Source organism: Micrococcus sp. iso_26, assembly GCF_056172975.1.
In genome coordinates, this window is sequence record NZ_CM149652.1 from 1305684 (window position 1) to 1531280 (window position 225597).

206 protein-coding genes, 9 pseudogenes and 1 other annotated feature (2 of these 216 running past the window's edge) are annotated in these 225597 nt (G+C 72.0%); of the genes and pseudogenes, 103 read left to right on the forward strand and 112 right to left on the reverse strand.

Annotation, left to right across the window (positions count from 1 at the left end; genetic code table 11):
* The 6 genes from ruvX to AC0VX0_RS06050 all read right to left on the reverse strand — a co-directional run.
* On the reverse strand, positions 1–459 hold the 5' portion of the coding sequence (gene ruvX / locus AC0VX0_RS06025; protein ID WP_051995205.1) for a Holliday junction resolvase RuvX. The gene continues 63 nt to the left of window position 1, outside the view; the window shows 459 of its 522 coding nt (coding positions 1–459); it begins with the start codon at positions 457–459; its stop codon lies off the left edge, out of view.
* 7 nt (positions 460–466) lie between these two features.
* A complete protein-coding gene (gene alaS / locus AC0VX0_RS06030) occupies positions 467–3178 on the reverse strand; it encodes an alanine--tRNA ligase (RefSeq protein ID WP_377635854.1) in 2712 nt (903 codons plus the stop codon).
* Positions 3175–3564, reverse strand: coding sequence for a hypothetical protein (locus AC0VX0_RS06035; protein WP_020621562.1), 390 nt, complete (start codon positions 3562–3564; stop codon positions 3175–3177). The genes alaS and AC0VX0_RS06035 overlap by 4 nt, the downstream gene beginning before the upstream one ends.
* A gap of 171 nt (positions 3565–3735) precedes the next feature.
* Positions 3736–4362, reverse strand: a complete 627-nt coding sequence (gene rpsD, locus AC0VX0_RS06040; protein ID WP_020621561.1) for a 30S ribosomal protein S4 — start codon at positions 4360–4362, stop codon at positions 3736–3738.
* Positions 4363–4644: 282 nt separating this feature from the next.
* Complete coding sequence (locus AC0VX0_RS06045) at positions 4645–5208, reverse strand: general stress protein (protein WP_020621560.1); 564 nt, start codon at positions 5206–5208, stop codon at positions 4645–4647.
* A 171-nt stretch (positions 5209–5379) separates the two neighbouring features.
* Complete coding sequence (locus AC0VX0_RS06050; RefSeq protein WP_044659815.1) at positions 5380–6777, reverse strand: replication-associated recombination protein A; 1398 nt, start codon at positions 6775–6777, stop codon at positions 5380–5382.
* 52 nt (positions 6778–6829) lie between these two features.
* Here AC0VX0_RS06050 and AC0VX0_RS06055 point away from each other — a divergent pair, with 52 nt between their 5' ends.
* The 3 genes from AC0VX0_RS06055 to dtd all read left to right on the forward strand — a co-directional run bounded on the left by AC0VX0_RS06055 (position 6830) and on the right by dtd (position 9796).
* Positions 6830–7420 (forward strand): DUF1697 domain-containing protein, encoded by a 591-nt coding sequence (locus AC0VX0_RS06055; RefSeq protein ID WP_044659816.1) that lies wholly within the window; start codon positions 6830–6832, stop codon positions 7418–7420.
* Between the two features lie 139 nt (positions 7421–7559).
* Positions 7560–9299 carry a choice-of-anchor I family protein gene (locus AC0VX0_RS06060; protein WP_044659817.1) on the forward strand — a complete coding sequence of 580 codons (1740 nt, stop codon included), beginning with the start codon at positions 7560–7562 and terminating at the stop codon, positions 9297–9299.
* 44 nt (positions 9300–9343) lie between these two features.
* The gene (gene dtd, locus AC0VX0_RS06065) at positions 9344–9796 is read left to right on the forward strand and encodes a D-aminoacyl-tRNA deacylase (RefSeq protein ID WP_044659818.1); all 453 of its coding nucleotides are present in this window, start codon (positions 9344–9346) and stop codon (positions 9794–9796) included.
* A gap of 23 nt (positions 9797–9819) precedes the next feature.
* Here dtd and aspS read toward each other — a convergent pair whose 3' ends face one another.
* On the reverse strand, positions 9820–11634 hold the full coding sequence (gene aspS, locus AC0VX0_RS06070; protein ID WP_377635851.1) for an aspartate--tRNA ligase: 1815 nt from the start codon (positions 11632–11634) through the stop codon (positions 9820–9822).
* A gap of 145 nt (positions 11635–11779) precedes the next feature.
* On the opposite strand from aspS, the gene AC0VX0_RS06075 reads away from it, so the two are divergent.
* Complete coding sequence (locus AC0VX0_RS06075; protein WP_044659820.1) at positions 11780–13072, forward strand: APC family permease; 1293 nt, start codon at positions 11780–11782, stop codon at positions 13070–13072.
* Between the two features lie 60 nt (positions 13073–13132).
* Here AC0VX0_RS06075 and hisS read toward each other — a convergent pair whose 3' ends face one another.
* Positions 13133–14509 carry a histidine--tRNA ligase gene (gene hisS, locus AC0VX0_RS06080; protein WP_036313678.1) on the reverse strand — a complete coding sequence of 459 codons (1377 nt, stop codon included), beginning with the start codon at positions 14507–14509 and terminating at the stop codon, positions 13133–13135.
* Between the two features lie 174 nt (positions 14510–14683).
* On the opposite strand from hisS, the gene AC0VX0_RS06085 reads away from it, so the two are divergent.
* Both AC0VX0_RS06085 and AC0VX0_RS06090 read left to right on the forward strand, forming a co-directional pair.
* A complete protein-coding gene (locus tag AC0VX0_RS06085) occupies positions 14684–16222 on the forward strand; it encodes a DUF349 domain-containing protein (RefSeq protein ID WP_044659821.1) in 1539 nt (512 codons plus the stop codon).
* 85 nt (positions 16223–16307) lie between these two features.
* The gene (locus tag AC0VX0_RS06090; protein ID WP_036380977.1) at positions 16308–16925 is read left to right on the forward strand and encodes a hypothetical protein; all 618 of its coding nucleotides are present in this window, start codon (positions 16308–16310) and stop codon (positions 16923–16925) included.
* Positions 16926–16936: 11 nt separating this feature from the next.
* Here the strand turns inward: AC0VX0_RS06090 and AC0VX0_RS06095 are convergent, their stop codons facing one another.
* The 8 genes from AC0VX0_RS06095 to AC0VX0_RS06130 form a co-directional block, all read right to left on the reverse strand.
* A complete protein-coding gene (locus AC0VX0_RS06095) occupies positions 16937–19246 on the reverse strand; it encodes a RelA/SpoT family protein (RefSeq protein WP_069941678.1) in 2310 nt (769 codons plus the stop codon).
* A 115-nt stretch (positions 19247–19361) separates the two neighbouring features.
* Entirely contained in the window at positions 19362–20402 is a 1041-nt protein-coding gene (gene secF / locus AC0VX0_RS06100; RefSeq protein WP_036317952.1) for a protein translocase subunit SecF, read from the reverse strand.
* The gene (gene secD / locus AC0VX0_RS06105) at positions 20399–22219 is read right to left on the reverse strand and encodes a protein translocase subunit SecD (RefSeq protein ID WP_036317949.1); all 1821 of its coding nucleotides are present in this window, start codon (positions 22217–22219) and stop codon (positions 20399–20401) included. Before secD ends, secF begins: the two co-directional genes overlap by 4 nt.
* Before the next feature lie 70 nt (positions 22220–22289).
* The gene (locus tag AC0VX0_RS06110; RefSeq protein ID WP_036317946.1) at positions 22290–22721 is read right to left on the reverse strand and encodes a preprotein translocase subunit YajC; all 432 of its coding nucleotides are present in this window, start codon (positions 22719–22721) and stop codon (positions 22290–22292) included.
* A 60-nt stretch (positions 22722–22781) separates the two neighbouring features.
* Positions 22782–23804 (reverse strand): Holliday junction branch migration DNA helicase RuvB, encoded by a 1023-nt coding sequence (gene ruvB / locus AC0VX0_RS06115; RefSeq protein ID WP_036317944.1) that lies wholly within the window; start codon positions 23802–23804, stop codon positions 22782–22784.
* A complete protein-coding gene (ruvA, locus tag AC0VX0_RS06120) occupies positions 23801–24445 on the reverse strand; it encodes a Holliday junction branch migration protein RuvA (protein WP_036317942.1) in 645 nt (214 codons plus the stop codon). The genes ruvB and ruvA overlap by 4 nt, the downstream gene beginning before the upstream one ends.
* 80 nt (positions 24446–24525) lie before the next feature.
* Positions 24526–25161, reverse strand: coding sequence for a crossover junction endodeoxyribonuclease RuvC (gene ruvC / locus AC0VX0_RS06125; RefSeq protein ID WP_036317938.1), 636 nt, complete (start codon positions 25159–25161; stop codon positions 24526–24528).
* Between the two features lie 47 nt (positions 25162–25208).
* Positions 25209–25970, reverse strand: coding sequence for a YebC/PmpR family DNA-binding transcriptional regulator (locus AC0VX0_RS06130; RefSeq protein ID WP_036317934.1), 762 nt, complete (start codon positions 25968–25970; stop codon positions 25209–25211).
* A 99-nt stretch (positions 25971–26069) separates the two neighbouring features.
* On the opposite strand from AC0VX0_RS06130, the gene AC0VX0_RS06135 reads away from it, so the two are divergent.
* The gene (locus tag AC0VX0_RS06135) at positions 26070–28163 is read left to right on the forward strand and encodes a M3 family metallopeptidase (protein WP_136939970.1); all 2094 of its coding nucleotides are present in this window, start codon (positions 26070–26072) and stop codon (positions 28161–28163) included.
* A gap of 6 nt (positions 28164–28169) precedes the next feature.
* On the opposite strand, the gene AC0VX0_RS06140 is transcribed toward AC0VX0_RS06135, so the two are convergent.
* Entirely contained in the window at positions 28170–29570 is a 1401-nt protein-coding gene (locus AC0VX0_RS06140) for an alpha/beta hydrolase family protein (protein WP_020627847.1), read from the reverse strand.
* 87 nt (positions 29571–29657) lie between these two features.
* Between AC0VX0_RS06140 and msrB (AC0VX0_RS06145) the strand changes: the two genes are divergently transcribed.
* The 4 genes from msrB (AC0VX0_RS06145) (at position 29658) to AC0VX0_RS06160 (ending at position 34433) form a co-directional block, all read left to right on the forward strand.
* Positions 29658–30173, forward strand: coding sequence for a peptide-methionine (R)-S-oxide reductase MsrB (msrB, locus tag AC0VX0_RS06145; protein ID WP_020627848.1), 516 nt, complete (start codon positions 29658–29660; stop codon positions 30171–30173).
* Positions 30174–30248: 75 nt separating this feature from the next.
* Positions 30249–30863: a DUF3000 domain-containing protein gene (locus AC0VX0_RS06150; RefSeq protein WP_020627849.1), complete on the forward strand. Its 615-nt coding sequence runs from the start codon at positions 30249–30251 to the stop codon at positions 30861–30863.
* 71 nt (positions 30864–30934) lie between these two features.
* Complete coding sequence (locus AC0VX0_RS06155; protein ID WP_102708637.1) at positions 30935–32185, forward strand: ribonuclease D; 1251 nt, start codon at positions 30935–30937, stop codon at positions 32183–32185.
* A gap of 76 nt (positions 32186–32261) precedes the next feature.
* Complete coding sequence (locus AC0VX0_RS06160) at positions 32262–34433, forward strand: 3-hydroxyacyl-CoA dehydrogenase NAD-binding domain-containing protein (RefSeq protein ID WP_061873140.1); 2172 nt, start codon at positions 32262–32264, stop codon at positions 34431–34433.
* A gap of 41 nt (positions 34434–34474) precedes the next feature.
* Here AC0VX0_RS06160 and AC0VX0_RS06165 read toward each other — a convergent pair whose 3' ends face one another.
* Positions 34475–35131, reverse strand: a complete 657-nt coding sequence (locus AC0VX0_RS06165) for a hypothetical protein (RefSeq protein ID WP_036382836.1) — start codon at positions 35129–35131, stop codon at positions 34475–34477.
* A 94-nt stretch (positions 35132–35225) separates the two neighbouring features.
* Here AC0VX0_RS06165 and AC0VX0_RS06170 point away from each other — a divergent pair, with 94 nt between their 5' ends.
* Positions 35226–35738 carry a Rieske (2Fe-2S) protein gene (locus AC0VX0_RS06170; protein WP_020627853.1) on the forward strand — a complete coding sequence of 171 codons (513 nt, stop codon included), beginning with the start codon at positions 35226–35228 and terminating at the stop codon, positions 35736–35738.
* 7 nt (positions 35739–35745) lie between these two features.
* On the opposite strand, the gene AC0VX0_RS06175 is transcribed toward AC0VX0_RS06170, so the two are convergent.
* The 4 genes from AC0VX0_RS06175 to dxs are packed head-to-tail and all read right to left on the reverse strand — an operon-like array spanning position 35746 to position 39583.
* Positions 35746–36075: a PLD nuclease N-terminal domain-containing protein gene (locus AC0VX0_RS06175; RefSeq protein ID WP_020627854.1), complete on the reverse strand. Its 330-nt coding sequence runs from the start codon at positions 36073–36075 to the stop codon at positions 35746–35748.
* The gene (locus AC0VX0_RS06180) at positions 36075–37049 is read right to left on the reverse strand and encodes an aldo/keto reductase (RefSeq protein WP_036317666.1); all 975 of its coding nucleotides are present in this window, start codon (positions 37047–37049) and stop codon (positions 36075–36077) included. The genes AC0VX0_RS06175 and AC0VX0_RS06180 overlap by 1 nt, the downstream gene beginning before the upstream one ends.
* Positions 37050–37052: 3 nt before the next feature.
* Entirely contained in the window at positions 37053–37571 is a 519-nt protein-coding gene (locus tag AC0VX0_RS06185; protein WP_044659996.1) for a hypothetical protein, read from the reverse strand.
* On the reverse strand, positions 37568–39583 hold the full coding sequence (gene dxs, locus AC0VX0_RS06190; protein WP_020627857.1) for a 1-deoxy-D-xylulose-5-phosphate synthase: 2016 nt from the start codon (positions 39581–39583) through the stop codon (positions 37568–37570). The genes AC0VX0_RS06185 and dxs overlap by 4 nt, the downstream gene beginning before the upstream one ends.
* 501 nt (positions 39584–40084) lie before the next feature.
* On the opposite strand from dxs, the gene AC0VX0_RS06195 reads away from it, so the two are divergent.
* The 4 genes from AC0VX0_RS06195 (at position 40085) to AC0VX0_RS06210 (ending at position 44050) form a co-directional block, all read left to right on the forward strand.
* On the forward strand, positions 40085–40672 hold the full coding sequence (locus tag AC0VX0_RS06195) for a YdhK family protein (protein WP_020627858.1): 588 nt from the start codon (positions 40085–40087) through the stop codon (positions 40670–40672).
* A gap of 89 nt (positions 40673–40761) precedes the next feature.
* Positions 40762–42897, forward strand: coding sequence for a heavy metal translocating P-type ATPase (locus AC0VX0_RS06200; RefSeq protein WP_070708609.1), 2136 nt, complete (start codon positions 40762–40764; stop codon positions 42895–42897).
* An 11-nt stretch (positions 42898–42908) separates the two neighbouring features.
* A complete protein-coding gene (locus tag AC0VX0_RS06205) occupies positions 42909–43244 on the forward strand; it encodes a metal-sensitive transcriptional regulator (RefSeq protein WP_305791313.1) in 336 nt (111 codons plus the stop codon).
* Positions 43245–43426: 182 nt separating this feature from the next.
* Positions 43427–44050 (forward strand): CueP family metal-binding protein, encoded by a 624-nt coding sequence (locus tag AC0VX0_RS06210; protein WP_083325263.1) that lies wholly within the window; start codon positions 43427–43429, stop codon positions 44048–44050.
* A gap of 336 nt (positions 44051–44386) precedes the next feature.
* On the opposite strand, the pseudogene AC0VX0_RS06215 reads toward AC0VX0_RS06210, so the two are convergent.
* Positions 44387–44691, reverse strand: a pseudogene (locus AC0VX0_RS06215) (IS5/IS1182 family transposase); the annotation flags it as partial.
* 214 nt (positions 44692–44905) lie between these two features.
* Here AC0VX0_RS06215 and AC0VX0_RS06220 point away from each other — a divergent pair.
* The 4 genes and pseudogenes from AC0VX0_RS06220 to istB (AC0VX0_RS06235) all read left to right on the forward strand — a co-directional run.
* Positions 44906–45352: pseudogene (locus AC0VX0_RS06220) on the forward strand (IS21 family transposase); the annotation flags it as partial.
* Positions 45353–45472: 120 nt separating this feature from the next.
* Entirely contained in the window at positions 45473–46720 is a 1248-nt protein-coding gene (locus tag AC0VX0_RS06225) for an IS256 family transposase (RefSeq protein WP_020397262.1), read from the forward strand.
* A 59-nt stretch (positions 46721–46779) separates the two neighbouring features.
* Positions 46780–47865: pseudogene (locus tag AC0VX0_RS06230) on the forward strand (IS21-like element ISMlu14 family transposase); the annotation flags it as partial.
* On the forward strand, positions 47862–48647 hold the full coding sequence (gene istB / locus AC0VX0_RS06235) for an IS21-like element helper ATPase IstB (RefSeq protein ID WP_010078636.1): 786 nt from the start codon (positions 47862–47864) through the stop codon (positions 48645–48647). The pseudogene AC0VX0_RS06230 and the gene istB (AC0VX0_RS06235), both read left to right, overlap by 4 nt.
* 70 nt (positions 48648–48717) lie before the next feature.
* On the opposite strand, the pseudogene AC0VX0_RS06240 reads toward istB (AC0VX0_RS06235), so the two are convergent.
* The 4 genes and pseudogenes from AC0VX0_RS06240 to AC0VX0_RS06255 form a co-directional block, all read right to left on the reverse strand.
* A pseudogene (locus AC0VX0_RS06240) lies at positions 48718–49189 on the reverse strand (transposase); the annotation flags it as partial.
* Positions 49190–49419: 230 nt separating this feature from the next.
* Positions 49420–52239, reverse strand: coding sequence for an aconitate hydratase (locus AC0VX0_RS06245; protein WP_070708606.1), 2820 nt, complete (start codon positions 52237–52239; stop codon positions 49420–49422).
* Between the two features lie 201 nt (positions 52240–52440).
* Positions 52441–53913 carry a class I SAM-dependent RNA methyltransferase gene (locus AC0VX0_RS06250; protein WP_070709838.1) on the reverse strand — a complete coding sequence of 491 codons (1473 nt, stop codon included), beginning with the start codon at positions 53911–53913 and terminating at the stop codon, positions 52441–52443.
* 158 nt (positions 53914–54071) lie between these two features.
* Positions 54072–56024, reverse strand: a complete 1953-nt coding sequence (locus AC0VX0_RS06255) for an APC family permease (RefSeq protein WP_070709840.1) — start codon at positions 56022–56024, stop codon at positions 54072–54074.
* 134 nt (positions 56025–56158) lie between these two features.
* On the opposite strand from AC0VX0_RS06255, the gene AC0VX0_RS06260 reads away from it, so the two are divergent.
* Together AC0VX0_RS06260 and AC0VX0_RS06265 are read left to right on the forward strand one after the other, a co-directional pair.
* Positions 56159–56860 carry a potassium channel family protein gene (locus AC0VX0_RS06260; RefSeq protein WP_070709841.1) on the forward strand — a complete coding sequence of 234 codons (702 nt, stop codon included), beginning with the start codon at positions 56159–56161 and terminating at the stop codon, positions 56858–56860.
* Positions 56857–57570 carry a potassium channel family protein gene (locus AC0VX0_RS06265; protein WP_129866806.1) on the forward strand — a complete coding sequence of 238 codons (714 nt, stop codon included), beginning with the start codon at positions 56857–56859 and terminating at the stop codon, positions 57568–57570. The genes AC0VX0_RS06260 and AC0VX0_RS06265 overlap by 4 nt, the downstream gene beginning before the upstream one ends.
* On the opposite strand, the gene AC0VX0_RS06270 is transcribed toward AC0VX0_RS06265, so the two are convergent.
* The 4 genes from AC0VX0_RS06270 to dut are packed head-to-tail and all read right to left on the reverse strand — an operon-like array spanning position 57522 to position 59819.
* Complete coding sequence (locus AC0VX0_RS06270) at positions 57522–58226, reverse strand: DUF3159 domain-containing protein (protein WP_020625079.1); 705 nt, start codon at positions 58224–58226, stop codon at positions 57522–57524. The two genes, AC0VX0_RS06265 and AC0VX0_RS06270, sit on opposite strands and share 49 nt — an antisense overlap.
* A gap of 23 nt (positions 58227–58249) precedes the next feature.
* Positions 58250–58567, reverse strand: a complete 318-nt coding sequence (locus tag AC0VX0_RS06275; protein ID WP_020625078.1) for a single stranded DNA-binding domain-containing protein — start codon at positions 58565–58567, stop codon at positions 58250–58252.
* Positions 58564–59340: a DUF3710 domain-containing protein gene (locus tag AC0VX0_RS06280; RefSeq protein ID WP_020625077.1), complete on the reverse strand. Its 777-nt coding sequence runs from the start codon at positions 59338–59340 to the stop codon at positions 58564–58566. Before AC0VX0_RS06280 ends, AC0VX0_RS06275 begins: the two co-directional genes overlap by 4 nt.
* Positions 59337–59819, reverse strand: a complete 483-nt coding sequence (dut, locus tag AC0VX0_RS06285) for a dUTP diphosphatase (RefSeq protein ID WP_020625076.1) — start codon at positions 59817–59819, stop codon at positions 59337–59339. Before dut ends, AC0VX0_RS06280 begins: the two co-directional genes overlap by 4 nt.
* A gap of 117 nt (positions 59820–59936) precedes the next feature.
* On the opposite strand from dut, the gene AC0VX0_RS06290 reads away from it, so the two are divergent.
* On the forward strand, positions 59937–60479 hold the full coding sequence (locus AC0VX0_RS06290) for a DUF3093 domain-containing protein (RefSeq protein ID WP_020625075.1): 543 nt from the start codon (positions 59937–59939) through the stop codon (positions 60477–60479).
* A 19-nt stretch (positions 60480–60498) separates the two neighbouring features.
* Here AC0VX0_RS06290 and AC0VX0_RS06295 read toward each other — a convergent pair whose 3' ends face one another.
* Positions 60499–60798 carry a DUF4193 domain-containing protein gene (locus AC0VX0_RS06295; protein WP_002858157.1) on the reverse strand — a complete coding sequence of 100 codons (300 nt, stop codon included), beginning with the start codon at positions 60796–60798 and terminating at the stop codon, positions 60499–60501.
* 291 nt (positions 60799–61089) lie between these two features.
* Between AC0VX0_RS06295 and sepH the strand changes: the two genes are divergently transcribed.
* A complete protein-coding gene (gene sepH, locus AC0VX0_RS06300) occupies positions 61090–62514 on the forward strand; it encodes a septation protein SepH (RefSeq protein WP_020625074.1) in 1425 nt (474 codons plus the stop codon).
* Positions 62515–62544: 30 nt separating this feature from the next.
* On the opposite strand, the gene AC0VX0_RS06305 is transcribed toward sepH, so the two are convergent.
* Genes AC0VX0_RS06305 through AC0VX0_RS06315 form a run of 3 tightly spaced genes read right to left on the reverse strand, consistent with a single transcriptional unit; the run spans position 62545 to position 67178 of the window.
* A complete protein-coding gene (locus tag AC0VX0_RS06305; RefSeq protein WP_043279609.1) occupies positions 62545–63726 on the reverse strand; it encodes an alkaline phosphatase family protein in 1182 nt (393 codons plus the stop codon).
* Positions 63723–64391, reverse strand: a complete 669-nt coding sequence (locus AC0VX0_RS06310) for a DUF5998 family protein (RefSeq protein ID WP_036382843.1) — start codon at positions 64389–64391, stop codon at positions 63723–63725. Before AC0VX0_RS06310 ends, AC0VX0_RS06305 begins: the two co-directional genes overlap by 4 nt.
* Before the next feature lie 57 nt (positions 64392–64448).
* Positions 64449–67178 (reverse strand): bifunctional acetate--CoA ligase family protein/GNAT family N-acetyltransferase, encoded by a 2730-nt coding sequence (locus AC0VX0_RS06315; protein WP_036382814.1) that lies wholly within the window; start codon positions 67176–67178, stop codon positions 64449–64451.
* A 48-nt stretch (positions 67179–67226) separates the two neighbouring features.
* Here AC0VX0_RS06315 and AC0VX0_RS06320 point away from each other — a divergent pair, with 48 nt between their 5' ends.
* On the forward strand, positions 67227–69833 hold the full coding sequence (locus tag AC0VX0_RS06320) for a DNA gyrase/topoisomerase IV subunit A (RefSeq protein WP_355505097.1): 2607 nt from the start codon (positions 67227–67229) through the stop codon (positions 69831–69833).
* Between the two features lie 9 nt (positions 69834–69842).
* Here AC0VX0_RS06320 and cydC read toward each other — a convergent pair whose 3' ends face one another.
* The 3 genes from cydC to AC0VX0_RS06335 are packed head-to-tail and all read right to left on the reverse strand — an operon-like array spanning position 69843 to position 75979.
* Positions 69843–73358: a thiol reductant ABC exporter subunit CydC gene (gene cydC / locus AC0VX0_RS06325; RefSeq protein ID WP_377635806.1), complete on the reverse strand. Its 3516-nt coding sequence runs from the start codon at positions 73356–73358 to the stop codon at positions 69843–69845.
* The gene (gene cydB / locus AC0VX0_RS06330) at positions 73355–74377 is read right to left on the reverse strand and encodes a cytochrome d ubiquinol oxidase subunit II (protein WP_036314110.1); all 1023 of its coding nucleotides are present in this window, start codon (positions 74375–74377) and stop codon (positions 73355–73357) included. The genes cydC and cydB overlap by 4 nt, the downstream gene beginning before the upstream one ends.
* A gap of 27 nt (positions 74378–74404) precedes the next feature.
* Positions 74405–75979, reverse strand: a complete 1575-nt coding sequence (locus AC0VX0_RS06335) for a cytochrome ubiquinol oxidase subunit I (protein WP_036314107.1) — start codon at positions 75977–75979, stop codon at positions 74405–74407.
* Between the two features lie 285 nt (positions 75980–76264).
* Here AC0VX0_RS06335 and AC0VX0_RS06340 point away from each other — a divergent pair, with 285 nt between their 5' ends.
* Genes AC0VX0_RS06340 through AC0VX0_RS06350 form a run of 3 tightly spaced genes read left to right on the forward strand, consistent with a single transcriptional unit; the run spans position 76265 to position 81321 of the window.
* Entirely contained in the window at positions 76265–77296 is a 1032-nt protein-coding gene (locus tag AC0VX0_RS06340; RefSeq protein ID WP_002858168.1) for a 3-oxoacyl-ACP synthase III, read from the forward strand.
* An 18-nt stretch (positions 77297–77314) separates the two neighbouring features.
* Positions 77315–80251: an alpha/beta fold hydrolase gene (locus AC0VX0_RS06345; protein ID WP_073116525.1), complete on the forward strand. Its 2937-nt coding sequence runs from the start codon at positions 77315–77317 to the stop codon at positions 80249–80251.
* On the forward strand, positions 80248–81321 hold the full coding sequence (locus AC0VX0_RS06350) for an NAD-dependent epimerase/dehydratase family protein (protein WP_073116527.1): 1074 nt from the start codon (positions 80248–80250) through the stop codon (positions 81319–81321). The genes AC0VX0_RS06345 and AC0VX0_RS06350 overlap by 4 nt, the downstream gene beginning before the upstream one ends.
* 227 nt (positions 81322–81548) lie before the next feature.
* Here the strand turns inward: AC0VX0_RS06350 and AC0VX0_RS06355 are convergent, their stop codons facing one another.
* Positions 81549–83654 (reverse strand): DNA gyrase/topoisomerase IV subunit B, encoded by a 2106-nt coding sequence (locus AC0VX0_RS06355; protein WP_073116530.1) that lies wholly within the window; start codon positions 83652–83654, stop codon positions 81549–81551.
* A 252-nt stretch (positions 83655–83906) separates the two neighbouring features.
* Between AC0VX0_RS06355 and AC0VX0_RS06360 the strand changes: the two genes are divergently transcribed.
* Complete coding sequence (locus AC0VX0_RS06360; RefSeq protein ID WP_002858172.1) at positions 83907–84116, forward strand: DUF7455 domain-containing protein; 210 nt, start codon at positions 83907–83909, stop codon at positions 84114–84116.
* Between the two features lie 65 nt (positions 84117–84181).
* Here the strand turns inward: AC0VX0_RS06360 and AC0VX0_RS06365 are convergent, their stop codons facing one another.
* The 3 genes from AC0VX0_RS06365 to AC0VX0_RS06375 form a co-directional block, all read right to left on the reverse strand.
* A complete protein-coding gene (locus tag AC0VX0_RS06365; RefSeq protein ID WP_251393409.1) occupies positions 84182–85714 on the reverse strand; it encodes an RNA polymerase sigma factor in 1533 nt (510 codons plus the stop codon).
* A 160-nt stretch (positions 85715–85874) separates the two neighbouring features.
* The gene (locus tag AC0VX0_RS06370; RefSeq protein WP_144818934.1) at positions 85875–86933 is read right to left on the reverse strand and encodes a DUF4192 family protein; all 1059 of its coding nucleotides are present in this window, start codon (positions 86931–86933) and stop codon (positions 85875–85877) included.
* 36 nt (positions 86934–86969) lie between these two features.
* Positions 86970–87926, reverse strand: a complete 957-nt coding sequence (locus AC0VX0_RS06375; protein ID WP_044659523.1) for a PAC2 family protein — start codon at positions 87924–87926, stop codon at positions 86970–86972.
* A 233-nt stretch (positions 87927–88159) separates the two neighbouring features.
* On the opposite strand from AC0VX0_RS06375, the gene AC0VX0_RS06380 reads away from it, so the two are divergent.
* The 4 genes from AC0VX0_RS06380 (at position 88160) to AC0VX0_RS06395 (ending at position 93514) form a co-directional block, all read left to right on the forward strand.
* Positions 88160–89692, forward strand: coding sequence for a leucyl aminopeptidase (locus tag AC0VX0_RS06380; protein WP_044659535.1), 1533 nt, complete (start codon positions 88160–88162; stop codon positions 89690–89692).
* Positions 89693–89807: 115 nt separating this feature from the next.
* Positions 89808–91187 (forward strand): dihydrolipoyl dehydrogenase, encoded by a 1380-nt coding sequence (gene lpdA, locus AC0VX0_RS06385; protein WP_036383063.1) that lies wholly within the window; start codon positions 89808–89810, stop codon positions 91185–91187.
* Positions 91188–91285: 98 nt separating this feature from the next.
* On the forward strand, positions 91286–93151 hold the full coding sequence (gene sucB, locus AC0VX0_RS06390; RefSeq protein ID WP_044659522.1) for a 2-oxoglutarate dehydrogenase, E2 component, dihydrolipoamide succinyltransferase: 1866 nt from the start codon (positions 91286–91288) through the stop codon (positions 93149–93151).
* A gap of 18 nt (positions 93152–93169) precedes the next feature.
* Positions 93170–93514, forward strand: a complete 345-nt coding sequence (locus tag AC0VX0_RS06395) for a hypothetical protein (RefSeq protein ID WP_010078527.1) — start codon at positions 93170–93172, stop codon at positions 93512–93514.
* A gap of 116 nt (positions 93515–93630) precedes the next feature.
* On the opposite strand, the gene AC0VX0_RS06400 is transcribed toward AC0VX0_RS06395, so the two are convergent.
* Entirely contained in the window at positions 93631–95304 is a 1674-nt protein-coding gene (locus AC0VX0_RS06400; RefSeq protein ID WP_136939965.1) for a serine/threonine-protein kinase, read from the reverse strand.
* 108 nt (positions 95305–95412) lie between these two features.
* Between AC0VX0_RS06400 and lipB the strand changes: the two genes are divergently transcribed.
* The 3 genes from lipB to AC0VX0_RS06415 are packed head-to-tail and all read left to right on the forward strand — an operon-like array spanning position 95413 to position 97957.
* Positions 95413–96114 (forward strand): lipoyl(octanoyl) transferase LipB, encoded by a 702-nt coding sequence (lipB, locus tag AC0VX0_RS06405; protein ID WP_377635811.1) that lies wholly within the window; start codon positions 95413–95415, stop codon positions 96112–96114.
* On the forward strand, positions 96111–97118 hold the full coding sequence (gene lipA, locus AC0VX0_RS06410) for a lipoyl synthase (RefSeq protein ID WP_036383060.1): 1008 nt from the start codon (positions 96111–96113) through the stop codon (positions 97116–97118). The genes lipB and lipA overlap by 4 nt, the downstream gene beginning before the upstream one ends.
* A 26-nt stretch (positions 97119–97144) precedes the next feature.
* A complete protein-coding gene (locus tag AC0VX0_RS06415) occupies positions 97145–97957 on the forward strand; it encodes a DUF4191 domain-containing protein (RefSeq protein ID WP_036314203.1) in 813 nt (270 codons plus the stop codon).
* Between the two features lie 122 nt (positions 97958–98079).
* On the opposite strand, the gene AC0VX0_RS06420 is transcribed toward AC0VX0_RS06415, so the two are convergent.
* A complete protein-coding gene (locus tag AC0VX0_RS06420; protein ID WP_049146950.1) occupies positions 98080–98580 on the reverse strand; it encodes an RDD family protein in 501 nt (166 codons plus the stop codon).
* A gap of 151 nt (positions 98581–98731) precedes the next feature.
* Between AC0VX0_RS06420 and glnA (AC0VX0_RS06425) the strand changes: the two genes are divergently transcribed.
* Positions 98732–100156: a type I glutamate--ammonia ligase gene (glnA, locus tag AC0VX0_RS06425; protein WP_036314201.1), complete on the forward strand. Its 1425-nt coding sequence runs from the start codon at positions 98732–98734 to the stop codon at positions 100154–100156.
* A gap of 153 nt (positions 100157–100309) precedes the next feature.
* On the forward strand, positions 100310–101314 hold the full coding sequence (locus AC0VX0_RS06430; protein ID WP_036314199.1) for an LLM class flavin-dependent oxidoreductase: 1005 nt from the start codon (positions 100310–100312) through the stop codon (positions 101312–101314).
* Between the two features lie 66 nt (positions 101315–101380).
* Here the strand turns inward: AC0VX0_RS06430 and AC0VX0_RS06435 are convergent, their stop codons facing one another.
* Both AC0VX0_RS06435 and glnA (AC0VX0_RS06440) read right to left on the reverse strand, forming a co-directional pair.
* Entirely contained in the window at positions 101381–104503 is a 3123-nt protein-coding gene (locus AC0VX0_RS06435) for a bifunctional [glutamine synthetase] adenylyltransferase/[glutamine synthetase]-adenylyl-L-tyrosine phosphorylase (protein ID WP_101966002.1), read from the reverse strand.
* A 10-nt stretch (positions 104504–104513) separates the two neighbouring features.
* Positions 104514–105854: a type I glutamate--ammonia ligase gene (glnA, locus tag AC0VX0_RS06440; RefSeq protein WP_070708816.1), complete on the reverse strand. Its 1341-nt coding sequence runs from the start codon at positions 105852–105854 to the stop codon at positions 104514–104516.
* A gap of 36 nt (positions 105855–105890) precedes the next feature.
* Between glnA (AC0VX0_RS06440) and panB the strand changes: the two genes are divergently transcribed.
* Positions 105891–106754, forward strand: coding sequence for a 3-methyl-2-oxobutanoate hydroxymethyltransferase (panB, locus tag AC0VX0_RS06445; RefSeq protein WP_070708815.1), 864 nt, complete (start codon positions 105891–105893; stop codon positions 106752–106754).
* A gap of 68 nt (positions 106755–106822) precedes the next feature.
* Here panB and AC0VX0_RS06450 read toward each other — a convergent pair whose 3' ends face one another.
* Positions 106823–107035, reverse strand: coding sequence for an SPOR domain-containing protein (locus AC0VX0_RS06450; RefSeq protein ID WP_036340724.1), 213 nt, complete (start codon positions 107033–107035; stop codon positions 106823–106825).
* Positions 107036–107071: 36 nt separating this feature from the next.
* Between AC0VX0_RS06450 and map the strand changes: the two genes are divergently transcribed.
* Together map and ppgK are read left to right on the forward strand one after the other, a co-directional pair.
* The gene (gene map / locus AC0VX0_RS06455; RefSeq protein ID WP_082836650.1) at positions 107072–108016 is read left to right on the forward strand and encodes a type I methionyl aminopeptidase; all 945 of its coding nucleotides are present in this window, start codon (positions 107072–107074) and stop codon (positions 108014–108016) included.
* Between the two features lie 21 nt (positions 108017–108037).
* Complete coding sequence (gene ppgK / locus AC0VX0_RS06460) at positions 108038–108862, forward strand: polyphosphate--glucose phosphotransferase (protein WP_049146942.1); 825 nt, start codon at positions 108038–108040, stop codon at positions 108860–108862.
* A gap of 158 nt (positions 108863–109020) precedes the next feature.
* On the opposite strand, the gene nrdR is transcribed toward ppgK, so the two are convergent.
* From nrdR to dinB, 24 genes are all read right to left on the reverse strand, one after another.
* Entirely contained in the window at positions 109021–109515 is a 495-nt protein-coding gene (gene nrdR / locus AC0VX0_RS06465) for a transcriptional regulator NrdR (RefSeq protein ID WP_002855838.1), read from the reverse strand.
* A gap of 43 nt (positions 109516–109558) precedes the next feature.
* Positions 109559–113155, reverse strand: coding sequence for a DNA polymerase III subunit alpha (dnaE, locus tag AC0VX0_RS06470; RefSeq protein ID WP_049146940.1), 3597 nt, complete (start codon positions 113153–113155; stop codon positions 109559–109561).
* A 107-nt stretch (positions 113156–113262) separates the two neighbouring features.
* On the reverse strand, positions 113263–114225 hold the full coding sequence (locus AC0VX0_RS06475; RefSeq protein WP_078025836.1) for an RluA family pseudouridine synthase: 963 nt from the start codon (positions 114223–114225) through the stop codon (positions 113263–113265).
* 4 nt (positions 114226–114229) lie between these two features.
* Positions 114230–114700 (reverse strand): signal peptidase II, encoded by a 471-nt coding sequence (gene lspA, locus AC0VX0_RS06480; RefSeq protein WP_036314214.1) that lies wholly within the window; start codon positions 114698–114700, stop codon positions 114230–114232.
* Positions 114701–114756: 56 nt separating this feature from the next.
* Positions 114757–115356 (reverse strand): DivIVA domain-containing protein, encoded by a 600-nt coding sequence (locus tag AC0VX0_RS06485; RefSeq protein ID WP_036314182.1) that lies wholly within the window; start codon positions 115354–115356, stop codon positions 114757–114759.
* A gap of 139 nt (positions 115357–115495) precedes the next feature.
* The gene (locus AC0VX0_RS06490) at positions 115496–115792 is read right to left on the reverse strand and encodes a YggT family protein (protein WP_100059287.1); all 297 of its coding nucleotides are present in this window, start codon (positions 115790–115792) and stop codon (positions 115496–115498) included.
* A 7-nt stretch (positions 115793–115799) separates the two neighbouring features.
* Positions 115800–116432, reverse strand: coding sequence for a cell division protein SepF (locus AC0VX0_RS06495; RefSeq protein WP_101966003.1), 633 nt, complete (start codon positions 116430–116432; stop codon positions 115800–115802).
* Between the two features lie 110 nt (positions 116433–116542).
* Entirely contained in the window at positions 116543–117331 is a 789-nt protein-coding gene (locus AC0VX0_RS06500; protein WP_101966004.1) for a YggS family pyridoxal phosphate-dependent enzyme, read from the reverse strand.
* Positions 117328–118149 carry a purine nucleoside phosphorylase YfiH/LACC1 family protein gene (locus tag AC0VX0_RS06505; RefSeq protein ID WP_102708623.1) on the reverse strand — a complete coding sequence of 274 codons (822 nt, stop codon included), beginning with the start codon at positions 118147–118149 and terminating at the stop codon, positions 117328–117330. Before AC0VX0_RS06505 ends, AC0VX0_RS06500 begins: the two co-directional genes overlap by 4 nt.
* Positions 118146–119366 (reverse strand): cell division protein FtsZ, encoded by a 1221-nt coding sequence (gene ftsZ / locus AC0VX0_RS06510; protein WP_169577780.1) that lies wholly within the window; start codon positions 119364–119366, stop codon positions 118146–118148. Before ftsZ ends, AC0VX0_RS06505 begins: the two co-directional genes overlap by 4 nt.
* A gap of 317 nt (positions 119367–119683) precedes the next feature.
* The gene (locus tag AC0VX0_RS06515; RefSeq protein ID WP_240756374.1) at positions 119684–120463 is read right to left on the reverse strand and encodes a cell division protein FtsQ/DivIB; all 780 of its coding nucleotides are present in this window, start codon (positions 120461–120463) and stop codon (positions 119684–119686) included.
* Positions 120460–121947 carry a UDP-N-acetylmuramate--L-alanine ligase gene (gene murC / locus AC0VX0_RS06520; RefSeq protein WP_060974016.1) on the reverse strand — a complete coding sequence of 496 codons (1488 nt, stop codon included), beginning with the start codon at positions 121945–121947 and terminating at the stop codon, positions 120460–120462. The genes AC0VX0_RS06515 and murC overlap by 4 nt, the downstream gene beginning before the upstream one ends.
* Positions 121944–123074: an undecaprenyldiphospho-muramoylpentapeptide beta-N-acetylglucosaminyltransferase gene (gene murG, locus AC0VX0_RS06525; RefSeq protein ID WP_144819694.1), complete on the reverse strand. Its 1131-nt coding sequence runs from the start codon at positions 123072–123074 to the stop codon at positions 121944–121946. The genes murC and murG overlap by 4 nt, the downstream gene beginning before the upstream one ends.
* Positions 123071–124363 (reverse strand): putative lipid II flippase FtsW, encoded by a 1293-nt coding sequence (gene ftsW, locus AC0VX0_RS06530; protein WP_102708626.1) that lies wholly within the window; start codon positions 124361–124363, stop codon positions 123071–123073. The genes murG and ftsW overlap by 4 nt, the downstream gene beginning before the upstream one ends.
* A 44-nt stretch (positions 124364–124407) precedes the next feature.
* On the reverse strand, positions 124408–126003 hold the full coding sequence (murD, locus tag AC0VX0_RS06535) for a UDP-N-acetylmuramoyl-L-alanine--D-glutamate ligase (RefSeq protein WP_169577779.1): 1596 nt from the start codon (positions 126001–126003) through the stop codon (positions 124408–124410).
* Positions 126000–127127 carry a phospho-N-acetylmuramoyl-pentapeptide-transferase gene (gene mraY / locus AC0VX0_RS06540; protein WP_207476586.1) on the reverse strand — a complete coding sequence of 376 codons (1128 nt, stop codon included), beginning with the start codon at positions 127125–127127 and terminating at the stop codon, positions 126000–126002. Before mraY ends, murD begins: the two co-directional genes overlap by 4 nt.
* Positions 127124–128638, reverse strand: coding sequence for a UDP-N-acetylmuramoyl-tripeptide--D-alanyl-D-alanine ligase (locus AC0VX0_RS06545; RefSeq protein ID WP_207476588.1), 1515 nt, complete (start codon positions 128636–128638; stop codon positions 127124–127126). The genes mraY and AC0VX0_RS06545 overlap by 4 nt, the downstream gene beginning before the upstream one ends.
* Positions 128635–130392 (reverse strand): Mur ligase family protein, encoded by a 1758-nt coding sequence (locus AC0VX0_RS06550; protein WP_101966016.1) that lies wholly within the window; start codon positions 130390–130392, stop codon positions 128635–128637. Before AC0VX0_RS06550 ends, AC0VX0_RS06545 begins: the two co-directional genes overlap by 4 nt.
* Positions 130393–130430: 38 nt before the next feature.
* The gene (locus tag AC0VX0_RS06555; RefSeq protein ID WP_312026028.1) at positions 130431–132185 is read right to left on the reverse strand and encodes a peptidoglycan D,D-transpeptidase FtsI family protein; all 1755 of its coding nucleotides are present in this window, start codon (positions 132183–132185) and stop codon (positions 130431–130433) included.
* A gap of 68 nt (positions 132186–132253) precedes the next feature.
* Positions 132254–132823 (reverse strand): cell division protein FtsL, encoded by a 570-nt coding sequence (ftsL, locus tag AC0VX0_RS06560; RefSeq protein WP_235186537.1) that lies wholly within the window; start codon positions 132821–132823, stop codon positions 132254–132256.
* Positions 132824–132843: 20 nt separating this feature from the next.
* Positions 132844–133839 carry a 16S rRNA (cytosine(1402)-N(4))-methyltransferase RsmH gene (gene rsmH / locus AC0VX0_RS06565; RefSeq protein ID WP_207476443.1) on the reverse strand — a complete coding sequence of 332 codons (996 nt, stop codon included), beginning with the start codon at positions 133837–133839 and terminating at the stop codon, positions 132844–132846.
* A gap of 142 nt (positions 133840–133981) precedes the next feature.
* Positions 133982–134413 (reverse strand): division/cell wall cluster transcriptional repressor MraZ, encoded by a 432-nt coding sequence (mraZ, locus tag AC0VX0_RS06570; protein WP_002854575.1) that lies wholly within the window; start codon positions 134411–134413, stop codon positions 133982–133984.
* A 322-nt stretch (positions 134414–134735) separates the two neighbouring features.
* On the reverse strand, positions 134736–135122 hold the full coding sequence (locus AC0VX0_RS06575) for a DUF3040 domain-containing protein (RefSeq protein ID WP_012750919.1): 387 nt from the start codon (positions 135120–135122) through the stop codon (positions 134736–134738).
* A 133-nt stretch (positions 135123–135255) separates the two neighbouring features.
* A complete protein-coding gene (gene dinB / locus AC0VX0_RS06580) occupies positions 135256–136551 on the reverse strand; it encodes a DNA polymerase IV (protein ID WP_207476451.1) in 1296 nt (431 codons plus the stop codon).
* 56 nt (positions 136552–136607) lie between these two features.
* On the opposite strand from dinB, the gene AC0VX0_RS06585 reads away from it, so the two are divergent.
* Positions 136608–137723 carry a polyprenyl synthetase family protein gene (locus AC0VX0_RS06585; protein ID WP_475451432.1) on the forward strand — a complete coding sequence of 372 codons (1116 nt, stop codon included), beginning with the start codon at positions 136608–136610 and terminating at the stop codon, positions 137721–137723.
* A gap of 44 nt (positions 137724–137767) precedes the next feature.
* On the opposite strand, the gene AC0VX0_RS06590 is transcribed toward AC0VX0_RS06585, so the two are convergent.
* A complete protein-coding gene (locus AC0VX0_RS06590) occupies positions 137768–138166 on the reverse strand; it encodes an Rv2175c family DNA-binding protein (RefSeq protein ID WP_044659490.1) in 399 nt (132 codons plus the stop codon).
* Positions 138167–138433: 267 nt separating this feature from the next.
* Here AC0VX0_RS06590 and AC0VX0_RS06595 point away from each other — a divergent pair, with 267 nt between their 5' ends.
* Together AC0VX0_RS06595 and pknB are read left to right on the forward strand one after the other, a co-directional pair.
* Entirely contained in the window at positions 138434–139531 is a 1098-nt protein-coding gene (locus tag AC0VX0_RS06595) for a LysM peptidoglycan-binding domain-containing protein (RefSeq protein WP_230297513.1), read from the forward strand.
* Positions 139532–139586: 55 nt separating this feature from the next.
* Entirely contained in the window at positions 139587–141524 is a 1938-nt protein-coding gene (gene pknB, locus AC0VX0_RS06600) for a Stk1 family PASTA domain-containing Ser/Thr kinase (protein WP_230297514.1), read from the forward strand.
* Positions 141525–141548: 24 nt separating this feature from the next.
* Here the strand turns inward: pknB and AC0VX0_RS06605 are convergent, their stop codons facing one another.
* Complete coding sequence (locus tag AC0VX0_RS06605) at positions 141549–142961, reverse strand: class II 3-deoxy-7-phosphoheptulonate synthase (RefSeq protein WP_036316682.1); 1413 nt, start codon at positions 142959–142961, stop codon at positions 141549–141551.
* A gap of 71 nt (positions 142962–143032) precedes the next feature.
* On the reverse strand, positions 143033–143740 hold the full coding sequence (locus AC0VX0_RS06610; RefSeq protein ID WP_098092486.1) for a lysophospholipid acyltransferase family protein: 708 nt from the start codon (positions 143738–143740) through the stop codon (positions 143033–143035).
* A 68-nt stretch (positions 143741–143808) separates the two neighbouring features.
* Between AC0VX0_RS06610 and AC0VX0_RS06615 the strand changes: the two genes are divergently transcribed.
* Complete coding sequence (locus AC0VX0_RS06615) at positions 143809–144579, forward strand: alpha/beta hydrolase (RefSeq protein WP_060974301.1); 771 nt, start codon at positions 143809–143811, stop codon at positions 144577–144579.
* A gap of 114 nt (positions 144580–144693) precedes the next feature.
* Complete coding sequence (locus AC0VX0_RS06620) at positions 144694–146529, forward strand: AMP-dependent synthetase/ligase (protein WP_129866927.1); 1836 nt, start codon at positions 144694–144696, stop codon at positions 146527–146529.
* Positions 146530–146592: 63 nt separating this feature from the next.
* Here AC0VX0_RS06620 and AC0VX0_RS06625 read toward each other — a convergent pair whose 3' ends face one another.
* The 8 genes from AC0VX0_RS06625 to AC0VX0_RS06660 all read right to left on the reverse strand — a co-directional run bounded on the left by AC0VX0_RS06625 (position 146593) and on the right by AC0VX0_RS06660 (position 156342).
* A complete protein-coding gene (locus AC0VX0_RS06625) occupies positions 146593–148056 on the reverse strand; it encodes a mycothione reductase (RefSeq protein ID WP_101966009.1) in 1464 nt (487 codons plus the stop codon).
* Between the two features lie 82 nt (positions 148057–148138).
* Positions 148139–151657: a pyruvate carboxylase gene (locus tag AC0VX0_RS06630; RefSeq protein WP_101966010.1), complete on the reverse strand. Its 3519-nt coding sequence runs from the start codon at positions 151655–151657 to the stop codon at positions 148139–148141.
* 111 nt (positions 151658–151768) lie between these two features.
* The gene (locus AC0VX0_RS06635; protein WP_101966011.1) at positions 151769–152332 is read right to left on the reverse strand and encodes a MerR family transcriptional regulator; all 564 of its coding nucleotides are present in this window, start codon (positions 152330–152332) and stop codon (positions 151769–151771) included.
* 211 nt (positions 152333–152543) lie between these two features.
* Positions 152544–153059: a bifunctional nuclease family protein gene (locus AC0VX0_RS06640; RefSeq protein WP_221845011.1), complete on the reverse strand. Its 516-nt coding sequence runs from the start codon at positions 153057–153059 to the stop codon at positions 152544–152546.
* Positions 153052–153795, reverse strand: a complete 744-nt coding sequence (ftsR, locus tag AC0VX0_RS06645; RefSeq protein WP_101966013.1) for a transcriptional regulator FtsR — start codon at positions 153793–153795, stop codon at positions 153052–153054. The genes AC0VX0_RS06640 and ftsR overlap by 8 nt, the downstream gene beginning before the upstream one ends.
* Positions 153796–153807: 12 nt before the next feature.
* The gene (locus AC0VX0_RS06650) at positions 153808–154233 is read right to left on the reverse strand and encodes an FHA domain-containing protein (RefSeq protein ID WP_002854606.1); all 426 of its coding nucleotides are present in this window, start codon (positions 154231–154233) and stop codon (positions 153808–153810) included.
* A 101-nt stretch (positions 154234–154334) separates the two neighbouring features.
* Positions 154335–154721, reverse strand: coding sequence for a glycine cleavage system protein GcvH (gene gcvH, locus AC0VX0_RS06655; protein ID WP_070708890.1), 387 nt, complete (start codon positions 154719–154721; stop codon positions 154335–154337).
* An 85-nt stretch (positions 154722–154806) separates the two neighbouring features.
* Complete coding sequence (locus AC0VX0_RS06660) at positions 154807–156342, reverse strand: peptide MFS transporter (RefSeq protein WP_083325300.1); 1536 nt, start codon at positions 156340–156342, stop codon at positions 154807–154809.
* A 100-nt stretch (positions 156343–156442) separates the two neighbouring features.
* Here AC0VX0_RS06660 and AC0VX0_RS06665 point away from each other — a divergent pair, with 100 nt between their 5' ends.
* Both AC0VX0_RS06665 and AC0VX0_RS06670 read left to right on the forward strand, forming a co-directional pair.
* Positions 156443–156964 carry an adenine phosphoribosyltransferase gene (locus AC0VX0_RS06665; RefSeq protein ID WP_043278777.1) on the forward strand — a complete coding sequence of 174 codons (522 nt, stop codon included), beginning with the start codon at positions 156443–156445 and terminating at the stop codon, positions 156962–156964.
* Positions 156965–157251: 287 nt separating this feature from the next.
* Positions 157252–158402 (forward strand): IS3 family transposase gene (locus AC0VX0_RS06670; protein WP_206400145.1). Its coding sequence is split into 2 segments (ribosomal slippage): positions 157252–157522 and positions 157522–158402, totalling 1152 coding nucleotides; the frame shifts between segments, so codons are not numbered across the junction.
* 12 nt (positions 158403–158414) lie between these two features.
* Here the strand turns inward: AC0VX0_RS06670 and AC0VX0_RS06675 are convergent.
* Positions 158415–158777: pseudogene (locus AC0VX0_RS06675) on the reverse strand (transposase); the annotation flags it as partial.
* A 141-nt stretch (positions 158778–158918) separates the two neighbouring features.
* Positions 158919–160061 carry a calcium/sodium antiporter gene (locus tag AC0VX0_RS06680; protein ID WP_043282823.1) on the reverse strand — a complete coding sequence of 381 codons (1143 nt, stop codon included), beginning with the start codon at positions 160059–160061 and terminating at the stop codon, positions 158919–158921.
* Positions 160062–160233: 172 nt separating this feature from the next.
* Here AC0VX0_RS06680 and AC0VX0_RS06685 point away from each other — a divergent pair.
* Positions 160234–160431: pseudogene (locus AC0VX0_RS06685) on the forward strand (IS1380 family transposase); the annotation flags it as partial.
* Here AC0VX0_RS06685 and AC0VX0_RS06690 read toward each other — a convergent pair.
* Positions 160429–161323, reverse strand: a protein-coding gene (locus AC0VX0_RS06690; RefSeq protein WP_136940265.1) for an IS5 family transposase whose coding sequence is annotated in 2 segments (ribosomal slippage) — positions 160429–160965 and positions 160967–161323 — 894 coding nt in all. Because the reading frame shifts where the segments join, the coding sequence is not laid out codon by codon here. The pseudogene AC0VX0_RS06685 and the gene AC0VX0_RS06690 sit on opposite strands and share 3 nt — an antisense overlap.
* A 46-nt stretch (positions 161324–161369) precedes the next feature.
* Here AC0VX0_RS06690 and AC0VX0_RS06695 point away from each other — a divergent pair.
* Positions 161370–162508: pseudogene (locus AC0VX0_RS06695) on the forward strand (IS1380 family transposase); the annotation flags it as partial.
* Positions 162509–162515: 7 nt separating this feature from the next.
* Here the strand turns inward: AC0VX0_RS06695 and AC0VX0_RS06700 are convergent.
* Positions 162516–162956 (reverse strand): annotated as a pseudogene (locus tag AC0VX0_RS06700) (ISL3 family transposase); the annotation flags it as partial.
* Positions 162957–163093: 137 nt separating this feature from the next.
* Between AC0VX0_RS06700 and AC0VX0_RS06705 the strand changes: the two are divergent.
* The 4 genes and pseudogenes from AC0VX0_RS06705 to AC0VX0_RS06720 form a co-directional block, all read left to right on the forward strand.
* Positions 163094–164377 (forward strand): IS256 family transposase, encoded by a 1284-nt coding sequence (locus tag AC0VX0_RS06705; RefSeq protein WP_100057176.1) that lies wholly within the window; start codon positions 163094–163096, stop codon positions 164375–164377.
* A gap of 62 nt (positions 164378–164439) precedes the next feature.
* Complete coding sequence (locus AC0VX0_RS06710; protein WP_036315702.1) at positions 164440–164772, forward strand: DUF3024 domain-containing protein; 333 nt, start codon at positions 164440–164442, stop codon at positions 164770–164772.
* Between the two features lie 44 nt (positions 164773–164816).
* The gene (locus AC0VX0_RS06715; protein WP_010078466.1) at positions 164817–165014 is read left to right on the forward strand and encodes a hypothetical protein; all 198 of its coding nucleotides are present in this window, start codon (positions 164817–164819) and stop codon (positions 165012–165014) included.
* A 59-nt stretch (positions 165015–165073) separates the two neighbouring features.
* A pseudogene (locus AC0VX0_RS06720) lies at positions 165074–166017 on the forward strand (IS3 family transposase); the annotation flags it as partial.
* Positions 165373–165507: a sequence feature (AL1L pseudoknot), on the forward strand. It overlaps the preceding pseudogene by 135 nt.
* Positions 166018–166135: 118 nt before the next feature.
* On the opposite strand, the gene istB (AC0VX0_RS06725) reads toward AC0VX0_RS06720, so the two are convergent.
* Together istB (AC0VX0_RS06725) and AC0VX0_RS06730 are read right to left on the reverse strand one after the other, a co-directional pair.
* Entirely contained in the window at positions 166136–166921 is a 786-nt protein-coding gene (gene istB / locus AC0VX0_RS06725; protein WP_010078636.1) for an IS21-like element helper ATPase IstB, read from the reverse strand.
* A complete protein-coding gene (locus AC0VX0_RS06730) occupies positions 166918–168441 on the reverse strand; it encodes an IS21-like element ISMlu14 family transposase (RefSeq protein WP_031943827.1) in 1524 nt (507 codons plus the stop codon). Before AC0VX0_RS06730 ends, istB (AC0VX0_RS06725) begins: the two co-directional genes overlap by 4 nt.
* Positions 168442–168549: 108 nt before the next feature.
* Between AC0VX0_RS06730 and AC0VX0_RS06735 the strand changes: the two genes are divergently transcribed.
* Together AC0VX0_RS06735 and AC0VX0_RS06740 are read left to right on the forward strand one after the other, a co-directional pair.
* Entirely contained in the window at positions 168550–169104 is a 555-nt protein-coding gene (locus tag AC0VX0_RS06735) for a TetR family transcriptional regulator C-terminal domain-containing protein (protein ID WP_475451437.1), read from the forward strand.
* Positions 169101–169463, forward strand: coding sequence for an alcohol dehydrogenase catalytic domain-containing protein (locus AC0VX0_RS06740; protein WP_336638822.1), 363 nt, complete (start codon positions 169101–169103; stop codon positions 169461–169463). Before AC0VX0_RS06735 ends, AC0VX0_RS06740 begins: the two co-directional genes overlap by 4 nt.
* Before the next feature lie 32 nt (positions 169464–169495).
* Here the strand turns inward: AC0VX0_RS06740 and AC0VX0_RS06745 are convergent, their stop codons facing one another.
* Complete coding sequence (locus tag AC0VX0_RS06745; protein WP_020397262.1) at positions 169496–170743, reverse strand: IS256 family transposase; 1248 nt, start codon at positions 170741–170743, stop codon at positions 169496–169498.
* A gap of 54 nt (positions 170744–170797) precedes the next feature.
* Here AC0VX0_RS06745 and AC0VX0_RS06750 point away from each other — a divergent pair, with 54 nt between their 5' ends.
* The 4 genes from AC0VX0_RS06750 to AC0VX0_RS06765 are packed head-to-tail and all read left to right on the forward strand — an operon-like array spanning position 170798 to position 173701.
* A complete protein-coding gene (locus tag AC0VX0_RS06750) occupies positions 170798–171523 on the forward strand; it encodes a zinc-binding dehydrogenase (RefSeq protein WP_475451439.1) in 726 nt (241 codons plus the stop codon).
* A gap of 37 nt (positions 171524–171560) precedes the next feature.
* A complete protein-coding gene (locus tag AC0VX0_RS06755; RefSeq protein ID WP_020622159.1) occupies positions 171561–172202 on the forward strand; it encodes an SDR family oxidoreductase in 642 nt (213 codons plus the stop codon).
* A 12-nt stretch (positions 172203–172214) separates the two neighbouring features.
* Positions 172215–173168, forward strand: coding sequence for a TIGR03571 family LLM class oxidoreductase (locus AC0VX0_RS06760; RefSeq protein WP_020622158.1), 954 nt, complete (start codon positions 172215–172217; stop codon positions 173166–173168).
* Between the two features lie 47 nt (positions 173169–173215).
* Positions 173216–173701, forward strand: a complete 486-nt coding sequence (locus AC0VX0_RS06765) for a Dps family protein (RefSeq protein ID WP_020622157.1) — start codon at positions 173216–173218, stop codon at positions 173699–173701.
* An 80-nt stretch (positions 173702–173781) separates the two neighbouring features.
* Here AC0VX0_RS06765 and AC0VX0_RS06770 read toward each other — a convergent pair whose 3' ends face one another.
* Positions 173782–174192, reverse strand: a complete 411-nt coding sequence (locus AC0VX0_RS06770) for a RidA family protein (RefSeq protein WP_043276424.1) — start codon at positions 174190–174192, stop codon at positions 173782–173784.
* A 73-nt stretch (positions 174193–174265) separates the two neighbouring features.
* Here AC0VX0_RS06770 and AC0VX0_RS06775 point away from each other — a divergent pair, with 73 nt between their 5' ends.
* A complete protein-coding gene (locus AC0VX0_RS06775) occupies positions 174266–174643 on the forward strand; it encodes a winged helix-turn-helix transcriptional regulator (protein WP_020622155.1) in 378 nt (125 codons plus the stop codon).
* 43 nt (positions 174644–174686) lie between these two features.
* Here AC0VX0_RS06775 and AC0VX0_RS06780 read toward each other — a convergent pair whose 3' ends face one another.
* The 4 genes from AC0VX0_RS06780 to modA are packed head-to-tail and all read right to left on the reverse strand — an operon-like array spanning position 174687 to position 177552.
* Complete coding sequence (locus AC0VX0_RS06780; RefSeq protein ID WP_020622154.1) at positions 174687–175208, reverse strand: hypothetical protein; 522 nt, start codon at positions 175206–175208, stop codon at positions 174687–174689.
* 37 nt (positions 175209–175245) lie between these two features.
* The gene (locus AC0VX0_RS06785; RefSeq protein ID WP_020622153.1) at positions 175246–175983 is read right to left on the reverse strand and encodes an ABC transporter ATP-binding protein; all 738 of its coding nucleotides are present in this window, start codon (positions 175981–175983) and stop codon (positions 175246–175248) included.
* On the reverse strand, positions 175980–176786 hold the full coding sequence (locus tag AC0VX0_RS06790) for an ABC transporter permease (protein ID WP_020622152.1): 807 nt from the start codon (positions 176784–176786) through the stop codon (positions 175980–175982). The genes AC0VX0_RS06785 and AC0VX0_RS06790 overlap by 4 nt, the downstream gene beginning before the upstream one ends.
* Positions 176764–177552 (reverse strand): molybdate ABC transporter substrate-binding protein, encoded by a 789-nt coding sequence (modA, locus tag AC0VX0_RS06795; RefSeq protein ID WP_024357651.1) that lies wholly within the window; start codon positions 177550–177552, stop codon positions 176764–176766. The genes AC0VX0_RS06790 and modA overlap by 23 nt, the downstream gene beginning before the upstream one ends.
* Positions 177553–177725: 173 nt before the next feature.
* Between modA and AC0VX0_RS06800 the strand changes: the two genes are divergently transcribed.
* The 6 genes from AC0VX0_RS06800 (at position 177726) to AC0VX0_RS06825 (ending at position 182693) form a co-directional block, all read left to right on the forward strand.
* A complete protein-coding gene (locus AC0VX0_RS06800) occupies positions 177726–178817 on the forward strand; it encodes a ThiF family adenylyltransferase (RefSeq protein WP_070709080.1) in 1092 nt (363 codons plus the stop codon).
* A gap of 1 nt (position 178818) precedes the next feature.
* A complete protein-coding gene (locus AC0VX0_RS06805; RefSeq protein ID WP_043282517.1) occupies positions 178819–180009 on the forward strand; it encodes a molybdopterin molybdotransferase MoeA in 1191 nt (396 codons plus the stop codon).
* The gene (gene moaCB / locus AC0VX0_RS06810; RefSeq protein WP_043282516.1) at positions 180006–180962 is read left to right on the forward strand and encodes a bifunctional molybdenum cofactor biosynthesis protein MoaC/MoaB; all 957 of its coding nucleotides are present in this window, start codon (positions 180006–180008) and stop codon (positions 180960–180962) included. Before AC0VX0_RS06805 ends, moaCB begins: the two co-directional genes overlap by 4 nt.
* The gene (locus AC0VX0_RS06815; RefSeq protein WP_020628091.1) at positions 180955–181368 is read left to right on the forward strand and encodes a molybdenum cofactor biosynthesis protein MoaE; all 414 of its coding nucleotides are present in this window, start codon (positions 180955–180957) and stop codon (positions 181366–181368) included. The genes moaCB and AC0VX0_RS06815 overlap by 8 nt, the downstream gene beginning before the upstream one ends.
* 184 nt (positions 181369–181552) lie before the next feature.
* Entirely contained in the window at positions 181553–182056 is a 504-nt protein-coding gene (locus AC0VX0_RS06820; protein ID WP_020624684.1) for a redoxin domain-containing protein, read from the forward strand.
* 367 nt (positions 182057–182423) lie between these two features.
* Positions 182424–182693 (forward strand): nucleoside/nucleotide kinase family protein, encoded by a 270-nt coding sequence (locus tag AC0VX0_RS06825; RefSeq protein WP_136940210.1) that lies wholly within the window; start codon positions 182424–182426, stop codon positions 182691–182693.
* Between the two features lie 122 nt (positions 182694–182815).
* Here the strand turns inward: AC0VX0_RS06825 and AC0VX0_RS06830 are convergent, their stop codons facing one another.
* Both AC0VX0_RS06830 and moaA read right to left on the reverse strand, forming a co-directional pair.
* Positions 182816–183052 carry a MoaD/ThiS family protein gene (locus tag AC0VX0_RS06830; RefSeq protein WP_020625377.1) on the reverse strand — a complete coding sequence of 79 codons (237 nt, stop codon included), beginning with the start codon at positions 183050–183052 and terminating at the stop codon, positions 182816–182818.
* A gap of 2 nt (positions 183053–183054) precedes the next feature.
* The gene (gene moaA / locus AC0VX0_RS06835; RefSeq protein ID WP_043279905.1) at positions 183055–184113 is read right to left on the reverse strand and encodes a GTP 3',8-cyclase MoaA; all 1059 of its coding nucleotides are present in this window, start codon (positions 184111–184113) and stop codon (positions 183055–183057) included.
* A gap of 221 nt (positions 184114–184334) precedes the next feature.
* Between moaA and AC0VX0_RS06840 the strand changes: the two genes are divergently transcribed.
* The 3 genes from AC0VX0_RS06840 to AC0VX0_RS06850 are packed head-to-tail and all read left to right on the forward strand — an operon-like array spanning position 184335 to position 185973.
* Positions 184335–184928, forward strand: a complete 594-nt coding sequence (locus tag AC0VX0_RS06840; protein WP_067115756.1) for a molybdopterin-dependent oxidoreductase — start codon at positions 184335–184337, stop codon at positions 184926–184928.
* Positions 184928–185686 (forward strand): ferredoxin reductase, encoded by a 759-nt coding sequence (locus AC0VX0_RS06845; RefSeq protein ID WP_043279907.1) that lies wholly within the window; start codon positions 184928–184930, stop codon positions 185684–185686. Before AC0VX0_RS06840 ends, AC0VX0_RS06845 begins: the two co-directional genes overlap by 1 nt.
* Positions 185683–185973, forward strand: a complete 291-nt coding sequence (locus AC0VX0_RS06850; RefSeq protein ID WP_020625381.1) for a DUF6510 family protein — start codon at positions 185683–185685, stop codon at positions 185971–185973. Before AC0VX0_RS06845 ends, AC0VX0_RS06850 begins: the two co-directional genes overlap by 4 nt.
* Here the strand turns inward: AC0VX0_RS06850 and AC0VX0_RS06855 are convergent.
* Positions 185943–186581 (reverse strand): TetR/AcrR family transcriptional regulator, encoded by a 639-nt coding sequence (locus AC0VX0_RS06855; protein WP_043279902.1) that lies wholly within the window; start codon positions 186579–186581, stop codon positions 185943–185945. The two genes, AC0VX0_RS06850 and AC0VX0_RS06855, sit on opposite strands and share 31 nt — an antisense overlap.
* 400 nt (positions 186582–186981) lie before the next feature.
* On the opposite strand from AC0VX0_RS06855, the gene AC0VX0_RS06860 reads away from it, so the two are divergent.
* Together AC0VX0_RS06860 and AC0VX0_RS06865 are read left to right on the forward strand one after the other, a co-directional pair.
* Positions 186982–187473, forward strand: coding sequence for a hypothetical protein (locus AC0VX0_RS06860; RefSeq protein WP_020625383.1), 492 nt, complete (start codon positions 186982–186984; stop codon positions 187471–187473).
* Entirely contained in the window at positions 187470–188225 is a 756-nt protein-coding gene (locus tag AC0VX0_RS06865; RefSeq protein ID WP_101966172.1) for a helix-turn-helix domain-containing protein, read from the forward strand. The genes AC0VX0_RS06860 and AC0VX0_RS06865 overlap by 4 nt, the downstream gene beginning before the upstream one ends.
* A gap of 2 nt (positions 188226–188227) precedes the next feature.
* On the opposite strand, the gene AC0VX0_RS06870 is transcribed toward AC0VX0_RS06865, so the two are convergent.
* The 6 genes from AC0VX0_RS06870 to AC0VX0_RS06895 form a co-directional block, all read right to left on the reverse strand.
* Positions 188228–188914, reverse strand: coding sequence for an RraA family protein (locus AC0VX0_RS06870; RefSeq protein ID WP_240739669.1), 687 nt, complete (start codon positions 188912–188914; stop codon positions 188228–188230).
* Positions 188915–188926: 12 nt separating this feature from the next.
* The gene (gene msrA / locus AC0VX0_RS06875) at positions 188927–189562 is read right to left on the reverse strand and encodes a peptide-methionine (S)-S-oxide reductase MsrA (RefSeq protein WP_475432457.1); all 636 of its coding nucleotides are present in this window, start codon (positions 189560–189562) and stop codon (positions 188927–188929) included.
* Positions 189559–190035 (reverse strand): peptide-methionine (R)-S-oxide reductase MsrB, encoded by a 477-nt coding sequence (gene msrB / locus AC0VX0_RS06880; RefSeq protein WP_020625393.1) that lies wholly within the window; start codon positions 190033–190035, stop codon positions 189559–189561. The genes msrA (AC0VX0_RS06875) and msrB (AC0VX0_RS06880) overlap by 4 nt, the downstream gene beginning before the upstream one ends.
* A gap of 126 nt (positions 190036–190161) precedes the next feature.
* Complete coding sequence (gene cysS / locus AC0VX0_RS06885; protein WP_070708717.1) at positions 190162–191610, reverse strand: cysteine--tRNA ligase; 1449 nt, start codon at positions 191608–191610, stop codon at positions 190162–190164.
* A gap of 3 nt (positions 191611–191613) precedes the next feature.
* On the reverse strand, positions 191614–192477 hold the full coding sequence (locus AC0VX0_RS06890; RefSeq protein ID WP_070708718.1) for a DNA-3-methyladenine glycosylase family protein: 864 nt from the start codon (positions 192475–192477) through the stop codon (positions 191614–191616).
* A gap of 7 nt (positions 192478–192484) precedes the next feature.
* A complete protein-coding gene (locus AC0VX0_RS06895; protein WP_020621642.1) occupies positions 192485–192859 on the reverse strand; it encodes a VOC family protein in 375 nt (124 codons plus the stop codon).
* Between the two features lie 77 nt (positions 192860–192936).
* On the opposite strand from AC0VX0_RS06895, the gene AC0VX0_RS06900 reads away from it, so the two are divergent.
* Complete coding sequence (locus tag AC0VX0_RS06900) at positions 192937–193374, forward strand: MarR family winged helix-turn-helix transcriptional regulator (protein WP_020621643.1); 438 nt, start codon at positions 192937–192939, stop codon at positions 193372–193374.
* On the opposite strand, the gene AC0VX0_RS06905 is transcribed toward AC0VX0_RS06900, so the two are convergent.
* Genes AC0VX0_RS06905 through AC0VX0_RS06920 form a run of 4 tightly spaced genes read right to left on the reverse strand, consistent with a single transcriptional unit; the run spans position 193364 to position 195776 of the window.
* Complete coding sequence (locus AC0VX0_RS06905) at positions 193364–193717, reverse strand: hypothetical protein (RefSeq protein WP_070708719.1); 354 nt, start codon at positions 193715–193717, stop codon at positions 193364–193366. The genes AC0VX0_RS06900 and AC0VX0_RS06905 overlap by 11 nt on opposite strands.
* Positions 193714–194739 carry a helix-turn-helix domain-containing protein gene (locus tag AC0VX0_RS06910; RefSeq protein WP_101966225.1) on the reverse strand — a complete coding sequence of 342 codons (1026 nt, stop codon included), beginning with the start codon at positions 194737–194739 and terminating at the stop codon, positions 193714–193716. Before AC0VX0_RS06910 ends, AC0VX0_RS06905 begins: the two co-directional genes overlap by 4 nt.
* Positions 194740–194784: 45 nt before the next feature.
* Positions 194785–195243, reverse strand: coding sequence for a DUF5709 domain-containing protein (locus AC0VX0_RS06915; protein ID WP_020627589.1), 459 nt, complete (start codon positions 195241–195243; stop codon positions 194785–194787).
* Positions 195240–195776 (reverse strand): carboxymuconolactone decarboxylase family protein, encoded by a 537-nt coding sequence (locus AC0VX0_RS06920; RefSeq protein WP_355505350.1) that lies wholly within the window; start codon positions 195774–195776, stop codon positions 195240–195242. The genes AC0VX0_RS06915 and AC0VX0_RS06920 overlap by 4 nt, the downstream gene beginning before the upstream one ends.
* 253 nt (positions 195777–196029) lie before the next feature.
* Here AC0VX0_RS06920 and msrA (AC0VX0_RS06925) point away from each other — a divergent pair, with 253 nt between their 5' ends.
* From msrA (AC0VX0_RS06925) to AC0VX0_RS06945, 5 genes are all read left to right on the forward strand, one after another.
* Positions 196030–196530, forward strand: a complete 501-nt coding sequence (gene msrA / locus AC0VX0_RS06925) for a peptide-methionine (S)-S-oxide reductase MsrA (RefSeq protein ID WP_043281847.1) — start codon at positions 196030–196032, stop codon at positions 196528–196530.
* 24 nt (positions 196531–196554) lie between these two features.
* Positions 196555–196950, forward strand: coding sequence for a GNAT family N-acetyltransferase (locus tag AC0VX0_RS06930; protein WP_083325287.1), 396 nt, complete (start codon positions 196555–196557; stop codon positions 196948–196950).
* 28 nt (positions 196951–196978) lie between these two features.
* Positions 196979–197359 (forward strand): thioredoxin, encoded by a 381-nt coding sequence (gene trxA, locus AC0VX0_RS06935; RefSeq protein WP_020627593.1) that lies wholly within the window; start codon positions 196979–196981, stop codon positions 197357–197359.
* Positions 197359–197847 (forward strand): carboxymuconolactone decarboxylase family protein, encoded by a 489-nt coding sequence (locus AC0VX0_RS06940; RefSeq protein ID WP_020627594.1) that lies wholly within the window; start codon positions 197359–197361, stop codon positions 197845–197847. The genes trxA and AC0VX0_RS06940 overlap by 1 nt, the downstream gene beginning before the upstream one ends.
* A 234-nt stretch (positions 197848–198081) precedes the next feature.
* On the forward strand, positions 198082–198876 hold the full coding sequence (locus AC0VX0_RS06945) for an AraC family transcriptional regulator (protein WP_100058189.1): 795 nt from the start codon (positions 198082–198084) through the stop codon (positions 198874–198876).
* Between the two features lie 432 nt (positions 198877–199308).
* Here the strand turns inward: AC0VX0_RS06945 and istB (AC0VX0_RS06950) are convergent, their stop codons facing one another.
* From istB (AC0VX0_RS06950) to AC0VX0_RS06960, 3 genes are all read right to left on the reverse strand, one after another.
* The gene (istB, locus tag AC0VX0_RS06950) at positions 199309–200094 is read right to left on the reverse strand and encodes an IS21-like element helper ATPase IstB (RefSeq protein WP_010078636.1); all 786 of its coding nucleotides are present in this window, start codon (positions 200092–200094) and stop codon (positions 199309–199311) included.
* A complete protein-coding gene (locus AC0VX0_RS06955) occupies positions 200091–201614 on the reverse strand; it encodes an IS21-like element ISMlu14 family transposase (protein WP_031943827.1) in 1524 nt (507 codons plus the stop codon). Before AC0VX0_RS06955 ends, istB (AC0VX0_RS06950) begins: the two co-directional genes overlap by 4 nt.
* A gap of 198 nt (positions 201615–201812) precedes the next feature.
* A complete protein-coding gene (locus AC0VX0_RS06960) occupies positions 201813–202187 on the reverse strand; it encodes a hypothetical protein (RefSeq protein WP_475451445.1) in 375 nt (124 codons plus the stop codon).
* A 154-nt stretch (positions 202188–202341) separates the two neighbouring features.
* Between AC0VX0_RS06960 and AC0VX0_RS06965 the strand changes: the two genes are divergently transcribed.
* The 8 genes from AC0VX0_RS06965 to AC0VX0_RS07000 all read left to right on the forward strand — a co-directional run bounded on the left by AC0VX0_RS06965 (position 202342) and on the right by AC0VX0_RS07000 (position 209515).
* On the forward strand, positions 202342–203865 hold the full coding sequence (locus AC0VX0_RS06965; protein ID WP_031943827.1) for an IS21-like element ISMlu14 family transposase: 1524 nt from the start codon (positions 202342–202344) through the stop codon (positions 203863–203865).
* On the forward strand, positions 203862–204647 hold the full coding sequence (istB, locus tag AC0VX0_RS06970; RefSeq protein WP_010078636.1) for an IS21-like element helper ATPase IstB: 786 nt from the start codon (positions 203862–203864) through the stop codon (positions 204645–204647). The genes AC0VX0_RS06965 and istB (AC0VX0_RS06970) overlap by 4 nt, the downstream gene beginning before the upstream one ends.
* Before the next feature lie 121 nt (positions 204648–204768).
* On the forward strand, positions 204769–205509 hold the full coding sequence (locus AC0VX0_RS06975; RefSeq protein ID WP_475451447.1) for an ImmA/IrrE family metallo-endopeptidase: 741 nt from the start codon (positions 204769–204771) through the stop codon (positions 205507–205509).
* The gene (locus AC0VX0_RS06980; RefSeq protein WP_020627596.1) at positions 205509–206423 is read left to right on the forward strand and encodes a bifunctional DNA primase/polymerase; all 915 of its coding nucleotides are present in this window, start codon (positions 205509–205511) and stop codon (positions 206421–206423) included. Before AC0VX0_RS06975 ends, AC0VX0_RS06980 begins: the two co-directional genes overlap by 1 nt.
* Positions 206420–207076: a DUF2637 domain-containing protein gene (locus AC0VX0_RS06985; RefSeq protein WP_020627597.1), complete on the forward strand. Its 657-nt coding sequence runs from the start codon at positions 206420–206422 to the stop codon at positions 207074–207076. Before AC0VX0_RS06980 ends, AC0VX0_RS06985 begins: the two co-directional genes overlap by 4 nt.
* Complete coding sequence (locus AC0VX0_RS06990; protein WP_475432467.1) at positions 207073–207504, forward strand: hypothetical protein; 432 nt, start codon at positions 207073–207075, stop codon at positions 207502–207504. Before AC0VX0_RS06985 ends, AC0VX0_RS06990 begins: the two co-directional genes overlap by 4 nt.
* Positions 207505–207584: 80 nt before the next feature.
* On the forward strand, positions 207585–208445 hold the full coding sequence (locus AC0VX0_RS06995) for a serine/threonine-protein kinase (RefSeq protein ID WP_043281843.1): 861 nt from the start codon (positions 207585–207587) through the stop codon (positions 208443–208445).
* Positions 208442–209515: a ParB N-terminal domain-containing protein gene (locus tag AC0VX0_RS07000; protein ID WP_020627600.1), complete on the forward strand. Its 1074-nt coding sequence runs from the start codon at positions 208442–208444 to the stop codon at positions 209513–209515. The genes AC0VX0_RS06995 and AC0VX0_RS07000 overlap by 4 nt, the downstream gene beginning before the upstream one ends.
* Positions 209516–209542: 27 nt before the next feature.
* Here AC0VX0_RS07000 and AC0VX0_RS07005 read toward each other — a convergent pair whose 3' ends face one another.
* Positions 209543–210769 (reverse strand): IS110 family RNA-guided transposase, encoded by a 1227-nt coding sequence (locus tag AC0VX0_RS07005; protein WP_010078639.1) that lies wholly within the window; start codon positions 210767–210769, stop codon positions 209543–209545.
* A 314-nt stretch (positions 210770–211083) separates the two neighbouring features.
* On the opposite strand from AC0VX0_RS07005, the gene AC0VX0_RS07010 reads away from it, so the two are divergent.
* From AC0VX0_RS07010 to AC0VX0_RS07045, 8 genes are all read left to right on the forward strand, one after another.
* Positions 211084–211782: a hypothetical protein gene (locus AC0VX0_RS07010; RefSeq protein ID WP_020627601.1), complete on the forward strand. Its 699-nt coding sequence runs from the start codon at positions 211084–211086 to the stop codon at positions 211780–211782.
* A gap of 14 nt (positions 211783–211796) precedes the next feature.
* Complete coding sequence (locus tag AC0VX0_RS07015; RefSeq protein WP_020627602.1) at positions 211797–212972, forward strand: M23 family metallopeptidase; 1176 nt, start codon at positions 211797–211799, stop codon at positions 212970–212972.
* Positions 212972–213238 carry a DUF6112 family protein gene (locus tag AC0VX0_RS07020; RefSeq protein ID WP_043281856.1) on the forward strand — a complete coding sequence of 89 codons (267 nt, stop codon included), beginning with the start codon at positions 212972–212974 and terminating at the stop codon, positions 213236–213238. Before AC0VX0_RS07015 ends, AC0VX0_RS07020 begins: the two co-directional genes overlap by 1 nt.
* An 81-nt stretch (positions 213239–213319) precedes the next feature.
* Positions 213320–213589 (forward strand): DUF6112 family protein, encoded by a 270-nt coding sequence (locus AC0VX0_RS07025; RefSeq protein ID WP_020627604.1) that lies wholly within the window; start codon positions 213320–213322, stop codon positions 213587–213589.
* Positions 213590–213629: 40 nt separating this feature from the next.
* Positions 213630–215123 carry a TrbL/VirB6 family protein gene (locus AC0VX0_RS07030; RefSeq protein WP_043281858.1) on the forward strand — a complete coding sequence of 498 codons (1494 nt, stop codon included), beginning with the start codon at positions 213630–213632 and terminating at the stop codon, positions 215121–215123.
* Between the two features lie 3 nt (positions 215124–215126).
* Entirely contained in the window at positions 215127–216587 is a 1461-nt protein-coding gene (locus tag AC0VX0_RS07035; RefSeq protein WP_020627606.1) for an SCO6880 family protein, read from the forward strand.
* A 52-nt stretch (positions 216588–216639) separates the two neighbouring features.
* Entirely contained in the window at positions 216640–217476 is an 837-nt protein-coding gene (locus AC0VX0_RS07040) for a hypothetical protein (RefSeq protein ID WP_070708980.1), read from the forward strand.
* On the forward strand, positions 217473–218966 hold the full coding sequence (locus AC0VX0_RS07045; RefSeq protein ID WP_070708981.1) for an ATP-binding protein: 1494 nt from the start codon (positions 217473–217475) through the stop codon (positions 218964–218966). Before AC0VX0_RS07040 ends, AC0VX0_RS07045 begins: the two co-directional genes overlap by 4 nt.
* Before the next feature lie 54 nt (positions 218967–219020).
* On the opposite strand, the gene AC0VX0_RS07050 is transcribed toward AC0VX0_RS07045, so the two are convergent.
* Positions 219021–220016: an arsenic resistance protein gene (locus AC0VX0_RS07050; protein WP_101966154.1), complete on the reverse strand. Its 996-nt coding sequence runs from the start codon at positions 220014–220016 to the stop codon at positions 219021–219023.
* A 54-nt stretch (positions 220017–220070) separates the two neighbouring features.
* On the opposite strand from AC0VX0_RS07050, the gene cmtR reads away from it, so the two are divergent.
* The 9 genes from cmtR to AC0VX0_RS07095 all read left to right on the forward strand — a co-directional run.
* Positions 220071–220430: a Cd(II)/Pb(II)-sensing metalloregulatory transcriptional regulator CmtR gene (cmtR, locus tag AC0VX0_RS07055; RefSeq protein ID WP_043278786.1), complete on the forward strand. Its 360-nt coding sequence runs from the start codon at positions 220071–220073 to the stop codon at positions 220428–220430.
* Positions 220427–221098, forward strand: coding sequence for a cation diffusion facilitator family transporter (locus AC0VX0_RS07060; RefSeq protein ID WP_371204940.1), 672 nt, complete (start codon positions 220427–220429; stop codon positions 221096–221098). The genes cmtR and AC0VX0_RS07060 overlap by 4 nt, the downstream gene beginning before the upstream one ends.
* Positions 221095–221403 carry a hypothetical protein gene (locus AC0VX0_RS07065; protein ID WP_020624338.1) on the forward strand — a complete coding sequence of 103 codons (309 nt, stop codon included), beginning with the start codon at positions 221095–221097 and terminating at the stop codon, positions 221401–221403. Before AC0VX0_RS07060 ends, AC0VX0_RS07065 begins: the two co-directional genes overlap by 4 nt.
* Positions 221404–221760: 357 nt before the next feature.
* The gene (locus tag AC0VX0_RS07070) at positions 221761–222201 is read left to right on the forward strand and encodes a hypothetical protein (RefSeq protein ID WP_240739668.1); all 441 of its coding nucleotides are present in this window, start codon (positions 221761–221763) and stop codon (positions 222199–222201) included.
* Positions 222198–223994: a type IV secretory system conjugative DNA transfer family protein gene (locus tag AC0VX0_RS07075; RefSeq protein ID WP_020624340.1), complete on the forward strand. Its 1797-nt coding sequence runs from the start codon at positions 222198–222200 to the stop codon at positions 223992–223994. Before AC0VX0_RS07070 ends, AC0VX0_RS07075 begins: the two co-directional genes overlap by 4 nt.
* A gap of 53 nt (positions 223995–224047) precedes the next feature.
* Positions 224048–224503, forward strand: coding sequence for a single-stranded DNA-binding protein (locus AC0VX0_RS07080; RefSeq protein WP_020624341.1), 456 nt, complete (start codon positions 224048–224050; stop codon positions 224501–224503).
* Positions 224504–224518: 15 nt separating this feature from the next.
* A complete protein-coding gene (locus AC0VX0_RS07085; RefSeq protein WP_070708793.1) occupies positions 224519–225091 on the forward strand; it encodes a hypothetical protein in 573 nt (190 codons plus the stop codon).
* Positions 225088–225303, forward strand: a complete 216-nt coding sequence (locus tag AC0VX0_RS07090) for a helix-turn-helix transcriptional regulator (RefSeq protein ID WP_020628096.1) — start codon at positions 225088–225090, stop codon at positions 225301–225303. Before AC0VX0_RS07085 ends, AC0VX0_RS07090 begins: the two co-directional genes overlap by 4 nt.
* Before the next feature lie 43 nt (positions 225304–225346).
* A protein-coding gene (locus tag AC0VX0_RS07095) for a tyrosine-type recombinase/integrase (RefSeq protein WP_308302086.1) crosses the window boundary here: on the forward strand, positions 225347–225597 show its beginning. Its footprint extends 916 nt past the window's final position; only the first 251 of its 1167 coding nucleotides appear in the window; its start codon is at positions 225347–225349; the stop codon falls past the right edge of the window.

The window sequence follows — 225597 nt, forward strand, 5'->3', positions numbered from 1 at the left end:
GGCCTGCAGGATCGCGACGGCGGCCGCCTGGTCGATCACGCCGCGGCTGTCCTTGACGGACCGGCCCGCGGCCCGCAGTCCGGCCTGCGCGGAGACCGTGCTGAGCCGCTCGTCGACGAGCCGGACCGGCACAGGCTGGCCCGCCTCGACCAGGGCGGCGGCGACGGCGTCCGCGTAGTCGAGGGCGTCCTGCGTGGACGGCGTGTGCTCGCCCCGCAGATTCACCGGCAGACCGACGTACACGGCGACGACGTCGAGCTCGCGTGCGTGGGCGACGAGCTCGTCCACGTCACGACGTCGACGCGCATCCCGCCGCAGGGTGGCCACGGGGGTGGCGATCAGGCCGTCGGGGTCGGCCGACGCGACGCCCACGCGGGCACGGCCGACGTCGACGCCGAGGGTGCGCCCCCGGCGCACGGCGTCGCTCGCCACGGCGGCCCCGTCCTGACCTGCGCTCACGTCCGCCTCAGGCCGCGCGCACCGCGGCGACGACGGCCTCGAGCGCGTCCTCGACGCGCGTGACGTCCTGGCCGCCGCCCTGGGCGACGTCGTCCTTGCCTCCGCCCCCGCCGCCGAGCACGCCGGTGGCGGTCTTGACCATGGCGCCCGCCTTGAGGCCGGCCGCGCGGGCGGCCTCGTTGGTCGCCACGACCACGAGGGGCCGGCCCTTGGCCTCGGCCGTGAGGGCCACGAGCACAGGCGTGCCCGCCGCGTTGCCGCCGGCCGACTCGATCCGGGCGCGCAGGTCCAGCACGAGGGAACGCAGCTGGTCCCCGGCCACGTCGCCGACGTGGTGCGCCAGCACCCGCACCGACGTCCCGGCGGACGTCGTGACGTCCTGGGCCTGCCCGGCGAGCTGGCCGGCCTGGGCCTGCAGCGCCTGGGCCCGCAGCTCCGCGACCTGCTTCTCGGCCGCCTTGAGCCGGTCCAGGGTGGCGCCGATGCGGTCCTTGAGCTCCTCGGCCGGGGCCTTGAACATCTCCGAGAGCTCGGAGACGAGGGTGCGCTCCGCGGCGAGGTGGCGGAACGAGTCCAGGCCGACGAGCGCCTCGACGCGGCGGTTGCCCGAGCCCACGGACTGCTCGCCGAGCAGGGTCAGCGAGCCGATCTGCGCGGTGCGGCCCACGTGGGTGCCGCCGCACAGCTCGCGGGACCAGGCACCGTCGATCTCCACGACGCGCACCCGGTCGCCGTACTTCTCGCCGAACAGGCTCATCGCACCAAGTGCGCGCGCCTCCTCGAGGCTCATCTCCTGGGTGAGCACGGCGTGGTCGTCGCGGATGGCGATGTTCACCACGTCCTCGACCTCGGAGCGGGCCCCGGCCGAGAGCGCCTCGGCCCAGCGGAAGTCGAAGCGCAGGTAGCCCTCCTTGTTGAAGGAGCCGGACTGCGTGGCCTCGGGGCCGAGGACCTGGTGCAGCGCGGCGTGCACCAGGTGGGTGCCGGAGTGGGCCTTCTCGCCGTCGAGGCGGCGCTGCAGGTCGATCGCGCCGAGGGCCTGCGCGCCGGCGGCGACCTCCCCGTCGAGGACCTTGACCCTGTGCACGGACAGCCCCTTCACGGGGGCCTGCACGTCGAGCACCTCGAGGCGGAAGCCGTCGCCGGTGATCAGGCCGGTGTCCGCGGCCTGGCCGCCGGACTCCGCGTAGAACGGCGTGGCGTCCAGGACGAGCTCGAGCTCCGTGCCGGCGCCGGCGGACGCGACCTCCTCGCCGTTCTGCAGCAGGCCGCGCACCACGGACTCGGTGGTGTGCTCGGTGTAGCCGGTGAAGTGGGTCTGGCCCTCGGCGCGCAGGCGCTGGTACACGGCGGTGTCCGTGTGGCCGGCCTTCTTGGCCTTGGCGTCCGCGCGGGCGCGGTCGCGCTGCTCGGCCATGAGGGCGCGGAACCCGGCCTCGTCCACGGCGACGCCGGCCTCCTCCGCGATCTCCAGCGTCAGCTCGATCGGGAAGCCGTAGGTGTCGTGCAGCTCGAACGCGTCCGGGCCCGCGATGCCGCCGCCCGCCGAGCGGGCCTGGCCCACCGCGGCGTCGAGGCGGGCCGTGCCCGCGGCGATGGTCCGCAGGAACGCCTTCTCCTCGGCGTAGGCGATCCGGGAGATGCGCTCGAACTCGTCCGCGACCACCGGGTAGGTGCCCTTCATCGCGTCCCGGGAGACCGGCAGCAGCTCAGGGAAAACGGGCTCGGTGACGCCCATCAGGCGCAGGGCGCGGACGACGCGGCGGATGAGGCGGCGCAGCACGTAGCCGCGGCCCTCGTTGCCGGGGCGCACGCCGTCGCTGATCAGCATCAGGGCCGAGCGCACGTGGTCGGCCACCATGCGCAGGCGGACGTCGTCGTCGTAGTGCGGGTCGGCCGGGTCCTCGGTGGAGGTGTAGGAGCGGCCGGCCAGCTGCGCGGCGCGGTCGAGCACGGGGCGGACCTGGTCCGTCTCGTACATGTTCTCCACACCCTGGAGGATCATGGCGAGCCGCTCGAGGCCGAGACCGGTGTCGATGTTCTTGTGCTCGAGCTCGCCGGCGATGTCGAAGTCGTCCTTCGAGCGCACCGCGGAGAGGCGGTACTGCATGAACACGAGGTTCCAGATCTCGATGTAGCGGGTGTCGTCCGCGGCCGGGCCGCCGTCGACGCCGTACGCGGGGCCGCGGTCGTAGAAGATCTCCGAGCAGGGGCCGCCCGGGCCGGGCTGGCCGGTGTTCCAGTAGTTGTCGTCCTTGCCCATGCGCTGGATGCGCTCGGGACGGACGCCCACGTCCTCGCGCCAGATGCGCTCGGCCTCGTCGTCCTCGCGGTACACGGTGACCCAGAGGCGCTCGGGGTCCAGGCCGAAGCCGCCGTCCTCGACCGAGGACGTCAGCAGCTCCCAGGCCATCGGGATGGCCGTCTCCTTGAAGTAGTCGCCGAAGGAGAAGTTGCCGCACATCTGGAAGAAGGTGCCGTGGCGGACGGTCTTGCCGACCTCCTCGATGTCCGCGGTGCGGATGCACTTCTGCACCGAGACGACGCGCGGGCTCGGCGGGGTCTGCTCCCCCAGGAAGTACGGGATGAACGGGACCATGCCGGCCACCGTGAACAGCAGCGACGGATCCGGCGAGACGAGCGACGCCGACGGCACCACGCGGTGCCCCCTGGACTCAAAGAAGGCGGTCCAGCGGCGGGCGATCTCCTGGGACTTCATGCGGGGGTGTCCTTCTGCGTGGTGGTGGTCTGGGGGCGGGCGGCGCCGTGCGACGGCGGCTCCACGGTCTCCCCGGAGATGATCGGCCCCGTGTGGGGCAGGTAGGGCGCGGCCCAGGGGGCCTCGGCGCGGACGCGCTCGGCCAGGCGCCGGGCACCGTCCTGCAGGGCGGCCGCCGCGGCGTCGGCGGCGGCCTCACCGGCCTGGCGGGCCAGACGCTCCGGGTCCAGGCGGGCGGAGAACCCCGCGCGCCCCCCCGCGGAGCCAGGGTCAGACGTCGGCGCGTCGGTCGCGTCGGTGGCCGGGTGGGCACGGTCGCCGAGGGCGCGGTGTGCGAACCAGCCGGATGCGGCGCCGGCGCCGACGAGCAGCAGCGAGCGGAGCATGGCGGGGGCCTCCTTCGGACGGCAGGGATTCCGGCCCCACCTTACCGGGCGCGGCGCCGATCCCCGGCGGCGGGCCCGGGGGACGCCGCAGGCCCGGTCACCTCCGAGAGGTGACCGGGCCTGCGGGACGCGCGGGGCGCCGTCGTCCGGGACGGACCCGGCCGCGGCGGATCAGCGCGCGTAGTACTCGACCACGAGCTGCTCCTCGCAGGTCACGGGGACCTCGGAGCGCTTCGGGCGACGGGTGAGGGTGGCGCGCAGCTTGTCGATCTCCACGGTCAGGTAGCCCGGGGTGGCGGGCAGGACCTGCTGGTGGGCGCCGGCGGCGGCCAGCTGGAAGGGGACCATCTTCTCCGAGCGCTCGTGCACGTGGATCATCTGGCCCTCCTTCACGCGGAACGAGGGGACGTCCACGCGCTTGCCGTCCACCAGGATGTGGCGGTGCACGACGAGCTGACGGGCCTGCTGGATGGTGCGGGCGAAGCCGGCACGCAGCACGAGGGCGTCGAGGCGCTGCTCGAGGAGCTCGACCAGGTTCTCACCGGTCAGGCCGGCGGTGCGCTTGGCCTCCTCGAAGTAGCGGCGCATCTGGGCCTCGCGGATGTTGTACTGGGCGCGCAGACGCTGCTTCTCCTTGAGGCGCACCGCGTAGTCCGAGTCCTGCTTGCGGCGGGCACGGCCGTGCTGGCCGGGGCCGTACGGACGACGCTCCATGTACTTCTCGGCCTTGGGGGTCAGCGCGATGCCCAGGGCGCGGGAGTGCCGCACGGTGCGGCGGGTGCGAAGGTTGCCACTCATGGTGGACCTGCCTTTCCTTGACGTGCGGCACGGTTCGGGTTTGTCTCGAGGTCTCGTCCGCGCGCCGGGGCACACGGGTCAAGGGGACTCGAACCTGGCCTCCCCGCGATCCTGAGGAGAGCTGAGGGGCGTGCCGCCGCCCGTCATCCACTGATGCGCTGCGCGTCCCTCGACCGGGCACGCGGGTGTCCCGTGGACCGTTCGAGGGGGATGCGTCCGGGGCGCAGCGCCTGCCAGACCGGTCCACCTTACCAGAGCGACGACGACGGGGCGGGCCGGGGCTCAGGCGCGCGGCGTGGCCGCGGTGCCGGGGTCCGCGCCGAGGAGCTGACCGGCCTGGTCCAGGTGGGAGGCCTCGACCAGCACGTCGTACGACTCGGCCTCCATGGTCTGCAGGGACGTGAAGTCGCGCCTGCCGCCGGTGGCCGCGTGGCCGATCGCCCCGAAGACGGCCCCCCACAGGGCGCCCAGGCCCAGGGAGATCAGCAGGATCCAGAGGAACCCGAAGCCGGGGGCGAAGATCGAGAAGAGCAGGCCGAGCAGGAGGCCGAACCACAGGCCCTGCAGCCCGCCGCGGACGGCGGCCTTGCCGGTGGTCATCCGGCCCAGGACCTGCTCCACGGAGCGCAGCCCGGTGCCCACGATGCGCACGCGCTCCACGGGGAACCCGGCGTCGGAGAGCTGGTCCACGAGGGCCTGGGCCTCGGCGTAGGCCGGGACGGAGCGCAGGATGCGGTAGTCGGCCTGCGGGAGGGCGGGGCCGCCGGCGCCGGGGCGGCCGTACGGGGCCGGCTGCTGCGCGGCGGTGTGCTGGGGGGTGGACTGCTGCGGAGTGGACTGGGTCATGGGGGCGGCTCCTTCTGTTCCTTCTGTGCGTCGGTGGTGCATGGGGGCGCGAGCGGGCGAGGAGTCGGCGGGCCGACGTCGACCGCCCCGCTCATCCCTGGACAACCGGTGATCCGGGGTCTTTATTCCGCGCGGCCGCCCGAGGCGTCCGCCCTCGGGCCCGGCGCGCGCTCAGTCGCCGCGGATGATCCGGCGCAGCGCGGCCACCTGCTCGGTGAGCCGCTTCTCGTGTCCGATGGGCTTGGGCCGGTAATAGTCCCTCCCGACCAGGGGGTCCGGCGCGTACTGCTGACGGGCGACGGCGTGCGGCTCGTCGTGGCTGTAGACGTAGCCCTGGCCGTGGCCGAGGGCCGCCGCGCCGGGGTAGTGCGCGTCCCGCAGGTGCGCCGGCACCGCGCCCGTGTGGCCGGCCCGCACGTCCGCGATCGCCTCGTTCACGGCGGTGTAGCTCGCGTTGGACTTCGGCGCGGTGGCCAGATGCGTCACGGCCTGCGCCAGGATGATGCGTCCCTCCGGCATGCCGATCAGCTGCACGGCCTGGGCGGCGGCCACGGCGGTCTGCAGCGCGGTCGGGTCGGCCATGCCCACGTCCTCGGACGCGGAGATGATCAGCCGCCGGGCGATGAACCGGGGGTCCTCCCCCGCCTCCAGCATCCGGGCGAGGTAGTGCATCGACGCGTCCACGTCCGAGCCGCGGATGGACTTGATGAAGGCACTGATCACGTCGTAGTGCTGGTCGCCGTCCTTGTCGTAGCGCTGGACGTGGTGGTCCATCGCCTGCGCGGCGTCCTCGTCCGTGACCGCGACGGCGCCCTCCCCCGCCCGGCCGGCCTCGCGCGCCTTGTCCAGGGCGACGCCGGCCGCGGCCTCCAGCACCGTGAGCGCCCGCCTCGCGTCGCCGCCGGCCATCCGCACCAGGTAGTCCCGCGCGTCGTCCTGGAGCACCACGGCGCCGTTGAGCCCGCGCTCCTGGGTCACGGCACGGTCCAGCAGCCCGACGATGTCGTCGTCCGTGAGGGGACGCAGCGTGAGCAGCAGCGACCGGGAGAGCAGGGGTGCGATCACGGAGAAGGACGGGTTCTCCGTGGTCGCGGCCACCAGCACGACCCAGCGGTTCTCGACGCCCGGCAGCAGCGCGTCCTGCTGCGCCTTGGAGAAGCGGTGGATCTCATCGAGGAACAGGACGGTGGTGCGCCCGTAGAGGTCCCGTTCGCGCTGGGCCTGCTCCATCACCTGCCGCACGTCCTTCACACCGGCCGTGATCGCGGACAGCTCCGTGAACGTGCGCCCGGGGGCGCGGGCGATCACGTGGGCCAGCGTCGTCTTGCCGATGCCCGGAGGCCCGTAGAGGATGACCGAGCTCGGTCCCGCGGCGGAGTCCGGATCGGGCTCGGCGAGCTTGCGCAGCGGGGAGCCCGGCCGCATGAGGTGCCGCTGGCCCAGCACGTCATCCAGCGTGCGCGGGCGCATGCGCACGGCCAGCGGTGCGCCGGGGTGCGGGGCGGCCACGGTGCCGGCCGGGCCGTCGTCGTCGGCCCCGTTGTGGGCGGCGCTGAAGAGGTCGTCCATCGGGTCCAGGGTAGTCCTCGGCCCGCGGGGGCGTGGGTGGCATCATGGCCGCATGAGCCCCGCCGCCCCGCGCACCGACCACACCCACGTCCTGCTGCTGCGCGGGATCAACGTGGGGCGGAGCAACCGTGTCGGCAAGGACACGCTGATCCGCTGGGCCCAGGCCGCCGGCGGGGAGGCGGTCACCACCCACCTGGCCAGCGGCAACGTCCTGTTCCGGGCGTCCTCCGACGCAGCCGCGGAGGGCGTGCGGCAGGGGTTCGCGCGACGGGCGCGTGAGGAGGGCGGCCTCGACGTCCCCGTGGTCCTCGTGGACGTGGGCACGCTCCGGCGCGCCCTGGAGCTGCACGACGCGCTCCCCTGGGCCGGCGGCGAGCCGAAACGCACGCAGCTCACCGTGCTCGAGGACGACCCCGCACCCGAGGCGGCCGCCGCCCTGGCCGCGCTCGACCACGGGGACGACCGACCCGCGGGGCCGGATCGCACGGCCCTGGAGGGACGGCTGCTGTGGATGCGCTGCGCCGCGGGGGTCGCCGACTCCCCGCTCACTCCGGCCCGCCTCGACCGGGCGCTCGGGGTGCGCGGCACGGCCCGGAACCTCACGACGGTGCGGGTGCTCGCGGGGCTGCCGAGCGAGGACTGACCTCGGCGGACGGCACGCGGGGCGTCCGGGGCGTCGACACCCGCGGGACACCGCGCGCTGGCCGGGACGTCACGGACCGTTCACATCCGTGCGATGGGGTGACCCCGTCCTCCGCCTCCCTGCCCTGACTGGAGCATCCATGCCTCGCCTCGCACGCCTCGCCACGGCCGTCACCGCCGCGACCCTGTCCACGGCCTTCCTCGCCCCGGCCTCCCTCAGCGCGCCCGCCCCGCACTCGGCCACGGCCCAGCGCGCCGCCATCGCCGCCAACCCGTCCGGCAAGAGCATCGAGCTCACCCGCGCCGGCACCCACGAGACCGGCGTGTTCGGCGAGTCCGCCGCCGAGATCCCGGCCTTCGACGCGGTCTCCGGCCGCCTGTTCGTGGTGAATGCGCAGCGCGGCGCCGTCGACGTCATGCGCCTGGGCGCCGACGCCGCCCCCGTGGCCGAGCGGACCCTCTCCGCCGAGGGCCTGCGCACCGCGGACGGCTCCGTCACGGACAAGGGCGCCACGGTGAACTCCGTCGCTGTCTCCGGCGGTGTGATGGCCGTCGCCGTCGAGGCCGCCGAGAAGACCGACCACGGCTGGGTCGTGTTCTTCGACACCACCACCCTGCGCTACCTCGGCGGCGTGCGGGTGGGTGCCCTGCCGGACTCGCTGGCCTTCTCCCCGAACGGGGCGTACGTGGTGGTCGCCAACGAGGGCGAACCGGCCGACGACTTCTCCGTCGACCCGGAGGGCACGATCTCCGTGGTCTCCGTACCGAAGAACGCCCGGCAGTTCTCCCGCCTGACCCAGGACGCGGTGCGCACCGTGGACTTCCGTGCCTACGACGCCGGCACCGCCCTGCCCGCCGGCGTGCGCGTCTCCGGCCCCGATATGGCGGTGCCCGCCGGTCACGAGCCCGCCGGTCGGGTGGCTCGCAACCTCGAGCCGGAGTACGTCACCGTCGACCCGACCGGACGCACCGCCTACGTGTCCGTGCAGGAGGCCAACGCCGTCGCCGTCGTGGACCTGAAGTCCGCCACGCTGGAGGACCTCTGGGCGCTGACGCCCACCGATTGGTCCACCGAGGGCGTGCTGGACGCCTCGGACAAGGACGGCGGCATCGAGCTGGGCCACTGGCCGGTCGACGGCCTGCCCATGCCCGACGGCATCGACACGTACCGCTGGCGCGGTCAGAACCTGGTCGTCACCGCCAACGAGGGTGACGGGCGGGAGTGGGGCGACTTCAACGACTCCGAGCGCGTCAGCGACCTGGACCTGTGCGCCGCCGAGTTCCCGGGGGCCAAGGCCCTGCAGAAGAAGGATGCCCTGGGCCGCCTGAAGGTGCTCACCGACCTCGGCTACGACTCTGAGCGCGAGTGCCACTCCTCCCTGACCACACTGGGCGGCCGGTCCTTCTCCATCTACACCGCGGACGGCACCCGCCTGTTCGACTCCGCCGGCATGATCGAGGAGCAGATCGCCCGGCTCGTGGCCGCCGGCGAGCTGCCGGAGCACGCGTTCAACGCGAACAACGACGAGACCCCGTCCGGGGACTCCCGTTCGGATGACAAGGGCCCCGAGCCCGAGTCCGTAGTGGTGGGCACGATCCAGGGCCGCACCTACGCGTTCGTGGGCCTCGAGCGCATCGGCGGCGTGGTGGTCTTCGACATCACCGACCCGCGGAACGCCACCTACGTGGACTACGTCAACGACCGTGACTGGGATGCCGCGGGCGACGACGCCACGGCCGGCCTGGGTGACATGGGCGCCGAGGGCCTGACCTTCGTGCCGGCCGACGAGTCCCCCTCCGGCACCGCCCTGCTGATCGTCGCCAACGAGGTCTCCGGCTCGACCACCGTGTACGAGGTGAATCCGACCCGTCGTCAGTGATCCGCTGACGCGGACCGGTTCCGGGCGCGTTGCAGAATGGCTGCATGAGAGCCGTTCTGCAACGCGCCCGTTCCGCGTCCGTGACCGTCGACGGCAAAGTCGTCGGCTCCTTCGAGGGCGAGGGGCTGGTGATCCTGCTCGGCGTGACCGTCGACGACACCGAGGCCGAGGCCGTCCAGGTGGCCCGCAAGGTGGCCGGGCTCCGCATGCTCGACGGCGAGCGGTCCCTCACCGACGCCGGTGCCCCGGCGCTCGTCGTCAGCCAGTTCACGCTGTACGGCGACGTGCGGAAGGGCCGGCGGCCGTCCTGGACGCGCGCGGCGAAGGGCAACCAGGCCGAGCCGCTCTACGAGCGGTTCACGGCCGAGCTCGAGGCCGCCGGCGTGCGCGTGGAGCGCGGGGTGTTCGGCGCGAAGATGGACGTCTCCCTCACCAACTCCGGGCCGTTCACGCTGATCGTGGACTCGGACGAGCTGGCCGGTCCGCGGCGCGGCTGAGGCGGGCCCGCCGCGGGCCCGGATCAGGCTCCCGGCTCGGCCTCGGCCTGCTTCGGCTCCGGCTGCGCGTCGACGCCGGCCTCCTTGCGCTGCTGGGCGGTGATGGGCGCCGGTGCGGCCGTCAGCGGGTCGAAGCCGCCGCCGGTCTTCGGGAACGCGATGACCTCGCGGATCGAGTCGGTGCCGGCCAGCAGGGCGACCACGCGGTCCCAGCCGAACGCGATGCCGCCGTGCGGCGGGGCGCCGTACTTGAAGCCCTCGAGCAGGAAGCCGAACTTCTCGTTCGCCTCCTCCGGGGACAGGCCCATGACCTCGAACACGCGCTCCTGCACGTCCTGACGGTGGATGCGGATGGAACCGCCGCCGATCTCGTTGCCGTTGCACACGATGTCGTAGGCGTAGGCCAGGGCCGAGCCCGGGTCGGTGTCGAAGGTGTCCGCGAACTCCGGCTTGGGCGAGGTGAACGCGTGGTGCACGGCGGTCCAGGCGCCCGCGCCCACGGCGACGTCGCCCGAGGCCACGGCGTCGGCCGCCGGCTCGAACATCGGCGCGTCCACGACCCACACGAACGCCCAGTCGGCGTCCTTCGCGGCCACGCCGTCACCGGCGTCGGTGAACAGCCCGCAGCGACGGCCGATCTCCACGCGGGCCGCACCCAGCAGCGCGCGGGACTCCTTCGGCTTGCCGGCGGCGAAGAACACGCAGTCGCCCGGGTTCGCGCCCACGGCGGCGGCCAGCCCGGCCTTCTCCTCCTCGGAGATGTTCTTGGACACCGGACCGGTCAGCTCGCCGTCCTCCTGTATGAGCACGTAGGCCAGGCCCTTGGCGCCGCGCTGCTTGGCCCACTCCTGCCACGCGTCGAGGGTGCGGCGGGCCTGGGAGGCGCCGCCCGGCATCACGACGGCGCCCACGTACTCGTTCTGGAACACGCGGAACGGGGTGTCCTTGAAGTACTCGGTCAGGTCCGTCAGCTCGAGGCCGAAGCGCAGGTCCGGCTTGTCCGAGCCGTACTTCTCCATCGCCTCGGCGTAGGTCATCCGGCGGATCGGCGTCGGCACGTCCACCCCGACGAGGGCCCACAGGGCCTTGACGATCTTCTCGCCGAGGGCGATCACGTCGTCCTGCTCCACGAAGGAGGCCTCGATGTCCAGCTGGGTGAACTCGGGCTGTCGGTCCGCGCGGAAGTCCTCGTCCCGGTAGCAGCGGGCGATCTGGTAGTACTTCTCGATCCCGCCCACCTGCAGCAGCTGCTTGAACAGCTGCGGCGACTGCGGCAGGGCGTACCAGGAGCCGGGAGCCAGGCGGGCCGGGACGAGGAAGTCGCGGGCGCCCTCCGGCGTCGAGCGCGTGAGGGTCGGGGTCTCGACCTCCACGAAGCCCTCGCCGTGCAGGAGCTCGCGCGCCGTCCGGTTGACCTCGGAGCGCAGGCGCATGATGCGCGAGGGCTGCGGGCGGCGCAGGTCCAGGTAGCGGTGGCGCAGCCGGGCCTCCTCGCCGACCTCCACGTGCTCGTCCACCTGGAACGGCAGCGCGGCGGCGGTGTTGAGCACCGTCACGGTCTCCGCGATCAGCTCGATCTCGCCGGAGGGCAGGTTCGGGTTCTCGTTGCCCTCGGGGCGGCGCTCGACCGTGCCGGTGACCTGCAGGACCCACTCGTTGCGCAGCGGGTCGAAGTCCGCCTCCTCCCGCACCACGACCTGGGCGAAGCCCGAGGCGTCGCGCAGGTCCACGAAGGCCACGCCGCCGTGGTCGCGCCGCCGCGCCACCCAGCCGGTGACGGTGACGGTCTGGCCGATGAGCGAGGCGTTGAGCTCGCCGAGGGAGTGGGTGCGCAGCACGAGGATCCTCTCCGTCCGGTCGCCGGACGATGTGCGGGGTTCATGTGATGGTCGACGCCGTGTGATACGCCTGCGGGGCGGGCGCGCGCCGTTCCCGTCAGTCTAGTGCCCCGTCCACACTGCCCCAGCCCAGGAGGACCCCGTCATGACCGCCGCCCTGCAGCGCCGCCTGACCCTGCTCCACGCCGTCGCGATCGGCCTCGGCTCGATGATCGGCGCGGGCGTGTTCACCGCGATCGGCCTGGCGGCCGCGCTCACCGGCGGCCACCCCGGCCTGCTGTACGGGGCCCTGGCGGTCGCGGCCGTCGCGGCCCTGTGCAACGCCCTGTCCACGGCGCAGCTGGCCACCGTCCACCCCGAGTCCGGCGGCGCCTACGTCTACGGCCGGCGGCAGCTGCACCCGTGGGCCGGCTTCGTCGCCGGCTGGGGCTTCGTCACGGGCAAGACCGCGTCGGTGGCCGCGATGGCGGCCACCCTCGGCCTGTACCTCTTCCCCGACGACGCCGCCGCGGCCCGGTGGACGGGCGTGGCCGCCGTCGTCGTGCTCACCGGGGTGGCGATGGCGGGCGTGACGCGGACCGCGCAGGCGACGTTGGCGATCCTCGTGCCCGTGCTCGCCGTGCTCGTGTTGGCCATCGGCGCAGGCCTGGCGCGCGAGGCCCCCGGGGGCTCGGCCGCGGCGCTCGGCGTCGACTCCCCCGTGCAGGGCGTGCTCATGGGCGCGGGCGTCCTGTTCTTCGCGTTCGCCGGCTACGCGCGCGTGGCCACCATGGGTGAGGAGGTCATCGACCCCGCACGCACGATCCCGCGCGCCATCCTGATCGCCCTCGCCGTGACCGTGGCGTTGTACCTGCTGCTCGCCACGGCGCTGATCTCGGGCCTCGGGACCTCCGGGCTGGCCCGGTCCCCGGCGCCCGTGCGCGACCTGCTCGAGACCGCCCTGGGCTCCGGCTGGGGCTGGGTGGCGGTGGCCGGCGCCGCCCTCGCCGCGGCCGGGGCCATGCTCAACCTGCTGACGGGCATCTCCCGCACCGCCCTGGCCATGGCCCGCGAGTCCGACCTGCCCCGCCCCCTGGCACGGGTCCATGCGGGGACCGGCACGCCGTGGACGGCTCAGCTGACGGTGGCCGCGGCCGTGATCCTGCTCCTGCTCACCACGGACATCCTCACCGTGGTGGGCTTCAGCTCGTTCGGCGTGCTCGTCTACTACGCGGTGGCGAACCTGTCCGCCCTGACCCTGCGCGGGGACGACGACGGCCGCCGCCCGGCCCGGCCGCGCCCGCTGCGCGTGCCCCGCGCCGTCAACGTCCTCGGCCTGGCCCTGTGCCTGCTGCTCGCCCTCAGCCTGCCGCCGATGTCCGTGGCCGCGATGGCGGGCGTGTTCCTGATCGGGGTGGGCGGGCGCGCGTTCGTGCGGGCCGGGCGCCGGGGCCGGTGACCCGACGCGCAGACACCCACCGCCGCCGCACACCGGGGCCGGCATAGCGGCCGCGTCCGCTCAGTCCTGCGCGCGGGCGACCTGCGGCAGCAGGTCCTCGGCCGGCGGGGTCCAGTCGGCCGGGTCCGCGGCGTGCTGCTCGCCGGAGCGGATGTCCTTCACCTCGTGGACCCGCGCGCCGGCGTCGTCCCGACCCATGAACCAGACGAACGGGATGCCGCGGCGGTCCGCATACTTGATCTGCTTGCCGAACTTCTCCGCGGACACCGCGACCTCCGCGGGGATGCCGCGCTCCCGCAGCAGGGCCGCGACGTCCTGGGCCTCGGACCAGTCCTCGTCCGCCGTCAGCGCCACGTACACCGCGGTCGGCACGGAGCGGGAGGCCACGGCCATCTGCTGGGACAGCATGCGCATCACCAGCCGCGTCACGCCGATGGACAGTCCGACACCGGGGAACACGCGGTTCCCCTTGGACGCGAGCGCGTCGTAGCGGCCGCCCGAGCAGATCGAGCCGAGCTGCTCGTGGCCCACCAGGACGGTCTCGTAGACGGTGCCCGTGTAGTAGTCCAGGCCGCGCGCGATGGACAGGTCCGCCACGGCGCGCCCGGGGGCGCGGCGGTGCAGGGTGGCGACGACGTCGGCCAGCTCGGTCAGCCCCTCCTCGAGCAGCTCGTGGGTCACCCCCAGGGCGCGGACCCGCTCGACGAACGAGGTGTCCGACGTGCGGATGTCCGCCAGGGCCAGCGCCTGCGCAGCCTGCTCGGGGCTCGCGCCGACCTCCTCCTGGAGCAGCCGCGCGACCTCCTCCGGGCCGACCTTCTCCAGCTTGTCGATGCTGCGCAGCACGCCGGCGGTGTCCTCCAGGCCGATGCCCCGGTAGAAGCCCTCGGCGAGCTTGCGGTTGTTCACGCGGATGAGGAAGTCGCCGATCGGCAGGGCGCCGAGCGCCTCGGCCATCACCAGTGCGACGTCGGCGTCGTACCGGGGCGAGAGGGCGCCGTCGCCGACGACGTCGATGTCCGCCTGGGTGAACTCGCGGGCGCGGCCCTCCTGAGGGCGCTCCCCGCGCCAGACCTTCTGCATCTGGTAGCGACGGAAGGGGAAGGCGAGGTGGCCGGCGTTCTCCACGACGTAGCGGGCGAACGGCACGGTGAGGTCGAAGTGCAGGGCCAGGCGCTTGGGGTCGGCCGGGTCCTTGGGATCGCGCAGGCCCGCGGCGACCTCCTCGTCCTCGGCCAGGCGCGAGACCGCGTAGACCTCCTTGTCCACCTCGCCCTTGCGCAGCAGCTGGCCCAGGGTCTCCACGGCACGGGTCTCGATGCCGGCGAACCCGTGCAGCTCGAAGGTCCGCCGCAGCGTGTCGAGCACGTGCTGCTCCACGAGCCGCTCGGCGGGCAGCCACTCGTGGAAACCGGACAGGGAGGCCTTGCGGGACATGGCGATCCTTCGAGACGACGACGGCGGGGACGCGCGACGGTCCCCCGCCGGCGCACCGGCCCATTCTAGGCGCGGGCGCTGTCCGGCCCGGTACGCTGGCCCTGTTCGTGTCCATCCCGACCGGCCGCATCCCTCGACGACTGCGTGCCGGCGCAGTCAGGGAGAGTTCCAGCGGTGACCAATCACATGCAGCCCGACGACCAGCAGTCCCCCGCCACCGAGTCCACCCCCGCGTCGGCCGAGGCCGCCGATACGACCGTGCCCGCCGAGGCCCGGCCCGTCCCCGAGATCGTCCCCGACGCCCCGGCGCACGGTGATTCCTCCCAGCCCGCCGAGACGCCCGCCGTGCCCTCCCCGGCCGCGATGAAGAAGGCCAGCCCGGCCGCCGTGCGCCCCGCGACGCCCGCCGCCGCGTCCGTCGCCCCGGCCCCCGTCGTGGCCCCGACCGTGCCGCCCACCCCGGTGGAGGAGGCCGCCAGGTTCGCCCGGGTGAGCGAGGACGGCCACGTCACGCTGCTGGACGGGCAGGAGGAGCACGCGGTCGGCCAGGTGCCGGACGCGAGCACCGAGGACGCGCTGGCGTACTTCGTGCGCAAGTACGACGACGTGCGCGCCCAGATGGCCCTGTTCGAGCAGCGCATCGCCGCCGGCGCCCCCTCGGGTGAGCTGGGCCGGGCGCTGGGTCAGATGACGACCGCGGTGAACGAGCGCCACATGGTCGGCGACATGGACGCCCTCCGCACCCGCCTGGCGGCCCTGGAGACCCTCCTGGGCGACTACCGCGCCGCGGAACAGGAGGCCCGGCAGGCCGCCCAGGCCGAGCAGCTGGCCACCCGCGAGGCCATCGTCGCCGAGGCCGAGACCTTCGCCCAGACCCCGGCCGAGCGGATGCCCTGGAAGACCGCGTCCAAGCGCATGACGGAGCTGTTCGAGGAGTGGAAGGCCGCCCAGAAGGCCGGTCCGCGTCTGGCCAAGTCGGTCGAGGACGACCTGTGGAAGCGCTTCCGCGGCGCCCGCACCGCGTTCGACAAGACCCGCCGCGCCCACTTCTCCCGGCTGGACGCCGCCTCGGCCGAGGCCAAGCAGGTCAAGGAGCGTCTCATCGCCCGTGCCGAGGAGCTGTCCACCTCCACCGACTGGGGCGTGACCGCCGGCAAGTACCGCGACCTGATGGACGAGTGGAAGCGCGCCCCCCGGGCCTCCCGCAAGGAGGACGACGCCCTCTGGGCCCGCTTCCGCGCCGCCCAGGACGTCTTCTTCGCCGCCCGCAAGGCCGCGAACCAGGAGATCGACCGCGAGTACGGGGCCAACCTGAAGGTGAAGGAGCAGATCCTCGCCGACGGCCAGAAGCTGCTCCCGTTCACGGACGTCAAGGCCGGACGGCGCGCGCTCAACGAGCTGCGCGGGCGGTGGGAGGATGCCGGCCGCGTGCCCCGCGGGGACGTCCGCCGGATGGAGGAGGGCTTCCGCAAGCTCGAGGACGCCCTCAAGCAGGCGGAGAACGAGCACTGGCGCCGCACCGACCCGGAGACCAAGGCCCGCACGAACTCCGCCCTCACGCAGCTCGAGGAGACCATCGCGGGGCTCGAGGCGGATCTCGCCCGGGCCCAGGCCCGGGGCGACCAGCGCGCCGTCAAGAAGGCCCAGGAGGCGCTCGACGCGCGCCTGCAGTGGAAGCAGGCCCTCGAGGCCTCGGCCTCCGAGCTCCGCTGAGCCCCACCCGTCTCGAGCACGCCCCCGCGGCCCGCCTGTCCACAGGCGGCCGCGGGGGCGTCCCCGTCTCTGGCAGGATCCGGGCATGACGACCGTGACGATCGAGGAGACCGCCCCGACCGGGGCACTCGTGCTGGCGGGCGACCCCTTCACGGAGCCGGAGCTGCAGGCGCTCGGCGCGCGGGGCGCCGTGCGGCCGCTGCTGCCCGGGGTGTGGGCGCGGCCGGACGCCGCGGACGATCCCGCGGTCCGGGCCGCTGCCCTGTGGACCCTCGGCGGCCCGCTCCTGGCCGCCGGCTGGACCGCGATCGGCCCGTCGGCGGCCTGGATCCTGGCCGGCGGCGCGGCGCCCGGGCGGCTGCACGCGGCCGTGCCGCACTTCCACCGGCGCCCCGCCGGCGGGGGCCTGCTGCCCTGGACGCTCACGCAGTCGGACGTCGCGGCCGATGCCACGGGCGTCGCCCCCGCCGAGCACGACGTGCTCCGCTTCGGCCCCGTGCGGGTCACGACGCCCGCCCGGACAGTCGAAGACCTGCTGCTCAGCGCCGACCCGGATGCGGCGCGGCGCGCGGCCGCCGTGATCGGCGCCCACGGCGCCGCCGGGCTGCGGGAGCGGCTGGCCCGCCGGACCCGCCGTGCCGGCGTCGTGGCGGCCCGGCGCCGGCTGGGCGCGCTGCTGGCGGCGCTGGACGTCCCCGACTGAGGCCGGGAGGCTCAGGTGCGGTGCACGTCGAAGACGCCGTCGATGCGGCGCACCGCGTCGATCACGTGGCCGAGGAACCGGGGGTCGCCCATCTCGAAGACGAACCGGCTCATCGCCACGCGGTCGCGGGTGGTGTTCACGGAGGCCGAGAGGATGTTCACGTGGTTCTCGGAGAGGACCCGGGTGACGTCGGAGAGCAGCGACTTGCGGTCCAGCGCCTCGATCTGGATCTCCACCAGGTAGACGGTGTCCCGCGACGGCGCCCAGCTGACCGGGGTGCGGCGCTCCGGCTCCTGCGCGAGCAGGGTCGCCAGGTTGGGACAGTCGACCCGGTGCACGGAGACCCCGGAGCCGCGGGTGACGAACCCGTCGATGGCGTCCGGCGGCACCGGGTTGCAGCACCGTGCCAGCTTGGCCATGACGCCGCCGTCGCCGTCCACGAGCACGCCGGCGTCGTTGGTGGCCCGCGCGGGGGCGCGCCGCGACTGGGCCGGGACCAGCTCCTGCAGGTCCACCTCGCCGACGGTCAGCTCGCCCTCCGGCTCGGCCTGCGTCGACGTCGGCGGAGCGAGGCGCTCCGCGACGCGTTCCTGCACGGACTGGGCGGACACGTGGCCGTCGCCGAGGGCCACGAACAGCCCGTCGAGGTCCGCGTAGCCGAGATCCGTGGCCACCTGCACCAGCTCCTCGCCGCCGAGCACCTGCTGCACGGCCATGCCGGCCTTGCGCAGCTGACGGGTCAGCGACTCGCGTCCCCGGTCGGCCTGCTCGTCGCGGCGCTGCGTGGCGAAGTGGTGACGGATCTTGGACCGGGCCCGCGGCGAGACCACGAAGCCCAGCCAATCCCGGCTCGGCCCCGCGTCCTCGGCGCGCGAGGTGAAGACCTCCACGGTGTCGCCGTGGCTGAGCGGCGTGGACAGCGGGACGAGCTTGTCGTTGACCCGGGCGCCGATGGTGCGGTGGCCGACGTCGGTGTGGATGGCGTAGGCGAAGTCCACGGGCGTGGAGCCGGCCGGCAGGGTGCGGATCTCCCCCTTCGGCGTGAAGACGTACACCTCGTCCGCCCCGATCTGGGTGCGCAGCGAGGCGAGGAACTCGTCCGGGTCCCGGGTGTCCGCCTGCCAGTCCATCACCGAGCGCAGCCAGGCCGGCGTGGCCTGCACCGGCGCCTGGCCGGCGACCTGGGCCTTGTACCGCCAGTGCGCGGCGACGCCGTACTCGGCCTGGCGGTGCATCTCCTGCGTGCGGATCTGGATCTCCACCGGCTTGCCGCCCGGCACCATCACCGTGGTGTGCAGGGAGCGGTACATGTTGAGCTTCGGGACCGCGATGTAGTCCTTGAACCGGCCCGGGACCGGGTTCCAGCGCGCGTGGATGACGCCGAGCACGGCGTAGCAGTCACGCACGGAGTCCACGAGCACCCGGATGCCCGTGAGGTCGTGGATGTCGTCGAAGTCCTTCCCGCGCGTCACCATCTTCTGGTAGATCGAGTAGTAGTGCTTCGGCCGTCCGGTGACGGTCGCCCGGATCCGGTGCTCGCGCAGGTGCTCCTCGATCACGGTGCGCAGCGCCGCGATGTGCTTCTCCCGCTCCGGGTTGCGCTCCCCCACGAGGCGCACGATCTCCGCGTACATCTTGGGCTTGAGGGCGGCGAAGGAGAGGTCCTCGAGCTCCCACTTGACGGTGTTCATGCCGAGCCGGTGGGCCAGCGGGGCGTAGATGTCCAAGGTCTCCTGGGCCTTGCGGGCGCTGGACTCCGGGGAGACGTACCGCCACGTCCGCGCGTTGTGCAGCCGGTCGGCGAGCTTGATGAGCAGGACGTTCACGTCCTGGGCCATCGCGATGACCATCTTGCGCACGGTCTCGGCCTGCGCCGCGGCGCCGTAGGTCACCTTGTCCAGCTTGGTCACGCCGTCCACGAGGAGGGCGACCTCGGAGCCGAAGTCGGCGCGGAGGCGCTCCAGGGAGTAGTCCGTGTCCTCGACGGTGTCGTGCAGCAGGGCCGCCAGGAGCGTCGGGCCCGTCACGCCGATCTCGGCGAGGATCGTGGCGACCGCGACGGGGTGGGTGATGTACGGGTCCCCGGAGCGCCGCATCTGCCCCTCGTGTGCCGCGCGGGCGACCTCGAAGGCGCGGACGATCTCGGCCAGCTCGGTCTTGGTGGCTCGCTGCCGCACGGTGCGCATCAGCGGCTCGAGCAGGGGCGAGTACTCGGTGGCGTGCCGGCCGGTCAGGCGTGCGATCCGGCTGCGGGGCCGGACCGGGGCGGGACGGGCCGGGGCGGGACGGGCCGGGGCGGGAGTGGGGTCCTGCTCGCTCATGGGCCACGCCTCCTGACTCGTGCGGCCCCGACCGCTCCGGCCGGGATGATCGGCGAGTCTACCCGCGCCCGTCCCACCCCGCCCCAGGAAGACCACCGGGGCCGCAGCGGCTCCGTCAGAGTCGCGCGCCGTCGTCCCAGGGGGCGACGTCGGGATCGGTGACCGCCTCTGAGGCACGCTCCCGGGCGGCGCGGGCCGCGGCCCGGGCGTCGTGGTCGCGCACGTCCGGGTCGTTGCGGCGCAGCAGGGCGTACAGCGGCGCCTGGAGGAACAGGGTGGACAGGGTGCCCACGATGATGCCCACGAACAGCGCGAGCGCGATGTCCCGCAGCGTGCCGGCACCGAGCAGCCCCGCGCCGATGAACAGGATCGAGCCGACCGGCAGGATGCCGACGACGGAGGTCGTGATGGACCGGACGAGCGTCTGGTTCACCGCGAGGTTCACGTTCTCGACGAAGGAGCGCTCCGGGTCCTCCTCGGCCCCGATCGTGTTCTCGCGGATCTTGTCGAAGACCACCACGGTGTCGTAGAGCGCGTACGACAGGATCGTGAGGAAGCCGATGATGGCCGACGGCGTGATCTCGAAGCCGGTGGCGCCGTAGATGCCGGCGGTCAGCGCGACCACGTAGAGCATGCCGAGCACGGCGGCCAGGGACATCTTCCAGGTGCGGAAGTACACGGCCATGAACAGGGTCACGAGCACCACGAAGATCACCAGGCCGATCAGGGCCTGCTGCGACACCGCGGCGCCCCAGGTCGGCCCCACGAAGGTCGAGGTCACCTGGTCCTGGCCGACGCCGTAGGCCTCCTGCAGGTTCGCGGCCACGGCTCGGGTCTGGGCGTCGTCGAGCTGCTCGGTCTGGACGCGCACGGTGCCCGGGGCGACGTTCGTGACGGTGGCGTGGCCGTCGGCCAGCACGTCGGTCACGGCGCGCTCGCCCGCGGCCACGTCGGTGGAGGCCGTCTGCGAGACGGTGAACTCGGAGCCGCCCCGGAACTCGATGCCGAGGTTGAAGCCACCGCGGAGGGCGGTCAGGCCGCCGGCGAGGACGAGCAGCAGGGCGGCGAGGGCGAACCACCGCCGCCAGCGCTGGATGAACGGGTAGGAGATGCGGCCCGAGTAGAGGGCGTTGCCCCAGTCGGCGAAGCGGTTCACTGGTCCTCCTCCTGGCGGCGTCGCTCGGCGCGGCGTCGCTCGGCGATCGTCATGGGCGGCGCGGTGCGCGAGCGGCGGCCGCCCCCCCGGGCGGACGAGCCCGCGCGGGGGGCGCCCGTCGCGACGAGCGGGCGCGGGGCGTCGGCGGCCGCCGCGTCAGCCGGCTCGTCGGAGTCCTCCGCCGGGAGCCCGGTGCGGGGGGCGTGGGCGGGCTCGCGGAAGCGGCCGGCGCCCTGATACAGGGACGGCCCGCCCAGCAGCGACGGGTCCAGTCCGGACATCGGGTGTCCCTCGCCCACGAAGCGGGTCTGGGCCAACAGCACCATGAGCGGGTGGGTGAACATGAACACCACGATCAGGTCGGCGATCGCGGTGAGGCCGAGGGTGAACGCGAAGCCGCGCACGTTGCCGACGGCCACGAAGTACAGCACGACGGCGGCCAGCAGGTTCACGGCCTTGGACGCGGTGATCGTCCGCCGGGCGCGCTTCCAGCCCTCGTGCACGGCGACGGGCACGGTGTGGCCCGCGCGCAGCTCGTCCTTGATGCGTTCGAAGTAGACGATGAACGAGTCCGCCGTCAGACCGATCGCCACGATGAGCCCGGCGATGCCCGCGAGGGACAGGCGGTAGTTGTCCGTCCAGCCCAGGATCGCGATGGTCAGCCACGTCAGCACGCCCGCCACGATGATCGAGGCGAAGGTCAGCAGGCCCAGGGCCCGATACTGGAAGAACTGGTACACGGCCACGAGGCCGAGGCCGATCAGGCCGGCGATCAGGCCCCAGAAGAGCTGGTCCCGGCCGAGCGTGGCGGAGATCTGCTGCTCGGACTCGATCGAGAAGGAGATCGGCAGGGAGCCGTAGTTGAGCTGCTCGGCCAACTGCGCCGTCGTCTGCTCGTTCAGGGTGGGGCCGCTGATCTGCGCGCTGCCGTTGGTGATGACCACGTTGGACTGCGGCGCGGAGATCACGTCCCCGTCCAGCAGGATCGCGAACTGCTTGCGCGGGTCGCCCTCGGGGTACGGGGTGAGCTTCTGGGTGACCTCCGTGAAGGCCTTGGTGCCCTCCTCGTCGAACTCGATGTTGACGACCCACTGGTTGGTGGAGACGCCGCCCTGGGCCTGGGCCATGCCGTTGGACGCGCCCTTGATCTGGGTGCCCGGGATGACCACGGGGCCCAGGATGTACTTCTGGGCCGGCGTGACGGCGCCGTCGGCGAGCTCCTCGGAGGGCTGGCAGGCGACGATCGCCCGGTCGGACGGCGGCGGGGGCGCGGCCGGGTCCCGCGGGGCGGTGCAGTCCGTGGCCTGGAACTCGGCCAGCAGGGCCGGGGTGACCCAGTTCGGGTCGTAGGCGTCCGCCGGCTCCCCGTCGGGCTTCGGCAGCTGGTCTTCTGGCAGGCGCTGGTCCTCGGGGGTGGCCTCCCCCGGGCCGGACTGCAGCACGGGGCGGAACTGCATGTCCGCGGACGCCTGGATCAGGCGGCGGGTCTCCTCGTCCGGGACCCCGGGCAGGGAGACGACCACGTTCTGGGAGCCCTGCGTGGCGACCTCCGCCTCGGCCACGCCGGAGCCGTCCACACGCTGGCGGATGATCTCCACGGCCTGGTCCAGCTGCTCGGGGGTGACGGACTCGCCCGTCGAGGTCTGGGGGGCCAGCACCATCTGCGTGCCGCCCTCGAGGTCGAGGGCGAGCTTGGGAGCCCAGGAGGCCGCGCCGGAGGCCACGCCCCCGCCGAGGATCGCGGCCAGGACCACGAGGAGGGCGGCCAGCCAGGCCAGGGTGCGCCCGGCGGAGCCGGTGGGTGTTCTCTTCGCCATTGCTCAGGTGCTTCCGTCACATTCGAGCGGCCCCGCCAGGCGGGGCCGCGTGTGCAGGGGTGGGTGGGCCTCAGGCCAGGTCGTCGCGGCGCGGACGCGGGTCGTCGGCGTCGTCGGCGCGGTACTCGGTGCCGGGGGCGTCATCCAGACGCGACGGGTCCGTGGTGGGCGCGGCGGCCGTCTCCGGCTCCACGACGGTGGTGACGCCCTGCAGGTGCACGTCCATGCGGGTGCCCGGGGCGGTCTCCAGCGTCACCCGCTGGCCCTCGGTGTCCACGGCCACGACGGTGCCGAAGATGCCGGCGCCCGTCATGACCTCGACGCCTGGGGCGAGGGTGCTGCGCATCTGCGCCTGCTGCTGCTGCATCTTCTTGCCCTTGCGGAAGGAGAGGAAGAGCATCACCGCGAGCAGGGCGAAGGCGATGAGCATGAGCAGGCTGCCGCCACCCCCCTGGGCCTGCTGGGCGATCACGGGCAGGGTCGCGGCGGTGGCGACGGGCATGGGGGACTCCTGATGCTCGGGGTGGGCGGGCCTGTCCAGTGTAGGGGCCCGCCCTGGGCGTCACGGCCCCGGCGTGGCCTCCGGAGCGGCGAGGCCCAGGTGCTCCCAGGCCCCCGGCAGCGCGACGCGGCCACGGGGGGTCCGCGCCACCATGCCCTCGCGGATGAGGAAGGGCTCGGCCACGGTCTCCACGGTCTCGGCCTCCTCCCCCACGGCGGTGGCCAGCGTGCTGAGCCCCACGGGCCCGCCGCCGAACGTGGTGCACAGGGCCGTGAGCACGGACCGGTCGAGCCGGTCCAGGCCGCGCCCGTCGACCTCGTACATGTCCAGGGCGGCGGCGGCGTCGTGCGCGCCGACCTCGGCCAGCCCCTTCACGAGCGCCCAGTCCCGCACGCGGCGCAGCAAGCGGTTGGCGATGCGCGGGGTGCCGCGCGAGCGCCGGGCGATCTGCCGGTACCCCTCCGTGGCCAGCCGCATGTCCAGCAGCAGGGCGGAGCGGCGCAGGACGCGCTCGAGCTCCACCTCGGTGTAGAAGTCCAGATGGCCCGTGAAGCCGAAGCGGTCGCGCAGCGGCCCCGGCAGGAGGCCGGCCCGCGTGGTGGCGCCGACGAGCGTGAAGGGCGGCAGCTCGAGCGGGATCGAGGTGGCGCCGGCGCCCTTGCCCACCACGATGTCCACCCGGAAGTCCTCCATGGCCATGTAGAGCATCTCCTCGGCCGGGCGGGACATCCGGTGGATCTCGTCGAGGAAGAGCACCTCGCCCTCGGTGAGCGAGGACAGGATGGCCGCGAGGTCGCCCGCATGCTGGATCGCGGGGCCGGAGGACAGCCGCAGGGGGGCGTTCATCTCCGCGGCCACGATCATCGCCAGCGTGGTCTTGCCGAGCCCGGGCGGACCGGAGAGCAGGACGTGGTCCGCGGCGCGGTCGCGCAGCCGGGCGGAGGCGAGCATGAGGTCCAGCTGCTCGCGCACGCGCATCTGGCCCACGAACTCGTCCAGGTGCTTGGGGCGCAGCGCGGCCTCGAGCCGACGCTCCTCCGGGTCGACGGCCGCCGCGGACAGCGGCGAGGACTCCGCGCTCATCGCCCGCCTCGCACAGAGCCGGCCATGCCGACGTCGCGCAGGGTGGCACGCAGCAGCGCGGCGACGTCGCGGCCCTCGTCCAGCTCCGGGCGGGCCGCCACGGTGGCCTCGACGGCCTTGAGCGCCTCCTTCTCGGACCAGCCCAGGCCGGCCATCGCCTGCACGACGTCGGCGTGCCAGAGCGCCTCGACGGTCGGCTCGGCGCTCGCCTCGGCCTCCGCCTCGGGCACCGGCTCCCCGGTGGGCGCGAGGCGGCCGGAGAGCTCGACGATGATCTTGCGCGCCATCTTCGGCCCGATGCCGGGCACGCGGGTGAGGGTCTTCTCGTCCTCCTCGGTGACCGCCCGGCGCACGGTCTCGGGGTGGTGGACGGAGAGGATCGCCAGGGCGAGGCGGGGACCCACGCCGTTGGCCGTGATGAGCACCTCGAACACCTCGCGCTCGTCGCGGTCCGCGAAGCCGTAGAGGGTCAGGGCGTCCTCCTTGACCACGAGGTGGGTCTGCACCGCCCCCGGCCGGCCCTCGTGCAGGGTGGCCAGCGTCTGCGGGGTGGCGGAGAACTGCACACCCAGGCCGCCGACGGCGATGACCGCCCGGTCGAGGGCCACGTGCTCGACGGTGCCGCTGAGCGAGGCGATCATGAGGGGCCCTCCTGTCGGGACGGACGGACGCCGGTCGGCGCGGATTCGAACATATCATCGAACGCCGGCCCGGCAGCGGCCTACCGGCGTCGCCCGCCGCCCGCCGAGCGCTCGGCGTCGAGCCAGGCCCGCTGCGCGGCGGTGAGCTGGCCCCGCGGGCGGGCGCGCGCGGGCGCCTTGGCGGCGAACTGCGAGCGCCCCGCCCGGGAGGCGAGGTCCGCGGTGTCGAGGCCGGTCTGGCCGGCGGCCGCGCCGAGGGCGGTGCCGCGCCAGCCGTGGGCGATGGCCAAGGCGAGGGCGTCGGCCGCGTCGGCCGGGCGCGGCGGGGCGTCGAGGCGGAGGATCCGGGTGACCATCGTGGTGACCTGCTCCTTGCCCGCATCGCCGTGTCCGGTGACGGCGGCCTTGACCTCGGAGGGGGTGTGCAGGCCCACGGGGACGCCGGCGCGCGCGGCCGCGGCGATCGCCACGCCCGCGGCCTGGGCCGTGCCCAGCACGGTCGGCGTGTTCGTGTTCGCGAACATGCGCTCGACGGCGGCGCGATCGGGCCGGTGCGCGGCGAGGACCGCGGAGACGGCCTCGTCGATGCGCAGGAGGCGCTGGTCCAGGGGGGCGGTGGGCGGGGTGCCCGTGACCTCGACGTGGACGAGCGCGGCCCGCCGTCGCGCGTCCACGTCCACCACGGCGATCCCGCAGCGGGTGAGCCCCGGGTCCACCCCGAGGATCCGGACGACGTCGGCGGGCCGGCGCGCGCTCAGCGCGATCAGTCCTCGTCGAGCTCGGCGAGGACCTCGGGGGCGATGTCCACGTTCGAGAAGACGTTCTGGACGTCGTCGAGGTCCTCGAGGGCATCGGCCAGCTTGAGGAAGGTGCGGGCGCCCGACGCGTCCAGGTCCACCTTCATGGTGGGGACGAACTCGAGCTCGTCGGACTCGTACTCCACGCCCGCCTCGTCGAGGGCCTTGGCCACGGACTGCAGGTCGGAGGGGTCCGAGAGGATCTCGAAGGAGTCGCCGGAGACGACGACCTCCTCGGCGTCGGCGCCGCCCTCGAGCACGGCCTCGAGCAGGCCGTCCTCGGTGTTGCCCTCGGCGGGCAGGCGCACGAGGCCCTTGCGCTCGAAGAGGAAGGAGACGGAGCCGGAGTCGGCCATGGTGCCGCCGTTGCGGGTGACGGCCGCGCGCACGTCCGCGGCGGCGCGGTTCTTGTTGTCGGTCAGGCACTCGACCAGCAGCGCCGAGCCCTGGGGGCCGCGGACCTCGTACATGATCTCGGCGTAGTCGATGACCTCGCCGGTGAGGCCGGCGCCGCGCTTGACGGCGCGGTCGATGTTGTCGTTGGGCACCGAGGCCTTCTTGGCCTTGGACACGGCCAGGTCGAGGGCGGGGTTGCCGGCGACGTCGGGTCCGCCGGCACGTGCCGCGACCTCGATGTTCTTGATGTACTTCGCGAACGCCTTGGCGCGCCGCGCGTCGATGACGGCCTTCTTGTGCTTGGTGGTCGCCCACTTGGAATGTCCTGCCATCACGCCTCCTCAGGTCTGGATCTCGTCTGCTGGCTCGACCGCCCAGTCTAGCGACGCCCGGTGGGGTGGCGCGGATCACGGCTGACTACACTCGCGCCCATGACCCACACCTCCGCGCCCTCCGTCCTGCCCGCCGACCACCCGCTGGCGACCCCCTCCGACCTGCCCTACGGGCTGCCCGACTTCTCCGCCGTCTCCGACGCGCAGCTGGCCGAGGCCGTGCGCGCGGGGATGGCGGCCCAGCGCGCCGAGGTCGACCAGATCCTCGGGGCGGCCACGGCGCCGACCTTCGAGAACACCGTCCGTGCGCTCGAGCTGTCCGGCCAGCTGCTGCGCCGCTCCGCCGCGATGTTCTTCACGCTCGTCGGCTCGGACGGCACGGATGCGCGGCAGGCCCTGGCCGAGGAGCTCTCCCCCGAGCTCGCGGCCCACGAGGACGCGATCCTGCTGGACCCGCGGCTGGCGGCGCGCGCCGCTTCGATCGACGACGGCGGCCTCACGGGCGAGGACGCCCGCCTGCTGGAGACGCTGCGCCTGCGCCTCTCCCTGGCGGGGGCGGACCTGGACGAGGCCGCGCGCGAGGAGCTGCGCGGGATCAACACGGAGCTGGCGTCCCTCTCGGCCGCCTACACGCGCCGCCTCGTCGCGGACACCGCCGCCCGCGCCGTGCTCGTCACGGACCGCGAGCGCCTGGCCGGTCTGAGCGAGGACGACCTGGCCGCGGCGGCGGGGGCGGCCGCCGAGGCGGGGCACGGGGACGGGGACGCGGCGGCGGGCCCGTGGCTGCTGACGCTGTCCCTGTTCACGTCGCAGCCGTGGCTGGCGTCCCTGCAGGACGAGGGGATGCGGCGCGAGGTGTTCGAGGCGTCGACGGGCCGGGGCGGGTCCGGGGAGCACGAGACGCTGACGACGGCGATGGCGATGGTGCGGCTGCGGCTGCGCAAGGCGCGGCTGCTGGGGGCGCAGAGCTGGGCCGAGCAGGCGCTGAAGGACCGGGCGGCGCCGTCGACGGCGGCCGTGGAGGAGCTGCTGGCCGCGATGGCGCCGCGGGCGATGGCCAACGCGCGGGCGGACGCGGCGACGGCGGCGGCGCACGCGGGCCGGACGGACGCCGAGGTGGCCCCATGGGACTGGCCGGCGCTGTCCGCGGCGTACGCGCGGGAGGAGTTCGCGGTGGACGCGGACGCCCTGCGCCCGTACTTCGAGCTGGACCGGGTGCTGACCGAGGGCGTGTTCGCGGCGGCGACGGCGCTGTACGGGCTCACGTTCGCCGAGCGCCCGGAGCTGGCGCGGCACCTGTACCGCCCCGGGATCCGGGTGTTCGAGGTGACGGGTGAGGACGGTGCCGGGGTGGGTCTGTTCGTCGCGGACCTGTTCGCGCGGCCGACCAAGTCGGGCGGTGCCTGGATGCACACGGTGCGGGACATGGCGGACGCCCTGGGCGAGCGCCCGGTGGTGTTCACCACGATGAATGTGCCGGCCCCGACGGCGGGGCGTCCGGCCCTGCTGACGCTGGATGAGGCCACGACGCTGTTCCACGAGTTCGGCCACGCCCTGCACGGGCTGCTGGCCCGGGGCGAGTACGCCTCGCTCACCGGGACGAACGTGCCGCGCGACGTCGTCGAGTTCCCGTCGCAGGTCAACGAGGTGTGGCTGCGCGAGCCGTCCCTGCTGGCCGCGTACGCGCGGCACGTGGAGTCGGGCGAGCCGCTGCCGGCGGGGACGCTGGAGCGGCTCGAGGCGGCGGACCTGTGGGGCGAGGGGCACCGCACGGTCGAGTATTTGGGCGCGGCGCTCGTGGACTGGGCCTGGCACTCGCTGACGGAGGAGACGGTGGACGCCGCCACGGCCGACCCGGCCGCGTTCGAGCGCCGGGTGCTGACCGAGGCGGGCATCGACCCGGACCTGGTGCCTCCGCGCTACGGCACCGGCTACTTCAAGCACATCTTCGGCGGCGGCTACGCGGCCGGGTACTACTCCTACGTGTGGGCCGAGGTGCTGGACGCGGACGCCGTGGAGTGGTTCCGCGAGCACGGCGGGATGACGCGGGAGAACGGCCGCCGGTTCGCGGACGAGCTGCTCTCGCGGGGCGATACGCGTGACCTGCTGGAGTCCTACCGCGCGTTCCGTGGCCGGGACGCCGAGCTCGAGCCGCTGCTGCGCCGTCGGGGGCTGGCGGACGCCGCGGCCTGAGCGCGGTCAGCGCCCCCGGCCGCCGGGGCGGGGGGCGCTGAGCACGGCGCGCAGCCAGCCGCGCACGGTGGTGTCCCACTTGCGCGGGTCCACGTTCTGCTCGCGGGTGTGGCGGGCCTGGTGGAAGCGGACGAACCGCACGAGGTCCGGGTTGCGCTCGGCCAGGTCCTGCGAGGGGCCGACGGGCACGTACTCGTCGTCCTCGGAGTGCAGGATCAGCGTGGGCACACGCACGTGGTCGGCGCGGGTCACCCAGTCCAGGGCCTTGAGGTCCACGGGGGCGGCCAGGCCCGTGATGAACCGGCCGGCCCGGTTGGCCAGCAGCCACTGGCCGAGCAGGCCCACGGCTTCGGGGATCCGGTTGAGCCGGGCCTGGTGGCGCAGCACGTCCACCCAGTCGATGACGGGGCCCGTCAGGACCACGCCGCGCACGTGCGGGGCCAGCGGGGAGCGGTCCACGGTCTGCAGCACCACGGCCCCGCCCATGGACCAGCCGAAGAGGACGACGTCCCGGGCGCCGTGGTCGAGGGCGTAGCGGATGGCCGCCTCGACGTCCTCCCATTCGGTGGTGCCGAGCCCGTAGCGGGCGTCGGCGGCGTCCGGGGCGTCGCCGTCGTTGCGGTAGGAGATCAGCAGCGACGTCATGCCCAGGCGGCGGGCGGTCGGCACGGCGCGGATGCCCTCGTTGCGGCGCGCACCGCGGCCGTGGACCATCACCGCCCACAGCCCCTCCGCGGGACGGGGTTCGCCGTCCTCGCTGGGGTCCGGCTCGATGCGCCATGCGCGGGCGTGGCCGCCGGGCACCGGCACCTGCACGTCCTCGGCGTCGAGCCCGGCGTCGGCGGGGGTCGGGTAGACGAAGCCGGTGAACCGGCCCCGGGTCGCCGTCGTCAGATCGCCGGAGAAGACCTCCTCGACCGCGCGCTGCACCGTGCCGTCCCGGGGGTCGAAGGAGGTGATCTCCCCGATGCGGGCGCATCCGGCGCCGTCGTCGAACGTGAGGGAGTACTGGCCGGGCACGGTGGTGTACTCGTCGGCCTGCAGGATCACGTCCTGCCCGGCGGGCGTGTCGACGACGGCGAGGATCGGCGTGGACTCGGCGTGGCGGCGCACGGGGGTCACCACGGTGCGGGCGAACACGCCTGCGAGCGCCGAGCTCGCCCCGGCCAGCACGAAGGCGGAGGCCGCGGCGACGCTGAGCACGGGCGGGGCCCAGCGGGCCACCGGGGAGGCCACGGCCACGCCGCCGCGCACCGATCCGGTGACTCCGCGGCGGACCAGGCGGCCCGCTCGGCGGACGCGGGAGTCGCGACCCCCGGCCCGCCGGGCTGCCACGGTGACGGCGGCGGCCAGGGCGGGCGGCAGGTCGGCGGGGTGGGGACGGGGACGGCGGGGTCGTGCGGCCATGCGCGCCATTGTCCTCCACGGGCGGGCGCGCCCGCCAATGCGACGCCGGTCGGGAACACGACGGCGCTCCGGACCGTTGCACCGGGCATGACCGAGACTCCCCACACCCCCCATGACGGCCCCACCCCCGACCCCGCGCGGGACGTCCCCGCTCCCGAGCAGACCCTGGCCGCCCCGGGCGGCGCCCGCCTGACGGACGAGGAGTGGGCCCGACGGCTCACGCCCGAGGAGTTCCAGGTGCTGCGCCGGGCCGGCACGGAACGGCCCTTCACGGGCGAGTACTGGGACTCGCACGTGAAGGGCGTGTACGCGTGCCGGGCGTGCGGATCCGAGCTGTTCCGCTCGGACGAGAAGTTCGACGCGCACTGCGGCTGGCCCTCGTTCTTCGCACCGCTCGCGGAGGACCGGGTGGAGTACCTGAAGGACACCACCCTGGGCATGGAGCGGATCGAGGTGCGGTGCGCGGCGTGCGGCTCCCACATGGGTCACGTCTTCGCGGGCGAGGGCTATGACACCCCCACGGACCTGCGCTACTGCATCAACTCGATCTCGCTGCGCCTGGCCCCCGCCGACGACGCGGCGGCCCCGGACGGGGCGCGCTGATCCGGTGCGGGAGCGCCGTGGCGTCCACGGCGCGCCCCCGCGGCCCGCTGGGCCCCGCAGCCTAGGCTGACGGGCATGAGCGTGATCGGGCCCCGTCGCCTCTCCGCCGCCCCCGGGGCGGTCGAGGCGCCCGTGCCGCCGGGGGTGTTCCGGCGTGCCCTGGCGGACCTGCGCGATGCGCGGCCACGGACCGAGGTGCGGCTGCGGGAGATCCCGGCACCCGAGGGGCAGGCGCCCTTCGCCGTCGCCCTCGCCGCCGACGTGTGCGACGGGCCGGGCGCGACCGGCGGCGTGCTGGCCACGGGGCGGTTCGTCCTCCTGCACGACCCGGCCCCGGACGCCCGGTGGCCGGGAGGCTTCCGGGCGGTGACATGGATCCGTGCGAGCCTGGAACCGGACGTCGCACTGGACCAGCTGGCCGGCGCCGTCGCGTGGACGTGGCTCGTGGAGGCGCTCGAGCGCCGCCACGCCGAGCACTCCCACGCCGGCGGCACCGCGACGCGCAGCATCGCGGAGGGCTTCGGGACGCTCAGTGCGGCCCCGGACACCACCGACATCGAGCTGCGCGCCTCGTGGACCCCGGCCCCGCGGGACCTCGGCTCGCATCTCGAGGCGTGGTCGGACATGATCTGCGCGTTCGCCGGTCTGCCGCCCGAGCACGCCGCGGACGTCCACACGGCCGGCCCCTGACCGCGCGCCCGCGCCTCCGACACACCGGGCCCCGGCCCGTCCCCGCCCCGACCTCCCCGAACAGGAGCAGCATGACCGACGCCCCCGAGACGGCCGCCCCGGACGCGCCCCCGCGGCTGATCGCCACACCGGCCGGTGGAGTCCCCCGGCTCACCGACACCCGCGCGGGCCTGGAGGCCTGCGCCGCGGCGCTCGCCGCGGGGACCGGGCCCGTCGCCATCGACGCGGAGCGCGCCTCCGGGATCCGGTACGGCCAGCGGGCTATGCTCGTCCAGCTCAAGCGCGAGGGCGCCGGCATCTGGCTCGTCGATCCCGAAGCCCTCGACGGGCTGGCCCCGCTGCAGGAGGCCCTCGCGGGCGTCGAGTGGATCCTGCACGCGGCCAGCCAGGACCTGCCCTGCCTGGCCGAGCAGGGGCTGCGCCCCGATCGGCTGTTCGACACCGAGCTCGCGGCCCGGGTGTCCGGCCTGCCGCACGTCGGCCTGGCCGCGGTCCTGGAGGAGCTGCTGGGGGTCACCCTCGCCAAGGAGCATTCGGCCGCCGACTGGTCGGTGCGTCCGCTGCCCGAGGCGATGCTCACCTACGCGGCGCTCGACGTCGAGCTGCTCGTCCCGCTGCGCGAGGCCCTGATCGCGCGCCTCGAGGCCGACGGCAAGCTCGCGTGGGCCGAGCAGGAGTTCGAGCACGTGCGCACGGCCCCGCCGCCCACGCCGAAGAAGGACCCCTGGCGCGGCACCTCGGGCTCCCAGACGCTGCGCCGCCCCGTGCAGCGCGCGGTCCTCAAGCGCCTGTGGGAGGCCCGCGAGGACCTCGCCCGCCACCGCGACGTCGCCCCCGGCCGGCTCATCCCGGACCGGTCGATCGTCGCCGCCGCGGCCGCCCAGCCGCGCACCGTCCCCGCCCTGCGCCAGACCTCCGGCTTCCACGGCCGCGCCGCGAGCCGCGAGGCCCCGCGCTGGATCGCCGCGATCCGGGCCGGCGTCGAGGACGCCGAGCGGGGCGACGCCCCCGCGGCGCAGATCCGCACCGGGGACGGCCCGCCCCCACCCCGGGCCTGGAAGGACCGGGACCCGGTGGCGGACCGCCGCCTGCGCACGGCCAAGGCCCGCGTCGCCCGACGGGCCGAGCAGCTGGGGATGCCCACCGAGAACCTCCTCACCCCGGACACCCTTCGGCGGATCTGCTGGACCCCGCCCGCCCCGATCACCCCCGAGACCGTCGACGCGTTCCTGACGGAGCGGGGCGCGCGCCCGTGGCAGGTGGAGAACGTCGGCGCGATCGTCACGGTCGCGCTCCTCGACCCCGATCCCGCCGGCGCCTGAGCCCCCGACGCGGCCGGCCGGATCGGTCCGTCGCGTCGCGTCGACGCGGAGGCTACTCGCCGGTAGTGTGACCCGCATGACATCCGTTTCTCTTGCTTCCTTCGACCACCTGCCCGCCCTGGCCCCGGATGAGGTCGTCACCACCGTCACCGTGACCGACCACGCCCTGCCCGAGGGTGCGGGCACGCTCGCGCTGCTCACGCTGGACAACGGGCAGGGACCCCGCCGGCCCGCGACCCTGGGCCCGGCCACGCTCCTCGGCCTCGGCCGGGTGCTCGACGAGCAGGCCGCCCGGGCCGCCGCGGGCGAGATCCAGGCCCTGGCCGTGACCGGTGTGGAGGGGACCTTCGCGGCCGGGGCGGACCTGTCCCTGATCGCGGGCCTCACCGACGACGTCGGCCGCGACCTGGCCCTGCTCGGCCACGCCGTCTACGACCGGCTCGCGGCCCTCGAGATCCCCACGGTCGCGCTCGTGAACGGCCTCGCCCTCGGCGGCGGCCTCGAGCTGGCCCTGGCCGCCGGACACCGCGTGGTGGCCGCCGATGCGAAGGGCTTCGGCCTGCCCGAGGTCCGGCTCGGCCTGATCCCCGGCTGGTCCGGCGTGTGGCGCGTGCCCCATCTGATCGGCCCGGAGGCCGCCGTCGACGTCGTGCTGAAGAACCCCCTCGACGACAACCGCATGCTCGACGCCCGCGCGGCGCACGGGCTCGGCCTGATGGACCGGATCGTGGAGGGGGACCTCCTCGACGCGGGCCTCGAGCTCGCCGCCGCCCTGGTCGCCGGGGACGAGTCCGTGGCGGCCGAACTGGCCGCCCACCGCGACCGCGACGTGTCCGACGCCGCCTGGGACCGCGCCCTGGCGGCGCTGGAGCGGCTGCAGGCCGCTCGCCCCGGACGCCACCTGCCGGCGCGCCGTCACCTGGAGGACCTGTTCACCGGCGCCCGCACGCGCACCCGCGCCGAGTCCGCCCAGGCCGAGGCGGACGCCCTCGGGACGCTGCTGCACTCCCCCGAGTTCCGGCGCACCGTGTACGCGTTCCTCGGCCTCGTCCAGGGCCGCGCCAAGCGCCCCGCCGGCGACCCGGGCCGCGAGCTCGCCCGCGAGGTCCGCAAGGTCGGCATCGTCGGTGCGGGCCTGATGGCCGGCCAGCTCGCCCTCGTCTTCGCCCGGCACCTGCGGGTGCCCGTCGTGATGACGGACATCGACGCCGAGCGTGTCGAGCGCGGCCTGGCGGGCGTGCGCGCGCAGGTCGAGAAGATGGTCTCCCGTGGACGGCTCTCCGCCGAGGACGGCGAGGCCCTGGCCGGGTTGATCACCGCGGACACGGACAAGGCGGTGTACGCGGACGCCGACATCGTCATCGAGGCCGTCTTCGAGGAGCTCGAGGTCAAGCGCACCGTCTTCCGCGAGCTCGAGGGCATCGTGCGTGAGGACGCCATCCTGATGACCAACACCTCGAGCCTGTCCGTGGCCGCCATGGCCGAGGTCCTCGAGCATCCCGAGCGCCTCGTGGGCTTCCACTTCTTCAACCCGGTGGCGGTCATGCCGCTCGTGGAGATCGTGCGGACCGAGGCGACGACGGACGAGGTCGTGGCCACCGCGTTCGAACTGACCCGCCGGCTCCGCAAGACCGGCGTGCTCGTCCACGACGCCACCGCGTTCGTGGTCAACCGCGTCCTGCTGCGCATGATGGGCGAGGTGCAGAACTCCTTCGACGAGGGCACCGACGCGCACGAGGCCGACCACGCGCTGGACCCGCTGGCCCTGCCGATGACGCCGTTCACCCTCCTGGCCATGGTCGGCATCCCCGTGGCCCAGCACGTGTCCGAGTCCCTCTCCGCGTCCTTCGGCGCGGAGCGCTTCCCGGTCTCGGCGAACCTGCAGCGCCTGATCGACGCCGGCAAGACCGCGATCTGGGCCAAGGACGTCCGCCCCGACCGGCGCGACGAGGAGGCCGCCGGCGCGACCGGCGAGCAGATCCCGGAGGCGACCGCGGCCCTGCTGGAGCAGGGCTCGACCCCGCAGACCTCCGAGGAGCTGCTGCGCCGGGTCGAGGACGCGCTGGCCGAGGAGATCGGCCTGCTCCTGGACGAGCACGTCGTCGCGGCCCCCGAGGACGTGGACCTGTGCATGATCCTCGGCGCCAACTGGCCCCTGCACCTGGGCGGCATCACGCCGTACCTGGACGACTGCGGGGCCGCCGAGCGGGTGAACGGGCGGCGCTTCCACCCGGCCGCGCAGGCCTGACCGGCCCCGGCCGGGCCGTCCGCGACGGCCCGGCCCACGGCTCAGGCGATCGGCAGCCCGGCGAACGTCACCACGTGCGCGTCGAGCCCGGCGGTCGCCGCGGCCTGGTCGGCCACGGGGGTCGAGGCGGTGCCCCCGCCCCAGTCGGAGGCGACCACGGCGCCCTCGCGCACGAGGTGCGCCCCCAGCTCCACGCCGTCCGCGACGACGGCCACCCGCACGTCCGACCCGCCCGCGTCCGCCGGGCGCAGCTCGGCGCGGGGCACGCGCAGCCCGCCCTGCAGGGGCGAGGCCTCCTCGAGCCGGTCCACGGCGAGCGGGCCCTCGGCGGCCACCCGCGCGAGGAGGAGGTACTCCGCGTACGAGGGCAGCACCGCGGCGTCGATGCCGGCCCGCTCACGGTCGATGCGCACCCGCTGGGCTCCGGCGGAGTCCTCGTGGGTCGTCCATGCCCAGCCGTCCCCGTCGGGCGTGAAGCCGACCTGCGTCTGGGCGAGGTAGCGCTCGGGCAGTCCACCGCGGGCGGCGCGCTGGGCGGGCGTGGGGGCGAAGCCCATGCGGGTGGTCAGCACGCCGTCCTCCAGCACCCGGTGCAGGAAGCCGACGTGCACGTCGTCGAGGGTCACGGCCTCCCACCGCTCGAAGGGAGTGAGGTCGAAACGGGCGGCGCCGGTGGGGCGCGGGGCGGGGTGGGTCACGGCGGTGCTCCTGGGGCTCGGGGGTCCGTCCCCCCGATCCTCGCACCCGTCGGGCCCGGTCGCATCCGCCCTCGCCACGGGCGATAATGGGTCGATGACCACGCAGGACTCCCCCCTCACCCCGAACTCCTCCCGGTCCGGCTGCTGCGACGACCACGCCCGCCCGGACACCTCCCGCCGCACCGTCCTGGGCCGCGGCGCCGCCGTCGCCGCCGCGGGTGCCGGCACACTCGCGCTGGCCGGCTGCACGGACCGGCTGCGTGAGAAGGACACCGCGCAGGACCACTACACCGGCTCCGACGCCGTCGACGCGCTGCCCGCCGCCGAGCTGCCCGTGGGCGCCTCCCGGGAGGTGCAGGTGCAGGGTCGGACGCTGATGATGCATCGCGTGGACGAGACCACGGTGACCGCCTTCACCAACGTGTGCACGCATCAGGGCTGCCTGCTCCAGGTCGTGGACCGGCAGGAGGGCCCGGCCTACGCCTGCCCCTGCCACGGCTCGCACTTCGACGTCACCTCGGGGAAGCCGTTCGGCGGCCCGGCCCGCAAGGCCCTCATGGACTACGACGCGGCCGTCGTCGACGACCGCATCGTCGTCAAGCTCTGAGCCCGGCTCATTCCTCCGGCGCGCCGTAGCGCCGGCGCGGGGGCACCACGACGGCGGAGCGGTCGTTGGGGTCCCACGCCGGCTGCTCGCGCCGCCGCGCCGGGTAGTAGCGGTGCCGCCACCAGAACCAGATGAGCGCCCCCAGCACCGGCAGCAGCAGCATGAGGCCGACCCACGGCAGGCGCGCCCGGGCGTCCAGGGGGCTGCGGCCCAGCGAGACGAAGCCGGCCACCCACAGCGCACCGGCCACGACGGACACGGTCCAGCCCAGGGCGGCCTCCCCCGGCGTCGGCACGAGCGGGGTCGCGGCGGCCGCGCCGGTCAGCGCGCCGGCCATCAGAAGAGCGCGACCTTCTCCGGGCCCGGGAACAGGGCGTCCAGCTCGGCCAGGTCCTCCGCGGTGGCGAGCCAGTCGGCCGCCGCCGCGTTCTCCACGACCTGCGCGGCACGGGTGGCGCCGGCGATCACGGAGGACACCGGCCCCTGCGCCGCCAGCCACCCGATCGCGGCCTGGACCTCGGTGATCCCCCGCTCCCGGGCGAACCGGCCGAACGCGGCCAGCTGCTCCAGGTCGGCGTCGGCCACCATGTGCTGGCGCACGTGGGACAGGCGCGAGCCCTCGGGGGCGTCGCCCTGCGAGTACTTGCCCGTGAGCAGCCCGTTGGCCAGCGGGAAGTACGGCAGGACGCCGAGCCCGAACTCGGCCGCCGCCGGGACCACCTCGAGCTCGGCCCGGCGGTCCAGCAGGTTGTAGTGGTTCTGCGCGGACACGAAGCGCTCCACGCCCAGCTCGCGGGCCACGTACTCGGCCTGGGCGATCTGCCACCCGGCCCGGTTCGAGTGGCCCACGTAGCGGACCTTGCCGGCGCGCACGAGGTCGTCGAGCGCGCGGAGGGTCTCCTCGATGGGCGTGGCCGGGTCCGGGGTGTGGAACTGGTAGAGGTCGATCCAGTCGGTGCCGAGGCGGCGCAGGGAGTCCTCGACGGCGCGCACGATGTACCGGCGGGAGCCCCGCGCGCCGCCGTCGTCGCCGGCGACACCGCCCATGTCCATGCCGAACTTGGTGCCGATCACCACCTCGTCGCGGCGGGCGCCCAGGGCGCGGCCGAGCCGCTCCTCGGACAGGCCGGGCTCGGCGCCGTAGACGTCGGCGACGTCGAAGAAGGTGATGCCGGCGTCGAGCGCGGCGTGGACGACGGCGTCGGTGCCGGCCTGCTCCAGCGTGGCGGTGCCGGGGCGGCCGAGGTTGTTGCAGCCCAGGCCGACGACGGAGACGGTCAGCCCGGAGCGGCCGAGACGGGTGTGGCGCACGGGTCAGCCCTCCTGCTCTGCGGTGCGGACGTCCACCTTGTTCGGCTGCACGCCGTCGGCGCGCTTGGCGGCCGCCGGGATCTCGGCGGCGGCCTTGCGGGCGTGGGGGGTCCGGACGCGCAGCACGAGGGCACCGGCCTCCTCGACGACGTCCTCGACCTCGCCAAGACCGCGCCAGGCCAGCTGGTGGGTCACCTCGACGCGCAGCCGTTCCACGGTGCGCCGCTCGATCACCGTGGCCTCCCGGCCGCGGAGCCGGTAGGCCACCGGCAGCACGGCGAAGGTCGCGGGGTCCGCCTCGGCGAAGCCCTCCTCCGCGCCCTGCGCCACGAACGCGGCCAGCAGCTGATCACCCTCGGCCTGGTCGGCCAGGGGCTGCTCCCCGACGGTGCCGGGCTGGCCGACCCGGCCGTGGTGGACCACGAACTCCCCGGCCTCCGCGTCGGCCCATGCCTCGCGGTACTCGAAGAGCCGGGCGCCGTCGTCGCCGACGCGATCACGGTACAGCCGGACGATGCTCATGCCTGCTCCTGGTGGTGGGGGGCGGCCGCGTCCTCGGGGACGGGCCGGGCGTACGGGACCTTGGCGCCGAGGACCTGGGCGACGGTGTCCTGGGTGATGCGCTGCGCGGTGAGGCCCACGCGGGCCAGCACCTGCTCGCGGCTGCCGTGGGCGAGGAACTCGACCGGCAGGCCGACCTCGTTCAGGGCGGTGTCCACGCCGGCCGCGCGCATCTCCTGCCGGATCCGCGAGCCGACGCCGCCGGCCCGCACCCCGTCCTCGAGGCACACGACGATCCGGTGGCGGGCGGCCGTGTCGATCACGGACCGGGCCACGGGCAGGACCCACCGCGGGTCGATCACCGTGGCGCTGATGCCGTGCCGCTCGAGCCGTTCGGCGACGTCGAGGCCGAGCTCGGCCATCGCGCCCACCGCCACGATCAGCACGTCCCGCTCGGCGCCGTCGCGTCCGCCGGCCTCGCCGCGCCGGGCGAGCACGTCCGTGCCGTCCGACAGCCGCTCCAGGGCGCGCACCGGCTCGCCGACCGAGCCCTTCGCGAACCGCACCACGGTGGGCGCGTCCTCGACGGCGACGGCCTCGCGCAGCTCCTCCCGGAGCGTGTCCGCGTCGCGGGGCGCGGAGATCCGCAGCCCCGGGACCGACTGCAGCAGGGCCAGGTCCCACATGCCGTGGTGGCTCGGGCCGTCCGGCCCGGTGACGCCCGCGCGGTCCAGCACGAACGTCACGCCCGCACGGTGCAGGCCCACGTCCATGAGCACCTGGTCGTAGGCGCGGTTGAGGAAGGTCGCGTAGACGGCCACCACGGGGTGCAGGCCGCCGAAGGCCATGCCGGCGGCCGACGTGACCGCGTGCTGCTCGGCGATGCCGACGTCGAACACCCGGTCCGGGTGGGCCAGCGCCATCGGGGCCAGGCCCACGGGGTTCTGCATGGCGGCGGTGATGGCCACGACGTCCGGCCGCTCGTCCGCGATCGCGACCATCTCCTCGCCGAACACGGAGGTCCAGGACTGGGCCGTCGACGAGGTGATGGGCTCGCCCGTGGAGGGGTCGATCACGCCGATCGCGTGGAACTGGTCCGCCTCGTGCGCGACCGCCGGCGCGTAGCCGTGCCCCTTCTCGGTCATCGCGTGGACGATCACGGGCCCGCCGTACGCCCGCGCGTCCTCGAGGGCCTCCTCCATGGCGGTGAGGTCGTGACCGTCCACCGGACCGATGTACTTCATGCCCAGGTCCTCGAACAGGCCCTGCGGCGCCCAGAGGTCCTTGAGGCCCTTCTTCGCCGCGTGCAGCGGCCGGTACACCAGCTCACCCGCGAGGCCGGCCTCCTGGAGGCGGCGCTTGAGGTAGTCGAGGGTCTGCTCGTAGCGGTGGTGGGTGCGCACCTTGTCCAGCACCCCGCGGCGCAGTCCGCCCAGGTGCTCGGCGACGCCGCCCACCGTGGGCGCGTACGAGCGGCCGTTGTCGTTGACCACGATCACCACGCGCCGATCCCGGCCGGCGGCGATGTTGTTGACCGCCTCCCAGGCCATGCCCCCCGTGAGCGCGCCGTCGCCGATCACGGCCACCACGGTGCGGTCCCCCTGCCCGGTCTGCGCCCAGGCCCGCGCGATGCCGTCCGCCCAGGAGAGCGAGCTGGAGGCATGCGAGGACTCCACCACGTCGTGCTCGGACTCGGTGCGGTCGCCGTAGCCGGACAGGCCCCCCTCCTGGCGGAGCGTCGTGAAGTCCTGGCGCCCCGTGAGCAGCTTGTGCACGTACGACTGGTGGCCCGTGTCGAAGATGACCGCATCCTTCGGCGACTCGAACACGCGGTGCACGGCCAGCGTCAGCTCGACGACGCCCAGGTTCGGTCCGAGATGGCCACCCGTCTTGGAGACGTGGGCGATCAGGTAGGCGCGGATCTCCGCCGCCAGCGCGGTCAACTGGTCCTCCGTGAGGGCCGACAGGTCCGCCGGGCGGGCGATCTGCGGCAGCAGCGGGGCGCCGGGGCTCGTGGGGGGCAGATGTTCCATGGTGCGACCAGCCTACTCCGCGGGTCCGCGCCCGGGCGGGACGCGGGCGGCGGCCCGCGCGGGCGGGCCCCGTGGATCAGGCCTTCGCGGCGATCTGACGGAGCACGTACTGAGACATGCTTCGCTCTGCCTGGCGATAGTTGCACAGCTTCCGTCGGCTCTCAGGATCCCTGTCTCGATGGGACGCCCGACGATGCAACCGTACAAGACCAATTTCTCTTGGGTGATCGGCGGTACTGGGATCGTCTTCTCACCACGGTGATGTTCACGAGACGACGCAGCCGATCCCGTCACGACGGCGAGCGAGGTGAGCCCGTCCGTTCGGGCCTCGATTCCATCTGCGACCAGGGCCGCCGAGCCGATGTTCTCCATCGCAGCCTCAGCGCTGCCACCCCGGGTCGACTGGATCTTGGCCGGGCGATTCCACGCCCGCCGATCGACATCGACTTGATACCCGGGAGGGGTATAGCGTTGACTGGACCAGAACGAACAGGAGACTTCATGCGCAAGCACCTCAAGACCACCGTCGCCGCAGGAGTGCTCGGAGGAGCGCTCGTGTTCACCGGCTGCAGCACCGGCGGCGACCAGGACCAAGGGACCCCCTCGACGACCAGCCAGCACGAGGGCCACGGCAGCAGCTCTGACAGCGGCGGGATGGAGCATCCGATGGACGGCGGCCCCGCCCCCGAGGGCATCGAGACGGCTGCGTCGCCCACATACCCGGTCGGCACCGAGGTCACGCTCACCGCCGACCACATGGAGGGCATGGACGGTGCGAACGCGATGATCGCCGGCGCGTACGACACGTACACCTATGCGGTGGACTTCACGCCGTCCGCAGGCGGGGAGCCGGTCAAGGATCACAAGTGGGTCGTCCAGCAGGAGATCAAGGACGCCGGAGATGAACGTCTGGCCGACGGCACCGAGGTCACTCTCGAGGCCGAACACATGGAAGGCATGAAGGGCGCGAAGGCGACCATCGCCTCCTCCACCGAGGAGACCGTCTACATGGTCGATTACGAGTCCGACGGCATGACGATGACCAACCACAAGTGGGTCGTCGAGAGCGAGCTCAAGCCGGCCTCCTGAGCCGATCGCCGCGGGCGCGCTGAAGGTCCGCGGCGAAATACGACCCGATCGAAGGAAAGATCGGGGAATGACGAGGGGAAGCGAAGAGCATGACGGACCCGACCACGCATCACCATGACCACGCCGGCGTCGCGACCACCGAGTCCGGCCACCGTGACGACTCGCGCGCCGAGAACGAAGACCACACCATGGAACACGGTGACCACGCCGGGCACGGTCATCACGGCGGTGGTCACGCGGGCCACGGCGACCACGTCGGCCAGTTCCGGCGGCTGTTCTGGATCAATCTGATCATCGCCATCCCGGTGGTCGCGTTCTCCCCCATGTTCGCCATGCTCCTGGGCTACTCGGTCCCCAGCTGGGCGGGCTGGGTCGCCGCAGTCCTCGGCTCCGTCATGTACGCCTGGGGCGGCACCCCGTTCCTCACCGGTGCTGTCAGCGAGCTGAAAAGCCGCCAGCCGGGGATGATGCTGCTCATCGCGCTCGGCATCACCGTAGCGTTCCTCGCCTCCTGGGCCGCCACTGTCGGTCTCGTCCACCCCGAGCTCGAGTTCTGGTGGGAGTTGGCGCTGCTGATCGTCATCATGCTGCTGGGCCATTGGATCGAGATGCGCTCACTGGCCCAGACCACCTCGGCGTTGGACTCCCTCGCCGCGCTGCTCCCTGACGAGGCTGAGCGTATAGAGGGAGACGACGTCGTCAAGGTCGACCCGGCAGAGCTGCGCGTCGGCGACGTCGTCATCGTCCGGCCTGGCGGCAGCGTCCCCGCCGACGGCACCATCGTCGACGGCCGCGCCGACATGGACGAGTCCATGATCACCGGCGAATCACACCCCGTCGCCCGCGGCGAGGGCGAGAACGTCACCGCCGGCACCGTGGCCACCGACTCCGGCCTGCGCGTAGAGATCACCGCCACCGGCGACGACACGGCTCTGGCGGGCATCAACAGGCTCGTCGCCGAGGCGCAGGGCTCATCTTCCCGTGCCCAGCGCATCGCCGACCGGGCTGCGGCCCTGCTGTTCTGGTTCGCCCTCGGAGCTGCGCTGATCACCGCCGTCGTCTGGACGCTCTTCGGGCTCCCCGACGACGCGGTCGTTCGCACCATCACTGTCCTCGTCATCGCCTGCCCCCATGCGCTGGGTCTGGCGATCCCTCTGGTCGTGTCCATCGCCACCGAGCGCGCCGCCCGCGGCGGCGTCCTGATCAAGGACCGCCTCGCCCTGGAGTCCATGCGCCAGGTCGACGCGGTGCTCTTCGACAAGACCGGCACCCTGACCAAGGGCGAGCCCACCGTCACCGGCGTGGAGCCGACCGGCGGCCTGAATGCCGAACAGCTTCTCGCCCTGGCCGCCTCCGCCGAGGCCGACAGTGAGCACCCCCTCGCCCGGTCCATCGTCACCGCCGCCAAGGAGAAGGGCCTCGCCGTCGAACCGGCCAGCGGGTTCACCTCCTCCCCGGCGGTCGGCGTCACCGCGACGGTGGCCGACCATGAGATCCGCGTCGGCGGACCCCGTCTGCTCGAGGAGACCGGCCAGGACGAGATCGGTGTCGCCGACGAATGGCGGGCAGAGGGTGCGATCATCCTGCACGTCCTCCGCGACGGCAAGGTCATCGGCGGTCTCAAGCTCGCCGACGAGGTTCGCCCAGAGTCCCGCGACGCCGTCGATGCGCTCCATCAGCTCGGCGTCGAGGTCGTCATGATCACCGGCGACGCGGAAGCCGTGGCGAACGAGGTGGGAAGAGAGCTCGGCATCGACCGGGTCTTCGCCGGCGTCCGCCCCGAGGACAAATCCGCCAAGGTCGACCAGCTGCAGAAGGAGGGCAAGAAGGTCGCCATGGTCGGCGACGGCGTCAACGACGCCCCTGCCCTGGCCCAGGCCGACGTCGGCATCGCCATCGGGGCCGGCACCGACGTCGCCATCGCCTCTGCAGGTGTCATCCTCGCCAGCTCCGACCCGCGTAGCGTGCTCTCGGTGATCCAGCTCTCCCGTGCCGCCTACCGTAAAATGAAGCAAAACCTGTGGTGGGCTGCAGGGTACAACTTGCTCTCTGTGCCGCTCGCGGCTGGCGTGCTCGCACCCGTCGGCTTCGTCATGCCGATGTCAGTAGGTGCGATCCTGATGTCGATCTCCACCGTCATCGTCGCGCTCAACGCCCAGCTGCTGCGTCGCATCGACCTCGCCCCAGCTGCCAGCACCCGCTCCGTCCTGGAGCACCAGAAGTGAAGGACACACCCGTGACCACTGAAACTGCAGCCGATGAGACCGGTACCGACACCGGAGCCCATCGGCACGGCTACATCAGTGACAAGGACCGTTACCGCAACCGCATGAAGCGCATCGAAGGCCAAGCCCGCGGCATCACGAAGATGATCGACGACGAAAAGTACTGCATCGACATCCTCACCCAGGTCTCGGCCCTCACCCGCGCCCTGCAGGGAGTGGCGACCGGTCTGCTCGATGACCACCTCAAGCACTGCGTGCTCGACGCCGCCAAGAAAGGCGATGAAGACGCGGCCATCGCCAAGATCCAGGAGGCCACCGACGCCACCAATCGCCTCGTGCGCTCCTGACACCATCCGATTTCGTCAACACAGGGTGCCTCGGACCGGTGGGCCCCAGATCAGGACAAGGCTCTTGATGTCTCCGGGCAGGCGTGCTTTGCACGTCGTCGCGCCCTTGGCACCGGCGAACTCGGGATGCCTTCTGTCTAACCTGACGACATGAACACGTTCACCTGAGAAAAGAGTTGGGCATGCCACTTGCCATTGTTGCTCCGATCCAGTCCTCCAGGAGCCGCCTGAGGATCTGCGCGGCCTTGACCGGTCTGGCGACCAGCGCCGTCCTCCTGCTCAGCGGCTGTGCTGATGCGGGACCGTCCGCTGATGCAGGATCCGATCACTCACTGGTGGTCGAGCACGATCTAGACGGATTGGATGCTCGCGAGATCATCACGCGCCTCGACTCAATGAAGGTGACAGATCGCTCGTCTGAATTCATCGCTTCGATTGAACCGGACCAGCTAGTACTGACCGACGATCAGAACAATCAGACCACCCTGCCGATGCCAGAAGACGAGTTCTACGTCTCTATCGCCCCGTATCGCAGCCAGACGCACGAATGCTACTTCCACAGCCTCACTACGTGCAGCGGCGAACTCGCCAATACTGACGTCCACGTCACCGTGGTCGAGGCGACGTCCGGGGAGACCCTCCTCGATGAAACGCTGACGACGTACGACAACGGATTCGTCGGGGTCTGGCTGCCGCGTGGAATTGACGCTACTCTCACTGTCTCAGCTGAAGGCCGCACCGCGAAAAAGGTCATCTCGACCCGCCCCGACGACCCCACCTGCTTGACCGGTCTTCAGCTGGTTTGAGGCCCAGGCCTCATGCTCCTCTGCAGCGCCGACAGATCAGGCGTCGAGACGTCCCATCCTTGGACTCCCACAGGGTCTCGGCGTCCCGATGTGAGGATTCGCCCGAGAGCCGGCTTCAGAGTCATCGCAGGGCATCACCACACCGGGCTGAAGCCTCGTCGACCCATATCAACCAGTGCCAACTGAAGAGCACTACATCGCTCACGCCGCTTCACGACGTGCATTTCGGGGGATCCTCTCTGTCCAGGTCCTCACGCTCATACCTGCCGGTGCTGAGCCTCGCCGAGCTTCTCGAGCACTTGACCTGGATCGTCGATCCGTTCGAACACGCCACTCGGGCGTGTCCGACAATGCCGTTGACCACGCGAGCACAGCATTCAGGACCACGGCAGCCCGGTCCACGATCGCGTACTTGTCGTACGTGCTCGCCAGGCCCGGCCATTGCTGCAGGTGCGCGTCCTGGCGCTCGATCACGTTCCGGCCCGTGTAAGCGTCCAAGTCCAGGCCCGCGGTTCGGCCGCCGGCCGAGCCGCGGCGTCTGCGGTGGCCCTGCTGGTCAGCCGGTTGGGGAGGACGGCCTTGATGCCACCGGCGCGCAGATGGGTGCCGATCGCCTGCGATGAGTACGCCCTCTCGCCCAGCTGTAAGCGGCCATGAAAAGCTGCCCATAGGTGGCCAGGGAATGACCCGCTGACGGCCATGAGGACTGCCCAGTGATGGCCACGGGAACTGCCCGGTGCTGGCCATCTGGTTTGCCCGCGTTGCTCGTTGCCCGCCGCGTCGTGAGCCGGCGGGGGCCTCCTCCCCGGGTTGGATATCGGTGTCGAATCGAATCCAGCGAGGAAGAGGCCCTGAATGAAGGATGCCGCAGAAACCATGAAAATACTCAGTGCCTATGACCTGACCAAGTCATTGCGGGGCGCCGCCGAGCTGGCCGGTTGCTCCCATCACACCGTGGCCCGGCTGGTGCGGGCCCGCGACGCCGGCCAGACCCCTGGATCCGGAGCCAGCCGCCCGAAGGTCACCGATGTCTGGCTGCCCAAGATCGAGGAATGGGTCGAGGCCTCCACGGGCAGGATCCGCGCCGATGTCGTGCACGCCAAGCTCACCGCAATGGGCTACACCGGCTCTGAGCGCTCCACCCGGCGGGCGGTGGCCGAGGTGAAGGCCGCCTGGCGGGCCGGGAAGCGCCGGGTGCACCGGCCCTGGATCACCGAGCCGGGCGCATGGCTGCAGTACGACTTCGGCGATGGGCCGGCGATCGACGGGGCCAAGACGGTGCTGTTCGTGGCCTGGCTGAGTTGAGTCCCTGATAGTGGTGTAACCCTCCCCGGTCGCCAACACCGTCCCCTTCACGGACGCGGTCACCGTGGGAGCCTTCGAGCGAACCTTCCACAGCACTCTCGAAAGGACATCACCACGATGACCGCTCCACACATTGTCGACCCTGAACGCCTGCTGCGCGAAGCTCTCGGGGAGGCCTCCCCAGACCTGTTGCGCCACCTGCTGCAGACCGTGATCAACGCACTGCTCTCCGCCGACGCGGACGCGGTCTGCGGCGCCGAGTACGGCCAGGCCTCCCAGAGCCGTACCGCACAGCGCAACGGCTACCGGCACCGACCCCTGGACACCCGCGCCGGCACGATCGATGTGGCCATCCCCAAACTCCGGGCCGGCACGTACTTCCCCGAATGGCTCCTCGAGCGCCGCAAACGGGCCGAGTCCGCACTGATCACCGTGGTCGCGGACTGCTACCTGGCCGGGGTCTCGACCCGGCGCATGGACAAGCTCGTACGTCAGCTCGGCATCGACTCGCTCTCGAAGTCCCAGGTCAGCCGGATGGCACAGGAGTTGGACGAGCACATCGAGGCTTTCCGTCACCGGCCGCTGGGCGAGGCCGGCCCGTTCGTGTTCCTCGCCGCCGACGCCCTGACCATGAAGGTGCGTGAGGGCGGGCGTGTGGTCAACGCGGTGGCCATGGTCGCCACCGGGGTCAACGCGGACGGGCGCCGCGAGGTCCTCGGGCTGAGGGTGGCCACCACGGAGTCCGGGGCGGGGTGGAACGAGTTCTTCGCGGACCTGGTGGCCCGGGGGCTGGCCGGGGTGGCACTGGTGACCTCGGACTCCCATCGCGGCCTCGTGGAAGCAGTGGCGGCGAACCTGCCCGGGGCCGTGTGGCAACGCTGCCGCACCCATTACGCGGCGAATCTGATGGCCGTGACCCCGAAGAGCATGTGGCCGGCGGTGAAGGCCATGCTGCACAGCGTGTATGACCAGCCCGACGGGCCGGCCGTGCACGCCCAGTTCGAGCGCCTGTTGGACTACGTGCAGGACAGGTTGCCCGCGGTGGCCGCCCACTTAGACGCCGCTCGACAGGACATCCTCGCGTTCACCTCGTTCCCGAGGGACGTGTGGTGCCAGATCTGGTCGAACAACCCCGCCGAGCGGCTGAACCGGGAGATCCGGCGACGCACGGACGCGGTAGGGATCTTCCCGAACCGGGATGCCGTGGTGCGCCTGGTCGGGGCCGTGCTGGCCGAGCAGACAGATGAATGGGCCGAAGGCCGCCGGTATCTCGGCCTGGAACTGCTCGCCCGGTGCCGTGAGCCCCTGACCACGGAGCAAGAGACCGTGATGAGCACGGAGGTGATGCCGACCCTGCAGACCTGACAGGTACAAGCCCCCTACAACCTCGAAGACGGTTACACCACTTCCAGGGACTTGACCCCTGGCTGGCCTGGTCCCGCTACCGGATCGTCATCGCCCTGCGTGATAGGACGGCTCCGAGTGTGTTCGCCGCCCTGGACCGGTGCTTCCGGCTGATCGGGGGCGCGCCGACCTATGTGCTGACGGATAACGAGAAGACAGTGACGGTCTCTCATGTGGCCGGGGTGCCGGTGCGTAACCAGGCCACCGTGGCGTTCGCTCGGCATTACGGCGTGGAGGTGCTGACCTGCCAGCCAGCGGATCCGGCCGCCAAGGGCGGGGTGGAGAACGCGGTGAAGCTGGCCAAGGCCGACCTGGTCCCGAAGGACACCAACCTGCGGGACCAGTACGCCTCGTTCGCTGAGCTCGAGGCCGCCTGCGCGGGGTTCATGGCCATGGTGAACTCCCGGGAGCACCGGGTGACCCGGCGCCGCCCGGACCACATGCTCGCCGAGGAGACCAGCGCGTTGCATCGGATCCCCGCCACGGCGCACACCGTGGCCTACGGGGTGGGACGGAAGGTGCCGGAGAACACGCCGATGGTCTCCTTCGAAAACGCCCAGTACTCGGTGCCCGCGCACCTGCTCGGGGCCGAGGTGTTCGTGCGCCATCACGGCACCGGACCGGACTCGATGGTGGTGATCATGCACGCCGGTGCGCAGGGGCCGGTGGAGGTCGCCCGGCACCGGGTGGCCCGGCCCGGGTCCCCGGCCATCGACGACGCGCACTTCCCCGGCCACGAGACGGACAAGGTGCCCGGGGACTACACCCCGGTGCCCCGTTCGGCGGCGGAGGCCGAGTTCCTGGCCATCGGGGCCGGAGCGAGGACCTGGCTGGTGGAGGCCGCCGCGGCCGGCACCAGCCGGATCGGTCAGAAGATGGCCGAGGCCGTCACCCTGGCCAAGCTCGCCGGCACCGACCAGGTCGACCGCGCCCTCGGGGTGGCCGCGGTGCACCAGCGCTTCGCCCACGGCGACCTGGCCTCCCTGCTCACCGCCGCCGGCCACCGCACCGGGATGCACACCGCCACCGAGGAACGGTCCCTGACCCAGGGCACCGCCGGCTGGGCCGGCCTCGGTACCTCCAACACCGAGGGGGCAGCCCGGTGAGCATCCACACCCCGAACACCGCCGCACCGGCGCTGCCGGCCGATTTGGAGGCGCTGTTGCGGCAGCTGAAGATGCCCCACGCCCGCGGTATCGCCGCCGAGGTACTGGCCACCGCCCGGGCCCAACGCTGGGAGCCGGCCGAGGTCCTCAAGGCCCTGCTGGTCGAGGAGACCACCGGTCGGGCCCGATCCATGCTCGCCGCCCGGCGCAAGGCCGCCGGGTTCCCCACCGGCAAGACCTTCACGACCTGGGATCCGGGCGCCTCCTCGATCCCGGCCCCGACCCAGCAGTCCCTGCGCACCCTGGAATGGCTCTCGCGCAGAGAGAACCTCGTGGTCTGCGGGCCCTCCGGCACCGGCAAGACCTTCTTCCTCGAGGCCCTGGGCCAGCAGGCCGTGGAGGAGGGCAAGCGGGTGGCCTGGTTCACCCTGGAGGACCTCGGGGCGATGATCCGGGCCCACCGGCCCGATGACACCATCACCAAAGCCGTCGCCCGAATCCTGCGCGCCGACCTGATCGTCATCGACGACATCGGCCTGCTGCCGGTCGCCGACGATGCCGCCGAGGGCCTCTACCGCATCGTGGACGCCGCCTACGAGAAACGCTCCGTAGCGATCAGCTCGAACCTGCACCCGGCCGGCTTCGACGAGCTGATGCCCAAGACCCTGGCCACCGCCACCGTGGACCGGCTCCTGCACCACGCCCACGTGTGCCAGACCACCGGAGACTCCGTACGGATGACCCAGGCAATGGCCGGGAAGGGAGTCATGCCACTGAACTGATCCCATCACGGTGGCCAGCACCACCACCCAAACGGGCAAACCAGCTGGCCACCAGTGGGCAGTTCTGATGGCCACCAGCGGGAAGAAACACTGGCCGCCTATGGGCAGAACTCAATGGCCCTTGACACCCAGCACCGTCGACCAGCTGATGGGTCTTCGTGCTCAGCCCGCTCCGTGAGCGCCCGAGGCCGTGGTCGGCGGGCTCTTCACGCGGATTCTTTGTCGTTCGATCCAGCCCCCCGTGAGCCGGGTGGTGTTCCTCGCGTGCTGATGGGCGCGGGCGATCGTGGAGTCCACCGAGACCGACCAATCGATCACGATTTCGGCATCCGCTGCGGCGGTCAGTGTTGCCAGCACCGTGTCCCAGGTGCCCTCTTCGGCCATGCGGCCGTGCCAGGTCCACACGACTCAGCCAGGGCCCGTAGACCTCGGGCAGATCCCGCCACGGGATCGAACCACCTGTCCCGGTGGATGATGGCTTCGACCCTCGTGCGGTCATCGGCGAACGGCCGGCCCTGCCGGCCCGTGCAGGCGGGGAGCATCTGAAACCGGGACGTGTCTTCGAGGGCGCCAGCCTTCCCCCGGCTTCATTGTCAGACACGCCCTAGGCCCGTCTGGCCCAAGGGTTGGCCGGTCTCTGCACTGGGGGATGAAGAGCGGTCCTGCACCGGCGTCGGCCCCGGCGCCCCACGACGACGGCGGCCCGCCGCCCTCCGTGCGGAGGGCGGCGGGCCGCCGTCGTGATGCCCGCGCGCGGGCGGTGTCCCGTGGATCAGGCCTTCGAGGCGATCTGACGGAGCACGTACTGCAGGATGCCGCCGTTGCGGTAGTACTCGGCCTCACCGGGGGTGTCGATGCGGACGACCGCGTCGAACTCGGTGACCGTGCCGTCCTCGCCGGTGGCCGTGACCTTCACGGTCTTCGGCGTGGTGCCCTCGTTGAGGGCGGTGATGCCGGAGATGTCGAAGGTCTCGGTGCCGGTCAGGCCGAGCGAGTCGGCGTTCTCACCGGCGGGGAACTGCAGCGGCAGGACGCCCATGCCGATGAGGTTCGAGCGGTGGATGCGCTCGAAGGACTCGGTGATGACGGCCTTGACGCCCAGGAGCGCGGTGCCCTTGGCGGCCCAGTCGCGGGACGAGCCGGAGCCGTACTCCTTGCCGCCGAGCACGACCAGCGGGGTGCCGGCGGCCGCGTAGTTCTGTGCGGCGTCGTACACGTAGGCCTGCGGGCCGCCGTCCTGGGTGAAGTCGCGGGTGAAGCCGCCCTCGACGCCGTCCAGGAGCTGGTTCTTGATGCGGATGTTCGCGAACGTGCCGCGGATCATCACCTCGTGGTTGCCGCGGCGCGAGCCGTAGGAGTTGAAGTCCTTGCGCTCGACGCCGTTCTCCAGCAGGTAGCGGCCCGCCGGGGTGTCCGACTTGAAGGAGCCGGCCGGGGAGATGTGGTCCGTGGTCACGGAGTCGCCCAGCTTGAGCAGCACGCGGGCGCCCTCGATGTCCTGGACCGGCTCCGGCTCGGCGCCCATGCCCTCGAAGTACGGGGGCTTGCGCACATAGGTGGAGTCCTCGTCCCACTCGAACGTCTTGCCGGTGGGGGTGTCGAGCGCCCGCCAGCGCTCGTCGCCGTCGAAGATGGCGCCGTACTCCTTGGTGAACATCTCCGTGTCGATCGACGCGTCGATGATCTCCTGCACCTCAGCCGGGTCCGGCCAGATGTCCCTGAGGAACACGTCCTGGCCGTCCGAGTCCTGGCCGAGCGGCTCGTTCTCGAAGTCGAAGTCCATCGTGCCGGCCAGGGCGTAGGCCACCACGAGCGGCGGGGAGGCCAGGTAGTTCATCTTGACGTCCGGGTTGATGCGGCCCTCGAAGTTGCGGTTGCCGGAGAGCACCGCGGTCACGGAGAGGTCGTTCTCCTGGATCGCCTCGGAGATCTCGGACTCCAGCGGGCCGGAGTTGCCGATGCAGGTGGTGCAGCCGTAGCCCACCACGTTGAAGCCCAGCTGGTTGAGCGAATCGCGCAGGCCGGACTTCTCATAGTAGTCGGTCACCACCTTGGAGCCCGGGGCCACGGAGGTCTTCACCCACGGCTTGGACGTCAGGCCCTTGGCCAGGGCGTTGCGCGCGAGCACGCCGGCGGCCATCATCACGGACGGGTTGGACGTGTTGGTGCACGAGGTGATCGAGGCGATCGACACGGCACCGTGGTCCAGCTGGAACTCGCGGCCGTCGGGCATCCGGACGTCCACGCGCTTCGACGGGCGACCCTGCACGGTCGTGGCGTCGGTCTGACGCGGCGCGTCGGCGGCGTCGGGGGTGTCGCCGGGGGTGGCGCTCGGGGCGTCGGAGGCCGGGAAGGACTCGGCGGAGGCCTCGTCCACGTCGCCCAGCTGGTCGTCCTGACCGGCGTAGTCGTGCAGGTCCTTGCGGAACTGCGCCTTGGAGTCGGTCAGGTCGATGCGGTCCTGCGGCCGCTTCGGGCCGGAGATGGAGGGCACCACGGTGGACAGGTCGAGCTCGAGGTACTCGGAGTACTCCACCTCGGCCGACGGGTCGTGCCACAGGCCCTGCTCCTTGGTGTAGGCCTCCACGAGGGCGACCTGCTCCTCAGAGCGGCCCGTCAGGCGCAGGTAGTCGAGGGTGATGTCGTCGATCGGGAACATGGCGGCGGTGGAGCCGAACTCCGGGGACATGTTGCCGATGGTGGCGCGGTTGGCCAGCGGCACGGAGCCGACGCCCTCGCCGTAGAACTCCACGAACTTGCCCACCACGCCGTGCTGGCGGAGCATCTCGGTGATGGTCAGCACGACGTCGGTGGCGGTGGCGCCGGCCGGGATGGAGCCGGTCAGCTTGAAGCCCACGACGCGCGGGATCAGCATGGACACGGGCTGGCCGAGCATCGCGGCCTCGGCCTCGATGCCGCCGACGCCCCAGCCCAGCACGCCCAGGCCGTTGACCATGGTGGTGTGCGAGTCGGTGCCGACGCAGGAGTCGGGGTAGGCGCGGGTGACGCCGTCGACGTCGCGGGTCATGACGGTGCGGGCCAGGTGCTCGATGTTGACCTGGTGCACGATGCCCATGCCCGGGGGGACGACCTTGAAGTCGTCGAACGCGGTCTGGCCCCAGCGCAGGAACTTGTAGCGCTCCCCGTTGCGCTCGTACTCGATCTCCATGTTGCGCTCGATCGCCTGCTCGTTGCCGAAGTGGTCGATCTGCACGGAGTGGTCGATCACGAGCTCGGCCGGGGAGAGCGGGTTCACGCGCTCCGGGTCGCCACCCAGGTCCTGGATGGCCTCACGCATGGTGGCCAGGTCCACGACGCAGGGCACGCCGGTGAAGTCCTGCATGATCACGCGCGCCGGCGTGAACTGGATCTCGGTGTCCGGCTGGGCGTTCGGGTCCCAGGCGGCCAGGGCCTTGATCTGGTCGGCGGTCACGTTGGCGCCGTCCTCGGTGCGCAGCAGGTTCTCCAGCAGCACCTTCAGGGAGTAGGGCAGCTTCTGCGCCCCCTCGACCTTGTTCAGACGGAAAATCTCATACTCGGCGCCCTTGACGTCCAGGACGCCCTTGGAGCCGAAGCTGTCGACGGTGGTCACGAGAGGACTCCTCTTCCCGCCCGGTTTCCTCCGGGCGCTCGTCCAGTGGGGGGTGGTCACCCGCGGCCGCGGACCGCGCGCCGTCCGGGACGGGCGTCGTCTGCGTCACAGGTGCCGCACTGCGTCCCAGGGTACCGCGCCGGTCGCGTATGACGCGGGCATGGCGCGCGGCGGCCCGGAGGCCGCCGCGCGGGCGCCGGATCAGATCTCGACGACGGCCGCGGCCGGTGTGCTCTGGGCGGCCGGCACCAGCACGGTGACCGACTCGAGGTGGTGCGTGTCCGGGTAGAGGTCGAACACGCGGGCGCGCTCCACCTCGTAGCCGCCGTCGCGCAGCCACGCCAGGTCGCGGGCGAACGAGGCGGGGTCGCACGAGACGTACACGATGCGGCCCGGCTCGAGCGCGAGGATGCGCTCGATCGCCCGCCGCCCCGCGCCGGCCCGCGGCGGGTCCAGGACGACGGTGTCCAGCGCGGCACCGCCGAGGCCGCCGTCGGCCACGGGGCGCTCGGGGTACTTCAGCCAGCTGCCGAGCACCTTGTCCGTGGGGCCGTTGAGCACTGAGGCCTGCGGCTGGTCGTGCAGGTTGCGGCGGGCGTCCTTCGAGGCCTGGCGGGAGGCCTCCACCGAGTACACGCGGCCCTCGGGGCCCACGGCGTCCGCCAGGTAGGCGCTGAACAGGCCGGCGCCGCCATAGAGGTCGGCCACGACCTGGCCCGGCTCGACGCGCGCGTCCTCGAGCACCGCGTCCACGAGGGTGGCCGGGGCGTGCTGGTGGACCTGCCAGAAGCCGTCGCCCGTGACGCGGAAGCGCTTGGTGCCGCCGCGCTCGGACTCCACGGTCTCCTCGACCCAGGTCTTGCCGGTGATGCGCTCGACCTTGACCGGCTGGAACCGCTTCGGGCCGGGCAGGGCCAGGCCGGTGGAGACGTCCACGTCGCACGCGTTGGCCGCCTGGCGGATCCGGGTGCGCAGCCGGCCGAGCTTGACCTCGTCTGCCCGCGTCTGCGGGGTGGGCGTCACCAGCACGAGGGGGCGGGAGCCGGAGGCCGGCGTCGCGACGTCCACGCGGGCGGCTCCGGTGAAGTCCCAGTCCCACAGGGCGAGCGCATCGAGGGCCGGCACGCCGAGCGGCATGTTGCGCACGGGCAGGAGGGTCGCCGAACGGTAGGCGTGCATCGCGATGTGCCCCTGGGGGGTCACCGCGAACGCGTTGCGGGTGCGCCAGCGCTGGCCGGTGGGCTCATCTTCGGAGCCGGCGAAGCACACCTCCGGCTCCACCGCGAGGTCGGCGATGCGGTGCACCGTGTCCCGGAAGACCTGGGCCTTGAGCCGGCGCTGGTGCGGGACCACGATGTGGCCGAACTCGGCGCCGCCCACGGGCGGGCGGCCCGAGGCGTGGGCGCGCAGCATGTCTGCGAGCTTCCACTGGTGGATGCGCCGGAACTCAGAGGGCCGCAGCACCTCCACGACGTCGCCGCGCCAGAAGCGGGCCCCGTCCTCGGCCTCGGTCAGGGCCACCCGGACCTTCTCGCCGGGCACGGCGTGGCGCACGAAGACGACCCGCCCCTCGTGCCGGGCCACGCAGTGGCCGCCGTGGGCCATGGCCCCGACCTCCACCTCGATGGTCCTCCCGATCCCGGTGACGTCTGTGGACGTGTCGACGACTGCCATGTCTGGCTCCTCTCGCATCGCAGCGCGCTTCAGGTCTTGCCCTGAGCATCGACTGGTCAGATCATCACCATCCTTGCAGACCGATGCGGCTGTGTCGCCTCGATCGTGGGCGCGCCGTCGGACGGCGTCATCCGCCGTTCGCCGGGGCGCCGGGGCGGTCAGGAGCCCTGGCCCTCGTGAACCTGCCACGGCACCGAGCCCACCATCACGCCCGGCTCCCGCTGCAGCCGCCGCGTCTGACGGGTGGCGGTCCGGTTGTGCAGGAGCGTGCGCCAGCCCGGCCGCACCACGTACTCCGGGATGAACACCATGGTCAGGTCCCGCGGGGAGCGGCGTCGGTGCTCGCGCACATGCCGCACCAGGGGGGCCACCGTGTCGCGGTAGGGCGAGGCGATCACGGTGAGCGACATCGGCAGGCCGGCACGCTCCCAGGCGTCGATCACCTCCAGGGTGGCGGCGCGCTCGGCGTCCACGACGACGGCCTCGAGGGAGGACGGCCGCGACGCGCGGGCGTAGGCCAGCGCCCGCAGCGCCGGCCGGTCCAGCGTGGTCACGACGACCACCACGTGGACCCGCGAGGGCAGGGCCCGCGCGTCGTCCTGGGGGTCCGGTGCGAGCTCGCGGTCCACGTCCGCGTAGTGGCGGCGGATCCGCCCCATCACCAGCGAGCCGAGCACGATCGCCAGCAGCGCCACCCACGCCCCCTGCGTGAAGCGGGTGACCAGGACGACGACCCCCGCCAGCGCCGTGACCACCCAGGCCACCGCCGTGATGATCAGGCGCAGCCGGACGGCCGCGCGGGCCCGGGAGCCCGGTGTGTGCACGAGCCGGCGGCGCCACAGCCGCAGCATGCCGGCCTGCGCGAGCGTGAAGGCCAGCAGCACGCCGATGACGTAGAGCTGCACGAGCAGGGCGGTCCGGGCCTCGAAGAGCACCACGAGCGAGAGGGCCACGGCTCCCATCCCGAGGACGCTCCACGTGTGCACCAGCCGGTCGCTGCGGACCCTCAGCTGCCGGGGCAGGTAGCCGTCCTCGGCCACGCGCGCGGCCAGGGCGGGGAACGAGCGGAACGCCGACTTGGCCGCGAACAGCAGGAGCAGGGCGGTGGCCGCGATGGTGGCGACGGACAGGATGCTGCCCGGGCCGTACACGGTGTCCGCGAGCTGGGCGAGCACGGGGGCGGGGGCGCGGTCGGGCGTGACCTCGGCACCCGCGGCGTCCCGGAGGTTCTCCAGCTCCAGCCCGACGACGACGCCGGTGCGCTGGGCCAGGTGCATGACGCCCACGGTCAGCGCGCCGAGGGTGAGGGCCATCACGGTGAGCACCCACCGCACCGTGGGCACGGCCGGCCGGGCCATCAGGCGGGTGCTCGAGACCGGCACCTCGACGCCGGTGAGCAGCACGGATCCCGCGCTGAACGCGCGCAGGGCGAGCAGCGCCGTCGCCACGGTGCCGACGGTCCCGCCGACCCCGACGCCCTCCTGCGTCCACCCGGCCGTCGGCGCCGCGCCGAGCAGCCCACGGCCCTCCTGCCACAGGCCCGCCAGGACGAGCAGCGCGGTCAGGGCGACGAACACGCTCACGAGCACGGGCAGCACCCACCGAGACAGCCGCACCCCGCGGAGCGCGGCCAGCAGCACGCCCACGAGCGCGGCCGAGGCCACCAGCACACGGCTGCCGACGGTGAGTCCGGGGGCCAGCGCCGCCACGAAGTGGGCGAACGCGGCCACGGAGACCGCGGCGGTGAACACGAAGTCCAGCAGGAGTGCGGCCGAGGCGACGACGCCGGCCCTCGGGCCCAGCTTCGTGCCGGCCATGTGGTAGATGCCGCCGTGCGGAACGGCGGCGACCGCGGCGCGGAAGGACACGACGATGAGCAGCATCACCGCGACGACGGCCCAGCCGACGGCGGGTCCGAGCGCGAGCGCGGACGTGCCGGCGGCGACCAGGGTGAGGATGACCTCGTCCGGGGCGTAGGCGAGGGAGGACAGGGCGTTCGACGAGGTCACGGGCAGCGCCCGCCACCGGTTCATGCGGGGCTCGTCGGCGGCGTGCGACGTGACGGGGCGACCGAGGAGGCCGCGGCGCAGGAGGGAGGACAGCGTGGCCACCGCACCACGGTACCCCCGCCGGGCCCGGGCGCCGCGGCGACGCGGATGCTCCCGGACGTGCCCGCCGGATGCGAGGATGGAGCGCGCGTCGGCTCCCCGGCGCACGGAGCACCGCACGAGAGGCAGGGACGGGCATGGCCCACTACGTGATCGTCGGCGGCGGACGGGTGGGCACCCGGCTGGCGGCCGCGCTGGACGCGGCCGGTCACGGCGTCGCCCTCGTGGACCGCGACCCGCGGACCGTGGAGGGGCTGGCTCCCGGCTTCTCCGGCGAGCTCGTGGCCGGCGTGGGCTTCGACCGCTCCGCACTGCTCGCCGCCGGCATCGACCGCGCGCAGGGCCTGGCGGCCGTGACGGCGGACGACAACACGAACATCATCGCCGCCCGCGTGGCCCGCGAGACCTTCCACGTGGACCACGTGGTGGCGCGCATCTACGACGCCGACCGGGCCCGGCTGTACCAGCGCCTCGGCATCCCCACGGTCGCCTCGATCCAGTGGACGGCCGACCAGGTGCTGCGCCGGCTGCTGCCGGCCGGCACCGCCGACGCGGAGCACCGTGACGCCTCCGGCCGGCTGCTCGTGACCGAGCTGGTCCCCCACTCCTCGTGGTGGGGCCGTCGGCTGACCGACGTCGAGTCCTCGGTGGGGATGCGCATCGCCTACCTCACCCGGCTCGGCGACGGCCAGCTGCCCCGGTCGGGCGACCGCCTGCAGGAGGGCGACGTGCTGCACGCCGTCTACCCGGTGGACCGCCGGGACCAGGTGGAGGCCGCCCTGCAGGGCGAGGCACGCGTGCCGGACGGCACGGACGAGGACGAGGAGGGACGGGCATGAGGGCCGTCATCGCCGGAGCCGGCGCCGTGGGCGCCTCCATCGCGCGGGAGCTGCACGCGCACGGCCACGAGGTGGTCGTCGTCGAGGCGCGCACGGACGCGGCCCGCAAGGCCGACGTCGGCGGCGCCCGCCTCGTCCTCGGGGATGCGTGCGACCTGGCCGTGCTCGAGCAGTGCGGCGCCCTGGAGGCGGACGTGCTCGTCGCGGCGACCGGCGACGACCGGGTCAACCTCGTGTGCTCCCTGCTGAGCCGCTCGGAGTTCGGGGTCGGCCGCACCGTGGCCCGCGTCAACAACCCGCTCAACGACTGGCTCTTCGACGAGTCGTGGGGCGTGGACGTGGCCGTGTCCACCCCCTCGATCATGACGGCGCTCGTGGAGGAGGCCGTGGAGACCGGGGACCTCGTGCGCCTGCTCAGGCTGGAGGCCGGCGGCGCGGCGCTGTCCGAGTTCCGGGTCCCGGCAAAGCACTGGCTCGAGGGCCGGCGCATCGGCACCGTGTCCTGGCCGCAGGAGGCTCCGCTCGTGGCGGTCGTGCGCGACGGCGCCCCCCGGCAGGCGTCGGCGGACGAGGTCCTGGAGGTGGGCGACGAGCTCTTCTTCCTGGCCGCCGGCTCCGCCGAGCCGGCCCTGCGTCGCCTCCTCGTCGGCGAGGGCCGCGCTCAGGGACGCTCGGAGGCGGCGGAGTCCGCCGGCACGCCGTCGTCCTGACCGGGCGAGCTGACGGACCAGGCGAGCCAGAGCCCCAGGGCATAGAGCGGCAGGCCCATCACCAGGCGGGCCACCCCGAGCGCGGTGACGGCGTCCCCGAGGTAGAGGGGCACCTGCACCGCCAGGCGCAGCGCGAACACGGCCACGAGGATCCAGGTGGCCGCGGCGTAGGCGCGGCGCCGACGCCGGTGGGCCCGCCAGCGGGTGCCCTCGGCGCGCACGAGGCCGAGCACCAGGCCCGCCGCGGGCCAGCCCACGAGGACGGACACCGCGAACGCGAGGCCGTAGGCGGCGTTGGTGACGAAGCCCCACAGGTAGTAGTCGCGGGCCTGGCCGGTGGTCAGGGAGACCACGACGGACAGGACGACGACGGCGAGGCCGGCCAGCACCTGGACCGGCGACTGGCGCTGGACGAGGCGCGCGACGCCCAGCACGAGTGCGACCGCGACGGCCGCCACGCCGGAGGGCCACACCTGCTGGGTGGCGACGTAGCCGACCATGTAGACGAGGGTGGGCAGGGAGGCCTCGACGATGCCGCGCCAGCCACCGACGCTGCCCAGCGCGTCGAGGCGGCCGCGCTCGTCCAGGCGGGCTCGAGACGGCAGGGGGCCGGCCCCGTCCGGGGCGGCGGTGACGGGGCCACGCGGCTCGGTCATGGGCTCTCCTCTCGGGGCCGTGCTCAGCGCGTGGCCTCGGGCGCGTCGACCAGGTCGAACTCGGGGTTGTGCAGGGTGGGCACGCCGTCCATCTGGGTGACGCGGCCGCGGACCGTCAGCCACTCCCCCGGCATGACACCGGGCACGCGGCGCCGCCCGTGCCAGACCAGCTGCAGCGTCTCCGCGGGCGCCATGCTCCCGGGCGCGGGCAGGCGGTCGGCCAAGACCGCGCGGAAGACGGTCGCCTCGTCCGCGCCGGGCAGTGTGACGGAGGCGATGACGCCGCGGCGCTCGATGCGGCCCGCGGCGCCGGTCGGGCGGGCTGCGACGGCGGGGCTCACCGGGTCTCCGTGATCTCCGGACCGCGCTCGGGCAGCGCGGTGGCCTCCGGTGCCGCGCCGTCCCCCGGGCCGGTGGCGGTGTCCGCGAGCACGTCCCGGCCCTCGTCCGGGGCCGGGCGGCGACGCTGCAGCGGGCGCGCGTTGGGAGGCGGACGCAGGGGCAGCAGCTCGCGCGGCGGGAGCGGCTCGTCGCCCCGCACCACGACCAGGTCGGAGAACACCTGTTCCAGCGGCTCGGCGGCCTCCGGCTGGAAGGCGGCCTCGCCGTGGAACACGCCGCGGACGAACCAGCGCGGACCGTCCACGCCCACGAACCGGGCGACGTTCCACCCCGGCGAGCCGTCCGGCAGCGCCGCCGGCACGCGCGTGAGGATCTCGATGCCGAAGCGGCCGGTCTGCTCCTGCACGGTCGCGTGGGCGGTGGTCGACAGGGAGTCGTGCAGCTCGGCGCGCAGGTCGTCCCACAGGCCCGTGCGGCGCGGGGCGCTGAACGCCTGGACCTGCAGCGCCGAGCGGCCGAGGCTGACGGTGGCGGCGACGATCCGCTTCGTCGCGTCCTCGACGTCGAGGCGCAGCTTCATGCCCTGGACCGCCCGCAGGCGCAGCGACCCCAGGTCGATCATGCCGGCGGGATCCGGGCGGGTGGCGACGTCGTGCGGACCGACGTCGGCTGCCTCCGGCGCGGCGGCGATCTCGAGGTCGCGCTCCTCCAGCAGCTCGGCCGGCAGGCTGACCTGCTCGTGGCGCACGGTGCGGTTGCGTCCGAAGATCACGACGTCCTCCCAGGGGTGTTGTCGGCGGTGAAGCCGCCGGTCGAGCCGAAGCCGCCGGCCCCGCGCTCGGAGTCGGGCAGCGCGTCCACGGGCTCGAAGCGGGCCCGCACGACCGGCTGCAGCACGAGCTGGGCGATCCGGTCGCCGCGGCGCAGCACGATCGGCTCCGTCGGGTCCAGGTTGATCAGGGGCACCTTGATCTCGCCGCGGTAGCCGGCGTCGATGGTGCCGGGGGCGTTGACGACGCTCAGGCCGTGGCGGACCGCGAGGCCCGAGCGGGGGTGCACGAACCCCGCGTGGCCCTCCGGGATGGCCAGCGCCACGCCGGTCGGCACGAGGGCGCGCTCTCCCGGGGCCAGGGTCACGTCGACGGCGGTGCGCAGGTCCGCGCCCGCGTCGCCCGGCTGCGCGTAGGCGGGCGGGGCCAGGCCCGGATCGAGGGCGTGCAGGGGCACGGGCAGCTCGGCGGAGTCGGTCACGAGGCCCGACCCTACACGAGCACCCGTCGGCCCGGGGCCGCGTCGAGGCGGCCGGGCGGGCGCCCTCGCCGGTGCCGCGCGGCGGGACCGGAGTCCGGATGTGGGAAGCTGGGACCCATGCGTGATCCCCAGCAGCACCCCGTCGCCGATGCCTCCCGCCGCGCCCCCGGGGGCGCCGCGGCGGGACCCGATCCGGTCCTGTTCGAGGAGCGGTTGACGCCCTCCCCGGGGGTCTGGGCCGTGGCGCTCATGCTGGCGGCGCTGACGATACTCGTGTTCGCGCCGATCGACCTCGGGGTGGGCATCGCGGCCGCCGTCGCGTTCTTCGCCGTCGAGGTCCTGATCCTGGTGGCCACCACCCCGCGCATCGTGGTGCGCGAACGCACCCTCCAGGTGGGCCGCGCCAGCATCGAACGGCACCACGTCGGTCAGGTCACGGGGTATCGCGGCGAGGACGCCCGGGCCCAGCGCGGCCCGCTGCTGCACGGGCTGGCCTTCGTGAACGTGCGCGGCTGGATCGCGCCCGTCGTGCGGATCCAGCTGACCGACGAGCGCGACCGCACACCCTACTGGCTGACCAGCACCCGGCGTCCGGAGGAGCTGGTCGCGGCCCTCGGCGGGACCATGGCCCGGCAGGAGGGGACGGCCGAGGGCCGCTGACCGCCCCGGCGGCGGGGGCTCAGCCCTCGCAGTCGGTGCAGTAGATCAGGCCGTTCTTCTCACGCGCGGCCTGCGAGCGATGGCGGACCAGGAAGCAGGAGGCGCAGGTGAACTCATCCGACTGGGCGGGCAGCACCCGCACCATCAGCTCTTCACCCGAGAGGTCGGCGCCGGGCAGCTCGAACCCCTCGGCGGCCTCCGCTTCGTCCTCGTCCACGACGGCGGACTGGGTGTCCGTGCGCCGTGCCTTCAGCTCCTCGATGGAGTTCTGGCTCAGCTCTTCCTCGTTCTTGCGAGGGGCGTCGTAGTCAGTGGCCATGGGGTTTCACGCTCCGCTGGTGGGGGACGGCACCGGGACCGGTGCCGGCACTGCGCGGGCGGCGTCGTGGGCGGACCACGCGTCACCGGCCTGCGCCGTTGCGCGTAGATTGTGCACCATGCCCGAACCCGTGCCAAATGTTGTCGGGCATGCTCGCCCAGGGCGGATTCGCGCGGGCGCTCGTCCCTCGCCCGGGCCGTGGTCTGCGGCACGGCGGCTAGGATCGGGGCATGCCCGGCCGGGCGTCCGCATGCCCGGTGACCAGAACACGATGTGGGAGGGACCACCGCCATGGCAGAGCTGCGACTGACCGGACCCACCGAGGACGGCGACGCGCTGCGCCTGTCGGGGCCCGAGGGCGAGGAGCACACGCTCCCCCTCTCCCCCTATCTGCGCCGGCTGGTCATCGAGGGCGCCGCGCCCGAGGACGGGCGACCGGCCGAGGACGGCCCCGCGGCCTGGCACGACATGACGGAGATGGACGTCCCCGGGGCGGACGACGAGGACGCCGAGGGACCGGTGGACGCGGCGACGCACGCCGACGATGCCGCGGCGGAGGACGAGCGGGCTCCCGAGGCGCCCTCCGGCCCGGCCCGGCCGGACGAGGACCTCGCGCTCACCCCGCGGATCGACCCGCGGCCCGTGGCCGACGACTCGACCGCGGACGGACCGACCCCGGCGCCGCTGACCGACCAGGAGTCCGTCAAGGCCGCCGCGACCCAGGAGGCCGTGCCCCTCACCCCCCGGGAGATCCAGCAGCGCATCCGTGCGGGCGCCTCCGTGGAGCAGGTGGCCCGGGAGAGCGGGAACGCGTTCTCGCGCATCCGCACCTACGGTCACCCCGTCTTGGCCGAGCGCGACTGGATCGCCCGGCAGGCCCGCGCCGTCGAGGTCTGGGTCGGCGGGCCCGACCTCTACTCGGACCTCGTCCAGGACGGCGGCCCCACCACGCTCGGCGAGCTCGCCGCGCACCGGCTCGCCGAGCTGGGCGTGGACGAGGCGAGCCTCGAGTGGGACGCGTGGCGCGAGGACCAGGCCGGCTGGACCGTGGCCGCCCGGTTCGCCGTGGCCGGTGCGAGGAGTCTGCCCACCCGCGAGGAGCCGCCGGCGCTCTGGACGTTCCGCCCGGCCGGACGCCACCTCGAACCCGAGAACGCCTGGGCCCGCGCCCTGTCCGAGGCGGAGGCCTGGGACCTGGTCCCCCGCGCCCCCGCGGCCGAACCGGTGACGGACGACGTGGACGCCGAGGACGCCGTGACCCCCGCGGGTGCGCACTCCCCGGCCGCCGACCGCGACGCCGATCTGCTGGAGATCCTGCGGGTGCGCCGGGGTCAGCGTGTGGGCGCGGACCTGGAGTCGGACGACGCGCTCGCGCACCTGATCGCTCGCGAGCACCAGGACCGGAGTCGGCGCGAGGCCGCCCAGGCGCCCGAGCGGCTCGCCCCGGTCGACGCCGAGGGGGCCCTGACGACCGCCGACGACGCCCCGGTCGTCGACGCGCCGGAACCGGCCGCCGAGACCGACCGCGCCGAGGACACTGCCGCAGACGTCGCGGACGCGGGTGTCGAGGACGAGGGGGCGGAGCCCGCGCCTCGCGAGCGTGCCGCGCGCCCTGCCATGCCGACCGTCACGCCGCGCCCCCGGGCCCGCTCGGCCGCTCGCCGCGCGTCCGTGCCCAGCTGGGACGAGATCGTCTTCGGCCGCAAGGGCGACTGACCCCGGCCCGGCCCCGGCCGCGGGGCGGGCTCAGCGGTGCCAGGTGAGCAGCGGGACCTCCCGCTCGGCGCGCGTGGGCGCGCCGTGCTGGCCCACCATCTCGAAGGCGTGCGGGGGCACCCGCCGGCCGTCGTAGAGGGCCAGATCCCCGTGCACGGCGACGAGCAGATCCCCGATGCGGGCACGGACCCGGTCCTCGACGACGGCGCCGAACCAGCCGGCGTCGACGGCCTCGTCCCGCGTGAGCACCCACGCGTGCGCCCCGTAGCGCTCGGCCCAGGTGCGCCGCACCCTCGCGCGCACGTCCGGACCCGCGTCGGACCGGAAGTGCAGCTGCACGAGGCGGGGCTCCCCCGCGGTGTGCGCGATCCCCTCGAGCAGCGCGGGGTCGGCGAGCTCCCCGGCCTCGTCCAGGGCGGCGTAGTCCACGCGGCGCGACGGCGGCACGTCGACCATGCCGTGGTCGCCGGTGGCGAGCACCACCGTCCCGGCGGGCACGCGGTCCACCAGGCGCCGCACCGCCGCGTCGATCTCCTCGAGGGCGTGCAGCCACCGTTCCGAGCCCACGCCGTCCCGGTGGCCGGCCTTGTCCAGCTCGTTGACGTAGAAGTAGACGAGCGTGGGCACGCGCGCGTCCTTCATCACGCGTTCGGCGGCCTGGGCGCGGGCGATCAGGGTGCGACCGGCCACGAACCGGCCGCCACGCAGCCCCGCCCGTGTCAGGGCCGAACGCTCGAAGGCGGGCAGCGAGACCGTGACGGCGTCCACGCCGGCCGCGGCGGCGCGCTCGAACACGGTGGGCTTCGGCTGCCACCCCACCGGGTCGGTGGCCTCGTCCCAGCCGCCCAGCTGATTGATCACCACGTCCCGGTCCGGGTCGAGCACGTCGTAGCCGGCCACGCCGTGCTCCCCGACGTCCAGCCCGGTGCCCAGGCTCGTGAGGGAGGCGGCCGTCGTGGTGGGCACGGCCACCTCGAGGACGCGGCCGCCGTCGGCCATCGCCGAGCGCAGCGTGGGGGCGTGGCCGCCGAAGCGCTTCAGCAGGGACCGTCCGAGGCCGTCCACCAGGGCGACGACCACGCGGCGGCCCGCCGGGACCGCGAGCGCGTTCTCACAGCCCGGGACACCGAGGGCGGCCGCGGCGGAGGTCAGGACGGAGCGCAGGGCACGGTCGGCGGGGACCACGCCCGCGGGGAGGGCGGGCCCCGTCACGTGGTGGCCGCCAGGTGGGCGCGGCGCAGGGCCCGGGCGAAGGCCAGGGCGCCGTCGACGGCCCCCTGCCCGTCGGCGTCGGCGGCGACGCGGATCACGAGGTCCTCGCGGGTGGCGGTGCCGGTGTAGCCGTGGTCGAGGTCGCACTGGGGGTCGGCGCAGCCGGCGGGCTGCAGGTCCAGTCGCTGGCCTCCGGCCCACATCAGCCCGAGGGTCATCTCGGCCACGGGGTCGGACGGCCGGAAGCGGGCGGGGTCGGCGTGGCCGGTGGTCAGGACCACGGAGCCGAGGGCGCGGACCGGGACCATCTCGGTGGAGACCTGGGCGAGGACCGCCTGGCCGGCCGGGTCGGCGGCGTGGTCGTCGAGGTGGACGGCCAGCAGGGTGTCCCCGGCGAGCACGAGGGCCGTGATGTGCCGGTGGATCTCCTCGTAGTCGAAGTGCGTGTCCACGTGGACGAGGTGCGCGTCCGGGGTGCGGCCTTCGAGCTCGACGGCGATGGCGTGCGCCACGAGGTCCGGGTAGAAGCCGGCGCGGACGAGCGAGGCGTCGAGGCCGCCGCTGCCGTCCAGGGTGCGGGCCTCGCGCTGCCGGCCCTCGGCCTCGGGGGCGTCGGGGCGGTGGTCGGGACGGCCGGGCTCGTGACTCCTGCGGAACGGGCTCATGTCCCCCATGCTACGGGTCCGGTGCCGGGCCGTCCGGGCCCGCTGTGGACGGCCCGGTCAGCGGCCGCGCAGCGCGCGCCGGGCCGAGTCGGTGCGGCGGGCCGCGTTGGCGACGTGCACCTCGGCCTGCAGCACCGTCACGCCCTCGGGGGCGGCCAGCACGGGCGCGAAGCGCAGGCGGGCGACCTGCGGCAGGTCGTCCTTGAGGACGCTGACGCGGCCCACGAGGTCCTCCAGCGCGGCGAGGTTGACGGAGGGCACCCCGCCGGTGCCGCGCAGCTTCACGGCGGCGCGGGGGGCGCGGACCATGCGGGCCACGTCCCGGTCCGTGAGCGGGGGCACGCGGTGCACCCAGTCCCCCAGCAGGTCCGTGGCGTCGCCGGCGATGCCGAAGGAGACCACGGGGCCCAGCAGCGGGTCCTCGAGCGCCGTGAGCATGCAGGCCTGGCCGGCGGGGGCCATGGCCTGGACCTCGAGCTCGCGCACGCCGAACGGCGCGAGCAGACGGCGCATGTGCTCGACGTTGCGGCGCAGGGAGTCGGCGTCCACCACGTTCAGGCGGACGCCGCCCAGGTCGAGTCGGTGCCGCAGGTGGGGGTCCACGGCCTTGAGCGCCACGGGGAAGCCGAGCCGCTCGGCGGCCGCCACGGCCTCGTCGGCGGTCTCGAACCGGGCCGAGGGCAGCACGGTGATCCCGTAGTGGCCCAGCAGCGTCTCGGTCTCCTCGTCGGAGAGCCGGACGAGTTCGGTGCCCTCGGCACGCGCGGCGGCCGCCTCCACGAGCTCCTCGGCCTCGTGCGGGTGCAGGCCGGTCGGCTCGAGCGGCTCGCCGACCTCCTGGCGGCGCCAGTGGACGTAGTCCGCGAGCGCGCCGAGCACGGTCATGGCCTGCTGCGGCGACGGGTAGAAGGGCAGACCGGGCTGCAGGGAGCCGGGCTCGGCGTCGTCGTCGACGGGACCGGCGGCGCCGAGCGTGGCCCCGCGGTAGCGCGGGGAGACGACGTCGGTCAGGCAGCCGAGCACGGGGATGCGGGCGTCCCGGGTCGCGTCGGCGAGGGCGTGGGCCAGTCGCTCCGGCTCGTCGTCCGCCTGGTGCAGGCCGAGGCGGGCCAGCACCACGACGGCGTCGGCCTGCTCGTGGCGGACGGCGTCCCGGACGGCGGAGACCAGCGTCTCGGCGGGCGGGGCGATGCCCTGCTCGCTGCCGACGAGGCCGACGGTGGCCGTGACCTCCAGCCCGGCCTCGGCCGCGGCGTCGCGGCCCAGCCGGTCCAGGGCGAGGGAGTCGGCCACGAGGACGACGCGGTGGCCCGTGGGCAGCGGCTGGCTGGCCACGGCCATGAGGATGTCGAGCATGGCCTCGTGCGTGTGGGCCTCGAGCACGCCGGTCTGGTCGAGCATCGAGTCCACGGTGCCCTCGGGGGCCTGGGTGGTGCGGGTCTCGTGGCCCGGGGGCAGGAAGCGCCCGGTGACGTCGGAGCGGACCACCACGACGGGCTTGGTGCGGGAGAGCCGCCGGGCGATGCGGGAGAACTTGCGTGGGTTGCCGAACGACTCGAGGTACACACCGACGGCGGCGGTGTGGGGGTCCGCCTCGAAGAACTGCATGGCGTCGTTGCCCGAGACGTCCGCACGGTTGCCGGCGCTGATCGAGGTGGAGATCCCCACCCCGCGGCGCTTGACGCCGGCGGAGACCATGGCGCCGACGGCGCCGGACTGGCTGAACAGCCCGACGGGGCCGCGCTGGGCCAGGCCCGGGGACGGGGAGGCGTTGAGGCGGATCGCGGGGTCGGTGCGGACCAGGCCGGCCGAGGCCGGGCCGATCACGCGCATGCCGTGGGCGCGGGCGAGGGAGACCAGGCGGCGCTGGGCCTCGAGCCCCTCGGCGCCGGCGTCGGCGTAGCCCGAGGTGAGGACCACGAGGCCCTGGGCCCCGGCCGCGGCGGCCTCGGGGATGAGGGCCTCGACCTCGTCGGCGGGCACAGCGACGACGACGAGGTCGACCGGCTCGCCGATGTCGGCCAGGGAGCGGTGGGCGGTGAGGCCCTGGACGTCCTCGGCGGCGCGGTTCACGGCGTGGACGGCTCCCGTGAAGCCCGCCTCGAGGACGTGGCGCAGCACGAGCGAGCCGACGGCCTGCGGATCGCGGGAGGCGCCGACGACGGCCACGGACGCGGGCTCGACCAGCTCGGCGACGCTGCGGGACTCGGCGCGGTGCTCGCGGGACTCGACGACGGCGCGCCACCGGGCGGTGGGGTCGATGGGGAACTCGACGGCCACGACGCCGTCCTCGAAGCGGCGAGTCACCTCGAAGCCGGACTCCTGGAACACCGAGAGCATCTTGCGGTTCTCGGGCAGGACCTCGGCGGTGAAGCGGCGGATGCCGTTCTCGCGGGCGGCCACGGCGAGGTGCTCCATGAGGATGGAGCCCAGTCCGCGGCCCTGCGCGGCGTCGGAGATGTTGAAGGCGACCTCCGCGGCGTCGGAGTCCCCGTAGCGGTCGTAGCGGCCCACGCCGAGCAGTCGGCCGCCGCGGGTGATCACGAACGCCACCCGGTCCCGGTGGTCCACGTGGGTGAACCGGTCCAGGTCCTTGGCGCTCAGCTCGGACTTGTACGTGAAGTAGCGCAGGTAGATGGAGTTCTCGGACTGCCCGGCGTGCATGCGCTGCAGCTCGGCGGCGTCCTCGGGCGAGATGGGCCGCAGGTGGGCCGTCGCACCGTCACGGAGCACCACATCGGCCTCCCAGTGGGAGGGATATCCGCGGACGGCTTCGGTCTCACCCATAGGATCACTGTAGACAATCCCCGACGCCGTGAGGACTCCCCGACCACCATGATGGCCCGTTCATCCCGTTCCCGCCCCGCCGAGCAGGACGCCCCGCGCCCGCTGCCGCTGGAGCAGGAGAACATCGTCGACGTCGACGTCTCCGAGGAGATGGAGGCGTCCTTCCTCGAGTACGCCTACTCGGTGATCTACTCGCGCGCCCTGCCGGACGCGCGCGACGGCCTCAAGCCGGTGCAGCGGCGCATCCTCTACATGATGTCCCGCATGGGCCTGCGCCCGGACCGCGGCCACGTGAAGTCCGCCCGTGTGGTGGGCGAGGTGATGGGCAAGCTGCACCCCCACGGCGACGCCGCGATCTACGACGCGATGGTCCGCCTCGCCCAGCCGTTCTCCCTGCGCCTGCCCGTGGTGGACGGGCACGGCAACTTCGGCTCGCTCGACGACGGCCCCGCGGCCCCGCGCTACACGGAGGCCCGCATGGCCCCGGCCGCCCTGGCGCTCACCGCGGACCTCGACGAGGGCACCGTGGACTTCGTCCCCAACTACGACAACCAGCTCCAGCAGCCGGCCGTGCTGCCCGCCGCCTACCCCAACCTGCTCGTCAACGGCACCACCGGCATCGCCGTCGGCATGGCCACGAACATGGCCCCGCACAACCTGCGCGAGGTCGTGGCGGGCGCGCGCCACCTGCTCGCGGACCCCGAGGCGGACCTCGAGGCGATCATGGCCCACATCCCCGGCCCCGACCTCCCCTCGGGCGGCCGGATCGTGGGGCTCGACGGCGTCCGCGACGCCTACGCGACCGGCCGCGGCACGTTCCGCATGCGGGCCGCCGTCGCCGTGGAGCAGGTCTCCGCGCGGCGCACCGGCCTGGTCGTCACCGAGCTGCCGTACGGCGTGGGCCCCGAGAAGGTCATCGAGCGGATCAAGGCCGGCGTCGACGCGAAGAAGCTCAGCGGCATCGCCGACGTGGTGGACCTGACGGACCGCAAGAACGGGCTGCGCCTGCAGATCGAGCTCAAGTCCGGGTTCAACCCCCAGGCCGTGCTGGCCGCCCTGTACCGGCACACCCCGCTCGAGGAGACGTTCGGGATCAACAACGTGGCGCTCGTCGACGGGCAGCCGCAGACCCTGGGCCTGCTGTCCCTGCTGCGGGTCTACGTGGACCACCGTCTGGACGTGGTGCGGCGCCGCACCGGACACCGCCTCGGCAAGCACCGCGACCGCCTCCACCTCGTCGAGGGCCTGCTGCTGGCGCTCGTGGACATCGACGAGGTCATCGAGATCATCCGTTCCTCGGACGACACCGCGGCCGCGCGCACCCGCCTCATGGGCGTCTTCGACCTCACCCAGGTGCAGGCCGATCACATCCTGGAGCTGCGGCTGCGCCAGCTGACGAAGTTCTCCCGCATCGAGCTGGAGGCCGAGCGCGACGAGCTGCAGGCCGCGATCGCCGAGCTCGAGGCGATCCTCGCCTCCGACGCGCGGCTGCGCGAGGTGGTCTCGTCCGAGCTGCAGGCCGCGGCCGACGAGCACGGCGACGACCGCCGCACGGTCCTGCTCGAGGCCGAGACCGCCGCGGCCCCCGCCGCCGGGCCCGCGCCGTCCGGGCCGACCCCCGCCGGCGCCGCGGAGGCCGGGGCGGACCTGATGGTCCCGGACACGGCGTGCTGGGCCCTGCTCTCCACCTCCGGACGCCTGCTGCGCACCGTGGACCGCACGCCGATCGCCCCGCAGGGCCGGCGCCGCAAGCACGACGCCTTCGCCTCCGTGGTCCCGACGACGGCCCGCGGCGAGATCGGGGCCCTCACCTCCGCCGGCGCGCTGCACCGCCTCCAGGCCGTCGACCTGCCGGTGGCCGGCGAGCCGTCCGCGGCCCCCGCGATGACCGCGGCCCTCCCCGCCGCGGAGCTGGTGCCCCTGGCCAAGGGCGAGACGCTCGTGGCCCTGGTCCCCCTGGACGCCGTCCTGGCACTGGGCACCGCCCACGGGGTCGTCAAGCGCGTCCGGCCGGAGTGGCCCCTGAACCGCCAGGTCGTCGACGCCGTCGCCCTGAAGGACGGCGACGCGGTGGTCGGCGCCGCCCCCGCTCCGGACGAGGCCGACCAGCTCGTCTTCCTCACCCGCACCGGCCAGCTGCTGCGCTACGCCGCCTCCGCCGTGCGCCCCCAGGGCCCGGCCGGCGGCGGTGTCGCGGGCATCCGGCTGGCCGCCGGGGACACGGTGCTCGCGTTCGGGGTGGCCCCCGCCGCCTCCCTCACCGAGACCGGTGCGGACGCCGCGGCCCACCCGCGGCCCGCCGTCGTGGTGACCGTGACGGACGGCGAGGCGGACGTGCTCGGCTCCGCCCCGGGCTCCGTCAAGGTCACCCCGCTCGGGGAGTATCCGGCCAAGGGCCGCGGCACCGGCGGCGTGCGCGCCCACCGGCTGCTCAAGGGCGAGAGCGGCCTCGAGCTCGGCTGGATCGGCGCCGCGCCCGCGCTCGCGGCCTCCCGGGCCGGCGTGGCCCGCGCGCTGCCGATCGAGTACGGGCGCCGGGACGGCTCGGGCGTGCCCGTGGACCAGCGCATCGAGGCCGTCGGTGCCGGCGCCTCCCCCGAACTCGTCTCAGCCCCGCCCGCCGAGGAGGACGCCGTGGCCGTGTCCGCGGACTGATCAGGGGCCTTAGCGGCCGATCCGCACCGGGACGTCGCCGTCCTCCAACAGCCTGCCGTCATGGGTGACGACCACGACGATCCTGTCCGTCAGGGCCTGGCGCAGATCCCTCATGAGGGCGCGTGCCTCGTCGGCGTCCACGTGTGCGGTCGGCTCGTCCAGCAGCACGACATCGGCGCGGGCCACGAGTGCCCGGGCCACGGCCAGGCGTTGACGCTGCCCGCCTGAGAGCCGCTGCCCGCCTGGGCCGACGCGCGTGTCCAGGCCCTGCGGTGCGGCGGCCAGCCACGGACCCAGTCCCACCAGCTCGAGCACGGCGGTGAGCTCTGCGTCGGACGGGGCGTCCGCGACGCCGCGGGCCAGGGCGAGATTGCCGCGCGCCGTGGAGTCGAAGATCAGGGCGTCCTGCGGGGTCCAGGCGACCCGGGCCAGCGCCGTCGCGTCCGGGCGGGCCGGGTCCGACTGGGGCGTCGGGGGCGAGGTCCCGAGCGTGTACCGGCCGGCGGTCAGGGGCAGGAAGCCCAGCAGCACGGCCAGCAGGGTCGACTTCCCGGACCCGGAGGGCCCGGTGACGACGGCGACGTCCCCGGGGGCCAGGTCGAGCTCCAGGTCGGTCCACAGCGGGGCCGCACCGGGGTGGGCGAAGGCGGCCTCGACCAGGCGCAGGCGGCACACCCGTGCCTCCGGCTCTGCGGCCTCCGCCGGCTCAGGCGGCGCCGCGGCAGCTCCGCCCTCCTCCGGGCCGAGCAGCTCGCCGGTCGCCCGCGCCCGATCCGCCAGGGTGCCCCAGTGCTGGGCGGCGGCGGCCAGCGCCCCATAGGGCTCGGCCCAGGAGAGTGCGAGCAGCACCACCAGGGCCGCGACCGGCGCTGAGGTGCCGGTGTGGGCCGCCGCGGCCGCCGCGGCCACCGCGATCCCCCCGGAGGCCGCGACCGCCAGCGCCCGGCCCCCGCCGGCGGCCCACGCGGCCCGACGGCGGGGACGCTGCAGCCGGTCGTCCAGCACCGCCAGTCCCCTCAGCGCAGGCTCGGTCAGCCCCAGCCCGCGCAGGTCCCCGGCCGCGTTCAGCACGGCGGCCACACGGTCGACGAGCGCGCCCTGCCCTCGCACCTGGGCCGCGGTCTGGCGGCGGTCCAGGACGGCGACCAGCGCGGGGATCACCACCAGGGCGACCGCCCCGGGCACCAGGGCCACGACCGCCAGCTCCGGGGCCAACGCCCAGGTCAGGGCGGCGGTGGCCAGCCAGGCGAGCAGGGCCGCCGGGGCAGGCACGAGCACCCGGGGCACCGCGTCCCGAAAGGCGTCCACGTCCGAGACCAACAGGGACAGGGCGCCGTCGGTCCGGCCCACCCGCCCCCACAGCCGGGGTTGACGGCCCAGCGCGTCCCACAGGCGCAGCCGCAGCTCCGTGGCCCAGCCGAACACGGCGTCGTGGGTGGTCAGCCGGTCCAGGTAGCGGAACACGGCCCGGGACAGGCCGAACCCGCGCACCAGCACGATCACGGCCAGCAGGTAGAGCACCGGCGGCCGCGTCGAGGCGGTGACGATCAGCCAGCCGGACAGTGCCGCCAGCAGTGCCGCGGACACGTGGGTCCCGGCGGCCCAGCCGATGCCGGCCCAGAGCTTCGGTTGCCGCCACGGCAGCAGCCGCAGTCCGGCCCGCAGCGAGACCTGTCGCGGGGTGACCGGCTCCGGCCGCGCACGCCCCTGGGCGGCGGCGACCGGCATAGCCGTGGCCGGGGATCCGGCGGTCGGACCGGCGCCGGGGGCCAGCCGGACGATGGCGTCGGCGGCCGTCAGCAGGGTGGGATCGTGGGAGGCGGCCAGCACGGTGCACTGCGGCGTGCTCAGCCCGGGCACCGCACCGGAGGGCAAGGCCGCGAGGGTCTCGACGACGACGGCGGCGACGGCGCCGTCCAGGTGGGCGGTGGGCTCGTCCAGGAGTACGAGCCACGGGCCGGTCCCGTCCGCGGCGTGCAGGCGGGCCAGGAGGCGGGCGACCGCGACCCGCCGGCACTCCCCCGGACTCAGATCGGCCGGGTCCCGCTCCTGGAGACCCTCGAGCGCCACGGCGGCCAGCACGGCGGAGCGAACGGGACCGGGCAGCGCACCCCCGGCGGCCAGGTCCAGTTCGCCGGCGACCGTGCGCTCGGTCAGCACGGGGTGCTGCCCGATCCAGAGGGTGCGTTCCGTGTCGACTCCGGCGACCCGGCCGGTGGCCTCGGCGGCGTCCTGGCGCAGCAGGCCGGCCAGCAGACGCAGGACGGTGGACTTGCCGGTGCCGGAGGGCCCGGCCAGGGCGGTCAGATGCCCCGGGGGCGCGGTGAGGTCGAGACCCTCGAGCACCTGCCGTCCGGCCATCCGGACGCTCAGGTCCTGCACCAGGACGCCGCCGTCCCGGTCCGGCCCGGAGGCCGGCCCGAGCGTGTCGAGCACGGGGGCCGGGACGGGGGCGTCGGCCGCGGCCCGGGCGCGGGACTCGGCCTCGCGGCCGTCCTCGGAGGCGTGGAAGGCCGCGCCGACCTCCCGCAGCGGCAGGTAGAGCTCGGCGGCGAGGATGAGGACCACCAGGCCGTCGAGAAGCGCCATCTGCCCGTTCACCAGGCGCAGTCCGATGAACACCGCCATGACGGCCACGGACAGGGAGGCGATCAGCTCGAGGGCGAGACCGGAGAGGAATGCGGTGCGCAGCGTGACCATCGTGGCCGCGTGGTGCCGCTGGGAGACCTCCTGCAGAGCGCGGCGCTGGACGCCGGCCCGGTGGAGTCCGACGAGCACCGGCAGGCCGCGGGCGAGCTCCAGCAGGTGCCCGGCCAGCCGGTCGAGCCCGTCCTGGGCGGCATCGATGCGCTCCTGGGTGTGGCGGCCCACCAGGATCATGAACAGGGGAACCAGGGGCAGGGTGATGGCGGCCACCACGGCGGAGACGAGGTCGTGGGTGAGGATCCACACGCCCAGGGCCGCCGGGACCACGGCGGTGGCGGCCAGCGCGGGCAGGGCTTCGGTGTAGTGGTCGTCCAGGCTCTTGAGGCCGTGGGTGACCACGACGGCATCGGCGCCGGAACGGGGGCGTCCGCCGTCGGCGGCGGCCAGCCGTTGGGCGACGACGGCGGCCCGCACCTGCTGCTGGGCCCCCAGCGCGGCGCGGCGGCCCACCACGCGCTGCCCCGCCTCCGCCAGGGCACGCAGGGCCACCCCGGCCGCCCCGAGCAGCACGGGGCCGCTCAGGGTCTGCGCGGCGGGCACAGGGCCCACGGGGGCCGGCGGGTGGAACAGCAGGTCGAGCAGCCGGGCGGAGTCCTCGGGGTCCAGGGTCATCGCCAGGCCGGTGATCAGCCGGGCCAGGGATTCGGCGAGCAGGATCCAGCCGAGCGCGCGCAGCACGGCGAGGGCCAGCAGGGCCGGCAGGGCCCGAAGTGCGGCCGGGGTCATCGGGGGCCGGGCCCGACGGGTCGGGCCCGGAGGCGGCCCGGCCGCCGAGGCGGAGCGCTCGACGGCCGGGGCGGCGGGGCGGCTGGGGCTCACAGCGGCTCCACCAGGTGGGCCTCCGGGATGTGGGTGTCGGCCAGACGGCGGCGGAACATCCAGTAGGACCACCCCGTGTAGGCCAGCACGATGGGCACGAAGATCAGGGAGATCACGGCCATCAGGCCCAGGGTGTACGGGCCGGAGGAGGCCAGCTGAGCGGTGAGGCTGAACTGCGGGTCCACCGTGGAGGGCAGCACCACCGGGTACTGGGTGACCATGATCGCCGTCCACGCCAGCACCAGAACCAGCGTCAGGGACGTGAAGGCCAAGCCCTCGCGGCCGGCCCGGGCGGCCACCACCGACGCGGCCACCGCCACGACGGCCAGCACCAGCAGCGCCCAGGTCCACGGGCGGTCGCCGCGGGCCACCACGAGCCCTGCCCAGACCAGCAGCGGCAGCACGGCCAGCGGGGTCCACGTGGACAGGAAGCGGGCGGCCGACCGGCGGGGGGCGCCGTCGGTCTTCAGGCCGATGAACGCCCACGCCTGCGCCAGGGAGAAGCCGACCACGGCCAGACCACCGAGCAGCGCCGGGCCGGTCACCCACACGAAGGGGCCGCCCACCCGGTCCCCGTTGGCGTCCAGCGGCAGGCCGGTCGTCGTCAGCACGAGCAGCACGCCGGCCATGAAGGCCGCCAGGAACGAGCCGATGCCCAGGGTCCAGGTCCAGATCTCCCGGCCGGCGTCGGTGGCGGCCTTGCCGCGGTACTCGATGGACACCGCCCGCAGGATCAGACCGAACAGCATCACGAGCATCGGCAGGTACAGGGTGGAGAACACCGCCGCGTACCAGAACGGGAAGGCCGCGAACATCGCTCCGACGGCGGTGATCAGCCACACCTCGTTGCCCTCCCAGACGGGGCCGATGATGTTCAGCAGCACCCGGCGCCGTGGCTCGTCCCGCGCCCAGAAGCGCACGAGCATGCCGACCCCGAGGTCGAAGCCCTCGAGGGCCAGGTAGCCGAGCCAGAGCACGGCGATGATGACGTACCAGTAGACGGGAAGGACCTCAGCCATGGTCGTGCTGTCCTCTCTGCGAGCGGGTCAGTAGGCGAACGCGAGCACGTCGTCGCGGTCGCGCTTCTGTTCATCGGAGTGCTCGGCGGCGGTGAGCTCCGGCATGGCGGCCGGGACGCCGCCGCGGACGAACCGGGTCAGCAGGAAGACCTCGACGCCCAGCAGCACCGCGTAGATCCCGACCAGGACGATCAGGGACACGAGGACCTCTTCACCCGTGACCCCGGGCGAGACGGCCGCGGCGGTGAACATGTACACCTGATCCACGCCCATCGCCGGGTTCGGGTACACCACGAACGGCTGCCGGCCCATCTCGGTGAACACCCAGCCGGTCATGTTCGCCGCGAACGGCGCCCCGATCGAGGCCACGGCCAGGCGCATCCAGCCACGGGAGGCCGGGACGGTGCCGCGGCGGGAGAACCACAGCGCGCCCAGTGCCGCGAGCGCGCCGAGTCCGCCGAAGAGGATCATGAGCCGGAATCCCCAGTAGGTGACCTCCATCAGCGGCAGATAGGAGATCTCGCTGCCGGCGCGGTCGCCGTAGAGCTCGGAGTCGGGCAGGTGCGTGCCGTACTTCTGCTCGAACTCCGGCAGCAGGGTGTTGATGCCGCGCACCGGCGTGGTGAAGTCCTCGTACGCGAGGTAGGAGAGCAGGCCCGGCACCTCGATCACGCCCTGGACGTCCTCGCAGGTGGTCGCTCCACCCGAGCGCACATCGCCGAGGGTGAGCACGGAGAACGCGGTGCCGTCGTGGCAGGCGGCCTCCGCGGCGGCCATCTTGGTGGGCTGGAAGTGGATCATCTGCTGGGCCTGGGCATGGCCGGAGAATGCGGTGCCGACGAAGCCGATCAGGGCGACGGCCGCCCCGGCGCGCAGCGAGGTGAGCCAGACGCGGTGGTCGGTGCGGTCCCGGGCGGCGGTGCCGGCGTCGCCGACGACGACCCGGCCCGCCTCGTCCACGACGTCGATGCCGTCCCGGCGGCGCTTCCACAGGTGGTACCAGGCGATCCCCACGAGGAAGCCGCCGGCCACGGCCCAGGAACCGAAGATGGTGTGCGGGTAGTGGGTGAGGACGATCGGGTTGGTCAGCACGGCGCCGAGGTCGTTGAGCACCGGGCGGCCGTCGACGACCTCATAGCCCACCGGGTGCTGCATGAAGCCGTTGGCCACCATGATGAAGTAGGCCGAGAGGTTGATCCCCAGCACCGCGCACCACAGGGCGGCCAGGTGGAGTCTGCGCGGGATCCGGTCCCAGCCGAAGATCCAGATGCCCAGGAACACCGATTCCAGGAAGAACGCGATGAGCGCCTCGAGGGCCAGCGGCGCCCCGAAGACGTCCCCGACGAACCGGGAGTACTCCGACCAGGCCATGCCGAACTGGAACTCCTGCACCAGCCCGGTGGCCACGCCCATGATGAAGTTGATCAGGAACAGCTTTCCCCAGAACTTCGTCATCCGCAGGTAGTGGTCCTTGCCCGTGGCGACCCAGAGGGTCTGCAGGACGGCGACGACGAGGCCGAGTCCGATGGTCAGCGGGACCATGAGGAAGTGGTAGACGGTGGTGATGCCGAACTGCCACCGTGCGAGTTCGAGGGGATCCACGAGGCTGCGCTCCTGAGACAGGCGTTCGACCGCGACAACGCGGTCGCTGGATACCACCACCCTAGTCAGTCGGACGTCTCAGTCGGACGTCGTGACATCGCCGGACGGCGCCGGGCCGACGACGCCCTGACCGTGTCCGCGGACTGGCCCGGCCCGGGGCGACCCTGTTCGCCTCGGGCCGATCGACGCCCCCGATGGGCGCCCCGCCCGACCCCTCCGATACAGTGGGCTGTCGTCTCACCGCAGGTGAGCGCCCCCTCCCCGACCCCCCGCAGATTGGTCCTGGTGACGAACGTGTCCGGCAACGCCAGCTACGAGTACTCCCGCGCCGCCCTCCTGGCGGTCACCGAGGTGGAGGCCCCCGTCGAAGTCACCTCGCAGGACCTCGACGACCAGCTGGCGGAGGTGCTCACCCGCCTGCGCCTGCCCGGCTCCCTCCTGGAGCGGGTGGCCGGTGTGCGCAGCCGACGGAACTGGGACGAGACCGAGGACTTCCAGGAGGCCGCCGCCCGCGCCGGCGTCGCGGCCCTGGAGCAGGCCGGCGTCCCCCGGGAGCGGGTGGGCCTGCTCGTGAACACGTCGGTCACCCGGGCCACGCTCGAGCCCTCCGTGGCCGTGCGGATCCACCACCTCATGGGGCTGCCGACCTCGGCCACCAACTTCGACATCACGAACGCGTGCCTCGGGTTCGTCAACGGCCTCATGCTCGCCTCCACCCTGGTGGACGCCGGCCAGATCGACTACGCGGTCGTGGTCGCCGCCGAGGACGCCTCGAAGGTGCAGGCCGCCACCGTGGCCAACCTGCACGCCGAGACCACGCACCGCGGCAACTTCATGGAGCAGTTCGCGTCCCTGACGCTGGGCTCCGGGGCCGCCGCCGCCGTCGTCGGCCGCATCGAGGACCATCCGGACGCCCACCGGATCGTCCGCGGGATCACCCGCGCCGGCACCGACCACCACGGCCTGTGCGTGGGCGACCACCACGGCATGTACACCGACTCCACCGCCCTGCTCAAGGACGGTCTCGAGCTCGTGATGGACGCGTGGCACGACGTCCCGGCGGAGTGGGCGTGGCCGGAGGCCGACCGGTTCATCACCCACCAGGTCTCGCAGATGCACACCGACGCGATCGCGGAGTCCGCCCACCTGGACCCGGCGCGCATCCCGACGACGTTCCCCACGCTGGGCAACGTCGGCCCGGCGTCGCTGCCCATCACCCTCGTGCGGGAGATGGACGCCCTGGAGGACGGGGACACGGTGGTCTGCCTGGGCGTGGGCTCGGGTCTGAACACCGCGATGCTCGAGATCGAATGGTGAGCTGAAGGAGCCAGAGCCATGCCCCAGATCCCCGCCGCCCCCGCCGCCCTGCCGCCGGCCGACCGACTGCCCGGCTGGGACCCGGCGTGGTCCCGCCTCGTGGAGATCCGCTCCGCCGCGGACCCGGAGGGGACCGTGCGGACGCTGCACGTGGCGGACACCGGTCCCGTGCTCGCGGCGGCCGGGGCGGAGATCGTCGGCACGATCGTGGCGTTGCACGGCAACCCGACGTGGTCCTGGCTGTGGCGGTCCCTGCTCGCGGAGACCGTGCGCCGGGCACGCCGGGGCATGGCCGCGTGGCGCGTCGTGGCGCCGGACCAGCTAGACATGGGCTTCTCCGAGCGCCTCGCGCACGCGGGCTCCCCGTCCGCCGCGTCGATGGGCCGTGCCGGCGACACCTACCGCACGCTGGGCGGCCGCATCGCCGACCTGGACGCCCTGCTGGCGGCTCTCGGGCTGCGCGACCTGGCAGCCACCGGCCACCCGCTGATCACGCTCGGCCACGACTGGGGCGGCGTCGTGTCCCTCGGCTGGGCGGCGCGTCATCCGGAGCTGGTGGCCGGCGTCGCGACCCTGAACACCGCGGTCCACCAGCCCGAGGGGGCGCCGATCCCCGCCCCGCTGCAGGCCGCCCTCGCCGGGCCCGTCCTGCCGGCCTCCACCGTCACCACGGACGCCTTCCTGTCCGTGACGACCTCCCTCGCCACCCCGGCCCTCGACCGCGAGACCCGGGCCGCCTACCACCTGCCCTACGACACGGCGGCCCGACGCGGCGGCGTCGGCGGCTTCGTCGCGGACATCCCGGCCGACCCCGGCCACGGCAGCCATCCCGAACTGCAGCGGGTGGGCGAGGACCTCGCCGCCCTGGGTCGCACCGACGTGCCCGCCCTCATCCTGTGGGGCGCCGACGACCCGGTCTTCCTGGACCGCTACCTCGACGACCTCCGCGACCGCCTGCCCCACGCGCGCGTGCACCGCTACGAGCAGGCGGGGCACCTGCTCGTGGACGACCGCGACATCACCGCGCCCCTGCTGCAGTGGGCCCAGCTGCTGCGCGGCGGCCAGCTCTCCGACCCCGCCTCGGGGCTGCCGGGCCCCGTCCCGCACGCCACCGCCGACGCGGCCGCCGACCCGGGCCTGGAGGTGGACCTCGGGGAGGAGCCCGGAGCCCGCGAGCCCGGCGTGGTCCGACTCTGGGACCACCTCCGCGACTGGGGCGCCCCCGGCTCGGACCACCGCGAGTACACCGCGCTGGTGGACATGGCCGGCGCCCAGGCCGGCCGCTCGCTCGTGGGCACCGCCCGCCGACCCGTGGCCGTCACCTGGGGCGAGCTGCAGGAGATGGTCTCGGCCATCGCCACCGGGCTGTGGGCCGCGGGCATGCGGCCGGGCGACCGGGTCGCCATGCTCGTGCCGCCGGGCCGGGACCTGTCGGCGGCCCTGTACGCCGTGCTGCGCGTGGGCGCCGTCGCCGTGGTGGCGGACCAGGGCCTCGGCGTCAAGGGCATGACCCGGGCGATGAAGTCGGCCCGCCCCCGCTGGATCATCGGCCGCACCCCCGGGCTGACGCTGGCCCGCGCCCAGTCCTGGCCGGGCACCCGGATCTCCGTGACCGAGCCGGGCGCCGCCCAGCGCCGCCTGCTCGACGTCTCCGACTCGCTCTACGCGATGGTCGACCGCCACCGCGACCCGGCCGCGGGCGACGCCGTCGACGAGCACGGCACCGTGCTGCCCGAGCCCGCCCTGGACGCGGACGCCGCGGTGCTGTTCACCTCCGGCTCCACGGGCCCGGCCAAGGGCGTCGTGTACACGCACGAGCGGCTGGGCCGCCTCGTGGCGCTGATCTCCCGCACCCTGGGCATCCGCCCGGGCGGCTCCCTGCTCGCCGGCTTCGCCCCGTTCGCGCTGCTCGGACCCGCCCTCGGCGCCGCGTCCGTCTCCCCGGACATGGACGTCACCCAGCCGGCCACCCTCACCGCGCAGAAGCTGGCCGACGCCGCGATCGCCGGGCAGTCGAGCGTGCTGTTCGCCTCCCCCGCCGCCCTGGCGAACGTGGTCGCGACCGCCGACGGCCTCGACGCGCCCCGGCGCGAGGCCCTCGACGCCGTGCGCCTCGTGCTCTCGGCCGGCGCCCCCGTGCACCCGCAGCTGATGCGGCAGGTCTCGGACCTGATGCCGAACGCCCGGGTCCACACGCCGTGGGGCATGACCGAGGGGCTGCTGCTCACGGACATCGACGGCGCCGAAGTGCAGCGCCTGCGCGCCGCCGACGACGAGGGCGTCTGCGTGGGCTCCGCGCTGCCCACGGTGTCCCTGGCCATCGCGCCGCTGCTCGAGGACGGCAGCGCCGAGGACGTCATCCTCGACCCCGCGCGGGGCCACGGCGTCCTCGGCGAGATCGTGGTCAGCGCCCCCCACCTGAAGGACCGCTACGACGCGCTCTGGCACACCGACCAGCAGAGCAAGCGCGACGGGCTGTGGCGGCGGGACGGCCGGGTCTGGCACCGCACCGCGGACGTCGGCCACTTCGACGCCGAGGGCCGCGTCTGGCTCGAGGGTCGGCTCCAGCACGTGATCACAACGCCCGAGGGCCCGGTCGGTCCGGGCGGGCCCGAGAAGACCGTCGACGCCCTCGGGCCGGTGCGGCGCAGCGCCGTCGTCGGCGTCGGGCCCCGGGGCACGCAGGCCGTGGTCGTCGTCGTGGAGGCGGCCGTGCCGGCCACGCGCCCGGCGCGGCGCCCGGGTCACCACCGGGACGGCCGGCCCAAGCAGGGCCTCGCCCCGACCGCGCTGGCCTCCGCCGTGCGCGCGGCCCTCGAGCCGCTGCCGGTGGCCGCGGTGCTCGTGGCCGATGAGATCCCCACGGACATCCGGCACAACTCCAAGATCGACCGCGCCCGGGTGGCCGACTGGGCGGAGGCCGTGCTCGCCGGCGGGAAGGTGGGTGCGCTGTGAGCGGCTTCGGCTACGACGTCGGCCTCGATGCCGCCGGCATGCCCGACCTCGTCGAGCGCCTCGAGTCGCGCCGCGTCCTGGTGACCGGCGCCTCGGGGCTGCTGGGCGCGGGCGTCGCCCGGGTGCTCGCCGATGCCGACAACGACGTGACCACCCTGCAGCGGCGTCCCTCGGGCGTGCCCGGTGCGCGGGACGTGCGCGGGTCGGTGACCGACCCGGCCGCCGTCGAGGAGGCCCTGACCGGCGCGGACACCGTGGTGCACGTGGCCGCGAAGGTGTCCGTGTCCGGCCCCAAGCACGAGTACGAGGCCGTGAACGTCGAGGGCACGCGCATCCTCCTGCACGCCGCGCAGCGGCACGGCGTGCGACGCTTCGTCCACGTCTCCTCCCCCTCCGTGGCGCACGCCGGCGACTCCATCGTCGGCGAGGGCGCCGGAGCCGCCAGCCCCGAGCACGCGCGCGGACCCTACGCCCGCACGAAGGCGGCCGGCGAGCGTCTGGCCCTGGCCGCCGACCGCGACGACTTCCGCGTCCTCGTGCTGCGCCCCCACCTGATGTGGGGGCCCGGGGACCTGCAGCTCACCGACCGGATCGTGCAGCGCGCGCGGGCCGGGCGGATGCCCGTGCTCGGCACGGGCGCTCCCCTGGTCGACACGCTGTACACGGCCAACGCCGTCGAAGCCGTGGTGGCGGCCGTGTCCGCGGCGGACGTGCACCACGGCGAGGCCCTCGTGGTGACCAACGGCGAGCCGCGACCGGTCGGCGAGCTGATCCGCCAGATCGCGCTGGCGGGCGGCGCCACGGAGCCCGAGCGCCGCGTCCCGGCGGGCCTGGCCCGGCGCGCCGGCGCCCTGATCGAGCGGGCGTGGGAGCGTGACCTGTTCGGGCTGCGGTCCCGGGGCGTGGGCTCCGACGACGGCGAGCCGCCGCTGACCGAGTTCCTCGCCGAGCAGCTCTCGACCGCCCACTGGTTCGACCAGCGTCGCACCCGTGAGGTCCTCGCGTGGACGCCGACCGTGAGCATCGACGAGGGCCTGCACCGCGTCGCGGCGTACTACCGCGACCGCTGACGTCCGCCGCGGTCGGCACGGGCGCCCGCCCAGGGCTTTCGTTCGGGAAACGGCGCGGGTCACGCCGCTTTCGTTCGGGAAACGGCGCGGGTCACGCCGCTTTCGTTCGGAGAACGGCGGCGGCCGCAGCGTCGTGCCGGGGGCCTGCGGCGCCGTCGTCTCGGTGCCCGCCGTTTCCCGAACGACGACGCTCCTGGGGCCGCCGTTTCCCGAACGAAAGTGGGGGGTCAGGCGTCGATGCGCTCGCGGTCCAGCTCGTCGGCATGGGAGACGATGAAGTCCTTGCGCGGGGCCACCGCGGAGCCCATGAGCAGGTCGAAGACGCGCTCGGCGGCCTCCACCTCGGCGATGTTCACGCGGCGGAGCATGCGGTGGCGCGGGTCCATCGTGGTCTCGGCCAGCTGGTCGGCGTCCATCTCGCCCAGGCCCTTGTAGCGCTGGATCGGCTCGCGGTACGAGCGACCCTCCCGCTCCAGGCGGGCGAGCGTCGCGTGCAGCTCCTGCTCCGAGTACGTGTAGATGACCTCGCGTTCCTTCACGCCGCGGGTCACCGCCTCGATCCGGTGCAGCGGCGGGACGGCCGCGTACACGCGCCCGGCCTCGACCATGGGCCGCATGTAGCGGAAGAAGAGCGTCAGCAGGAGGGTGCGGATGTGGGCACCGTCCACGTCCGCGTCCGTCATCAGCACGACCTTGCCGTAGCGGGCCGCGTCCAGGTCGAAGCTGCGCCCCGCGCCGCCCCCGACGACCTGGATCAGCGCCGCGCACTCGGCATTGGCCAGGATGTCCGAGACGGAGGCCTTCTGCACGTTCAGGATCTTGCCCCGGATCGGCAGCAGGGCCTGGAAGTCGGAGGACCGGGCCAGCTTGGCGGTGCCGAGCGCCGAGTCGCCCTCGACGATGAACAGCTCCGAGGAGGCGACGTCGTTGCTGCGGCAGTCCGCCAGCTTGGCCGGCATCGTCGAGGTCTCCAGGGCGTTCTTGCGCCGCTGGTTCTCCTTGTGGGTGCGCGCGGAGATGCGCGACTTCATCTCCGCGACGACCTTCTCCAGCAGCGTGTGCACCTGCTGCTTCTGGGCGCGGGCCGTGGAGGTGAGGCGGGCGGTCAGCTGCTTCTCCACCACCTGGGAGACGATCCGCCGCACCGCGGAGGTGCCGAGGATCTCCTTGGTCTGTCCCTCGAACTGCGGCTCGGCGAGCCGCACCGTCAGGACAGCGGTCATGCCGGCCAGCACGTCGTCCTTCTCCACCTTGTCCGACCCGGCCTTGAGCCGGCGCGCGTTGGCCTCGACCTGGGCGCGGAACACCTTCAGCAGTGCCGCCTCGAACCCGGACTGGTGGGTGCCCCCCTTGGGCGTGGCGATGATGTTCACGAAGGACCGGAAGACGGTGCCGTAGCCGACGTCCCAGCGCAGGGCGACGTCCACCTCGCACGTGCGCTGCACATCCTGCATGGAGGTGCGCCCGTCCTCGCCGAGCACCGGGACCCGCTCCTTGAAGGTGCCGGAGCCCTGGATCCGCCACACGTCCGTCACCGGGGTGGCGGGCGTGAGGTGCTCCACGAACTCGGAGATGCCGCCGTCGTACTGGAAGACCTCCTCGACCGGGCCGTCGGCGCCGGGCGTGCCGGGTCGGCGGCGCAGGTCCTTGACCGTGATCCGCAGGCCCGGGATCAGGTAGGCGGTCTGGCGCGCCCGCGCCTGGAGCTCCTCGGCGGAGAACGTCGCGTCCTTCACGAAGATCTGCTCGTCCGCCCAGTAGCGCACGCGCGTGCCGGTCTGCCCACGTTTGGCCTTCCCGACGACGTCCAGCGGCGAGGCGTCCGTGGACGGCTCGAACGGGGCGTCCGGCGACGGGCGCGACCCGTCCTGGAAGCGGCCCGGCTCCCCGCGCCGGAACGACATCTGATGGACCTTGCCCCCGCGCAGCACCTGCACGTCCAGGCGCGAGGACAGGGCGTTGACCACCGACGCGCCCACGCCGTGCAGGCCACCCGAGGCGGCGTAGGAACCGCCGCCGAACTTGCCGCCGGCGTGGAGCTTGGTGAACACCACCTCGACGCCGGACAGGCCGGTGCGCGGCTCCACGTCCACGGGGATGCCGCGCCCGTTGTCCTCGACCTCGACGGAGCCGTCCGGATGCAGGGTGATCTCGATCGACTGCCCGAAGCCGGCCAGGGCCTCGTCCACCGAGTTGTCGATGATCTCCCAGAGGCAGTGCATGAGGCCGCGGGAATCGGTGGAGCCGATGTACATGCCCGGCCGCTTGCGGACGGCCTCGAGCCCCTCCAGCACGGAGAGGTGGCGGGCGTTGTACTCGGTGTTCGCGGGCACGGGGGCGGGCCTTTCGGTGGACGACAGCGGCCGGTCCAGCCTACTCCGCGGGCCGGACACGCCGGGCTCCGCGCCGGACGTCGCGGGCCGCCCGGCTGGGCTCCTCGCGTACGCGGGTGGCGAAACGCGGGTGGAGGGCGGGCGCGCGGGGAAGTTCCCTGCCATCCTTGCTGTTCCATGGGACAAGAGGAGGACCGGCCCGCCCCACCGGCGTCGTCGCCCTCCAGCCCCGAGAGACCCGAGGAGGACACCATGTCCATCACCGCTGTGGCCGAGCCGGCCGCCCTCACCCGTTCCGACCGCTGCGACCGCTGCGGCGCGCAGGCCTACGTCCGCGCCGTGCTGCACTCCGGCGGTGCCCTCCAGTTCTGCGCCCACCACGCCCGCGCCGTCGAGGACGCGCTGCGTCCCCAGGCCGCGCTGTGGCAGGACGAGACGGACCGCCTCACCGCCGGCGCCTGAGGCGCCCGGTATGACGAAGGGCCGGACCCCCGCGGGGGTCCGGCCCTTCGTCATGCCGCTCCGACTCAGTCCAGGTAGTCCCGGAGCACCTGCGAGCGGGAGGGGTGACGCAGCTTGGACATGGTCTTCGACTCGATCTGGCGGATCCGCTCGCGCGTCACGCCGTAGACCTTGCCGATCTCATCCAGCGTCTTGGGCTGGCCGTCGGTCAGGCCGAAGCGCATGGCGACGACACCGGCCTCGCGCTCGGAGAGCGTGTCCAGCACCGAGTGCAGCTGCTCCTGGAGCAGCGTGAAGGAGACGGCGTCCGCGGGCACGACGGCCTCGGAGTCCTCGATCAGGTCGCCGAACTCGGAGTCGCCGTCCTCGCCGAGCGGGGTGTGCAGGGAGATGGGCTCGCGGCCGTACTTCTGCACCTCCACGACCTTCTCCGGGGTCATGTCCAGCTCCTTGGCCAGCTCCTCCGGGGTGGGCTCGCGGCCGAGGTCCTGGAGCATCTGCCGCTGCACGCGGGCCAGCTTGTTGATGACCTCCACCATGTGCACCGGGATGCGGATGGTGCGGGCCTGGTCCGCCATGGCGCGGGTGATGGCCTGTCGGATCCACCACGTGGCATACGTGGAGAACTTGAAGCCCTTGGTGTAGTCGAACTTCTCGACGGCGCGGATCAGGCCGAGGTTGCCCTCCTGGATGAGGTCCAGGAACAGCATGCCGCGGCCGGTGTAGCGCTTGGCCAGCGAGACCACCAGACGCAGGTTGGCCTCGAGCAGGTGGTTCTTGGCCTTGCGCCCGTCCGCGATGATCAGCTGGATGTCCCGGCGCTCGCGGTAGTCGTCGGAGGCCTCGTGCTGCACGACGTGCTCGGCGTAGAGGCCGGCCTCGATGCGCATGGCCAGGTCCACCTCCTGCTCGGCGTTGAGCAGGGCGACCTTGCCGATCTGCTTCAGGTAGTCCTTCACCGGGTCCGCCGTGGCGCCCGCCACGACCACCTGCTGCACCGGGGCGTCGTCCTCGGAGTCGTCCATGACGAACGCGCCCTTGGACTGGGCCACCTTCTGGCCCGTGGCGGCCTTCGTGCCGGTCACGGCCTCCGCGTCCATCGCCGGGCGCTCCGGAGCGTCCGAGCCGTCCGCGTCCTCGTCATCCGAGTCCTCGGTGGCGGTCTCGTCCTCCACCACGTCCTCCTCGACGGCGTCGGCGGCCTCGGTGCGCTCGCGCGCCTCGACGAACTCCTCGTCGTCCTCGGCCTGCTCGGCGGAGGCGGCGGAGGCGGTGGCCTTCTTGCCCCGGGTCGTGGCGGTCTTCTTCGTGGCGGTGGTCTTGGCCGCGGCGGGCTTCCGGGTCGTCTTCTTCTTGGCCGTCGGCGTGGCAGCGGTCTTGGTCGCCGCCGACTTCGCCGCGGTCGTCCGCGTCGTGGCGCCCTTGGTCGTGGCGCTCTTCGTGGCGGTCGACTTCTTGGCTGCCGTGGAGCGGGTGCGCGTGGTCGTGGCCCCGGAGGCAGTGGTCTCCTTGCCGTCCTGCGCACCGCTGGTCGTCGAAGTGGTCACTCGAGGCCTTTCCGTCTCGTCCGCGGCCACCCGCGGATCCTTGCAGTCCATATACACGTGACCCTGTCAAGTCCGGGCCTCGGACGACCGACGTCGTCCGGGCCCGTCGACTGCAGGGTCCGCCAGTGCCAACGACGGCTGTGACCGATCTATTCCGAACCCGGGAAACGGGGTGCGATCGGCCGTGCCGTCGTGAAGCCGCATCATTCTCTCATGGGCCGCCACCGTCGGGCCGCCACGCGGTGGCCGGGTCGGTCGCCCAGCCGGCGACGCACCCCGCGGCCACGATGCGTCGCAGGACGGAGACGAACGGGTCGCCGGGGTTCAGCGCCGCCGCCGCGGTCAGGTGGGCGTCCGCGTCGGAGCCGTGGCCGCGGGCCCAGCCGACCCACCCGGCCAGCGCCAGGGCCTGCGCCGCCACGGCCGGCGTCGCGACGGGCACGAGCGCGCGCAGCCCCGCCCGCAGGGCGTCCAGCCGATCCCAGGCCGGCGCCCGGCCCGAGGCCGCGGTGAGGATCCGTTCCTCGTCCCCCGGATCCCCCGTGGCCGCGCCGGACGGCGCGGCGGCATGGAGCAGCAGGCCGTCGCGCCAGGCCGGACGCGTCAGCGGCGAGCCCAGCACGGCGGGTGCGGGCGCGCCGCGGTCACCCACCGCGCCGGTCAGCACCGACTCCCACTGCGCCAGCCACGCGCGGCGTGCCGCGGGCGCGTCCTGCTCGGGAGGCCGCCACCGCGCGTCGTCGGCCCGGGCCGCCGCGGGACCGCGGCGCGGGACCGGGTCGGGCACTGCTGCACGGTCCCAGACCGAACCGCGGGTCATCAGGTGCAGGGACAGCGGCGCGGCTCGGGGGTCGAGCGGGCCCTCCTCGGCGACGCCGCTCCCCCACCAGGGGCGCGCCCGTCCCCGCGCGCACGTCCAGGCCGCGGTCAGGGGGCGACCCGCGGACGCCAGGGCGTCGTCGAGCGCCGCGGCCCAGCCGGGACGGGCGAGCGTGGCCCGGGCGCCGTCCGGCAGCGCGAGGCAGAGCGTCGCGTCCGCGGCTGCGTCCCGCCGGCACACCTCGGCCACGGCGCAGGCCCAGGCGCCGACGTCGACCTCCTCGGGAGGCAGGTCGACCCGCACCACGGCGCGCAGGCGCCCGTCGCGCAGGGTGAGGAGGACCAGGCTGCCCTCGGGCAACCGCCCGAGGGCGTGGCCGACGTAGGCGAGCAGGTCCTCCGGGCCGCGGGCCGGCAGGACGGGGACGTCGAGTGAGGTGGGGGCTTCCATGCCGCCACCCTGGCCGACCGGGCGCCCGCGGTGGGATCAGTCCCCGTCGCCGGTGGACGGACGGCCGGGTCCGTCCTCCTGTGCAGGAGCGGACCCGCCGCCGGCGTCCCGCGCGGCGAGGTACGCCTCGACGGCGGAGGCGAGTTCGTCGCCGTCGGGCAGGCCCTGCTCGGTCTCGAGCAACGACCGCTCCTGGTCCTCGGCGTTCTGGTCGTAGTTGCGCTCCAGGCCGGCGATCATCTGCTGGATCTCCCCGGACCCGGAGACCTGGCGCTCCAGCTCGGCCTCGATGTCCCGCGAGGCGTCTCGCAGGTCGTCCGAGGGCAGCATGAGCCCCATGGCGGCCCCCGCGTACTCGAGCGCGGCCACGGCCGCCTGGGGGAAGGACGCCTCGGCCACGTAGTGCGGCACATGGACGGTGTAGCCCGCCGTCGGCAGGTCCGCCTCCTCGGCGCGCAGCTCGAGCATCTGCAGCAGCCCCGCGACGATGTCCGCCTCCGGGCTCCAGGTGGACAGCCCCTCGACGGCGTCGGCGCGGGACCCGTGGGTCGTGACCCCGAGCCGCCGCGTGTGCGGCACGGGCAGCGGGGCCGCGTCGAGGAAGGTGAGCGAGTCCACCTCCCACTCCTGCGCGAGGCCGAGCACGGCCTCCGTCACCGCCTGCCACCGGAAGTCCGGCTCGGGGCCGGACAGCAGCAGGAAGGGGTGGCCGAGCAGGTCCTCGACCAGCTGCACCTCGAGCGCGGGCAGGCGCAGATCACGGTAGCGGTCCCGGTCGAACCGGAGCCGGGGACGCCGGGCGCGGTAGTCGAACATCGAGTCGACGTCGAAGGAGACGACGGTCCGATGGGTCAGGTGCTCGTGCAGCGCGGCCCGCACCTGCCGAGCGACCCGGCCCGCGTCCATGTGCCCGGTCAGGGCCACGAGCATGCCCAGGCCGGGGGGCACGGGCGCCCCCTCATGACGGGTGTACAGCGGCGCGGCGTCCTGCACGTCTCGTTCCCCTTCCGGTGGTCCGTCTGCGGGAGAGCCGTCCCCGCCGCCCGGATGGCGGCGGACGCGGATCCCTCCCTGTCCTCTGGCGTCAGTCAACCACGGCACGGCACCCTCCTATTCCGCGCCCGCGCGCCCTGGACGGGCGCGCGAGCCCTCTGGCTAGGATGACGCGGGACGGCCCGGCCCACCCCGCCGGGCGCATCCCCCACCCCCGGAAGAGAGGCCCGTCCGTGATCACCCTGGACCGCCCGACCCTGACCGCCCGCGCCCTGGAGGACTTGACCGCCTCCGCCCTCGTGGTGGGGGTGGGCACCGGCCCGGACGGCCCCGTGCTCCTGACGGACGCGCTGCCGGCCGAGGCGGCCACCGCCCTCGAGGCCTCGTTCGAGCTGCTGGGCGTGCGGGGCGCCGAGGACGAGGTCCATCGCCTGCCGGGCCTGGGCGGCGTGCCGGTGCCGCTGCTGGTCCTGGCCGGCGTCGGCGGTCTGGACGACGACGGCGAGGCCGCGGACGAGTCCCTGCGCCGCGCCGCCGGGGCTGCCGTGCGCTCCCTGGCCGGCACCGACGCCGTGGCCCTGGCCCTGCCGGCCGACACCCCGGCCCGACTGGCCGCCGTCGCCGAGGGCGCCGTCCTGGGCGCGTACGCCTTCACCGCCCAGAAGTCCGAGCGCGCCCGCGCCGAGACGGACACGTCCCGTCCCGTCCGCGAGGTCGAGGTCGTCACCCCGCTCGCCGCCGCGGACGCCGACCCCGTGCTGCGCCGGGCCGCCGTCGTGGGCGACGCGGTCTGCGCCGTGCGCGACCTGGTGAACACGGCCCCCTCGCACCTCTACCCGGCCACGTTCGCGGACGCCGTCGCGGAGGACCTCGCGGACTCGTCCGTGAGCGTGGACGTGTGGGACGAGGACCGCCTGCGCGCCGAGGGCTTCGGCGGCATCCTCGCGATCGGCCAGGGCTCCTCCCGCCCGCCGCGGCTCGTGCGCATCGAGCACGCGCCGGCCGACGCCGCCGCGCACATCGCGCTGGTGGGCAAGGGCATCACCTTCGACACGGGCGGCATCTCGCTGAAGCCCGCCGCCTCGATGATGACGATGAAGTCGGACATGGCCGGCGCCGCCACCGTCTTCGCCGTCGTGCGCGCCGCCGCGGCCCTGGACGTCCCTGTGAAGGTGACCGGCTGGCTGGCGCTGGCCGAGAACATGCCCTCGGGCACCGCCATCCGCCCGTCCGACGTCATCACGATGTACGGCGGCAAGACCGTGGAGGTCATGAACACGGACGCCGAGGGCCGCGTCGTCATGGCCGACGCCCTCGTGGCGGCCACCGACGAGCGACCCGACGCGGTGCTCGACGTGGCCACCCTCACCGGTGCCCAGCTGGTCGCCCTCGGCGTGCGCCACACGGGCGTCATGGGTGACGACGCGCTGCGCGACGAGGTCGTCGCCGCGGCCGACGCGGCCGGGGAGCTCGCGTGGGGCATGCCCCTGCCGGAGCAGCTGCGCGCCTCGCTCACTTCGCGCGTCGCGGACATCTCCAACATGGGCGACCGCTTCGGCGGCATGATGACCGCCGCCACCTTCCTGCGCGAATTCGTCGACGCCGGACGGTCGGAGGGCGACGCCGCCGCACGGACCCCCTGGGCCCACCTCGACATCGCCGGCCCCTCCTTCAACGAGTCGGCCGCGTACGGCTACACCCCGCAGGACGCCACCGGCGTGATGGTGCGGACCCTGGTGGGTCTCATCGAGGGGCGTGCCCGGTAAGGTTGGTCCCGATGTCCACCGCGTCCCCGGCCGCGCGGCCCGCCGCCGACGGCCGGGGGTGGCGGTGACGCACCACCACCACGATCCACCGACCCCAGCACCAAGGAGCAACACCGTGGCCGACAAGGCAACCGCTCAGGAATTCGACGTCCTCGTCCTCGGCGGTGGCTCCGCCGGGTACGCCGCAGCCCTGCGTTCCGTGCAGTACGGCAAGTCCGTCGCCCTCGTGGAGAAGTCCAAGGTCGGCGGCACCTGCCTGCACTGGGGCTGCATCCCCACGAAGGCCTACCTGCACGCCGCCGAGGTGGCCGATGAGACCCGCAACGCCGCCAAGTTCGGCGTCAACGCGACCCTCGAGTCCGTGGACATGGCGAAGGTGCGCGACTACAAGGACGGCATCGTCGCCGGCAAGCACAAGGGCCTGGCCGGCCTGCTGAAGATGCGCAAGGTCCAGGTCATCGAGGGCGAGGGCAAGCTCGTCTCGAAGAACGAGGTCGAGGTCGACGGCACCCGTTACACGGCGGAGAACATCGTGCTGGCCTCCGGCTCCGTGGCCAAGACCATGGGCCTGCCCATCTCCAAGAAGATCATGACCTCCACGGAGGCCCTCGAGCTGGACTACACCCCGAAGTCGGCCATCGTGCTCGGCGGCGGTGTCATCGGCTCCGAGTTCGCGTCCCTGTGGAACTCCTTCGGCGTCGACGTCACCATCATCGAGGGCCTGAAGACCCTGGTCCCCAACGAGGACCCGGCGATCATCAAGGTCCTCGAGCGCGAGTTCAAGAAGAAGGGCATCAAGACCAACCTGGGCACGTTCTTCGACAAGGTCGAGGAGACCGACTCGGGCGTCAAGGTGACCCTCGCGGACGGCAAGGAGTTCGAGGCCGAGGTCTGCCTCGTCGCCGTCGGCCGCGGCCCGAACACCGAGGGCCTCGGCTACGAGGAGCAGGGCGTCAAGATGGACCGCGGCTTCGTCCTCACCGACGAGCGTCTGCACACCGGCGTCGGCAACATCTACGCCGTGGGCGACATCGTTCCTGGTCTGCAGCTGGCGCACCGCGGCTTCCAGCAGGGCATCTTCGTGGCCGAGGAGATCGCCGGCAACAAGCCGATGGTCGTCGAGGACATCAACATCCCGAAGGTCACCTTCACCGAGCCGGAGATCATGTCCGTGGGCTACACCCAGCCCAAGGCGGAGGAGGAGTTCGGCAAGGACAACGTCGAGGTCGCCGAGTACAACCTGGCCGGCAACGGCAAGTCCTCGATCCTCGGCACCGGCGGCATCATCAAGATGATCCGCCAGAAGAACGGCCCGATCGTGGGCGTGCACGGCATCGGCAAGCGCATCGGCGAGCAGATCGGCGAGGCGCAGCTCATCGTGAACTGGGAGGCCTACCCCGAGGACGTCGCCCAGTTCGTGCACGCGCACCCCACGCAGAACGAGGCCCTGGGCGAGGCCGCCATGGCCCTGTTCGGCCACCCGCTGCACAGCTGACCCACCGCACTGACCATCCCGGGCCCGTGCGTCGGGCCCACCTCGCAACCCCGGGTGGGCGCCCCCGGCGCCCACCCCTCATGAGGAGCATCGGAACCATGTCTGAAACCGTGAACCTGCCCGCCCTGGGCGAATCCGTCACCGAGGGCACCGTGACCCGCTGGCTCAAGGCCGTCGGCGACGAGGTCGCCGTCGACGAGCCCCTGGTGGAGGTCTCCACCGACAAGGTCGACACCGAGATCCCGTCCCCCGTGGCCGGCGTGCTCGAGGAGATCCTGGTCGAGGAGGACGACACGGTCGAGGTCGGCGCCCCGCTGGCCACGATCGGCGACGGCTCCGGCGGCGGCTCCGCCGACGCGTCGGAGGACGACGCCGCGGCCGAGGAGCCCGCCGTCGAGGAGGCGCAGCAGGACGACGCCCAGCAGGAGCCCGCAGGCGAGCCGGCTCCGGAGGAGCGCGCCTCCACCGACCAGGGCTCGGACGGGGCCCCGTCGGCCGGCGGCGAGGCCTCCGAGGTCACCCTGCCCGCGCTGGGCGAGTCCGTGACCGAGGGCACCGTGACCCGCTGGCTGAAGTCCGTCGGCGACGAGGTCGAGGTCGACGAGCCGCTGCTCGAGGTCTCCACCGACAAGGTCGACACCGAGATCCCCTCCCCCGTGGCGGGCACCCTCCTGGAGATCCGTGCGGAGGAGGACGACACCGTCGAGGTGGGCGCCGTCCTCGCACTCGTCGGCTCCGGCTCCGCCGGCGGCGGCTCCGCCCCGTCGGAGGGCTCCTCCGGTCAGGACGAGGCGTCCGCCGAGGAGATCGAGGACAAGGCGACCGAGGCCGAGGCCCCCGAGGAGACCGAGGAGGCCGCCGAGGCCGCCGGCGCCGAGAAGTCGGAGAAGACGCCCGAGGCGTCTCCGTCCGAGGAGGCCTCCCGGCGCGAGTCCGCTGAGCGCGACTCCGCGCAGGCCGAGTCCGCCGAGGCGCCCTCCGCCACCGAGCCCGGCCAGGGCTACGTGACCCCGCTGGTGCGCCGCCTGGCCCACCAGAACAACGTGGACCTGTCCACGGTTCGCGGCACGGGCGTCGGCGGCCGCATCCGCAAGCAGGACGTGCTCGCCGCCGCGCTGGCCTCGCAGGCCGCCGCGGGCGGGTCCGAGGCTCCGGCCGAGCAGGCCTCCGAGGCTGCCGCCCCGTCGTCCGCCCCGGCCGCTGCGTCCGCCCCGGCCGCGAGCTCCTCCGTGGACCCCTCGGTCCGCGGCGAGGTGGAGAAGGCGCCGCGCATCCGCCAGGTCATCGCCCAGCGCATGCGCGAGTCCCTCGACCTGTCCACCCAGCTGACCCAGGTGCACGAGGTGGACGTCACCCGCATCGTGCAGCTGCGCAAGAAGGCCAAGGCCTCCTTCCAGCAGCAGGCCGGCGTGAACCTGACGTACCTGCCGTTCATCACCAAGGCGGTCGCCGAGGCCCTCAAGCAGCACCCCAAGCTGAACGCGTCGTTCTCCGAGGACAACAAGGAGATCACCTACCACGCGTCCGAGGACATCGCGATCGCCGTGGACACGGAGAAGGGGCTGCTGGTGCCCGTCATCAAGGACGCCGGCTCCCTGAACCTGACGGGCCTCGCCCAGAAGATCGCCGACGTGGCCGAGCGCACCCGCACGAACAAGATCTCGCCGGACGAGCTCTCGGGCGGCACGTTCTCGATCACGAACATCGGCTCCGTGGGCGCGCTGTTCGACACGCCGATCATCAACCAGCCGCAGGTCGCGATCCTGGGCACCGGTGCGATCGTCAAGCGCCCCATGGTGGTGACCGACGCGGACGGCAACGACTCGATCGCCATCCGCCACATGATGTACCTGTCCCTGACCTACGACCACCGCCTGGTGGACGGGGCCGACGCGGGCCGCTTCCTGACGACGCTGCGTCAGCGTCTCGAGGGCGGCGAGTTCGCCAACGAGCTGGGTCTCTGACGGAAAGGGAGAAGGACTGTGGATATCCTGCACAGCATCCTGGTGGCCGTGCACATCGTGTCCGCCGCAGCGATCGTGGGCGGTTGGTTCGCGCACTTCCGCAACCCGACCGTCACCACCTCGCAGTGGTGGGGCTCCGTGGGCATGATCGTCTCCGGCGTGGTGCTTTTCGGCCTCGCCATGAGCGGGGAGCCGAACCACATGAAGCTGGGCGTCAAGTTCCTGATCGGCGTCATCGTCTTCGTGGCCGCCCTGATCGGCCGCCGCAAGTCCAACCGCGGGGAGGTCGTGCCCACGGGCCTGGCCCACGCGGTGGGCGGTCTGGGCCTGGTGAACATCCTGGTCGCCGTCCTCTGGCAGTGATCAGCCCAGGCGGCTGACGCCGCACCACGCCGCGGGCCCCGGGGAGCTTCTCCCCGGGGCCCGCGGCGTCCCCCCGTCTGGACCGCCGGCCTCCGGCGCTGGATCCGGGCCCGGGGTCAGCGCGGATCGACGGTCTCGACCCGCCACGTCCGACCCGCCGCGCCGCCGTCCCGCCCCTCGGGGCCCTCTCCGTGGCCGCTGCGCAGGACCAGCACGACCTCCTCGGCCGTCGCCTCCCGGTGGGCCGCCACGCGTCCGACGCGGTCCAGCACGGTGTGGGCCGACGTCCGGAGCACGGCGTCGACACGCAGCGCGTCGTCCCCGGCCCGCCGGGCGGGTCCGGCCTGCTCCACCGTCACCTCGAGGCCGGAGAAGGCGAACCCCTCGTCCGTCAGCCGGCGCAGCAGATCCCGGTCGTTCTCCCACGCCGGTCCCCCGGGCACGGCGTAGGCGTCCAGTCGCGCAGGCTCCGGGTCGATGAGCGCGGCCGTCCGGGCTTGGCCGACCGCGGCCAGCGCCTCGCCCACGTCGACGGCGTCCTCACCGGCGGCGTCCTCCCCGGGGGCACCCGCGTCCGGCACCCTCGCCGGCGTCCCGCTCTCCGGCGTCCCGTCCGCCGGGCGCGCCGCGTCCACCGAGGTGCCGGCCGGCACCGCGCCCGCCGGCTCCGGCTCCCCCTCCGTCGCGTCGCCCAGGGACGCCGGCCACCACAGCCCCACGGTGCCGCCGCCGACGGCCAGCGCGGTGGCCAGCCCGGCGGCCACGAGGACGCCCCGGCGTGGCGCCGCCCCCCGTCGGCGCACGAGCGCGCGCCGTCCCGGAGCCGCGCGTCGTCCCCGGCGTCGCCGCGTGGGCCCGGAGCCCGGCAGCACCGTGGGCAGCAGGTGCGCCACCTCGGCGGGGGCGGCCTCTCCCAGCGGGACCGGCTCGGGCCGGGCCGTCGCGTATACGGCGGCGGCGGCCTCTTCCGCACTCGGCCGCGCCGCCGGGTCCGGGGAGAGCGCCGCATCGAGCAGCAGCGCGAGCTCGGGGGACGCTTCGGGGACCAGGACGGGCAGCGGCGCCCGATGCCCGGCGGCGCCCGGCGCCCGACCGGTGAGCGCGTACCAGCCCAGGGCGGCCCACGCATGGACGTCACTCGGCGCCCCCACCGCCGGAGACGCCCCCGGTTCCGCCCCGGCCCCCTGCACCGCGGCGAGCGCCTCGGGGGCCGCGAAGCCCGGCGTCGCCCCGGCCCCCGACGCCCCGCCGACCACGCGGGCGACGCCGAGGTCGGCGAGGGCCGGGCTGCCGTCGACGCCGAACAGGACGTTCGCCGGGGACACGTCGCCGTGCACCACCCCCTCGCGGTGAAGGCACGCGAGAGCCTGCGCGATCGGGACGAGCACGGTGACGGCCTGCCCCGGGCTCAGGGGTCCGACCCGCTGCACCATGTCCTGCAGCGTGCCGGCCGCGCGGTGCTCGGTGAGGACCCCGAGGCCCCGGTCCGTCTCCACCACGCCGAGCACGCGCAGCAGATGGGGATGCGCGACCCGTCCGGCCTGCGCCTCCGCCGCCAGGGCGTCCGGCGCCGCGCCGGCGCGGGGCACCTTCAGGGCGGACCGGACGCCCCGGCCGTCCTCGACGAGCCAGACCTCCGCCTGGGCGCCCGCGCCGAGCAGCCGGACGGGTGCCCAGCCCGGGGCGCGCGGCGCAGCCGTGCCCGGCTCCGACGTCCTCTCCGGTTCCGTCTCCGGCCCGCCGCCGACGCGTCCGGCCGCGCCGCCGTCCGCCTCGTCCCAGTCCCGCATCCGGCTCCCCTCTCCGCCACGCCGTCCGTTCCATCCCAGGGTGCCGCATGTCCCCGGGCGTCACGGCGGTTGTCCACAGGTCCGGGCCCGAGGACTACAGTGGACGTCATGCCCGAGACCCTTCTGCCGCCCCTGCGCGTGCTCGGCCTGGCGCCCGACCTGGTGGACTACCACGCCGCCTGGGACGCCCAACGCGCCCTGCACGCGGACGTCGTCGCCGGCCGCTCCGACGGCGAGTCCCTCCTCCTGGAGCACGAAGCCGTCTACACGGCCGGTCGCCGCACCGAGGACGCCGAGCGCCCCACGGACGGCGCCCCCGTCGTGGACGTGGACCGCGGCGGCAAGATCACATGGCACGGCCCGGGCCAGCTGGTCGGCTACCCCGTGGTCCGACTGCGCGACCGTGCCCACGTCAAGGACTACGTCTGGTTCCTCGAGGAGCTGCTGATCCGCACCGCCGCCGAGTTCGGCGTCACGGCCGTCCGCGTGGACGGGCGGGCGGGCATCTGGGTCCTCGCGGACCGGGACGACGACGGCACGGCCCGCCCGGACCGCAAAGTCGGCGCCATCGGCCTGTCCATCCACGACGGCGTCTCCATGCACGGCTTCGCGCTGAACTGCTCCAACTCCCTGGCCCCCTACGAGGGGATCATCGCGTGCGGCATCACGGACGCCGCCACCACCACCCTGTCGGTCGAGACGGGCCGGACCATCACGCCGGCCGACGTCGTCCCGGTGCTCACCCGTCATCTGGACGAGCTCGGGCCGGCCTTCATCGCCGTCACCCCCACGGAAGGAATCCCCGCATGAGCCTCGCCCCCGAAGGACGCCGCCTGCTGCGCGTGGAGGCGCGCAACGCCGAGGTGCCCGTCGAGCGCAAGCCCGAGTGGATCAAGGCCAAGGTCCACATGGGCCCCGAGTACATCGGCCTGAAGAACAAGGTCAAGTCCGCCGGCCTGCACACCGTGTGCGAGGAGGCCGGCTGCCCCAACATCTTCGAGTGCTGGGAGGACCGCGAGGCCACGTTCCTCATCGGCGGCGACATCTGCACCCGCCGGTGTGACTTCTGCGACATCACCTCCGGCAAGCCGCGTCCCCTGGACATGGAGGAGCCGCAGAAGGTCGCCGAGAACATCCGCGAGATGGACCTGCGGTACGCCACCGTCACGGGCGTGGCCCGTGACGACCAGAAGGACGGCGCGGCGTGGCTCTACGCGGAGACCATCCGCCGCATCCACGCGCTCAACCCGGGGACCGGCGTCGAGATCCTGCCGCCGGACTTCGGCGCGGTGCCGGAGCTCGTCCAGCAGGTGTTCGACGCGCGGCCCGAGGTGTTCGCGCACAACCTGGAGACGGTGCCGCGCATCTTCAAGCGCATCCGCCCGGCCTTCACGTACGAGAAGTCCCTCAGGGTGCTCACGATGGCCAAGGCCGACGGGCTCGTCACCAAGTCCAACCTCATCCTGGGCATGGGCGAGGAGGACCACGAGATCGACCAGGCCCTGGTGGACCTGCACGAGGCCGGCTGCGACATCATCACCATCACGCAGTACGTGCGGCCCTCGAAGCTGCACCACCCCATCGACCGCTGGGTGAAGCCGCAGGAGTTCGTCCAGTGGTCCCAGCGCGCCGAGGAGATCGGTTTCCAGGGCGTCATGGCGGGCCCGCTGGTGCGCTCGTCGTACCGCGCGGGCAAGCTCTACGCGCAGGCCATGCAGCGCCTCGGCCGGACCCTGCCGGAGAACCTGGCGCACCTGGCCGGGGAGAAGACCGCCCGCCAGGAGGCCTCCGCCGTCGTCGCCCAGATGTCCTGAGCCGCCCGACTAGACTGGACCCCGCCATGACGAAGAACAGCCAGCCCCCCGCGTCCTCCTCCGGCTCCACCTCCGCCACGCTCAAGGAGGTCAAGGCCATGCAGCGCGAGCGTCGCCTCCGCGAGAAGGAGCAGGCGAAGGCCCAGCGCCGGGACAAGCGCGCCACGAAGGGCCCGGGCGTGATCTCCCAGCTCAAGCAGGCCTACGCCATGACCAAGGCGCACGACCCCAAGGTCGGACTGTGGATGCTGCTGGCCTTCCTGGGCGCCCTGGTCGTCGGCCTCGTCATCGGCCTCCTGCTGGACAACTGGATCACGTGGCTGCTCATCGCGATCCCGTTCGGTGTGCTCGCCGCCGTCGTCATCCTGAACCGGAAGGCGCGCCGCGCCGGGTTCGCCCAGCTCGAGGGCCGCCCCGGCGCCGCCGGCGCCGCGCTCTCCACGCTGGGCCGCGGCTGGATCGTGTCCGAGCAGCCGGCCGCCGTGAACCCGAAGACCCAGGACCTCGTCTACCGCGCCGTGGGCCGGCCGGGCGTCGTGCTGGTGACGGAGGGCCCCTCCCCCCGCGTCGCCGCGCTGGTGGTCAAGGAGGAGAAGGCCATGCGCCGCTTCCTGCCCGGCGTGCCCGTCACCGTGGTGGAGTCCGGCAACGGCCAGGGCCAGGTCCCGCTGCACGAGCTGCCCGGCACGCTCAAGGGCATGAAGAAGGCCCTCACGGCGCAGGAGGTCCAGGCCGTGGACAAGCGTCTGACCGCGCTCAACACCAACCGGCTGCCCATCCCCAAGGGCGTCGACCCGAACAAGGTGCGCCCGAGCCGGCGCGCCATGCGCGGCCGCTGAGCGCCGACGCACCCGCGCGAAAGGGGGGCGCCCCGCCGAGGATTCGGCGGGGCGCCCCCCTTTCGTCGTGTCCGGCCTCGCGTCGAGTCGGATCCGGCGTCGTCCGGCGCGGGCCGGTGCGCTCACATGCGGATCTCGACGGTGCCGGCGACCTTGTCGTGCATGCCGCGGCCGTCCGGGCCGACGACGACGGCCGGCAGCACGAGGCACAGCAGCGCCGTGCGCACCACCACGCGGTGCACGGGGGCGGTCCGGCCGCCGAGGCGCACCACCTGGGTGCGGCACACGGCCTTGCCCACGGTGGTGGCCAGCAGGGTGATGCCCAGGATGTGCATGGTGGCGAAGACCATCAGGGTGGCGATCGCGTCGGAGTCGAAGAGCAGCCAGGACACGCCCAGGGCCAGGAACCAGTCGATCACGAGGGCGACGGCGCGGCGGGCCGCAGTGGCCATCGAGGTCGGGCCGTGCTCGGGCAGGCCCAGCAGGTCCCCCGGCCAGCGGCCGCCGGCCAGGCCGCCGCCCGGACCGTCCACCCAGCCGGCGAGGTCGCGCCGGGTGATCAGCGGCTCGTCGCGGCGGGTCGGTTCGGGCTCTTGCGCGGGGTCGGGTGCTCTGCGTGCCACCGGCCCAGCCTACCGGCGCGGAACCGCGAGGCTCGCCGTGGGGCGTCACCGACGCCCACGGAGGCCGCCGGGCAAGTAGGGTGATGACACCCGCCACGCCAGCGCCGCCGTGCCGGACATGCCACCATCGTCACGACCACAGGAGCGCACCATGTTCACCTCCCCCGCGGACGTCCTCGCGTACATCAAGGATGAGGGGATCGAGTTCGTCGACGTCCGCTTCACCGACCTCCCCGGCATGCAGCACCACTTCAACGTGCCCGCCTCGAGCGTCGACGAGGACTTCTTCGTCACGGGCCAGCTCTTCGACGGCTCCTCGATCCGGGGCTTCGCCGGCATCGCCGAGTCCGACATGCAGCTCATCCCGGACGTCGCGACGGCCTTCGTGGACCCCTTCCGGGTCCGCAAGACCCTCACGATGAACTTCTCCATCGTGAACCCCCGCACCGGCGAGCCCTACCTGCGCGACCCGCGCGGCGTGGCCCAGCGCGCGGAGGCCTACCTGAGCTCCTCCGGCATCGCCGACACGGCGTTCTTCGCCCCCGAGGCCGAGTTCTTCATCTTCGAGGACGTCCGCTACGAGTCCTCCCCCCGCGGCTCGTTCTACGCCGTGGACTCGGACGAGGCCTGGTGGAACGCCTCCCGCGAGGACGAGGGCGGCAACCTGAGCCACAAGACCGGCCTCAAGGGCGGCTACTTCCCCGTCTCCCCCACGGACAAGCAGGCCGACCTGCGCGACGAGATCTGCTCGGTCCTGGCCGAGGTCGGCCTCGAGGTAGAGCGCTCCCACCACGAGGTGGGCGCCGCGGGCCAGGCGGAGATCAACTACCGCTTCAACACGCTGACCCACTCGGCGGACGACCTGCAGAAGTTCAAGTACGTCGTCAAGAACGTCGCCAACATGTTCGGCAAGTCCGCGACCTTCATGCCCAAGCCCGTCTTCGGCGACAACGGCTCCGGCATGCACTGCCACCAGTCCCTGTGGAACGGCGGCGAGCCGCTGTTCTTCGACGAGAAGGGCTACGCGAACCTCTCGGACACCGCCCGCTGGTACATCGGCGGCCTGCTGAAGCACGCCTCCGCGGTCCTGGCCTTCACCAACCCCACGGTGAACTCCTACCGCCGCCTGGTGCCGGGCTTCGAGGCCCCCGTGAACATGGTTTACTCGCAGGGCAACCGCTCGGCGGGCATCCGCATCCCGATCACCGGCTCCAACCCGAAGGCCAAGCGCATCGAGTTCCGCGCCCCGGACGCCTCGGGCAACCCGTACCTCGCGTTCGCCGCGCAGCTGATGGCCGGCCTGGACGGCATCCGCAACCGCATCGAGCCGGCCGAGCCGATCGACAAGGACCTCTACGAGCTGCCGGCCGAGGAGGCCGCCGACATCCAGAAGGCACCCGCCACCCTGGACGAGGCCCTGAACGCCCTCGAGGAGGACCACGAGTTCCTCCTGGCCGGCGACGTGTTCACCGAGGAGCTGATCGAGACCTGGATCGCGTACAAGCGCGAGATGGAGATCGCCCCGCTGGCCCTGCGCCCGAACCCCTACGAGTTCGAGCTGTACTACTCGGTCTGATCCGCCCGCCGCGGCCCCGACGACGGCCGTTCGTCTCCCACGCCGGAGGCGGGCGGCCGTCGTCGTGCCCGGCCGCGGAATAGTCCGGGGCCGGTGGGCGCTGGATCTGTGGAGACCTCCGCCCGGCCGGGCGGCCCGCAGACCAGGAGCACCATGACCGAGCACACCGCCCCCACCCCCCTGCCGCTGTCCCTGCTGGACCTCGCCCTCGTCCGCGACGGCGCCCCGATGGGCGAAGCCTTCGCCGAATCCGTGGAGCAGGCCCGCGTCGCCGAGGCCGCCGGCTTCCGGCGCGTCTGGTACGCGGAGCACCACAACATGCCCTCCATCGCCTCCTCCGCCACGGCCGTACTCATCGCGCACGTGGCCGCGCACACCGACTCGATCCGCCTCGGCTCCGGCGGCGTCATGCTGCCCAACCACTCGCCGCTGGTGATCGCCGAGCAGTTCGGCACCCTGGCCGAGCTGCACCCCGGCCGCATCGACCTGGGCCTGGGTCGCGCCCCCGGCACCGACCAGCGGACGCTGCAGGCGCTGCGCCGGGATCCGTCGGCGGCCGAGCGCTTCCCGCAGGACGTGCTCGAGCTGCAGGGCTACCTCACCGGCCAGAGCCTGATCCCCGGCATCGACGCCTACCCCGGCAAGGGCACCAACGTCCCGCTGTACATCCTCGGCTCCTCGGCGTTCGGCGCCCAGCTGGCCGCGCAGCTCGGCCTGGGCTACGCGTTCGCGAGCCACTTCGCACCGCAGATGCTCGAGCATGCGGCGCGCCTGTACCGGGAGCACTTCGAGCCCTCCGAGGCCCTCGCGGAGCCGCACTTCATCGCGGCGGCCAACGTGATCGCCGCGGACACCGAGGAGGTGGCCGAGCGGGAGTGGCAGGCCGCGCAGCGGGCGCGCATCCGGATGATGCTCGGCCGGGGCCGCACCCTCACCGACGACGAGGTCGAGATGCTGCTGCACTCCCCCGCCGGTCAGCAGGTGCTCGGGATGCTCGAGTGCACGGCCGTGGGCACCGGCCCGACGACGGCGGCGTGGCTGCACGACTTCGCGGCGCGGGTCCAGGCGGACGAGCTGATCATCACGACGGCGGCCCAGGACGCCGGCGTGCGGCGACGCACCCTGGAGCTGCTCGGGGAGCACGTCGTGCGCGCCTGAGCCGGCGCTCGCGACACCGGAGCACGGCCGGCCCGCCACCCCGTCGAGGTGGCGGGCCGGCGTCGTTCAGAGCCCGTAGAACCGGGTCTCGAACACCTGACGGGCCAGGCGGGTCACCCGCAGGTAGCGCTCCTCGAGCTCCCCGCCGGTCGTGCCCACCCCGCTGAGGCGGGCCACGGCCTCGAGGTCGCGCATGTTCGTGGGCAGCACGTCCGAGACCTTGCCCGTCCACAGCAGCAGGGCGGCGCGGATCCGGGTGGCCAGCAGCCACGCCTCCTCCAGCACGGCGACCTCGGCCTCGGGCAGCAGCCCGTGCCGGGCGATCGCCCGCAGGGCCGGCAGCGTGCCGGTGACCCGCAGGTCCTCGATCTGACCGGCGTGCTTGAGCTGCATTGACTGCACGAGCCACTCGACGTCCGAGAGCCCCCCGCGCCCGAGCTTGACATGGCGCGCCGGATCCGCCCCGCGGGGCAGCCGCTCGGCCTCCACGCGGGCCTTGATCCGGCGGATCTCCCGGGCATCGACGGCCGAGAGGTCCTGCGCGTAGCGGACGCCGTCGGCCCAGCGGCGGAAGTCGGTGGCCAGGTCGTCGTCGCCGGCCAGGGGGCGGGCGCGCAGCAGCGCCTGCCGCTCCCACACCTCGGCCCAGCGACCGTAGTACTCCCGGTACGAGTCCAGGGTGCGCACCAGGGGCCCCTGGCGTCCCTCGGGGCGCAGGTCGGCGTCCACCTCGAGCGGCCGCTCGCCGGGCAGCGGCGGGGTCGCGGGGCGGTGCAGCAGGGACATCAGCGTCCGCACGACCTCCTCGGCCTGCTCGCGCGCCCGCCCCTCGTCGACGCCGGGGCGTGGCCGGTGCACGAACAGGGCGTCCAGGTCCGAGCCGTAGGTGATCTCCCGCCCGCCCTGGCGGCCCATCGCCACCACGAGCACGTCGGTGAGGGGCTCGGCGTCCCCGACGACGGCCCGCCACGCCACCCGCAGGACGCCCACCACCGTCACCTGGTCGATGTCCGCGAGCGCGCCGCAGACGGATTCCAGGTCCAGCAGGCCGGACATGTCGGCCAGGGCGACACGCAGCGTCTCGCTGCGCCGCACCTGCCGCACGTGGCGCACGGCCGCGGGGGCCTCCTCCGCGGCCACGCGGCGGTCGAGCCGCGCGTCGACCTGGCGCCACAGCTGGATCGCGCCCCGGGGGTCGAGCTCCCGGTCGTCGCCCACCCAGGCCACGGCCTCGGGCGAGTGCTCGAGCAGGTCCCCCACGAACCGGGAGCCGGACAGGACCAGGCACAGCCGCCGGGCGGCGTCCGAGGAGTCGCGGAGCATCCGCAGATACCAGGCCGTGCCGCCGAGCGACTCGGAGAGCCGGCGGAAGGCGAGCAGGCCGCCGTCGGGGTCGGCGCCCCGCGCGAACCAGCCGAGCATGGCCGGCAGCAGCTGCCGCTGGACCGCGGCCCGGCGCGAGACGCCCTGGGTGAGGGCCTCGATGTGCCGCAGGGCGCCCTGCGGGTCGCGGTAGCCCAGCGCCGCCAGGCGGTCGCGGACGGCCTCCGCGGACAGCCGCACGTCCTCGGCGGACAGGGCGGCCGTCGTCGACAGCAGCGGCCGGTAGAACACGGTCTCGTGGAGACCGCGCACGGCGCGGCGCACGCGCGTGAACTCAGCCTGGAGGTCCTCGCCGGTGGCGGGGCCCCGGTCCATGGCGCCGCGCATCGACCGGGCGACGACGCGGCGGGCCTCCTCCTTGACCGGCATCAGGTGGGTGCGCCGCAGGTGCACGAGCTGGATGCGGTGCTCGAGGGTGCGCAGCCACCGGTAGTGCTCGTCGAACGCCCGCGCGTCTCGCGTGGTGACGTAGGAGGCGGCGTGCAGCGCCCGCACCGCGTCGAGCGTGCCGCGCACCCGCAGCGACTCGTCCGCACGGCCGTGCACGAGCTGGAGCAGCTGGGCCGTGAACTCGACGTCGCGCAGACCGCCGGGCCCGAGCTTGATCTCCCGCTCGCGCTCCGCGGGGGCGAGGGTGTCCAGGACCCGGGCGCGCATGGCCCGGACGGACTCGACGAACCCGTCGCGCGCGGAGGACTCCCACACCCGGGGCCAGATCTCCGCGATGTAGCGCTCGCCGAGCTGTGGCGAGCCCGCGATCGGGCGGGCCTTGAGCAGGGCCTGGAACTCCCAGCCGTGGGCCCAGCGGCGGTAGTACTCGGCGTGGGACTCCACGGTGCGGCTCAGGGCGCCGTCCTTGCCCTCGGGACGCAGGTTGGCGTCGACTTCCCACAGTCCCGGCTCGGGGGCCGCACCCTGGATCACGCGGCCGATGCCCGCGGCCAGCTCGGCCGCGAGCGCGGCGGCGCGCGGCCCGTCCGGGACCTGGGCGTCGGGGTCCGCGCCGTCCGCGGCCTCGCGGACGGCGTGGGCGAACACGACGTCCACGTCTGAGACGTAGTTGAGTTCGCCGGCGCCGCACTTGCCCATGCCGATCACGGCGAGGTCCACGCGGTCCACCACGGGGCCCTCCCGCTCGGTGAGGACGGCCCGTGAGACGGCGAGCGCCGCGTCCACGGTGGCGCCGGCCAGGTCCGCGAGCCAGCGGCCCACCGAGGGCATGGCCGCCGTGGGCTCGGCGGAGTCGAGGTCGCGCAGGGCGATCGCGGCCAGCTGGCGGCGGTAGGCGCGGCGCAAGGCGACGGCGGCGTCCTTGCCGGTGACGGCCGCGAGGGGGCGGTCGGCGTCCGGGTCGGCGCCCACCGAGTCCAGGAGCAGGCGGCGCAGGGCGGCGGACGCATCACCCCAGGGCTCGCCGGCGGTCGGGTCGGGCTGGGCGAGGGCGGGCGCGGTGGCGGCGGCCGCGTCCGGGTCGAGGACGAGGTCCAGGTGCTCGGGACGGCGGATGAGGAACTCGCCGAGGGCCTCGGAGGCGCCGAGCAGCCGCAGCAGGCGGGCCGTCGTCCCGGGGTCCCGGAGGGCGTGGTGGACGCGGGGCTCGCGCTCGGCCAGGCGCACCCACAGCAGCAGGGCCCGGTCGGGATCGGCGGCGTGGCCGAGGAGCTCGACGAGGGGACGCACGTCCACGCCCTCGAACTCGGGCGAGGTGAGCAGCGTCTGCACGCGGCCGGCGTCGGCGACGCCGGCGTGCGCGAGGGTGCGGCGGTCCGGGGCGTCGGCGGTCGCCGCGTCGGGCAGGGCGGACACGGCCGGCGCCTCAGAGGCCGGAGAGGTAGCGCCGCAGCTCGTACGGCGTGACCTCCACCCGGTAGTCGTCCCATTCCTGGCGCTTGTTGCGCAGCAGGGCGTCGAAGACGTGCTCGCCCAGCACGGATGCCACGAACTCGGACTCCTCGGCGGCGCGCAGGGCGTCGTGCAGGGTGCCGGGCAGGGGGACGTGGCCGAGCACGCGCCGCTCGTGGGTGGTCAGCGCGCTGACGTCCTCGGCGGCGGACTCGGGCAGCTCGTAGCCCTCCTCGATGCCCTTGAGCCCGGCCGCGATCAGCAGGGCGTAGGCCAGGTACGGGTTGGCCGAGGCGTCGATGCCGCGGTACTCGATGCGGGCCGAGCCGGCCTTGTCCGGCTTGTACAGGGGCACGCGCACGAGCGCGGAACGGTTGTTGTGGCCCCAGGAGACGTACGAGGGCGCCTCGCCGCCGCCCCACAGGCGCTTGTAGGAGTTCACGAACTGGTGGGTGACGGCGCTGATCTCCACGGAGTGGCGCAGCAGGCCCGCGATGAACCGGCGGCCCGTCACGGAGAGCCGGAACTCGTCCGCGGGGTCGTAGAAGGCGTTGGAGTCGCCCTCGAAGAGGGAGATGTGGGTGTGCATGCCCGAGCCGGGGTGCTCGGAGAACGGCTTGGGCATGAACGTGGCGTACGTGCCCTGGGCGGCGGCGACCTCCTTGACGACGGTCCGGAAGGTCATCACGTTGTCCGCCGTCGTGAGCGCGTCCGCCGCGCGCAGGTCGATCTCGTTCTGGCCGGGGCCGTTCTCGTGGTGGCTGAACTCGACGGAGATGCCCATGCCCTCGAGGAGGCTGACGGCGTCGCGGCGGAAGTCGGCCGCGTCGGAGCCGGGCACGTTGTCGAAGTAGCCCGCGCGGTCCACGGGCACCGGCTCCCCGTCCGGGCCGGGCTGGTCCGACTGCAGGAGGTAGAACTCGATCTCCGGGTGGGTGAAGCACGTGAAGCCCTGGTCCGCGGCCCGGTCCAGCACGCGGCGCAGCACGTGCCGCGGGTCGGCGGGGGCGGGGCGGCCGTCCGGGGTGAGCACGTCGCAGAACATCCGGGAGCTCTGTCCCTGGTCGCCGCGCCAGGGCAGGATCTGGAAGGTCGAGGGATCGGGCTGCAGCAGCATGTCCGACTCCGAGATGCGGGTGTATCCGTCGATCGAGGAGCCGTCGAAGCCCAGGCCCTCCGTGAAGGCGTTCTCCACCTCGGCCGGAGACAGGGCCACCGACTTCAGCGTACCGATCACGTCCGTGAACCAGAGCCGGACGAACCTGACGTCCCGGTCCTCGATGGTGCGGAGCACGTAGTCCTGCTGTCGATCCATGCCGCCACTCTAGACGCGCCGCGTAGACTCCGGCCCATGTCTGCTCCCCAGTCCCCCCGGCAGCCTGACGACACCGCCCCCTACGGGCCGCCCGCCCCGTCCCGGTACCGGACGGTCCACCTGCAGCGGGCCAAGGACGAGGGCCGGCGCTTCGCGATGCTCACCACCTACGACGCGATGACGGCGGCCCTGTTCGACGAGGCCGGCGTCGAGGTGCTGCTCGTGGGCGACTCGGTGGGCAACACCGTGCTGGGCCATCCCACCACCCTGCCGGTCACCCTGGACCAGATGATCCTGTTCACCCAGGCCGTGGTGCGCGGTGCCGAGCGTGCCCTCGTGGTCGCGGACCTGCCCTTCGGCTCGTACGAGGCCTCCCCGCGGCAGGCCGTCGAGTCGGCCGTGCGCCTCGTGAAGGAGTCCGGCGCGCACGCCGTCAAGGTGGAGGGCGACGAGCGCTTCGCCGAGCACGTGGCCGCGATGACGGCAGCCGGCGTCGCGGTCATGGCCCACATCGGCTTCACCCCGCAGTCCGAGCACGTGCTCGGCGGCTACCGGGTGCAGGGCCGCGGCGCGGGGGCGGCCGAGCGGATGACGGCGTCGGCCCGGGCCCTCGAGGCCGCGGGGGCGTTCGCCGTCCTGATGGAGATGGTCCCCTCGGACGTCGCCGCCGCCGTCGACGCCGCGCTGCGGGTGCCCACCGTGGGCATCGGCGCGGGCCCGGGCACCACGGGCCAGGTGCTCGTGTGGCAGGACATGCTCGGCCTGCGCGAGGGCCGGGTGCCCCGGTTCGTCCGTCAGTACGCCCGCCTGCACGAGGTCGTGGGTGAGGCGGTCCGGGCCTATCGCGCGGACGTGCTCGACGGCGCGTTCCCGGCCCCGGAGCACGGCTTCGAGGGCTGAACCCGCCCTGTGAGACGACCGGGCCCCCGTCCCTCAGGACGGGGGCCCGGTGTCGTCCGGCGTCGCGGTCAGGAGGCGTCGTCGACGGGACGGCTGTCCCAGTCGTCGTCGCGCGCGTCCTCCGCGTCGGCGGCCTCGTTGTTCGCCCGCACGCGGTCCATCGCGGCCTGGGCCTCCTCACGGGTGCCGAACGGGCCCAGCAGCTGGGACCAGTCCGACTGGGCGCCCACCTCCACCTGATGCGTGTTGACGTTGTACCAGAACTCGCTCGTCTCGGTCATGGGGGCCACAATAGCCGGGCCGATAGGCTGGAGGACATGTCCCAGCGTCAGAACCCCGCCGTCCCGTCCAGCCACAACGGTCCCCGCCCCGCGGGCCCCACCGCACCGGAGCCCGGGTCGCTCGCCCCCGTCGGCACTCTGACGCCCGGGGCCCCGTCCCCCGCCCCGCCCGTGCCGGCCGCGATCCCGCGCCCCGAGTACGTCGGCAAGGCCACCCCGGACGAGGGCAACGCCTCGGACGTCTACGACGCCGCCGGCATCGAGCGGATCCGCGCCGCCGGCCGCCTGGCCGCGCAGGCCATGGAGCACACCGCCGCCCACATCCGCCCGGGCGTCACCACGGACGAGCTGGACCGGATCGCGCACGCCTTCCTCGTGGAGCGCGGCGCCTACCCGTCCTGCCTGGGCTACCGCGGCTTCCCGCGGTCCATCTGCACCTCGATCAACGAGGTCATCTGCCACGGCATCCCGGACGGCACCGTCCTGGAGGACGGGGACATCGTCAACCTGGACATCACCGCGTACCTGGACGGCGTCCACGGGGACCACAACCGCACCTACCTGGTCGGCGACGTGGACGAGGAGTCCCGGCTGCTCGTCGAGCGCACCGAGGAGGCCCTGCGCCGCGGCATCCGCGCCGTGAAGCCCGGCCGTCAGGTCAACGTGATCGGCCGCGCCATCGAGTCCTACGCCAAGCGCTTCGGCTACGGCGTGGTGCGCGACTTCATCGGCCACGGCGTGGGCGTGGACTTCCACTCCGGCCTCGTGATCCCCCACTACGACGCGGCCCCGGCCCACGACCGCCTGCTCGTGCCCGGCATGGTGTTCACCATCGAGCCGATGCTCACCCTCGGCACGATCGAGTGGGACCAGTGGGACGACGGCTGGACCGTGGTGACCCGCGACCGCCGTCGCACCGCGCAGTTCGAGCACACGATCGTGGTCACGGACGACGGCGCGGAGATTCTCACGCTGCCGTGACCCGGCACTAAGCTGGGGGCCGTGACGACGCACACCAGCACCGCCCAGCGCTCCTCCAAATACCCCACGACGATCGGCATCGACGTCGGGGGGACCGGCATGAAGGGCGGCCTGGTCCGCCTCGGGTCGGGGCCGAAGGCCGGCACCCTGCGCGGGGACCGCTTCCGCATCCCCACGCCGCAGCCGGCCATGCCCGAGCCAGTGGCGGCGACCCTGGCGGCCATCACCGCCGAGCTCGACGGGCGCGAGAAGGCGCCGAAGCCCTCCGCCCCGCTGGGTGTGTGCTTCCCCTCGATCGTCAAGGACGGGGTGTGCCTGTCCGCGAACAACATCGACCACTCGTGGATCGGCACGGACCTGCGCGGCACGTTCGAGGAGCACCTGCGCCGCCCCGTGACCGTGGTCAACGACGCCGACGCGGCCGGCCTCGCGGAGGCCCGCTACGGGGCCGGGCGGGGCGTGCGCGGCCTGGTGCACGTGATCACCCTCGGCACCGGCATCGGCGGCGCGATGATCCACGACGGCGTGCTCGTCCCGAACTTCGAGGTCGGCTCCCTGGAGCTCGACGGCGTGATGGCCGAGTCGCGGGCCTCCGCGAAGGCCCGGGAGCGCGATCAGCTCAGCTGGGCCGAGTACGCCGAGCGACTGCAGCGCTTCTTCTCCCACGTGGAGCGGATCTTCTCGCCCGACCTGTTCATCGTCGGCGGCGGCATCTCCAAGCGGCCGGACGACTACCTGCCGCTGCTGCGCCTGCGCACCCCGATCGTCCCGGCCCAGCTGCAGAACAACGCGGGCATCGTGGGCGCCGCCCTGGCCGCGCACGGCTCGCTCGCCGACGGCAACTGAGGGCGCAGACACCGAGGGCGGTTCCGGCTTCCCCTCCGGAACCGCCCTCGGCAGTCTTGCCGGGCCGACCGAGGTCGGCCCGGGGATCACTGTAGCGTCTGGAGGCCGTGCGCACCACTGCACCGTCGATCCCGGCGGCGCCGTCGCATCGGCCCAGGTCAGCGGGTGAACAGCCGCGGCTGCACGGCGGGACGGCCGCGGTCGTCCCCGTCACCGGCCCGGAGCTCCGCGATGGCCTCCTCGAAGTCGTCGAGGGACTCGAAGTCCCGGTAGACGGAGGCGAAGCGCAGGAAGGCCACCTGGTCGAGACGGCGCAGCGGATCGAGGATGGCCAGGCCGACGTCGTGGGCGTCCACCTCGGCGTTGCCCGTGGCACGGACCGTCTCCTCGACCTCCTGGGCGAGCATGGCCAGGTCGTCGCTCGTCACCGGCCGCCCCTGGCACGCCTTCCGGACGCCGTTGATCACCTTGGAGCGGTCGAACGGCTCCGCCACCCCGGAGCGCTTGACGACGGTCAGGGCGGTGGTCTCCATGGTGGTGAACCGCTTGCCGCAGGCCTGACACTGCCGACGCCGACGGATGGCGGAGCCGTCGTCGAGGGAGCGTGAATCCACCACGCGCGAGTCCTCATGACGGCAGAACGGGCAGTGCATCAGCTCTCTCCTCCTGGGCGGGGCACTCCCATGCTACGTCCGCTCAGCCGAGGCAGGCCGGACCCAGCAGGATCTTGAGGTCCCCGAACAGCGCCGGGTTCGGGCTCACCCGGAACTGCGGGCCCAGCTGGAACTCCTGCGTGGCACGCTGGCCCACCAGGGACAGCCGCACCTCCGAGGAGCCCTCGTGGGTGCGCAGCACGTCCGCCAGCTGGCCCATGACCTGCTCCGTGGCCTTGAACGCGGGCAGCGTGATCCGCACGGGGCCGCCGGGGCCGTCCGAGAGCTCCGGGATGGTCAGCTCCATCGCCGACAGGGACACCGACCCGTCGTCCCGGCGCTGCACCCTGCCCTTGACGGCGACGACGAGGTCCTCGGCCAGCATCATCGCGATGGGCGCATACACCTGGCCGAAGAACATGACGTCCATCGAGCCGCCGAGGTCCTCGATCTCGCAGCGCGCGTACGCGTTGCCCGAGGACTTGGCGATGCGGCGCTCGAGCGTGGTGATCAGGCCCGCGATGGTGACGATCGCGCCGTCGGCGGGCCCGTCGTCGTCGAGCACGCGGGTGATCTGGACGTCGGCGTGCTGGGCCAGGACGCCGTCGAGGCCCTGCAGCGGATGGTCGGACACGTACAGGCCCAGCATCTCGCGCTCGAACGCGAGCTTCTCCTTCTTCGCCCACTCCGGCAGGTCCGGGACGGCGACGCCGTCCGCGGCGTCGGAGTCGTCCTCGTCGCCGCCGCCGAGCGCGAACAGGTCGAAGGTGAACTCGCCGTGATCCTCCTTGCGCTTCTGCGCCACGGTGGCGTCCACGGCCTCCTCGTGCACGGCCAGCAGGGCGCGGCGGGCGTAGCCGAGGGAGTCGAAGGCGCCGGCCTTGATCATGGACTCGATGGTGCGCTTGTTGCACACCACGAGCGGCACCTTCGCCAGGAAGTCGCCGAAGCCCGTGTACGAGCCCTTGTCCTCGCGCGCCTGGACCATGCCCTTGACCACGTTGGCGCCCACGTTGCGGACGGCGCCCATGCCGAAGCGGATGTCCCGGCCGACGGGGGTGAAGGTCAGGTGGGACTCGTTCACGTCCGGGGGCAGCACCGTGATGCCCATGTGGCGGCACTCGTTGAGGTACATGGCCAGCTTGTCCTTGTCGTCGCCCACCGAGGTGAGCAGCGCCGCCATGTACTCCGCCGGGTAGTGCGCCTTGAGGTAGGCCGTCCAGTAGGAGACCAGGCCGTAGGCGGCCGAGTGCGCCTTGTTGAACGCGTAGTCCGAGAAGGGCAGCAGGATGTCCCACAGGGCCTTCACCGCGGCCTCCGAGTAGCCGCGGTCCAGCATGCCCTGGTGGAACGCCTCGTACTGCTTGTCCAGCTCCGACTTCTTCTTCTTGCCCATCGCGCGGCGCAGGATGTCGGCCTGGCCGAGCGAGTAGCCCGCCACCTTCTGGGCGATCGCCATGACCTGCTCCTGATACACGATCAGGCCGTAGGTGGTGTCCAGGATCTCCCGCAGCGGCTCCTCCAGCTCCGGGTGGATCGGGGTGATCTCCTGCTGCCCGTTCTTGCGCAGCGCGTAGTTGGTGTGCGAGTTCGCGCCCATGGGGCCGGGGCGGTACAGGGCGATGGTCGCCGAGATGTCCTCGAAGTTGTCCGGGCGCATCATCTTCAGCAGCGAGCGCATGGGGCCGCCGTCGAGCTGGAACACGCCGAGGGTGTCGCCGCGGGCCAGCAGCTCGTAGGCCGCCGGGTCGTCCACGTCGAGGGTCTCCAGGTCCAGGTCCACGCCCTGGTTCGCCTTCACGTTCTCGAGCGCGTCCGAGATGATCGTGAGGTTGCGCAGCCCCAGGAAGTCCATCTTGATCAGGCCCAGGGACTCCGCCATCGGGTAGTCGAACTGGGTGATGACCTGGCCGTCCTGGAGACGACGCATGATCGGGATGACGTCGATCACCGGCACCGAGGACATGATCACGCCGGCCGCGTGCACGCCCCACTGCCGCTTCAGACCCTCGAGACCCTTGGCGGTCTCGAAGACCTCCTTCGCCACCGGGTCCGTGGCGATCAGCTCGCGGAAGGGCGCGGCCTCCCCGTAGCGCGGGGCCGCGGGGTCCTCGATGTCCTTGAGCGGGATGTCCTTGGCCATCACCGCCGGCGGCAGCGCCTTGGTGAGGGACTCGCCCATCGAGAACGGCTGGTCCATCACGCGGGCCGAGTCCTTCAGGGCCTGCTTGGTCTTGATGGTGCCGTACGTGACGATCATGGTGACGCGCTCGTCGCCGTACTTGCGGGTGACGTAGTCGATCACCTCGGAGCGACGGCGGTCGTCGAAGTCGACGTCGAAGTCGGGCATGGACACGCGGTCCGGGTTGAGGAACCGCTCGAAGATCAGCCCGTGCTTGAGCGGGTCCAGGTCCGTGATGCGCAGCGCGTACGCCACCATCGATCCGGCGCCCGAGCCACGGCCCGGGCCCACCCGGATGCCGTTCTCCTTGGCCCAGTTGATGAAGTCGGCCACGACGAGGAAGTACCCGGGGAAGCCCATCGAGATGATGACGTCCAGCTCGTAGTCCGCCTGCTTGCGCACGTGGTCCGGCACGCCGTCCGGGTAGCGGTAGGCCAGACCGGAGGCGACCTCCTTGATGAGCCAGCTGGTCTCGTCCTCGCCCTCCGGCGTGGGGAAGACCGGCATGTAGTTGGCCTTCGTGTCGAACTCGACCTCGCACCGCTCGGCGATGAGCAGCGTGTTGTCGCAGGCCTCGGGCAGCTCCGCGAAGAGCTCGCGCATCTGCCGCGGGGACTTCAGGTAGTACTCGGTGCCGGAGAACGCGAAGCGGGAGCCGCCCTGGTCGTAGCTGGGCTCGTTGAGCTTCGAGCCCGACTGCAGGGCCAGCAGCGCCTCGTGCGCCTTGGCGTCGTGCTCGTGGGTGTAGTGCAGGTCGTTCGTGGCCACGAACGGCAGGCCCAGGTCCTTGGCGAGCCGGCGCAGGTCCGTCATCACCCGGCGCTCGATGTCGAGGCCGTGGTGCATGATCTCGCAGTAGTAGTTGTCCTTGCCGAAGATGTCCCGGAAGTCCGAGGCCGCCTGCATCGCCTCCCGGTACTGGCCCAGGCGCAGGCGCGTCTGCACCTCGCCGGAGGGGCAGCCCGTGGTGGCGATCAGACCCTTCGAGTACTGGCTCAGCAGCTCCCGGTCCAGCCGCGGCCACTTGGCGTACACCGAGTCCAGCGAGGCGATCGAGCCCATCCGGAACAGGTTGTGCATCCCCTCGGTGGTCTCGCTCAGCAGCGTCATGTGCGTGTACGCACCGCCGCCGGACACGTCGTCCCCCCGCTGGTGGGGCTCGCCCCAGCGGGTCTTCTCCTTGTCCGTGCGGTGCTGCTGCCCGGGGGCCACGTAGGCCTCGAGCCCGATGATCGGCTTGACGCCCGCCGCCTTCGCCTTGGACCAGAAGTCGTAGGCGCCGAAGAGGTAGCCGTGGTCCGTGATGGCCAGCGAGTCCATGCCCAGCCGCTGGGCCTCGGCGAACAGGTCGTCCAGCTTCGCGGCGCCGTCGAGCATGGAGTACTCGGTGTGCGTGTGCAGGTGGACGAAGCCGCCGTCCTTCACGGCGTCGGGGCGGGCGTCGGCGGACACGGTCATGCGGGGTGGGCCTTTCGACGGGGAGGACGGCAGGGCCGCACCAGCCTACTCGTGGTGCCCGGGCGGCGGGGCCGGACCGGGACGGGGGTCACATCGACGGTGCAGGCTCAGTCCTCGTCGCCGCGCAGCGCCGCCAGGGCGTGGGCGAGGTCGTCCGGATACGGGGAGGTGATCGTCACCGGCTCCCCCGTGACCGGGTGCGGGAACGCCAGGCGGTGGGCGTGCAGCCACTGGCGGGTCAGCCCGAGCTCGGCCGCCAGGCGCGGATCCGCCCCGTACGTGAGGTCGCCGACGCACGGGTGGCGCAGCGCCGAGGTGTGCACGCGGATCTGGTGGGTGCGCCCGGTCTCCAGGTGGACCTCGAGCAGGGTGGCCCGGCCGAACACCTCGAGCGTCTCGTAGTGGGTCACGGACGGCCGGCCGTCCTCGAGCACCGCGAACTTCCAGTGGTGGCCGGGATGCCGCCCGATGGGCGCGTCCACGGTGCCGCTCAGCGGGTCCGGGATGCCCTGGACCACGGCGTGGTAGACCTTCTCCGGCACGCGCTCGCGGAACTGGTCCTTCATGGCCGTGTAGGCGCGCTCGGTCTTGGCCACGACCATGACCCCGGTGGTGCCGACGTCGAGCCGGTGCACGATCCCCTGGCGCTCAGGGGCGCCCGAGGTGGTGATGTCGTAGCCGAGGGCGGCCAGGGCGCCCACCACGGTGGGCCCGACCCAGCCCGGCGAGGGGTGCGCGGCCACGCCGGTGGGCTTGTCCACGGCCACCAGGTCCTCGTCCTCGTACAGGATGCTCAGCGCGTCCACGCGCTCTGCCCTCACTTCCAGGGGGTCGGGGTCGTCGGGGACGTCGACGGCGAGGGTCTCCCCCGCCACGGCCTTCGCGGACTTGGCCAGGACACGGTCCCGGCGGCCGGAGCGCGACTCGGCCCGCACCAGGCCCCGGGAGAACCAGTCCGCCAGCAGCGAGCGGGAGACGCCGAACGCGTCGGCGAGCACCGCGTCGACCCTCCGGCCCGCCTCGGCCTCGGTGACCTCGAGCCGCTCGGTCAGTCCCGGTCTCATGCCCATGTCCTCACGCCTCCCGTGTGCCGTCCAGGCGGCGGCCGGTCATCACGAGCAGGGCGACGCCGATGACGGAGCAGACGATGAACGAGTCCGCCACGTTGAAGATCGCGAAGTGCGGCACGGAGATCATGTCGACCACGTGGCCGCGCCCGAACGCCGGGGGCCGGAACAGCCGGTCCGTGAGGTTGCCGAGCACGCCGCCGGCGAGCCCGCCCAGCGCCAGGGCCCACGGCGTCGAGCGCACGCGGGCGATCCCGACGAGGGCGGCGACCGCCACCACGGCTTGGATGATGGTGAACACCCAGGTGTGGTCCTCGCCGATGGAGAAGGCCGCGCCCGGGTTCAGGATGTAGTGCCAGCGCAGCACCCCGGGGATCACCGCGACGGAGTCCCCCAGCTGCATCGTGCTCTCGACCGCGTACTTGGTCAGCTGGTCGAGGGCGTAGGCCAGCACCGCCACGATGAGGGCGGTGAGCACGGCTCGCCGGCCCGCGCGAGGGGATCGCGGGGCCGGCGCGGCGTCGACGGCTCGGCTCACGCCGTGGGCGTGGGGGGCTCGACGCGCTTCTGGGCGCGGATCTCGCGCAGCTGGCCCTCGATGTAGGAGGTGAGGCGGCTGCGGTAGTCGGTCTCGAAGCTGCGCAGCTGTTCGACCTCGCCCTCCAGGCCGGCCTTCTCCTCGGCCAGGGCTTCGAGGGTGCGGGCCTTCTGCTCCTCGGCGTCGCTGACGAGCCGGGCCGCGGTGGCCTCGGCCTCGGCGACGAGCTCGGTGCTGCGCTGCTCGCCCGCGGCGACGTGCTCGTCGTGCAGCCGCTGGGCCATGGCCAGGACGCCGGCGGCGGAGGTCGCGGCCGCGTCGGCGGACTCGGGGGCGGCGGCCGGGGCCGACTCCTCGGCGGAGGCCGGGGTCGCGGCGGCCTCCGGGGTGTCCGCAGCGGGGCCGGCGGCCGGGGCGGCGCCGCCGGCGCGCAGCTCCGCGTTCTCGGACTCGAGCTGCTCGTTGAGGGCGATCAGGCGCTTGAACTCCGCCACGATCTCGTCGAGGAAGTCATCCACCTCGGTCTGGTCGTAGCCCTCGCGGAACTTCGTGGGCTGGAACTGCTTGTTGACCACGTCTTCCCAGGACAGCGCCATGGAACCGTCTCGCTCTCTGCTCGGTGCTCGGGGACGGCCGGGCGGCCCGGCGCGTCGGCGGCCGGCGCGCCGGTGAGGGGCGGCGCCGATCCTGCCGCGAAGACTACCACCGAGGCCGACAGCCGCCCCGGGCCGGGGGTCAGGCCACGCCGGCCAGGCTCAGCACCAGGACCCGCAGCAGCACGACGCCGAGGAACACGATGAGGAAGGCCACGTCCAGGCCGATGCCGCCCAGGTTCACCGGCGGCACGGCACGACGCACGGGGCGCAGCAACGGATCGGTGGCCCCGTACACGCCGCTGGCCAGCACGAGGACCGCCCCGGTGGGGCGCCAGTGGCGGGCGAACGACTGCGTGACGTCCAGGACGATCCGCACGGTCAGTGCCGCGAGCACCACCGTCAGGGCGAGGTAGGCGAGGGCGAGGAGCAGCTGCATGGGCGCCTCAGTCGCCGTCGAACGGGGAGTCGGCCGCGCCGGACTCGCCCTGCTCGGCGCCGACGACGTCCACGGTGGCCGGGGTCAGCAGGAACACCTTGCTGGTGATGCGGGAGATCGAGCCGTGCAGGCCGAAGACGAGGCCGGCTGCGAAGTCCACGAGGCGCTTGGCCTCGTTCTCACCGAGGTCGGTCACGTTCATGATCACGGGGACGCCGGAGCGGAAGGCCTCGCCGATCGCCTTCGCGTCGTTGTAGGAGCGGGGGTGGACGGTGGACAGGGTGTGCACGGAGGCTCCTTCGGCAGACGACGCTGCGGCTCGCTTGATGGGGGTCACCGGGGCCCGGTAGCCCGGGTCGACCGGCTCGGGACGCGCCGGACGCCGGGGTTCGACGGGATCGGCCGCGGTGGAGCCGGACGGGGTCACGGGCTCCGGCCGCTCGGCCGGCTCGGGATCGCGGACCGCAGCGGGGCGGACGGCCTCCATGTGGGGGTCGGTGTCCGGCTCCGCGGGGCGGCGCGCCTCGACGACCTCGTGCCGGGGCGCGGGCTCCCGCTCGGCGGCACGCGGCTGCTCGTCGTACTCGTCGCCGTCGGCCAGGCCGAGGTAGATCATCGTCTTCTTCAGGGCACCAGCCATGAGTCTTCCTTCACCACGTCCTCCGGCCCCGGGGGCCGCCGTCGTTCGTCGTCGGTGCGCGTGCGTCCGCACGGTCCTGTCGCGTCCCGCCGGGACGCGCGGGGTCAACGTTAGCCCACCGCGTCCCGGGCCCCCAGAACGTCGGAGCCGATGCGCACCTGTGTCGCCCCGGCGCGCACGGCCGCCTCGAGGTCCGCGCTCATGCCCATGGACAGGGCGGTGGCCTCCGGATGCGTCTGCCGCAGGCGCGCGCCGAGTGCTGCGAGCCGGCGGAAGGCGCCCTCCGGGTCCAGGCCGCGCGGTGCCACGCACATCAGCCCGCCCAGCCGCAGGCCCGGCAGGCCGGCGACGACGGCCGCGAGGGCGGCGACGTCCTCGGGGCGGGCGCCGCCGCGCGGACCGATCCCCTCGGGACGGTCCTCGTCGGCGCGGTCGTCGACGTCCACCTGCACGAGGCACTCCAGGTCGGGGATCGCGGCCTCGGGCTCGCGCTCGCGCCGCAGCACGAGCGCCCGCGAGAGCGCCTCGGCCAGTTCGGGTCGGTCCACCGACTCCACCACGGACGCGTAGCGCACCACGTACTTGGCCTTGTTGGTCTGCAGCTGGCCCACGAAGTGCCAGCGCGGGGCGTCCACCCCCAGGGCCGCGGCGGCGGCCTCGGCCTTGGGCCGGGCCTCCTGGTCGCGGTTCTCCCCCACGTCGGTCACGCCGAGCGCGGCGAGGCGCACGACGTCCTCGGCGGGGTGGGTCTTGGTCACGACGACGAGCGCGGGCTCCGCCTCGCGCCCGGCGTCCCGCGCGGCGTCGACGATGCGGGAGTGCACCGCGGCGAGCGCGTCGGCGATCTCCCGGGCGCGGGGGTCCGTCGGGGTCGGCCCGGCGGTGGCGGGGGCGGTCATGCGTCTCCTCTCGGGCTGGTGGCGTCGGGGTCGGCGCGCCAGACGAGGCCGGCGAACCGGCCCTCGCCAGGCGCTCGACGGTGCGAGAACAGGCGCTCGTCCTCCCGCGTGCACACGTCGATCGTCGCGGCGGCCACCCCGCGGGCACGGAGGACCTCCGCGGCACCGGCGGGCAGGTCGAGGGCGGGGGTGCCCCAGGACGTGGTGGCGGCGGTCGACGGGAGGCGGGCGGCGGCGCCGGCGCGCATGGCCGCGGGCACCTCGTAGCAGCGGCCGCACACGCCGGGGCCGATCCAGGCGCGCAGGCCGGGACCGGTCCGGTCGACCTCCGGGCGCAGGGAGAGAAGCCGATCGACGGTCGCCTCCAGGACGCCGTCCAGCAGCCCGCGCCGCCCGGCGTGGGCCACGGCGGTCGCGCCGGTCGTCTCGTCGACGACGACCACGGGGAGGCAGTCGGCCACCATGACGGCCAGCGGCCGGGACCCGTCGCGGCTCACGGCGGCGTCGGCCACGGGGGCCGGGGCACCGCCGCGCCCGGGTCCGTCCGCCCACACGACGTCGGCCGAGTGCACCTGGTCCAGATAGAGCGTGGCGCCCTCGGGGACCCCCATCACGCGCTCCAGGGCGCGACGGGCGGCGCTGACGCGGGCGAGCCCTTCGGCCTCGTCCGGCGGGACCACGTGCAGCGCGAGGTTGCCGGCGGCCACGGACGTCCAGGCCACGTGCACGGCGCCCGTCGCGGTGCGGACGGTCTCGCGGTGCACGAAGGGGCCGGCGGGGACCCGTGCGGTCCCGGCCGGCCCCTCCGCGGCCATCACTTGAGGAAGTCCGGGACATCCAGGTCCGAGGACCCGGCGCCGAGGTCCGGCTCCACCACGGTGGGCAGGTCCTGCTGGCGGCGCGGCTGCTGCTCCTGCGGGGCCAGCGGCACGGTGCCGCGCACGGCGGGGCGCTCGGCCTGCTGCGGCTGGGCCGGGGCGGCGGGCTGAGGCTGGGCGGGGACGGGCTGCGGCTGCGCGGGGGCCGCGGCCCGCTGCGGGGCTGCCTGCTGCTGCCCGGCCTGCGGGGCGGCCGGGGCGGAGGTGACGTCCACCTTGTCGAAGCCCGCGGCGATCACGGTCACGCGCACCTCGTCGCCGAGGGCGTCGTCGATGACCGCGCCGAAGATGATGTTGGCCTCCGGGTGGGCGACCTCCTGGACCAGGCGCGCGGCCTCGTTGATCTCGAAGAGGCCGAGGTCGGAGCCGCCCTGGATGGAGAGCAGCACGCCGTACGCGCCGTCGATGGAGGCCTCGAGCAGCGGCGAGGCGATCGCCAGCTCGGCCGCCTTGACGGCGCGGTCCTCGCCCTGCGCGTGGCCGATGCCCATGAGCGCGGAGCCCGCGCCCTGCATCACGGACTTCACGTCCGCGAAGTCGAGGTTGATCAGGCCCGGGGTGGTGATCAGGTCGGTGATGCCCTGGACGCCGGAAAGGAGCACCTGGTCCGCCTGACGGAAGGCGTCCATGACCGAGACGTTGCGGTCCGAGATGGACAGCAGGCGGTCGTTCGGGATCACGATGAGGGTGTCGACCTCGTCCCGCAGGGCGTCGATGCCCGCCTCGGCGGAGCCGGCGCGACGGCGGCCCTCGAACGTGAACGGACGGGTCACGACGCCGATGGTCAGGGCGCCGAGCGAGCGCGCGATGCGGGCCACGACGGGCGCTCCGCCGGTGCCGGTGCCGCCGCCCTCGCCCGCGGTCACGAACACCATGTCCGCGCCCCGCAGGACCTCCTCGATCTCCTCCGCGTGGTCCTCGGCGGCCTGGCGGCCCACCTCGGGGTTCGCGCCCGCGCCGAGTCCACGGGTGAGCTCGCGGCCCACGTCCAGCTTCACGTCCGCATCCGACATCAGCAGCGCCTGGGCGTCCGTGTTGATGGCGATGAACTCCACGCCGCGGAGCCCCACCTCGATCATGCGGTTCACGGCGTTCACGCCGCCGCCGCCGATGCCGACGACCTTGATGACGGCCAGGTAGTTCTGGGGTGCAGCCACGGTGTTGGTTCCCTTTGTTCGAGATCTCGAGAGGTCAGCGCGAGGCACATCGCCCCGGTGATCGGCGGCCACCCGGGGTGGACACCTTCAAGTACAGCGTGAAGCGAGCCTCGCGCGCGTTCGGGTCCACCGTACTGGGAGGCCCGCGTCACGTGCAAAAGAAAACGGCGTGTCTACGCGGAAAAGACGGCCTCCAACTCAACCTTCACGTGAAACTATAAGGACCAGCCGCCGTGGTGATGGCACCCCGACCCGCTCGAGGCCCCGCGCCCCGACCTTCACCTTCACGTTCTACTGGAGACTTCTGTGGCCCCGGTTCAGCGCGTGATCGGCCGCGTGGGAACGGAGACGTCGATCTCGGCGACGCCGCCCGCCGCGGACCCGTGCCGCTCGTCCGCCAGGAACGCCTCGGCCACGGACCCCTTGAGGCCGGCGTCCTGCGCGTCGCCCCAGACCAGGGTCACCCCGCCCTCGAGCGCCAGATAGACCTGGCCCGGGCCCCGGGAGTCGGCGGTCTCGACACGATCGGCCACAGGCTCCGGCAGGGCGGTCAGCACCTCGGCCACCTCGGCGCGCTCCTCCTGCGCCCGCTGCTCCAGCTCCTCCGAGAACGCGGGGAGGTCCTCGCCCTCGAGCCGCTCCTCCGGCACTCTCGTCAGGACGGTGCCGTCCGCGAGCAGCAGCTGCGCGCCGTCGTCACCGTCCCGCCGGGCCCGCGCCTCGTGCTCCCGGACCACGACCTCCAGGCCGGTGGGCAGGCGGGGCACGGTCTGGACCTCGGCCACCCCGGGCAGACCGCCGACCAGCTCGCCCACACGGCCGGCCCCGACGCGGGACAGCGGCACGCCGTACACGGGCTCCAGGCGCTCCTGGACGGCGGTGGCGGAGACATGGCGGGTGCCGGTGACCTCGACGCGGTCCACCGCGAGCACGCGCGAGAAGAGCACGACCCAGCCCAGGGCGCCCAGCACCGCGAGCACCGCGGCCGCCACACCCCAGCGGGTGGCGCGGCGCCGGCGCGCGGTGCGCCCCGGGAACTGGACGACGGTGGAGGCGTCGGTTCCGGCCGGCGGCGGCGTCCCGCGGCCGCGCCTCACGGGTGGGCGACGCCGGGCGCCGCGTCCCGGCCGAGCTCGGCCAGCAGGTCCGGACCCAGGGCGGTGACGTCCCCCGCGCCCATCGTCAGGACGACGTCGCCGGCCGTGGCGCCCGCCGCGAGCGAGCGCACCGCCTCGGCGCGGTCCTCGGCGACGACGCGGTCCTCGGCGGCACCCGTGGTGAGGCGGGAGGCGATGAGGGACGAGTCGACGCCGGGCATCGGCTCCTCCCGGGCCGCGTACACGGGCAGCACGCGCACCACGTCCGCCCCGGAGAGGGCGGCGGCGAACTCGGCGGCGAAGTCCCGGGTGCGGGAGAACAGGTGGGGCTGGAACAGGACGTGCACGCGGGCGTCACCGGCCACGGCACGGCCGGCGGAGACCGCGGCGGCCACCTCCGTGGGGTGGTGCGCGTAGTCGTCGAAGACCCGCACGCCGCGCGCGGCGCCACGGAACTCGAATCGGCGGGCCGTGCCCCGGAAGGCCTCGACGCCCCGCACGGCGGCCTCGAAGGCCATGCCCGCCCGGACGGCGGCCAGGACCACGGCGGCGGCATTCAGCGCGTTGTGCCGGCCGGGCACCTGCAGGTGCAGGGTGCGCTCCGGTCCGTCCGCCATCCGGAACGTGGCGCGCTGGCCCACTCCGGTCTCGCCCGGCTCCACCGCGAGGTCGGTGACCAGCAGGTCCGGCACCACGCCGTCGCGGGGCGCCGTGCCGTAGGTCACGACGTCGGCGGCCGCGTTGTCACGGGCCCACGCGGCGAGCTCCGCCGCGCCGGCGTCGTCGAGGCAGGCCACGAGGACCCCGCCCTGGGCGGCGGCTGGCAGCCCGCCCGCGAAGTCCCGGAAGACCTGGTGCACCGCCTCCTCGGTCCCGTAGTGGTCCAGGTGGTCGGCCTCCACGGTCGTGACGATCCCGATCGTGCTCGGGTAGTTCACCAGGGTGCCGTCGGACTCGTCGGCCTCCGCGATGAACCACTCGCCCCGGCCCGCCCGGGCGTTGGTGCCGAGCCCGGCGACGGCGGCGCCGACGGCGAACGTGGGGTCCCAGCCGGCGTCGGAGAAGGCCATGGCGGCCATGGAGGACGTGGTGGTCTTCCCGTGCGTGCCGGCGACGGCCAGCACCCGGTGGCCGCGCATGGCCAGGGCGAGGCCCTCGGAACGGTGCAGCACGCGCAGTCCGCGTGCCACGGCGGCGTCGTGCTCCGGGTTGCCCGGCCCGGCGATCGAGGAGGCGATCACCGTGGTGACGTCCCGGCCGAGGTGCGCGGCGTCGTAGCCGACCGTGATCCGGGCGCCGCCCGCGGCGAGCTCGCGCATTACGGGCAGGTCCTTCGCGTCGGAGCCGGACACCGCGACGCCCTGCTCCTGGAGGATGCGGGCGACCCCCGACACGCCCACGCCGCCGATCCCCAGCAGGTGCACGCGGCCCAGGTCGGCGAAGCGGCCCTCGGCCGCGGGACGGGTGCTCTCGTCGCGGCTCATCGCCGGGCTCCTTCCTGGGCGGCCGAGCGCACGAGGCCGGCCATGGTGACGTCCGCGTCCCGGACGCCGAAGCGGGCGGCCGCCTCCCCCATGCGCGCCAGACGCTCGGGGTCGGTCGCCAGCGGGATCAGCTGACGCTGCACCCACGCGCGCCCGAAGGCGTCGTCGCGGACGAGCAGCGCACCCTCCGCCTCCACCACGGGGCGGGCGTTGAGCGCCTGCTCGCCGTTGCCGATGGGCAGGGGGAGGTAGACGGCGGGCAGGCCGACCGCGGACACCTCGCAGACCGTGCCGGCGCCCGAGCGGGCGACGATCAGGTCGGCGGCGGCGTAGGCCTGCTCCATGCCCGCCAGGTACTCCCGCTGGACGTAGCCGTCCCGGACCAGGAGGCTGCCGTCGTCCTCGGTGAGGGCCTTGTCCCGCCCGGTCAGGTGGAAAACCTGCAGACCGGCGTCGAGGAGGTCGCCCAGCGCGGCGCGCACGGTGCGGTTCACGGCCAGCGCACCCGAGCTGCCGCCGGTCACCACGACGGTGGTCCGGTCCGGGTCGAGGCCGAGGGCCTCACGGGCGGCACGGCGGGCGGCCGCCCGGTCCAGGCCGGAGATCTCGGGGCGCATCGGCATGCCCACCCAGCGGGCGCCGCGGAGGTGGGTGTCCGGCAGGGCGGTGCCGACGTGCGTGGCCCGCAGGGCGCCGATGCGGTTGGCCAGGCCGGGGCGGGCGTTGGCCTCGTGGACCACCACGGGCACACCGGCCCGGAACGCGGCGAGGTACACGGGGGTGGCGACGTAGCCGCCCACGCCCACGACGACGTCGGCGCGCCGGTCCCGCAGGATCCGGGCCGCCGTGGCGACCGCGGCGCGCATGCGGGCCGGGAAGCGGACGACGTCCATCGACGGGCGGCGCGGCATCGGGACCCGGTCGATCAGGTCGAGCTCGTAGCCCGCCTCGGGGACGAGACGCGTCTCCATGCCGGAGGCGGTGCCGACCATGGTGCACTCGACGGGACCGCCGTCGTCGTCCTCCAGGGCGCGGGCGATCGCGAGCATCGGGGAGATGTGGCCGGCGGTGCCGCCGCCGGCCAGCACCACCCGCAGGGGTCCGGAGGGATGAGAGGTCTGCGTCATCGGGGCTCCTGGAGGGCGGGGGTGGGGATCACGGGGACGGGGTCGGTGTCCGGCTCGCCCGCCTGCGGGCGGGCGTCCGGTTCCGCTGCACGGCGACGCTCGTGGCGGGCGAAGGCCAGCACGATGCCGACCGCGCTCAAGGACAGGGTCAGCGCGGAACCACCATAGGAGATGAAGGGCAGCGGGACGCCCACCACGGGGATGATCCCGGAGACCATCGCGATGTTGACGGCCGCCTGGCCCACGAGCCAGGCCAGGATCCCCCACGTGGACAGGCGGATGAACGTGGACGTGGTCCCGGAGGCGACGCGGTAGATGCCGATCGCCAGGCCGAGGTAGGCCAGCAGCACCACCAGCGTGCCCACGAGCCCGAGCTCCTCGCCGAGGATGGTGAAGATGAAGTCGTTCTCGGCCTCCGGGATGTAGCTCCACTTCTGGCGGGACTGGCCGAGGCCCGCGCCCCACCAGCCGCCCGAGGCCAGGGCGTACATCCCGTGCGCCGGCTGGAAGCAGGGGTCGGTGGCGTCGGAGCAGTCCCCCAGCCAGGCCTGCACCCGGACCATGCGGTGCGGGGCGAGGAGGGTCAGGGCCAGGATGCTCAGCACGCTCAGCGCCAGGAAGGTGAGGAAGACCCCCCAGTGGGTGCCGGCCACGTACAGCACCGTGGCCAGCACGAGCGCGAGGATGATCGCGGTCCCGAGGTCGCTGCCCGCCATCACCAGGACCAGCAGCAGCAGGCCGCCGGGCAGCACCGGGATCAGCGCGTGCCGCACCTGGGTGACAAGGCGGTGCTTGCGCTCCAGGACCGCCGCCGCCCACAGGGCCAGGGCGAGCTTGGCGGCCTCGGAGGGCTGCATCCTGAACCCGCCGATGCCGAGCCAGTTGCGATTGCCGCCCACGGTGACCCCGAGCGGGGAGAACGCGACCAGCGCGAGCAGGATCACGGCCACGCCGAACGCCGGCCAGGCGAGCGCCTTGAAGACGCGCACCGGCAGGCGCGAGAACACGAGCAGGGCCGCCACGCCCGCCACCGCCCAGGCGGTCTGGCGCAGGAACAGGGCGTACGAGCCGCCGCCGGTGCCGATCGCCTCGACGGAGGACGAGGAGAGCACCATCACGAGGCCCAGCACCGTGAGCAGGGCGGTGCAGCCGCTGATGAGCAGGACCGACAGGTCGAGGGCGCGGCGACCCTCGAGGACCCGCCACATCCGGCGCAGGAGCCGCTCCCGATGCTCGGGGGCGTCGTCGTCCGCGCCGGAGCGCACCGGGCGGAGCTCGATCGGGGACATGGCCCTCCTCACGGGGGAAGCGAGACGGTCGGGTGGGCGGCGGGTCAGTCGGCGTCGGGCGCGGCGTCGTCGTGCACGTCCCAGCCGTGCTCACGCATCAGCCCGGCGACGGCCTCGATGAACGCCTCGCCGCGGGCCGCGTAGGAGCGGAACTGGTCCATCGACGCCGCGGCGGGCGCCATGAGCACGGTGTCGCCGGGGCGGGCCAGGCCGTCGGCCACGCGCACCGCCTCGGCCATCACGGCCGCACCGTCGGCGGGGCCGGTGCCGTCGGCCGTGGCGAGGGGGGCGTGGACGGGGACCTCGGGGGCGTGCGCGGCCAGGGCCGCGCGCAGGGCCGAGGTGTCCCTGCCCAGGAGCACCACCGCGCGGAGCCGGTGGGCGTGCGCGGCCACCAGCTCGTGATAGGTCACGCCCTTGGGCAGGCCGCCGGCCAGCCACACCACGGAGCTGAACGCCGCCAGCGACGCGTCCGCGGCGTGCGGGTTCGTCGCCTTGGAATCGTTGACCCACATCACGTCGCGGGAGGTGGCCACGAGCTGGATGCGATGCTCCCCGCGGTCGTAGGAGCGCAGGCCCTCGGCCACGGCCGCGGGGCTCACCCCGACGGCCCGGGTCAGCGCCGCCGCGGCGGCCGCGTTGGCCACGGTGTGGCGCGGCGCCACCGGGCCCAGGTCGGCGCGCTCGGCCAGGGCGATCGCCTCGTGGCGCCGGTTATCCAGGAACGCACGGTCCACGAGGATCCCGTCCACGACGCCGATGTCGGACAGGCCCGGGGTGTCCGTGGTGAAGCCGATCGCGCGGCAGCCCTCCTGGACGTCCGCGCGCTCCACGAGGGTGCGGGTCAGCGGGTCCTGCTCGTTGAACACGCAGGCCACCCGCGTGTTCGCATACACCTTGCCCTTGGCGGCGGCGTACTCGTCCATCGAGCCGTGCCAGTCCACGTGGTCCTCGGCCAGGTTCAGCACCGCCGATGACGCCGGCGCCAGTCCGTGCGTCCAGTGCAGCTGGAAGCTGGAGAGCTCGAGGGCGAGCACGTCGAAGCCCTCCGGGTCGCGGATCGCGTCGAGCACGGGGGTGCCGACGTTGCCGCAGGCCACCGCCCGACGGCCGTCCGCCCGCAGGATGGCCTCGACCATCGTCACGGTGGTCGTCTTGCCGTTCGTGCCCGTCAGGCACACCCAGTCGGCGGTCTTCCGGCCGGCGCGCTCGCGCAGCCGCCAGGCCAGCTCGACGTCGGACCAGATCGGCAGGCCCGCCGCGTGGGCGGCCATCAGCAGCGGCTGGTCCGGACGCCAGCCCGGGGAGGTCACGACGAGGTCCGCGGCGGCGCCGTCGACCTCGGGCAGCGCCTGCGTGGCCGCCCGGTCGAGCAGGACCTCGCGGACTCCCACGATCCGCAGGGTCTCGGCGCGCGCCCGGTTCTCGGGGCCGTCGTCGCCGTCCACCACCACGACGGCGGCGCCCAGCTCGGCCAGGGTGTCGGCCACGGAGAAGCCGGTGATGCCCAGGCCCGTGACGACGACGCGCAGGCCGGCCCACCCCGGGGCGTCCCAGGACGTGAGGTCGGCGGTGCGGGCGGTGTCGGCGCGGGGCCGGCGCACCGGTGCGGGCGCGGCGTCGGACGCGGGGCCGGTCACGGGGTCACCCCCGCGAGGCCGCCCTGGCGGATGAGCCAGTCGCCGTAGAAGATCGCGAGCCCCACGGTGACGCACATCAGGGACAGCAGCCAGAAGCGGACCACGACGGTCACCTCGGCCCAGCCCTTGAGCTCGAAGTGGTGCTGCAGCGGCGCCATCAGGAACACGCGCTTGCCGCCGGAGACCTTGAACCAGCCCACCTGGATGATGACGGAGAGCGTGATCGCGACCATGAGGCCGGCCAGCACGGCCACCAGGATCTCGGTGCGCGTGAAGATCGCGAAGCCGGCCAGGGCGCCGCCCAGGCCCAGGGAGCCGGTGTCCCCCATGAAGATCTTGGCCGGCGAGGTGTTCCACCAGAGGAAGCCCAGCAGGCTGCCCGTGAGGATCGCCGCGAGCAGGGCCAGGTCCATGGGGTCGCGGACCTCGTAGCAGCCGCGGGTGCCCTCGAGCGCGCAGGACTGGCTCGACTGGAAGAGCGATATCAGAACGTAGGCGCCCGTGATCATGGCGGTGGCACCCGTGGCGAGCCCGTCGAGGCCGTCCGTGAGGTTCACGGCGTTCGTGGTGGCGGTGGTGATGAGGTTCGACCAGATCACGAACAGGATGACGCCGATCGCGGGTCCGGCGAAGGCCAGGTCGAGCCACGGGATGTCCCGGGCGAAGGAGATCGCCGTCGAGGCGGGGGTCAGGCCCCGCTCGTCCGGGAAGTTCAGGGCGAGGACGGCGAAGGCGGTGCCGATCAGGGCCTGGAGGATGATCTTGCCGCGCGGCGTCAGGCCGAGCGAGCGCTGCTTCGTGATCTTCGTGAAGTCGTCCACGAAACCGACGAAGGCCATGCCCACGGTGAGCAGCAGCAGGATCAGGCCGGAGGCCGTGGGCCCGCCGAAGTCGACGCCGAGCACCGCGAGCAGCCCGTGGGTGATCAGGTACGCCAGCACCATGGAGCCGATGATGACCGCGCCGCCCATCGTGGGCGTGCCGCGCTTGGTCTTGTGGGTGGTCGGGCCGTCGTCGCGGACGAACTGGCCGTATCCGCGCTTGACGAGGAACCTGATGAACAGCGGGGTGCCGGCGGCCGAGAGGATTAGGCCGAGCACGCCGCCGATGAGCAGTCCGATCACGGTCGGGACTCCTTCGGGGAGGCGGAGGGGGCGGCGACGGCGTCGGCCGTGGCGAGGCGCTCGCCGAGGGCCGCGAGCCCGACGCCGTTGGAGGACTTGACGAGGACAAGGTCGCCGGGGCGCAGGTGCTCGGTGAGGAACGCCTCGGCCTGCGCGGCGTCGTCGACGAAGTGCGCCTCTTCGCCCCAGCTGCCCTCGTTGAGGGCGCCGATGTAGAGCGGCCGGGCTCCGGCGCCCACCACCAGCAGCTGGGCGATGTTCAGGCGCACCACGGACTCGCCCACGAGGGTGTGCTCACGGACGCGGGCATCGCCGAGTTCGAGCATCTCCCCCAGGACGGCCCAGGTGCGGCGGCCGCTGGAGCGGCCGAGGGTGGCCAGCGTCCGCAGCGCGGCGCGCATGGACTCGGGGTTGGCGTTGTACGCGTCGTTGATGACCGTGACGCCGTCCGCGCGGTCGGTGCGCTCCATTCGGAAGCGGCTGGCGGGTCCGAGCCCGTCGAGACCACGGGCGATCTCGGCCGGGTCCATGCCGGCGGCGTGGGCGGCCGCGGCGGCGGCCAGCACGTTGTGCACGTGGTGCAGGCCGGTCAGTCCGGAGGCGACCGGGTGCCGCAGGGCGGCCCCATCCGTCCCGACCTGCAGGTCGAAGACGGGGCGCTCCTGGTCGTCGGCGCGCACGTCCCGTGCGGCGACGAGGCCTGACGCGCGGCCGGCGGACACGTCCTCGGCCGCGCGGGCGACGCCCCGCTCGTCCGCGGTGAACCAGGTGATCGGGGCGGCGGTCCGCGCCGCCATGCCGGCGACACGCTCGTCGTCGAGGTTGAGGACGGCGATGCCGTCGGGGCCGAGGGCCTCCACGAGCTCGCCCTTGGTGCGTGCGATGTTCGCCACGCCGCCGAAGCTGCCCGCGTGGGCGGTGCCCACCATGAGCACGACGCCGATGTCCGGGCGCACGAGGTCGCAGAGGTACGCGATGTTGCCGACGTGGTCCGCGCCCATCTCGACCACGAGGAAGCGCGTGTCCAGCTCCGCCCGGAACACCGTGAGCGGCACGCCGACCTCGCCGTTGTACGAGCCGACCGGTGCGACGGTGGGGCCCTGGGTGGCCAGCAGGGCGGCGAGCAGGTCCTTCGTGGTGGTCTTGCCGGCCGAGCCGGTGATGCCGATGACGGTGGTCGGGGAGTGCTCCCGGACGCGGCGCACGACCTCCCGGGCGAGCGCGCCCATCGCGAGCACGGCGTCCTCCACGAGGATCGCCGGGTGCGCGGCGCCGTCGGGGGCGTGCGTGGCGCGCTCGGCGAGCACAGCGGCGGCGCCGGCGCCCAGCGCGGCGTCGATGAAGTCGTGGCCGTCGGCGCGCTCCCCCGGCTTCGCCACGTAGAGCGTGCCCTCGGCGGTGACCTCCCGCGAGTCGGGGGTGACGTGCACCAGCACGGTGGCGGGGTCGAGGGTGGCCGAGAGCGTGCCGGACACGGCCTCGGCGATCTGGGCTGCGGTGAGAGCGATCATGACTCGATGACCTTACCCTCGCGGGCGGGGCCGGAGCCCGAGGCGGAGGCCGCCGCGACACGGGCTGCCAGGGCCTCGCGGAGGGCCACCCGATCGTCCAGCGGGACGAGCTCGCCGTCGTAGTCCATCGTGGTCTCGTGCCCGCGGCCGGCCAGGAGGATGCCGTCCTGCGGCCCCGCCAGCTCCACGGCGCGGCGGATGGCCGCGGCACGGTCGGCCACCTCCTCGATCACGACCGTGCGGCCCTCCTCCCGCGCGATGCGGTCGGCCTCGGCGCGGGCGCCGGCGAGGATGTGGGCACGGATCGGGGCCGGGTCCTCCGAGTGGGGGGTGTCGTCGGTGACGATCACCACATCCGCCGCCCGGGCCGCGATCGCGCCCATCACGGGCCGCTTGTCACGGTCACGGTCACCGGCGGAGCCGAACACGATCAGGGTGCGGCCGCGCGTCCCGGCCGCCGCCCGGGCGTCGGCGAGGGAGCGCAGCGCCTGGACTATGCCGTCCGGGTTGTGCGCGAAGTCGACGACGGCGTCCGGCTCGCGGCCCACGACCTCCATCCGTCCGGGGACGGCGGCGGCCAGAGGGCCCTCGCCCGCGGGCACGTCCAGGACGGCGGCGAGCGCGTCCAGGTGCTCCTCCCCCACGGCGTGCAGCACGAGCAGGACCGCGAGGGCCGCGTTGGCCACGTTGAAGCGGCCCGGCAGACCGACGGAGGCCCGCAGCTCCCGGCCCGTGGCCGCGTGGCGCAGCGTGAAGCGATGGCCGAGGCCGTCCGGCGCGAGCTCGGCGACCTCCCAGTCCGCCCGGAGGCCGGGGTCGTGTTCGGCCAGGGCGCCCGGCGTCGGCGCGGCCGGCCCGAGGGCGAGCGTGGTGACGGGAGCGCCGGCGGCCCGGGCCATGGCGACGCCCCAGCGGGGCCCCTCGCCGCCGTCGAGCGTGATGACGGCGTGGTCGGTGCGGGCGGGGTCGAACAGACCGGCCTTGGCCGCGAAGTACTCCTGCATCGAGCCGTGCATGTCCAGGTGGTCCTGGGTCAGGTTGGTGAACCCGGCCACCGCGTAGCGCAGGCCGGCGATCCGCTGGTACGCCACGGCGTGGGAGGAGACCTCCATGACGGCGGTGTCCACCTCCTCCTCGCGCATGAGCGCCATGAGGGCGTGCAGCTGGGTGGCCTCGGGCGTGGTGAGCGTGGAGGGGACCTCCCGCTCCCCCGCGCGGATCAGGATCGTGCCCACGATGCCCGACCGGCGCCCCAGGGCCTCGAGCAGGGCGGCGGCGAGGAAGCTCGTGGTGGTCTTGCCGTTGGTGCCGGTCACGCCGAGCAGGCGCGGGCCGGCGTCGCCCCCGCCGCCGTAGACGCGGGCCGCCACGGTGCCGGCGGCGGTGCGCACGGCGTCGACCTCGAGCACCGGGACGTCGGCCAGGCCCTGCTCCGCCAAGAGCGCGCGGCCCGCCGCGTCCGTCAGGACGCCGACGGCGCCGGCCTCCAGCGCCGTGGCCGCGAACGCGGCACCGTGGGCGTGCGCCCCCGGGACGGCGACGTAGAGGTCGCCCGGGCGCACGACACGCGAGTCGAGGCTGACCCCCGTGACGCCGTCGGCCGGGGCCGCGCCGTGGACGTGGGCCGCGATCCCCGCCTCGGCCAGCGCCTGTGCGAGGGCGGGCCAGGGCGTGGCGGGGGTGTGGGAGGGCCGGAAGGCGGCGTCCTGCTGGGCCGGGGTCAGCGGCGCAGGGGGGTCGCTCGGGGTGGTCATGGGGGTGCTCCTGGGGTGCTCGGGGCCGGCGGCGTGGGTCACCACGGCCGGTCCTGTGGATCGTCCACGAAGACGCGGTAGTCGTTCGGCTCGGCTCCGGTGGCGGGCACGTCCGCCTGGCGGAGCATGTACTCCATGATCGTGGCAGCCGCGATGGACACGTCCCGGGAGCCCTGCTTCGACGGCGGCCGATGCAGGGACACGGACACCACGAAGCGGGGGTCGTCGAGCGGGGCGACGGCGGTGAAGCCGAGGTTGTAGCCGTCGTACGTGCCGGTGTCGCTCGCGGCCTCGGCGGTGGAGGACTTGCCGCCCACGCGATACCCGGGGATCGCGGCGGCCTTGCTGGTGCCCTGCGTCACGACGGTCTCCATCATGCGGAGCATCTGCGCCGCCGTCTCCTCGGAGACCACACGGTGGGGCTCCGCGGACGACTCCCAGCGCTTCTCCGCGCCGTCGCCGTCCACCGTGGCGTCGATCAGCCGGGCCGGGATCAGCACGCCGCCGTTGGCGAGGGCCTGGTACATCTGGGCGGTGTGCAGGGTGGTCTGGGTGTAGCCCTGACCGAAGGCCGTGGTCAGGCGCTGGCGGCCGTCCCACTGCTCGGGCGGGACGAGCACGCTGCCCGCCTGCTGCGGCAGGCCGAGGTCGATGGGCTGGCCGACCCCGAAGGAGCGCATGTACTCGTAGCGCTGCTCGTCCGTGATCTTCTCGGCGATCTGCACCGTGCCCGTGTTGTAGGAGCGCGCGTAGATGCCTGCGACGGTCATGTCGAACGTCGGGTGCGGGGAGAAGTCCCGGATGGTCTGCCCGTCGAAGTCCTGGCTGCTGGGGACGGTGAAGCCGTCCGTGGCGGTGACCTTCCCGGCGTCGACGGCCGCCGCGATCGGCAGCGCCTTGCCCGTGGAGCCCGGCTCGTACGGCGTGCTCATCACGGTGGAGGTGCGGAAGTTCCCCTCGGTGGCGTCGGGGTCGGCGGGGTCCACCGTGGTGGAGTCCGCCATGACGATCACGTCGCCCGTCTTCACGTCCATCACGACGGCGTTCGCCCACTCCGCCTCGTACTCGGCGGCGAGGGCGCCGAGGGTCTCCTGCGCGAACCACTGGGCGTCCTTGTCCACGGTCAGGCGCAGGTCGGCGCCGTCCACGGCCGGAACCTCCTCGAGCGGGGCGTTGGGGATGCGGATGCCGTCTGCGCCCACCTCGAACGTGCGGGTGCCCGGGGTGCCGGTCATGACGTCGTCCTGGCTGAGCTCGAGGCCCTCGAGGGCGGTGCCGTCGCCACCCATGAAGCCGATGATGCTGCCGGCGACCGACCCGTTCGGGTAGGTGCGGCGGTCCACCGCCTCGGAGAGCAGGCCCGGCACGTTGAGCGCCATGGCCTTGTCCCGCACCTCCGGGGTCACGGAGCGACGCACCACGGCGTACGGGCGGGAGCCGATGGTGGCCTCGCGCACCTCCTCCTCCGACATGCCGAGCACCTCGGCCAGGCTGGCCAGGCGGGAGTCCACGTCCACCAGCACGGTCTCCCGGGCCTCGCGGTCCCATTCGTTGAAGTCCTTGACGAGGCGCTGGTCCACGACGATGTCGTAGCGGCGCACGCTGGCGGCCAGCACGTCGCCGTCGCGGTCCAGGATGGACCCGCGCTGCGGCAGGGTCTCCTGGTGTGTCAGGCGCTGGTCCATGGCCGCCGCGGCCTGCCCCGTGGGGTCGATGCCCTGCACGTAGACGAGCCGCAGTGCGAGCCCGCCGAGCAGGACGAAGACGAGCAGGAGAAGGATGCGGGTGCGCACGGCGGGGTGCCCGGGAGCGGGCCCGACCGTCGATCCGCCGCGGGGAAGGTGCGAGGCGGGACGGTCGATCAACGGTCGGCGGCGTCCTGGTCGGGGGCGGCGGAGGCGTCCTCGCCGCCGAGGGTGCGCGGTCCCTCGATCTCGTCCTGGCCGTCGCCGGCCGTCCCCTGGCGGACCGCGTCCGCGTCCGCCGGCGGCGCGACGTAGGTGGCGGAGATGTCGCCGTCCTGGGCCGCCTGGGCCTCGCCGCTGAACTGGCCCGTGCCCGCGTCCACGGAGGCGGTGCCGGCGGGGGCGACCATCCCGAGGGCGTCGGCGCGCGCGGCCAGGTTCTGCGGCGCCTCGAGGTGGCCCACCTGTTCGGCCAGCCGCTCATTGGTCTCGGTGACGGCCTGCTGCTCCTGGCGCAGGTCCAGGAGGGCGTACTGCCGGTTGGACATGGTGATGTTCATGACGAGCACCGCCGCGAGCGCGGCGAGCACCACGAGGACGCACAGCACGGTCACGCCGGAGCGGGATCGGGGCAGCGGGGCGGGCACCACCGAGAGCGGCGTGCGCTCCTGCGGAGCCGGCCGCGCGGGGGCGACGGGGGTCGACCCGGGGCGCAGCGACTCTGCGATCCGTGCGTGTGCGGCCATGCTCATCTCCTCGTGCAGCGTCATGCCGTGGTCCTGGACGTCCTGATCTTCTCAACCGCACGCACTTTCGCGGAGGAGGCGCGACGGTTCTCTGAGATTTCTTCTTCGGTGGGCTTCTCGGTGCCGCGGGTGAGCACCCGCACCACGGGTTCGTGCTCCTCCAGCACCACCGGGAACCCCGGGGGCGCCGTGGACGTGGCCCACGCGCTCAGGTGCCGCTTCGTGATCCGGTCCTCGAGGGAGTGGTAGCTCATCACCACGAGGCGGCCGCCCACGTGGAGGGCGTCGAGGATGGCGGGCACGGCGGCGTCGAGGATGTCGAGCTCCTCGTTCACGGCGATGCGCAGGGCCTGGAAGGTGCGCTTGGCCGGGTGCCCGCCGGTGGCCCCCGCGGCGACGGGGACGGCCGAGCGGATCACCTCGACGAGGCGGCCGGTGGTCTCGATGGGGGCTTCGGCGCGGGCCCGGACGATGGCCCGTGCGATGGGGCCGGCGAAGCGCTCCTCACCGTCGCGACGGATGATGCGGCGCAGCTCCTGCTCGTCCAGCTCCGCCACGAGCGTCGCGGCGGAGCGCTCGGCGGTGTCGTCCATGCGCATGTCCAGCGGAGCGTCGTAGGAGTAGGCGAAGCCGCGTTCCCGGTCGTCCAGCTGGTAGGAGGACACGCCGAGGTCGTAGAGCGCGGCGTCGACCTTCGTGACGCCCGCGGCGGCCATGGCCTCGGGCACCCGGTCGTAGGTGCCGTGGAAGGGGATCAGGCGCTCGGCGAGGGGGCCGAGGCGCTCGACGGCCATGGCCTGGGCGTGGACGTCGCGGTCGATGCCGATGACGCGCAGGTGGGGGAACCGGGTCAGCAGGGCCTCGGTGTGCCCGCCCATGCCCAGCGTGCCGTCGACGGCGACGGGCGTACGGCCGGCCTCGAGCGCGGCCTGGACGGCGGGGGCGAGGAGGTCGACGACGCGGTCCCGCATCACGGGCAGGTGGCGGCCCTCGGGGCGCGGCTGGCCTGCGTCCACTCTCGACCTCCTGCTCACATCGCGGTCCTGGCGGACCTCGGGCGGGATCCCCATCCGTCCGCCGCCGCGCCTGGCCCAGGGGAAGACGGGTCAGGTGCGGCGGCGTCGGCTGGAGGTCTCGCTCGAGGTCGGGTGGTCATGGTCAGAAGACGCCGGGCAGGACGTCCTCGTCGGTCTCGGAGAAGGCGGCTTCCTGCTCGGCGAGGTAGGTGTTCCAGGACTCCGAGTCCCAGATCTCCACTCGCGTCCCCGCGCCGATCACGGTCACGTCCCGGTCCAGCCCCGCGTACTGTCGCAGCGGCGCCGGCACGGTCACCCGACCCTGCTTGTCCGGGACCTCGTCCGACGCCCCCGAGAGGAAGACGCGGATGTAGTCACGGGCCTGGCGGGAGGACAGTGGAGCCGACCTCATCTGCTCGTGGACCCGCTCGAACTCACGAGCGCTGAACACGTAGATGCAGCGCTCCTGACCCCGGGTCAGGACCAGCCCCTCCGCCAGCTCCTCGCGGAACTTGGCGGGGAGGATCAGCCGGGACTTCTCGTCGAGCCGGGGGGTGTACGTGCCCAAGAACACGGCAGACCCCCTGGCTCGTCAAGCGGTCCCTCCCGACCAAGGTCGGGACCCATGCTCTCTCCTTCCCTCCACATTACCCCACTTCCCTCCACCATCAACCCCGGACGCGGGTCCCGGCGCCACGGGCGTGTCGAGGCCCCCCGAGTCCGGCGCGCCATCCCGCGGGTCCCGGGGCCGGCGTCGCCGTGGAGGGACGTGGAGGACCGGTGGGCCCCGGTGGAGGGCCGCGGCGACGACGGAGCCTCGGGCAGCGGAAAGGCCCCGATCCGGAGCGGATCGGGGCCTGGAGTGGAGGATAGTGGGGGCCCGGCGGGCCAGGCGCTCAGTCGCCTCCGGCGCGCCGCTCGTCCCAGCGCCGCTCCAGGCGGCCCATGAAGTCGCCGCCTCCCTGCCGTCGCGGTGCGCCCGACCGGCGGGCCTCCGGGCCCGAGGCCCCGGAGGCGACAGCGCGCGGCCGCGTGGTCAGCAGGAAGATGCCGGCCCCGATGACGACGACGCCGAGCACGCCCAGGAGGATCGCGTGGTTGGCGACCCCGAGGACCACGACGAGCAGCCCGACCACGGCGAGGACGGCCCCGGCCACGACGCGACCCACGGGCAGCCGATGCCGCCCCGTGTCCGCCATCTGGGTGGCCAGCCGGGGGTCCTCGGTGCGCAGCTGCTGCTCCAGCTGGTCCAGCATCCGCTGCTCATGCTCTGAGAGGGGCATGGCGACTCCTTCGAACGCGGCCTCCGACACCTCCGGGACCGGGAGGGGACGCCCGCGCGTCCGACTTGCCCTCCAGGATAGGACCTGCCGCCCCACCCTAGCCAGGTGGCGACGTCGCCGGCCCCGGAACCCCTCACTCCCGATCCGGGCCTCCGGGGCCCGGCCGCGGCGCGTCTTGGCGGGCGTCGGCGCGGGCCTCGCGTCGTCCCAGCAGCGACGCCGGCCGCACGGCCGCCGTCGGGAAGCGCCGGGCGACGGCGTCCAGGGCGGCCTCGGCACCGGCCCAGTCGCCCTCCTCCGACGCCTCGTCCTCCGTCCCCCAGGCGGGACCGCCGAAGAGCGCCTCCTGGGCCGGAGGCTGATCGGCCTCGCCCCCGAGGCGCTCGGCGCGCACGCCCACGAGCCGGATCGGATGCGGCCGTTCGGCGTGCAGCTCGCGGACGAGCCGCCGCGCCGGGCCGAGGAGGTCGTGGCCCGTGGCGGTCGGCCGGGCGAGGCGGGCGGTGCGGCTGCGGACCGACCCGTCCGGCGCCTTGAGGCGGACCGTGACCGCGCCGGCGGTGACCCCCTCCGCGCGCAGCCGGGCCGCGACCCGGTGACACAGGCGCAGGACCTCCGGGTCGACGCCCGCGACGTCGACGGGGTCGACGTCGAAGGTGTGGTCCGCGCCGATGCTGCGGGCCGCCGGGCGCGGGGCGACGGGGCGCGGGTCGATGCCCCGGGCGAGCGACGCCCACTCCCGGCCGGCGGCCCCGAACGACGCCTCCAGCCGCGCGGGGTCCACCCGGGCGAGGTCGCCGATGGTCGCCACCCCCCGCCGGGCGAGCCGCTCGGCCGCCTTGGGGCCCACGCCCCACAGCCGGCCCACGGGCAGCGGATGGAGGAAGTCCAGGGTGCGCTCCGGCGGCACGATCAGCAGGCCGTCTGGCTTGGCCGCGGTGGACGCCGTCTTGGCCACGAACTTCACGGCCGAGCCGCCCACGGTGCACGGCAGCCCCAGCTCGGAGCGGACGCGCTCCCGGATCAGGTGGCCGATGTGCTCGGGCGGGCCGAGCCGGCGGCGGGCGCCGGCGACGTCGAGGAACGCCTCGTCCACGCTGAGCTGCTCCATCACGGGGGTCACGTCCGCGAACACGGCCATCACCTCGGCGGAGACGGCCCGGTAGAGCTGCTGGCGCGGCGGGATGACCACGAGCGGCGGGCACAGGGCGCGGGCGTGCGCCAGGGGCATCGCCGAGCGGATCCCGTAGGCCCGCGCCGCATACGAGGCGGAGAGCACCACGGACCGGCCGCTCGGGGCGGCGACGGCGGCGGGACGCCCCTCGAGGTCGGGCCGTTCGCGCAGCTCGACGGACAGGAAGAACGCGTCCATGTCCACGTGCAGGATCGTCGCCTCATCGCGGGGTGCAGCGGGCGCGGTCTCGGACATGGACCGAGCCTATCCGGGACCGGCGAGCCGCCGCGCGGCGCGGCTAGGGTGGGGCCATGCCCGCCAACGTCGCCGTCCCCCGCCCCCGTCCCGCCGACCAGGACCGCTTCCGCGCCGCTGTCGCCGACGCCCTCGACCGCCTGCTGGCGGAGCACCGCGAACGCGCCCGGGACGTCCACCCGCTGACGGCGCCCCTCGTGGACGCGATCGCGGACCTGACCGCGGGCGGCAAGCGCCTGCGCGCCGTCCTGGCCTGGCTCGGCTGGCGGGCGGCCGGCGGCGAGGCGGAGGACCCCCGCATCGCCGAGGCGGGCGCGGCGTTCGAGCTGTTCCAGGCCGCGGCGCTGATCCACGACGACATCCTGGACCGCTCGGACACCCGCCGCGGGATGCCCAGCGTGCACCGCCGCTTCGAGTCCCTCCACCGGGAGGCGGGCTGGCGCCACGCCGCGGAGCACTTCGGCGTCTCCGCCGCGATCCTCGCCGGCGACGTCGCCCTGGGGATGAGCGAGACGGCCTTCGCGCGCGTCCTCGCCGGCACGCCCCGGGAGGACCGGGCGCGGGCCGAGCTCGAGCGGATGCGCTTCGGCGTGATGGCGGGTCAGTACCTCGACGTGGTGGCCGAGATGGCCCCGGCGGCGCGCGACGCCCGCGAGGCCGAGGCGGCCGCCGAGGCGGTGGTGGAGCACAAGTCGGCGCGCTATTCGGCGGTGCACCCGCTGGCCCTGGGCGGACTGCTGGCGGGGGCGGACGACGGGCTGGTGACCGCGTTCGCCCGGGTGTCGCTGCCGTTCGGCATGGCCTTCCAGTACCGGGACGACCTGCTCGGCGTGTTCGGCGATCCGGCGACCACGGGCAAGCCCGCGGGCGACGACCTGCGGGAGGGGAAGCAGACGGTGCTCATCGCCCGCGCCGTCGAGCTGCTCGCCCCGGACGAGGCCGCCGCGCTCGACGCGGACCTCGGCGATCCGGACCTCGGCGCGGACCGGGTGGCCCACTGGCAGGGCGTCCTCGAGGCGTGCGGTGCGCGCCGGGCCGTCGAGGAGCGGGTCGCGGTGCTCTCGCATGAGGCGGCCGGGGCCGTGGCGGGCCTGCTCGCGCACGGCGTCCCCGAGGACGTGAGCGCCGAGCTCACGCGGCTGATCGACGCATATACGTCGCGCCGCCACTGAGCGGCGACGGACCCCGCGGGCGGATGGCCGCCCGCGGGGCCGGCTCACCAGGCCAGGGCCTGGGCGCGGCGCCGGATCTCGGTCTTCCGGCCGTCCCGGAGTGCGTCGATGGGCCGGCCGGGCAACGACTCGTCCTCGGTGAACAGCCAACGGAGGGCCTCCTCGTCGGAGAAGCCGGCGTCGGCCAGCAGCACGAGCGTGCCCTGCAGGGAGTCGAGCACGCCGGTCTCGGTGAGGAACAGGGCCGGCACGGACCGCACCGCGGGCTCGGGACGACGCACGGCCAGCAGGCGGCGATCATGCACGAGGTTGTGGACGCGGGTCACGCGCTGGTCGAGGTGTTCCGCCACGTCGGGCACGGAGAGCCACTCGCCCACGAGGGCGTCGAGCTCGGCGGGGATCGCGTCAGCGGGGACCGGGGTGTCGGAGGAAGTGGTGCTCACGGGCGCCAGCCTACGTGGCCGCCGACGGGCCCGGCCCACCGCGCCCCGGACGGCATGGATCTCGGTATGGTCACGAAGATCACATTCCGATAACATCGCCGAGGCTCCACGGCCGGGCGCCGACGTCGTCGGTCGACCGCGGGGGGCCACGGGTCCCGCCCGTCACTTCCCCGTCGTGTTCCATCCGTCCGATCCGATGCCGAGGTCTGCCGTGTCCCACACCCCGTCCGCTCCCGCCGCCTGCGCTCCGTCCTGACCGGCGGCGCGGTGCCCCTGCTGCTGCTCACCGGTCTGCCCGCCCAGGCCCACGCCCAGGAGGCTGCGGTGCACACCGTGCGCCCGGGCGACACCCTCACCCGGATCTCGGCCGCCCGCGGCGTCTCCGTCGCCGACCTGCTGCGGTTCAACGGCCTGGGCCTGGAGACCGTGCTCTACCCGGGTGACGAGCTCCGCCTGACCGGCGCGGCGGCCCCGGCACCGGCCGTCGGGACCTACACGGTGCAGCCGAACGACGGGTGGTGGATCATCGCCCGCCGCACCGGCGTCTCCGCCGCGCAGCTGCAGCGGCTCAACGGCATGAGCGCGTCGAGCATGCTCCACCCGGGCATGGTCCTGACCACGCAGCGCACGGCCGCCGCACCGAAGACCCCCGCGTCGACCGCCCCCGCGCCGGCCTCGAAGGCCCCGGCGGCCGCCGGCGAGACGGTCCGGTACACCGTGGTCTCCGGCGACTCCCTCTGGGGGATCTCCCAGCGGTTCGAGGTCTCCATCCCCCGTCTGCGCGAGCTCAACGGCCTGACGCGGGCCTCGACGCTACACCCCGGCGACGTGCTCGTGATCTCCGACGGCACCCTCGAGGTGGAGCCGGTCTCCGCCGTCCAGGCGGTCGGCGACACCTTCCTCGGCCGCACCGACGCGCCGCACGTCACGGCCTCGGCGAACGAGAACCTGCGCCTGCTGCGCTCCGTCCCGCAGCCCACCCCCGAGCAGATGCAGCAGATCGTCCGCGAGACCGCCGAGCGGATGGGCGTGGACCCCCGCCTGGCCCTGGGCCACGCGTACACCGAGTCCCGCTTCCGCATGGCCTCGGTCTCCCCCGGCAACGCCGTGGGGGCGATGCAGGTCATCCCGATCACGGGCGAGTTCGCCTCGGAGCTGGTGGGCCGCGAGCTGAACCTGCTGGACCCCTACGACAACGCGGTGGCCGGCGTCGCGTTCATCAAGTACGTGCAGGACCGCACCCCCACACTCGATGAGGGCATCGGGGCCTACTACCAGGGCCTCGGCGGGGTGCTGGACAGCGGCCTGAACCCGGAGGCACGGGACTACGTGGCCAAGGTGCGCGCCGCCATGGCGATGTTCTGATCCGCCGGCGGCGGACCGCCCCGAGGGGGTCCGCCGCCTGTCCTACCCTGGGACGATGAGCAGCGCACGCCGGGACCCCCTCGTGGGGGACATCGTCGACGGCCGCTACCGAGTCGTCGAGCGGCTGGCCCGGGGCGGCATGTCCACCGTCTACCTGGCCGTGGACGAGCGTCTCGACCGCGAGGTGGCGCTCAAGGTCATGCACCCGCACCTGGCGGAGGACCCCGTCCTCGTCGGCCGGTTCGAGCAGGAGGCCAAGACGGCGGCGCGGCTGTCCCATCCGCACGTCGTCGCGGTCCTGGACCAGGGCCACACCGAGGCCGAGGACGGCGACGTGCTGGCCTACCTCGTGATGGAGCACGTGCCCGGCCGCACGCTGCGCACCGTCATCCGGGACCGTGCACCGCTCTCACCCCGGGAGGCGCTGCGGTTCCTGCGTCCGCTCGTCGACGGCCTGGCCGCCGCGCACCGCGCCGGGCTGGTGCACCGGGACGTGAAGCCCGAGAACGTGCTCGTCCGCGACGACGGGCGGGTGACGGTCGCGGACTTCGGCCTGTCCCGTGCCGCCACGGCCCACACCCTGGCCGGGCAGGCCGTCGTGGGCACGCCCGCCTACCTCGCCCCCGAGCACATCGCCGGGGCGCCCGCCGACGCCCGCTCCGACGTGTACGCCGTGGGCATCATCCTGTTCGAGCTGCTCACGGGCCGCCAGCCGTACACCGCGGCGACCGCGTTGCAGGTCGCCTACCGGCATGTCCACGAGCGGGTCCCCGTGCCGTCCACGCTGCACCCCGGGCTCCCCGAGGATCTCGACGACCTCGTGCTGTGGTGCACCGAGCCGGACCCGGCCGACCGGCCCGCCGGTGCCGGCGAGCTCCTGCACCGCATCGACGCCGTGGCGGCGGGCCTGGACCCCGACGAACCGGACCGCCACCCCGCCGAGGGCCCGGATGCGGAGCCGGCGGTGGGCGCCCCCGCCGCCGATGGCCCCGAGGACGCAGCCCCGGACGGGAACCTGGAGACCCGGGCCCTCGACGCCGGCGACCACCACGCGACGCGCCTGCTCCCCGCCCTGGCCGAGTCCGACCTCGACGCGGACATGACCGACGTCATCGACACCCGTGCGGCGACGCGCGGGGCCGACCGGCGGCCCGCCGCGCATCCGGCGGAGCCGATCGGCCCGCTCGGGCTCGACCCCGCTCCGGCGGACCGGCATCCGGGGCGCGAGTCCCCGCGGCGGCTGCGTCGGGCGGCCCGCCGCCCCGCCCTCGACCTCGGCCAGGGCACCGGCCGGACCGCCGCGATCGGCGCGGCCGTGACCCTGCTGCTCACCGGCGTCGCCCTGCTGCTGGGCTGGACGCTGGGCTCCGGCGGCCTCGGAGTCGGAGGTGTGGCGGTGGTCCCCGACCTCGACGGGCTGGCCCGGGAGGCGGCGGAGGAACGGCTGACCGCCGCGGGCTTCACCGCGGCGGTCACGGCCCGGCACGACGAACTCCGCACGGAGGGCACGGTCGTCGCCAGCTCGCCCGCGGCCGGGGAGCCGGCAGGGCGCGGCACCCCCGTCGAGCTCACCGTCTCCGCCGGCCCCGCGCCGGTGCCGGTGCCGGACCTGACCGGCGTCGTGATCCGGCGGGCCCACGGCGTGGCCCGGGACGCCCGATTCACCGTGGAGGTCGCGGAGCGCCGCACCGATCCCGCAGTGCCGGCCGGGGCCGTGATCGAGCAGCACCCGGCCCCCGGCGAGCAGGCGACGCCGGGCACCGCGGTCCGCGTGGTGCTCTCCGAAGGCCGCGCCGTGCGCCCGGTGCCGGACGTGACCGGGCAGGATTCGGAGATGGCGGGCACGACGCTGGCGGACGACGGCTGGGACGCCCGCGTGCATCGCCTGCCGCTGCCGCTCTCCGGCCGGGGCGAGTCCCGGGTCCTGCACCAGTCCCCCGCCGCCGGGACCGCCCTGCCCGAGGGCACCGCGGTCCACGTCTGGGTCGGCTGAGCCGGGGCGTGCCCGGCCGCGCGGTCAGGCCCGCGGCGCGCGGCGCTCGGGGTGGGAGAGGGCCTCGGTGACCTTGAACGCCATCTCCAGGGACTGCTGGTGGTTCAGCCGCGGGTCGCACAGCGTCTCGTAGCGGGCGTCGAAGTCGGCCTCGTTGATCGGGTCGGAGCCGCCCAGGCACTCGGCGACGTCGTCGCCGGTCAGCTCGACGTGCATGCCGCCCGGGTGCGTGCCGAGCTCGCGGTGCACCTCGAAGAAGCCGCTGACCTCGTCCATCACGTCCTCGAACCGGCGGGTCTTGTAGCCGTTGGCCGCGGTCACGGTGTTGCCGTGCATGGGGTCGGTGACCCACACCGGCTCCAGCCCCGCGTCCCGGACGCCCTCGACGATGCCGGGGAGCACGTCCCGGATCCGCTCCGCGCCCATGCGGGTGATGAAGGTCAGGCGGCCCGGCTCGCGCTCCGGGTCCAGCCGCTCGGCGAGCTCGAGCGCGTCCGCGACCGTGGTGGTCGGGCCGAGCTTCACGCCGATCGGGTTGCGGACCCGGGAGAGGAAGTCGACGTGGGCGCCGTCCACCTGGCGGGTGCGCTCGCCGATCCACAGGAAGTGGGCGCTCGTGGCGTAGGGGTCGCCGCTGCGCGAGTCCACGCGGGTCAGGGCGCGCTCGTAGTCGAGCAGGAGCGCCTCGTGGGCCGAGTAGAACTCGGTGCGGCGCATGGCCTCGAAGTCCACGCCCGCGGCGTTCATGAAGCGGACCGCGCGGTCGATCTCGGCGGCCATCTCCTCGTACTGGGCGTAGGCCGGGTTGGCCATGAAGCCCTGGTTCCACTGGTGCACGCTGCGCAGATCGGCGAAGCCGCCCTGGGTGAAGGCGCGGACCAGATTCAGGGTGGAGGCGGAGGTGTGGTACGCCTGCACCATCCGCCGGGCGTCGTGCCGGCGGGCCTGCTCGGTGAACTCGTAGCCGTTCACGATCTCGCCGCGGAAGCTGGGCAGCGTGACGCCGTCGCGGGTCTCCGTGTCCGAGGACCGCGGCTTGGCGAACTGGCCGGCGATCCGGCCCATCTTCACGACCGGCATGGAGGCGCCGTAGGTCAGCACTGCGGCCATCTGCAGGATGGTCTTCACCCGGGCGCTGATCCGGTTGGCGGTGGACCCGGCGAACGTCTCGGCGCAGTCGCCGCCCTGCAGGAGGAACGCGCGGCCCTGGGCGACGTCGGCCAGACGGGCGCGCAGCAGGTCGACCTCGCCCGCGAAGACGAGCGGGGGCAGGGCGCTCAGCTCGGCGACGGCGGCGCGGTGGTCGGCCTCGTCCGCCCAGGACGGCGCCTGTGCGATCGGCAGCGAGCGCCAGTGGTCCAGGCCGGGGATGTCGGCGGCGCCCTCCGAGATGGCGGTGCCGAAGGCCAGGATCTTCTCGCGGGGGTCTTCAGTCATGCACACCAGGCTAGGGGCCGCGTGCCGCGCCCCGGTCTGGGCGTCCCCGGATGACGACGCGCGGGCCCCGCTCAGTCGCCGGCGCGCGGCGGAGCGGCCACCCGGCCCGCCTTCACGTCCGCCGCGTAGGTGTCCACGTATTCCTGGCCCGACAGGCGCCGGATGGCCTCCATGATCTCGTCCGTCACCTCCCGCAGCACCCGGCGGTCGTCGGCTGCCGCGGCACGGCCGGAGAAGTCCAGCGGCTCGCCGAAGATCATGCCCAGGCGCCGGATCCGCGGCAGCACGTGGCCGATCGGCTGGACCCGGTCCGTGCCGATCATCGCGATGGGCACCACGGGCACGCCCGAGGCCAGCGCGAGCTTGGCCACGCCGATCTTGCCGCGATGCAGCCGCCCGTCCGGGCTGCGGGTGCCCTCCGGGTAGATCCCGAGCAGCCGGCCCTCCCGCAGCGCCGCGAGGCCCGCGTCCAGCGAGCGCAGGGACGCCTCTCCGCCGGAGCGGTCCATGGGCAGCTGGTTCGCGGCCTCGAAGAACCGGCGGGTGACCCACCCCTTCACGCCCGGGCCGGTGAAGTACTCGTGCTTGGCCAGGAAGTGCACCTGGCGGTCGAGCATGGCCGGCATGAACACCGAATCCGAGACGGACAGGTGGTTGCTGGCCAGGATCGCCGGGCCCTCGGCCGGCACGTTCGCGAGGCCCTTCACCCAGGGGCGGAACAGCAGGCGGGTGGCCGGAGCCACGGCGAACGTCTTGGCGGACCAGTAGAACGTGGACACGAGGGCCTTCCGGTCGGGGCGGTCGGGTGCCTGCCCATCGTACGGTCCGCCTGCCTTACCCTGGGAGCATGCCCCGCCCCGTCGCCGTCGCCCCCGAAGACCTGCCCCTGCGCCTCATGCCCGCCGCTCCCGCCCGGCGCGACCACTGCGTCGTGCTCCTGCACGGGTTCACCTCGACTCCGGCCTCCGTCCGCGCCTGGGCCGAGGGGCTCGCGGCAGGCGGCTCCCCCGTGAGCGTGCCCCTGCTGCCGGGGCACGGCACGCGGTGGGAGGACCTGGCCGCCACGGGTGCGGACGAGATCCGCGCCGCCGTCCGGGCCGTCGTGGACCTCGAGCTCGCCCGACACGGCCGCGTGGTCATGGCGGGCATCTCGATGGGCGGCGCCCTCGCGCTCGACGCCGCGGCCCACCGACCCGTGGCCGGCGTGCTCGTGGTGAACCCCGCGCTGCGCTTCGCCAGCCCCCTCGCCCCCTTCGCCCCGTTGCTGGCCCCGTTCGTCCCCACGGTCGCCCCGATCGCGGACGACATCGCGGACCCGACGGCACGCGAGCGCGCCTACCCCCGCACGCCGGTGGCCGGCGTCGCCGCCGTCGGCCGCATCCAGCGGGCCGCCCGCCGCGCCCTGCCGCGGATCACCGCTCCCGTGACGGTCTACCGGTCCGCCCGCGACGCCGTCGTGCCCGCCTCGAGCCACCGGACCCTGGTGCGGGGCCTGCGCCAGGCCCCCGTGGAGGTGGTGGGACTGCCCCGCAGCCGCCACGTCGCCACGCTCGACCACGACCTGCCGCTGCTGATCGACCACGGCCGGAGCGCGGTCGCCGCCATGACGACGCACTGAGTCGCGCCCGGACCCTGCCGCTGCCGGTTGTAGAGTGTGCGTGACACGACTCACACATACTTCCGTTCCGCCGACCACCGGTCGGCGGGACCGACCCAACGCCCGAGGAGTCCCATGCACGAGATCAGCGAGCCGTACCACCCCCGCCTGTCCCCGGAGGCGAACATCACGGACTTCCTGGAACGCCAGGCCACGGAGCGTCCCGACCACGGCCTCTTCGCGGTGCCCGACGCGCAGGACCAGTGGACGGACGTCTCCGCCCGGGACGCCCGCGAGCGCGTGCGGGCCCTGGCCAAGGGGCTGATCGCCGCCGGGATCCAGCCCGGGGAGACGGTCGGGCTCCTGGCCTCCACCCGCCTGGAGTGGACACTGGTCGACTTCGCCATCTGGTATGCCGGCGCGGTCACCGTGCCCGTGTACGAGACCTCCTCCGTCAGCCAGGTGTCCTGGATCATCGAGGACTCGCACGTGCGCGCCGTCGTGACCGGGAACGAGAACCTCGCCAAGACGGTGCGGGACGCGGTGCAGCGCGAGGGCCTGCCGGAGCTGATCGGCCTGTGGACGATGGACCCGGCCGACGGCGCCCCCGGCTCCGGTCTCGAGGCGCTCGTCGCCCTGGGCACGGACGTCACCGATGAGGAGCTCGAGACGCGCCGGTCCTCCGCCGGCCTGGCCGACCTGGCGACCATCATCTACACCTCCGGCACCACGGGCCGGCCCAAGGGCTGCGAGCTCACGCACGAGAACTTCGCGGAGCTCGTCAACCAGACCCTGTCCTCCTCGCTCGGCGACGTCGTCCGCCAGGACACCTCCACCGTGCTGTTCATCCCCCTGGCGCACGTGTTCGCGCGCTTCGTCTCGGTGCTCACCGTCGCCGCGGGCGCACGCTGCGGGCACGTCTCGGACATCAAGCGGCTCTCGGTCTCGCTGCAGACCTTCCAGCCGAGCTTCGTGCTGGCCGTGCCGCGCGTGTTCGAGAAGATCTACAACGCGGCGCTGCTCAACGCGCAGAGCGGCGGCAAGGAGAAGATCTTCCGCCGTGGCGCGGACGTGGCGATCCGCTGGTCCCGGGCGCTGGACTCGGGCCAGATGACGGCGCCCCTGCGGCTGCAGCGCGCGTTCTACTCCGCGCTGATCTACCGCCGGATCCGGACGGCCATGGGCGGCCGGCTCGCGTACGCGGTCTCCGGCGGCGGCCCCCTCTCCACCGACCTGGCGCACTTCTTCCGCGGCGTGGGCGTGACCATCCTCGAGGGCTACGGCCTCACCGAGACGACGGCCCCCATCACCGTGGGCCGGCCGGACCGGCTGAAGATCGGCACGGTCGGACACCCCCTCGGCGGCAACCAGGTGCGGATCGCCGAGGACGGCGAGATCCTCACGCGCGGCACCTCGCTGATGCGCGGCTACCACAACCGGCCGGAGGCGAACGAGGAGGCCTTCGAGGACGGCTGGTTCCGCACCGGCGACCTCGGGGCCCTGGACGACGACGGCTTCCTCACGATCACCGGCCGCAAGAAGGAGCTGCTGGTGACGGCCGGCGGCAAGAACGTGGCACCGGCGATGCTTGAGGACGCGATCCGCAGCGACGCGCTCGTCTCCCAGGTGATGGTGGTCGGCGACGGCAAGCCCTTCATCGCGGCGATCGTCACCCTCGACACCGACACCCTGCCCGCGTGGCTCGCCGCGAACGGGCTGCCGAAGGACCTCGACGTCGCTGCGGCCGCACGCGAGGACGCGGTGCGCCGCCACATCCAGGAGGCCGTGGACAAGGCCAACAGCCTGGTCTCGCGCGCCGAGGGGATCCGGGAGTTCCGCATCCTCGACCGCGACTTCTCCCTGGAGGAGGGCCATGTGACCCCGTCCCTGAAAATGCGCCGGTCGGCGATCATGAAGGACTTCGTCGCGCAGATCGCGGACATCTACGGGGAGCCCGCCCCGCAGAACTGAACGCCCCCTTCGACGACGGCGCCCGGCCCCCGCGGCCGGGCGTCGTCGTCCCCGCGGGTCCGGTCAGAGCAGACCGGAGTCCGGCACGTCCAGGCCCAGCAGCGCGTTCTCGACGACCTCGGTGAGGGCCGGGTGGGGCCAGTACTGGCCCCGCGCGAGCCGGTGGGCGTCGATGCCAAACGCCATGCCGGTCACGAGCGGCTGGATGAGGTTCGCGGCCTCGTGCCCCAGGATGTGCCCGCCCAGGATCCGTCCCGTGGCCTTCTCCGCGACGACGGTGCACACGCCCTCGGTGTCCTCCATGGCCCAGCCGTAGGCGACGTCCCCGAAGGACTGGGTCTTCACCGTGATCGCGTCCGCGCCGTAGTCGGCGAGCGCCTGCTCCACCGTGAGCCCGACGGAGGCCGCCTGCGGATGGGTGAACACGGCCGCCGGCACGGGGCCGAGCGTGTTGGCGCGAAGGTCGTCCGGATGCTCCAGGTTGTGCGCGACGACGCGGGCCTCGTGGTTGGCCACGTGCTTGAGCTGCCACGTGTTGGCGACATCCCCGAGCACGTAGACCCCCTCCACCGGAGCACCGTCGGAGAGTGCGCGCTGATGCTCGTCGCTGGCCAGGACGCCGCCGTCGGTGACGTCCAGTCCCGCGGCGGCGGGGTCGAGGCGGTCCGTGTTGGGCGTCCGGCCGACCGCGATCAGCACCGCGTCCGCCTCGATGGCCTCCTCCACGATGCCGGTCTGCTCCTGGCCCTCCGCGCGATCCAGGTGCGCCCGGACCCAGCCGTCCGCGGCCCGCTCGGCGTCCTCGACCGGTTCGATCCCGGCCGGGGTCCACCCCGTGCGCAGGTCCCACCGCCGGGCCGCGATCTTCGTGAACGTCGTGGACACGGACATGTCGTGCTGCTTGAGCAGCCGGTGGCCGCGGTTGACCTGGACGACCTCGGTCCCCAGCCCGGCGAAGACGGAGGCGAACTCGCAGGCGATGAACCCCCCGCCCACCACGAGCAGCCGCCGCGGCAGCCGATCCATCCGCATCACGGTGTCCGAGGTGTGCACCGACGGCAGGTCCAGGCCCGGGATTGCCGGGAGGGTGGGCCGCGACCCCGCGGCGACCACCACCTGGTCCGCCGTGATCTCCCGGCCCGAGGCGGTGCGCACGCGGCGGGGGCCGACGAAGCGGACCTCCTCCTGGATCACGCTCGTGTAGTCCAGATCGTCCCGGCGGTAGCGGAGCCCGTCGCGGCTGATGCCGTCGATGCGCGTGAAGATGCGGTCCCGGATGGCCGGGAAGTCGGCGCCCGTGAACTCCAGCCCCACCCCGAGGCTCCGGGCCTCGGGGGGCAGTGCGGCCAGGCCGGCCGGGTAGGCGTACATCTTGGTGGGGATGCAGCCGACGTTCAGGCAGGTGCCGCCGAACGTGCCGGAGTCGGCGATCACGACGCTCCGGCCCTTCCAGTGTTCGCTGATCAGGGAGTTCCCCGATCCGGAGCCGATGATGAGCAGGTCGTGGTGTTCAGCAGGGGTGTCCATGCCCTCCAGGATAGGCGCGGGCCCGGACGCGATGGCGTCCGGGCCCGTGGGGCGGCCCGCCGGCGGCGGGCTCACGCGGGGCTCACTCGATCACGAGCAGCAGGTCTCCGCCGTTGACGGGCGTGACGCCCTCCGTGACCACGCGGCGCACGGTGCCCGCGGCCTGGGCCGTGATCGCGGCCTCCATCTTCATCGCCTCGATCGTGGCCACCGCCTGGCCGACCTCGACGGCGTCGCCCTCGGCCACCTGGACGGTGACCGAGCCCGCGAACGGGGCGGCGACGTGTCCGGGGGTGCCGGGGTCCGCCTTCTCCGCGGTCCGCACGGTGGACTCGATCGAGCGGTCCCGGACGGTCATCTGGCGCAGCTGACCGTTCAGGGTGACCATCACGGTGCGCATGCCCTTCTCGTCCGGCTCGGAGACGGACATGAGGGTGGCGAGCAGCCGCACACCGCGTCCGAGCGAGATGACGTGCTCGCGCCCGGGGACGAGGCCGTAGAGGAAGTCGCGGGTGTGCAGTGTGACGGTGTCCCCGAACTCCTCGCGGTGCGCCTCGAACTCCTTCGTGGGGCCGGGGAAGAGCAGGCGGTTCAGCACCGCGCGGCGGGTCTGTCCGGCCTCGGCGAGGGCGGTCGAGTCCTCCGCGGAGATCTCCACCATGCCCGCGCCCTCGCGGCGACCCTGGAGGGCCTTGGTCCGGAAGGGCTCCGGCCAGCCGCCGGGCGGGTCGCCGAGCTCGCCGCGCAGGAAGCCGATCACGGAGTCCGGGATGTCGAACTCCTGCGGACGCTCCGCGAACTCCTTCGGGTCCACACCGGAGCCGACCAGCTGCAGTGCCAGATCGCCCACCACCTTGGAGGACGGGGTGACCTTGACGAGGTGGCCGAGCAGGTCGTCGGCCGCGGCGTACATCGACTCGATGGCCTCGAACCGCTCCCCCAGGCCGAGGGCGATCGCCTGCGTGCGGAGGTTGGACAGCTGGCCGCCCGGGATCTCGTGGTGGTACACGCGGCCGGTCGGGGCGGGCAGCCCCGCCTCGAAGGGCGCGTACGCCGAGCGGACGGACTCCCAGTAGGGCTCCATCGCGGTGGCGGCCTCGAGGCCGAGCCCGGTGTCCCGCTCGGTGTGCTCGAGCGCCGCGACCAGGGCGGACAGCGGCACCTGGCTGGTGGTGCCCGCCATGGACGCGGTGGCCGCGTCGACGGCGTCCACGCCGGCCTCCGCCGCCGCGAGCAGGGTGGCCAGCTGGCCGCCGGCGGTGTCGTGCGTGTGCAGGTGCACGGGCAGGTCGAACTCGGCGCGCAGGGCGGTGACGAGCTCGCGCGCGGCGGCGGGCCGCAGCAGGCCCGCCATGTCCTTGATCGCCAGGACGTGGGCGCCGGCGTCGACCATCCGGCGGGCGAGGCCCAGGTAGTAGTCGAGCGTGTAGAGCGTCTCCTTCGGATCCGTCATGTTGCCCGTGTAGCACAGGGCCGCCTCGGCCACGGCGGTGCCCGTGGCACGCACCGCCTCGATGGCCGGGGTGATCTGCTCGACGTCGTTGAGGGCGTCGAAGATGCGGAACACGTCGACGCCGGACGCCGCGGCCTCGGCCACGAACGCGTCCGTCACCTTGGTGGGGTACGGCGTGTAGCCCACCGTGTTGCGGCCGCGCAGCAGCATCTGGATCGGGATGTTCGGCAGCTCCGCGCGCAGCAGCTCGAGGCGCTGCCACGGGTCCTCGTGGAGGAAGCGCAGCGCGACGTCGTACGTCGCCCCGCCCCAGGCCTCCACCGAGAGCAGCCCCGGCAGGGTGTGCGCCACGGCGGGGGCGGCGGCCAGGAGGTCGCGGGTGCGGACGCGGGTGGCCAGCAGGGACTGGTGGGCGTCGCGGAACGTGGTGTCCGTGACGGCCAGCGCGGTCTGCTCGCGCAGGGTGCGGGCGAAGCCCTCGGGGCCCTGCTCCAGCAGCACCTGACGCCAGCCGTGCGGGGGCGCCGCGTCCTCGTTCCGGCTCGGGCCGTCGAAGGGCGAGCGGTCCGGCTCCTGGTGCTTGTCGCCCGGGTGCTCCGGGAGGCGGTCGCGGGGGTCGATGCCCTCGATGCGCGGGCCGTGCGGCTGGTTGACCGTGACGTCCACGAGGTACTGCAGGGCCTTGGAGCCGCGGTCCTGGGAGCGGTTCACCGTGGCCAGCTCGGGGTGCTTGTCGATGAAGTCCGTGGCGACGTCGCCGCTGACGAACTGCGGGTCGTCCATCACGTTCATCAGGAACGGGATGTTGGTGGCCACGCCGCGCACGCGGAACTCGGCCAGGGCGCGGCGCACGCGGCGCACGGCCGTGGCGTAGTCGCGTCCGCGGCAGGTGAGCTTGACCAGCATGGAGTCGAAGTGAGGGCTGATCTCCGCACCGGCGTAGATGGTGCCGCCGTCGAGGCGCACACCGGAGCCGCCGGCCGAGCGGTAGGCGGTGATGGTGCCGGTGTCCGGGCGGAAGCCGTTGGCCGGGTCCTCGGTGGTGATGCGGCACTGGATGGCGAAGCCGCGGACCTGGAGGGCGTCCTGGGTGATGCCCAGCTCGGGCAGGGTGGCGCCGGCGGCGATGCGCAGCTGCGCGCCCACCAGGTCCACGTCCGTGACCTCCTCGGTCACGGTGTGCTCCACCTGGATGCGGGGGTTCATCTCGATGAACACGTGCTGGCCCGCACGCTCGCCCGCCGTGTCCACGAGGAACTCGACGGTGCCCGCGTTGACGTACCCCATCTCCTTGGCGAAGGCGACGGCGTCCCGGTGCAGGGCCTGCCGGATCTCCTCGTCCAGGTTCGGAGCCGGGGCCATCTCGATGACCTTCTGGTGGCGGCGCTGGAGCGAGCAGTCCCGCTCGAAGAGGTGCACGACGTTGCCCTCGCCGTCGGCGAGGATCTGCACCTCGATGTGCCGCGGCCGCAGGACGGCCTGCTCGAGGAACACGGTGGGGTCGCCGAAGGCGGTGTCCGCCTCGCGCATCGCGGCCTCGAGGGAGCCGCGCAGGTCCTCGCGGCGCTCGACGCGGCGCATGCCGCGGCCACCGCCGCCGGCGACGGCCTTGACGAAGATGGGGAAGCCGATCTCCTCGGCTTGCTCCAGGAGCCACTCGACGTCGGCGCTCGGGTCCGAGGAGGCCAGGGTGGGGATGCCCGCGCGCTTGGCCGCGCGCAGGGCCTCGACCTTGTTGCCGGTCAGCTCGAGGACGTCGGCGGGCGGGCCGACGAAGGTGATCCCGTTCTCAGCCGCGGCACGGGCCAGGCCGGCGTTCTCCGACAGGAAGCCGTAGCCCGGGTAGATCGCGTCGGCCCCGGCGTCCTTCGCCACGCGGATGATCTCGTCCACGTCGAGGTAGGCGCGCACGGGGTGGCCCTCCTCGCCGATGCGGTAGGCCTCGTCCGCCTTCTGGCGGTGGATCGAATTGCGGTCCTCGTAGGGGAAGACGGCGACGGTGCGGGCGCCCAGCTCGTAGCAGGCGCGGAAGGCGCGGACGGCGATCTCGCCGCGGTTGGCCACCAAGACCTTGGAGAAGACGGCGCCGGCTCCGGTCGACCCGGCCGCGTCCTCTGGAGGGGTGAAGTTCTCGACAGGTGCGGTCATGGTTGGGAGTGTGTCACACCGCGCCGGAGTTCCGCCTCATGTCGCGCACAGTCACCGCTGCGAGACGAAAGATGACTGACTCGGCCCTCCGGGGCGCCCCGGGGTGGAGGGTCAGGCGGAGCGGCGGGCCCGACGCCGCCCGGCCAGCTCGTTCCCCGGCTCGGGGGCGCCGACCACGCTCTCGCGGGGCAGCTCGGCGAGGCTGCCCTCGACCTCGCGCCACACGCGGCCGACGGCGATCCCGAAGACGCCCTGGCCGCCCTGGACGAGGTCCACGACCTCGTCCGCCGAGGTGCACTCGTACACCGAGGCGCCGTCGCTCATCAGGGTGATCTGCGCCAGATCCTCGACACCCCGCTCGCGCAGGTGGCCCACGGCGGCGCGGATCTGCTGGAGCGAGACGCCGGTGTCCAGGAGGCGCTTGACCACCTTGAGGACGAGGATGTCGCGGAACGAGTAGAGCCGCTGGGAGCCGGAGCCGGAGGCGCTGCGGACCGTGGGGACCACGAGGTCCGTGCGGGCCCAGTAGTCGAGCTGGCGATAGGTGATGCCGGCGGCCTTGCACGCGGTGGGACCGCGGAAGCCGACGTCGTCGCCCCGGGTCGCGCCCTCGTCGAAGAGCGTGCCCTGGGTGCCGAGCGCGGGGGGCCGGCCAGGACCTGCAGTGGGTGTCACGGGGAACCTCCTGGTGCGGGGCCCCCGGTGCGGGAAGGGGACGCGACCGTCATGTGCCGCCGGTGACCGTGGCGGCGCTCCCCGGTGACCGTGGGGAGGACGACGGAGGCGCCCCGGGTGGCGGGGCCCTCTTCCCCTCGAAGGTACGCGCGGGTCCGGGGGCGGTCAACGAAGCTGGCGGCGAGGCCGCGCCGTGTCGCCCCGGCTCCGCTCAGGCGAAGTCCTCGGGGCGCACCGTGTCCAGGAAGTCGCGGAAGTCCTCGACGGCGCGCTCCTGGCCGGCGTCCTCCTCCCCCGTCCGCGCCGGCATGCCGGCGTCCGCGAGCACGGCGGGGCTGCCCAGCACGGGGGCGTCGGCGCGCAGGGCGACCACGACGGCGTCCGACGCGCGGGCGTCGACCCGGGCGCCCGTGGAGAGCACGAGCTCGGCGTGCACGACCTCGTCCCGGACCTCGGTGAGGCGCACCCGCACGACCTCGGCGCCCAGGGCGTCGACGGCGGCCAGGAGCAGCTCATGGGTGAGGGGCCGGGGCGCGCGGACGTCCTCGAGTGCGAGCGCGGCGGCGGCGGCCTCGGGCGCGCCCACCCACAGCGGGACCATCGTGCGGCCGGGCGGATCCACCAGCAGGATCACGTGGTGCTGCTCGGGCAGCTCGACGCGCACGCCGAGCACGGAGAGCGGCACGTCGCCGACCTCGTCGGCGGGCACGGGGCGCGGTTCAGTCATCCCACTGCTCTAGCCCCTCGGCCACGAGGGCCGCATGCAACCGCAGGCTGGCCTGCGCGATCTCCCGTGCCGAGCGGGCCACGCGGGGGCGGGTGCCGGCGTCGCGGCGGGCCTGCAGCGGGGCGACGGCGCGCTCCACCAGGCCCAGCTCGCGGTCGGCGGCGGCCCGCAGCGGGCGCAGGTGCCGCGGCTCCAGGCCGTGGCCCGCGAGCACGACGGCGGCCCGGGCCACGTCCATCGCGTGGCTCGGGTAGCCGCCGTCGGGATCGACGGGCAGGAGCGAGTACTGGTCCAGCTCGGACAGCAGCTCCTCGCCCGCACCGGATTCGGCGGCGAGCTCGGCGCGGGTCCACGACCGGCGGCCCCCGGCGACCTCGCGGCCGAGCCGCTCCGCGTCCGAGGACGCCGGGGCCGCCGCGGTTCCGGGCAGGCCGGTGGGGCGTTCACCGCGGTCCAGCGCGGCCAGGTGGTCGGCGATCACCTTGAGCGGCAGGAAGTGGTCGCGCTGCAGGGCGAGGACGAACCGGAGCCGGTCCACGTCCTCGGGCCGGAAGCGCCGGTAGCCGGCGCTGGTCCGCTCGGGCAGCACGAGGCCGCGGTCCTCCAGGAAGCGCACCTTGGACGCGGTGACGCCGGGGAATTCGACTTCGAGGGAGGCTACGACCTCGCCGATGCCCAGCCGGCCCGCAGGGCGGGCGGTGGGGACGGCGCCGGGGCGCGGGCGCGGATCGGTCACGAGGATGACGGCTCAGCCCCGCGCCGGCCCGGCGTAGTACGTGAGCCGGTACTTGCCGATCTGCACGTGCATCCCGGAGCGCAGCAGGATCTCGTCCACGCGGTCGTGGTTCACGAAGGTGCCGTTGAGGGAGTTCAGGTCCACGAGCCGGTGGCCGCCGTCCTCGGCCCGGAACTCCGCGTGACGACGGGAGACGGTGACGTCGTCGAGGAAGATGTCCGCGTCCGGGTGGCGCCCCACGGAGACCACGTCCTCGTCCAGCAGGAAGCGGGCCGACTGGTCCGGGCCCTCGTGGGCGAGCAGCAGCGCGGAACCGGCCGGGAGGGCGCGGATCGCGTCCGACTCCTCACGGGTGAGGTCCGCCGAGACCAGCGGCGCCAGCTCGGTGAGGTTGATGGCGGAGGTGGACAGGTCCGGTTCACGTCCGGGCTGGTTCATGGGGTGCTCCTGTGCGGGGGCCGGCGCCGCGGCGCCGGAGGGAGAGACGAAGGGGACGCCGTCGCCCCGCCAGCCAGCGGCGGGGCGACGGCGGACGGGGCTCAGCTGGTGTGCGAGGCGTAGCCCTCGGCGTCCATGAGGCCCTCGAGCTGGGCCTCGTCCGCGAGGGTGATCTCGAACAGCCAACCGCCCTCGTAGGGGGCGGAGTTGACCAGGCCGGGCTCGCCGTCGAGCTCGTCGTTGACGGCGGCCACGGTGCCGGAGACCGGGGCGTAGATGTCCGAGACAGACTTCGTGGACTCGACCTCGCCCACCGCGGTGCCCGCGGTGACCTCGGTGCCGACCTCCGGCAGGTCCACGTACACGACGTCACCCAGCGCGTCCTGGGCGAAGTCGGTGATGCCCACGCGGACCGTGCCGGCGGCACCGGCCTTGGCGATCCACTCGTGCTCGGCGGAGTACTTCAGGCCTTCGGGGATGGAGCTCATGGAGTGCGCGTCCTTTGCGTGGTCGGGAGTGATGACGTCGTCTCGCAGACTACCGAGCGGCGCGTGATTCGCGCCACTGGCGCGCTCAGAGCACGCCGCGCATGCCGCGACGCACCGGCTTGGCGATGGCCAGCACGAGCAGGCCCACGCCGAGGGTGACCGCGCCGATCACGCCGAAGTAGCCCACCTCGTTCTCTTCCGAGTAGGAGCCGGCCAGGGAGCCTGCCAGGGCCGTGCCCAGGGCGACGGACAGGTTGTACAGCGACACCATCATCACCGGGTAGCTGCGCGGGGCGACCTTGGTGGCCAGGGAGAGGCCCACCGGGGAGACGAGCAGCTCGCCCATGGTGCAGACGAAGAGGATCAGCGTCAGCCACAGCAGCGGCACGGCGACGACGTCGGCCACCGGGATGAACAGCAGGAAGGCGATGCCGATCAGGACAATGCCGATGCCGAACTTCACCGGGGTGGCGGGCTGGCGGGTGCCCAGCTTGGTCCACAGCGCGGCGAACACGGGGGCGAACACGATGATGAAGATCGGGTTGATGGAGTTGACCCACTCCATGGGCATGAGCCAGCCGAACAGGTTCCGGTCGAGGCGGTTCTCGGAGTACAGCGCGATCACGGTGAACTGCTGCTGGAAGAGGGCGAAGAACACGGACGTGCCGATGAACAGCGGGATGAACGCCTTCACGCGCGAGCGCTCCTCCTCCGTGACCTTCGTGGAGGTCAGCAGGACGGCGAAGATCGCGATGGCCGCGACGGCGGCGAGCACGACGACGGCGTCGGAGAGGTTGCCCAGGGTGACGACGCCCGTGAGGAACAGGGCCACGACGACGGCGACCATCCCCAGACCGATCAGGCCCCAGCGGCCGTACTGCGACCGCGGCAGCGGGTCCGGGACCCGGTGCACGTCCGTGGGCAGGTTCTTGCGGGTCAGGGCGTACTGCGCCAGGCCGATGGCCATGCCGGCGGCGGCGAGGCCGAAGCCCACGTGGAAGCCCATCGTGTCGCGTGCCAGGCCGGTGAGCAGCGGGCCGAAGAGGGCGCCGATGTTCACGCCCATGTAGAAGATGGAGAAGCCGGCATCGCGCTTGGGGTCCTCGCGGGAGTACAGGGAGCCGACGAGGTTCGTGGCGTTGGCCTTGAGGCCGCCCGAACCGACGGCGACGAGCACGAGGCCCAGGGTCAGGCCCGGGACGCCCGGGACGAGGGCCAGCGCGATGTGGCCCAACATGATCCCGACGGCGCTGACGAACATGGTGCGCTCGGAACCGAGCAGGCGGTCGGCGACCCAGCCGCCGAGGATGCAGAACACGTACACCATGCCGCCGTAGGCGCCGACGATGCCCGTGGCCACGGCCGGGTCGATCCCGAGGCCGCCCTCCGCGGCGGTCCAGGACATGTAGTACACGAGCATCGCCTGCATGCCGTAGAAGGAGAAGCGCTCCCACAGCTCCACGGAGAACAGGTTCGCCAGCGGGCCGGGCTGGCCGAGGAACGGGCGGCCGCGCCAGTCGGGGGTGGCGTCGTCGGGACGGGTGGCCGTCGACGCCGCCACGCGGGCGGACGGCTCGACGTCGGGCACGCGGCCCGCGAGAGGATTCTGGGGATTTTCCACCGATCTACTGTCCTCCTCCGAGGGAGCCAGGGCAAACTCCCTGCCCGGTGACGCCGATCACATCCGCGGCCCGGGCGGCGTACGTCCTAGAGTGGAGGCCGTGTCCGTCACCTCCGAGATCGCCCGTGCCCGCTCGCTCATCCGTGTGGTCCCCGACCATCCCAGCCCGGGCGTGGCCTTCCAGGACATCACGCCCCTGCTCGCCGACGCCCGCGCCCTGAGGGAGTGTGTTGAGGCCCTGGTGGCGCCGTTCGAGGGGCGGTTCGACCTCGTGGCCGGCCTCGAGGCCCGCGGGTTCCTGCTCGCCGGGGCGGCCGCCGTCCTGACAGGCACCGGCCTCGTGCCGCTGCGCAAGGCCGGGCGCCTCCCGGCGCCCGCAGCCCGCGCGGACTACACGCTGGAGTACGGGACCGCGAGCATCGAGGTCTCCGAGGACCTGCGGGCCGGGTCACGGGTGCTCCTGCTCGACGACGTCCTCGCCACGGGCGGCACCCTCGCCGCCGGCCGACGGCTCATCGAGGCACGGGGTGCGGAGGTGGTGGGCGCGGCCTGCCTGCTGGAACTCAGGGCCCTCGGCGGCCGGGCCGTCGTGCCGGACACGCACGTGCTGTTCGCAGCCTGAACCGCCCGCCCGACCGACGGGGAGTGGCGGCAAAGGTGGCCCGGCCCCGGGTACGACGAAGCCGGAGCCCTGCGCTGCAGGACTCCGGCCTCGTGAATGTGGTCGGGCTGCTGCGAAACTACTGCCAACAAGCGCGGAGAACCGCGGAACTGGCCGAGCTCCTGGCCACGGCACGCGAGTCGACGCGGAGCCCGGGCGACCGCCTGGGCTGACCCCGTTTCGTAGGTCCAGTCGTTATGAGAGTCGTCCTGTTGCCCGCGGTCGCGGGCAGGGAGACTGGTCAGATCATGACGAACAGCAGGAAGCGTCACACCCCCGAGCAGGTCGTCCGTAAGCTCGGGCAGGCCGACAGGATGCTCGCCGATGGTCAGGACGTCGCGGCGGTGTGCCGGGAGCTCGGGGTGTCCGAGCAGACGTACTACCGGTGGCGGAACCAGTACGGCGGCCTCAAGGCCGACGACGCAAAGCGCCTGAAGGAGCTGGAGAAGCAGAACGCGACCCTGAAGCGTCTGCTCGCGGAAGCGGAGCTGGAGAAGGCCGCGCTCAAGGAGCTGGCTGAGGGAAACTTCTAAGCCCGGACAGGCGCCGCGCCGCCGTCGATCACCTCAAGCGCAAGTTGCGGGTGAGCGAACGGATGGCGTGCCGTCTGGTCGGGCTGAGCCGCTCCGCGTACCGGCGACCGCTCAAGGGCGACACGGTCGCGGACCCGGATCGGGCGCTCAGGAAGTGGCTGCGCGCCTGGGCGAAGGACCATCCCCGCTACGGGTATCGGCGGGCGTATCACGACGCCCGCGCCGAGGGGTGGGTGGTGAACCACAAGAAGATCCAACGCCTGTGGCGTGACGAAGGGCTCCGGGTCCCGCAGCGGCGTCGACGCAAGCGCGTCGGGTCCTCGACCGTCGACGCGCCGACGGCGGACGCGCCGAACGTGGTGTGGGCGGTGGACTTCCAGTTCGACGCCGACGAGCACGGACGACCGATCAAGATCTGCTCGATCGTCGACGAACACACCCGGGAGTGCATCGGCGGGCTCGTGGAGCGCTCGATTACCGCCGACCGACTCACCGCCCACCTCGAGGACCTCGTCGCCGCCCGGGGCGCCCCGGCGGTGCTCAGGTCGGACAACGGGCCGGAGTTCATCAGCGAGGCGATGGCCGACTGGGCCGGCACCCGCACCGGCCTGTCCTACATCCCTCCGGGCTCGCCGTGGCGCAACGGGTACGTCGAGTCGTTCAACAGCCGGATCCGCGACGAGTGCCTCAACATCAACAGCTTCTACTCGCTGCTGCACGCACAGGTCATCATCGGCGACTGGAAGGACGAGTACAACCACCACCGCCGGCACTCCTCGCTCGGCTACCTAACCCCAGCCGAGTACGCTCGGCAGTGCACCCATCAAATGGAAACCGACGACTCACAGAACGTCCGGACCGAATGAAGGGGGCGGCTCACGGCCCTGAGCGTCGGGAGAGTTCGCCATGCGTTCAACGGTCGGGTCTGCGGCCTCCAGACGCAAGCGACCCGCGATCTCGTTCGGCATCCATGACGCTGCGAGGTCGGCGTTGACGCGGGCCTCGAGTACCGGGTCCTTTGCCACTTTCCGGACCTGTGGGCGAGAGCGCTGGCGTTGCGCTTTCACGTCCGCGGTCACGGCTTGATAGCCGCGCGTCTTCGTCGAGTTCGGTCGAAGCTCTCTGGAGACCACCGAAGGGCATCTACCCAGGTGAGACGCGATCTTCCGGACTCCCCACCCGGCCTTCGATCCCGTCGAGATCTCCATCCGCTCCGTGAACGTGAGTCGCCGCCGCACCATCCCAGGCCTCCTCGCCTCGAGCCCCCACCGACCGGGAGTGTTGCTACGACGCTATGACACCACCAACCGACAGTCATCTCTTGCCGATTTACATTCAGCCGACGACCTGAATGAAGCCAGCAGCCGAATGCACTCGACGGTCTACGTCGAAGTCGTGGTCTGGTCCAGGTCTCGGCGTCCCTTGCGGAGCCCGATTTCGTAGGCTGTAAAGGAAATGAGCGTCAGTGCGATTAACGGCAGCACGAACCACGCCATGGCTACGGTGAATCCCTCCAGTGCATCGTGCGCTGTGGCAGCCAGCACAAGGTATCCGGTGTAGGCGGCGTACAAAACCACGAACAAGCCGCCCTCCCAACGCGCCACCGCGAAGCCCGTGAACGCGATCGGCAGTAGTGCCACTGCGGCCGCCAGCATTACTGGGATATCGAAGGCCACTGCGGCGCCGGATACGGGAATGCCCTCAAGAGAGATGAGCGCGGTTAGTCCTAGCACTACCCCTATGTTGAAGATATTGCTGCCGACCACGTTGCCCACCGCTAGGTCGCGTTCACCGCGACGCACGGCAATGATGGACGTCGCCAGCTCGGGCAGCGATGTCCCGACAGCCACAACGGTCAGTCCGACCACGAGGCTGCTTACGCCCAACGTGGTGGCTATGTTCACTGCTCCTTCCACGAGCAGCGTGGCACCGGCGACCAGCAACGCGACCCCCAGCAGCACAAAGAAGAGCGACCTGCTGACCGAGGCGCCTAGCGCAGCCCCTTCCTCGTCGGCTGGATCGACGGTTGCCGAATCTCCTGTCCCTTCCCGGGCATTCACCGCGGTCTTGGCGTCCCGCCGACTAATCACCACGGACATTATGGTGTGGACCACCACACCGAAAAATAGTATCAGCCCGTCCACCGCACTGATCCTCCCATCCAGGGACACAAGGAGCAGTAGAACTGACAAGACGACCATCAGGGGCAGGTCAAAGCGGATCAGCCTCCGCTTTACAGCGAGGGGAACGACCAGCGCGGACAGTCCCAGGATGAGCAGGACATTAATGATGTTGCTGCCAACCGCATTGCCCACGGCAAGCCCCGGTTCATCACGCAGTACAGCACCGACGCTCACTGCGAACTCGGGTGCCGACGTCGCCGCTGACACTACGGTGAGACCGATCACCAATGACGAAATCCCGAAACGTCCGGCCAGTGCTGACGCCCCACGCACCAAAAATTCCCCACCCAAGACCAGCAGCACCAGTCCGGCCACGATCCGTCCAATATCAAGCGCATCCATGAGTAGGAGTGTACGGACCACAGTTCAGGCCCTGCCACGAGCACCCGCTGACCTCGAGATTTCACTGGGGTGTGGTCTCGACGGGTGGGCGTCATAGAGAAAGGTGCTCCTGGCCTGGGATGATACGGGGTGTCGAGTCTCGTAATCCCTGGCCGGAAGGAGCACCTTTCAGGTGTCCCACCCTACCGTGTTCTTCTACCCCCGCCCGCGTGTGGACGTCGCTGAGGTCCCGGCGGCCTCGCATGCGGGCGCGGTGCTGCTGACCGACACGATCCACGCCACCGGCCTCGCCTCTTCGCTGCGTGAAGCGTTGGGTTCATGGACGAAACCGCTGGCCGAGCATCACGCCTCCAAGGTCCTGCTGGACCTAGGGCATGTCTGACAATCGTTTTGACCATGCGAGCACAGCATTCAGGACCACAGCGGCCCTGTAGATGATCGCGTACTTGTCATACCGGGTCGCCAGACCCCGCCACTGCTTCAGGTGAGCGTACTGACGCTCGATGACGTTGCGGCCCTTGTAGGCGTCCGCGTCGAGGCTGACGGGGCGCCCGCCGCGGGCACCGCGCCGTCTGCGGTGGCCCTGCTGGTCGGCCGGTTCGGGGATGACCGCTTTGATCCCACGGGCACGTAGGTGAGTGCGGATCGCCCGGGAGGAGTACGCCTTATCGCCCAGCACCGCCGCAGGGCGGGTCCGGGGCCGCCCTACTGGCCGGGTCACGCGCAGCTGCTCCAGAAGAGGAAGCAGCATCGGGGAGTCCCCTGCCTGGCCGGGGGTGATCAGGCTGACCAGCGGCAGCCCGGTCCCGTCCACGAGCTGATGGATCTTCGTGCTCAGCCCGCCACGGGAGCGCCCGATGCCGTGATCGGCCGGCTCCTCACGCGGATTCTTGTAGTTCGACCCATCCCCCTGTGAGGCGGGTGATGTTCGTCGCGTGCTGATGCGCGCGGGCGATCGTGGAGTCCACCGAGACCGACCAATCGATCAGGCCTTCGGCGTCAGCGGCGGCGGTCAGCGTGGCCAGCACCGTGTCCCATGTGCCTTCTTCGGCCAAGCGCCGATGCCAGGTCCACACGGTCTGCCAGGGCCCGTAGACCTCGGGCAGATCCCTCCAAGCGATTCCGCACCTGTATCGGTAGATGATCGCCTCCACCATGGTGCGGGCGTCGGCGAACGGCCTGCCGGCGCGGCCGGTCCGGGTCGGGAGCATCGGGGCGATCAACTCCCATTGGGCGTCGGAGAGCATCTGGAACCGGGACATGTCCCCAGGGTCTCAGCTGACTCGTGCATCTATTCTCAGACACGCCCTAGCGATGACTCTCGCGGTGGGCGGGGAGGTCGCCCGTGACACCGACCTGCTGCGGTGCGAGCCGGGCCTGTTCGGTGACGTCGCCTCGGCCCCAACGATCTCCCGCACGCTCACCACCCTCGCTGAGGACGCGCCCGCCGTGATGACCGCGATCGCCAGGGCTCGCAGGACCGCGCGCGAGCAGGCCTGGGCCCTGGCCGGCGAGCATTCCCCGGCCGAGGGGACGAGCGCGAAGACCCCGCTGGTCATCGACCTCGACGCCACCCTGATCAACGTCCACAGTGAGAAGGAGCAAGCCGCCCCGACGTTCAAACGCGGCTTCGGCTACCACCCTCTGTACGCGTTCCTGGACCACGGCAGCGAAGGAACCGGGGAACCGCTCGCGATCCACCTTCGCCCCGGCAACGCGGGCTCGAACACCGCCAGCGATCACATCGCCGTCACCCGTCTGGCCCTTGCGCAGCTCCCACCGGCCCTGCTGGGCCGGGGCGGGCGGGGATCGAAAAAGGTCCTGATTCGCACCGACGGGGCCGGCGGCCCCAAGGACTTCGCGGGCTGGCTGGAGCGGCAGCGTCTGGCCTACTCAGTCGGGTTCACCCTCCCCGCGAACACTCCTGACCTGTTGGAACGTATTGATGAGGCGAAGGCGTGGACTCCTGCCTACGACACCGACACCGAAGGGATCCGCGATGGGGCATGGGTCGCGGAACTGACCGGACTACTGGACCTGCCCGGGTGGCCCCCGGAATGCGGGTAACCGTAAGGAAGGAACGCCCCCACCCCGGAGTGCAGCTACGGATCACCGATCACAAAGGGATGCGGATCACTGCGTTCGCGACCAACGCCCCACGCGGCCAGCTTCCAGTGCTGGAGCTGCGTCACCGCCGCCGCGCGCGCTGCGAGGACCGGATCCGCAACGCCAAGGACATGGGCCTGATGAAGTTCCCGCTGCAGGGATTCGCGCAGAACCAGGTCTGGTGCCAGATCGTCCAGCTCGCCGGCGTCATCGTCGCCTGGATGCAGGCCATCGCGCTGGCCGGCCATGATGCACGTCGCTGGGAGCCCAAACGGTTTCGCGCACGGTTGTTCGAGATCCCCGCGACCATCGTGCGCCGCTGTCGGCACAAGATCCTGCATTCGAGGCTCATCGCATTTGAGGGTGTAGCAAGGGTCTGAAGCCGCCTGATTCGAGGAGGCTGCGGGCGATGTAGTTGGTGAGGTTGCGGAAGCCGAGGGCGGAGCCGCGCAGGTGTTCGAGCCGGCCGTTGATCGCCTCCGTCGGACCGTTGCTGGTGCCCAGTCGCTCGAAGAACGCCAGCACGTCGGCGGCGCGTTTGGTCAGTGTCCGGCCGAGCTTGCCCAGTTCCTCGAGGGTGTCGGGGACCTTCTTGCTCAGCGCCGCGATCACCTTCTCCATCTTGGCCTTAGCCTTTGCGCGGTCGAATTCTCGATACGCGGCGACCATGGCCTGGTAGATCTCCCAGGCCGCTTCGACCGCGGCGTGCTTCTCGTGGGCGAAGAGGACGCTGAGGTGTTCTTTTTGGCGGTCGGTCAGCAGGCTCATCCCGGTGTGGAGGGTGCGGCGCAGTTGCGTCCGGCAGAGTGGTGTACGAATCCCGCAGCACGTTGACTCCGGTTGGCGTGTCGACCGCGAAGTAGAAGCGGTCACCGCGGGAGGCTTTCGAGGAAACTCTCACATCCCACTCGAAAGGGACACCCGCGATGACCGCTCCCCACGATATCGACCCCCAGGCGTTTCTGTCCGATCTGCTCACCCAGGCCTCGCCGGACTTGATGCGTCAGATGCTCACCACCTTCATCAATGCCCTGCTGTCGGCCGAGGCTGACAGCGTGTGCGGCGCCGCCTACGGCGCCCGCTCGGATGAGCGCACCAACCGGCGTAACGGCTACCGGCACCGGGACCTGGACACCCGCGCCGGCACCATCGACGTCGCGATCCCGAAACTGCGCGAAGGCACCTACTTTCCCGACTGGCTCCTGGAGCGGCGCCGCCGCGCCGAGGCAGCGCTGACCACGGTGGTCGCCACCTGCTACCTGCTCGGCGTCTCCACCCGCCGGATGGACAAACTGGTGCAGACTCTCGGCATCACGGGCCTGTCGAAATCGCAGGTCTCAGAGATGAGTAAAGACCTGGATGCACCGGTCGAAGCGTTCCGCACCCGGCCGCTCGATGCTGGGCCGTATCGGTTTGTCGCCGCCGACGCGCTCGTGCTCAAAGTGCGTGAACACGGCCGGGTCGTCAAGGTCGCCGCCATGGTCGCCACCGGCATCAACAACGACGGCTACCGCGAGATCCTCGGCCTGCAACTGGGCACCGCGGAGACCAGGGAGGGGTGGCTCGGGTTCTTCCGTGATCTGGCTGCCCGCGGCCTGTCGGGGGTGGAGCTGATCACCTCCGATGCCCATGCCGGGCTGGTCGAAGCGGCCGGGGCGGTGTTCGGGACGGCGCAGTGGCAGCGCTGCCGCACCCACTACGCGGCCAACCTGATGGCGGTGTGCCCGAAGTCGCAGTGGCCCGCGGTGAAAGCGCTGCTGCACAGCGTCTACACCCAGCCCGACGTCGAGGCGGTGATCGCCCAGTACGAGCACATGATCGACAGCCTGGCCACCCATCTGCCGGCCGCTGCCGAGCACCTCGAGGGCGCCCGCGATGAGGTGCTCACGTTCACGAAGTTCCCGAAGGAGGTGTGGAAGAAGATCTGGTCGAACAACCCGAACGAACGGCTCAACAAGGAGATCCGGAGACGCACCGACGTCGTCGGCATCTTCCCCAGCCGAGTCGCGGTGATTAGACTCCTCGGCGCGGTGCTGGCCGAGCAGCACGACGAATGGACCGAATCACGGCGCTACATGAGCCTGGAATTGCTGACCGCGACCGACACGATGCTCGCCGAAGCAGCCGCGAAAGCCGCGGCTGAACAAGCCGCCCTACAGGTCAGCGACACCATGACCGACGACCCCGGCCACGCGGCACTCGCCGCCTGACAACCCACCCGACCACGAGGAACCCGACAAAGCCTCGATACACCACTCAAAAGGACTTGACCATGGCTATGCCCGAGACCGACCTGCTGCGCATCGGCCGCTGGTGCCGTGAACGCGTGCCCGAGCACCTGTGGGATCAGGTGAGAGTAGAAGCCGAGATCGCCGACCGGCACGTCACGATCATCGAGACGCGGCCGCCGTGGGACGGGCAGGGCGACTGGACGCGGTTCCCGGTCGCGCGCCTGCGATACACCGTCAAGACCGGCCAGTGGAGCATCTACTGGCGTGACCGGCACATGAAGTTCCACGAGTACACGAAGAGGCGCCCGACGAAGAACGTCCAGAGTCTGCTCGACTACATCGGCAGCCACCAGGATCCGATCTTCTGGGGCTGAGAGCTCCCACGGCCGTGTCGGTACTCACCGCTACGGTCGGGAGTATGAGCGAAGAGCAATGGGATGAAGCGGCCTTCCGCGCATCGATCCCGGCCGCGCGCGAGAAGGTTGAGTTTGCCGCAAGGTTCTGCGAGATCGGCCCCTCACAGCCCCGCTGGGATAGTCACCGTCCCGTCGTCGAGTTGATCTTCTATCTCTGCAAGCTCGACTACGACATCAAGGTGCTCCTGCTGCCTTCCTGACCGATTGAAGCGCCCTGGGTTTGTTGGAGACTCCTGACCTTGGAAACGAGGATGGAGTTATGCCGAAAGAGCAGACAGCGGGGAAGCCGACGACGCGTCGGTATTCGCCGGAGGAGAAGGCCGCGGCGGTCCGGATGGTGAGGACGCTGCGTGCCGAGCTGGGGACCGAGCATGGGACCGTCAATCGGGTCGCGACGCAGCTCGGGTACGGGGTCGAGTCCGTGCGGATGTGGGTCAAGCAAGCCGACATCGACGACGGCGTCACCTCTGGCGTGAGCAGCGCTGAGGCGCGGCGGGTGCGTGAACTGGAGCAGGAAGTCCGGGAGTTGCGGCGGGCCAACGAGGTCCTCAAGCGTGCTGCGTCTTTCTTCGGGGCGGAGCTCGACCGCCACTACCGGAAGTAGTCGCGTTCATCGACGCGAACAAGGATGACCTGGTCGACGCTCGCCGGCTCGGAGTCGAGCTCATCTGCAGGCTGCTGCAGGTGGCTCCGAGCAGCTACTACGCCGCCAAGACCCGCGCCCCCTCGGCTCGCGCGGTGCGGGACGAGGAGCTGATCCCGCAGCTGGTCGAGCTCTAGGAGACGAACTACCGCGTCTACGGGGTCAGAAAGCTCTGGAAGACCGCGCGTCGCGCCGGGATCGACATCGGCCGAGATCAGACGGGCCGGCTCATGCGCGCCGCAGGGATTAAGGGCGCGACCAGGTCGAAGCGGGTGAAGACGACCCGGCCAGATCCGACCGCGGCGCGGCACCCGGACCTCGTGAAGCGGGAGTTCACCGCGCCTGCCCCGAACCGGCTCTGGGTCACCGACCTGGCGTTCGTGCCGACGTGGGCCGGCGTCGCGTACGTCTGCTTCATCGTCGACGCGTTCTCCCGGATGATCGTCGGGTGGCGGTGCGCGTCACACATGCGCACCGAGATGGTCCTCGACGCGATCGAGATGGCCCGCTGGTCCCGCGGCGCTCGCCACGAGGACCTGCGCTGCCACAGCTGTCAAGGGCCATTGAGTTCTGCCCATAGGCGGCCAGTGTTTCTTCCCGCTGGTGGCCATCAGAACTGCCCACTGGTGGCCAGCTGGTTTGCCCGTTTGGGTGGTGGTGCTGGCCACCGTGATGGGATCAGTTCAGTGGCATGACTCCCTTCCCGGCCATTGCCTGGGTCATCCGTACGGAGTCTCCGGTGGTCTGGCACACGTGGGCGTGGTGCAGGAGCCGGTCCACGGTGGCGGTGGCCAGGGTCTTGGGCATCAGCTCGTCGAAGCCGGCCGGGTGCAGGTTCGAGCTGATCGCTACGGAGCGTTTCTCGTAGGCGGCGTCCACGATGCGGTAGAGGCCCTCGGCGGCATCGTCGGCGACCGGCAGCAGGCCGATGTCGTCGATGACGATCAGGTCGGCGCGCAGGATTCGGGCGACGGCTTTGGTGATGGTGTCATCGGGCCGGTGGGCCCGGATCATCGCCCCGAGGTCCTCCAGGGTGAACCAGGCCACCCGCTTGCCCTCCTCCACGGCCTGCTGGCCCAGGGCCTCGAGGAAGAAGGTCTTGCCGGTGCCGGAGGGCCCGCAGACCACGAGGTTCTCTCTGCGCGAGAGCCATTCCAGGGTGCGCAGGGACTGCTGGGTCGGGGCCGGGATCGAGGAGGCGCCCGGATCCCAGGTCGTGAAGGTCTTGCCGGTGGGGAACCCGGCGGCCTTGCGCCGGGCGGCGAGCATGGATCGGGCCCGACCGGTGGTCTCCTCGACCAGCAGGGCCTTGAGGACCTCGGCCGGCTCCCAGCGTTGGGCCCGGGCGGTGGCCAGTACCTCGGCGGCGATACCGCGGGCGTGGGGCATCTTCAGCTGCCGCAACAGCGCCTCCAAATCGGCCGGCAGCGCCGGTGCGGCGGTGTTCGGGGTGTGGATGCTCACCGGGCTGCCCCCTCGGTGTTGGAGGTACCGAGGCCGGCCCAGCCGGCGGTGCCCTGGGTCAGGGACCGTTCCTCGGTGGCGGTGTGCATCCCGGTGCGGTGGCCGGCGGCGGTGAGCAGGGAGGCCAGGTCGCCGTGGGCGAAGCGCTGGTGCACCGCGGCCACCCCGAGGGCGCGGTCGACCTGGTCGGTGCCGGCGAGCTTGGCCAGGGTGACGGCCTCGGCCATCTTCTGACCGATCCGGCTGGTGCCGGCCGCGGCGGCCTCCACCAGCCAGGTCCTCGCTCCGGCCCCGATGGCCAGGAACTCGGCCTCCGCCGCCGAACGGGGCACCGGGGTGTAGTCCCCGGGCACCTTGTCCGTCTCGTGGCCGGGGAAGTGCGCGTCGTCGATGGCCGGGGACCCGGGCCGGGCCACCCGGTGCCGGGCGACCTCCACCGGCCCCTGCGCACCGGCGTGCATGATCACCACCATCGAGTCCGGTCCGGTGCCGTGATGGCGCACGAACACCTCGGCCCCGAGCAGGTGCGCGGGCACCGAGTACTGGGCGTTTTCGAAGGAGACCATCGGCGTGTTCTCCGGCACCTTCCGTCCCACCCCGTAGGCCACGGTGTGCGCCGTGGCGGGGATCCGATGCAACGCGCTGGTCTCCTCGGCGAGCATGTGGTCCGGGCGGCGCCGGGTCACCCGGTGCTCCCGGGAGTTCACCATGGCCATGAACCCCGCGCAGGCGGCCTCGAGCTCAGCGAACGAGGCGTACTGGTCCCGCAGGTTGGTGTCCTTCGGGACCAGGTCGGCCTTGGCCAGCTTCACCGCGTTCTCCACCCCGCCCTTGGCGGCCGGATCCGCTGGCTGGCAGGTCAGCACCTCCACGCCGTAATGCCGAGCGAACGCCACGGTGGCCTGGTTACGCACCGGCACCCCGGCCACATGAGAGACCGTCACTGTCTTCTCGTTATCCGTCAGCACATAGGTCGGCGCGCCCCCGATCAGCCGGAAGCACCGGTCCAGGGCGGCGAACACACTCGGAGCCGTCCTATCACGCAGGGCGATGACGATCCGGTAGCGGGACCAGGCCAGCCAGGCCACGAACAGCACCGTCTTGGCCCCGTCGATCGCCGGCCCATCGCCGAAGTCGTACTGCAGCCATGCGCCCGGCTCGGTGATCCAGGGCCGGTGCACCCGGCGCTTCCCGGCCCGCCAGGCGGCCTTCACCTCGGCCACCGCCCGCCGGGTGGAGCGCTCAGAGCCGGTGTAGCCCATTGCGGTGAGCTTGGCGTGCACGACATCGGCGCGGATCCTGCCCGTGGAGGCCTCGACCCATTCCTCGATCTTGGGCAGCCAGACATCGGTGACCTTCGGGCGGCTGGCTCCGGATCCAGGGGTCTGGCCGGCGTCGCGGGCCCGCACCAGCCGGGCCACGGTGTGATGGGAGCAACCGGCCAGCTCGGCGGCGCCCCGCAATGACTTGGTCAGGTCATAGGCACTGAGTATTTTCATGGTTTCTGCGGCATCCTTCATTCAGGGCCTCTTCCTCGCTGGATTCGATTCGACACCGATATCCAACCCGGGGAGGAGGCCCCCGCCGGCTCACGACGCGGCGGGCAACGAGCAACGCGGGCAAACCAGATGGCCAGCACCGGGCAGTTCCCGTGGCCATCACTGGGCAGTCCTCATGGCCGTCAGCGGGTCATTCCCTGGCCACCTATGGGCAGCTTTTCATGGCCGCTTACAGACGCGTTCGGATTCGAGGTGCTGCAACGGTATGCGGACTACTTCGCTCGCAAGCTCGACCGATGGCTGCTCGAAGAGGGGCCGTCGCCGCTGGAACGCCTGACGCGGTTCGTGGACGATGCCAAGGCCGGCATGGTACGGCATGACTTCGAACGAGGGTGCCTAGTCGGCAATCTCGGCCAAGAGGTCTCCACCCTCCCCGACGGCTACCGGGAAGCGCTCGAAGACGTGCTGCGCGACTGGGAACGTCGCGTCGCGGCGTGCCTGCAACTGGCCGCAGACGCAGACGAGATCCCGCCCGGCTCCGACTGCGACGAACTGGCGTCGTTCTTCTGGGTGGGTTGGGAAGGCGCGATCCTTCGCGCCCGCCTGACCCGCGACGTCCGGCCGATGGAAGTGTTCTTCGCCGGTTACCTCGCATCCGTCCGCATCCATCCCGGGAGAGCATGATGTTCAGCGCAATCTCCATCGACAAGACCGATGCCGGATACCAGGCAGCGCTGCGCGAACTCGATGAGAGTGAGCTACCTGACGGTGACGTCACGGTGCGCGTGTCGTACAGCGGCCTGAACTACAAAGATGCCCTCGCGATCACGGGAAAGGCTCCGGTCGTGCGTCGCTTCCCGATGGTGCCCGGGATCGACCTCGCCGGTGTCGTGGAACACAGCGACAGCCCCTCTTATGCGCCTGGCGACCGGGTGCTGGTGAACGGCTGGGGCATCGGCGAGACGCACTGGGGCGGTCTCAGCCAGCGGGCTCGCGTGAGTGCGGACTGGCTCGTGCCGGTCAAGTCCCTGGAAGTGGTGTAACCGTCTTCGAGGTTGTAGGGGGCTTGTACCTGTCAGGTCTGCAGGGTCGGCATCACCTCCGTGCTCATCACGGTCTCTTGCTCCGTGGTCAGGGGCTCACGGCACCGGGCGAGCAGTTCCAGGCCGAGATACCGGCGGCCTTCGGCCCATTCATCTGTCTGCTCGGCCAGCACGGCCCCGACCAGGCGCACCACGGCATCCCGGTTCGGGAAGATCCCTACCGCGTCCGTGCGTCGCCGGATCTCCCGGTTCAGCCGCTCGGCGGGGTTGTTCGACCAGATCTGGCACCACACGTCCCTCGGGAACGAGGTGAACGCGAGGATGTCCTGTCGAGCGGCGTCTAAGTGGGCGGCCACCGCGGGCAACCTGTCCTGCACGTAGTCCAACAGGCGCTCGAACTGGGCGTGCACGGCCGGCCCGTCGGGCTGGTCATACACGCTGTGCAGCATGGCCTTCACCGCCGGCCACATGCTCTTCGGGGTCACGGCCATCAGATTCGCCGCGTAATGGGTGCGGCAGCGTTGCCACACGGCCCCGGGCAGGTTCGCCGCCACTGCTTCCACGAGGCCGCGATGGGAGTCCGAGGTCACCAGTGCCACCCCGGCCAGCCCCCGGGCCACCAGGTCCGCGAAGAACTCGTTCCACCCCGCCCCGGACTCCGTGGTGGCCACCCTCAGCCCGAGGACCTCGCGGCGCCCGTCCGCGTTGACCCCGGTGGCGACCATGGCCACCGCGTTGACCACACGCCCGCCCTCACGCACCTTCATGGTCAGGGCGTCGGCGGCGAGGAACACGAACGGGCCGGCCTCGCCCAGCGGCCGGTGACGGAAAGCCTCGATGTGCTCGTCCAACTCCTGTGCCATCCGGCTGACCTGGGACTTCGAGAGCGAGTCGATGCCGAGCTGACGTACGAGCTTGTCCATGCGCCGGGTCGAGACCCCGGCCAGGTAGCAGTCCGCGACCACGGTGATCAGTGCGGACTCGGCCCGTTTGCGGCGCTCGAGGAGCCATTCGGGGAAGTACGTGCCGGCCCGGAGTTTGGGGATGGCCACATCGATCGTGCCGGCGCGGGTGTCCAGGGGTCGGTGCCGGTAGCCGTTGCGCTGTGCGGTACGGCTCTGGGAGGCCTGGCCGTACTCGGCGCCGCAGACCGCGTCCGCGTCGGCGGAGAGCAGTGCGTTGATCACGGTCTGCAGCAGGTGGCGCAACAGGTCTGGGGAGGCCTCCCCGAGAGCTTCGCGCAGCAGGCGTTCAGGGTCGACAATGTGTGGAGCGGTCATCGTGGTGATGTCCTTTCGAGAGTGCTGTGGAAGGTTCGCTCGAAGGCTCCCACGGTGACCGCGTCCGTGAAGGGGACGGTGTTGGCGACCGGGGAGGGTTACACCACTATCAGGGACTCAACTCTCGTGCCGGTTCCTGATGCGATCTCGGAGCGGCAGGCCATGTCGATCGGCACGGCCGGATACACGGCCATGCTCTCCCTCATGGCCCTCGAGTCGCACGGCCTCACCACTGATTCGGGTGACGTCCTTGTCACGGGCGCGAACGGTGGGGTCGGCGGGTTCGCGATCGCGCTGCTGGCACGCGGCGGCTACTCGGTCGTTGCGTCGACCGGCCGTCCCGTTGAAGCCGATTACCTGCGCCGCCTTGGCGCCACGACGATCGTCGACCGGACAGAGCTGTCGGGGCCGGGCCGGCCGCTCGGCAAGGAACGCTGGGCGGCTGCGATCGACTCCGTCGGTAGCCATACCCTTGCGAATGCCTGTGCCGGGACGAAGGCGGGCGGCGCCGTCGCCGCATGCGGGAACGCACAGGGCATGGATCTGCCCGCCACTGTCGCACCGTTCATCCTGCGCGGGGTGAGCTTGCTCGGCATCAACAGCGTCACCCAGCCCCGCGACAAGCGCGTCGCAGCGTGGAACCGCCTGGCCGACGAGCTCGACCTGGACTTGCTGCCCGCGATGAGCCGCGAGGTCGGCCTGAGCGAGGCCCTCTCCGTTGCCGATGACCTTCTGGACGGCCGCATCCGCGGCCGGATCGTCGTCGACGTGAACCGCTGACCATCCCCCAAGACCACACAAACGAAAGAGGAAGACCATGACGAAGATCACCGTGCTCGGAGCGGGCGGACGTATCGCAAGACACGCCATCGCCGCGCTTCTCGAGGAGCCTGCCAACGAGCTGACCCTCTACCTGCGTCGCCCCCAGAGCCTGCCGGATGCTCCCAGCGACCGCGTCCAGATCGTCGAGGGCGACGTGCTCGACAACGAACTCCTCACACGCACCGCCACGGGACAGGACATCGTCTACGCGAACCTCGGCGGAGGCGACATCGAAGCTCAGGCCCGCGCCGTCGTCGCAGCGCTGACCGCCGCGGGAACACGACGGTTGATCTGGATCTCCACCCTCGGCATCTACGACGAGGTGCCCGGTGAGTACGGCAAGTGGAACCACCGGATGCTCGACGGCGGATACCTGCAGACGTACAGCGCCGCCGCGAAATTGATCGAGGAGTCCAACCTCGACTACACGATCATCCGTCCCGCGTGGCTGTCGGACGCCGACGAGGTCGACTACGAGCTGACCCAGAAGGGCGAGCCCTTCCAGGGCACCGAGGTGTCCCGCAAGAGCGTCGGCGCGCTCGTCGCCGAACTCGTCAAGAACCCGGCCGACAGCATCGGCGCCTCGCTCGGCGTGAACAAGCCCGGCACCGACGGCGACAAGCCATCCTGGTACTGAACGGAGCATGCCATGACCGCTTTGGACACGCTCACCGAGAACGGCTTGTCCCTCGGGATCGAGCTGCCCCTGGACAACGATCTCGCCCGACGAGACGTCTCCGGTCAGGGACTCTTCCCTGACCTGACCCGGCATCAGGAGCGTGCGCAGCTCGCCGACCGGCTCGGGTTCCGGGCGCTCTGGCTGCGGGACGTGCCGATGTGGCGACCGCGTGACTTCGGCGACGCCGGACAGGTCTTCGACCCCATCCCCTACCTCGGCTACCTCGCCGCATCGACCGAGCACATCCTGCTCGGAACAGCGGGGATCGTGCTCCCCTTGCGGCATCCAGTCGCGCTCGCGAAGGAAGCTGCAACCGTGGATGTCCTCTCCGGTGGGCGGCTGCTGCTCGGCCTCGCCTCGGGCGACAGGCCGGGTGAGTACCCGTTCTTCGGAGTCGATTTCGATCGTCGGGGAGAGACCTATCGCGACGGTGTGCGCGTGCTGCGTGAGATCTGGTCGCAGGCGGCGCTGGGCCGGATCGATCAGGACTCGTTCCTGCCCGCCCCTGCGGACGGGACGATTCCACTGATCGGGATCGGTGGCGCGCAGCAGTCTCCTGCGTGGGCGGCAGAGCACCTCGACGCGCACATGACGTACCACCGTGCAGGTCCGCAGATGCGCGCCGTCGCTGCGCAGTGGCGGGCGATATCGCTCAAGCCGTTCATGACGAACCTCTACCTCGACCTCGCGGAGAACCCGGACGCTCCCTTCGAGCCGATCCGCCTCGGTGCACGGGTCGGCACCACCGGTCTCACCGATTACCTCACCGGACTGGCAGCGGCAGGGGTCGTGCACGTCAACCTCGTGCTGCGGCCGGGACGACGAGACGTTGAAGACGTCATGGAGGAGATCGGACAAGACGTCATCCCCGCCCTCCGAGCCCGAACCGCATCAGAGCCAGCCGGCGCAGACATCCGATCGTGACCGAATCCACCGAAACAAGAAACAAACGAGCAGGGAGAACGATTGATATGAGCAGCACAGACACCATCGCCACGACTGCGAGCGACCCGACAGCGGTTGTCGCGACCGCGCAGTTCCTTACCCCCGTCGTACTCGGCCTTCAGGGGCTGACCATCAACGCCAAGCAGGCGCACTGGCACGTGCGTGGCTCGAACTTCGTCGGCGTCCACGAGTTGCTGGACACCATCGCAGGCAACGCCGGCGAGTTCGCCGACGCGGCAGCGGAACGCATCGTCGCCCTCGGCCTCCCGCTCGACGCCCGCGTCAGCGCGGTCGCCGAGAAGAGCTCCGGGACAAGCGTCCCGGCCGGCTTCGCGAACTCAGACGACCTCGTGCACGCGGTGATCGCAGACATCGACAGGCTCCTCGCCGACGTCCGCGCAGCGGTCGATGGCCTCGACGGCATCGACCTGACCAGTCAGGACGTCGCGATCGAGATCCAGCGAGGTCTCGACAAGGACCGCTGGTTCCTCGTGTCTCACATCGCAGCCTGACCGACCTGCCAAAGCGGCGCCTCTCACCGGTCCGGTGAGAGGCGCCGCGCGCACTACGTGGTGCAGTCGGACAACACGGGCTAATCGAGGATCGCGGTGACTTCGAGCTCAACGAGAACGTCCGGCTCGAAGAGGTAGTCGACCCCGATCAGGGACGCGGGCGGCAGGGGCTGAGGCAGCTTCAGCTCCTCAGCGACCCGAGCGATCCCGTCCATGAAAGGTGCGATCTTCTCGGGCTCCCATTCGGTGACGTAGAAGGTCAACCGAAGCGCATCGTCGAAGGATGCACCCGCGCCTGCGAGCGCACGAGCTGTGTTGCGGAGAACCTCCGCGACCTGACCCGCGAGATCGTTGATCGCGATGGGCTTTCCTTCCGCACTACGGGCGACCTGGCCGCTGATATGCACGTGACGCGTGCCGGTGCCAATGGCGACGTGATCATACGGCGTTCCTGGCTGGAGACCGGCAGGACTGAAGCGTGTGACTGGCATAGAAGGTCCTCTTCGTTGGTGGTTTACTATTGATACTTGGTAGTTGAAGGACACTTCAAGGAGACCTGGTTTCATGGCCGATACCGACGCCGTATGCGAAAGCGAGCTGCGTATCGCGACGCCGCATCGCGAGCTGCTCGACCAGGTGCTCGACAAGTGGTCACTCAGCGTGCTCAACGAACTGTGCGAGCGACCCTGTCGGTTCAACGAGTTACGGCGTGCGATTCCGGGAGTGACGCAGAAGTCCCTCACGGCGACGTTGCGTCGGCTGGAGCGAAACGGAGTCGTGCAACGCCGAGTCATCAGCACGCGGCCGGTGGCCGTCGAGTACGGGATCACCGCCTTGGGCAAAACGTTGCGCGGGCCGATTGACGCGCTCGTCGCCTGGGCAGATGAGCAACTGCCGAACATTGAACGCGCACGCATCGCCTTCGACGAAGACGAACAGTAGACGTCGGGACATCTTTCCCCTCGCGACCAAGCAAGAGCGCGGCTCAGCTCTCTGTCGGATGTTCAGGCTTTGCGCCTTCTCTGTCTCCCATGACGGCGTCCACCATGCCCATCGTCGCGTCGAACTGCGTCATGACCAGCGCCGCTGTGCTCGCGAAGCCGCACGCGAGAAGGATGAGCAGCGAGGGAACGAACTCAGTCGGATCGGGCACCCAGCCTCCCAATGTCCATGGCAGGACCATGGCGATGACGATGCCGGCGCTCGAGAGCCATTCGTTCACGAATAGAGCGCGTGAGGAGCCGGACCCGCCCCTCGCGAGGATACGACGTCCTGTTTCCACTGTCATCGCTACCAGGAGGATGCCGAGGACGATGAAGCTCAGCGCGCCCCAGAGCGGATCAAGCGACGCGAGCACGAGCGGAACAAGGAGCGGAATGGAGTAGGCGGTGAAGACCCAGCGGACCGACGAACGGAGATACCGGTCCGCAGCCTCCGACGCTGCGAGTCGGCGGTGCATCTCCGAGTCGATGTAGAAGAACACGCCCACGATGAACGTGCCGAGCATCGTTCCCGATACTCCGGCGAGCCCCAAGAGGAAGTCATCATCCGTACCTGACATCGTCTGCGTCCCTTCTTCCCTGGGCACCTGTGAAGCGGGCAATCCATGCGGTCGCAGGATTTCGTGCCAGATCGGCGAGGCTTCCTCGCTGCGTGATGCGCCCTGCCTCAAGGACGATCACCTCGTCAGCGAGCACCTCGACGTCTTCACGGTCATGTGTGACGAGGATCGTCGGACCGGCGAACTGGCGGAGACGCAGACCGAGGTCGGCACGCACTTCATCCCGGAACTCCACGTCCAGCGCCGCGAGCGGCTCGTCGAGGAGCAGTGCCTTCGGCTCGGATGCGAGGGCACGGGCTAGCGCTACACGCTGAGCTTGCCCGCCGGAGAGTGCACTGGGGTATCTCTCTGCCAGGTCCGCCATTCCGAAGCGAGACAGCCAGGGGTCTGCGCTGCGCCGGGCGGCGGACCAACGCCCACCGCGGACTTTGGCTGAGAAGGCGACGTTCTCGCGCACCGTGAGGTGAGGGAAGAGGAGCAGGTCTTGGAACATGACGCCGATCCTTCGCTGGTCAGCAGGAAGACCGGCCAGATCCTTGTCCCCCAGTCGAATCGTGCCGTGGGACTCGGTGAAGCCTGCGATCGCCGCGATGGCGCTGGACTTTCCGGCACCGTTCGGTCCGACGACGGCGAGCACACTTCCGGGATCCGCTTTCAGCTCCACGACTACGTCGAAGGCGGGGCGTGGGATACGTGCGGAGACGGTGAGCTCGAAGGTCATGCGGTGCCTGGCAGCCATCGGTCGCGGAGTGCGAGGAGCACACCCAGTGATACCGCGAGCAGGACGAGTGCGAGGGCGATCGCGGTGTCGGGGTCCGAGTTCATCGCGAGGTACGACGCGATCGGGAGTGTGCGCGTCACGCCGGGGAAGGAGCCGGCGAACGTGATAGTCGCGCCGAACTCGCCGAGCGCGCGGGCGAAGCACAGCACGGCGCCCGCGGCGATTCCAGGCGCGGTCAGCGGAACCGTCACGAGGCGGAAGATCTGCCACGGGCTGGCGCCCAGGGAGGCGGCGGCTAGTTCGCTGCGGCGGTCCGCTGATCGCAGCGCGCCTTCGACGGCGAAGACGAGGAAGGGCATCGCGACGAAGGTTTGCGCGAGCACAACGGCACCGGTGGTGAAAGGAATAGTGATGCCGACCTGCGTGAGCCATTGCCCGAGGATGCCTCGCCGTCCCAGCAGGAGAAGCAACGCAATGCCGCCGACAACGGGAGGCAGTACCAGCGGGATAGTGATCGCCGCCCGCAAGAGGCGGCGCGGCAGGACCTTCCAGTGAACGGAATGGCTCAGCAGGACGGCTAGCGGGATACCGAGGATGAGACTCAGGCCGGTAGATAACGTCGCCGTGAGTAACGAGAGCCCGAGCGCCTGCAGTACCTCTTGCCGAACGAAGAGTTCGCCCAGCTGGCCCCATGGTGCACGCAGGATGAGTCCGAGCAGCGGGAGAACGAGCAGCGCGAGACCGATCACCCCGAGGGCGAGGATGACCGGCTGCCGGCGTTCACGGGGCCGCGAAGCCTGCATGCTCGAAGACCTGACGTGCCTCATCGGAGCGGAGGTAGTCGATGAACGCCTGTCCTGCGTCGGGGTTCGGTGCCTCGGCAAGAAGGGCGACCGGATAGTTGTTGATCACCTGCTGCGCCTCAGGCACATCGATGCCTTCCACCGCGCTCCCTGCTGCGACGACGTCGGTCACGTAGACCAGTGCGGCGTCGGCCTCACCCAGAGAGACTTTCGTCAGTGCGGCACGCACGTCCTCCTCAAGTGTGTCCGGTTGGGCCTGAACACCAGCAAGGTCGAGCAGGGACTGCGCTGCGGCTCCACACGGCACCGCGGTGTCGCACAATGCGATTGTCAGCTCAGGCCGTGCGAAGTCGGCGAGACCGGTGATCCCTGCAGGGTTCCCGGCGGGAACCGCGATCTGCAGCGTGTTCGTGACGAGCACTTCCGGATCGGCGGCCAGGCCTGCGTCGACAACAGACTGCATCGTCGCCTCATTCGCTGAGAAGAACACGTCCACCGGGGCACCGGAGACGATCTGCTCGGCGAGCGCCGACGATCCGCCATAGCTGGCGACCACGTCGACATCTGCGTTCGCGTCCTCGAACCTCTCGGCGAGGACGTCGATCACGTCGGTCAAGGAGGCTGCGGCCAACACTGTCACCGTTCCGGAGGTCATGTCGTCCTTGCTTGCCCCGACATCCGATTCGTCGCTTCCCGTGCCGGGCGATGAGCATCCAGCGAGCAGAAGGAGCGCTGCGGCTGCCGCAAGGAGGGAGGGGGCACGCACGACAGGAACTCCTCTGAAAGACGGTCGGTCAGGCGAACGAAGTTGCCGACCTGTCTCAAGCCTCCCGTAGCCGAGGTCGTGAGAATGGCCTGCGACTGCTGGGCTTTGTCTGCTCTCTGCTGTCTCGCCGCTTCCGACCTCACCCGCTGGGACCGGCTCCCTAGCCTGAAGGCATGCCGGTCAATCCGCTCTCTCCGACCTTTCAGAGGCAGCGCGTCCTCACGGGCTTCGGCGTTCCCGCTCAGGAGCGTCTTTCGAGAGCGCATGTGCTCGTGATCGGCGCGGGTGGGCTGGCCAGCACCCTGTTGCCGGTCCTTGCTGCCGCAGGCGTCGGCAGCCTCACGATCGTCGATGACGACACTGTCGCCGAATCGAACCTGCACCGGCAGACGATGCACACGCCCGGCGACATCGGTCGCAGCAAAGCGGTCTCAGCCACCATAAGGCTCGCGTCGCTCGCTCCTGATGCTGAGCTCCGCGCCGTCGAGGGGCGTTTCGACGCCGTGACAGCCGAGGGTCTGCTGCACGGTGTGGACGTGCTCGTCGATGCCAGCGACAACCCGGCAACAGTGATGCTGGCAGACCGTGTTGCTGCCGAACGCGGCATTCCGCTCGTGTGGGGGTCAGCACTGGGGTACGCCGGCCAAGCAGGCGTGGCATGGGATGCCAGAGGCACCGACTACCGCGACTTGTTCCCGCATGGTCCGGACTCCAGTGCGGACACCTGCGACATGATCGGCGTGCTGCCGAGCGTATGCGCCGTCATCGGGGCGTTCATGGCGACCGAGGCACTCAAGCTCCTCACCGGCATCGGAGAGCCGTTGATCGGCCGGGTCGCCGCGTACGACGCACGCACCGGCCGCACCCGCGAGATCGCCTACCGGCGCGACGAGTCCGCCCGTGCCGCAGCGCAGAACATCGAGACCACTCCGCTGTCATCCGACGATCAGAACGCCGTCTCGCCCGAGGAACTGCGCGACCTGCTCACAGCTTCCTTCCCGCCGCTGCTGATCGACGTACGCGAACCGTGGGAGGCCGACATCGCAGCGATCCCGGGAAACGTGCTGATCCCCTTGACCGAACTCCCTCGCCGGGCACCAGAACTCGACACCGGTCACCCCATCGTGCTGTACTGCCACCGCGGCACACGCTCACGCCAAGCGCTCGATCAGCTCCTCCAACTCGGATTCTCCGATGTGCGGCACCTCACCGGAGGCATCGATGCCTGGGCTGTCCGCATCGACCCCACGGCGAGCAGGTACTGACATGCCCCGCACATCGGTCGCTGAGCACACGGCCCGAGTCCGCACCCTCCTGAACGCCGTGAGCCAGCGCCCCGTCGAGCAGGTCGCCCTGTCTGACGCGCTAGATCGGGTGCTTGCCCACCCCATACGGACTCCGATAGATCTGCCCCCGTTCCGGAACTCACAGATGGACGGCTTCGCCGTCCGTACGGTTGACCTCGCGCGGACGCCAAGCAGTCTGCCGCTGCGCGGTGCGATCCCCGCTGCTCCTGGCACACCTGGGCCGCTTCGCCCTGGCCATACCGTCCGGGTCATGACCGGTGCGCCGATCCCCGACGACGCCGATGCGGTCGTCCCTGTCGAACACGCCACCGTCCAGGGAACGACAGTGACGTTCACGCGGAAGCCGGACGTCGGAGAGTTCGTGCGTGAAGCCGGCTCTGACCTCGCGGTCGGTGAGCCTCTGTTGTCTGATGGATTCCGGCTCGCTCCTCGCCACCTGGCGGCGCTCGCAGCTGCGGGAGTGGCGTCCGTCCCCGTTCGCTCACAGGTACGTGTCGCAGTGATCTCGACCGGAAGCGAGCTGGCCGCTCCCGGTGAGCTTCTGGCTCCCGGCCAGATCTACGACGCCAACGGCCCCGCACTCGCCGCAGCGGTACGAACCGCCGACGCCCTCTTGGTCGATGAGCATCGTGTCGTCGATGACACGGCCGCGTTCGCGCGCGCTCTCGACGCGTCGTGTGCGGCGGGAGCCGAGATCTTGCTCACCAGCGGGGGCATCTCGGCAGGCAACTACGAAGTCGTGAGGGAGCTTCTGGAGCCGCTCGGGGCGCACGTCGATACTCTCGCGATGCAGCCGGGCGGCCCCCAAGCCACTGCCATCTACAAAGGCGTTCCCATGGTGTGCTTCCCAGGCAATCCCGTGTCCGCGCAGCTGTCGTTCATGCTCTTCATCGAGCCGGTCCTCCGTGAGGCAGCAGGACTGCACGCGCGACAGCCCGAGCCGCGGACCCTGGCCGAGCCCCTCACCTCTGTCGCCGGGAAACGGCAGTTCCGCCGTGGTGTGGGGTTGCCTGGAGGCCGGGTGGCACCGGTTGGCGGCCCTTCCTCGCACCTTGTCGCCGCCATGGCGGCATCCGACATGCTCATCGATGTCCCGATCGATGCCGTCACCCTCGACATCGGGACACGCGTGGAGACCTGGAATCTATGAACGAACTGCCGCACCTCGACGATCACGGCCGATCGCGGATGATCGACATCGGCGGGAAGGCGATCACTCGGCGCACGGCGATCGCGACCGGCCGCCTCGACACGACACCGGCGGTGCTGGAACTGCTCGCCGCCAACCAGCTGCGCAAAGCAGACGCGCTCCCGACAGCGCGGGTCGCGGGCATCCAGGGCGCCAAGCGCACCAGCGAACTTGTACCCCTCGCGCACACATTGCCCCTGGAGTCCGTCACCGTGGACTTCGAGCTCAGCACCTCATCGGTGGAGATCCGGGCCACGGTCGCAGCGACGGCGAAGACTGGGGCCGAGATGGAAGCCCTCACCGCCGTCGCCATCGCCGGTCTCGCTCTGCACGACATGATCAAGTCCGTCGATCCGGCCGCCGTGCTCGGAGACATCCACCTCATCGAGAAGACCGGAGGAAAGCGCGGGCACTGGGTTGCAGGCGCATCCGTGCCCGCAGACCACGGACAGGCGGTCGTGATCGTCTCCTCAACGAGCACCGCGGCCGGTACGCGCGAGGATCTCACCGGTCCGGCAATCGCAGGCTGGCTTCGCGACCACGGGTATCAGCCAGACGAGCCCGTCGTTGTCGCTGACGCGGATATCTATCAGGCGCTCACGGATGCTCTCACCAGCGAGCCGGTATTGATCGTCACGACCGGCGGCACCGGGGTGCATCCCGAGGACCGCACCCCCGAGGCGACGAGCGCGGTGATCGAGAGAGCACTTCCCGGCATCGCCGAGGCCATCCGTGCAGCGGGCCGCGCGGCGACGCCGACAGCCTCGCTCAGCAGGGCGCTTGCAGGGATCGCCGGACGCACGATCGTCATCAACCTGCCTGGATCGCCACGCGGCGTGGAAGACGGCCTCATCGCACTGGAGCCGCTCTTGCCACACCTGCACGACCAGCTGGCCGGCGGCGGACATGCCTGACCCGATCGGTTTCGTCACCGCTGCTCCGCTGGACAAGACGCAGCTGGAAACACGGATACGCAGTAGGAAGAACGGGGCGGTGGTCACCTTCGAAGGCATCGTGCGCGACCATGATCACGGAGAGGACGTCGGCTCTCTCGACTACGAGGCGCACCCCGACGCGGAACGAATCCTCATCGACGTGTGCACGAGGATCGCTCAAACCACGGACTGCGATGTCGTCGCCGCTCACCGCATCGGTCACCTCGAGATCGGCGACGTCGCACTGGTCACGGTCGTCGCCGCCCCGCACCGGGCAGAGGCGTTCGCCGTCTGCGGGAACCTCGTCGACGCGATCAAGGCAGAGGTTCCGATCTGGAAGCACCAGCACTTCACCGACGGCAGATCGGAGTGGGTGGGGTTGTAGATACACCGCACGACCTAGCGAACCCGCCGGGTGAACGATGGTGCAATCACCGAGGAAAGAGGCGCCAGATGACTGGCATTGAGACTGAAGCACACAACTTTCATGGCAACCGACTTCCCCCGTCAGAAGCCGCCCGCGTCGCACCCACCGATGCGGCCGCTCGGACCGTTCTTGCGAGCCTCTGATGTCGTTGCTGCGTGGTGGTGATGCGTTCCCCGCCCTCGAGCTGGTCGAGGTGGGAGGCACACGCCGAACGATCCCGGCCGTATTCGCCGGGCAGTACGGCGTGGTTCTCTTCTCTCGCGGGGCAGGCTGCCGGCCTTGCGTGGAGCAGCTGCGTGCGTTCCAGCGCGGCCTACGACGCTTGTCCGCCGCGGGTATCGCTGTCGTCGCGGTGACTGCGGACGAGGAGCCGATAACCGCGGAGCTCGTGGCGCGCTATGGGCTGACTTTTCCGATCGGACACAGCACCGATGTGGGGCAGATCGCGGCCGCGACCGGAGCGTTCGTCACCGTGGACCCGCCGCAGTTGCAGACAACCGGATTCGTGCTGGATCCCGATGGGACGGTCGTGATCAGCGTGTACTCCTGCGGAACGTTGGGACAACTCGTTCCCGACGATGTCCTCGAACTCATCCGGGAGTTGCCTCAGCATGCGGATGCGAATCGGAAGCGGGCAGACCGATGAAAACCATCGATGCCATCTCGAGAGCGCGGATGCAGACCGCTGCGAGAGCAGTCGGCAAGGATGTGCGCAACCAGAACAGGATGCAGACACATCCTCTCTTGATCGTTCCGCCGGAGAAGCGACGTTGACCTCGTCTCCGAACGCCTCAGGTGCCACTGGGACAGCCGTCTGGGAGGAGCTCGCTCAGGAGGTCCTCAGCAGAAACCCACGCGGCCGGATACTCGTCGCCATCGACGGCGTGGACGCTGCAGCCCGCATGCACTTCGCCGACGCCCTGGCGGCAGCGCTGCGTGCAGTGGGACGTCACGCGACTCGTCTCAGCGCGGCCCCGTTCACGGACGATGACGCCGTCCGAACCATACTGCGCATGTTCCGCCACAACGGACCTGAGAGCGAGCTCGCTGCCGCGCCTGAGGACAGGATGCTGATTGTCGACGGTTGGTCACTGCTGCGCTCTAGCCTGCGCTCGGCGTGGCACTTCACCGTCTTCCTCGACGGCGGTGAGCCGGCGCACCCAGACACCCATGAACGGCATCTCCGCTACATGCGCGAGGACATTCCACGCGAATCATCCGATGCCGTGTACGAGGTGAGCGACAGCATGCATCCCCAACGCTTGTACTTCGATTCCTGCTGAGACAAGGATCTGGGCAGCACCGCGGTCGTCTCACGTAAGAGGATGGCAGCGCAGGAGACGAATGCAGTTCACGACACGTGGACCCCCGCGGTGGATCGGACCTCAGCCGCTTGTGGTTTGGCTCAGCCGCCGGAGAACGGGGGCAGCACGTCCACCTGCGCGGAGACCGGTCGCGCGGGATCGCGTGAGGCGATGCCGTCGACGAGGAATGTCCCCTTTGCGATCACCGGCTCGAGTGCCGGGTGAGCTGTGAGGAGCGCGTCCTTCGCCTCTCCGAGGGTCGTCGCCTCGACGTGCTCTTCTTCGCAGCCAGCCGCTTCAGCGGCGGCTGCGAAGTATCGGACGAGTATGCGTGACATCGTCAGCCTCCGATCGCTCCCATGGAACGGGCCGGTCGACGAAAGCTCTTCTCTTCCATCCCGTGCCCAGCCTGTTTGTCCCACATCGTCGCCCGCCAGGCGTCGGCGATAGCGGCATCGTCTGCTCCACTTCGCAGCATCGTGCGCAGGTCTGTCTCGTCGTCTCCGAACAGACAGGAACGTACCGAGCCTTCGGCTGTCAGCCTGGTTCGGTCGCACGCGTCGCAGAAGCTGCGTGTGACGGACCCGATGATGCCGACGGTGGCCGGGCCTCCGTCGACGAGCCACTCCTCTGCGGGAGCGGACGGGTCTTCACGCCCGGCCGGGGTCAGCCGGTATCGGCGTCCGAGCACAGACAGAAGTTCTTCGGCGGAGACGAGGTGGTCTCTGCGCCATGTCTGATCTGCATCCAGCGGCATCTGTTCGATGAACCGCAACCGCACGCCGTTGGCAAGCGCCCACGCCAGCAGGTCGGGCGCATCCGCGAGGGTCTCGCGCAGCGCCACCGCGTTGATCTTGATCGGGCTGAGCCCTGCGTGCTGTGCCGCCTCGATCCCCCTGAGCACGGCAGGCAGGCGATCGCGTCGGGTGACAGCGGCGAAATGCTCGCGGTCGATCGTGTCCAGCGACACGTTGATCCGCGTCAGTCCAGCCTCCACAAGCTGCGGCGCCTTGCGGTCGAGGCCGATCCCATTGGTCGTCATCGACACCGGCAGGCCGGGCACGGCTGTCGTCGTCTGGCGCACGATCTCGACCAGATCAGGTCGCGTAAGCGGCTCGCCGCCGGTAAAGCGCACCTCACGGACTCCGAGATCGTGGACGGCTATGGTGACCAGACGCGCGATCTCTTCCGGAGTCAGCAACTCCCCGCGAGGGACGATGGGCAGGCCTTCCGCCGGCATGCAGTATGTGCAACGCAGTGAGCAGGCGCTTGTGATCGATACGCGCAGGTCTCGCGCGATGCGCCCGAACCTGTCCACGAGAAACGGTGTCTCGGGTCGGCCGACCGTCGAGCGCGCGCGATGGCGAACGGTCGGCATGCCGAGCGCAACAGGGCACATGGTCACAGACTTCTTCTCGATGCTTGCGGGGGGGGGGGGGGGCGAGGTCGCCCGGTGGGGCGTCCTGTTCCACAGTGTGGTCGGCACAGTGGCCCGTTTTCACGCCGGGGACTCATCACCTGCAGTCATGGGCAAGTTCCGCGCAGGACCAGGCGATCAGCGAGAGAGCTCCCGCAATATCGTCGGTGGTGTACAGCCAGAGAAGACGGAAGGGGCGATGTATGTCGTTCACTACTCGCGGATTCGCGGGACGCCGGCGTGGACCCGATGATCAGCTCCCTCCGGGACAGACGCTGTTCGACAACTGGCCGGTGCTCACCGCCGGTCCCACCCCCTATGTCGATACCGAGACGTGGGATTTCGCCATCCTCGATGAAACCGGTACCGAGCATCACTGGAACTGGGAGCAGTTCCTGGCGCTCGGTGCCGAGGACATCACGGTCGACATCCACTGCGTCACGCACTGGTCCAAGCTCGACATGGCCTGGCGCGGGGTGAGCCTGGACAAGCTGTTCGAGAACGTCGAGACATCCCATGACTACGTCATGGCGCACTCCTACGGCGGCTACACCACGAATGTGCCGCTTGAGGATCTCCTGGATGGCAAGGCCTGGATCGCGACCGAGGCCGAAGGCGCACCGCTCGACGCAGAACACGGCGGGCCGGCACGTCTCCTGATCCCGCATCTGTACTTCTGGAAGAGCGCGAAGTGGGTCCGGGCATTGACGATGATGCCGACGAACGACCCTGGGTTCTGGGAGCAGAGCGGCTATCACATCTACGGTGATCCGTGGAAGGAAGAACGCTACTGGTGATGGAGCAGACCCGGCTCGCTCCGCTTCGCCCCCGCGTGAGGCCGTCGTGGTTCGTCGCCACGGTTTCGGAGGTGCGTCCAGAGACGCCGACTGCGGTTCGGCTGGTGCTCGATGTCCCGGGGTGGCCGGGGAGCGAGGCGGGCAGCCATCTCGATCTGCGACTGACCGCTCCGGACGGCTACCAGGCGACACGTTCGTATTCGATCGCATCCTCCGAGACGGGCGGAACGATCGTCCTTGCGGTCGATGAGCTGCCCGATGGCGAGGTGTCTCCGTTCCTCGTCCGTGAACTGCGCGTCGGTGACCAGCTCGAGGTCCACGGACCGCTGGGATCGTTCTTCCTCTGGCGCCCGGGACAGAGCCAGCGCCCCGTGCAGCTCATCGCCGGCGGGTCAGGTGTCGTGCCCCTCTACGCGATGGCGGCGTCTCATGCGGCCGCATCCGATCCCGTTCCGTTCCGGCTGCTGTACTCGGTGCGCACCCCGGAGGACGTCTACTTCCACCAGGAGTTCCTCGAGCTGTCGGACGGGTCGTTCGCGATCGACCTCGTGTACACGCGACGAGCGCCAGCTGGGTGGCAAGATCCGGTCGGACGGCTCACAGAGTCGACTATCGCGGCGCGGACGCTCCCTCCGGAAGACCGCCCACGCATTTTCGTGTGCGGTTCGACAGGCTTCGTCGAAGCCGTCGCGCCGTGGCTCGTGAAGCTCGGCCATGCGCCGCAAGACATCCTCACCGAACGATTCGGAGGCCTATGATGACCAGCCACCTCGACGGGAACATCCTCGCCGGGACTCTCGCGGATTTTCTCGTGCCCGATGCAACGATGATCGAAGGACGGTGCGGAGGCTGCGGGCGCGTCGCGCCCCTTGGCGAGGCAATCGTGTATCCGGACGCCCCGGGGCTGGTCGTACGCTGCAAGACGTGCAGCCACGTGCTGGCGACGATCATCGACGCCGGTGAACGCCTCTTCCTCAGCTTCGCGGGGATGACCGCGTTCGCGATGAGGCGGGATCAGGCTGAGGAGTCGGTCTCAGTCGCGTAGGCCCTGAGCTGTGCGATAGCCATGTCGAGAGCGGCACGCATCGGATAAACATCTCGACTCGCCTTCGCCAGAAGATAACCTCCCTGCAGTGCCGATAGCAGCCCAATGGCAAGCGCTCGCGAGTCCGCATCGCTGCGCAACACGCTGCGTGTCTTCAGCCTCTCCACGGCATCGATCAGCATCTCCAGCCAATCATCGAAGTGGGCAGCGATCGCCCGGCGGGCATCCTCATTGTGGTCTGCGATCTCGTTCGCCAGAGACCCGAGCGGGCACCCGTACGCGCCGTCGCGTAGCGCGTTGCGTTCGACGAGTTCATCCCGCCACAGCTCGAACCCGCGTAGGGATTCCACGCGTCGAAGGCGCCGGCGCTGCTGCGTCAGGACGTCCTCCGCCCGGGTCTCGATGACTTCCTTCACGAGTGCGTCCTTGTCGGCGAAGTGCTGATAAACCTGAGACTTCGATGTCGCGCTGGCGGCTCGGACGTCGGCGAGGGTCGTCGCCGCAACGCCTCGCTCATACATCAACTGGTTCGCTGCGTCGACGATACGCGCCCTCGTTGCCGCCCCTTTCGGCGTCAACCGGCGCGCACTCGTTCCGTCGGCAGTCACGCCTCCAGGGTAGTCTCCTCCGTCCGCAGGACTCGAAGTCGTCCGTCACGCGATGCCAGCCCGGCCGGCCCAGTGAAGTCCAGCGGAGCGGGACGCTCGCATCTCACACCTTCACAATAATGGACCTCGGAGTCCTTATCCAAGTCGATCCGAAACACCTATGGCGATCCAAGCGTCCTGCTTTTCAGACCTGCTACACCTCTCGTCAATCGACGTCCCGCTCATACTTTGGTCTGGCGAGTCCTTTTCTGTCGTCGTAGGCTAGTGGTCATGATGTGCGGGAAGCCACGCGGCTCACGGATCTTCCGTGTGCGCGAGAAAGTCCGAGCCGAGGGCTCGGTGCGGCTGCCCACGCGCGCCCGTCGAGAACGTTGCGCGCTCCGCAGGAGAGGGGCGTTCGGTGGACCTGCCGGTCAAGCTCGGTGACGCGCAAGAGTTTCTGATGCTCGTTCCCTCGCCTCTTGCGGAGCGGGTGGCTGAGGACGAGCGCCTGGTCGTGGCGGCCTATCGGTTTCGTAGGGGCCTGGGCATCCGGGCTCGACGGGCGTTGGCCTCGCGTATCGAGCATGAGGTGACCGCCGCGCTGCACATCGTTCGGCCCGGAACGGTGGTGGTGGCGTTCGACGGTGCCGGCACGATGTCTCGGGCCCGAGTACACAGGTTGGCGACGGGCGTAGTCGGTGAGGTGAGCAGGAGCGCCACCAATCTCGTCGGCGCGGACACGACCGTGATTGGAGTCGTGGTGATGTCGCCGACCGAGCGAGATCTCGCCGCCGCGTGCGTGCGGCATGTCGCGGAGCAGCCACCGCACCGGGGCGACGGGCTCGTCTTTCACGCCAGCGACCTCCGCCGGGCGAACATCTATGAGCTGATCGAGGAAGCAGTCCTGTGACGACGGTCAGCTCTCCCCGTGGTCGCAGCGAGGACTACCTGTTAGTCATCTACCAGCGTCGGAACGCCTCGGTCCTGTCGCTGCAGGGGCGGGACACCGAGCTGACCCCCGGGAGCATCGTCGTTGTCCCCCGCTCGACGGTGGAGAGCGCGATGCCCACCGAGGATGCCGATCGCATGATTGTCGAGGTGCCGTTGGGTGTGGTGGGGTTGACGGCGGATCAGGTCGCTGAGGTCTCGGGTGTGGACCTGCAGGAGCGGACCTCGCTGGCGGCGCTGCTGCGGTCCGTGCTCGGGGGCGTGATGGACTCCGAACTCAGCCTTCGCGACGAGGTGGACGTGTTCGCGCCCGTCGCCGACCTGCTGAAAGTCACCCTGCTCAGCGCCCTCACTCCCGACCGCGCCACGACCCGGTATCCGCTGGCCGAGCAGATCGTCACCTACGTGCTCGACAACCTCACCGACCCCGGTCTCGGAGCCGCCCGGATCGCGAAGGACCTGCACGTGTCCGAGCGTCTGCTCTACGCAGAGATGTCCCGCGCGGACATCAGGCTCGCGCAGCTGATCCGGTCCCAGCGCCTGCGTCGCGTCCGCGACGCCCTGACCGCACCGGCCACCATCGACGTCCCCATCGGCATCCTCGCCCAACAGCACGGATTCGTCTCCGCCAGCCACTTCAGCCGCATCTTCCGCGAAGAATTCGGCACCACACCCCGCCAATGGCGCAACAACACCACACCACCGGGACCGTGAGGTCACCGCTCGCGCGTCAAGCCTTCGTTGCGACCTTCCCGCGCGATCAGGTCACGGGACGCGCTGTCGTCGGCACGGACCTGATGGGCGGTCTCAAGCACTTCGTCGATGTCGCTGTCGGGGATGACGACGGCTCCCGATGAGTCGCAGAAGATGTACTGGCCCGGATAGATGCCCACTCCTTCGATGACGACGGGAATATTTGCCTGAAACGGCGTGACCACTGCTCCACCCCAGGCGACGGCCTCTCCCGAGCACCATGCGGCGAACGGTTCCGCGGCCAGTTCGTCGAAGTCGCGAAGGCGTCCGTCAGTTAGGACGCCGGCGAGGCCGACGTTGGTCGCACGGGAGAGCTTCGTTCCACCGGCGAGAGACGTCGAGCTGTGGCCGTTGCTGGCCATCACGAGGACCGTGTTGCCGGGATTGGCTGGTGATCCGTCGACGGCCTGGTGGAACAGCCGTCCGAAGGTGTATTCCTCCGGGTCAAGTATGGCGTGGCAGGTCGGGAAGAAGGAGATCGTCGCGACGCGCCCGAACAGGATGCGTTCGGGTGCCGGGCTGACGAGCCCGGTGATATGGGCGCGGTGACGGTGCTTCCGGCCGAGCGCATCGGTCAGGTCTGCGCATGTGAGGACTGCGGCTGACGCTGCGCGACGTCGCTCCACCGCGTTGTCTTCATCTTCGTTCACGGTCGTTCCGCATCATTCCTCCGTCACTGATGACGCGGGGGCGTGCCACCGGCTCAGCGGTGGCACGCCCCCACGTGGACATGGTCGAACGGAAGCCTCGGTCGCCTGGATGCGGCGGGGCAGGACCCAGCCGGCACGAGGGTAGTGGCAGTTGTAGCCGTTCGGATACCGCTGGAGGTAGTCCTGGTGCTCAGGCTCGGCCTCCCAGAACGGGCCGGCGGGCTCGATCGTGGTGACAGCCGATCCTGGCCACAGACCGGAGGCATCGACGTCGGCGATCGTCTCCTTGGCGACCTGCTCCTGCTCGGGGGTGAGCGGGAAGATCGCCGACCGGTAGCTGGTGCCGATGTCGTTGCCCTGACGGTTCAGGGTCGACGGGTCGTGGATCTGGAAGAAGAACGCCAGGATGTCCCGGTACGTCGTCTTCGATGGGTCGAAGACGATCTCCACGGCCTCGGCGTGGCCGGGGTGGTTGCGGTAGGTGGCGTGATCGTTCTGCCCGCCGGTGTATCCGGCGCGGGTGCTGATCACGCCCGGCTGCTTGCGGATGAGCTCGTCCACGCCCCAGAAGCAGCCGCCGGCCAGGACGGCCGTCTCGGTGCCGGGTGTGCGGGTGACCTCTCCGGTGTCGTGAATTCCACTGGTCATGATGCGTGCTCCTTCGTGGTCGTGGTGGTGGTCTCGAACAGTGAGCGGAACTCTCCATACCCCTCGGCCTCCAGGTCGGAGACGGGGATGAACCGCAGCGCGGCGGAGTTCATGCAGTAGCGCAGGCCGCCGGCGTTCGCGGGGCCGTCGTCGAAGACGTGCCCGAGGTGGCTGTCCGCCCCGGTAGAGCGGACCTCGGTGCGGGGCATCCAGAGGGATCGGTCCGTCTTCGTGTGAACGGCGTCAGCGACGACCGGCTTGGTGAAGCTGGGCCATCCGGTTCCGCTGTCGTACTTGTCGGTGGATGAGAACAGCGGCTGTCCGGAGACGACGTCCACGTACAGGCCGTCCTCGTGGTTGTCCCAGTACTCGTTGCGGAAGGCCGGCTCGGTGCCGTCCTTCTGGGTGACGCGGTACTGCTGGTCGTTGAGGCGGCTCAGGGCCTCAGAAGTCTTGCTGTAGTCGTGCGACACGATGTCCTCCTTGTTCGGCGCCGCTGGCTGCGGCGTCACTGTTGATAACGCCGGGGTGACGCGGTTTGGTCCCGTGAGCCTGGGAGTGGGCTGTGACTTCAAGAATCCTCCTGTTGTTGTTCCGGGCTATGAGGTATGGCCTTCGGTGAAGCCCCATGTCGTACCTGACTGGCTGTCGTTGAGCACGATCCCGGCGGCGTCGAGTTCGTCACGGATACGGTCTGCAGTGCGGAAGTCTCCGGCCGCACGTGCCTGGGCTCGCTGGTCGAGCGCCTGTGCGATCAGGGCCTCCAGTGCGCGCTCGGCGCGCGGGGGTGTGGCCGTTGATTCGTCCCACGGGCTGTCGCGCGGGTTGATGCCGAGGACGTCAGTCATGGCGAGCACCGCATCCAGCGTGTCGGCACCGGTCCGCGCGTCGTGCTGGGCGAGGGCGGTGTTGCCCCGCCTGACTTCGTCATGGAGGACCGCGAGTGCCATGGGGATGTTGAGGTCGTCATCCAAGGCGTTTCGGAATGCGACCGGCAGCATGTCCGCGTCCGCCGCGCGCCTCGAGTGGTTGGCGCTCCGGGTGATGAAGTCTTCGATCCTGCGCATCGCCGCCGCGGCGGATCGCAGGGCGGAGTCGGTCAGTTCCAGGTTCGACCGATAGTGGGCCGATCCGAGGTAGTAGCGCAGGTCGAGAGGACGCATGTGCTGCAGTAGCTCGTCGAGGGGTGTCGCGTTGCCGAGGGATTTGCTGATCTTGTCGCCGCCGGACGTGACCCAGCCGTTGTGCATCCAGTAGCGCGCGAATCCGTATCCGGCGGCACGGGACTGCGCCTGTTCGTTCTCATGATGAGGAAAGCGCAGGTCGAGCCCGCCACCGTGGATGTCGAAGCTCTCTCCCAGGTAGCGGAGAATCATTGTCGAACAGCTCAGATGCCATCCGGGGCGTCCCGGCCCGTAAGGCGAAGCCCATGCCGCAGGAGCAACGATCTCCTCGCTGGCCCCCGCGTCCGGGGGAGCCGACTTCCAGAGCGCGAAGTCGCGAGGGTCACGTTTCTCTGTTGCCTGATCGGTATGTTCGTCTCCGCGGAGAGTGCCGTGCTCCTGTGAGGTCAAAGACCCGTAGCCGGGCCATGATGAGACGTCGAAGTAGACGTCCCCCGCTTCCCCTCCCGCTCGGTACGCGTGGCCCCGGGCGATCAGCCGGTCGATGAAGGTAAGCATCTCGGCGGTGTGCCCTGTCGCGCGCGGCTCGATCGTCGGCGGCAAGATACCGATCTTGCGATAAGCGTCGGCGAACGCCCTCTCATGACGAGCCGCCCACGCCCACCATGGAACGCCCGCCGTCTGGCTCGCGGCAAGAATCTTGTCGTCCAGGTCGGTGATGTTTCGCACCAGGGTCACGTCGAGCTCGTGGCCGATCTGGAGCCATCGTCGCAGCTGGTCGAAGACCACTGCGGATCGGAGATGACCGACGTGCGGCGGAGCCTGAACAGTCGGACCGCACAGATAGATGCCGACGTGGCCCGGTCGCAGGGGCGCGAACGTGCGTAGCGATGACGTTCCACTATCGAAGAGCCGTAACGTCATCGATCAGCCCATCTCACGGGTGCGCTGCTCTCGGAGCGCACGGAGGTGGACGGCGGCCCAGGAGCGGAAGGGGCGCCAGCGTTCCGCGACCTCCTCGAGCACCGAGTCGGGCCCGTACTGGTAGGAGATCTCGGCGTAGAGGCGGCGTTCCGCGCGCGGAAGGATGTCCTGGGCGTTGGCGCCGCGGATAAGGATGAGGTCCGTGGCGAACGGGCCGATGCCTGTCACCGTGAGCAGGTCGCGGCGAGCCGATTCTTCGGGCATCGTTCGGAGCCGAGGACCGTTGAGCAGCCCGGTGAGTGCGGCCTCTGCGACAGCTCGGAGATACTCTGGCTTCCGACCGGGTAGGTCTAGTTCTTCGGCGTCGATGGCGCGGATGAGCGCATCGGGCGCGGGAAACACCCCGTCGTTGCCGTGCGCGACGATAAGGTCGCGGCGGAGTCGGGCAGCGACCGGGACGCGGGTGCGCTGCGACAAGACGCACCAGGCTGCGGCTTCGTACGGGGAATGGAAGCCGCACGGGCGATATCCGGGGAGCGCCCTTTGGGCGGTGGCGACGATCGGGTCGCGATCGCCGACGGCCGGCCATTCCCGCGCGTCCACATCGAGAGAGAGGAAGCGCCGCACCTGCTCGGCGGCTGCGGTCAGATCGCCCGGGCCGGACAGACCGATCTGGGCGCTCTCCCCGCTCTGGGTGACGTGGGCGGATACGGACGTCCAGTCGTGCTCGCTCACAAAGCGTGCGGAGAGGACGTCCGGGTCGCCGCCGGACTCGATCGCGGTAGGGGTGAACTCTTCCCAGAACCGCTTGCTGGTGCGCAACGACCACGGCCCGAGCACTGGGACCGAGAGGGTGTGCTGCGCCATGGTGGTGTTAGGCGCGGGCGTGGATGGTGACGACGTAGCCGTCGGGGTCTCGGAACGAGAACTGCAGGCCGAACGGCCCCTCGACCGGTTCCTGCACGATCGCCACTCCCGCGTCGACGAGTCGTGCGTGCACGCGTTCCGCGTCATCGTTGCGGAACCAGACGCCGATGCCGGCGCCGAGCTGAGGGATCGCGTCGAGATCCACGCCCGGGAACGGGTCGCGGACGGCGAACGCGGTTCCTTCTGCGGAGAAGACGGTCGCTGCCGGGTTCGAGTCTGGGAGCCGTGTGAGTCCGACGAGCTTGTCGTAGAACTCCGCGGAGACGGCGCGGTCCCGCACCTGGAAAGAGATGAAGCCCGGGCCGGTGGTTGTTGCTGCCATGAGCAAGCTCCTGTTCTGTTCAATAACGCCAGTGTCAATATCCTGACACTCAGTGGAGTGTGTGTCAAACTATTGACATGGATGCATTGGACCGGAGCCCGGAGTCGTTGGGGGTGTTGATCAAGGAGACGCAGTCGCTCCTGAACCAGCGAATGGACGATCGGCTTCGCCCGCTCGCGCTGAGTGTGCCGCAGTACGCGTGCTTGACCGCCTTGCAGGACACGCCAGGTATCACGAGCTCCGAGCTCGCCCGACGCGCGTTCGTGTCCCGTCAGTCGATGAACGTGCTGCTCCAGGGACTGGAGAAGCGGGGGCTGGTGACCCGCTCGAGTGATCCTGGACCCCGGCGAGAACGGAGCGTGGTGCTGAACGACGCCGCAGAGCTCCTCCTCGAACGCGCGCATGAGGAAGTGTCCTCGGTTGTTCAACGCATGACGATGGAGGTCGAGCTGGTGGAGCGCGCCCGTCTTTACGAGCTTCTGGCCCGTTGCCGAGACGCCCTGCTCATTCCTTGACAGCATTGTCAGGCCCGGGGAGCTGGTACCGGCCGACGGCTGTGTAGGAGCCGCGGCGGAAGCGCAGACCAGTGATCCGCTCATCTTCGACGAGCCAGCGCAGTTCGTAGCACGCTCGGTAGTCCGGCGGCCAGAAGGAGCAGAACTGCCCCTCTGCATCCACGTACCACTCCCCCAACGTGGGTCTTCCGTTCTCGACATACACGGTCTTGCCGTTCTCGGCGAATGCCTGCGTCGCCCCGTCCTCGTACAGGATCGATGCGGCCGTCAGCGCGCGAGGGATATCCGATGCTCGAACTTCCTCCGCGTCAACGACGGCGAGATCAGACAGCGGCTCGTTCATCCGTACGTCTCCTCTGGTCTGATCTGCTGCGGGAGATCCAGTCGACTCTCGTCCTGGATCTCATCGGGGCGAGGTGTGGTGTTGTTGCGCCATTGGCGGGGTGTGGTGCCGAATTCTTCGCGGAAGATGCGGCTGAAGTGGCTGGCGGAGACGAACCCGTGCTGTTGGGCGAGGATGCCGATGGGGACGTCGATGGTGGCCGGTGCGGTCAGGGCGTCGCGGACGCGACGCAGGCGCTGGGACTGGATCAGCTGCGCGAGCCTGATGTCCGCGCGGGACATCTCTGCGTAGAGCAGACGCTCGGACACGTGCAGGTCCTTCGCGATCCGGGCGGCTCCGAGACCGGGGTCGGTGAGGTTGTCGAGCACGTAGGTGACGATCTGCTCGGCCAGCGGATACCGGGTCGTGGCGCGGTCGGGAGTGAGGGCGCTGAGCAGGGTGACTTTCAGCAGGTCGGCGACGGGCGCGAACACGTCCACCTCGTCGCGAAGGCTGAGTTCGGAGTCCATCACGCCCCCGAGCACGGACCGCAGCAGCGCCGCCAGCGAGGTCCGCTCCTGCAGGTCCACACCCGAGACCTCAGCGACCTGATCCGCCGTCAACCCCACCACACCCAACGGCAGTCGGAAGAAGTCCCCGATGACTCCTTCGTCGAAGGCGTGGACGTAGGGGCTCGTGCTCGGGTAAACGACGATGCTGCCCGGGGTCATCACGGTCTGGTCATCGCCACGGCGCAGCATCGACCGGTTGCCGCGCTGGAAGACCACGAACAATGACTCGTCGTCGTCCGACATGATCATCCGCTGGGGACGCATAGCGAGGGCAGCCAGCGAGGGCACCGTCTTGACGGACAACGCTCTCAGCTGCCCGATGTCTTGGTAGGACACGTTCACATGCGCCTCGCGGCCCTGCGGGTCGAGAGTCAGGTCCGTCTGGACGAGGTTCTCGCAGAGCATCGTGCGGATCGTCTCCACGCGGTCACGTGGATCGATGCTGCGCGAGTCCCATGTCTGCTGCATCATTACAGCCTCCGCCGGTCTTCCGGGCTTCCCCGGTCTGATTCCAGACTATTGCCGGTCATAGTCGCCCTCGTCGATGACGACATGGATAGCCGCTTCTTCGGCGGAGGCGGCACCGTTGTCGATGCCGATGTCGGAGGCCCAGAAGTCGGAGGATGGGTCTGGGTTGCCGGGTTCGGTCCAGATCAGCCGTCCAGCGCGTACCGATCCGACCTGGTCGTCAAGGATCTCGCCGTCCGTGCCGATGATGTCGCCGATCCCGTCGCCCATCGGCTCTTCGGGTTCGTACTCCGGCACCTCACGCGCCAAGCGAGCCGCCAGCGGCTCCCGGGCACGTGCTTCGCGTGCAGTGAATCCCCACGACAGTTCGGATGACCGCCGCTCCGGTGGAGAGTATCCCGGGCCGTCGTCATCGGAGTCTTCGCCGAGAAGATCCGAGTCCAGGCTCTCATCCGGCGGAAGCAGATCGAACTCGATGTCCTGCCCACTGAACGATCCGTCAGTCATGATGGGTTCCCTTTCTTTCTCCTGACGCCTGGTCTCTCGGCGTCGCGAGCAGACTCTTCACCACCGGGCGATACCACCGGCACGGAGCCTTGTGCGAGCTTCAGCCTCGTCCACACGTTCATGTTGATGACGACGGCTGCGATCTCCGCGATCTCACGCTCATCGAAGAACACCGTCAGCCCTTGATGCATCTCATCGAAGTGCTCGTGCTCGTAACGTGTCAGCGCTTCGCAGTACGCCAGTGCGAGTGCTTCGGAACCGGAGAACATCGTGCTCTGCCGCCAACTCGCCAGGTGCGCCACCATCGCCGCGCCGATTCCTACTTCCACGGCGATACGCGTGTGCAGGATCAGGCAGTACGAGCACGGATTGATCTGAGCAACCCGCAATCGGAGAAGGGCAGCGAGACGATCACCGATCGACAACTTCGCCGTGTACCCGAACCCCGCAGCCATCTGCTTCGCAAGTTCGTGGAAGTCAGAGAGATCCGGGTCAAAGCGCACATTCTCGAAATCGATCTGCTCTGATATCACGATCTCTCCTCACCGTAGGGCACGGTTCGCTGGCTTGCCGGAGTTCCGACGCCTCCTCCGACGGTAGATCCGCTTCTCTGCCCTGTGTGGCCTGCCCCTGCAGAGAGCTGTCTTCTCCCTGCAACCGCCCGCTCCGCTTCCGAACGCCGCAGGTCGCGGACATTACGCTGCACAGCCAGGCCACCTGGACAGCACCCGGCTCCGTATCGTGACCCGAAGGGGCGTGCTGCCCGCCGTGAAGAGAGAGAAGACGATGCCGACCTCGAGAGTGATCCTCGCCAGCGGCTGCTTCTGGGGAGCCCAGGAGCTCTTCCGCTCACTCCCGGGCGTCGTGAGCACCCGCGTCGGATACTCCGGCGACGACGACACCCCCAACGCAACCTACCGGGATCACGGGGATCACGCAGAAGCCCTCGAAGTGATCTATGACCCCTCGATCATCCGATTCCAGATACTGCTGGAGTTCTTCTTTCAGATTCACGATCCCACCACTCGGAACCGTCAGGGAAACGACATCGGGCGCAGTTACCGATCAGCGATCTTCACGACGACCGAGGGACAGAGGAAGGTCGCCTTCCACGTGATCGAAGCGATCAACGCTTCCGGCCGCTGGCCAGGAAAAGTCGTGACAGAGGTGGGCGAAGCCGGCCCGTTCTGGGAGGCCGAACCCGAACACCAGGACTACCTGCAGAAGCACCCCAATGGATACTCGTGCCATTTCATCCGACCCGACTGGGTACTACCGGGCCGCTGACCGAGATCTCGCGATAGGAGACACATGAAACATCCCGACGGAATGATCGGCTTGACCGCGACCGACGCCGACACTGACCTCCCGGCTGCATCCTCGGACGCAGTCGAAGACTTCGTCATCACTGAGAACGTCGAGTCCGAGCTGTACGAAGCGACCGTGAACGGCAAGCTCGCCGCCGGCCTGCTCTACAGCAGAACCGGCGACCGGGTGCTTCTGCTCGCGACGTCCGTGTTCCCCGAGTTCCGCGGAAAGGGAGTCGCGGCGCGACTCCTTGGAGGCGTCCTCAACAGTCTCCGCGAGGACAAGAAGACCGCGACGGTCTCGTGCCCCTTCGCCGCCGCGTACATCCGCGCTCATCCGGAGTATGCGGATGTCGTCGACACGCGGTTCCCTGGCAACCCCCACGGACACCACCACTGATCGTCATACGCACAAGAGGAGAACCCACATGGCAACCGTCGAACTGACCGAGGACAACTTCGAGGTCACGATCAATCAGAACGACATCGTTCTCGTCGACTTCTGGGCGGACTGGTGCGCACCATGCCATCAGTTTGCGCCGGTCTTCGAGAAGTCGTCGCAAGACAATCCCGACATCGTCCACGCGAAGCTCGACACGGAGTCGGAGCAGCGCATCACTGCGGCGGCCCAAATCACCGCGATTCCCACTCTGCTCGCCTTCCGCCAGGGGTTGCTCGTCTTCAGCCAGGCCGGCGCCCTACCGCCCACTGCCCTAGCCGAAGTGGTAGAGAACGTCAGAGGACTCGACATGGACGAGGTCAGGAAGGACCTCGACTCCGATGGCGGCTCGGCCAAGGATGATCGCTGATGTCCACCTTGCATGGAGCACGCCCCTACATGGACAAGGCCGTCCCAGAAGCATGGGAAGCCGCGTCTGCGTTCGCGACCGCTGTGTCTGAAGCCGCATCGCAACGCGGACTCACTCCCGCCGAGAGCGAGTTGATCAAGGTTCGGGCGTCGCAGTTGAACGGATGCGTCTTCTGCCTCGATCTGCATTCGCGGCAGGCAAGGCGCGCAGGCGTCAATCAGCAACTACTCGACATCTTGGCCGCCTGGCGCGAGTCGCCACTGTTCAGCGATCGAGAGCGCGCCTTGCTCGCGATCGCTGAAGCAGCCACCCGGCTCCCCCTCGACGCCGCCGTGAATGTCGAGCTCGCGCAGGCCCGAAGCACCCTCTCCGAGGCGGAGTTCGCGGCCGCGGAGTGGGTCGCCGCGGCCATCAACATGTTCAATCGGATCTCGATCCTCAGCGAACATCGCGTGCGACCACGCGACTCGGAAGGCAAGCTGAGCTGACGGTGTGCCGTGCGCAGCGTGGCCGCTACGCCAGAGGACGCGTTCGAGGCCGCACATGACTTGCCACCCGCTGCGCCCCTCAGGTTCACGCGCCCCTACGCAGCGGTTCGGGCACCAGGAGATATCGCGGCCATAGAGATGGTGCGTACGGTCCCGTCAAGCCGTACCGTGTTCCGGCACGCGAAGATACTCAACGTCGTTGAGGGCTCCTGCGCCCTAGAGACTGCTGAGAGCATGCACGTCCTGCGTCCTGGCATGTCTCTTGCCCTCGGCACCGGCAAATGGTGCCGCGTGCGCCCATCCCCGTCCGTACGCATCTGGGCCATCTACGCCGACGAGCAGTTCTGGCGCACCCAGATGGCATGGTTCCTCCCTGACGCAGAACGAGTGATCGCAGGAGTACACCCCCTCGAGTGGGACGGCCGCGCAATCGTCCTTGCGCCAGGTATCGCTGTGCTGCGGCATGTCGAGCCGATATGGCGACAGATGAGCGTACTGCGCAGCGGGACCCACTCGCCCGAAGTCGTCGCGACTCACACTCTCGAGCTTCTCGCACGATGGATGAGGCTGATACTGCCGACTTTTCTGGACGAAGCGCCGGACACCCTCACGACACCGTGGACACCCATCAATGGACGACTGACCGACACCGGATCTATTGGCTACGTCGGTCAGGCAATCCGGTTGCTTCGCGGGCGCATCGCAGAGCCGTGGACCGTTGGAGCGCTCTCACGCGAACTCTCCCTCTCACGGACCCACCTCACCCGCATGTTCGTACAGTACGCCGGCGCCGCACCAATGCGTCTACTCACTGAACTCCGGCTCACCGAATTCGCGCGGCTCATCGAAGAAACCGACATTTCCGTAATGCGTGCCGCAAGCGAAGTCGGGTGGAGCGATCCGCGCGTAGCATCCCACTGGTTTCTCCGTCGCTACGGCATCACGCCGACACAGTACCGGCGCACACCACATACGGTTCCTGAGGATCGACAAAGCCACGCTATCGCTGTCAACGACACCAGCCGGTAACCTCTGCGGACTCGTCGTATGAACCGCTCCACTCGACGCGTGTCCCACGTTTCGCCGGCGACGTCGACAGGTCTTGGACTGCCGTGTAGAACACGTCAAATACGTCGGGTTCATCGCGGAGCCTGACGGCCACAGGCCCAGTCCGTTGTCCGTCTCTCTTCTTCCTGATCCGCCCGGCGCACCTCATGGTCGCAAGGGTCAACGGCTTGTGCCGTTGGCCTCGCCGGGAGGAGGTCATTGATGGCGACGGACGAGGAGGCGCGAGCAGCGCGGGATGCGCGGCTCCAACAGCTCCATGAGCGGCTTGTCAAGGGCCATTGAGTTCTGCCCATAGGCGGCCAGTGTTTCTTCCCGCTGGTGGCCATCAGAACTGCCCACTGGTGGCCAGCTGGTTTGCCCGTTTGGGTGGTGGTGCTGGCCACCGTGATGGGATCAGTTCAGTGGCATGACTCCCTTCCCGGCCATTGCCTGGGTCATCCGTACGGAGTCTCCGGTGGTCTGGCACACGTGGGCGTGGTGCAGGAGCCGGTCCACGGTGGCGGTGGCCAGGGTCTTGGGCATCAGCTCGTCGAAGCCGGCCGGGTGCAGGTTCGAGCTGATCGCTACGGAGCGTTTCTCGTAGGCGGCGTCCACGATGCGGTAGAGGCCCTCGGCGGCATCGTCGGCGACCGGCAGCAGGCCGATGTCGTCGATGACGATCAGGTCGGCGCGCAGGATTCGGGCGACGGCTTTGGTGATGGTGTCATCGGGCCGGTGGGCCCGGATCATCGCCCCGAGGTCCTCCAGGGTGAACCAGGCCACCCGCTTGCCCTCCTCCACGGCCTGCTGGCCCAGGGCCTCGAGGAAGAAGGTCTTGCCGGTGCCGGAGGGCCCGCAGACCACGAGGTTCTCTCTGCGCGAGAGCCATTCCAGGGTGCGCAGGGACTGCTGGGTCGGGGCCGGGATCGAGGAGGCGCCCGGATCCCAGGTCGTGAAGGTCTTGCCGGTGGGGAACCCGGCGGCCTTGCGCCGGGCGGCGAGCATGGATCGGGCCCGACCGGTGGTCTCCTCGACCAGCAGGGCCTTGAGGACCTCGGCCGGCTCCCAGCGTTGGGCCCGGGCGGTGGCCAGTACCTCGGCGGCGATACCGCGGGCGTGGGGCATCTTCAGCTGCCGCAACAGCGCCTCCAAATCGGCCGGCAGCGCCGGTGCGGCGGTGTTCGGGGTGTGGATGCTCACCGGGCTGCCCCCTCGGTGTTGGAGGTACCGAGGCCGGCCCAGCCGGCGGTGCCCTGGGTCAGGGACCGTTCCTCGGTGGCGGTGTGCATCCCGGTGCGGTGGCCGGCGGCGGTGAGCAGGGAGGCCAGGTCGCCGTGGGCGAAGCGCTGGTGCACCGCGGCCACCCCGAGGGCGCGGTCGACCTGGTCGGTGCCGGCGAGCTTGGCCAGGGTGACGGCCTCGGCCATCTTCTGACCGATCCGGCTGGTGCCGGCCGCGGCGGCCTCCACCAGCCAGGTCCTCGCTCCGGCCCCGATGGCCAGGAACTCGGCCTCCGCCGCCGAACGGGGCACCGGGGTGTAGTCCCCGGGCACCTTGTCCGTCTCGTGGCCGGGGAAGTGCGCGTCGTCGATGGCCGGGGACCCGGGCCGGGCCACCCGGTGCCGGGCGACCTCCACCGGCCCCTGCGCACCGGCGTGCATGATCACCACCATCGAGTCCGGTCCGGTGCCGTGATGGCGCACGAACACCTCGGCCCCGAGCAGGTGCGCGGGCACCGAGTACTGGGCGTTTTCGAAGGAGACCATCGGCGTGTTCTCCGGCACCTTCCGTCCCACCCCGTAGGCCACGGTGTGCGCCGTGGCGGGGATCCGATGCAACGCGCTGGTCTCCTCGGCGAGCATGTGGTCCGGGCGGCGCCGGGTCACCCGGTGCTCCCGGGAGTTCACCATGGCCATGAACCCCGCGCAGGCGGCCTCGAGCTCAGCGAACGAGGCGTACTGGTCCCGCAGGTTGGTGTCCTTCGGGACCAGGTCGGCCTTGGCCAGCTTCACCGCGTTCTCCACCCCGCCCTTGGCGGCCGGATCCGCTGGCTGGCAGGTCAGCACCTCCACGCCGTAATGCCGAGCGAACGCCACGGTGGCCTGGTTACGCACCGGCACCCCGGCCACATGAGAGACCGTCACTGTCTTCTCGTTATCCGTCAGCACATAGGTCGGCGCGCCCCCGATCAGCCGGAAGCACCGGTCCAGGGCGGCGAACACACTCGGAGCCGTCCTATCACGCAGGGCGATGACGATCCGGTAGCGGGACCAGGCCAGCCAGGCCACGAACAGCACCGTCTTGGCCCCGTCGATCGCCGGCCCATCGCCGAAGTCGTACTGCAGCCATGCGCCCGGCTCGGTGATCCAGGGCCGGTGCACCCGGCGCTTCCCGGCCCGCCAGGCGGCCTTCACCTCGGCCACCGCCCGCCGGGTGGAGCGCTCAGAGCCGGTGTAGCCCATTGCGGTGAGCTTGGCGTGCACGACATCGGCGCGGATCCTGCCCGTGGAGGCCTCGACCCATTCCTCGATCTTGGGCAGCCAGACATCGGTGACCTTCGGGCGGCTGGCTCCGGATCCAGGGGTCTGGCCGGCGTCGCGGGCCCGCACCAGCCGGGCCACGGTGTGATGGGAGCAACCGGCCAGCTCGGCGGCGCCCCGCAATGACTTGGTCAGGTCATAGGCACTGAGTATTTTCATGGTTTCTGCGGCATCCTTCATTCAGGGCCTCTTCCTCGCTGGATTCGATTCGACACCGATATCCAACCCGGGGAGGAGGCCCCCGCCGGCTCACGACGCGGCGGGCAACGAGCAACGCGGGCAAACCAGATGGCCAGCACCGGGCAGTTCCCGTGGCCATCACTGGGCAGTCCTCATGGCCGTCAGCGGGTCATTCCCTGGCCACCTATGGGCAGCTTTTCATGGCCGCTTACACAGGCGGCGCCATGATCCGGGGTTCTGCGGTGTCGAGGACGCGAACCGCGCCATCAGCGGGGCGAAGATCTGCATCGACCCGCCTGCCAGCGGAGAGCGACCCAGCGCCTTCCATTGCTTGTAACCGGCCACGAAGGTCGGCTCTGGCGCGCTTGTGCGACCTGCCTCGTAGAGATCGAGATGTTGAGCCCAGATCAGCAGCGTGTTGTTGAACGACTTCGCCCGGAACCGGGCCGCGAACTCCAGCGCACGCTTCCAGTCCTCACCCGAGACGAGCTGATCGACTGCAGCCGTTAGCCGCTGTAAGCGGCCATGAAAAGCTGCCCATAGGTGGCCAGGGAATGACCCGCTGACGGCCATGAGGACTGCCCAGTGATGGCCACGGGAACTGCCCGGTGCTGGCCATCTGGTTTGCCCGCGTTGCTCGTTGCCCGCCGCGTCGTGAGCCGGCGGGGGCCTCCTCCCCGGGTTGGATATCGGTGTCGAATCGAATCCAGCGAGGAAGAGGCCCTGAATGAAGGATGCCGCAGAAACCATGAAAATACTCAGTGCCTATGACCTGACCAAGTCATTGCGGGGCGCCGCCGAGCTGGCCGGTTGCTCCCATCACACCGTGGCCCGGCTGGTGCGGGCCCGCGACGCCGGCCAGACCCCTGGATCCGGAGCCAGCCGCCCGAAGGTCACCGATGTCTGGCTGCCCAAGATCGAGGAATGGGTCGAGGCCTCCACGGGCAGGATCCGCGCCGATGTCGTGCACGCCAAGCTCACCGCAATGGGCTACACCGGCTCTGAGCGCTCCACCCGGCGGGCGGTGGCCGAGGTGAAGGCCGCCTGGCGGGCCGGGAAGCGCCGGGTGCACCGGCCCTGGATCACCGAGCCGGGCGCATGGCTGCAGTACGACTTCGGCGATGGGCCGGCGATCGACGGGGCCAAGACGGTGCTGTTCGTGGCCTGGCTGGCCTGGTCCCGCTACCGGATCGTCATCGCCCTGCGTGATAGGACGGCTCCGAGTGTGTTCGCCGCCCTGGACCGGTGCTTCCGGCTGATCGGGGGCGCGCCGACCTATGTGCTGACGGATAACGAGAAGACAGTGACGGTCTCTCATGTGGCCGGGGTGCCGGTGCGTAACCAGGCCACCGTGGCGTTCGCTCGGCATTACGGCGTGGAGGTGCTGACCTGCCAGCCAGCGGATCCGGCCGCCAAGGGCGGGGTGGAGAACGCGGTGAAGCTGGCCAAGGCCGACCTGGTCCCGAAGGACACCAACCTGCGGGACCAGTACGCCTCGTTCGCTGAGCTCGAGGCCGCCTGCGCGGGGTTCATGGCCATGGTGAACTCCCGGGAGCACCGGGTGACCCGGCGCCGCCCGGACCACATGCTCGCCGAGGAGACCAGCGCGTTGCATCGGATCCCCGCCACGGCGCACACCGTGGCCTACGGGGTGGGACGGAAGGTGCCGGAGAACACGCCGATGGTCTCCTTCGAAAACGCCCAGTACTCGGTGCCCGCGCACCTGCTCGGGGCCGAGGTGTTCGTGCGCCATCACGGCACCGGACCGGACTCGATGGTGGTGATCATGCACGCCGGTGCGCAGGGGCCGGTGGAGGTCGCCCGGCACCGGGTGGCCCGGCCCGGGTCCCCGGCCATCGACGACGCGCACTTCCCCGGCCACGAGACGGACAAGGTGCCCGGGGACTACACCCCGGTGCCCCGTTCGGCGGCGGAGGCCGAGTTCCTGGCCATCGGGGCCGGAGCGAGGACCTGGCTGGTGGAGGCCGCCGCGGCCGGCACCAGCCGGATCGGTCAGAAGATGGCCGAGGCCGTCACCCTGGCCAAGCTCGCCGGCACCGACCAGGTCGACCGCGCCCTCGGGGTGGCCGCGGTGCACCAGCGCTTCGCCCACGGCGACCTGGCCTCCCTGCTCACCGCCGCCGGCCACCGCACCGGGATGCACACCGCCACCGAGGAACGGTCCCTGACCCAGGGCACCGCCGGCTGGGCCGGCCTCGGTACCTCCAACACCGAGGGGGCAGCCCGGTGAGCATCCACACCCCGAACACCGCCGCACCGGCGCTGCCGGCCGATTTGGAGGCGCTGTTGCGGCAGCTGAAGATGCCCCACGCCCGCGGTATCGCCGCCGAGGTACTGGCCACCGCCCGGGCCCAACGCTGGGAGCCGGCCGAGGTCCTCAAGGCCCTGCTGGTCGAGGAGACCACCGGTCGGGCCCGATCCATGCTCGCCGCCCGGCGCAAGGCCGCCGGGTTCCCCACCGGCAAGACCTTCACGACCTGGGATCCGGGCGCCTCCTCGATCCCGGCCCCGACCCAGCAGTCCCTGCGCACCCTGGAATGGCTCTCGCGCAGAGAGAACCTCGTGGTCTGCGGGCCCTCCGGCACCGGCAAGACCTTCTTCCTCGAGGCCCTGGGCCAGCAGGCCGTGGAGGAGGGCAAGCGGGTGGCCTGGTTCACCCTGGAGGACCTCGGGGCGATGATCCGGGCCCACCGGCCCGATGACACCATCACCAAAGCCGTCGCCCGAATCCTGCGCGCCGACCTGATCGTCATCGACGACATCGGCCTGCTGCCGGTCGCCGACGATGCCGCCGAGGGCCTCTACCGCATCGTGGACGCCGCCTACGAGAAACGCTCCGTAGCGATCAGCTCGAACCTGCACCCGGCCGGCTTCGACGAGCTGATGCCCAAGACCCTGGCCACCGCCACCGTGGACCGGCTCCTGCACCACGCCCACGTGTGCCAGACCACCGGAGACTCCGTACGGATGACCCAGGCAATGGCCGGGAAGGGAGTCATGCCACTGAACTGATCCCATCACGGTGGCCAGCACCACCACCCAAACGGGCAAACCAGCTGGCCACCAGTGGGCAGTTCTGATGGCCACCAGCGGGAAGAAACACTGGCCGCCTATGGGCAGAACTCAATGGCCCTTGACACGCCTGGACAGGTACGAGAAGCCGAAGCCCGGAGAAACGGTCCGGTCGAAGATGGTCCGCGCGATTCCGGTGCGTGTCTGGGACGTCTCGATGACCGACGGCCCGCCGATCCCTGAACGCCCGGCGCCGACGCTGATGGAAGGCCAGGCACCGGACGGCTTATGGGAAGGGCTATCGGCACTGGTGGCGGCCGAGGGCTTCGCGGTGCTGCGGGTCGAGCACGAGGGGATGATCCACGGCGCGAACGGCCTGACCGACTTCCAGGCGCGCACGGTCGCGGTGCGGACGAACATGGACGACGCCGCGCAGGTGAAGACCCTCGCGCACGAGCTCGCGCATGTGATGCTGCACGGCCCCGACAGCCCGGATGCGACCGGGCATCGAGGCGTCGGCGAGGTCGAGGCCGAGTCCGTGGCGCTGATGATCGGCGCCGCGCATGGCATGGACACCACCGCCTACACGATCCCGTATGTTTCGGGCTGGGCGGGCACGGTCAAGGACAAGGACCCGGCCGAGGTTGTGCAGGCCACCGGCGAGCGTGTCCGCAAGGTCGCCGTGACGATTCTCGACGCGCTACCCACCGTTCAGGTCGGCACGGGCGACCCGCCCGGCCTGTCCCGTGAGTCGACTGGGACTTCGCGTGTGGCTGGCTCTAAGCGGATCGCACCCCAGTCGGTGCCGGGCGAGTCGGCGCGTTCGTCGCGTCCTGCGGACGTCGCGGTGAGGAGCCTGTGATGAGCGTCGCCAGCGTCCTCTCCTCGGTGTCGACCCTTCCATTGCCACAGGCCGCCGCGCTGCTCGCGGCTGCTGGGGTGCCTGTGTTGCCGTGCGTGCCGGGCGCGAAGAACCCGCTGTTGAAGCCCGATGAGGAGAACCCGGAAGCGCAGCCCGGCGGGTTCCACGCGGCAACCATCGATGCCCGTCAGGTGGCGGCGTGGTGGCGGCGGTGGCCGTCCGCGAACATTGGCATCCCGACCGGCGCTGTCTCCGGGGTCGTGGTCGTCGATGTGGATCGCAAGCCCGGCGGTGACGGGTTCGCGGCGTTCGAGCGCTCCCGCCGTGCCGGCCTGGTGCCGGGATGGCTGGCCGCGGTCAGGTCGGCGTCGGGCGGGGCGCACTTCTACTTCCCATCCGACCCGGACCGGCCGCAGCGGTCGTGGCAGGCGGCGAAGGCGCATGTGGACTTCCGCGGCGACGGCGGCTACATCATCGTCCCGCCCTCGGCCGTGACAGGCGCCGGCTCCTACGAGTTCGTCGCCGGTGCCGACCGTGCGCCCGCACCGGTCGATGCGGCTCGGCTGCGGGACTTCCTCGACCCGCGCCCGGAGCCTGCCCCGCACCAGGTACGCGGCCCGATCCGGTCGGAAGATGCCACACGGCTGGCCGCGTGGGTCGGGATGCGCGCCGAGGGCGAGCGCAACCGCGGCCTGTTCTGGGCATCGTGCCGTCTCGCGGAGGCAGGCATGTCGCTGCCGGAGATGGTCGACGCGCTTGCCCCGGCCGGCGAACGAGTCGGCCTTGCGCCGCGAGAGGTCGAGACCACGATCCGTTCTGCGTACCGCGTCGCGCACGCCCGGCCCGCATCCGTCGTCGGGCAGGGCGATGCGCCGCAACGGCCGGTGCGGCTCACGGGGCAGGTGCTCTTATGAGTACCGCGGTACGGACGCGGGGCGGCGGGGTCGCGGTCGTGACGGCCTTGGCCGGGACGGTGTTCATCGCGGCCGGCGCGTTCTGGCTCTCGTTCACCGCCCTCGCGGACCTCGCTCGCCGCTCGGGCGTGGATGCCGGGCAGGCCTGGGCGTGGCCGCTCATCGTCGACGGGATCATCGTCGTCGCGACGGTCGCTGTCGTCGCCCTCGCGAGCCAGCGGTCGGCTTGGTACCCGTGGCTGCTGCTCGCGGCCGGTGCGCTGGTGTCGGTGACGGCGAACGCGATCCACGCCGTCGTCGCGGCCGACGCCGACGTGCCCAGCGTGCTCGCCGCGTGTGTGGCGGCGGTACCGCCGATGGTGCTGCTGGCGATCACGCACCTCACCGTGATCCTCACCCGCCCCCTTCCCGCGAGCATCGAGCCCGCCGAGGAGCCTGCGCCTGATGAGCGCGTGCCTGATGCTGCGCCAGCGCCGCTGGCGGTCGGACCGGTGCGCCAGGCGAGCCGGGAGCTCGCAGCGCGCCTGCGCGAGGAGGAGGGCTGGTCGAACAAGGCCATCGCCCGGCGCCTGGGCGTGCACCCCTCCACCGTGGGTCGCTGGTTCACGGCCCCGCCCGCACTGACGAGGCCTGAGGAGAAGGAGACGCCATGAACGACGACCAGCACACGACCGCCCTGCACGAGCGCGTCGAACGCGCCCCGGACTGGCCGGAGCGCGACGAGACGCCGCGGGAGGGCGAGACCTCGGCGCTCGCCCGGCACCGCGACCCGTCGCTGACCAAAGACACCACGGAGGCGGCGAAGAAGCAACGGCCGGGCGTGGAGTGGGTGCGCCCGACCAACCTGATGGTCTCCCGCTCGGCCAGGGTTGCGGGACGGGGTATCGACTTCCAGGCTGAGCTCGCCCGCCGCTCCCGCCGGGTTCCCGGCCAGGCGTACCGGGCAGCGCGCACCGGGGCGCGCACTGGTGTCCGGTTCGTGAGCGAGCGTGCCCGGAAGCTGCCGCCCGTGACGGCGTTCGGCCGCGGGTCCGGGGAGCACTACTCCTGGGTGTCTCGCTCCGGGATCGGGCTCGGGTAACCATGTTCGCCCCCGGCGCGACGGCGCGAAACCAAGCCGCTGTGGGCCGTGTGCGCACCTGCCTGTCAGGAGGTGCCGTCATGGAGACTGCCACGGCCCGCAAACGGCGGGAACGATTCGACGATTCGGAAGCGCTGCGCGCCCTGCTCACCCGCCTCCACGAGGCGGGGCGCGGAGCGTGGCGCCATGACCCCGAGGCCGCTGCGCTCATGGAGCACGCGGCGAGCAAGTACGCGGCGCTGGCCCGCAAACACGGACTGGACCCGTGGGAGGCGGCGTCCGCGGCATTCGAGGCGATGCGCGGTGCCGCGACCCGCCGGGCGGAGGACCCGTGGGCGGTGATCACGCGGGCGGTGCAGGTGACGTGCACCGCGGAGGAGCGCGGCAACGGGCTGCTGTGCTCCGTTCACCAGGCCCGCCGTCCCCGCTACTCGGTGTTCCACGATGCGGAGCGGTTCAGCGATCGGGAGAACCCGCTGCCCGACTACCACCCCGCGTTCCGGTTCGACCCATTCACCGACGACGAGCCCGACGACGAGGACCCGGCGCCCGAGCGAGCGGTGAACGTGACCGCCGCCATCGAGGACACCATCGCGTTCCTCACCCGGGTCGGGTGGGAGCCAGAGACCGCGCGGGCCGCGGTCGAGTACGTCACTGCCCGGCTCACGGAGGCGTCCTCGCGGGCGTCGGCGTTCGAGGTGCTGCGCCGAGACCGGCAAGCCCGCGCCCTCCTCGACCTCCCCGGCGCATCCTGGACGGCGCTGCTGCGGGCCGTGCTCGGCGTTCCCGACCCGGCACTCGCGCACACGAACGCCGGCCGCGGAATGCTCCGCCGCCTGCTGATCGGCCAGCCGCTGCGCGCACTCCTCACAGACGACGATCTCGTGATCACCGCCGGGCTCGCCGCACCCAGATTCGATGCCGGGAGCGGCGGGCGATGAGCACGCCGCTGGAAGGCCGAATCGAGCTGGAGCGCGCCGTCGATTCGATCGTCGTCGGCGCGCGGCACAGGCACGACCACGGCGACCTGATCCCGCTGGTCGAGTCGATACGCCGCCACGGGCTGCTGCAGCCGATCACGGTCACCCTCGACGGGCACCTGATCTGCGGAGCCCGACGGCTCGCGGCGATCAAGCTGCTCGGCATCAAAACCGTCAACGTGTGGGTACGCTCCGGCGTCTCCGACCGGCTCGGGCAGCTCCTCGCGGAGCAGGACGACAACCAGCTCCACAAGCCCCTCACCCAGCTCGAAGCCGCCGCCCTCTACCGCGAGCTGAAGGCCCTGCTGGCCGAGGACGCCGCGCGCCGACAGGAGGCCACCCGGTTCCAGGCGTCCGCCGACGACGCAGAAGACGGTGGTGCCAATTTGGCACCACCGCAGATCGAGCAGGGCAAGACCCGTGCGCAGGCTGCTCGGATGGTCACTGGCCGCGCCTCCTACACGACGTTGGAGCGCATCGGCCGGCTGGAAGACCTCGCCGCGGACGAGTCCCAGCCCGAGGCGGTGCGGGCGCGCGCCGCGCAGGAGGTCGAGCAGATCAAGACCGGCGGCAGCGTCTATCCCTCGCATCTGCGCGTGAACGCGGAGCTGTCGCTGGCGGAGCTCGACCAGCTCGCCGCCGACCCTGCCCAGCCCGCCGAGCTGCGCGAGCAGGCCCGCACCGAAGCGGATGCGGTGCGGGCGGCGGAGCGGGAGGCGAAGGCTGCGGAGCTGGAGCAGTTGGCGCAGGCCGCGCTCGCCCGCGTCAAGGCCGCCAAGACCGGCAGGAAGGCGAAGCGGCCCGCGCTGACGGCGGTGGAGCCGGGTGTCCCGGTGCCGTTCCCGCTGAGCGTGTTCACCGCGACGTGGGACGACATGGCCTCGTGGTGGGAGCACTACGACCCCGCCGATGTCGGCCCGGCACTCACCACCGAGCAATGGGCCCGGTTCGAGGAGACGATCGCCGGCACCGTCACGTTCGCCGATGCCGCCCGTGCCGCCCGGGAGGACCGGGCCGAGCAGACCGCCTGAACAGGGCGGGTGCCTCTATGGTTTTCGTCAAGCCGCGAGAGCGACTGATGATGGTGCTGGCGGGGCGGTCGGATCTTGATACAGGGTGCCATCGCGGAGCATCGCGTAGAGCACGTCCGTGCGGCGCCGGGCCAGCGCGATCAGCGCCTGGTTGTGGCGTTTGCCCTGGGCTCGTTTGCGGTCGTAGTACGCCCTGGAAGGCGGGTGTGACAGCGAAGCGAACGCTGAGAGGAACAGGGCCCGCTTCAGTCGCTTGTTCCCGCCCCGGGCTACGTGCTCTCCGCGGATCGAGGTCCCGGAGCGTCGGGTGACCGGGGCGATCCCGGCGTAGGAGGCCAGATGCCCGGCATCGACGAAGTCCTTGCCCACAACTTCAGTGAGGATGCGTGCGGCGGTCCTGATCCCTACTCCGGGCATCGAGATCAGGACCGGGTGAAGAGGGTGGGCCTCCACTGCAGCCTCCACCTGGGAGGCCAGGCCGGCCCGCTGACGGGTCAGGCCGGCGAGCTGTTCTGCCAGGATCGGGACCACGGTGGCCGCGGCCTGCGTGCCGGCCACGACCACGGACTGCTCGTCCAGGGCTTGGAAGATCTGTTCCGTGAGAGAAGCGGCCAGGCGTGGGGCGTGCTTGCGCAGCCTGGCCCGCACATGCCCCGGCCCAGCCGTTCTGAGCTGTGCCGGGGTGGGGTAGCGGCCGAGAAGGTCTGCCACGGCGGGGTGGGTGATCCTGGGCCCGAGCACGCGCTCGAGCGCGGGGTGGATCTGGGTGAGGAGTCCGCGCAGCCGGTTCGAGGTCGCGGTGATCTGCGCGGCGAGGTCGTCATCGAACCCGGCGAGCATGGCCAGCTCGGCGATCTGTTCCTCATCGACTCGGATGGAGCGCAGCGTATGGGGCATCGTGCGGGCTGCTTCAGCGATGATCGCCGCGTCCTTGGCGTCGGTCTTGGCCGAGCCGGGGTGCAGGTCAGCGATCCGTCGCATCGCCAGCCCGGGCAGGTACGCCACCTCAACGCCGTCGCAGGCCTGGGCCACGGCCACGGGCAGGGCGCCGATCGTGGCCGGTTGATCGACGACGAGCAGCGCGGGCCCGTGGGCGCGGGCGAGCTCGTCGAGGATGCCGCGTAGGCGGGTCTCGTCGTTGGGCAGGGCCTTGTCGTAGACCTTTTTCCCGGCCGCGGTGAGGGCCACGGCGTGGTGCTCGGCCTTGCCGACGTCAAGGCCGATGAACACGGCCGGGTGCTGCTGTGCTGTCATGATCGTTCCCTTCTGGTGCGCCGGTGGCGTGTGCTGGCCGGCCGGGAGGTGATCACGCTCGGCATCCACGTTACGAAGGCCCTTGTCAGCCGGGTCCTGCCTCTATCAGCGATCCGTGACCACCGGACCGGTCCTGGGTGACAACACCCCCCGGATCATGGATGACTGGGGGCAAACGATCATGCCCAGGACCGGCCGGTCAGCACTCCCTGATCCTGCCGGATCCAGGAGCCACGAAGAAGGTAACGGGGCGGTGGTGCGCACCTTCCTGGCAACCACGCATCCCTGTTGCCGTCCGGGAAGGACCCCTGTTCATGGACCCCGCCGCCCCCGATGACCGTCGCCGTCGTCGCCTGCTGATCGCCGCCACCGCCGCAGGCCTCGCCCTGCTGATCCTCGTCGGCGTCGGCATCTACGGACTCGTCCACGGCCCCGCCGCGGCCGACCCGGCGTCGAGCGAACGCCCGTCTACCACGGCTGCGCCTGTGACGCCCGGCCCGATGCCGGGCGGTGAGCTGGAGTCGCTCCGGCAGAACCTCGGCCCGGAAGCGTTCGCCCGCGCGGTCGCGACCGCCCTGTTCACCTGGGACACCACGACCGGGCACACGCCCTCGGACTATGCGCAGGTGCTCGCGGATGCCGCCCACGGTTCCGAGGCGGATGCGTTCGTGGGCGACGTGCGCGCCTACCTGCCTTCTGTGGAGGCGTGGGCGCAGCTGCGACAGTATGCGACGCGCCAGTGGCTCACCATCGACGAGGTGTTCATCCCGGAGGCGTGGGAGACCGCCGTCGACCAGGCCGCGCCCGGCCAGATCCCGGCCGGGGCGATCGCCTACACCTTCGAGGGCACGAGGCACCGCGACGGCACCTGGGGCACGACGCCGGTGGAGGCGTCCCGCCCGGTCGCGTTCACCGTGTTCCTCGTCTGCAACCCGCCCACGCCCGGCCACGGCGCGGCATCAGGTTCGTGCGAGGTGCTGCGGCTGTCCGAGCTCGACAACCCGCTGCACTAGCCGGGAGCGTCGTGATGAAGAAGCTCGCCGTCCTCGCCCTCACCCTGCTGCTCATCGGGCCCTCCACGGCCCTGCTGGGCGTCGCCGCGCTCGGCGGCACCTCCGCGACCGCCGCCGTCTGCACGCCCGGCTCACTCGCGGTCGGCCCGATCCCGGACTCGCTGACCACGACGACCCGAAACGGGGAGACGGTCACGCTGAACCGGCAACAGCTCACGCACGCGGCGACGATCATCACGGTCGGCGGGCAGACCGCCGGCGTCGGCCGCGACGGTGTGCTCATCGCGCTCATGGCCGCCCTCACCGAATCCACCCTGCGGATGCTCGCCAACACCAGCGCCTACCCCGAGTCGGCGAACTATCCGAACGACGGCAACGGTTCTGATCATGACTCGCTCGGCCTGTTCCAGATGCGCCCCGCCAGCGGCTGGGGCACGGTCGCCGAGCTCATGGACTCGGCTTACCAGGCCAGGGCGTTCTACGGCGGCGAGTCCGGCCCGAACTACCCGTCCCCGCGGGGGCTGCTCGACATCCCCGGCTGGCAGCAGCTCGACCCCGGCGAGGCCGCCCAGGCCGTCGAGGTCAGCGCCTACCCGGACAGGTATCAGAACTACCAGCCAGTCGCGCAGGCGATCCTCGACGCCCTCACCCGCCCCGCGCCCTCCGGCAACGGCGGCGGGGATGAGACACCGGTCGTGCCCGAGACGACCAGGATCGTGTTCCCGCTTCCCGAGGGAACCTGGGTGCGGACGAGCCCGTTCGGGTGGCGCAACGACCCGATCACCGGGGAACGACGCTTCCACGCAGGCTCGGACTTCGCCGCCCCCGACGGCACCCCGATCTACGCCGTCGCCGATGGCGTCGTGGTGCGCGCGAACTACACCGACGCAGGCGGCGGGATCATCGTCATCGAGCACACCGTCGGCGGGCAGCGGGTCGCGTCGATGTATGTGCACATGTGGCAGCACGGCATCCACGTCGCCGACGGCGACACCGTGACCGCGGGCCAGCACATCGGAGACGTCGGCTCCTCCGGCCACTCGACCGGCCCGCACCTCCACCTGCAGATCCACCCCGGCGGCGCCGGAGCGGACCCGGTGGACTCCGACGCCTGGCTCACCGAACACGGTGCCGGAGGGATTGCGGGCGGCGATGCCGCCCCCGCCCTGTGCACTGCCGGGGGCGCGTGATGGACGTGTTCCCCGACTTCGGCGGCGTGGGCGGCGCCGCAGACCTGCGCTCCATCGTCGGCGCGCTGCTGATGTTCGTGCTCGTCACCGCGGTGCTCATGCTCATCGTCTGCGCCATCATCTGGGCGATCAGCGGAGCCTCCGGCAACTACCAGGCAGCGACCAAGGCCCGCACCGGCCTGCTTGTCGCGGTCGGCGCCGCCGCGCTATCCGGTGCCGGCGTTGCCTGGCTCAACTTCCTGCTGGACGTCGGCACCCGGCTCTGACCGTCCTTGCCTGTGCGGCTGGGAGCGAGTGCGCACCTGACCGTCGAGAACCCCGTCTCGACCAGTCAAGGGAGCACAACCGTGATCGACATCGACCCCAACAGCTCGGGCCTTCCGGGCATCGAGCAGCTGCGCATCATCGTCGGCGCCGTCATGACGGTGGGCCTGATCCTCTCCGTCCTCGCCCTGATCGTCTCCGCGATCGTCTGGGGTCTCGGATCGAACAGCAGCAACCCCCACCTCGCCAGCCGCGGCAAGGTCGGCGTCCTCGTGAGCTGCGGGGCGGCGATCATCTGCGGCGCGGCGGTGACGCTGGTGAACTTCTTCTGGGGCGTCGGGCAGGCCGTCTAATGACGACCCGACATGACTTCCGACGGCGGGGGTGGGCGCGGTGAGCGTCTGCGACGTCCCGGTCATCTCCTCCGTCTGTGACGCCGTGGGCGAGGGCACCGCCTCCCTGATCGCGGCCCCGTTCGACTGGCTGGCTCAGGCGATGGCGGGGGCGGCGGCGTGGCTGTTCGAGGCCGTGTGGTGGGTGTTCGACACCACGACCCTCGTCGACGTCACGAGCGCCGAGTACGTCGGCGTCTACAACGTCCTCTTCGGCGTCGCCGTGTTCGTGATGCTGATCTTCTTCTGCCTCCAGCTCATCACCGGCCTGGTCCACCGCGACCCGACCGCCTTGTCCCGTGCCGCGCTCGGCCTCGCCAAGTCCGTCCTCGGCTCGTTTCTCGTCATCACGCTGACGGCGCTGCTGTTGGAGGTGACCGATCAGCTCGCGGTCGGGATCGTGCAGGCCACCGGGAACACGATGGAAGGGATGGGGACCCAGATCGGGCTCCTCGCCGTCGCCCTCGGCGCCATCAACATCGGCGGCCCTGGCGTCGGGGCGATCCTCACGATCTTCTTCGCCGGCCTAGCCATATCGGCGGCGGCGATTGTGTGGTTCTCCCTGCTGATCCGCAAGGCGCTGCTGCTGGTGGCGGTCGTGTTCGGCCCGGTCGCCCTGGCCGGGGCGACGTGGGATGCGACGAAGGGCTGGTTCGCCAAGTGGGCGGCGTTCGTGATCGCCCTGATCTTCTCCAAGCTCGTCCTCGTCGTGATCTTCCTCGTCGCGATCGGGCAGGTCTCGGCCCCGATCGAGGCCGACCTGGCCTCCATCTCCGACCCGATCGCGGGCGTCGTGCTGATGTTCATCGCCGCGTTCGCCCCGTACATCACCTACAAGTTCCTGTCGTTCGTGGGCTTCGACATGTACCACGCGATGTCGTCCGAGCAGGAGGCGAAGTCCGCGCTGAACCGGCCCGTGCCGGTGCCGTCCGCCCCGCAGGCCGACACGGCCAAGAAGGTCCTCGACGGCGGCACCGACCCGGGCAGCAAGCCGCCGAGTGGTGGAGGCGGCGCGGGCGGAGGCTCGACACCGCCCCCACCTCCTCCCGGTGCGTCGGCTGCGGCCCCGGCCAGCGCGGGAGCCGGCACGGCGGGCACCGGCGCCGCCGCATCAGCCGGAGCAGGAGCAGGGGCTGGAGCTGGAGCTGGAGCTGGAGCGGGCGCCGGAGCTGCCGGCGCTGGCGCGGCTGGTGCCGGTGCGGCCGCGGGGCCGGTCGGTGCCGCGGTGGTCGTCGGAGCCGCCGTGGTCAAGGCCGCAGCGACCGCCGGTCCGAAGGCAGGCAGAGCGGCGGGCGGCGCGGCGGACAGTCAGGCCGGCGCGGCGGCCGAGCAGGCATCCCCGCCGCCGTCGCAGGGCGCCCCGCCGCGTCCCGCACCGTCGACACCGCCTCCGGCCACGCCGCCCTCTCCCGGGCCTGGAGAGTCTTCGCCCGCGCGCCAGCGCCGGCAGGACCCGCCGCCTCCGCCGTCGTCCGCACCGGCCGGGAAGGAGTAACCGATGGTCACGAACTCGCCTAGCGACTACCCGCTGGCGCCGGTGCAGTTCTCGCGGCTCGCCAGGCGCGGCATCATGCTCGGTCTGTCCCTGCCGCAGCTCATCGTCCTCGGTATCGCGGTGCTCACGGTCGTCTTCTCCCTCTACACCGCCGACGGGATGGGCTTGGCCTGGACCGCACCCGTCTGGGGGACCTGCGCCCTGCTCGCGGTGATCCCTGCCGGGGGCCGGAAGGTGATCGAGTGGGTGCCGATCCTCGCCCGCTGGGCCGCCCGGACCTATCTCGGGCAGCTCATCTACCGGCGCCGCGTCATCAAGCCCCGCCCCGCCGGGACCCTCGCCCTGCCCGGGGATGCGGCACCGCTGCGGGAGTGGGAAGACCCCGAGACCGGCGCGGCGATGGTCCACGACCCGCACGCGCAGACCCTCACCGCGATCCTCGGCGTCTCCCACCCCGCGTTCGTGCTCCTTGATCCGGGTGAGCAGCAGCGTCGCGTCTCCGGCTGGGGCCGCGTACTGGCCGCCGCCTGCAGGTCCGGGCGGATCGCCCGCATCCAGGTGTCCGAGCGCACTCTGCCGGATTCCGGGACGGGGCTGGCGGAGTGGTGGCGCACGCACGGCACCGACGACGGCTCCTGGGCCGCGACCACGTACGCCGAGCTCATCGAGCGTGCCGGCCCCGCCGGAGAGCGCCACGCGACGACCATCTCGCTCGCGCTCGACATGAAGGCCGCCGCCCGGCAGATCAGAACGAGCGGTGGCGGGATACGCGGCGCGGCTGCGGTGCTGCGGCAGGAGATGAGCACGCTGACGACGGCGTTGCGCGCCGCGGAGCTCAGTAGCACCGGGTGGCTGACGCCGGGCGAGGTCGCCGTCGTCCTGCGCTCGGCTTACGACCCCGCCGCCGCCCCGGCGCTGGAGCGCCACGGGGACCTGGGCCGTGACCTGGCGACCGCAGGTCCGGTCGCGGTTACCGAGACCTGGGACCGGCTGCGGTCGGACTCCGCGCACCATGCGGTGCTGTGGATCACCGAGTGGCCTCGCTCGCAGGTGTATCCCGGCTTCCTCGCGCCGCTCGTGCTGTCCAACGGCATCCTGCGCACCCTCGCCCTGCACTACACCCCGGTGCGCGCCGACCAGGCCGCGCGGGACCTGCGGAAGAAGAAGACCGAGCTCATCTCCGATGCCGCCCAGCGGCGCAAGATCGGGCAGATCGACGACGCGGCCAGCAGCGCCGAGCTGGACGACGTGCTCCAGCAGGAGGCGGACCTGACTGCCGGGCACGGCGTCCTGCGCGTCTCCGGCCTCGTCTCCGTCTCTGCGCCGACCGTGGACGAGCTCGACGCGGCGGTGGCCGCGGTCGAGCAGGCGGCGATCCAAGCGTCCTGCGAGACCAGGCGGCTCGTCGGTCAGCAGGCGCAGGCATTCACCGCTGCCGCGCTGCCGTTGTGCCGGCCGGTCTGACCCGGCGCACCTGCTCACCAACCGTCACGCCTTCCTGTGAGGAGCCCCGATCATGCCGACCTTCGATGACCCGCTCGCGGACGCCGCTGAGGCGTCCGCCGCGCTGCGGGGCCTGGCCCACGCGACCCGCACGTTCGAGAGCCCCGCCGACACCCACCCGGTGATCGGAGATCTGCTCGCCGGCGTCAGGTCGCTGCGGCAAGTGCTCGACCAGCTCGCAGCCGCCCACATCAGCGCCCGCGCCAGGGCGCACGACGACGCCGGGAACCAGGCCGCCGGCGCAACCTCGGCCCTCGCAGCTGCCGATGAGCTGCACCAGGCCGGCACCCTGCTGGACACCGTGGAGTGGCGGCTGGACGCCGCCTCCCAGCACTCCGGTCGCATCGCCTGGCACCCCGCACCTGCCGTCGAGGACGGCCCGGCGAGGCGGTGGGTCAGCGTCGTGTTCCTGGAAGGCGCCGAGGCCGATGAGGTGCTGGAGCTGATCGACCGCGACGGGACGGATGCAGCGATCGAGCACCTGGCCGGGCACGACTACGGAGCGGAGACCACCCAGGCCGCGCTCGAGAACGGATACGTCTACGACGAGCCCCCGGCAGGTGTGCTCGACAAGGTGGCCACCCACGACGTCTACACGCTCACCTACAACCCCTTCCTCGGGCACGTCTCGCTGCTGCGCAAGCACGACACCGTGCCCGACCCGGCGCTCCTCGGCATCGACACCCCGGCCTCCGCACCCGCATCGGAGTCGAGGCGGGAAGCGGAACGCGCCGCGCACAAGTCCACGCGTGCAGTCGGCCCCGCGGTCAGCCGGGGGCGAGACGGGGCCGACTGGTTCACCCGCCGCCCCGGCGCCGCCTCCGCACACGGACGGGGGCTGGCGCTGTGACCGGGCAGGACGACAGCCGCCTGCACACCGCCGTGCTCGTCGGTCCCGAAGGCGAGCGGCGCCGGGCACGCAAGGCCCGCCGGCAGGCGGCGGCGAAGGTCGAGACCGATGCCCGCCAGCATCGCAAGGCACAAGCTCGGGCGAAGTGGGAGGCGGAGCAGGCTGAACGCCGCAACACGAGCTACCTGCCCGCCTCCGGCGAGGCGGGGCCCGCGGCGTTGCGGACGCCGGGCCGGTTCCGGCTCCCCAAGCACCAAGACACCTCCGCGACGCTCGCCGGCCAGTACCCCTTCCTGGCCGAGGCCGGCCTCGGCAGCCAGGGCGTCTTCGTCGGCCAGGACCTCTACAGCGGCGGATCGTTCGTCTACGACCCCTGGGTGCTCTATCAGCGCGGCCTCATCACGGCGCCGAACGTCGTGCTCGCCGGGATCGTCGGCTCCGGCAAGTCTTCCCTGGCGAAGTCGCTGTACACGCGCAGCCTGCCGTTCGGACGCAGGGTCTACGTCCCCGGCGACCCTAAGGGCGAACACACGGCTGTCGCGGAGGCGGTCGGCGGACGGGCGATCATCCTCGGCCACGGCCTTCGCAATCGTCTGAACCCGCTCGATGAGGGCCACCGGCCATCTGCCGTGTCGGATACGGAGTGGGCGATGCAGGTCGCCTCCCGCCGCCGCGACCTCATCGGCGCCCTCGCAGAGACCGTGCTGGACCGGGCGCTGTCGCCGTTGGAGCACACCGCCATCGACCTCGCCCTCCGAGACGCCGTCCGCAGCGCCGAGGTGCCGATCCTGCCGATGGTCGTCGACCGCATCCTCACCCCCAACACGGGGGACGATGAGGACGGTCGGCTCGCGGAAGACGGTCGTCTCGTCGGCCACGCGCTCCGTCGGCTTGTCGCCGGAGACCTCCAAGGCCTGTTCGACGGCCCCTCCACGGTCAGGTTCGACCCGTCGCTGCCGATGGTGTCGCTCGACCTATCGCGGGTCGCGGAGAACAGCACGCTGATCTCGGTGCTGATGACCTGCTCGTCCGCATGGATGGAGTCCGCTCTGTCCGACCCGGCGGGCGGGCAGCGATGGGTGGTCTACGACGAGGCGTGGCGGCTCATGCAGTACCCGGCGCTGCTTCGCCGCATGGACGCCCAGTGGAGGCTGGCGCGGCACTTCGGAATCGCGAACATGCTCATCTTCCACAAGCTCTCCGACCTCGACAACGTCGGCGATGCCGGGACCGCGATGCGCGCCCTCGCCTCGTCGCTGCTGGCGAATGCGGAGACCCGGATCGTGTACCGGCAGGAGCCGGACCAGCTCGGCTCCACCGCCCTCGCGCTCGGGCTCACCGGCACCGAGCAGAAGCTGCTCCCCGGCCTGGGGACCGGTCAGGGGCTCTGGCGGATCAAGGACCGCTCCTTCGTCGTGCAGCATCAGCTCCATCCCGCCGAGCTCGCCGCGTTCGACACCACCGGCCGCATGACCAGCGAACCCACGTAAGATCACGAATCCTGAAGGCAGTTGAGGCGGGAACCCACGGGCCGAGGGGCCATTTCAGAGTATCTGAGGTCGTGAGTTCGCGGTGTCGATGTCGTCGGGGAGCAGTCGCGGGATGAGCCGCACGAACACGACCATGACGATGAGCTCGACGAGGGTCTGTGTGACAACGACGAGCGGAGCAAGGTCGAACGCGGCGGGTAGGGCGAGGACGAGCGGGAGGACGACGAGGGAGTTGCGGGTCGCGCCGCTGAACACGATCGCGCGGCGACCGGGGACGTCGATCCGGGCAACCTTCCCGGCGGCGGCACCGATCGGGACCATGACCGCGGCGAACAGGATGTAGACGGGGATGGCGAGCAGGAGCGCGCCGAGCTGTCGTCCGACGCCGGCGATCTGGGAGGCCACCACGACAGCGAGGCTGAGCATCATGAGCGGCACCATCGCCCCCAGCACGGTGCCCTGGATCGCTACGCCCCAGCGGGTGCCGGCGGCGGCAAGCTGGGTGAACCCCGCGGCAACGAGAGGCAGCGCGATAAGCAGCAGGAACGCCTCGATGAACGGGGCGAAGTCGACCGTGGCGACGAACTCGGCTCCGACGAACAGCCAGAGGTAGAGCGGCAGCAGGAGCATCTGCGCGAGCATCAGCAGTGGTGCGGCCGCGAGCAGCCGATCCTTGGCTCCACCGGCGATGCCGGTGAACACGATGACGTAGTCCACGCATGGCGTGAGGAGGACGAACAACACGCCGATCAGGAGCACCTGATCGTGGGCGACGATCCGCGAAAGGACGTAGACGACGATCGGGACGGCGACGAAGTTCACCGTCAAGACGGTGACGAGGAAGCGCCAGTCGCGGAACGCCTGCCCGATCTTCGCGAACGGCACCCCGAGGAAGGTCGCGTAGAGCAACAGCCCGAGCACGGGGTTGATCGCCAACTCCGCCGGGTGCGCAATCGCCGGGATCAGCAGCCCGATGCCCGCGCCGAGGACGAACGCGGCGAGGTAGAGGGGCACCTGCCACCGCTCCATCCACTCGACCGCCGTCCGCATGAGTCTTATCCTTCCAGCCTTCCAATAGGTCACTGATCGCTGTATAGCCAGTGTGTGCTGACTCTTGCTTCTCGGGTGGACGTGATGAACCGGCTCGGCCGGGCGATGGCCGACCCGACCCGCTCGCGCATCCTGCTGTCGCTGCTGGAGCAGCCGGGGTATCCGGCGAAGCTCGCCCGCGACCTGGACCTGACCCGTACAAACGTGTCGAACCACCTGTCGTGTCTGCGTGGTTGCGGGATCGTGGTTGCCGAGCCCGAGGGTCGGCAGACTCGGTACGAGATCGCCGACCCACACCTGACGGCGGCGCTCGTCGCGCTGGTGGATGTGACGCTCGCCGTCGACGAGAGCGCGCCGTGCCTGGACCCGGCCTGCAGCGTGCCCGGCTGCTGCGACACCGAGGCCACCGCATGATGAGCGCGCCGGCCCTGACCGACGAGCGCCGCGCCCAGCTGCACCGGCGGGTGCGGTTCATCGTCTTCTTCACGATCACCTGGAACGTCATCGAGGCTGTCATTGCGCTCTCGGCCGGCGCGGTTGCGTCGTCTGCGGCGCTGATCGGGTTCGGTCTGGACTCGGTGATCGAGGTCGCCTCTGCCGCCGCGATCGCCTGGCAGTTCACTCGCAGAGACCCCGAACGGTGGGAGAAGGCCACCGTCCGGGTGATCGGGGGCGCGTTCTTCGCCCTGGCCGTGTACGTCGCCGTCGATGCGATCCTCGCCCTCACCGGCGTCCGCGACCCGGATCACAGTCCGGTCGGTATCGGGATCGCGATCGCCAGCCTGATCGTGATGCCCGTCCTGGCCTGGTTCGAGTTTCGCACCGGCCGGGAGCTGCGCTCCAAGAGCGTGCAGGCCGATGCGAAGCAGCTTCTGCTGTGCATCTACCTCTCCGGCACCGTCCTCATCGGGCTCGTCCTCAACGGCCTGTTCGGGTGGGCGTGGGCCGACTCCATCGCCGCGCTCGTGGTGGCGGGCCTGGCGATCCGTGAGGGTATCGAGGCTTGGCGCGGCGACATCGAATCCCCCTTCGAGGTGCTCGAAGACCTCGACCACGACGACCACGAGGAGGTCACCCCGTGACCCACATCGGCCCGCTCAACGGCCTGCCCATCGCCTGCACGCTGACCCCCACCGCCGGCAAGGCGCAGATCGAGAAGTGGCGAGCATTCGACGAGGACTACGCACTCGAAACGGAACGCACCGACACGCGGCTGACCATCCACTACGCCAAGGTCGAGGACTCCATCGCCCGCCTTCGCGGGCTGGTCGAGGCCGAAAGCTCCTGCTGCTCCTTCGTCGACTGGCGCATCGAGGAGCAGCACTCGGACCTGCGGCTCGTGGTGACCGGCTCCCCGCAGCAACTCGCCGCCCTCAACGTCGGATAGTCCAGCCCGAGCCGAGCGTTCACCATTCCTGCGATTCCTTCACGAATCGTGAACTCCTCGCACTAATCCTGAACGTTCGTCAGCCGCGGAGCACTGGCCGTACTCGCCCGCGTACCTGATGGATATGAGACTGCGACCGACTTACACCGCGAACGAACTCACGGCGGTTGGGACAGATGCGCACGAGTTCGGGAATCTCGACGTGCCTTCAGGAATCCCGAACGATCGGCAGGATTCCTGATGCTCCGGCCCCGCTACAAGCGATCCTGGGGCGAACCCGCATCCCGAAGCGGGAGTGCCGAGCCCGTGCCGGTCGTGCTCCCGCTCGTCGCCATCACCATCGCCGAGGACGGCCGCATGACCGTCACTGTCGACGGGGCGCCGTTCGAGCCGGAGCCGTTCGCGCCGCCGTGGCGGCGGGAGGACTTCGCCCGCGTCCTCGACCAGCTCACCGACCTGCGCCGCTCCCCGGTGCGGGTCGAGGTGCGCGAAGCGGACGGAACCGTGTTCACCGACATCATCACCCCGAGCAGGCGCCGCCGCACCGAACCCGATCCAGAGCCGGCATCGGAAGAACCGGCCCGCCGACCGGCGGCGGAACTCGTCGCGCTGCACGGGGAAGGGTTCGTTCCCGGCGAGGACGTCGCGATCGCCGTCGTCATCGCCCACGGCGATGCCGCCCCGGACGGCACCATGCGCGGCCTCGTCGAAGCCCACCAGCTCGCCGGGACCCCGACCCGCGAGGTCATCCTGCTCGGCCGCGTCTCCGGCACCCTCACGATCGGCCACCCCGAATGAGCACGCCCCGGCCCACGGGAGCGCTCGGGGACGAGCTGAGCAACCTCGGCATCGGCATCCTCATCGGCACGGCGGTCCTCGCCGCCATCCTCCGCGGCGCCGGGTCCGTCGCCGCCTGGATCACCGGCGTCAACCAGCCCACTGGCGGAGTCGAAGCCGGACTGGGCGTGCTGCTGGGCCCCGGTGACCCAGCGACCGCGCTCGGCGCACCGGGCCTGAGCGCCGTGGCGTACTGGATCACCGCCGGTCTGCTGGTCCTCGGCGCCGGAGTGGCCGGCTGGTGGACGTGGCGGTTCTTCCGCGAGCACGGCCGTCAAGTGAATACCGACCCGTACCGCATCGCCGGGATCGCCACCCGCAACGAGGTCGCTAAGGCCGCCTCGGAGGCGGCGCTGCTGCGCCGGGCCGGTCACCTGCGGCCCTCGCTCCACCAGCCGCAGCCGAAGGATGTCGGCTACCGGATCGGCGCCTCACATGGCACGAGCGTCTGGGCGTCCGTCGAAGACAGCATCCTGCTGATCGGCCCGCCCCGCTCCGGGAAGGGCGCCCACATCGTCATCAACGCCATCTTGGACGCCCCTGGCGCGGTCGTCACCACATCGACGCGGCCGGACAACCTGACCGCGACGCTCCGCGCCCGGCAGAAGATCGGCCCTGTCGCGGTGTTCGACCCCCAGCACCTCGCCGAAGGCCTACCCGCCGGGCTCAGGTGGTCACCCATCCGCGGGTGTGAGGACCCTTTGACGGCGATGATCCGCGCGACCGGCCTTGCCGCCGGCACCGGTCTCTCGGCCGGCGGGGTCGAGGGAGGCGGGTTCTGGGAGGGCAAGACGAGGACCGCGCTCCAGGCGCTCCTCCATGCCGCCGCCCTCGATCACCGGCCGCCCTCGGAGCTGTTCCGTTGGACCCTCGACCCCTCCGCCGCCGCGGACGCAGTGGCGATCCTCACCGCGAACCCGCGAGCGGCGACTGGGTGGGCGGACTCGTTGCAGGCGATGATCGACTCCGACCCCCGCACGCGCGACTCCATCTGGCAAGGCGTCTCCCTCGCCCTCGCCGCGCTGGCAGACCCGCGCGTGCTCGACGCCGTCTCGCCGCGCGAGGACGAGGACTTCGACCCCGAAGCGTTCCTCCGCGACCGAGGAACCCTCTATCTGCTCGCCACCGGAGCCGGCGCCAACAACTCCGCTGCGTTGGTGGCGGCGTTCGTGGAAGACGTCGTGGAAGCCGCCCGCCGCCTCGCCGCCACGAGCCCCGGCGCCCGCCTCGACCCGCCACTGCTGCTCGCACTCGATGAGGTCGGCAACCTCGCACCCTTGCCCTCGCTGCCGACGCTCATGGCAGAGGGCGGCGGAACCGGGATCACGACCATGCCCGTACTCCAAAGCCTCGCGCAGGCGCGGGAGAAGTGGTCGGAGAACGCGGCCGGCGCGATCTGGGACGCCGCTATCGTCAAGATCGTCCTCGGCGGAGCGTCGAACTCCAAGGACCTGCACGACCTGACCACGCTCATCGGCGAGCGCGACGAAGTGACCGACTCCACCACGGTCGGAGACCACGGCTCCCGCTCCGCACAGCGCTCCATCCGCCGCGTGCCGATCATGCCGCCCGACACGATCCGCACCCTCCCGTTCGGGACTGCACTGGTGCTGCTGCGCTCCGCACCACCCATCGTCACCCGATTGCGGACCTGGACCGACCGGCCCGACGCGAAACAGCTGCGCGACGACCGGGCCGACATCGAGGCGACGCTGCAGCACCGCTCGGAGGAGCCGCCGGGCGCACCTGCCTGACAGAGCGGCCCCACCGTGGGGTCGCCGCCGATGTCAGAAAGAGGGGCAGTCCAATGGCTCTCCACACGCAGGAATCCGTCTCGGGGTTCATCGCCTCCGACCCGCAGCTCACCTACACGGAGCGGGGCGATGCCCGGTTCTACGCCAAGATCGGGCAGGAGCACTATCGCAAGGAGCCGGACGGGTCGTTCACGCAGACCGAGACGACCTTCCACGACCTCGTGGCGTTCAAGAAGACCGCCGAGCGCGCCCACGACCGGCTCGCCAAGGGAGACAAGTTCGTCGCCGAGGGCTACACCCGCGAGTACGACCGCGCCACGCCGGAAGGCGAGGTGGTCAAGTCCGAGGAGTTCGTCGCGAAGAAGCTCGGCCACGACCTCGCCCGCACGAGCTACGAGGTCGACCGCACCCGCCGCCAGCCCGCCGTCACGCAGGAGACCGCGGGGCAGACCGTCGATGTCGGCGCCCGCCGCGAATCACGCGGCGCCGCACCGGCGCTCGGGCTCTGAACGGCGGTGACCGTGATGAACCAGAACGACACCGCCCCCGAGACCGACGAACCGGACCTGGACGGGGAGGCCGCGGAGTTCGACGGGCCGCTGATCCCGGAGCCTCCGCACCCGATCAACTGGAACCTCCTGACCAGCGAGGAAGCGGAGGCCGAGTGGCTGGAGCTGAACCGCTGGGTCGACTGGCTCCGCCGCACCTACGGGCTGCCTGCTTCGGTAGTTCCGCCGTTCTGGCACCGCCACCCGGAGCTGTTGTGGGAGCTGAGCGCTCTGCACCTGCATTGGCTGTCCGCCTACGACCCGGAGCAGAACGGCTCCGCGCCGCTGGGCTGGCATCGCGACTTCGCCGACGCCCGCCAGCGGCTCCGCGACTGGGTCGCCGCTTCCGGAACCCGTCTCGACCGAGACCGCCCGACCCGGCAGACCACCTGGCCCGGCGAGGACCCGGCAGGCCCGGTCGAGGACACGATCATCGCTCACCGGGATCAGGACTTCGTGCAGTTCGTCCTCGACGATGTCGCCGCGCGCCGCCAGGCCGAGGACGACTTCTATGCCGGACTCGACCCGAACACCGGAGAAGTCGCATGAGCGATACCGGCGGCACGATCGTGGTCTCGCCTCTAATGGACAGTCGGGAGATCGCCGCCTATCTCAAGGTGTCCGAGTCGACTTTGTCGAGGTGGCGTTCGGCTGGTCAGGGGCCGCCGTTCCTGCGGCTGGGCGGGATCGCCCGGTACCGCATCGACGCGGTCGACGCCTGGCTGGCTGGGCTGGAGGACAGCCATGCCCCGGAAGGGTGAGCCGCTCCCGCACGCGCAGCCAAAGCCGGTGCCTCCGGTCGGCGTGAAGATCTCCACCGACCTGGAACGTCGCTCCTACGGCATCCGCGCCCGTGCCCGCTGGACGGACCCGATCAGCAAACGCCGCATCATCCGCTCCGAGATCGTCGATGACGAGGCTGCGGCGCACGAGTTCTTCGACTCGCTGCGGCAGTCATCGGCCAAGGGCATGGACGTGTCCATGACGCTCACCGAGTTCGTCACCACGATCGGCGACCGATGGGCGCGCGGCCTCGACCCCACCTCCACCGGGGA

Bases quoted from the DNA above. Each gene is read 5' to 3' on its own strand.
- alaS (WP_377635854.1), bottom strand. From the start codon at position 3,178: ATGAAGTCCCAGGAGATCGCCCGCCGCTGGACCGCCTTCTTTGAGTCC.
- AC0VX0_RS06035 (WP_020621562.1), bottom strand. From the start codon at position 3,564: ATGCTCCGCTCGCTGCTGCTCGTCGGCGCCGGCGCCGCATCCGGCTGG.
- rpsD (WP_020621561.1), bottom strand. From the start codon at position 4,362: ATGAGTGGCAACCTTCGCACCCGCCGCACCGTGCGGCACTCCCGCGCC.
- AC0VX0_RS06045 (WP_020621560.1), bottom strand. From the start codon at position 5,208: ATGACCCAGTCCACTCCGCAGCAGTCCACCCCCCAGCACACCGCCGCG.
- AC0VX0_RS06050 (WP_044659815.1), bottom strand. From the start codon at position 6,777: ATGGACGACCTCTTCAGCGCCGCCCACAACGGGGCCGACGACGACGGC.
- AC0VX0_RS06055 (WP_044659816.1), top strand. From the start codon at position 6,830: ATGAGCCCCGCCGCCCCGCGCACCGACCACACCCACGTCCTGCTGCTG.
- AC0VX0_RS06060 (WP_044659817.1), top strand. From the start codon at position 7,560: ATGCCTCGCCTCGCACGCCTCGCCACGGCCGTCACCGCCGCGACCCTG.
- dtd (WP_044659818.1), top strand. From the start codon at position 9,344: ATGAGAGCCGTTCTGCAACGCGCCCGTTCCGCGTCCGTGACCGTCGAC.
- AC0VX0_RS06075 (WP_044659820.1), top strand. From the start codon at position 11,780: ATGACCGCCGCCCTGCAGCGCCGCCTGACCCTGCTCCACGCCGTCGCG.
- hisS (WP_036313678.1), bottom strand. From the start codon at position 14,509: ATGTCCCGCAAGGCCTCCCTGTCCGGTTTCCACGAGTGGCTGCCCGCC.
- AC0VX0_RS06090 (WP_036380977.1), top strand. From the start codon at position 16,308: ATGACGACCGTGACGATCGAGGAGACCGCCCCGACCGGGGCACTCGTG.
- AC0VX0_RS06095 (WP_069941678.1), bottom strand. From the start codon at position 19,246: ATGAGCGAGCAGGACCCCACTCCCGCCCCGGCCCGTCCCGCCCCGGCC.
- secD (WP_036317949.1), bottom strand. From the start codon at position 22,219: ATGGCGAAGAGAACACCCACCGGCTCCGCCGGGCGCACCCTGGCCTGG.
- AC0VX0_RS06110 (WP_036317946.1), bottom strand. From the start codon at position 22,721: ATGCCCGTCGCCACCGCCGCGACCCTGCCCGTGATCGCCCAGCAGGCC.
- ruvB (WP_036317944.1), bottom strand. From the start codon at position 23,804: ATGAGCGCGGAGTCCTCGCCGCTGTCCGCGGCGGCCGTCGACCCGGAG.
- ruvA (WP_036317942.1), bottom strand. From the start codon at position 24,445: ATGATCGCCTCGCTCAGCGGCACCGTCGAGCACGTGGCCCTCGACCGG.
- AC0VX0_RS06130 (WP_036317934.1), bottom strand. From the start codon at position 25,970: ATGGCAGGACATTCCAAGTGGGCGACCACCAAGCACAAGAAGGCCGTC.
- AC0VX0_RS06135 (WP_136939970.1), top strand. From the start codon at position 26,070: ATGACCCACACCTCCGCGCCCTCCGTCCTGCCCGCCGACCACCCGCTG.
- AC0VX0_RS06140 (WP_020627847.1), bottom strand. From the start codon at position 29,570: ATGGCCGCACGACCCCGCCGTCCCCGTCCCCACCCCGCCGACCTGCCG.
- msrB (WP_020627848.1), top strand. From the start codon at position 29,658: ATGACCGAGACTCCCCACACCCCCCATGACGGCCCCACCCCCGACCCC.
- AC0VX0_RS06150 (WP_020627849.1), top strand. From the start codon at position 30,249: ATGAGCGTGATCGGGCCCCGTCGCCTCTCCGCCGCCCCCGGGGCGGTC.
- AC0VX0_RS06155 (WP_102708637.1), top strand. From the start codon at position 30,935: ATGACCGACGCCCCCGAGACGGCCGCCCCGGACGCGCCCCCGCGGCTG.
- AC0VX0_RS06160 (WP_061873140.1), top strand. From the start codon at position 32,262: ATGACATCCGTTTCTCTTGCTTCCTTCGACCACCTGCCCGCCCTGGCC.
- AC0VX0_RS06170 (WP_020627853.1), top strand. From the start codon at position 35,226: ATGACCACGCAGGACTCCCCCCTCACCCCGAACTCCTCCCGGTCCGGC.
- AC0VX0_RS06175 (WP_020627854.1), bottom strand. From the start codon at position 36,075: ATGGCCGGCGCGCTGACCGGCGCGGCCGCCGCGACCCCGCTCGTGCCG.
- AC0VX0_RS06185 (WP_044659996.1), bottom strand. From the start codon at position 37,571: ATGAGCATCGTCCGGCTGTACCGTGATCGCGTCGGCGACGACGGCGCC.
- dxs (WP_020627857.1), bottom strand. From the start codon at position 39,583: ATGGAACATCTGCCCCCCACGAGCCCCGGCGCCCCGCTGCTGCCGCAG.
- AC0VX0_RS06195 (WP_020627858.1), top strand. From the start codon at position 40,085: ATGCGCAAGCACCTCAAGACCACCGTCGCCGCAGGAGTGCTCGGAGGA.
- AC0VX0_RS06200 (WP_070708609.1), top strand. From the start codon at position 40,762: ATGACGGACCCGACCACGCATCACCATGACCACGCCGGCGTCGCGACC.
- AC0VX0_RS06210 (WP_083325263.1), top strand. From the start codon at position 43,427: ATGCCACTTGCCATTGTTGCTCCGATCCAGTCCTCCAGGAGCCGCCTG.
- AC0VX0_RS06225 (WP_020397262.1), top strand. From the start codon at position 45,473: ATGACCGCTCCACACATTGTCGACCCTGAACGCCTGCTGCGCGAAGCT.
- AC0VX0_RS06250 (WP_070709838.1), bottom strand. From the start codon at position 53,913: ATGGCAGTCGTCGACACGTCCACAGACGTCACCGGGATCGGGAGGACC.
- AC0VX0_RS06260 (WP_070709841.1), top strand. From the start codon at position 56,159: ATGGCCCACTACGTGATCGTCGGCGGCGGACGGGTGGGCACCCGGCTG.
- AC0VX0_RS06265 (WP_129866806.1), top strand. From the start codon at position 56,857: ATGAGGGCCGTCATCGCCGGAGCCGGCGCCGTGGGCGCCTCCATCGCG.
- AC0VX0_RS06270 (WP_020625079.1), bottom strand. From the start codon at position 58,226: ATGACCGAGCCGCGTGGCCCCGTCACCGCCGCCCCGGACGGGGCCGGC.
- AC0VX0_RS06290 (WP_020625075.1), top strand. From the start codon at position 59,937: ATGCGTGATCCCCAGCAGCACCCCGTCGCCGATGCCTCCCGCCGCGCC.
- AC0VX0_RS06295 (WP_002858157.1), bottom strand. From the start codon at position 60,798: ATGGCCACTGACTACGACGCCCCTCGCAAGAACGAGGAAGAGCTGAGC.
- sepH (WP_020625074.1), top strand. From the start codon at position 61,090: ATGGCAGAGCTGCGACTGACCGGACCCACCGAGGACGGCGACGCGCTG.
- AC0VX0_RS06310 (WP_036382843.1), bottom strand. From the start codon at position 64,391: ATGAGCCCGTTCCGCAGGAGTCACGAGCCCGGCCGTCCCGACCACCGC.
- AC0VX0_RS06315 (WP_036382814.1), bottom strand. From the start codon at position 67,178: ATGGGTGAGACCGAAGCCGTCCGCGGATATCCCTCCCACTGGGAGGCC.
- AC0VX0_RS06320 (WP_355505097.1), top strand. From the start codon at position 67,227: ATGATGGCCCGTTCATCCCGTTCCCGCCCCGCCGAGCAGGACGCCCCG.
- cydB (WP_036314110.1), bottom strand. From the start codon at position 74,377: ATGGCTGAGGTCCTTCCCGTCTACTGGTACGTCATCATCGCCGTGCTC.
- AC0VX0_RS06345 (WP_073116525.1), top strand. From the start codon at position 77,315: ATGCCCCAGATCCCCGCCGCCCCCGCCGCCCTGCCGCCGGCCGACCGA.
- AC0VX0_RS06360 (WP_002858172.1), top strand. From the start codon at position 83,907: ATGTCCATCACCGCTGTGGCCGAGCCGGCCGCCCTCACCCGTTCCGAC.
- AC0VX0_RS06365 (WP_251393409.1), bottom strand. From the start codon at position 85,714: ATGGACTGCAAGGATCCGCGGGTGGCCGCGGACGAGACGGAAAGGCCT.
- AC0VX0_RS06370 (WP_144818934.1), bottom strand. From the start codon at position 86,933: ATGGAAGCCCCCACCTCACTCGACGTCCCCGTCCTGCCGGCCCGCGGC.
- sucB (WP_044659522.1), top strand. From the start codon at position 91,286: ATGTCTGAAACCGTGAACCTGCCCGCCCTGGGCGAATCCGTCACCGAG.
- AC0VX0_RS06400 (WP_136939965.1), bottom strand. From the start codon at position 95,304: ATGCGGGACTGGGACGAGGCGGACGGCGGCGCGGCCGGACGCGTCGGC.
- lipB (WP_377635811.1), top strand. From the start codon at position 95,413: ATGCCCGAGACCCTTCTGCCGCCCCTGCGCGTGCTCGGCCTGGCGCCC.
- lipA (WP_036383060.1), top strand. From the start codon at position 96,111: ATGAGCCTCGCCCCCGAAGGACGCCGCCTGCTGCGCGTGGAGGCGCGC.
- AC0VX0_RS06415 (WP_036314203.1), top strand. From the start codon at position 97,145: ATGACGAAGAACAGCCAGCCCCCCGCGTCCTCCTCCGGCTCCACCTCC.
- glnA (WP_036314201.1), top strand. From the start codon at position 98,732: ATGTTCACCTCCCCCGCGGACGTCCTCGCGTACATCAAGGATGAGGGG.
- AC0VX0_RS06430 (WP_036314199.1), top strand. From the start codon at position 100,310: ATGACCGAGCACACCGCCCCCACCCCCCTGCCGCTGTCCCTGCTGGAC.
- glnA (WP_070708816.1), bottom strand. From the start codon at position 105,854: ATGGATCGACAGCAGGACTACGTGCTCCGCACCATCGAGGACCGGGAC.
- panB (WP_070708815.1), top strand. From the start codon at position 105,891: ATGTCTGCTCCCCAGTCCCCCCGGCAGCCTGACGACACCGCCCCCTAC.
- AC0VX0_RS06450 (WP_036340724.1), bottom strand. From the start codon at position 107,035: ATGACCGAGACGAGCGAGTTCTGGTACAACGTCAACACGCATCAGGTG.
- map (WP_082836650.1), top strand. From the start codon at position 107,072: ATGTCCCAGCGTCAGAACCCCGCCGTCCCGTCCAGCCACAACGGTCCC.
- nrdR (WP_002855838.1), bottom strand. From the start codon at position 109,515: ATGCACTGCCCGTTCTGCCGTCATGAGGACTCGCGCGTGGTGGATTCA.
- dnaE (WP_049146940.1), bottom strand. From the start codon at position 113,155: ATGACCGTGTCCGCCGACGCCCGCCCCGACGCCGTGAAGGACGGCGGC.
- AC0VX0_RS06475 (WP_078025836.1), bottom strand. From the start codon at position 114,225: ATGGGCATGAGACCGGGACTGACCGAGCGGCTCGAGGTCACCGAGGCC.
- AC0VX0_RS06485 (WP_036314182.1), bottom strand. From the start codon at position 115,356: ATGGCGCTGTCCTGGGAAGACGTGGTCAACAAGCAGTTCCAGCCCACG.
- AC0VX0_RS06490 (WP_100059287.1), bottom strand. From the start codon at position 115,792: ATGCAGCTGCTCCTCGCCCTCGCCTACCTCGCCCTGACGGTGGTGCTC.
- AC0VX0_RS06495 (WP_101966003.1), bottom strand. From the start codon at position 116,432: ATGGCTGGTGCCCTGAAGAAGACGATGATCTACCTCGGCCTGGCCGAC.
- AC0VX0_RS06500 (WP_101966004.1), bottom strand. From the start codon at position 117,331: ATGACCGCCCCCGCCACCGCCGGGCCGACCCCGACGGACCCCCGCGCC.
- murC (WP_060974016.1), bottom strand. From the start codon at position 121,947: ATGAGCCGCGACGAGAGCACCCGTCCCGCGGCCGAGGGCCGCTTCGCC.
- murG (WP_144819694.1), bottom strand. From the start codon at position 123,074: ATGACGCAGACCTCTCATCCCTCCGGACCCCTGCGGGTGGTGCTGGCC.
- ftsW (WP_102708626.1), bottom strand. From the start codon at position 124,363: ATGTCCCCGATCGAGCTCCGCCCGGTGCGCTCCGGCGCGGACGACGAC.
- AC0VX0_RS06545 (WP_207476588.1), bottom strand. From the start codon at position 128,638: ATGATCGCTCTCACCGCAGCCCAGATCGCCGAGGCCGTGTCCGGCACG.
- AC0VX0_RS06550 (WP_101966016.1), bottom strand. From the start codon at position 130,392: ATGACCACCCCGAGCGACCCCCCTGCGCCGCTGACCCCGGCCCAGCAG.
- ftsL (WP_235186537.1), bottom strand. From the start codon at position 132,823: ATGGCCGCACACGCACGGATCGCAGAGTCGCTGCGCCCCGGGTCGACC.
- AC0VX0_RS06575 (WP_012750919.1), bottom strand. From the start codon at position 135,122: ATGCCCCTCTCAGAGCATGAGCAGCGGATGCTGGACCAGCTGGAGCAG.
- dinB (WP_207476451.1), bottom strand. From the start codon at position 136,551: ATGTCCGAGACCGCGCCCGCTGCACCCCGCGATGAGGCGACGATCCTG.
- AC0VX0_RS06585 (WP_475451432.1), top strand. From the start codon at position 136,608: ATGCCCGCCAACGTCGCCGTCCCCCGCCCCCGTCCCGCCGACCAGGAC.
- pknB (WP_230297514.1), top strand. From the start codon at position 139,587: ATGAGCAGCGCACGCCGGGACCCCCTCGTGGGGGACATCGTCGACGGC.
- AC0VX0_RS06605 (WP_036316682.1), bottom strand. From the start codon at position 142,961: ATGACTGAAGACCCCCGCGAGAAGATCCTGGCCTTCGGCACCGCCATC.
- AC0VX0_RS06615 (WP_060974301.1), top strand. From the start codon at position 143,809: ATGCCCCGCCCCGTCGCCGTCGCCCCCGAAGACCTGCCCCTGCGCCTC.
- AC0VX0_RS06620 (WP_129866927.1), top strand. From the start codon at position 144,694: ATGCACGAGATCAGCGAGCCGTACCACCCCCGCCTGTCCCCGGAGGCG.
- AC0VX0_RS06625 (WP_101966009.1), bottom strand. From the start codon at position 148,056: ATGGACACCCCTGCTGAACACCACGACCTGCTCATCATCGGCTCCGGA.
- AC0VX0_RS06630 (WP_101966010.1), bottom strand. From the start codon at position 151,657: ATGACCGCACCTGTCGAGAACTTCACCCCTCCAGAGGACGCGGCCGGG.
- AC0VX0_RS06640 (WP_221845011.1), bottom strand. From the start codon at position 153,059: ATGACTGAACCGCGCCCCGTGCCCGCCGACGAGGTCGGCGACGTGCCG.
- AC0VX0_RS06650 (WP_002854606.1), bottom strand. From the start codon at position 154,233: ATGAACCAGCCCGGACGTGAACCGGACCTGTCCACCTCCGCCATCAAC.
- gcvH (WP_070708890.1), bottom strand. From the start codon at position 154,721: ATGAGCTCCATCCCCGAAGGCCTGAAGTACTCCGCCGAGCACGAGTGG.
- AC0VX0_RS06680 (WP_043282823.1), bottom strand. From the start codon at position 160,061: ATGGATGCGCTTGATATTGGACGGATCGTGGCCGGACTGGTGCTGCTG.
- AC0VX0_RS06705 (WP_100057176.1), top strand. From the start codon at position 163,094: ATGACCGCTCCCCACGATATCGACCCCCAGGCGTTTCTGTCCGATCTG.
- AC0VX0_RS06710 (WP_036315702.1), top strand. From the start codon at position 164,440: ATGGCTATGCCCGAGACCGACCTGCTGCGCATCGGCCGCTGGTGCCGT.
- AC0VX0_RS06715 (WP_010078466.1), top strand. From the start codon at position 164,817: ATGAGCGAAGAGCAATGGGATGAAGCGGCCTTCCGCGCATCGATCCCG.
- AC0VX0_RS06730 (WP_031943827.1), bottom strand. From the start codon at position 168,441: ATGAAGGATGCCGCAGAAACCATGAAAATACTCAGTGCCTATGACCTG.
- AC0VX0_RS06735 (WP_475451437.1), top strand. From the start codon at position 168,550: ATGGCCAGCACCGGGCAGTTCCCGTGGCCATCACTGGGCAGTCCTCAT.
- AC0VX0_RS06740 (WP_336638822.1), top strand. From the start codon at position 169,101: ATGATGTTCAGCGCAATCTCCATCGACAAGACCGATGCCGGATACCAG.
- AC0VX0_RS06745 (WP_020397262.1), bottom strand. From the start codon at position 170,743: ATGACCGCTCCACACATTGTCGACCCTGAACGCCTGCTGCGCGAAGCT.
- AC0VX0_RS06755 (WP_020622159.1), top strand. From the start codon at position 171,561: ATGACGAAGATCACCGTGCTCGGAGCGGGCGGACGTATCGCAAGACAC.
- AC0VX0_RS06760 (WP_020622158.1), top strand. From the start codon at position 172,215: ATGACCGCTTTGGACACGCTCACCGAGAACGGCTTGTCCCTCGGGATC.
- AC0VX0_RS06765 (WP_020622157.1), top strand. From the start codon at position 173,216: ATGAGCAGCACAGACACCATCGCCACGACTGCGAGCGACCCGACAGCG.
- AC0VX0_RS06770 (WP_043276424.1), bottom strand. From the start codon at position 174,192: ATGCCAGTCACACGCTTCAGTCCTGCCGGTCTCCAGCCAGGAACGCCG.
- AC0VX0_RS06775 (WP_020622155.1), top strand. From the start codon at position 174,266: ATGGCCGATACCGACGCCGTATGCGAAAGCGAGCTGCGTATCGCGACG.
- AC0VX0_RS06780 (WP_020622154.1), bottom strand. From the start codon at position 175,208: ATGCTCGGCACGTTCATCGTGGGCGTGTTCTTCTACATCGACTCGGAG.
- AC0VX0_RS06785 (WP_020622153.1), bottom strand. From the start codon at position 175,983: ATGACCTTCGAGCTCACCGTCTCCGCACGTATCCCACGCCCCGCCTTC.
- AC0VX0_RS06790 (WP_020622152.1), bottom strand. From the start codon at position 176,786: ATGCAGGCTTCGCGGCCCCGTGAACGCCGGCAGCCGGTCATCCTCGCC.
- AC0VX0_RS06800 (WP_070709080.1), top strand. From the start codon at position 177,726: ATGCCGGTCAATCCGCTCTCTCCGACCTTTCAGAGGCAGCGCGTCCTC.
- AC0VX0_RS06805 (WP_043282517.1), top strand. From the start codon at position 178,819: ATGCCCCGCACATCGGTCGCTGAGCACACGGCCCGAGTCCGCACCCTC.
- moaCB (WP_043282516.1), top strand. From the start codon at position 180,006: ATGAACGAACTGCCGCACCTCGACGATCACGGCCGATCGCGGATGATC.
- AC0VX0_RS06815 (WP_020628091.1), top strand. From the start codon at position 180,955: ATGCCTGACCCGATCGGTTTCGTCACCGCTGCTCCGCTGGACAAGACG.
- AC0VX0_RS06820 (WP_020624684.1), top strand. From the start codon at position 181,553: ATGTCGTTGCTGCGTGGTGGTGATGCGTTCCCCGCCCTCGAGCTGGTC.
- AC0VX0_RS06825 (WP_136940210.1), top strand. From the start codon at position 182,424: ATGTTCCGCCACAACGGACCTGAGAGCGAGCTCGCTGCCGCGCCTGAG.
- AC0VX0_RS06830 (WP_020625377.1), bottom strand. From the start codon at position 183,052: ATGTCACGCATACTCGTCCGATACTTCGCAGCCGCCGCTGAAGCGGCT.
- moaA (WP_043279905.1), bottom strand. From the start codon at position 184,113: ATGTGCCCTGTTGCGCTCGGCATGCCGACCGTTCGCCATCGCGCGCGC.
- AC0VX0_RS06840 (WP_067115756.1), top strand. From the start codon at position 184,335: ATGTCGTTCACTACTCGCGGATTCGCGGGACGCCGGCGTGGACCCGAT.
- AC0VX0_RS06845 (WP_043279907.1), top strand. From the start codon at position 184,928: ATGGAGCAGACCCGGCTCGCTCCGCTTCGCCCCCGCGTGAGGCCGTCG.
- AC0VX0_RS06850 (WP_020625381.1), top strand. From the start codon at position 185,683: ATGATGACCAGCCACCTCGACGGGAACATCCTCGCCGGGACTCTCGCG.
- msrA (WP_475432457.1), bottom strand. From the start codon at position 189,562: ATGACCAGTGGAATTCACGACACCGGAGAGGTCACCCGCACACCCGGC.
- cysS (WP_070708717.1), bottom strand. From the start codon at position 191,610: ATGACGTTACGGCTCTTCGATAGTGGAACGTCATCGCTACGCACGTTC.
- AC0VX0_RS06890 (WP_070708718.1), bottom strand. From the start codon at position 192,477: ATGGCGCAGCACACCCTCTCGGTCCCAGTGCTCGGGCCGTGGTCGTTG.
- AC0VX0_RS06895 (WP_020621642.1), bottom strand. From the start codon at position 192,859: ATGGCAGCAACAACCACCGGCCCGGGCTTCATCTCTTTCCAGGTGCGG.
- AC0VX0_RS06900 (WP_020621643.1), top strand. From the start codon at position 192,937: ATGGATGCATTGGACCGGAGCCCGGAGTCGTTGGGGGTGTTGATCAAG.
- AC0VX0_RS06905 (WP_070708719.1), bottom strand. From the start codon at position 193,717: ATGAACGAGCCGCTGTCTGATCTCGCCGTCGTTGACGCGGAGGAAGTT.
- AC0VX0_RS06910 (WP_101966225.1), bottom strand. From the start codon at position 194,739: ATGATGCAGCAGACATGGGACTCGCGCAGCATCGATCCACGTGACCGC.
- AC0VX0_RS06915 (WP_020627589.1), bottom strand. From the start codon at position 195,243: ATGACTGACGGATCGTTCAGTGGGCAGGACATCGAGTTCGATCTGCTT.
- msrA (WP_043281847.1), top strand. From the start codon at position 196,030: ATGCCGACCTCGAGAGTGATCCTCGCCAGCGGCTGCTTCTGGGGAGCC.
- AC0VX0_RS06930 (WP_083325287.1), top strand. From the start codon at position 196,555: ATGAAACATCCCGACGGAATGATCGGCTTGACCGCGACCGACGCCGAC.
- trxA (WP_020627593.1), top strand. From the start codon at position 196,979: ATGGCAACCGTCGAACTGACCGAGGACAACTTCGAGGTCACGATCAAT.
- AC0VX0_RS06940 (WP_020627594.1), top strand. From the start codon at position 197,359: ATGTCCACCTTGCATGGAGCACGCCCCTACATGGACAAGGCCGTCCCA.
- AC0VX0_RS06945 (WP_100058189.1), top strand. From the start codon at position 198,082: ATGCACGTCCTGCGTCCTGGCATGTCTCTTGCCCTCGGCACCGGCAAA.
- AC0VX0_RS06955 (WP_031943827.1), bottom strand. From the start codon at position 201,614: ATGAAGGATGCCGCAGAAACCATGAAAATACTCAGTGCCTATGACCTG.
- AC0VX0_RS06960 (WP_475451445.1), bottom strand. From the start codon at position 202,187: ATGGCCGTCAGCGGGTCATTCCCTGGCCACCTATGGGCAGCTTTTCAT.
- AC0VX0_RS06965 (WP_031943827.1), top strand. From the start codon at position 202,342: ATGAAGGATGCCGCAGAAACCATGAAAATACTCAGTGCCTATGACCTG.
- AC0VX0_RS06980 (WP_020627596.1), top strand. From the start codon at position 205,509: ATGAGCGTCGCCAGCGTCCTCTCCTCGGTGTCGACCCTTCCATTGCCA.
- AC0VX0_RS06985 (WP_020627597.1), top strand. From the start codon at position 206,420: ATGAGTACCGCGGTACGGACGCGGGGCGGCGGGGTCGCGGTCGTGACG.
- AC0VX0_RS06990 (WP_475432467.1), top strand. From the start codon at position 207,073: ATGAACGACGACCAGCACACGACCGCCCTGCACGAGCGCGTCGAACGC.
- AC0VX0_RS06995 (WP_043281843.1), top strand. From the start codon at position 207,585: ATGGAGACTGCCACGGCCCGCAAACGGCGGGAACGATTCGACGATTCG.
- AC0VX0_RS07000 (WP_020627600.1), top strand. From the start codon at position 208,442: ATGAGCACGCCGCTGGAAGGCCGAATCGAGCTGGAGCGCGCCGTCGAT.
- AC0VX0_RS07005 (WP_010078639.1), bottom strand. From the start codon at position 210,769: ATGACAGCACAGCAGCACCCGGCCGTGTTCATCGGCCTTGACGTCGGC.
- AC0VX0_RS07010 (WP_020627601.1), top strand. From the start codon at position 211,084: ATGGACCCCGCCGCCCCCGATGACCGTCGCCGTCGTCGCCTGCTGATC.
- AC0VX0_RS07015 (WP_020627602.1), top strand. From the start codon at position 211,797: ATGAAGAAGCTCGCCGTCCTCGCCCTCACCCTGCTGCTCATCGGGCCC.
- AC0VX0_RS07020 (WP_043281856.1), top strand. From the start codon at position 212,972: ATGGACGTGTTCCCCGACTTCGGCGGCGTGGGCGGCGCCGCAGACCTG.
- AC0VX0_RS07035 (WP_020627606.1), top strand. From the start codon at position 215,127: ATGGTCACGAACTCGCCTAGCGACTACCCGCTGGCGCCGGTGCAGTTC.
- AC0VX0_RS07040 (WP_070708980.1), top strand. From the start codon at position 216,640: ATGCCGACCTTCGATGACCCGCTCGCGGACGCCGCTGAGGCGTCCGCC.
- AC0VX0_RS07050 (WP_101966154.1), bottom strand. From the start codon at position 220,016: ATGCGGACGGCGGTCGAGTGGATGGAGCGGTGGCAGGTGCCCCTCTAC.
- AC0VX0_RS07060 (WP_371204940.1), top strand. From the start codon at position 220,427: ATGATGAGCGCGCCGGCCCTGACCGACGAGCGCCGCGCCCAGCTGCAC.
- AC0VX0_RS07070 (WP_240739668.1), top strand. From the start codon at position 221,761: ATGACCGTCACTGTCGACGGGGCGCCGTTCGAGCCGGAGCCGTTCGCG.
- AC0VX0_RS07075 (WP_020624340.1), top strand. From the start codon at position 222,198: ATGAGCACGCCCCGGCCCACGGGAGCGCTCGGGGACGAGCTGAGCAAC.
- AC0VX0_RS07080 (WP_020624341.1), top strand. From the start codon at position 224,048: ATGGCTCTCCACACGCAGGAATCCGTCTCGGGGTTCATCGCCTCCGAC.
- AC0VX0_RS07085 (WP_070708793.1), top strand. From the start codon at position 224,519: ATGAACCAGAACGACACCGCCCCCGAGACCGACGAACCGGACCTGGAC.
- AC0VX0_RS07090 (WP_020628096.1), top strand. From the start codon at position 225,088: ATGAGCGATACCGGCGGCACGATCGTGGTCTCGCCTCTAATGGACAGT.